225 protein-coding genes, 3 tRNA genes, 7 pseudogenes and 1 riboswitch (2 of these 236 only partly in view) are annotated in these 226,095 nt (G+C 63.5%); of the genes and pseudogenes, 129 read left to right on the top strand and 106 right to left on the bottom strand.

The features are described from left to right. Positions 1–732, top strand: partial view of a molybdopterin oxidoreductase family protein gene (locus X750_RS147030; protein WP_023695559.1) — the final stretch only. 1,377 nt of this gene lie to the left of the window's left edge; the window shows 732 of its 2,109 coding nt (coding positions 1,378–2,109); the start codon falls outside the window, past its left edge; the stop codon is at positions 730–732. A gap of 58 nt (positions 733–790) precedes the next feature. Here X750_RS147030 and X750_RS147035 read toward each other — a convergent pair whose 3' ends face one another. Further along, a complete protein-coding gene (locus X750_RS147035) occupies positions 791–1,267 on the bottom strand; it encodes an Lrp/AsnC family transcriptional regulator (RefSeq protein ID WP_023705324.1) in 477 nt (158 codons plus the stop codon). Positions 1,268–1,370: 103 nt separating this feature from the next. On the opposite strand from X750_RS147035, the gene X750_RS147040 reads away from it, so the two are divergent. The 6 genes from X750_RS147040 (at position 1,371) to X750_RS147065 (ending at position 7,201) form a co-directional block, all read left to right on the top strand. After that, positions 1,371–2,573, top strand: coding sequence for a diaminopropionate ammonia-lyase (locus tag X750_RS147040; RefSeq protein ID WP_023747889.1), 1,203 nt, complete (start codon positions 1,371–1,373; stop codon positions 2,571–2,573). A 2-nt stretch (positions 2,574–2,575) separates the two neighbouring features. Then, positions 2,576–3,802 carry a Zn-dependent hydrolase gene (locus X750_RS147045; RefSeq protein WP_031243040.1) on the top strand — a complete coding sequence of 409 codons (1,227 nt, stop codon included), beginning with the start codon at positions 2,576–2,578 and terminating at the stop codon, positions 3,800–3,802. A gap of 15 nt (positions 3,803–3,817) precedes the next feature. Beyond that, the gene (locus X750_RS147050; protein ID WP_023747887.1) at positions 3,818–4,981 is read left to right on the top strand and encodes an amidohydrolase; all 1,164 of its coding nucleotides are present in this window, start codon (positions 3,818–3,820) and stop codon (positions 4,979–4,981) included. Between the two features lie 108 nt (positions 4,982–5,089). After that, positions 5,090–5,893, top strand: a complete 804-nt coding sequence (gene speB, locus X750_RS147055) for an agmatinase (protein WP_023747886.1) — start codon at positions 5,090–5,092, stop codon at positions 5,891–5,893. A 63-nt stretch (positions 5,894–5,956) separates the two neighbouring features. Next, on the top strand, positions 5,957–6,730 hold the full coding sequence (gene dapB, locus X750_RS147060; protein ID WP_023747885.1) for a 4-hydroxy-tetrahydrodipicolinate reductase: 774 nt from the start codon (positions 5,957–5,959) through the stop codon (positions 6,728–6,730). Positions 6,731–6,967: 237 nt separating this feature from the next. Next, positions 6,968–7,201, top strand: coding sequence for a DUF680 domain-containing protein (locus X750_RS147065; protein WP_023689062.1), 234 nt, complete (start codon positions 6,968–6,970; stop codon positions 7,199–7,201). Between the two features lie 193 nt (positions 7,202–7,394). Here X750_RS147065 and X750_RS147070 read toward each other — a convergent pair whose 3' ends face one another. From X750_RS147070 to purM, 3 genes are read right to left on the bottom strand one after another with little or no spacing between them, the layout of a single operon-like run. After that, on the bottom strand, positions 7,395–7,919 hold the full coding sequence (locus tag X750_RS147070; RefSeq protein ID WP_023705321.1) for a histidine phosphatase family protein: 525 nt from the start codon (positions 7,917–7,919) through the stop codon (positions 7,395–7,397). Positions 7,920–7,925: 6 nt separating this feature from the next. After that, positions 7,926–8,633: a phosphoribosylglycinamide formyltransferase gene (purN, locus tag X750_RS147075; RefSeq protein WP_023747884.1), complete on the bottom strand. Its 708-nt coding sequence runs from the start codon at positions 8,631–8,633 to the stop codon at positions 7,926–7,928. Then, complete coding sequence (gene purM / locus X750_RS147080) at positions 8,630–9,709, bottom strand: phosphoribosylformylglycinamidine cyclo-ligase (RefSeq protein WP_023689059.1); 1,080 nt, start codon at positions 9,707–9,709, stop codon at positions 8,630–8,632. The genes purN and purM overlap by 4 nt, the downstream gene beginning before the upstream one ends. Positions 9,710–9,897: 188 nt before the next feature. Here purM and X750_RS147085 point away from each other — a divergent pair, with 188 nt between their 5' ends. The 5 genes from X750_RS147085 to X750_RS147105 all read left to right on the top strand — a co-directional run bounded on the left by X750_RS147085 (position 9,898) and on the right by X750_RS147105 (position 13,285). Next, positions 9,898–10,455 (top strand): CDP-alcohol phosphatidyltransferase family protein, encoded by a 558-nt coding sequence (locus tag X750_RS147085; RefSeq protein ID WP_023705319.1) that lies wholly within the window; start codon positions 9,898–9,900, stop codon positions 10,453–10,455. Next, on the top strand, positions 10,427–11,620 hold the full coding sequence (locus X750_RS147090) for an AI-2E family transporter (RefSeq protein WP_023705318.1): 1,194 nt from the start codon (positions 10,427–10,429) through the stop codon (positions 11,618–11,620). The genes X750_RS147085 and X750_RS147090 overlap by 29 nt, the downstream gene beginning before the upstream one ends. A gap of 2 nt (positions 11,621–11,622) precedes the next feature. Continuing rightward, entirely contained in the window at positions 11,623–12,327 is a 705-nt protein-coding gene (hdaA, locus tag X750_RS147095; RefSeq protein WP_023747883.1) for a DnaA regulatory inactivator HdaA, read from the top strand. A gap of 320 nt (positions 12,328–12,647) precedes the next feature. Beyond that, positions 12,648–12,905: a type II toxin-antitoxin system prevent-host-death family antitoxin gene (locus X750_RS147100; protein ID WP_023705316.1), complete on the top strand. Its 258-nt coding sequence runs from the start codon at positions 12,648–12,650 to the stop codon at positions 12,903–12,905. After that, positions 12,902–13,285 (top strand): type II toxin-antitoxin system VapC family toxin, encoded by a 384-nt coding sequence (locus X750_RS147105; protein ID WP_023705315.1) that lies wholly within the window; start codon positions 12,902–12,904, stop codon positions 13,283–13,285. The genes X750_RS147100 and X750_RS147105 overlap by 4 nt, the downstream gene beginning before the upstream one ends. An 8-nt stretch (positions 13,286–13,293) precedes the next feature. On the opposite strand, the gene X750_RS147110 is transcribed toward X750_RS147105, so the two are convergent. The 4 genes from X750_RS147110 to X750_RS147125 all read right to left on the bottom strand — a co-directional run bounded on the left by X750_RS147110 (position 13,294) and on the right by X750_RS147125 (position 15,739). After that, positions 13,294–13,554: a hypothetical protein gene (locus X750_RS147110; RefSeq protein WP_023705314.1), complete on the bottom strand. Its 261-nt coding sequence runs from the start codon at positions 13,552–13,554 to the stop codon at positions 13,294–13,296. Positions 13,555–13,937: 383 nt separating this feature from the next. Then, on the bottom strand, positions 13,938–14,249 hold the full coding sequence (locus X750_RS147115; RefSeq protein ID WP_023705313.1) for a hypothetical protein: 312 nt from the start codon (positions 14,247–14,249) through the stop codon (positions 13,938–13,940). 177 nt (positions 14,250–14,426) lie between these two features. Further along, a tRNA-Pro gene (locus tag X750_RS147120) sits at positions 14,427–14,503 on the bottom strand. A 51-nt stretch (positions 14,504–14,554) separates the two neighbouring features. Then, on the bottom strand, positions 14,555–15,739 hold the full coding sequence (locus X750_RS147125; protein ID WP_023705312.1) for an NAD(P)/FAD-dependent oxidoreductase: 1,185 nt from the start codon (positions 15,737–15,739) through the stop codon (positions 14,555–14,557). A gap of 173 nt (positions 15,740–15,912) precedes the next feature. Between X750_RS147125 and X750_RS147130 the strand changes: the two genes are divergently transcribed. Further along, positions 15,913–16,218 carry an ETC complex I subunit gene (locus X750_RS147130; protein WP_023670294.1) on the top strand — a complete coding sequence of 102 codons (306 nt, stop codon included), beginning with the start codon at positions 15,913–15,915 and terminating at the stop codon, positions 16,216–16,218. Positions 16,219–16,278: 60 nt separating this feature from the next. After that, a tRNA-Arg gene (locus X750_RS147135) sits at positions 16,279–16,355 on the top strand. Positions 16,356–16,375: 20 nt separating this feature from the next. Here X750_RS147135 and X750_RS147140 read toward each other — a convergent pair. After that, positions 16,376–16,449: transfer RNA gene (locus X750_RS147140), tRNA-Cys, on the bottom strand. Between the two features lie 130 nt (positions 16,450–16,579). Between X750_RS147140 and X750_RS147145 the strand changes: the two genes are divergently transcribed. After that, on the top strand, positions 16,580–16,915 hold the full coding sequence (locus tag X750_RS147145; protein WP_023670297.1) for a hypothetical protein: 336 nt from the start codon (positions 16,580–16,582) through the stop codon (positions 16,913–16,915). Positions 16,916–16,947: 32 nt separating this feature from the next. Continuing rightward, positions 16,948–17,805, top strand: a complete 858-nt coding sequence (locus tag X750_RS147150) for an alpha/beta hydrolase (protein WP_245271864.1) — start codon at positions 16,948–16,950, stop codon at positions 17,803–17,805. Between the two features lie 45 nt (positions 17,806–17,850). Here X750_RS147150 and X750_RS147155 read toward each other — a convergent pair whose 3' ends face one another. The 6 genes from X750_RS147155 to X750_RS147180 all read right to left on the bottom strand — a co-directional run bounded on the left by X750_RS147155 (position 17,851) and on the right by X750_RS147180 (position 23,523). After that, the gene (locus X750_RS147155) at positions 17,851–18,483 is read right to left on the bottom strand and encodes a LysE family translocator (protein ID WP_023715104.1); all 633 of its coding nucleotides are present in this window, start codon (positions 18,481–18,483) and stop codon (positions 17,851–17,853) included. A gap of 88 nt (positions 18,484–18,571) precedes the next feature. Beyond that, positions 18,572–19,378, bottom strand: coding sequence for an ABC transporter permease (locus tag X750_RS147160; protein WP_023747881.1), 807 nt, complete (start codon positions 19,376–19,378; stop codon positions 18,572–18,574). Continuing rightward, on the bottom strand, positions 19,378–20,211 hold the full coding sequence (locus tag X750_RS147165; RefSeq protein WP_023670301.1) for an ABC transporter permease: 834 nt from the start codon (positions 20,209–20,211) through the stop codon (positions 19,378–19,380). The genes X750_RS147160 and X750_RS147165 overlap by 1 nt, the downstream gene beginning before the upstream one ends. Before the next feature lie 21 nt (positions 20,212–20,232). Next, positions 20,233–21,348 (bottom strand): ABC transporter substrate-binding protein, encoded by a 1,116-nt coding sequence (locus tag X750_RS147170; protein WP_023727815.1) that lies wholly within the window; start codon positions 21,346–21,348, stop codon positions 20,233–20,235. Positions 21,349–21,431: 83 nt separating this feature from the next. After that, positions 21,432–22,523: an ABC transporter ATP-binding protein gene (locus X750_RS147175; RefSeq protein ID WP_023727814.1), complete on the bottom strand. Its 1,092-nt coding sequence runs from the start codon at positions 22,521–22,523 to the stop codon at positions 21,432–21,434. Between the two features lie 103 nt (positions 22,524–22,626). Continuing rightward, positions 22,627–23,523, bottom strand: coding sequence for a LysR substrate-binding domain-containing protein (locus X750_RS147180; protein ID WP_023705214.1), 897 nt, complete (start codon positions 23,521–23,523; stop codon positions 22,627–22,629). Between the two features lie 83 nt (positions 23,524–23,606). Between X750_RS147180 and X750_RS147185 the strand changes: the two genes are divergently transcribed. Continuing rightward, positions 23,607–25,208 (top strand): peptidase M20, encoded by a 1,602-nt coding sequence (locus tag X750_RS147185; protein ID WP_031243036.1) that lies wholly within the window; start codon positions 23,607–23,609, stop codon positions 25,206–25,208. A 14-nt stretch (positions 25,209–25,222) separates the two neighbouring features. Then, positions 25,223–26,155, top strand: a complete 933-nt coding sequence (locus tag X750_RS147190) for a dimethylarginine dimethylaminohydrolase family protein (protein ID WP_023693913.1) — start codon at positions 25,223–25,225, stop codon at positions 26,153–26,155. A gap of 324 nt (positions 26,156–26,479) precedes the next feature. Here X750_RS147190 and X750_RS0133110 read toward each other — a convergent pair whose 3' ends face one another. From X750_RS0133110 to X750_RS13040, 3 genes are all read right to left on the bottom strand, one after another. Continuing rightward, complete coding sequence (locus X750_RS0133110; protein ID WP_031243035.1) at positions 26,480–26,665, bottom strand: FCD domain-containing protein; 186 nt, start codon at positions 26,663–26,665, stop codon at positions 26,480–26,482. A gap of 212 nt (positions 26,666–26,877) precedes the next feature. Then, complete coding sequence (locus X750_RS147195; RefSeq protein WP_023670308.1) at positions 26,878–27,300, bottom strand: hypothetical protein; 423 nt, start codon at positions 27,298–27,300, stop codon at positions 26,878–26,880. A 129-nt stretch (positions 27,301–27,429) separates the two neighbouring features. After that, complete coding sequence (locus X750_RS13040; protein WP_245271863.1) at positions 27,430–27,981, bottom strand: cytochrome c; 552 nt, start codon at positions 27,979–27,981, stop codon at positions 27,430–27,432. 530 nt (positions 27,982–28,511) lie between these two features. On the opposite strand from X750_RS13040, the gene X750_RS147200 reads away from it, so the two are divergent. From X750_RS147200 to X750_RS147240, 9 genes are all read left to right on the top strand, one after another. Further along, positions 28,512–30,026 (top strand): DUF2778 domain-containing protein, encoded by a 1,515-nt coding sequence (locus X750_RS147200; RefSeq protein WP_023747877.1) that lies wholly within the window; start codon positions 28,512–28,514, stop codon positions 30,024–30,026. A 181-nt stretch (positions 30,027–30,207) separates the two neighbouring features. Beyond that, positions 30,208–30,993: a ThuA domain-containing protein gene (locus X750_RS147205; protein WP_023701869.1), complete on the top strand. Its 786-nt coding sequence runs from the start codon at positions 30,208–30,210 to the stop codon at positions 30,991–30,993. A 103-nt stretch (positions 30,994–31,096) separates the two neighbouring features. Then, a complete protein-coding gene (locus tag X750_RS147210; RefSeq protein ID WP_023747876.1) occupies positions 31,097–32,155 on the top strand; it encodes a Gfo/Idh/MocA family oxidoreductase in 1,059 nt (352 codons plus the stop codon). 21 nt (positions 32,156–32,176) lie between these two features. Continuing rightward, positions 32,177–32,578, top strand: a complete 402-nt coding sequence (locus X750_RS147215; RefSeq protein WP_023747875.1) for a GFA family protein — start codon at positions 32,177–32,179, stop codon at positions 32,576–32,578. 196 nt (positions 32,579–32,774) lie between these two features. After that, positions 32,775–33,440: a hypothetical protein gene (locus X750_RS147220; RefSeq protein ID WP_023670314.1), complete on the top strand. Its 666-nt coding sequence runs from the start codon at positions 32,775–32,777 to the stop codon at positions 33,438–33,440. 7 nt (positions 33,441–33,447) lie between these two features. Then, the gene (locus X750_RS147225) at positions 33,448–36,126 is read left to right on the top strand and encodes an OmpA family protein (protein ID WP_023747874.1); all 2,679 of its coding nucleotides are present in this window, start codon (positions 33,448–33,450) and stop codon (positions 36,124–36,126) included. Between the two features lie 11 nt (positions 36,127–36,137). Beyond that, the gene (locus X750_RS147230) at positions 36,138–36,632 is read left to right on the top strand and encodes a Rab family GTPase (protein ID WP_023670316.1); all 495 of its coding nucleotides are present in this window, start codon (positions 36,138–36,140) and stop codon (positions 36,630–36,632) included. A 3-nt stretch (positions 36,633–36,635) separates the two neighbouring features. Continuing rightward, the gene (locus X750_RS147235) at positions 36,636–37,706 is read left to right on the top strand and encodes an adenylate/guanylate cyclase domain-containing protein (protein ID WP_023747873.1); all 1,071 of its coding nucleotides are present in this window, start codon (positions 36,636–36,638) and stop codon (positions 37,704–37,706) included. 144 nt (positions 37,707–37,850) lie between these two features. After that, positions 37,851–38,918 (top strand): cyclic nucleotide-gated potassium channel, encoded by a 1,068-nt coding sequence (locus tag X750_RS147240; protein WP_023684786.1) that lies wholly within the window; start codon positions 37,851–37,853, stop codon positions 38,916–38,918. A gap of 208 nt (positions 38,919–39,126) precedes the next feature. On the opposite strand, the gene X750_RS147245 is transcribed toward X750_RS147240, so the two are convergent. The 7 genes from X750_RS147245 to X750_RS147275 all read right to left on the bottom strand — a co-directional run bounded on the left by X750_RS147245 (position 39,127) and on the right by X750_RS147275 (position 44,805). Next, positions 39,127–39,855, bottom strand: coding sequence for an amino acid ABC transporter ATP-binding protein (locus X750_RS147245; protein WP_023670319.1), 729 nt, complete (start codon positions 39,853–39,855; stop codon positions 39,127–39,129). Between the two features lie 71 nt (positions 39,856–39,926). Further along, on the bottom strand, positions 39,927–40,601 hold the full coding sequence (locus X750_RS147250) for an amino acid ABC transporter permease (protein ID WP_023684787.1): 675 nt from the start codon (positions 40,599–40,601) through the stop codon (positions 39,927–39,929). Next, the gene (locus X750_RS147255) at positions 40,598–41,275 is read right to left on the bottom strand and encodes an amino acid ABC transporter permease (protein ID WP_023695534.1); all 678 of its coding nucleotides are present in this window, start codon (positions 41,273–41,275) and stop codon (positions 40,598–40,600) included. The genes X750_RS147250 and X750_RS147255 overlap by 4 nt, the downstream gene beginning before the upstream one ends. A gap of 129 nt (positions 41,276–41,404) precedes the next feature. After that, positions 41,405–42,193, bottom strand: coding sequence for an ABC transporter substrate-binding protein (locus X750_RS147260; RefSeq protein WP_023705203.1), 789 nt, complete (start codon positions 42,191–42,193; stop codon positions 41,405–41,407). 108 nt (positions 42,194–42,301) lie between these two features. Beyond that, the gene (locus X750_RS147265; RefSeq protein ID WP_023705202.1) at positions 42,302–43,465 is read right to left on the bottom strand and encodes a saccharopine dehydrogenase family protein; all 1,164 of its coding nucleotides are present in this window, start codon (positions 43,463–43,465) and stop codon (positions 42,302–42,304) included. Beyond that, entirely contained in the window at positions 43,462–43,971 is a 510-nt protein-coding gene (locus X750_RS147270) for an Lrp/AsnC family transcriptional regulator (RefSeq protein ID WP_023670324.1), read from the bottom strand. Before X750_RS147270 ends, X750_RS147265 begins: the two co-directional genes overlap by 4 nt. Before the next feature lie 102 nt (positions 43,972–44,073). Then, complete coding sequence (locus tag X750_RS147275; protein ID WP_023705201.1) at positions 44,074–44,805, bottom strand: 3-keto-5-aminohexanoate cleavage protein; 732 nt, start codon at positions 44,803–44,805, stop codon at positions 44,074–44,076. A gap of 200 nt (positions 44,806–45,005) precedes the next feature. Here X750_RS147275 and X750_RS147280 point away from each other — a divergent pair, with 200 nt between their 5' ends. From X750_RS147280 to X750_RS147290, 3 genes are all read left to right on the top strand, one after another. Next, positions 45,006–45,428 (top strand): OsmC family protein, encoded by a 423-nt coding sequence (locus X750_RS147280; RefSeq protein ID WP_023705200.1) that lies wholly within the window; start codon positions 45,006–45,008, stop codon positions 45,426–45,428. 44 nt (positions 45,429–45,472) lie between these two features. Next, positions 45,473–45,997, top strand: a complete 525-nt coding sequence (locus X750_RS147285) for a hypothetical protein (RefSeq protein WP_023708602.1) — start codon at positions 45,473–45,475, stop codon at positions 45,995–45,997. Positions 45,998–46,115: 118 nt separating this feature from the next. Then, positions 46,116–46,859, top strand: a complete 744-nt coding sequence (locus X750_RS147290; RefSeq protein WP_023705198.1) for a 2OG-Fe(II) oxygenase — start codon at positions 46,116–46,118, stop codon at positions 46,857–46,859. A gap of 52 nt (positions 46,860–46,911) precedes the next feature. Here the strand turns inward: X750_RS147290 and X750_RS147295 are convergent, their stop codons facing one another. Next, positions 46,912–47,226, bottom strand: a complete 315-nt coding sequence (locus tag X750_RS147295) for an EthD family reductase (RefSeq protein ID WP_023705197.1) — start codon at positions 47,224–47,226, stop codon at positions 46,912–46,914. 226 nt (positions 47,227–47,452) lie between these two features. On the opposite strand from X750_RS147295, the gene X750_RS147300 reads away from it, so the two are divergent. After that, a complete protein-coding gene (locus X750_RS147300) occupies positions 47,453–49,075 on the top strand; it encodes an ABC-F family ATP-binding cassette domain-containing protein (RefSeq protein WP_023705196.1) in 1,623 nt (540 codons plus the stop codon). A gap of 45 nt (positions 49,076–49,120) precedes the next feature. On the opposite strand, the gene X750_RS147305 is transcribed toward X750_RS147300, so the two are convergent. The 3 genes from X750_RS147305 to X750_RS147315 all read right to left on the bottom strand — a co-directional run bounded on the left by X750_RS147305 (position 49,121) and on the right by X750_RS147315 (position 54,780). After that, positions 49,121–51,742, bottom strand: coding sequence for an EAL domain-containing protein (locus X750_RS147305; RefSeq protein ID WP_031196553.1), 2,622 nt, complete (start codon positions 51,740–51,742; stop codon positions 49,121–49,123). Positions 51,743–52,004: 262 nt separating this feature from the next. Beyond that, positions 52,005–52,898 carry a hypothetical protein gene (locus tag X750_RS147310; RefSeq protein WP_023705194.1) on the bottom strand — a complete coding sequence of 298 codons (894 nt, stop codon included), beginning with the start codon at positions 52,896–52,898 and terminating at the stop codon, positions 52,005–52,007. A gap of 235 nt (positions 52,899–53,133) precedes the next feature. Then, entirely contained in the window at positions 53,134–54,780 is a 1,647-nt protein-coding gene (locus X750_RS147315) for an acyl-CoA synthetase (RefSeq protein WP_023705193.1), read from the bottom strand. A gap of 201 nt (positions 54,781–54,981) precedes the next feature. On the opposite strand from X750_RS147315, the gene X750_RS147320 reads away from it, so the two are divergent. From X750_RS147320 to X750_RS147345, 6 genes are all read left to right on the top strand, one after another. Then, positions 54,982–56,103, top strand: coding sequence for a KamA family radical SAM protein (locus X750_RS147320; RefSeq protein WP_031243028.1), 1,122 nt, complete (start codon positions 54,982–54,984; stop codon positions 56,101–56,103). Positions 56,104–56,253: 150 nt separating this feature from the next. Continuing rightward, positions 56,254–60,063, top strand: a complete 3,810-nt coding sequence (metH, locus tag X750_RS147325; protein ID WP_023747871.1) for a methionine synthase — start codon at positions 56,254–56,256, stop codon at positions 60,061–60,063. 188 nt (positions 60,064–60,251) lie between these two features. After that, a complete protein-coding gene (locus X750_RS147330) occupies positions 60,252–60,842 on the top strand; it encodes a BA14K family protein (RefSeq protein ID WP_023747870.1) in 591 nt (196 codons plus the stop codon). A gap of 87 nt (positions 60,843–60,929) precedes the next feature. Further along, complete coding sequence (locus X750_RS147335) at positions 60,930–61,247, top strand: DUF2934 domain-containing protein (protein WP_023747869.1); 318 nt, start codon at positions 60,930–60,932, stop codon at positions 61,245–61,247. 264 nt (positions 61,248–61,511) lie between these two features. Beyond that, a complete protein-coding gene (locus X750_RS147340; protein WP_023695521.1) occupies positions 61,512–62,519 on the top strand; it encodes a hypothetical protein in 1,008 nt (335 codons plus the stop codon). Next, positions 62,468–63,409: a class I SAM-dependent methyltransferase gene (locus tag X750_RS147345; RefSeq protein WP_198020991.1), complete on the top strand. Its 942-nt coding sequence runs from the start codon at positions 62,468–62,470 to the stop codon at positions 63,407–63,409. The genes X750_RS147340 and X750_RS147345 overlap by 52 nt, the downstream gene beginning before the upstream one ends. Positions 63,410–63,417: 8 nt before the next feature. Here the strand turns inward: X750_RS147345 and X750_RS0133105 are convergent, their stop codons facing one another. Then, positions 63,418–65,376: a tripartite tricarboxylate transporter permease gene (locus tag X750_RS0133105; protein ID WP_023747867.1), complete on the bottom strand. Its 1,959-nt coding sequence runs from the start codon at positions 65,374–65,376 to the stop codon at positions 63,418–63,420. Further along, positions 65,376–66,428, bottom strand: a complete 1,053-nt coding sequence (locus X750_RS147350; RefSeq protein ID WP_023747866.1) for a hypothetical protein — start codon at positions 66,426–66,428, stop codon at positions 65,376–65,378. The genes X750_RS0133105 and X750_RS147350 overlap by 1 nt, the downstream gene beginning before the upstream one ends. Positions 66,429–66,638: 210 nt before the next feature. Between X750_RS147350 and minC the strand changes: the two genes are divergently transcribed. The 8 genes from minC (at position 66,639) to X750_RS147390 (ending at position 73,511) form a co-directional block, all read left to right on the top strand. Next, a complete protein-coding gene (gene minC, locus X750_RS147355) occupies positions 66,639–67,469 on the top strand; it encodes a septum site-determining protein MinC (protein WP_023747865.1) in 831 nt (276 codons plus the stop codon). A gap of 49 nt (positions 67,470–67,518) precedes the next feature. Beyond that, a complete protein-coding gene (gene minD, locus X750_RS147360; RefSeq protein WP_023670342.1) occupies positions 67,519–68,334 on the top strand; it encodes a septum site-determining protein MinD in 816 nt (271 codons plus the stop codon). Continuing rightward, a complete protein-coding gene (minE, locus tag X750_RS147365; RefSeq protein WP_023684809.1) occupies positions 68,331–68,603 on the top strand; it encodes a cell division topological specificity factor MinE in 273 nt (90 codons plus the stop codon). Before minD ends, minE begins: the two co-directional genes overlap by 4 nt. A 395-nt stretch (positions 68,604–68,998) precedes the next feature. Continuing rightward, positions 68,999–69,445 carry a metalloregulator ArsR/SmtB family transcription factor gene (locus tag X750_RS147370; RefSeq protein ID WP_023747864.1) on the top strand — a complete coding sequence of 149 codons (447 nt, stop codon included), beginning with the start codon at positions 68,999–69,001 and terminating at the stop codon, positions 69,443–69,445. After that, a complete protein-coding gene (locus X750_RS147375; protein WP_023747863.1) occupies positions 69,442–69,978 on the top strand; it encodes an SRPBCC family protein in 537 nt (178 codons plus the stop codon). The genes X750_RS147370 and X750_RS147375 overlap by 4 nt, the downstream gene beginning before the upstream one ends. Before the next feature lie 165 nt (positions 69,979–70,143). Next, on the top strand, positions 70,144–70,725 hold the full coding sequence (locus X750_RS147380; protein ID WP_031243023.1) for a dihydrofolate reductase family protein: 582 nt from the start codon (positions 70,144–70,146) through the stop codon (positions 70,723–70,725). A 598-nt stretch (positions 70,726–71,323) separates the two neighbouring features. Further along, entirely contained in the window at positions 71,324–72,205 is an 882-nt protein-coding gene (locus tag X750_RS147385; RefSeq protein ID WP_023735468.1) for a DMT family transporter, read from the top strand. A 109-nt stretch (positions 72,206–72,314) separates the two neighbouring features. Further along, entirely contained in the window at positions 72,315–73,511 is a 1,197-nt protein-coding gene (locus X750_RS147390; protein ID WP_031243020.1) for a hypothetical protein, read from the top strand. A gap of 191 nt (positions 73,512–73,702) precedes the next feature. On the opposite strand, the gene X750_RS1000000164730 is transcribed toward X750_RS147390, so the two are convergent. The 3 genes from X750_RS1000000164730 to dinB form a co-directional block, all read right to left on the bottom strand. Further along, positions 73,703–73,801: a hypothetical protein gene (locus tag X750_RS1000000164730; protein ID WP_023684816.1), complete on the bottom strand. Its 99-nt coding sequence runs from the start codon at positions 73,799–73,801 to the stop codon at positions 73,703–73,705. Positions 73,802–73,860: 59 nt separating this feature from the next. Further along, positions 73,861–73,959: a hypothetical protein gene (locus X750_RS1000000164725; RefSeq protein ID WP_023695511.1), complete on the bottom strand. Its 99-nt coding sequence runs from the start codon at positions 73,957–73,959 to the stop codon at positions 73,861–73,863. A 285-nt stretch (positions 73,960–74,244) separates the two neighbouring features. Further along, positions 74,245–75,486 carry a DNA polymerase IV gene (gene dinB, locus X750_RS147395; RefSeq protein ID WP_023747861.1) on the bottom strand — a complete coding sequence of 414 codons (1,242 nt, stop codon included), beginning with the start codon at positions 75,484–75,486 and terminating at the stop codon, positions 74,245–74,247. A gap of 233 nt (positions 75,487–75,719) precedes the next feature. On the opposite strand from dinB, the gene X750_RS147400 reads away from it, so the two are divergent. The 3 genes from X750_RS147400 (at position 75,720) to X750_RS147410 (ending at position 77,006) form a co-directional block, all read left to right on the top strand. Continuing rightward, on the top strand, positions 75,720–75,956 hold the full coding sequence (locus X750_RS147400) for a hypothetical protein (RefSeq protein WP_023670353.1): 237 nt from the start codon (positions 75,720–75,722) through the stop codon (positions 75,954–75,956). Between the two features lie 154 nt (positions 75,957–76,110). Then, positions 76,111–76,518 carry a hypothetical protein gene (locus tag X750_RS147405; protein WP_023693868.1) on the top strand — a complete coding sequence of 136 codons (408 nt, stop codon included), beginning with the start codon at positions 76,111–76,113 and terminating at the stop codon, positions 76,516–76,518. 266 nt (positions 76,519–76,784) lie between these two features. After that, positions 76,785–77,006 carry a hypothetical protein gene (locus X750_RS147410; RefSeq protein ID WP_023747860.1) on the top strand — a complete coding sequence of 74 codons (222 nt, stop codon included), beginning with the start codon at positions 76,785–76,787 and terminating at the stop codon, positions 77,004–77,006. A 389-nt stretch (positions 77,007–77,395) separates the two neighbouring features. Here the strand turns inward: X750_RS147410 and X750_RS1000000164715 are convergent, their stop codons facing one another. Further along, positions 77,396–77,725: a hypothetical protein gene (locus tag X750_RS1000000164715; protein WP_023805607.1), complete on the bottom strand. Its 330-nt coding sequence runs from the start codon at positions 77,723–77,725 to the stop codon at positions 77,396–77,398. A 161-nt stretch (positions 77,726–77,886) separates the two neighbouring features. Between X750_RS1000000164715 and X750_RS147415 the strand changes: the two genes are divergently transcribed. From X750_RS147415 to X750_RS147430, 4 genes are all read left to right on the top strand, one after another. Beyond that, on the top strand, positions 77,887–78,189 hold the full coding sequence (locus X750_RS147415) for a hypothetical protein (RefSeq protein ID WP_023747858.1): 303 nt from the start codon (positions 77,887–77,889) through the stop codon (positions 78,187–78,189). A 342-nt stretch (positions 78,190–78,531) separates the two neighbouring features. Then, positions 78,532–78,861 carry a DUF1236 domain-containing protein gene (locus X750_RS147420; protein WP_023670359.1) on the top strand — a complete coding sequence of 110 codons (330 nt, stop codon included), beginning with the start codon at positions 78,532–78,534 and terminating at the stop codon, positions 78,859–78,861. 98 nt (positions 78,862–78,959) lie between these two features. Next, positions 78,960–79,175: a hypothetical protein gene (locus X750_RS147425; RefSeq protein ID WP_023670360.1), complete on the top strand. Its 216-nt coding sequence runs from the start codon at positions 78,960–78,962 to the stop codon at positions 79,173–79,175. A gap of 92 nt (positions 79,176–79,267) precedes the next feature. Next, positions 79,268–79,507, top strand: a complete 240-nt coding sequence (locus tag X750_RS147430; RefSeq protein WP_023747857.1) for a DUF2934 domain-containing protein — start codon at positions 79,268–79,270, stop codon at positions 79,505–79,507. Positions 79,508–79,650: 143 nt separating this feature from the next. Here the strand turns inward: X750_RS147430 and X750_RS147435 are convergent, their stop codons facing one another. Continuing rightward, complete coding sequence (locus X750_RS147435) at positions 79,651–79,902, bottom strand: hypothetical protein (RefSeq protein ID WP_023684826.1); 252 nt, start codon at positions 79,900–79,902, stop codon at positions 79,651–79,653. Between the two features lie 250 nt (positions 79,903–80,152). Further along, positions 80,153–80,557 (bottom strand): annotated as a pseudogene (locus tag X750_RS147440) (GSU2403 family nucleotidyltransferase fold protein); the annotation flags it as partial. Between the two features lie 195 nt (positions 80,558–80,752). Further along, positions 80,753–80,865: riboswitch (TPP riboswitch) on the top strand. Here X750_RS147440 and X750_RS147445 point away from each other — a divergent pair. From X750_RS147445 to X750_RS147460, 4 genes are all read left to right on the top strand, one after another. Further along, on the top strand, positions 80,856–81,464 hold the full coding sequence (locus X750_RS147445; RefSeq protein ID WP_023670364.1) for a YkoF family thiamine/hydroxymethylpyrimidine-binding protein: 609 nt from the start codon (positions 80,856–80,858) through the stop codon (positions 81,462–81,464). Its footprint overlaps the riboswitch before it by 10 nt. Before the next feature lie 255 nt (positions 81,465–81,719). After that, complete coding sequence (locus X750_RS147450) at positions 81,720–82,562, top strand: ABC transporter permease (RefSeq protein ID WP_023689011.1); 843 nt, start codon at positions 81,720–81,722, stop codon at positions 82,560–82,562. Beyond that, positions 82,559–83,341: an ABC transporter ATP-binding protein gene (locus X750_RS147455; RefSeq protein WP_023705167.1), complete on the top strand. Its 783-nt coding sequence runs from the start codon at positions 82,559–82,561 to the stop codon at positions 83,339–83,341. Before X750_RS147450 ends, X750_RS147455 begins: the two co-directional genes overlap by 4 nt. Continuing rightward, positions 83,338–84,345: an ABC transporter substrate-binding protein gene (locus X750_RS147460; RefSeq protein WP_023705166.1), complete on the top strand. Its 1,008-nt coding sequence runs from the start codon at positions 83,338–83,340 to the stop codon at positions 84,343–84,345. The genes X750_RS147455 and X750_RS147460 overlap by 4 nt, the downstream gene beginning before the upstream one ends. A gap of 167 nt (positions 84,346–84,512) precedes the next feature. Here X750_RS147460 and X750_RS147465 read toward each other — a convergent pair whose 3' ends face one another. Then, positions 84,513–85,175, bottom strand: coding sequence for a S24 family peptidase (locus X750_RS147465; protein ID WP_023689008.1), 663 nt, complete (start codon positions 85,173–85,175; stop codon positions 84,513–84,515). Positions 85,176–85,255: 80 nt separating this feature from the next. Here X750_RS147465 and X750_RS147470 point away from each other — a divergent pair, with 80 nt between their 5' ends. From X750_RS147470 to X750_RS147480, 3 genes are all read left to right on the top strand, one after another. Beyond that, the gene (locus X750_RS147470) at positions 85,256–85,630 is read left to right on the top strand and encodes a hypothetical protein (RefSeq protein ID WP_023689007.1); all 375 of its coding nucleotides are present in this window, start codon (positions 85,256–85,258) and stop codon (positions 85,628–85,630) included. Positions 85,631–85,716: 86 nt separating this feature from the next. Further along, positions 85,717–86,409 (top strand): GcrA cell cycle regulator, encoded by a 693-nt coding sequence (locus X750_RS147475; RefSeq protein ID WP_023705165.1) that lies wholly within the window; start codon positions 85,717–85,719, stop codon positions 86,407–86,409. A 267-nt stretch (positions 86,410–86,676) separates the two neighbouring features. Continuing rightward, positions 86,677–87,276, top strand: coding sequence for a DUF6456 domain-containing protein (locus tag X750_RS147480; RefSeq protein WP_023705164.1), 600 nt, complete (start codon positions 86,677–86,679; stop codon positions 87,274–87,276). 67 nt (positions 87,277–87,343) lie between these two features. Here X750_RS147480 and X750_RS147485 read toward each other — a convergent pair whose 3' ends face one another. Further along, positions 87,344–87,652 (bottom strand): hypothetical protein, encoded by a 309-nt coding sequence (locus tag X750_RS147485; RefSeq protein ID WP_023708679.1) that lies wholly within the window; start codon positions 87,650–87,652, stop codon positions 87,344–87,346. A gap of 143 nt (positions 87,653–87,795) precedes the next feature. Between X750_RS147485 and X750_RS147490 the strand changes: the two genes are divergently transcribed. Continuing rightward, positions 87,796–88,680 carry an NmrA family NAD(P)-binding protein gene (locus X750_RS147490; RefSeq protein ID WP_023747854.1) on the top strand — a complete coding sequence of 295 codons (885 nt, stop codon included), beginning with the start codon at positions 87,796–87,798 and terminating at the stop codon, positions 88,678–88,680. Positions 88,681–88,737: 57 nt separating this feature from the next. On the opposite strand, the gene X750_RS1000000163760 is transcribed toward X750_RS147490, so the two are convergent. Beyond that, positions 88,738–89,535 (bottom strand): hypothetical protein, encoded by a 798-nt coding sequence (locus tag X750_RS1000000163760; RefSeq protein WP_156932414.1) that lies wholly within the window; start codon positions 89,533–89,535, stop codon positions 88,738–88,740. A 116-nt stretch (positions 89,536–89,651) separates the two neighbouring features. Next, positions 89,652–90,926 (bottom strand): DUF763 domain-containing protein, encoded by a 1,275-nt coding sequence (locus tag X750_RS147495; protein WP_023747852.1) that lies wholly within the window; start codon positions 90,924–90,926, stop codon positions 89,652–89,654. A gap of 507 nt (positions 90,927–91,433) precedes the next feature. On the opposite strand from X750_RS147495, the gene X750_RS1000000166470 reads away from it, so the two are divergent. From X750_RS1000000166470 to X750_RS147505, 6 genes are all read left to right on the top strand, one after another. Next, entirely contained in the window at positions 91,434–92,087 is a 654-nt protein-coding gene (locus tag X750_RS1000000166470) for an ATP-binding protein (protein ID WP_198020990.1), read from the top strand. Positions 92,088–92,146: 59 nt separating this feature from the next. After that, positions 92,147–92,797, top strand: coding sequence for a hypothetical protein (locus tag X750_RS1000000166465; RefSeq protein ID WP_198020989.1), 651 nt, complete (start codon positions 92,147–92,149; stop codon positions 92,795–92,797). After that, positions 92,797–93,741 (top strand): O-methyltransferase, encoded by a 945-nt coding sequence (locus X750_RS147500; protein ID WP_198020988.1) that lies wholly within the window; start codon positions 92,797–92,799, stop codon positions 93,739–93,741. The genes X750_RS1000000166465 and X750_RS147500 overlap by 1 nt, the downstream gene beginning before the upstream one ends. A 60-nt stretch (positions 93,742–93,801) precedes the next feature. Next, positions 93,802–94,878, top strand: a complete 1,077-nt coding sequence (locus tag X750_RS1000000164710) for a DNA cytosine methyltransferase (RefSeq protein ID WP_032904564.1) — start codon at positions 93,802–93,804, stop codon at positions 94,876–94,878. Between the two features lie 15 nt (positions 94,879–94,893). Then, the gene (locus tag X750_RS1000000164705) at positions 94,894–95,307 is read left to right on the top strand and encodes a very short patch repair endonuclease (RefSeq protein WP_023747848.1); all 414 of its coding nucleotides are present in this window, start codon (positions 94,894–94,896) and stop codon (positions 95,305–95,307) included. A 209-nt stretch (positions 95,308–95,516) separates the two neighbouring features. Next, complete coding sequence (locus tag X750_RS147505) at positions 95,517–96,428, top strand: HNH endonuclease (protein WP_023747847.1); 912 nt, start codon at positions 95,517–95,519, stop codon at positions 96,426–96,428. 12 nt (positions 96,429–96,440) lie between these two features. On the opposite strand, the gene X750_RS147510 is transcribed toward X750_RS147505, so the two are convergent. Next, the gene (locus tag X750_RS147510) at positions 96,441–96,902 is read right to left on the bottom strand and encodes an SGNH hydrolase domain-containing protein (protein ID WP_198020987.1); all 462 of its coding nucleotides are present in this window, start codon (positions 96,900–96,902) and stop codon (positions 96,441–96,443) included. A 195-nt stretch (positions 96,903–97,097) separates the two neighbouring features. On the opposite strand from X750_RS147510, the gene X750_RS147515 reads away from it, so the two are divergent. Then, entirely contained in the window at positions 97,098–97,451 is a 354-nt protein-coding gene (locus X750_RS147515) for a cupin domain-containing protein (protein ID WP_023688994.1), read from the top strand. A gap of 759 nt (positions 97,452–98,210) precedes the next feature. Here the strand turns inward: X750_RS147515 and X750_RS147520 are convergent. From X750_RS147520 to X750_RS147535, 4 genes are all read right to left on the bottom strand, one after another. Beyond that, positions 98,211–99,038 (bottom strand): metal ABC transporter permease, encoded by an 828-nt coding sequence (locus X750_RS147520; protein WP_023740094.1) that lies wholly within the window; start codon positions 99,036–99,038, stop codon positions 98,211–98,213. Continuing rightward, on the bottom strand, positions 99,022–99,816 hold the full coding sequence (locus X750_RS147525; protein WP_023735454.1) for an ABC transporter ATP-binding protein: 795 nt from the start codon (positions 99,814–99,816) through the stop codon (positions 99,022–99,024). The genes X750_RS147520 and X750_RS147525 overlap by 17 nt, the downstream gene beginning before the upstream one ends. Positions 99,817–99,842: 26 nt before the next feature. Next, positions 99,843–100,724, bottom strand: a complete 882-nt coding sequence (locus X750_RS147530) for a zinc ABC transporter substrate-binding protein (protein WP_023740093.1) — start codon at positions 100,722–100,724, stop codon at positions 99,843–99,845. A gap of 302 nt (positions 100,725–101,026) precedes the next feature. After that, the gene (locus tag X750_RS147535; protein ID WP_023747844.1) at positions 101,027–102,088 is read right to left on the bottom strand and encodes a maleylacetate reductase; all 1,062 of its coding nucleotides are present in this window, start codon (positions 102,086–102,088) and stop codon (positions 101,027–101,029) included. 309 nt (positions 102,089–102,397) lie between these two features. On the opposite strand from X750_RS147535, the gene X750_RS147540 reads away from it, so the two are divergent. The 6 genes from X750_RS147540 to X750_RS147565 all read left to right on the top strand — a co-directional run bounded on the left by X750_RS147540 (position 102,398) and on the right by X750_RS147565 (position 109,320). After that, complete coding sequence (locus X750_RS147540) at positions 102,398–103,282, top strand: AraC family transcriptional regulator (RefSeq protein WP_023672497.1); 885 nt, start codon at positions 102,398–102,400, stop codon at positions 103,280–103,282. Positions 103,283–103,510: 228 nt separating this feature from the next. Continuing rightward, entirely contained in the window at positions 103,511–104,575 is a 1,065-nt protein-coding gene (locus X750_RS147545; RefSeq protein ID WP_023672498.1) for a sugar ABC transporter substrate-binding protein, read from the top strand. Positions 104,576–104,727: 152 nt separating this feature from the next. Then, complete coding sequence (locus X750_RS147550; protein ID WP_023715131.1) at positions 104,728–105,552, top strand: ATP-binding cassette domain-containing protein; 825 nt, start codon at positions 104,728–104,730, stop codon at positions 105,550–105,552. Next, positions 105,549–106,808 (top strand): ABC transporter permease, encoded by a 1,260-nt coding sequence (locus X750_RS147555; protein ID WP_023672500.1) that lies wholly within the window; start codon positions 105,549–105,551, stop codon positions 106,806–106,808. The genes X750_RS147550 and X750_RS147555 overlap by 4 nt, the downstream gene beginning before the upstream one ends. 28 nt (positions 106,809–106,836) lie before the next feature. After that, complete coding sequence (locus tag X750_RS147560; RefSeq protein ID WP_023735452.1) at positions 106,837–107,565, top strand: SDR family oxidoreductase; 729 nt, start codon at positions 106,837–106,839, stop codon at positions 107,563–107,565. A gap of 147 nt (positions 107,566–107,712) precedes the next feature. Continuing rightward, positions 107,713–109,320, top strand: coding sequence for an FGGY-family carbohydrate kinase (locus X750_RS147565; protein WP_023740091.1), 1,608 nt, complete (start codon positions 107,713–107,715; stop codon positions 109,318–109,320). A gap of 10 nt (positions 109,321–109,330) precedes the next feature. Here the strand turns inward: X750_RS147565 and X750_RS147570 are convergent, their stop codons facing one another. The 6 genes from X750_RS147570 to X750_RS147595 are packed head-to-tail and all read right to left on the bottom strand — an operon-like array spanning position 109,331 to position 115,189. Beyond that, a complete protein-coding gene (locus X750_RS147570) occupies positions 109,331–110,260 on the bottom strand; it encodes a phosphatidate cytidylyltransferase (RefSeq protein ID WP_023735450.1) in 930 nt (309 codons plus the stop codon). A gap of 20 nt (positions 110,261–110,280) precedes the next feature. Further along, positions 110,281–110,949, bottom strand: a complete 669-nt coding sequence (locus X750_RS147575; protein WP_023740090.1) for a lysophospholipid acyltransferase family protein — start codon at positions 110,947–110,949, stop codon at positions 110,281–110,283. A gap of 3 nt (positions 110,950–110,952) precedes the next feature. Then, positions 110,953–111,387: a hypothetical protein gene (locus X750_RS147580; RefSeq protein ID WP_023747842.1), complete on the bottom strand. Its 435-nt coding sequence runs from the start codon at positions 111,385–111,387 to the stop codon at positions 110,953–110,955. 10 nt (positions 111,388–111,397) lie between these two features. Next, positions 111,398–112,759, bottom strand: a complete 1,362-nt coding sequence (locus X750_RS147585; RefSeq protein WP_023747841.1) for a phosphatase PAP2/dual specificity phosphatase family protein — start codon at positions 112,757–112,759, stop codon at positions 111,398–111,400. Between the two features lie 4 nt (positions 112,760–112,763). Beyond that, positions 112,764–114,548, bottom strand: coding sequence for a bifunctional alpha/beta hydrolase/class I SAM-dependent methyltransferase (locus X750_RS147590; protein ID WP_023747840.1), 1,785 nt, complete (start codon positions 114,546–114,548; stop codon positions 112,764–112,766). 38 nt (positions 114,549–114,586) lie between these two features. Next, complete coding sequence (locus tag X750_RS147595) at positions 114,587–115,189, bottom strand: CDP-alcohol phosphatidyltransferase family protein (protein WP_023703071.1); 603 nt, start codon at positions 115,187–115,189, stop codon at positions 114,587–114,589. Between the two features lie 238 nt (positions 115,190–115,427). Here X750_RS147595 and X750_RS147600 point away from each other — a divergent pair, with 238 nt between their 5' ends. Genes X750_RS147600 through X750_RS147610 form a run of 3 tightly spaced genes read left to right on the top strand, consistent with a single transcriptional unit; the run spans position 115,428 to position 118,187 of the window. After that, positions 115,428–116,411, top strand: a complete 984-nt coding sequence (locus tag X750_RS147600; protein ID WP_023747839.1) for a sugar phosphate isomerase/epimerase family protein — start codon at positions 115,428–115,430, stop codon at positions 116,409–116,411. A 13-nt stretch (positions 116,412–116,424) separates the two neighbouring features. Beyond that, on the top strand, positions 116,425–117,300 hold the full coding sequence (locus X750_RS147605; RefSeq protein WP_023672510.1) for a MurR/RpiR family transcriptional regulator: 876 nt from the start codon (positions 116,425–116,427) through the stop codon (positions 117,298–117,300). Beyond that, on the top strand, positions 117,297–118,187 hold the full coding sequence (locus X750_RS147610) for a ribokinase (RefSeq protein ID WP_023747838.1): 891 nt from the start codon (positions 117,297–117,299) through the stop codon (positions 118,185–118,187). The genes X750_RS147605 and X750_RS147610 overlap by 4 nt, the downstream gene beginning before the upstream one ends. A 139-nt stretch (positions 118,188–118,326) precedes the next feature. Here X750_RS147610 and X750_RS147615 read toward each other — a convergent pair whose 3' ends face one another. Then, positions 118,327–118,827: a hypothetical protein gene (locus X750_RS147615; protein WP_245259886.1), complete on the bottom strand. Its 501-nt coding sequence runs from the start codon at positions 118,825–118,827 to the stop codon at positions 118,327–118,329. A gap of 68 nt (positions 118,828–118,895) precedes the next feature. Then, positions 118,896–119,867, bottom strand: coding sequence for a LysR family transcriptional regulator (locus X750_RS147620; protein ID WP_023730364.1), 972 nt, complete (start codon positions 119,865–119,867; stop codon positions 118,896–118,898). A 106-nt stretch (positions 119,868–119,973) separates the two neighbouring features. On the opposite strand from X750_RS147620, the gene X750_RS147625 reads away from it, so the two are divergent. Next, positions 119,974–120,984 (top strand): NAD(P)-dependent alcohol dehydrogenase, encoded by a 1,011-nt coding sequence (locus X750_RS147625; protein WP_023712504.1) that lies wholly within the window; start codon positions 119,974–119,976, stop codon positions 120,982–120,984. Positions 120,985–121,168: 184 nt separating this feature from the next. Here the strand turns inward: X750_RS147625 and X750_RS147635 are convergent, their stop codons facing one another. The 3 genes from X750_RS147635 to X750_RS147645 are packed head-to-tail and all read right to left on the bottom strand — an operon-like array spanning position 121,169 to position 124,937. After that, complete coding sequence (locus X750_RS147635; protein WP_023747837.1) at positions 121,169–123,466, bottom strand: xanthine dehydrogenase family protein molybdopterin-binding subunit; 2,298 nt, start codon at positions 123,464–123,466, stop codon at positions 121,169–121,171. After that, positions 123,463–124,446: a xanthine dehydrogenase family protein subunit M gene (locus X750_RS147640; RefSeq protein ID WP_023747836.1), complete on the bottom strand. Its 984-nt coding sequence runs from the start codon at positions 124,444–124,446 to the stop codon at positions 123,463–123,465. The genes X750_RS147635 and X750_RS147640 overlap by 4 nt, the downstream gene beginning before the upstream one ends. Further along, entirely contained in the window at positions 124,443–124,937 is a 495-nt protein-coding gene (locus X750_RS147645) for a (2Fe-2S)-binding protein (RefSeq protein WP_023747835.1), read from the bottom strand. The genes X750_RS147640 and X750_RS147645 overlap by 4 nt, the downstream gene beginning before the upstream one ends. Positions 124,938–125,398: 461 nt before the next feature. Here X750_RS147645 and X750_RS147650 point away from each other — a divergent pair, with 461 nt between their 5' ends. Then, positions 125,399–126,016, top strand: a complete 618-nt coding sequence (locus X750_RS147650; RefSeq protein WP_032904619.1) for a TetR/AcrR family transcriptional regulator — start codon at positions 125,399–125,401, stop codon at positions 126,014–126,016. Positions 126,017–126,025: 9 nt separating this feature from the next. Here X750_RS147650 and X750_RS1000000164700 read toward each other — a convergent pair whose 3' ends face one another. Continuing rightward, a complete protein-coding gene (locus tag X750_RS1000000164700) occupies positions 126,026–128,122 on the bottom strand; it encodes an alpha/beta fold hydrolase (RefSeq protein WP_031201953.1) in 2,097 nt (698 codons plus the stop codon). 134 nt (positions 128,123–128,256) lie between these two features. On the opposite strand from X750_RS1000000164700, the gene X750_RS147655 reads away from it, so the two are divergent. Next, a complete protein-coding gene (locus tag X750_RS147655) occupies positions 128,257–128,619 on the top strand; it encodes a hypothetical protein (RefSeq protein WP_023747832.1) in 363 nt (120 codons plus the stop codon). Between the two features lie 24 nt (positions 128,620–128,643). On the opposite strand, the gene X750_RS147660 is transcribed toward X750_RS147655, so the two are convergent. From X750_RS147660 to X750_RS147670, 3 genes are all read right to left on the bottom strand, one after another. Beyond that, a complete protein-coding gene (locus X750_RS147660) occupies positions 128,644–128,946 on the bottom strand; it encodes a hypothetical protein (RefSeq protein ID WP_023747831.1) in 303 nt (100 codons plus the stop codon). Positions 128,947–128,960: 14 nt separating this feature from the next. Further along, positions 128,961–131,510, bottom strand: coding sequence for a caspase family protein (locus tag X750_RS147665; protein ID WP_023747830.1), 2,550 nt, complete (start codon positions 131,508–131,510; stop codon positions 128,961–128,963). A 243-nt stretch (positions 131,511–131,753) separates the two neighbouring features. After that, on the bottom strand, positions 131,754–132,989 hold the full coding sequence (locus X750_RS147670) for an ROK family protein (RefSeq protein WP_023747829.1): 1,236 nt from the start codon (positions 132,987–132,989) through the stop codon (positions 131,754–131,756). Between the two features lie 166 nt (positions 132,990–133,155). Here X750_RS147670 and X750_RS1000000167035 point away from each other — a divergent pair, with 166 nt between their 5' ends. The 4 genes and pseudogenes from X750_RS1000000167035 to X750_RS1000000163745 all read left to right on the top strand — a co-directional run bounded on the left by X750_RS1000000167035 (position 133,156) and on the right by X750_RS1000000163745 (position 137,051). Then, on the top strand, positions 133,156–133,314 hold the full coding sequence (locus tag X750_RS1000000167035; RefSeq protein ID WP_245271862.1) for a hypothetical protein: 159 nt from the start codon (positions 133,156–133,158) through the stop codon (positions 133,312–133,314). An 18-nt stretch (positions 133,315–133,332) separates the two neighbouring features. Then, positions 133,333–133,812 (top strand): annotated as a pseudogene (locus X750_RS01000000163120) (hydrolase); the annotation flags it as partial. 158 nt (positions 133,813–133,970) lie between these two features. Then, complete coding sequence (locus X750_RS147675; protein ID WP_032892399.1) at positions 133,971–135,116, top strand: sugar ABC transporter substrate-binding protein; 1,146 nt, start codon at positions 133,971–133,973, stop codon at positions 135,114–135,116. Positions 135,117–135,188: 72 nt separating this feature from the next. Next, positions 135,189–137,051 carry an ATP-binding cassette domain-containing protein gene (locus X750_RS1000000163745; protein WP_084558238.1) on the top strand — a complete coding sequence of 621 codons (1,863 nt, stop codon included), beginning with the start codon at positions 135,189–135,191 and terminating at the stop codon, positions 137,049–137,051. Positions 137,052–137,069: 18 nt separating this feature from the next. Here the strand turns inward: X750_RS1000000163745 and X750_RS147680 are convergent, their stop codons facing one another. The 3 genes from X750_RS147680 to X750_RS147690 all read right to left on the bottom strand — a co-directional run bounded on the left by X750_RS147680 (position 137,070) and on the right by X750_RS147690 (position 139,232). Further along, a complete protein-coding gene (locus X750_RS147680) occupies positions 137,070–138,074 on the bottom strand; it encodes an NAD(P)-dependent alcohol dehydrogenase (protein WP_023747828.1) in 1,005 nt (334 codons plus the stop codon). A 48-nt stretch (positions 138,075–138,122) separates the two neighbouring features. Continuing rightward, entirely contained in the window at positions 138,123–138,395 is a 273-nt protein-coding gene (locus X750_RS147685; RefSeq protein ID WP_023747827.1) for a hypothetical protein, read from the bottom strand. A gap of 84 nt (positions 138,396–138,479) precedes the next feature. Continuing rightward, positions 138,480–139,232 (bottom strand): thioredoxin family protein, encoded by a 753-nt coding sequence (locus X750_RS147690; protein ID WP_023695474.1) that lies wholly within the window; start codon positions 139,230–139,232, stop codon positions 138,480–138,482. A 389-nt stretch (positions 139,233–139,621) separates the two neighbouring features. Here X750_RS147690 and X750_RS147695 point away from each other — a divergent pair, with 389 nt between their 5' ends. Next, positions 139,622–140,842, top strand: coding sequence for a hypothetical protein (locus tag X750_RS147695; RefSeq protein ID WP_023747826.1), 1,221 nt, complete (start codon positions 139,622–139,624; stop codon positions 140,840–140,842). Positions 140,843–140,871: 29 nt separating this feature from the next. Further along, the gene (locus X750_RS147700; protein ID WP_023747825.1) at positions 140,872–141,504 is read left to right on the top strand and encodes a PQQ-binding-like beta-propeller repeat protein; all 633 of its coding nucleotides are present in this window, start codon (positions 140,872–140,874) and stop codon (positions 141,502–141,504) included. 52 nt (positions 141,505–141,556) lie between these two features. On the opposite strand, the gene X750_RS147705 is transcribed toward X750_RS147700, so the two are convergent. Continuing rightward, entirely contained in the window at positions 141,557–141,862 is a 306-nt protein-coding gene (locus X750_RS147705; RefSeq protein ID WP_023689804.1) for a hypothetical protein, read from the bottom strand. Positions 141,863–142,147: 285 nt separating this feature from the next. On the opposite strand from X750_RS147705, the gene X750_RS147710 reads away from it, so the two are divergent. Continuing rightward, on the top strand, positions 142,148–142,492 hold the full coding sequence (locus X750_RS147710) for a PQ-loop domain-containing transporter (protein ID WP_023673886.1): 345 nt from the start codon (positions 142,148–142,150) through the stop codon (positions 142,490–142,492). A 37-nt stretch (positions 142,493–142,529) separates the two neighbouring features. Here X750_RS147710 and X750_RS147715 read toward each other — a convergent pair whose 3' ends face one another. Then, positions 142,530–143,261 carry a DUF2270 domain-containing protein gene (locus tag X750_RS147715; protein WP_023747823.1) on the bottom strand — a complete coding sequence of 244 codons (732 nt, stop codon included), beginning with the start codon at positions 143,259–143,261 and terminating at the stop codon, positions 142,530–142,532. A gap of 238 nt (positions 143,262–143,499) precedes the next feature. Between X750_RS147715 and X750_RS147720 the strand changes: the two genes are divergently transcribed. Beyond that, entirely contained in the window at positions 143,500–145,794 is a 2,295-nt protein-coding gene (locus X750_RS147720) for a cation:proton antiporter (RefSeq protein WP_023747822.1), read from the top strand. 30 nt (positions 145,795–145,824) lie between these two features. Here X750_RS147720 and X750_RS147725 read toward each other — a convergent pair whose 3' ends face one another. Continuing rightward, the gene (locus tag X750_RS147725; RefSeq protein ID WP_023693802.1) at positions 145,825–147,033 is read right to left on the bottom strand and encodes an MFS transporter; all 1,209 of its coding nucleotides are present in this window, start codon (positions 147,031–147,033) and stop codon (positions 145,825–145,827) included. 255 nt (positions 147,034–147,288) lie between these two features. On the opposite strand from X750_RS147725, the gene X750_RS147730 reads away from it, so the two are divergent. Next, positions 147,289–147,708, top strand: coding sequence for a VOC family protein (locus X750_RS147730; RefSeq protein ID WP_023747821.1), 420 nt, complete (start codon positions 147,289–147,291; stop codon positions 147,706–147,708). Between the two features lie 95 nt (positions 147,709–147,803). Here the strand turns inward: X750_RS147730 and X750_RS147735 are convergent, their stop codons facing one another. Then, positions 147,804–148,391, bottom strand: a complete 588-nt coding sequence (locus X750_RS147735) for a dihydrofolate reductase family protein (RefSeq protein WP_023703096.1) — start codon at positions 148,389–148,391, stop codon at positions 147,804–147,806. A 132-nt stretch (positions 148,392–148,523) separates the two neighbouring features. On the opposite strand from X750_RS147735, the gene X750_RS147740 reads away from it, so the two are divergent. Continuing rightward, positions 148,524–148,940, top strand: coding sequence for a helix-turn-helix domain-containing protein (locus X750_RS147740; RefSeq protein WP_023703095.1), 417 nt, complete (start codon positions 148,524–148,526; stop codon positions 148,938–148,940). Positions 148,941–149,390: 450 nt separating this feature from the next. Continuing rightward, positions 149,391–150,494, top strand: a complete 1,104-nt coding sequence (locus tag X750_RS147745) for an NAD(P)/FAD-dependent oxidoreductase (RefSeq protein WP_023747820.1) — start codon at positions 149,391–149,393, stop codon at positions 150,492–150,494. Positions 150,495–150,552: 58 nt separating this feature from the next. Here X750_RS147745 and gcvA read toward each other — a convergent pair whose 3' ends face one another. Continuing rightward, a complete protein-coding gene (gene gcvA, locus X750_RS147750; RefSeq protein WP_023747819.1) occupies positions 150,553–151,452 on the bottom strand; it encodes a transcriptional regulator GcvA in 900 nt (299 codons plus the stop codon). 131 nt (positions 151,453–151,583) lie between these two features. On the opposite strand from gcvA, the gene X750_RS147755 reads away from it, so the two are divergent. Then, positions 151,584–152,288 (top strand): SDR family oxidoreductase, encoded by a 705-nt coding sequence (locus X750_RS147755; protein WP_023705118.1) that lies wholly within the window; start codon positions 151,584–151,586, stop codon positions 152,286–152,288. Between the two features lie 31 nt (positions 152,289–152,319). Here X750_RS147755 and X750_RS147760 read toward each other — a convergent pair whose 3' ends face one another. The 7 genes from X750_RS147760 to X750_RS147790 form a co-directional block, all read right to left on the bottom strand. Next, positions 152,320–153,222: a carbohydrate ABC transporter permease gene (locus tag X750_RS147760; protein WP_023673469.1), complete on the bottom strand. Its 903-nt coding sequence runs from the start codon at positions 153,220–153,222 to the stop codon at positions 152,320–152,322. 1 nt (position 153,223) lies between these two features. Further along, positions 153,224–154,162, bottom strand: coding sequence for a sugar ABC transporter permease (locus tag X750_RS147765; RefSeq protein ID WP_023673470.1), 939 nt, complete (start codon positions 154,160–154,162; stop codon positions 153,224–153,226). A 101-nt stretch (positions 154,163–154,263) separates the two neighbouring features. Then, positions 154,264–155,589, bottom strand: coding sequence for an ABC transporter substrate-binding protein (locus tag X750_RS147770; RefSeq protein ID WP_023747818.1), 1,326 nt, complete (start codon positions 155,587–155,589; stop codon positions 154,264–154,266). Between the two features lie 39 nt (positions 155,590–155,628). Next, on the bottom strand, positions 155,629–156,714 hold the full coding sequence (gene ugpC, locus X750_RS147775; RefSeq protein ID WP_023705116.1) for a sn-glycerol-3-phosphate ABC transporter ATP-binding protein UgpC: 1,086 nt from the start codon (positions 156,712–156,714) through the stop codon (positions 155,629–155,631). A gap of 195 nt (positions 156,715–156,909) precedes the next feature. Then, entirely contained in the window at positions 156,910–157,488 is a 579-nt protein-coding gene (locus tag X750_RS147780; RefSeq protein ID WP_023709492.1) for a DUF922 domain-containing protein, read from the bottom strand. Between the two features lie 64 nt (positions 157,489–157,552). Continuing rightward, positions 157,553–158,830: a D-tagatose-bisphosphate aldolase, class II, non-catalytic subunit gene (locus X750_RS147785; RefSeq protein WP_023705114.1), complete on the bottom strand. Its 1,278-nt coding sequence runs from the start codon at positions 158,828–158,830 to the stop codon at positions 157,553–157,555. Then, the gene (locus X750_RS147790; protein WP_023708714.1) at positions 158,827–159,813 is read right to left on the bottom strand and encodes a sugar kinase; all 987 of its coding nucleotides are present in this window, start codon (positions 159,811–159,813) and stop codon (positions 158,827–158,829) included. Before X750_RS147790 ends, X750_RS147785 begins: the two co-directional genes overlap by 4 nt. 209 nt (positions 159,814–160,022) lie before the next feature. On the opposite strand from X750_RS147790, the gene X750_RS147795 reads away from it, so the two are divergent. Together X750_RS147795 and X750_RS147800 are read left to right on the top strand one after the other, a co-directional pair. Further along, entirely contained in the window at positions 160,023–160,652 is a 630-nt protein-coding gene (locus X750_RS147795; RefSeq protein ID WP_023709493.1) for a glutathione S-transferase family protein, read from the top strand. A gap of 149 nt (positions 160,653–160,801) precedes the next feature. Continuing rightward, on the top strand, positions 160,802–161,035 hold the full coding sequence (locus X750_RS147800; RefSeq protein WP_081731260.1) for a hypothetical protein: 234 nt from the start codon (positions 160,802–160,804) through the stop codon (positions 161,033–161,035). Between the two features lie 66 nt (positions 161,036–161,101). Here X750_RS147800 and X750_RS147805 read toward each other — a convergent pair whose 3' ends face one another. The 6 genes and pseudogenes from X750_RS147805 to X750_RS1000000165880 all read right to left on the bottom strand — a co-directional run bounded on the left by X750_RS147805 (position 161,102) and on the right by X750_RS1000000165880 (position 167,144). Continuing rightward, positions 161,102–161,599, bottom strand: a complete 498-nt coding sequence (locus tag X750_RS147805) for an N-acetyltransferase (RefSeq protein ID WP_023705110.1) — start codon at positions 161,597–161,599, stop codon at positions 161,102–161,104. Positions 161,600–161,609: 10 nt separating this feature from the next. Further along, positions 161,610–162,702, bottom strand: a pseudogene (locus X750_RS01000000163115) (ABC transporter permease). After that, positions 162,699–164,270: a sugar ABC transporter ATP-binding protein gene (locus X750_RS147810; RefSeq protein WP_023708718.1), complete on the bottom strand. Its 1,572-nt coding sequence runs from the start codon at positions 164,268–164,270 to the stop codon at positions 162,699–162,701. Before X750_RS147810 ends, X750_RS01000000163115 begins: the two are co-directional and overlap by 4 nt. Positions 164,271–164,501: 231 nt before the next feature. Further along, positions 164,502–165,449 carry a substrate-binding domain-containing protein gene (locus tag X750_RS147815; RefSeq protein ID WP_023673481.1) on the bottom strand — a complete coding sequence of 316 codons (948 nt, stop codon included), beginning with the start codon at positions 165,447–165,449 and terminating at the stop codon, positions 164,502–164,504. Between the two features lie 334 nt (positions 165,450–165,783). After that, a pseudogene (locus X750_RS01000000163110) lies at positions 165,784–166,790 on the bottom strand (aldo/keto reductase). A gap of 27 nt (positions 166,791–166,817) precedes the next feature. Continuing rightward, positions 166,818–167,144 (bottom strand): hypothetical protein, encoded by a 327-nt coding sequence (locus X750_RS1000000165880; protein ID WP_155923792.1) that lies wholly within the window; start codon positions 167,142–167,144, stop codon positions 166,818–166,820. A gap of 45 nt (positions 167,145–167,189) precedes the next feature. Here X750_RS1000000165880 and X750_RS147820 point away from each other — a divergent pair, with 45 nt between their 5' ends. The 15 genes and pseudogenes from X750_RS147820 to X750_RS147885 all read left to right on the top strand — a co-directional run bounded on the left by X750_RS147820 (position 167,190) and on the right by X750_RS147885 (position 185,946). Beyond that, positions 167,190–167,414, top strand: coding sequence for a hypothetical protein (locus X750_RS147820; protein ID WP_023699154.1), 225 nt, complete (start codon positions 167,190–167,192; stop codon positions 167,412–167,414). Positions 167,415–167,530: 116 nt separating this feature from the next. Next, positions 167,531–170,017, top strand: coding sequence for a DNA ligase D (ligD, locus tag X750_RS147825; protein ID WP_023747817.1), 2,487 nt, complete (start codon positions 167,531–167,533; stop codon positions 170,015–170,017). Between the two features lie 271 nt (positions 170,018–170,288). Then, on the top strand, positions 170,289–171,194 hold the full coding sequence (locus X750_RS147830; RefSeq protein ID WP_023685883.1) for a Ku protein: 906 nt from the start codon (positions 170,289–170,291) through the stop codon (positions 171,192–171,194). Beyond that, entirely contained in the window at positions 171,191–172,312 is a 1,122-nt protein-coding gene (locus X750_RS147835) for a tetratricopeptide repeat protein (protein ID WP_023747816.1), read from the top strand. Before X750_RS147830 ends, X750_RS147835 begins: the two co-directional genes overlap by 4 nt. Before the next feature lie 207 nt (positions 172,313–172,519). Then, positions 172,520–173,164, top strand: coding sequence for an alpha/beta family hydrolase (locus tag X750_RS147840; protein WP_023747814.1), 645 nt, complete (start codon positions 172,520–172,522; stop codon positions 173,162–173,164). A gap of 7 nt (positions 173,165–173,171) precedes the next feature. Then, positions 173,172–173,942: an exodeoxyribonuclease III gene (locus X750_RS147845; RefSeq protein WP_023747813.1), complete on the top strand. Its 771-nt coding sequence runs from the start codon at positions 173,172–173,174 to the stop codon at positions 173,940–173,942. A 106-nt stretch (positions 173,943–174,048) separates the two neighbouring features. Then, complete coding sequence (locus tag X750_RS147850) at positions 174,049–175,659, top strand: WD40 repeat domain-containing protein (RefSeq protein ID WP_023747812.1); 1,611 nt, start codon at positions 174,049–174,051, stop codon at positions 175,657–175,659. Positions 175,660–175,739: 80 nt separating this feature from the next. Beyond that, positions 175,740–177,770 carry an SEL1-like repeat protein gene (locus X750_RS147855; RefSeq protein WP_156932413.1) on the top strand — a complete coding sequence of 677 codons (2,031 nt, stop codon included), beginning with the start codon at positions 175,740–175,742 and terminating at the stop codon, positions 177,768–177,770. Positions 177,771–177,869: 99 nt separating this feature from the next. Further along, positions 177,870–179,879: an amidase gene (locus X750_RS147860; RefSeq protein WP_023747810.1), complete on the top strand. Its 2,010-nt coding sequence runs from the start codon at positions 177,870–177,872 to the stop codon at positions 179,877–179,879. A 79-nt stretch (positions 179,880–179,958) separates the two neighbouring features. Next, complete coding sequence (locus tag X750_RS147865) at positions 179,959–180,495, top strand: cysteine hydrolase family protein (RefSeq protein WP_023747809.1); 537 nt, start codon at positions 179,959–179,961, stop codon at positions 180,493–180,495. 31 nt (positions 180,496–180,526) lie between these two features. Further along, positions 180,527–180,990: pseudogene (locus tag X750_RS1000000164690) on the top strand (GFA family protein). A 265-nt stretch (positions 180,991–181,255) separates the two neighbouring features. After that, entirely contained in the window at positions 181,256–182,269 is a 1,014-nt protein-coding gene (locus X750_RS147870; RefSeq protein ID WP_023747808.1) for a LacI family DNA-binding transcriptional regulator, read from the top strand. Beyond that, positions 182,266–183,783 (top strand): sugar ABC transporter ATP-binding protein, encoded by a 1,518-nt coding sequence (locus tag X750_RS147875; protein ID WP_023747807.1) that lies wholly within the window; start codon positions 182,266–182,268, stop codon positions 183,781–183,783. The genes X750_RS147870 and X750_RS147875 overlap by 4 nt, the downstream gene beginning before the upstream one ends. A 38-nt stretch (positions 183,784–183,821) precedes the next feature. Then, positions 183,822–184,835, top strand: coding sequence for an ABC transporter permease (locus tag X750_RS147880; protein ID WP_023689830.1), 1,014 nt, complete (start codon positions 183,822–183,824; stop codon positions 184,833–184,835). 127 nt (positions 184,836–184,962) lie between these two features. Further along, the gene (locus X750_RS147885; RefSeq protein WP_023689831.1) at positions 184,963–185,946 is read left to right on the top strand and encodes a substrate-binding domain-containing protein; all 984 of its coding nucleotides are present in this window, start codon (positions 184,963–184,965) and stop codon (positions 185,944–185,946) included. 95 nt (positions 185,947–186,041) lie between these two features. Here the strand turns inward: X750_RS147885 and X750_RS1000000165875 are convergent, their stop codons facing one another. The 4 genes from X750_RS1000000165875 to X750_RS0133035 form a co-directional block, all read right to left on the bottom strand. Further along, complete coding sequence (locus X750_RS1000000165875) at positions 186,042–186,179, bottom strand: hypothetical protein (protein ID WP_155921578.1); 138 nt, start codon at positions 186,177–186,179, stop codon at positions 186,042–186,044. After that, positions 186,176–189,259 carry an adenylate/guanylate cyclase domain-containing protein gene (locus X750_RS147890; protein WP_156932412.1) on the bottom strand — a complete coding sequence of 1,028 codons (3,084 nt, stop codon included), beginning with the start codon at positions 189,257–189,259 and terminating at the stop codon, positions 186,176–186,178. The genes X750_RS1000000165875 and X750_RS147890 overlap by 4 nt, the downstream gene beginning before the upstream one ends. 97 nt (positions 189,260–189,356) lie before the next feature. Then, positions 189,357–191,315, bottom strand: coding sequence for a hypothetical protein (locus tag X750_RS147895; RefSeq protein ID WP_023747805.1), 1,959 nt, complete (start codon positions 191,313–191,315; stop codon positions 189,357–189,359). Positions 191,316–191,363: 48 nt separating this feature from the next. Then, a complete protein-coding gene (locus X750_RS0133035) occupies positions 191,364–191,990 on the bottom strand; it encodes a nuclear transport factor 2 family protein (protein WP_023747804.1) in 627 nt (208 codons plus the stop codon). Between the two features lie 269 nt (positions 191,991–192,259). Here X750_RS0133035 and X750_RS147900 point away from each other — a divergent pair, with 269 nt between their 5' ends. Further along, complete coding sequence (locus X750_RS147900; RefSeq protein ID WP_084567155.1) at positions 192,260–193,327, top strand: M35 family metallo-endopeptidase; 1,068 nt, start codon at positions 192,260–192,262, stop codon at positions 193,325–193,327. Between the two features lie 317 nt (positions 193,328–193,644). On the opposite strand, the gene X750_RS147905 is transcribed toward X750_RS147900, so the two are convergent. Beyond that, positions 193,645–194,481 (bottom strand): hypothetical protein, encoded by an 837-nt coding sequence (locus X750_RS147905; RefSeq protein WP_023747802.1) that lies wholly within the window; start codon positions 194,479–194,481, stop codon positions 193,645–193,647. A 620-nt stretch (positions 194,482–195,101) separates the two neighbouring features. Between X750_RS147905 and X750_RS1000000166460 the strand changes: the two genes are divergently transcribed. The 4 genes from X750_RS1000000166460 to X750_RS13755 all read left to right on the top strand — a co-directional run bounded on the left by X750_RS1000000166460 (position 195,102) and on the right by X750_RS13755 (position 196,922). Then, a complete protein-coding gene (locus X750_RS1000000166460; protein WP_023671409.1) occupies positions 195,102–195,257 on the top strand; it encodes a hypothetical protein in 156 nt (51 codons plus the stop codon). 140 nt (positions 195,258–195,397) lie between these two features. Beyond that, positions 195,398–195,571: a hypothetical protein gene (locus X750_RS1000000166455; protein WP_023689840.1), complete on the top strand. Its 174-nt coding sequence runs from the start codon at positions 195,398–195,400 to the stop codon at positions 195,569–195,571. 172 nt (positions 195,572–195,743) lie between these two features. Beyond that, the gene (locus X750_RS147910) at positions 195,744–196,448 is read left to right on the top strand and encodes a Crp/Fnr family transcriptional regulator (RefSeq protein WP_023685922.1); all 705 of its coding nucleotides are present in this window, start codon (positions 195,744–195,746) and stop codon (positions 196,446–196,448) included. Positions 196,449–196,733: 285 nt separating this feature from the next. Beyond that, positions 196,734–196,922: a hypothetical protein gene (locus X750_RS13755; RefSeq protein WP_023747801.1), complete on the top strand. Its 189-nt coding sequence runs from the start codon at positions 196,734–196,736 to the stop codon at positions 196,920–196,922. Positions 196,923–196,944: 22 nt separating this feature from the next. Here X750_RS13755 and X750_RS147915 read toward each other — a convergent pair whose 3' ends face one another. After that, positions 196,945–197,685, bottom strand: a complete 741-nt coding sequence (locus X750_RS147915; RefSeq protein WP_023734005.1) for a sulfotransferase family protein — start codon at positions 197,683–197,685, stop codon at positions 196,945–196,947. A 268-nt stretch (positions 197,686–197,953) separates the two neighbouring features. On the opposite strand from X750_RS147915, the gene X750_RS147920 reads away from it, so the two are divergent. After that, positions 197,954–199,171, top strand: coding sequence for a PLP-dependent aminotransferase family protein (locus X750_RS147920; RefSeq protein WP_031242992.1), 1,218 nt, complete (start codon positions 197,954–197,956; stop codon positions 199,169–199,171). Between the two features lie 89 nt (positions 199,172–199,260). Here the strand turns inward: X750_RS147920 and yghU are convergent, their stop codons facing one another. Then, positions 199,261–200,130, bottom strand: a complete 870-nt coding sequence (yghU, locus tag X750_RS147925; protein ID WP_023730411.1) for a glutathione-dependent disulfide-bond oxidoreductase — start codon at positions 200,128–200,130, stop codon at positions 199,261–199,263. Between the two features lie 429 nt (positions 200,131–200,559). Between yghU and X750_RS147930 the strand changes: the two genes are divergently transcribed. Continuing rightward, positions 200,560–201,471, top strand: a complete 912-nt coding sequence (locus X750_RS147930; protein WP_023671416.1) for a S1C family serine protease — start codon at positions 200,560–200,562, stop codon at positions 201,469–201,471. Positions 201,472–201,661: 190 nt separating this feature from the next. Here the strand turns inward: X750_RS147930 and X750_RS147935 are convergent, their stop codons facing one another. Continuing rightward, on the bottom strand, positions 201,662–202,276 hold the full coding sequence (locus tag X750_RS147935; protein ID WP_023715162.1) for a hypothetical protein: 615 nt from the start codon (positions 202,274–202,276) through the stop codon (positions 201,662–201,664). 171 nt (positions 202,277–202,447) lie between these two features. On the opposite strand from X750_RS147935, the gene X750_RS147940 reads away from it, so the two are divergent. From X750_RS147940 to X750_RS147965, 7 genes and pseudogenes are all read left to right on the top strand, one after another. Further along, positions 202,448–203,044, top strand: a complete 597-nt coding sequence (locus X750_RS147940; protein ID WP_023743926.1) for a YdeI/OmpD-associated family protein — start codon at positions 202,448–202,450, stop codon at positions 203,042–203,044. A 212-nt stretch (positions 203,045–203,256) separates the two neighbouring features. Then, positions 203,257–204,315 carry a nucleotidyltransferase domain-containing protein gene (locus X750_RS147945; protein WP_023747799.1) on the top strand — a complete coding sequence of 353 codons (1,059 nt, stop codon included), beginning with the start codon at positions 203,257–203,259 and terminating at the stop codon, positions 204,313–204,315. A gap of 202 nt (positions 204,316–204,517) precedes the next feature. Then, positions 204,518–205,726: an ABC transporter substrate-binding protein gene (locus X750_RS147950; protein WP_023747798.1), complete on the top strand. Its 1,209-nt coding sequence runs from the start codon at positions 204,518–204,520 to the stop codon at positions 205,724–205,726. Continuing rightward, positions 205,723–206,513, top strand: a pseudogene (locus X750_RS01000000163105) (ABC transporter ATP-binding protein). Before X750_RS147950 ends, X750_RS01000000163105 begins: the two are co-directional and overlap by 4 nt. After that, positions 206,510–207,214: an ABC transporter ATP-binding protein gene (locus X750_RS147955; RefSeq protein WP_023747797.1), complete on the top strand. Its 705-nt coding sequence runs from the start codon at positions 206,510–206,512 to the stop codon at positions 207,212–207,214. Before X750_RS01000000163105 ends, X750_RS147955 begins: the two are co-directional and overlap by 4 nt. Positions 207,215–207,385: 171 nt before the next feature. Further along, positions 207,386–208,273, top strand: coding sequence for a branched-chain amino acid ABC transporter permease (locus tag X750_RS147960; RefSeq protein WP_023671423.1), 888 nt, complete (start codon positions 207,386–207,388; stop codon positions 208,271–208,273). Position 208,274: 1 nt separating this feature from the next. Continuing rightward, a complete protein-coding gene (locus X750_RS147965; RefSeq protein ID WP_023747796.1) occupies positions 208,275–209,261 on the top strand; it encodes a branched-chain amino acid ABC transporter permease in 987 nt (328 codons plus the stop codon). Here the strand turns inward: X750_RS147965 and X750_RS147970 are convergent. From X750_RS147970 to X750_RS147985, 4 genes are read right to left on the bottom strand one after another with little or no spacing between them, the layout of a single operon-like run. Further along, the gene (locus tag X750_RS147970; protein WP_023693755.1) at positions 209,255–210,211 is read right to left on the bottom strand and encodes a spore coat protein U domain-containing protein; all 957 of its coding nucleotides are present in this window, start codon (positions 210,209–210,211) and stop codon (positions 209,255–209,257) included. The genes X750_RS147965 and X750_RS147970 overlap by 7 nt on opposite strands. Positions 210,212–210,225: 14 nt before the next feature. Beyond that, positions 210,226–212,643: a fimbria/pilus outer membrane usher protein gene (locus tag X750_RS147975; protein WP_023747795.1), complete on the bottom strand. Its 2,418-nt coding sequence runs from the start codon at positions 212,641–212,643 to the stop codon at positions 210,226–210,228. Further along, positions 212,615–213,337, bottom strand: coding sequence for a molecular chaperone (locus X750_RS147980; RefSeq protein WP_023715167.1), 723 nt, complete (start codon positions 213,335–213,337; stop codon positions 212,615–212,617). The genes X750_RS147975 and X750_RS147980 overlap by 29 nt, the downstream gene beginning before the upstream one ends. 26 nt (positions 213,338–213,363) lie before the next feature. Next, positions 213,364–213,855: a spore coat U domain-containing protein gene (locus X750_RS147985; RefSeq protein WP_023685937.1), complete on the bottom strand. Its 492-nt coding sequence runs from the start codon at positions 213,853–213,855 to the stop codon at positions 213,364–213,366. Between the two features lie 818 nt (positions 213,856–214,673). Between X750_RS147985 and X750_RS147990 the strand changes: the two genes are divergently transcribed. From X750_RS147990 to X750_RS148000, 3 genes are all read left to right on the top strand, one after another. Then, positions 214,674–215,063 carry a DUF427 domain-containing protein gene (locus X750_RS147990; RefSeq protein ID WP_023693752.1) on the top strand — a complete coding sequence of 130 codons (390 nt, stop codon included), beginning with the start codon at positions 214,674–214,676 and terminating at the stop codon, positions 215,061–215,063. 151 nt (positions 215,064–215,214) lie between these two features. Further along, positions 215,215–215,772, top strand: coding sequence for an RNA polymerase sigma factor (locus X750_RS147995; RefSeq protein ID WP_023693751.1), 558 nt, complete (start codon positions 215,215–215,217; stop codon positions 215,770–215,772). Positions 215,773–215,917: 145 nt separating this feature from the next. Beyond that, positions 215,918–218,032 (top strand): EAL domain-containing protein, encoded by a 2,115-nt coding sequence (locus X750_RS148000; RefSeq protein ID WP_023693750.1) that lies wholly within the window; start codon positions 215,918–215,920, stop codon positions 218,030–218,032. 131 nt (positions 218,033–218,163) lie between these two features. Here the strand turns inward: X750_RS148000 and X750_RS148005 are convergent. After that, a pseudogene (locus tag X750_RS148005) lies at positions 218,164–218,568 on the bottom strand (hypothetical protein); the annotation flags it as partial. Positions 218,569–218,674: 106 nt separating this feature from the next. Further along, a complete protein-coding gene (locus tag X750_RS148010; protein WP_023753170.1) occupies positions 218,675–218,992 on the bottom strand; it encodes a hypothetical protein in 318 nt (105 codons plus the stop codon). Between the two features lie 195 nt (positions 218,993–219,187). Between X750_RS148010 and X750_RS148015 the strand changes: the two genes are divergently transcribed. Further along, positions 219,188–219,907, top strand: a complete 720-nt coding sequence (locus X750_RS148015) for a Crp/Fnr family transcriptional regulator (RefSeq protein ID WP_023671436.1) — start codon at positions 219,188–219,190, stop codon at positions 219,905–219,907. 49 nt (positions 219,908–219,956) lie between these two features. On the opposite strand, the gene X750_RS148020 is transcribed toward X750_RS148015, so the two are convergent. Together X750_RS148020 and X750_RS1000000165870 are read right to left on the bottom strand one after the other, a co-directional pair. After that, positions 219,957–220,250 (bottom strand): DUF982 domain-containing protein, encoded by a 294-nt coding sequence (locus X750_RS148020; RefSeq protein ID WP_023685943.1) that lies wholly within the window; start codon positions 220,248–220,250, stop codon positions 219,957–219,959. A gap of 113 nt (positions 220,251–220,363) precedes the next feature. After that, complete coding sequence (locus X750_RS1000000165870; RefSeq protein ID WP_023747794.1) at positions 220,364–220,540, bottom strand: hypothetical protein; 177 nt, start codon at positions 220,538–220,540, stop codon at positions 220,364–220,366. A 242-nt stretch (positions 220,541–220,782) separates the two neighbouring features. Here X750_RS1000000165870 and X750_RS1000000165865 point away from each other — a divergent pair, with 242 nt between their 5' ends. Further along, the gene (locus X750_RS1000000165865) at positions 220,783–220,947 is read left to right on the top strand and encodes a hypothetical protein (protein WP_023671439.1); all 165 of its coding nucleotides are present in this window, start codon (positions 220,783–220,785) and stop codon (positions 220,945–220,947) included. Here the strand turns inward: X750_RS1000000165865 and X750_RS148025 are convergent. Continuing rightward, positions 220,944–221,309 (bottom strand): VOC family protein, encoded by a 366-nt coding sequence (locus X750_RS148025; RefSeq protein ID WP_023747793.1) that lies wholly within the window; start codon positions 221,307–221,309, stop codon positions 220,944–220,946. The genes X750_RS1000000165865 and X750_RS148025 overlap by 4 nt on opposite strands. A gap of 83 nt (positions 221,310–221,392) precedes the next feature. Beyond that, positions 221,393–221,950 (bottom strand): alpha/beta hydrolase, encoded by a 558-nt coding sequence (locus tag X750_RS148030; RefSeq protein WP_023747792.1) that lies wholly within the window; start codon positions 221,948–221,950, stop codon positions 221,393–221,395. A gap of 114 nt (positions 221,951–222,064) precedes the next feature. On the opposite strand from X750_RS148030, the gene X750_RS148035 reads away from it, so the two are divergent. After that, the gene (locus tag X750_RS148035; protein ID WP_023747791.1) at positions 222,065–222,538 is read left to right on the top strand and encodes an Lrp/AsnC family transcriptional regulator; all 474 of its coding nucleotides are present in this window, start codon (positions 222,065–222,067) and stop codon (positions 222,536–222,538) included. A 144-nt stretch (positions 222,539–222,682) separates the two neighbouring features. Next, positions 222,683–223,096, top strand: coding sequence for a DoxX family protein (locus X750_RS148040; protein WP_023727103.1), 414 nt, complete (start codon positions 222,683–222,685; stop codon positions 223,094–223,096). Between the two features lie 22 nt (positions 223,097–223,118). Here the strand turns inward: X750_RS148040 and X750_RS148045 are convergent, their stop codons facing one another. From X750_RS148045 to X750_RS148070, 6 genes are all read right to left on the bottom strand, one after another. Next, positions 223,119–223,424 (bottom strand): hypothetical protein, encoded by a 306-nt coding sequence (locus X750_RS148045; RefSeq protein WP_023671444.1) that lies wholly within the window; start codon positions 223,422–223,424, stop codon positions 223,119–223,121. A gap of 94 nt (positions 223,425–223,518) precedes the next feature. Further along, positions 223,519–223,788: a hypothetical protein gene (locus X750_RS148050; protein WP_023697755.1), complete on the bottom strand. Its 270-nt coding sequence runs from the start codon at positions 223,786–223,788 to the stop codon at positions 223,519–223,521. Between the two features lie 114 nt (positions 223,789–223,902). Continuing rightward, the gene (locus X750_RS148055; RefSeq protein WP_023689866.1) at positions 223,903–224,097 is read right to left on the bottom strand and encodes a hypothetical protein; all 195 of its coding nucleotides are present in this window, start codon (positions 224,095–224,097) and stop codon (positions 223,903–223,905) included. Between the two features lie 140 nt (positions 224,098–224,237). Beyond that, complete coding sequence (locus tag X750_RS148060; protein ID WP_023671447.1) at positions 224,238–224,681, bottom strand: MucR family transcriptional regulator; 444 nt, start codon at positions 224,679–224,681, stop codon at positions 224,238–224,240. 247 nt (positions 224,682–224,928) lie between these two features. Next, positions 224,929–225,744 carry a class I SAM-dependent methyltransferase gene (locus X750_RS148065; RefSeq protein ID WP_023747790.1) on the bottom strand — a complete coding sequence of 272 codons (816 nt, stop codon included), beginning with the start codon at positions 225,742–225,744 and terminating at the stop codon, positions 224,929–224,931. 279 nt (positions 225,745–226,023) lie between these two features. Beyond that, positions 226,024–226,095, bottom strand: the 3' portion of a protein-coding gene (locus tag X750_RS148070; protein ID WP_023747789.1) for a hypothetical protein. 483 nt of this gene lie beyond the right edge of the window; 72 of the gene's 555 nt are visible here — the last part of the coding sequence; the start codon falls outside the window, past its right edge — the gene reads right to left on this strand; its stop codon occupies positions 226,024–226,026.

Below are 226,095 nucleotides of genomic sequence, written 5' to 3'. Positions count from 1 at the left end.
GAACCGCCGGAAGGGCCGCGCACCAACCATTTCGTCATCGAGCAATTGGCGCAGCGTCTCGGCGTCGCCGACCGGCCGGGCTTTGGCCTGACCGAGCAGCAGCATATCGACATCATCCTCGGCAAGCGCGGGCTGGGCTCCTTCGCCAGCCTCAAGGAAGACAAATGGGTCGACCTGCAGCCGGATTTCGAGGCGGCGCATTTTATCGATGGTTTCGGCCATGCCGACAAGAAATTTCACTTCCGCGCCAACTGGAGCGGGCAGGCGGCGCCCAACCGGCCGCCGAAAAGCATGGGCCTGTTCGGGCCGGTGGCGGAACTCCCCGAATTCCCCGACCATGTCGACCTGATCGAGGTCGCGGATGCGGAGCATCCGTTCCGGCTGACGACATCACCGGCGCGCAACTTCCTCAATTCGACCTTCTCGGAAACGCCGGTGTCGAAGGCCAAGGAAGGCCGGCCGGAATTGTTGTTGCATCCGGACGACGCTGCCGCGCTTGGCTTGGGCGACGGCGACCGTATCGAGGTCGGCAACCGGCGCGGCGAGGTGGTGCTGCACGCAAAGCTGTTCGAAGGCCTCAAGCGCGGCGTGGTGATCGCCGAGGGCATCTGGCCAAACAGCGCCCATGAGCGTGGCGAAGGCATCAATGTGCTCACCGGCGCCGACGCACCAGCGCCCTATGGCGGTGCGGCCTTCCACGACAACAAGGTCTGGCTGCGGCCGGCTGGCTGAAGCAATTCCAGGAAAAGTGTGAGCGGTTTTCCGTCCGGAATTGCGTAAAAGTGACTGGCTATCCCGGCAGAGGCACCGTCAGCCCCACCCTGACACGGTCCATGGCAACGAAGGTGCGGAATTTTCGGACATTCTTGCTGTCGAAGAACAGTCTGCGCGTCAGGGCCTCATAGGCCCCCATGTCGGCCGCGGTGATGACTAGGATGAAGTCGGCCTCGCCGGTGACGTAGTAGCATTGCTGCACTTCGGGCTCTGCCGAGAATTGCCGCTTGGCCGCGTCGATCAGGTCCGAGCGTTCGCTCTCCAGTTCCACTTCGACGAAGATGGTGATGGGATGGCCGACCGCCGCCGGGTCGACCACGGCGACATTGCCCGCAATGACGCCGGACTGTTCCATGCGCTTGATGCGCCGCTGCACCGCCGGCGCCGACAGGTTGACGGCTTCGCCGATCAGCCGCTGCGGCGTCGTGTTGTCCCGCTGCAGGATGGCAAGGATGGCGAGGTCGAAACTGTCGAGCGAAGGCGATCGAGGCAAAGCGCTATCCTGGCGAAACAAACTTGCATTTCGAAGCGCCAATAACAGCGCTATTTGCGCCTCGGCTGCAATATGATTTCGTCACACCCAAAGGAGGCCACCCGTGTTCCTGCTCAACAGCAATGCCTTGCACCGTCGGCCGCTCGATCCGGTCGAGGCCGAAACGCTGGGGAATGCCGGCGCCGATACGGTCGAGCGCTTTCTGGCCCATCGCGACAATCACCTGGCAACTCCGTTGCATGCATTGCCGACGCTGGCCGGCGAACTCGGCCTCGGCGCCGTCCACATCAAGGATGAAGGCTTTCGCCTCGGTCTCGGCAGTTTCAAGGCGCTCGGCGGCGCCTATGCCGTTTTTCGACTGGTGCTGGAGGAGGCGAGCCGATCGCTTCATCGGCCCGTTGACGTGGCCGATCTCAACCGGTTCGACGTCCGGGCGGTCGCTGCCGGCATGACGGTTGCCTGCGCCACCGACGGCAATCATGGCCGCTCGGTCGCGCAAGGTGCACAGTTGGTTGGCGCGAAAGCGGCAATCTTCGTTCACGCCGGCGTCAGCGAGGCGCGCATTGCAGCAATAGCCCGCTATGGCGCCGAGATGATCCGCGTCGACGGCAATTATGACGACTCGGTCAGGCAGGCCGCCGAGGTTTCAGCGGAGCAAGGCTGGACCGTGGTGTCCGACACCTCCTGGCCGGGCTACGAGCGCATCCCCGGTCTGGTCATGCAGGGCTATACGGCGATCGTGCGCGAAGCGTTGGGCCAGTTGCCGCAGCCGCCGACCCATGTCTTCGTGCAGGCCGGTGTCGGCGGTATTGCCGCCGCCCTGGCCGGCCATCTCGCCATCGTGCTCGGTGACGCCAGGCCGACCTTCATCGTCGTCGAGCCGGCCCGCGCCGCCTGCGTTGTCGCAGCCGCCCGGGCGGGCCACGTGGTCAAGGTCGCACACGATCAGCCGACGGTGATGGCGATGCTCGAATGCTACGAGGCCTCGCAAGTTGCCTGGCGCGTTCTGGCGCGGGTTGCCGATGCCTTCATGACAGTGGATGAGGAGGAGGCGGTCGCGGTGATGCGGCGGCTGGCACGGCCGGCTGGCAATGATCCAGTGATCGTCGCCGGCGAAAGCGGCGGTGTCGGTCTCGCCGGGCTGATCCGCGCCGTGACCGACCACAAGGCCGCGCTCGGGCTCGACGACAAATCCCGCGTGCTGCTGATCAACACCGAAGGCGCCACAGACCCGCATCGCTATACCGAGCTGGTCGGGCAGAGCCCCGCCGATGTGCTGGCCGGCAAGCTGAAGGCCGAGGCATAGCCATGATCGGGATCGATGCACAGCGTCTGCTTGGCCGCATCCGGGAACTCGGCGCCGTTGGCCGCGACAGTGAGGATAGGCTGATCCGGCTCGCCGCCTCCGACACAGACAAACAGGGCCGTGACCTCTTTGTCGGCTGGCTCAGGCAGGCCAAGCTGGAAGTCGCCATCGACCGGGTCGGTAATATCTTCGGCATCTGGCAAAGCCCCGACAATGCCGGGCAGGCGCCACTGCTCATCGGTTCGCATATCGACACCGTCATCGATGCCGGCATCTATGATGGCTGCTACGGCGTGCTGGCCGGGGTGGAGATGATCGAGACGCTGCAGGCTTCGGGCTTCTCGCCGTCGCGCCCGGTCGCGGTCGCCGCCTTCACCAATGAGGAAGGCGTGCGCTATACCCCTGACATGATGGGCTCGCTATGCCATGCCGGTGGCGTCAGCGCCGAGGCCGTGCTGGCCGCCATCGGCACGGATGGCAGCGTGCTCGGCCAGGAACTTGCCCGCATCGGCTATGCCGGCGACCGCGAACCCGGCTTCCTCAAGCCGCACGCCTATCTCGAACTTCATATCGAGCAGGGGCCGGTGTTGGAGCGTGAAGGCGTGCCGATCGGCGCGGTCGAGAATCAGCAAGGCATTTCCTGGCAGCGCATCGCCATCGACGGCGCCGCCAACCATGCCGGCACCACGCCGATGTCGATGCGCAGCGATGCCGGCCATGCCGCCGCCCGCATCATCACTTTCCTGCACGACCGGGCGAAAGCTTCAAATGAACTAACCGTGGTCACCGTAGGCACGATGCGCTTCGAACCCAATGCCATCAACGTCATTCCCTCGCGCGCCGTCTTCACCGTCGACCTGCGCGATCCCGACGAACAGCGCCTGCAGGCGCATGAGGCGGCCCTTGCTGCCTATCTCGAAGACCTTGCCGCAGCCGAGAGCCTGTCGATTTCGGCAGAGCAACTGGCCCGTTTCGAACCGGTGCTGTTCGACATCGGCATCGTCGAACGGATCGAGGCGGCCGCGAAAAACCGCGGTCTTGGCGTCAGGCGCATGACATCGGGCGCCGGCCATGATGCACAGATGATGGCCCGCATCGCACCGGCGGCGATGATCTTCGTGCCGAGCGCCGGCGGCATCAGCCACAATCCGCGCGAACACACTGAAGATGCCGAGCTTGTCGCCGGCGCCAACATCCTGCTTGATGTCGCCAGTGAGCTTGCAAGATAGGTCGGGGGAGAAGAAATGGCTGAGCTCGATCGTGATGTGCTGAAGCAGGAAATGACCGGCTGGCGGCGCGATTTGCACGCGCACCCCGAGTTCGGCTTCGAGGAAAAGCGCACCGCTGCCTTCGTCGCCGCGAAGCTGCGCGAATTCGGCCTGGACGATGTCACCGAGGGCGTCGGCGGCACTGGCGTCGTCGGCACATTGAAGCGCGGCAGCGGCAACCGGGCGATTGCGCTCAGGGCCGATATGGATGCGCTGCGCATCACCGAGCAGTCGGCGGCGGCCCATCGCTCGCAGAACACCGGCTTCATGCATGCCTGCGGCCATGACGGCCACACCACCATGCTGCTTGGCGCGGCAAAGCTGCTGGCCGCCGAGGGCGGGTTTGATGGCACAGTGCGCTTCGTCTTCCAGCCGGCCGAGGAGTGGGGCAAGGGTGCGCTGGCGATGCTCGACGATCGCCTGATGCAGCGCTTTCCGTTTGACGAGATCTTTGGCCTGCACAACATGCCTGGCCTGCCCATCGGGCATTTCGAGACCCGTGCCGGCCCGATCATGTCGGCTGAGGACAATTTCGAGATCGTGCTCAAGGGGATAGGCGGCCATGCGGCGCGGCCGCATTCTGGCAATGAGACGCTGGTCGCCGCCTGCGCGCTGGTTACTAACCTGCAGACCATCGTCTCGCGCCGCCTGAGCCCAGCCGACATATCGGTGGTTTCGGTGACCGAGCTGATCACCGACGGCACCCGCAACGCCTTGCCCGGTCTTGCCCGCATCCTCGGTGACGCCCGTAGTTTCCGTCCCGAAGTCAGCGCCGAGATCGAGCGGCAGATGCGGGTCATCGCTCAGGGTACTGCCGCCGCCTACAATGTCTCCGCCGAGGTCACCTACAGCAGGGAATTCGTGCCGCTGCAGAACGATGCCGAACTGGTCGACGAGGCCTTTGCCGCCACACAGGGCGTGCTTGCCGTCGGCGTCGCGGCTGAGCCGATGACCGGCTCGGAGGATTTCGCCCGCTTCCTCGATCACGTGCCGGGCTGCTTTGTCTTCCTCGGCAATGGCGAGGCGTCAGTGCCGCTGCACAATTCCAGCTACGACTTCAACGATGACGGGCTGTTGCACGGGACGAATTTCCATGTCGCGATCGTCAGGCAGAGACTGGGCGGCGCGGCTGGGAAATAACGGCTGCCTGATCGCGAGGCCGCGTTCGCTGCTGGCCCAAACGGCTGCGCTATCGCCCGCCAGCTCCCGGGTTTAGTGAGATTGCCTGTTGCCGGAGATCGCACGCCGATGGCCAGGGTTTCGCTTCTGGGAATACCGCACGACGAGAACTCTTCCTATCTCAAGGGTGCTGCAGCAGCGCCGGCTCTGATCCGGCGCGAGCTCAAAAGCGATGCCCATAGTTCGTGGAGTGAGACAGGCTTCGATGTGGCGGACAGCTTCGTCGACCATGGCGACATCGATTTTTCAGGCGCCGGCGACCCGTGGGAACGGATCGAGGCCGAGGTCGGCCGTGCGCTGGATGCCGGCCATCCGCTGATCAGCCTCGGCGGCGACCATGCCATCGCCTGGCCGGTGCTGCGCGCCGTGCGCCGCCGCCACCCCAGCCTGACGATCGTCCAGATCGACGCCCATCCCGACATCTACGATGCCTATCAGGGCAACAAGCGCTCGCACACCTCGTCCTTCGCACGCATCCAGGAGGAAGGGCTGGCCGACCGGCTGGTCCAGATCGGCTTGCGCACGCTCAACGACGAGCTTCGTGACCAGCTCACACGCTTCGGCGTCGAGGTAATCGAGGCGCGCCATTTCAGCGAGGATTTGCAGCTTGACCTCAAGACGCCGGTCTATCTCTCGGTCGATCTCGACGGGCTCGATCCGGCTTGTGCACCCGGCGTATCGCACCGCGAACCCGGTGGCCTTACAACCCGGCAAGTGATCGGCCTGATCCAGGGGATCGATCAGCCGATCGTCGGCGCCGATGTCGTCGAGTACAATGTGACCCAGGACGTCTCCAATCTGACGGCGCTGGTCGCCGCCAAGCTGGTCAAGGAGATCGCCGGCATGATGCTGAAGTCGCATGGCGCCGGCTGAATCAATCTGGCAAGGCGGCATGGTAGACGATTGTTCGGGCTCGCATTTCCAACGAAAGCCGCCATGCCGCATCCATTGAAAATAGCCATAGCCGGTGCGCTCGGGCGCATGGGCCACGAGATGGCGCTGGCCGTCGAGGCCGATCCCAGACTGGCGCTTGTCGCCCGCTTTCACAGGCCGGGCAGCATCGGTGAGGGGCTGGTCGAGCGCGACGAAGCACTGGCGCTTGCGGATGTCGTCATCGATTTCACCACGCCTGCGGCCTCCGTCGATCTTGCACAAGCTTGCGCGGCCCGCGGCGGCCCGGCGCTGGTCATCGGCTCGACCGGCTTCGAGCCGGCCGATCTCGCCGCCATCGCTACTGCTTCGAACTCCGTCGCCATCGTTCGCTCCGGCAGCTACTCGCTCGGGCTCAGCATGCTGACCGGGCTGGTCGAGCAGGCGGCGCGAGCACTTGGTCCCGACACCGACATCGAAATCCTGGAAGCGCATCACCGCATGAAGGTCGACGCACCGTCGGGCACGGCGCTGATACTGGGCGAGGCGGCCGCTCGCGGACATGGCGTCAGGCTGGACGATGTGGCGAAACGCATCCGCGACGGCGTTACAGGTCCACGCCCTGCCGGCGAGATCGGCTTTGCCGTGCTGCGCGGCGGCAGCATCGTCGGCGAGCACAGCGTGAGCTTGCTGGCCGAGGGCGAGACGCTCACGCTTTCCCATTCGGCCGCCGACCGCTCGATGTTCGCGCGCGGCGCCATTGCGGCAGCACGCTGGGTCGCCGTCCGGCCGCCCCGCGAATACGACATGCGCGACGTACTGGGCTTCACGACCTTTTGAGATGCAAGCGTAACGCAACGAGGGGCGTTGCGAGGTCGGAGCCGTATAGAGAATAGAATATAGCAACAACTACGCCATTTCGCGCCTTCCTAGACCGAACCGAACGGTTCGGTTCGCACATTTTTGTGATTGGCAATGGCAGCAACGCACACCCATTTCGGGGTGGTCCGAGCGACGCGAATTCCTCCCAAGGCACGCCACTTGACGGACAGAACTGAAAAATCTGGATTACCTGAAATGACCAAGATCGCACTTACCGCTGCTGCCATCCTCCTTGCCACCGGCACCGCTTTCGCAGGCAGCGACCACTACGGCTCCGACAGCGTCAACCAGCCTGCTGTAACAGCGCCCGCCGGCAACATCGATCACAATTATACCGCCTCGATCCGCAAGCCGGCCAGCCTCGGCGATTTCACGATCAAGGGCGACTCGAACCAGCCGGAATCTGGCCAGGGCATCTGGGGTCGTTGATTTTCTGAGAAATCTACGACCACAAAGAGCGGTGGGCCCGGCCCACCGCTCTTGTTTTTATGCAATCGACTCGGGGCCGCAAAGATCTTGAATCAATCCGCCAGCAATTGGTCCTATCTCCTTGTTTGACCGTGGTCTTTTCAAAACACGGTTTGCGGCTGTCACCTGCGGCTAGCCCGTTAGGCAGCTTGGTCTAGCTTAGATCCTTCGGCTTGATGCAATGCGTCAACCGGGCCGCGCCGAAGCCGAGATCCGCCCAGTCGCCGTCGATGACAAAGCGGGCAAGGGCGCCGGTCGGGAATTTCTCTTCAAGTTTCCTGAGAGCAGCCACACCCGATCGCGGACCGGCGAGCCGGCGGGCAAAGTCCTCCAGGCCGGGATTATGGCCGAGCACCAGGAGACAGCTAGCCGATGCGACTGCCTGCTGCAGCTCGGCCAGAATGTCGCCAGCCGTGGCTTCGAAAAGCGCCTCGGCGAACTCCACCGTTACGCTCGCCGACAGTTCCGCCGAGACCAGCCGCCATGTCTCGCGCGTACGCAGCGCCGGCGACACCAGCGCCAGGTCAGGCAGCCAACTGCGCCGGGCCAGTTCGCGCCCCATCAGCGGCGCCGTCTTCAGCCCGCGCGGCCCGAGCGGCCGGTCGAAATCAGCAAGCGCCGGGTCGTCCCAGCTCGACTTGGCGTGGCGCAGCAGGAGCAATTGTCTCGGTGTCGCCATGTCGGCCTACGGCGTGATCCGCGCCAGATGTTCGAGATCGCGTTCTTCGCGCAGCGGGTCGGGCGCCATCACCACGGAAGTTCCGTTTTCGGCATCGTCGGCGAAATGCGCCAGCACGGTGCGGCCGCCTTCCATGTGCGCCTTGCCGTCGGCGACCAGCCCGAGTGCCAGCGCATAAAGCCGGTGCTCGGCCTTCAGCACTCTGGCGGCCAGCGTGTCTTCGTTGTCGCCGACCATCACCGGCACCGCTGCCTGCGCGATGATCGGGCCGTCATCCATCTCTGATGTGACGAAATGCACCGTGCAGCCATGAATGCGAATGCCGGCGCGCAGGGCGCGCGCATGCGTATCGAGCCCTTTGAAGGCCGGCAGCAGGGCAGGGTGGATGTTGAGCATGCGCCCTTGCCACTTCTCGACCAGGCCGCGGGAGAGAATGCGCAGATAGCCGGCCAGCGCCACGATCTCGGCATTGAACGCAATCAGCGCGGCGTCGATCGCCGCATCATGGGCTTCCTTGCTGGCATGGTCGGCGCGCACGATGACCTTGGTCGGGATACCGCGCGCGGCCGCGATGCCGAGGCCGGCGGCGTTGGCCCGGTCGGAAATGACGCCAACGATCTCGGCGGGATAGGCCGGGTCGCTCGCCGCCGCCATTAGCGCCGTCATGTTCGAGCCGCGTCCCGAGATCAAAACAACCGTGCGTTTCCTGCTCATAGGCCGATCGAGCCCCGATAGATAACGCCGGCGTCGCGGCGCGGCACGATGCGGCCGATCGGCGTCACCGTCTCGCCGGCCTCCTGCAGCACGGCTGCGACCTGTGCGGCCTGGCCGGAGGCGACGACGAGGATCATGCCGATACCGCAGTTGAAGGTGCGCATCATCTCCTCCGGCGCCACGCCGCCAGTCTTCGCCAGCCAGGAAAACACCTGCGGCACATCGATGGCATTGAGATCGAGCTCTGCGGAAAAGTCCTTTGGCAGGACGCGCGGGATGTTTTCGGGGAAACCGCCGCCGGTGATGTGGGCCAGCGCCTTGATGCCGTGCGTGCCACGGATCGCTTTGAGGACCGACTTCACATAGATGCGGGTCGGCTCGAGCAGCGCCTCTGCCAGCGTCGCCTCATCGTTGAACGGCGCCGGATCGCCCCAGGCAAGACCGCTGACGCCAACGATGCGGCGCACCAGCGAAAAGCCATTCGAATGCAGGCCCGAGGAAGCCAGGCCAAGCAGCACGTCGCCTTCGACGATATCGTCGGTCGGCAGCAACTGGCCGCGTTCGGCAGCACCGACGGCGAAACCGGCCAGGTCGTAATCCTTGTCGTGATACATGCCGGGCATTTCGGCCGTCTCGCCGCCGATCAGCGCGCAGCCGGCCTGTCGGCAGCCGATTGCTATGCCGCCGACGATTGCCGCCCCCTGGTCGGGGTCGAGCTTGCCGGTGGCGAAATAGTCGAGGAAGAACAGTGGCTCGGCGCCCTGCACGACGATGTCGTTGACGCACATGGCGACGAGGTCGATGCCGATCGTGTCGTGCTTGCCGGCATCGATGGCGATCTTCAGCTTGGTGCCGACGCCGTCATTGGCGGCAACCAGCACCGGATCCGTGAAACCCGCCGCCTTGAGGTCGAACAGGCCGCCAAAACCGCCGATCTCGCCATCGGCGCCCGGCCGGCGCGTCGCGCGCACCAGCGGCTTGATCTTCTCGACCATGAGGTTGCCGGCATCGATGTCGACGCCCGCCTCGGCATAGGTGAGCCCGTTCTTGCGCTTGGCCCGGTCGCCCTTGCTCATCGTCGGCGCATCCCTGTTTCCCTCGGCGGCTCTTCGCATGAATGGTTTCGGGGGGCAAGGATGACGACAGGATACCGGGCTTTTGCCCAAGATAAATACGTGGACAGTCGCCCCTTCACCGCTGGGTCCTTGCAGCCACAATCCATCTCCACCATCGATCTGCAGAACAAGCATGGCGGGACATGCCTTTGACCATTCCCAACCTCATCACCATCCTGCGCTTCGTGCTGGTTCCGGCCGTCGTACTGGCGATGCTGAATATGCGCTGGGACTGGGCCTTTGCCGGCTTTCTCGTCGCCGGCATTTCCGACGGCGTTGACGGCTTCATCGCCCGCCGTTTCAACCAGCATTCGAAACTCGGCGCCTATCTCGATCCAATGGCCGACAAGGTGCTTCTGGTCTCGGTGTTCGTGGTCATGGGCTTCATCGGGCAATTGCCGCTGTGGCTGGTGGTGACCATGGTGTCACGCGATGCGCTGATCATCTGCGCCGTGCTTTTGTCCACGGTCATGGCGCATCCGGTCGAGATGAAGCCGCTCTATGTGTCGAAAGGCCAACACCGCCGCCCAGATCGTGCTGGCGCCGTGGTGCTGGGCGAACTTGCCCTTGGCCTCCACCTCGACCCGCTCAGGCCTACGCTCATATTGCTGTCCGGGGTCTTGACCGTGGCTTCGGCCGCGGCCTATCTCGTGGCTTGGCTGAGGCATATGAGCGGCTATGGCGAAGGCTCCACCCCGGGTAGTTGACAAGAATGCCGCGACTGCAGCGCTGGCAGAGGCGGCTGCGTCCCTGGCGTTTCGCCGCCAGATTTTCTTCTGGCTGGGCACGGCAATCTTCCTGGCGCTGTTCCTCTACATTTTTTCCAGCATCCTGTTGCCGTTCGTTGCCGGCATGGTGCTGGCCTATTTCCTCGACCCGGTCGCCGACCGGCTGCAACGCCTCGGCCTCTCCCGGCTGATGGCGACGGTGGTCATCCTGATCGCCTTCATCGTCCTTTTGGTGCTGGCCTTCGTCATCCTGGTTCCGGTTCTGGCCACGCAGATGGCCGATTTCGCCAGCAAGCTTCCGGAATATCTGACCCGGCTGCAGTCGCTGATCACCAGCTTCGATCCGAAATGGCTGGAGCAGAAATTCGGCGTCAATGCCAATGGCCTGCGCGACGGGCTGAATTCGCTGCTCACGTCCGGTTTCGGCCTGCTGAGCACCGTCTTCACCTCGATCTGGAGTTCCGGCGTTGCTCTGGTGTCGGTGGTCAGCCTGTTCGTGGTCACACCGGTCGTCGCTTTCTACATGCTGCTCGACTGGGATCGCATGGTGGCGGTCGTCGACAGCTGGGTGCCGCGCGATTATGTCGGGACGGTCAGGGCGATCTCCAGGGACATCAACACCGCGACGGCCGGCTTCGTGCGCGGCCAGGGCACGCTGTGCCTGGTGCTCGGCGGCATGTATGCCACTGGCCTGACGCTGACCGGGCTGAATTTCGCCATCCTGATCGGGCTCTTCGCCGGGCTGATCTCCTTCATTCCCTATGTCGGCTCGCTGACCGGGCTGGTGCTGGCCGTCGGCGTCGCCTTCGTCCAGTTCTGGCCGGACTGGACCATGATCGTTGCTGTCGCGGTGGTCTTCTTCATCGGTCAGTTCATCGAAGGCAACATCCTGCAGCCCCGGCTGGTCGGAAAAAGCGTCGGCCTGCACCCGGTCTGGCTGATGTTTGCGCTGTTCGCTTTCGGCGCCTTGTTCGGCTTCGTCGGCCTGCTGATTGCCGTTCCTGCTTCGGCGGCGGTTGCCGTGCTGGTGCGCTTTGCCATTGCCCGCTATCTCGAATCGCCGCTCTACAAGGGACACTCCACCGAGCCCGTCCCGCCGCTGCCCGCCGCTCGCGGCGGCGGCCACCGGTCGCCGCGCGGCTGAACGTGACGGATCATAAGACCGAACCGCCGCGCCAACTGCCGCTCGACCTTGGCCACGGCACCGGCTACTCGCGCGACGAACTGGTGGTGTCGGCCACCAACCGCGAGGCGGCAGCCCTTGTCGATCGCTGGCCGGACTGGCCGTCGCCGGTGATCGTGCTCGCTGGCCCGGCCGGTTCCGGCAAGACACATCTGGGCTCGATCTGGCAGGCGCGGGCCAACGCTGCGGCGGTCGATGCCCAGCGCATCGGCAATGCCATCACCGGGCTTGGCGGCAGGCCCGCGCTGATCGACGATGTCGACAAGACAGCCATCGACGAGGCGGGCCTGTTCCATCTCATCAATGAAGTGCGCGGCGCCGGGGCCACCTTGCTGTTGACGGCGCGGCGCTTCCCCGCCGCCTGGAGGGTGAGGTTGCCCGATCTTGCCTCGCGGCTGAAGGCGGCGGCAACCGTCGAGATCCATGAGCCGGACGATTTGCTTCTGGCCGGTGTCATCACCAAACTCTTCGCCGACCGCCAGGTCGAGGTCGAGCCGCATGTCGTGCAATATCTGGTGCGCCGCATCGAGCGCTCGCTGGCCACCGCCATGCGCGTGGTCGAGCGCCTCGACCGCACCGCGCTCGAGCGCAAGACGCCGATCACCAGGGCGCTCGCCGCCGAAACCGTCAGCGCAATGGACGAAGGGCAGGGCGAGTTCGACGTGTAGGCAGTGGAAGGAGAAGACTCCGCTCCTGTCCCATTTCGAGAAGAAACCTCTGGCATCCATCTTGCAACACTGCGTTTGCCGGCTGACCCCGGTCCTGATCGCGTTCCTGATCGGGTTGTAGGCTCGCCGGGAGTGATGATTGGGGTTCTCGCCCGGCGAGCTTACCTTCAGATAGAATCGCCGCAAGGCCTACGATTGCGCGCCAGCTGTCATTCAGACTTCACCAAGCCGCAAGATCTCATCGTCCTGCATTGAAATGGACCATTAGATGGTCTACTTTTTGAATATGGACCAGAGCATGGTCCATAAAGGAGTGGTCAATGCAGGTATCCGTTACAGACGCCAAGGGGCAGCTCACCGAACTGGTGCGTCGTGCCGAGGCTGGGGATGAAATTATCCTGACCCGCCATGGTCATGCAGCCGTGCGCCTTGTTCCCGTGAAGGCTGCCCCTGACAGGAAAGGCCGCCGGGCATTGCTGGAGGCAATGCGAGCATCCGGCGCTGCCAAGGCGAAGGCCGGGCCGGATGCAGCGCGCAGTCAGGATTTCCTCTATGGCGCTGATGGCCTGCCCGAATGATCGTGGTCGATACCTCGGCCCTGATGGCGATCGTTCTTGCCGAACCTCAATCCAGTGCCTGCATTGCGGCGCTGGAAGCCGAAGACGATATTCTGATCTCGGCTGGCACAGTGGCCGAGGCGCTGATCGTGGCGGATAGGCGCAATGTCGGTGAGGAAATGGCCGGCCTGATCGACGGGCTCGGCTTCGAGGTCCCGGCGGTGACACCAGCCTCTGGCCGGCGCATAGCCGAGGCGTATGGGCGATGGGGCAAGGGTATTCATCCGGCCGGGCTCAATTTCGGCGATTGCTTTGCCTATGAAGTGGCAAAGGATCGAGCCTGCCGCTTGCTCTATGTTGGCGACGATTTTTCGAAGACCGATATCGAGAGCGCTCTATAGAGCTACGTTTATGCCCACAACGCCGCAAAATACCGGACCAGCAGATAGACCACCGTATGCGCTGCCACGTAGCACGCGGCGACGACGAGAAAGAACAGCACGCTGGCGGGCCACGAGCGGGGAGGGCCTTGCCTCTTGCTCGGCCGGTTGTTCCAGATCCACAGGGCTGCACAGATAATGGCCCAGACGACGACGAACGGAACCGTGATGCCGATGTAAGCGAAGTAGGCAGGGCCAATCAGCGAAAGCCATGCCTCGAGACCAAGCATCCAGAATCTCCCCTTTGCCCGGAGTTTAATGCATGTCGCTCAAAAGTGGTCCCGGTTTGAGAGAACGACATGCATCAAAACAAAAATCAAAGCGCGTCGCCTGAATCCGTTTCAGCGCGACGCGCTTTTAGACCGGCGATAGAGGTGGAAGCGGGAGGATTATCCCTGCGTCGGATTTTCAGCCAAACCCGCAGAAGGGATGCTGTCGATGATACCGGCGCCTAATGCATGTCGCAAAAAAAGTGGCCCCGGTTTTTGAGAGAACGAAATGCATCAAACAAGCACCTTAAGCGCGTCGCGTGAGTCCGTTCAAAGCGACGCGCTTTAGGTCAGATTGGTGCTCCGGCCGCCAACCCGGCCGGAGCAGGTCCAAAGCGATCGGATCAGCCGCAGACCCTGACCTCTTCGACGACCCTGTGGTGATGGCGCCAGTGCCTGACCAGTTCGATATGGCAGCGGTGATGGCGATGGTGGCGCCGCCATTGGCCATCCTGGTTGTCGCTGTAGTCGTCGCCATAGTCGTCGCTATAGTCTTTGTGGCGCTGGTGATGGCGAAGAATCTGTATATCGCCACCGTCGGACGAATATTGATCGTCGTCATCGGACTGGATAGTCAGACTGGCGGCTTGCGCCGGTGCGATCAAAGCCGCCGTTCCGGCGAACGCGATCATCGAGGCGATGAGAAGGGTTTTCATTGTTGGCTCCTTGGTTGAACATACACAACTCTCGGAGCGAACCGGTGTTCCAATGTAGGGTCCGATCGGCGAGCGGCTGCTGCTTGGGCAATGCGTGCCGCCATGCGCTACCGGCGAGGCAGCCATTGGCGATCTTGGGGGGTGACCTTGGGCAAGGACGGGCTTTGTGGGAAAAAATGGTCGGAGTGGAGAGATTCGAACTCCCGACCCTCTGGTCCCAAACCAGATGCGCTACCAGGCTGCGCTACACTCCGAGGCCCTGCGGCGTATAAGGTTCCGAACCCTGTCGCGCAACCCCTAAAACATCAAACGGGGCTTGGCGGTCTGCGCTCCCGCGCAATCCTGGCTGCGATCGCCTTGGCCTGGATGCGGGCATTGGCGAAGCAGCCACGGACGCTTGGCCGCATGCCGGTGAACCACAGGCCCGGCAGTTTCGGGTCGCTGTCGGCGCCGTTGAACAGCGGCACGCCCTTTTCGTCGAGCACGCCGAGCTTGCCCAGCATGGCCTCGAGCCCGGTGCGGTAGCCGGTCGCGGCGATGACGATATCGGGCTGGATCGTCGCACCATCCTCGAAAACGACCGTGTCGCCGGTAAATTCCCGCACGGTTGGCAGCACGATGATCCTGCCGTCCTTGATGGCATCGACGGCGCCGTCATCGGTGGCGATGGCGGTATAATCCGACGCCAGCCGGCTTGCGCCGCCCGAAGGCGTCGGCGGCAGGCCGTAGGCCGTGAGGTCGCCGAAGGCCCATCGCTGCGTCGCCGCCATCACCGCATCGGCGAGCTTGAACGGCAGCCGCGCCAGGATCGGCGAAAACCGGTGGACGGCGATCTGGCCGAGGCGCTTGGGCAGCAGTGCCGGACCGTTGCGCGCCGACAGCCAGATCTGTCCCGTGCCGGCTGCCGCCAGGTGATTGAGCACGTCGAAGCCGGAATTGCCGGCGCCGACGACCAGCACTTTCTTGCCCGCATAGGCCTTGGCGTCGCCGAATGCGGCCGAATGGATGATGCGTCCGGCAAAGGCCTTCATGCCTTTCCAGGCCGGAATGAAGGACTGCCGGTCGCGCCCGGTGGCGATGACGACATGGCGCGCCTGCCGCGGCCCGGCACTGGTCCGCACAAGCCAGTGGTCGCCCTCGAAGCCAATCTCCTCGACCGCGATGCCGAACTCGACCGGCAGCCGGTGCATGGCGTGGAATTCGTTCAAATGGCCGATGATGGTGTTTCGGTGCGGAAAGGCAGGGGTGCCGGCAGGAAAGGAAACGCCCGGCAGCGCCGAAAGGTCGCGATGCGTGTTGAGATGCAGTCGCTCGTGCCGCCCGTGCCATGGCTCGGCCAGCCGGGCTTCCTTTTCCAACACCATCACAGGCACGCCGGTCTTGAGCAGCGCATGGGCTGCGGTCAAGCCGGCTGCCCCGGCGCCGATCACGATCGCGCCGTCGAAAATCGCTTGGCTGTCGGCCTCGGCGTGCAAAATCCCTGCGTCCATGCCTCTTTGTGTCGCCATCATGACCATGACTTTTGATGCTACGCCAGTGTATCCAGTCGATGCCGCTGCCGAAGCGGCCTGGTTGCAGGCCGCTTCGGCCTTGCCGTCGGCAGTGTTGCACAGTATTGACTGAAATAAGGCGGCGCTACCGCCAACGCAGCTACGAGGTGCCCATGTCCGCGCGTATTTTCAGCCCAGCCAAAACCGCGATGCAGTCCGGCAAGGCCAAAACCGGCCATTGGGTGCTGGAATTCGATCCCGCCCAGCGCAAGAAGATCGACCCGCTGATGGGCTACACCACATCGGGCGACATGCTGAGCCAGATCAGGCTGACCTTCGACACCAGGGAAGAAGCGGTGGCCTATGCCGAAAAGCAGGGGCTGGCCTTCCGTGTCGAGGAGCCGAAAGAGACCAAGCGCCGGCAGATTTCCTATGCGGAAAATTTCCGCTATGACCGCAGGATACCCTGGACGCATTGACCGGCGGTCAGCGCCTGGCACATAGACATCAGCCGGCCAAGATATCAAATGCCGGCCAGCGGTCCCGTAGCTCAGCTGGATAGAGCACCGGCCTTCTAAGCCGATGGTCACAGGTTCGAATCCTGTCGGGATCGCCAACAACTTCAAAGAGATAGTGTGGAGGCCTGAGTGGGAATTGAACCCACTACGTCGGTTTTGCAGACCGATGCGTCACCGTCCCGCCCTCAGACCATGGCTCCTTGTGCATTGACCGCGACAGCTAGTCAACTTGGCCGGCCTCTGCTCGCAGGTTCGGACCGCGATCCGGCTGCCACCAGTCGAGATGTTCGGAACGCGGCTCGCGTTCAGGCGTTTGTCGCAGATGGCACCGAAAACCCCGACCATTGCGCGCATCTGGCGCGGCAGGACCTCGCCCGACAGGGCCGACGCCTATGAGCGCTACAATTACGAGGCTGGTATCAAGCCGCTGATCGAGAAAGCGCTTGGCGTGCAGACTTTTCGCGAGGACACGCCGACGCATTCGGAATTCATCACCATCTCCTATTGGGAGAGCGTCGAAGCAATGGCCGCCTTTACCGGCGGCGATCCGCAAAGCATCCACCATCTCGACCGCGACAAGGAGTTCCTGATCGAATTGCCGAAGGGTGTCCAGGTGTTGCGCATCCTTTCCAGCCACGGAATGGTAGGCGGCAGCTGATGTTTGCGGGCTTTGACGCCAGGACCGTTCAAATGAAGAAGACATCGATCTTCGTCAGGGCCGGTGGCTCAGGGCCGCCGCTGCTGCTCCTGCATGGCTTTCCCGAAACGCATGTTATGTGGCGGGACATCGCCGTGGCATTGGCGCCGCACTTCAGCGTGGTTGCCGCCGATCTGAGAGGCTACGGACAAAGCGGCTGTCCGGCTTCCGGAGCCAATCATGCCGCCTATTCCAAACGAGCGATGGCGCGCGACATGGTGCAGGTTATGGACGTTCTCGGTTTCGACCGTTTCATGGTTGCCGGCCACGACCGTGGCGGTCGCGTCGCCTACCGGCTGGCGCTCGACCATCCCGAAACCGTGTCGAAGGTCGCCGTTCTCGACATCGTCCCCACGGCCTCCGCCTGGGATCGGGCCGATGCCAGGTTGGCGCTGGCCTTCTGGCCGTGGAGCCTGCTCGCCCAGCCGGAACCGCTGCCTGAGCGCCTGTTGTCCGCAGCACCCGACGCAGTTGTCGACAATGCGATCGCCGGCTGGGGCTCGGCTCCAGATGCTTTTCCCGCTGAGGTCAGGGCCGCCTATATCGAGGCGCTGCGTGATCCCGCCCATGTCCACGCCATCTGCGAGGAATATCGCGCCGCCGCAGGCATCGACCGCGAGCACGACGCGCAGGACCAGGCTGATGGCTGTCGCATCCGATGCCCGCTGCTTGCGCTCTGGAGCGGCGAGGGCGGGTTGGAGAACTGGTATGCGGAGGAGGGCGGCCCGTTGGCGATCTGGCGGCAATGGGCTGATAACGTCGGAGGCGGCTCGGTCAAGGGTGGGCATTTCTTCCCGGAAGAGCACCCCGAAGACACGGCTGCAAGGCTGTCGAGATTCTTCGCAAGCTGACGGCGGACCGATTGCTAAATCCGGCCCTGTGTAGTCCTGTGTCGACTATCTCAGATGCCCGAGGGACTGCAGGATCAAAGTGCTCGAAAGACCAAGCAGGGCGATACCGTAAAACCGGTCGATCCACACGGCGTTTGGCCCAGCCAGAAGCCTTGCAGCCCGCGCGCCAAGGGCTGCGTAAAACGTCAGCACAAACACATCGGCAAGCGCGGCGATAATGGCCAAGATGCCATACTGGATCGCGATCGGCTCATCCACGCGGACAAAATGCGGCAGGATCGCGGGGAAAAGCAGCCAGGCCGCCGGATTTGTGACCGCCACCAAGAAGCAGCGCCCAATGAGTGCCTTGGCTGAATGGCGTGTTTCGGGAAGGTTAGCGTTGAACGAAGGTCGGGATGCGGTGCGCAGGGTACCAATGGCGACGAAAAGCAGATAGCCCGCGCCGAACATCCTGAGAGCCGAGAGATAGAATTCCGAAGCCAGCAAAAGAGCGCCGAAGCCCAGCGCGACGATGCTGATAAGAACGAAATCAGACAGTACGACGCCGGCCATGCCGAGAAACGCGCGTCGAAAACCGTAGCGGGAGCCGTTGGTGATGGCGAGCACGACGTCCGGTCCCGGAACCGCCATTCCGAGCACCGACACGAAGGCAAATGTCACCAGCGGCAGGTTTCCCATGACGCCGCGTATGTACCCGGCGCTCACCGTCCGTAACGCCCTTCACACAGCGGCTTGGCTATCGCCGATTGTTGTTGGCCACCTTGGCTCAGTGCCCGCCGCGCATCTTCACCACCGCAGTCCTCACCGCCAGCACCAGCACAGTGATGATGATCAGGATCACCGAGAGCGCGGCGATCGCCGGGTCGATGTTGTCGCGCAGGCCCATCCACATCAGCCGCGGCAGCGTGATGGCGTTGACCGAGGTGATGAACAGGGTGACGCCGATCTCTTCCCAGGACAGCACGAAGGACAGCAGCGCGGCGGTGACGATGCCGAACTTGATGTTGGGCATGATGATGCGCGTGGCGCGTTCCCACACGCCGGCGCCAAGGCCGCGCGCGGCAAGGTCGATGCGGCGGTCGAGCTGGCTGAGCGAGACCAGGATCAGCACCGTGGCGAAAGGCACCGTCATCACCGAATGCGCCATGGCGACGCCGAGCCAGGTGTCGTAGCCGAAGAACGAGCTCATGCCCGAGATCGACGTCAGCAGGAAGTAGAGCGTGATCGCCGAGACCACCGGCGGCACCACCATCGGCAACAGCACGAAGCCGACAAGGGTGGCCGTGAAGCGCGGCTGGAACATCCAGACGCCAAGGCTGAAGCACAGCGCCAGCACGGTCGAGATGACGCTGCTGACGATGCCGATGCGGACCGACAGCAGGATGGCGTCGAGCCAGCGCGGATCCTCGATCAGCGCGCGGTAGTGGCGCAGCGACAGTTCGCCCGTCGGCATAGCCAGCATGCGGCTTGGCGTCAGCGACACCGGGATGACCGCCAGCAGCGGCAGCAGCAGGAACAGCGCCACCAGCACGGCGAGGATCAGCGAGACGGGACCGGGGCGATAGGTCGGCATCAGATCAGCTGCTTCGGTCTGACATAGCGGAACAGCAGCGCCATGAGCGCGCCGACGAACAGCACCAGCACGACGCTGATCGCCGCACCCAGTCCCCAGTCGGGGCTTTGGAATATCCTGAGGTAGATCAGCTCGGCGATCATCACGCTGCGGCCGCCGCCGAGGATCGCCGGCGTGACGAAGAAGCCGAGCGAGAAGACGAACACGATCATCGCCGAACCGATGATGCCGGAGCGCGTCATCGGCACGAACACGGTCCAGAAGGTGCGCATGCGGCTGGAGCCGAGCCCGCGCGCCGCGAGCAGCACGCGCTCGTCGAGGCTGCGCATGGCGGAGGCCAGCGGGAACACCGCGAATGGGATCAAAAAATGCGTCATACCGACGATGACGCCGAACTCGTTGCGCACCAGCGCCAGCGGCTCGGAGATGAAGCCGATCGATTGCAGCCAGGTGTTGATCAGGCCGCGGTTGGACAAAAGCGCCACCCAGCCGAAGGCGCGGGTCAGCACCGAGATCCAGAAGGGGACGAGAATGCAGAATTCAGCGATTATGCGCTGTGCCGGGCTGCCGCGCACCCACACCATGGTGATGGCGTATGCCGCCGCCACGGAAACCACGGTGACGATCAGCGCGATGCGCAGCGTGCGGATGAACACAGACTGCACCAGGGCATCGGTGGCGAGCGCGCCATACTGGCCGAGCCCCGGTGTCGGCAAGGTGACGCTCCACTTGACGACGCCGAGGAACGGCCAGGCGTAGGCCAGCACAAGGAACAGCAGCAGCGGCGCCATCAGCACCGCCGCGCCCATCCTGTCGGAGAGGGTGCCTCTCATCGAAGCTCGTGCCCGGCCTGGTCAGGCCGAGATGATCTTGGTGTATTCGTCGAGTGCTGCCCCGTAATTCTTGGCGTACCAGTCCATGTCGAGCGCGATCTGCTTCTTCATGTTTTCGGGATCGACCGGGTTGATGCGCTTCTTGTCGGCGGGGATCAGCGCATCGGCGGCCGGATTGGCCGGACCCTGTCCGAGCTTGTCGAACATCACCAGTTGCTTCTCCGGATCCTGGGCGCTGGCGATGAACTTCATCGCTGCGTCCTTGCCGCCGGGGTTGCCCTTGAGCACGGCCAGCGCGCCGGGCGAAATCAGGCCCTGATCCCAGATGAACTTGATCTTGCCGCCCGAGTCCTGCTCGATCAGCGAGGCGCGGGTCGACCACACGATCGCCATCGAGGCTTCGCCGTTGAGCAGCACGCTCTGGCTCTCGGCGCCGCCGCCCCAGTAAGCCACGACGTTTTCCTTGAAGGCGGCGATCTTGTCATGCGCGCGCTTCAGGTCGAGCGGGTAGAGCGAGGTCGGCGCGATGCCGTCTGCGAGAAGTGCGGCTTCCCAACTCGACACGCCCCATTTGTAGAGCGAGCGCTTGCCCGGAAACTTCTTCACGTCGAAGAAGTCGGCCATGCCGGTCGGCGCGTCCTTGCCGTATTTCTCGGAATCATAGGCGATGACATAGGAGAAGAAATAGGTCGACGCCGCGTATTCCCAGCCGAACCCCTCGCGCATCTTCTTCTTGTCGACGACGGCGTAGTCGATCGGCTCGAGCGCACCCTGCGCGCCGAGCGTGATGGCCGAGAACGGGTCGACGTCGACAAGGTCCCAGGTCGGCGCGCCGCTCTTGAACTGTGCGGCAATCGCGCCTTCGGTCGGGCCCGAACCGTCCATCTTGACGGCGATGCCGGTCTCCTTGGTGAAGGCCTGGCCATAGGCGGCGTCATAAGCGGTGAGGGCATCGCCACCCCAGTTGACCAGCACCAGTTCCTTGGCCTGCGCAAACGCGCCGGTCGAGCGCAGCAGCATCGGCGTGCCGGCCAGCACGAAGGCTGCAAGCTGGGTGAATTGCCGGCGCGAAATCTCGCCGCGCACAGCCCGGGCGGATAGCGCGTCCATGGCTTGTTTTTTGCTTTGGTCTGTCATTTTAGTTCCCCTTTTTCGTTGTTGGTTCCGGTGGTTATGGCGCGCTCCAGATTCTTTGCTGGAAGACTTCGCCGTTCTCGTCGTCATCCTCCGTCCGGAAGGAGGAAACCCTTTTCCGCCGGCCAGGTCAGCCAGACGGAATTGCCTTTGCTGAGTGCAGCCGCGGCGACCTCGTTCGGCACCGAGACGGTCACCTTGGCGCCCTGGCGCGTCGTCAGATCGAGTTTGGTCGCCGCACCCAGATAGGTCGAGCCGATGGCGGTGGCGGCGATGCCATTCTCGCCGGCGGCGGCTTCGCGCGCGATCGACATATGCTCGGGCCGGATCGCCAGGATCGCATCGCCACGGACTTTCTCGGCCTTGCAGAGCATGTTGACCGCGCGGTCCTCGCAGAGGCCCGTCGAGCCATTGTCGGCGGGCTTGACCCCCTTCAACGGCAGCATGTTGATCTCGCCAAGGAACTCGGCGACGAAGCGGTTGTCCGGCCGGTCGTAGACCTCGTCCGGCGCTCCGACCTGCAGCAATTTTCCGTGGTTGAAGATGGCGACGCGCGACGACAGCGCCAGCGCCTCGCTCTGGTCGTGGGTGACGAAGACGAAGGTGGTGCCGGTCTCCTGATGCAGCCGCTTCATCTCGGCCTGCATCTGGCCGCGCAGGCTCTTGTCGAGCGCCGAGAACGGCTCGTCGAGGAGCAGCACGCCGGGTTCGAACACCAAAGCGCGGGCCAACGCCACGCGCTGCTGCTGGCCGCCGGAAAGCTGCGCCGGCAGTTTCGTCTCATGGCCCTTGAGGCCGACGCGCTCGATCATCTCGGCAACGCGGCGCTTGATCTCGGAAGCCGATTTCTTGCGTACCTTGAGCGGGAAGGCGATGTTGGCCTCGACCGACATATGCGGAAACAGCGCATAACCCTGGAACACCATGCCGGCGGCGCGCTGCTCTGCCGGCCGATCGGTGATGTCGAAACCGTCGCTGAAAAGCTTGCCGGCGGTCGGTTGCACGAAGCCTGCCAGGATCATCAGAAAGGTGGTCTTGCCCGAGCCGGAGGGGCCGAGCAGCGTCAAAAACTCGCCGCGGCCGATATTGAGCGTCAGGTCGTCCAGCGCCCGGAACGAGCCGAAGCTCTTGCCGATCCCGATTGCCTTGATCTCTGCGGCCCGGCCGGGTTGCTGCATCCTGCCTCTTCCTTGATCGTGGCTTGAGCGTAGGGCAGTGCGCCGGCTCACCGCAACCGAATAGTTTTCGCCTGATCGGCAAATTTGATTCACGGATGGGAGGCTAGTACGGGCTGATCCGGTTCTCCGACAGCTTCGACCTCAACCAGCCATTGAATGCTTCCAGCACCGGGTGGCTGGCCTTGGCATGTTCCGACACCAGGAAATACGAGCGCGGCGAGGGGATCGCGATGTCGAAGGGGCGCACCAGACGGCCTTCGCTGAGCGCGCGGCGGCTGGTCAGTTCGTCGCCCATTGCGATGCCTTGTCCGGCGATCGCCGCGGAGAAGACGAGGTTCATGTCCGAGAAGAAGATACCGCTTTCGGTGTCGGGGTTTTCCACCTTGGACAGCGCCAGCCAGCGCGCCCAGTCCTCGGTGTCGCCGAGATGCAGGAGATTGGCGCGCAGCACGTCGGCCGGTTTTGAAAAGCCGCCGACCTTGTTGAGCAGTGTCGGGCTGCAAAGTGGCGTGAACGAGATTTCGCACAGCAACTCCACCGAGCGGTTCGGCCAGTTGCCGACGCCGAAGGCAATGAAGGCATCGGCGTCCGGATTGCTGACATCGTCCAGCCGCCGCGGCGTCAGGATCGACAGCGCCACGTCTGGATACATCTGCCGGAACTCGCCGATGTGCGTGCACAGGAACAGAGAGGCGAAGCCCGGCGTGCAGGAAACGGCGAACGAACCGCCGACGCCCGTGCCGGCCTGGCGCGTCACCGCATCGCCGAGCACCGTCAGCGCCTTTCTCACATCGGCGGCATAGCGCTGGCCGCGCGGTGTCAGCGCCACGCCCTTGCCGATGCGCTCCAGCAGGTCGAAGCCGAGGTCGCGTTCGAGGAGCCGCAACTGATGGCTGACGGCGCTGCGGGTCAAATGCAGTTCATCGGCTGCGCGCCAGACGCTGCCGTGACGGGCAAAACTGTCGAGGGCGCGCAACGCCTGTGTGGAAGGTATTCGCAAGAGGCCTCAGGTGAACCGAATTTGCATGAACCGGAAAAACATATCACTTTTTGCAATGCCGCTTCACTGCTTTCTTGGGCCGCATGGAGAAACCGGTGACGACCTCGGCGCAAGCCACCGCGCTTGCCTGTCTCGATGGCATCCAGCCGTCGCTGTCGGCGTGGACGCGCACCATTTTCGATTTCGGCGAAACAGCCTGGCGCGAATACCAGTCGGCGGCCTGGTATGTCGCGCGGCTGAAGCATGAGGGCTTTTCGGTCGAGGAAGGGTCGGCCGGCATGCCGACCGCCTTTTGCGCCCACTGGACGAATGGCCCGGGGCCGACCATTGGCATGTACGGCGAATACGACGCCGTGCCCGGCAACTGCCAGGACGCGGCAACGGTGAAGCGATCGCGGCCGGGCCTCGGCAGCGAGGCCGGCGGCCACACCGATCCGCATTCCGGGCTCGGCATTGCCGGCCTCGGCGGACTTCTCGCCACCAAGGCGGCAATGCAACGCCACGGCATCGAGGGGACGTTGCGCTTCACCGGCGAGCCGGCCGAGAAGGTCAGGGGCTCGAAGCCGATCCATGCGGCCAAGGGCTACTATGACGGCCTTGCCGGCATGATCTCCTTCCACCCCTTCTATATGCTGCCGCTCTGCAACACGGCGCGCTGGGACACGCATTGCGGCGCCGCCTATGCGATGATCTACCGTTTTGTCTGCGACGAACCCGAAAACTGGGTTCGCGCAAGCGATGGCGCGCCGATCCCGCAGGCGCATTCGGCGGTGCGGGCGCCCGGCGCTAACGACGCACTGATGACGATGTACATGACCTCCAAGGCGCTGCGCGATTCCATGCTGCCCCACCAGGGCGGCTGGTCGATCAGCGAGGCGATCCTCACCGCCGGGCAGGCGACCGCCGACAATCTGCCGGCGGGGCTGGCCGAGATCCAGTACATGATCCGCGTGCCGACCATTGCCATGGCAGAGCAGGTCACCGCGGTGCTCGACCGTAATGCGGCCGCGGCCGCGGCGATCAGCGGTTGTCGCCATGAGCGCCATTGGGTGTCGAAGTCGAGGCCGGGCCTCGCCAATCACGCCATGGCGGGGATTGCCTATGAGGCGCTGTCCACCGTTGGCGCTCCGAGCTGGGACGAGGCGGCGAAAGCGATCGGTCGCAAGGTCCAGGTCAATGCCGGCGGCACCGCGACCGACAACCCTTTCATCGACGAGATGGAGCGGCTGGTTGCGCCGCAAGAGGCCGAGGCAATCCTGCGCCGCGATTTGCCTCCGTCGCAGATCAACTCGACCTCCGACGACTACACCGACATGTCGTGGCACACGCCGACCGCACGCTTCTATGTCGCCCGCCCGGCGCTGCGCTCGGCGAATGGCCATGCCTATCCATCCTGGGCGATGAACGCGCTGGGCGGTATCTCGGCCGCCATCGACCCGATGGTCATTTGCGCCGCCAAGACGGTTGCGCTTGCAGCCCTCCGCCTGCTCGAGGACAAGGCCGCGCGCGATGCGGCCATGGACGAATTCGTCACCCGCACCGGCGGCGGCATTGGTGGCTCCAACTGGATCGCGCCGCTTTGCGACTATGACCCGCCGATCAATTTCCGCTGGCCGGAATATGTCACCACCGCGCGGGGGCGCGATTGGTGGATTCCGAGCAGCCAACCCAATCAAGCTGCATAATCGAGGAGAACCTTATGACCGTCCATGACCGCATCGTCGCCGAGCCGTTCTCGCTGCAACGCCGCAATCCCGCCGGCGGCACCAAGCCGCTGACGTCATGGGGCTTTGCCAACGAGACCGACGTGCTGACAGACGTGTTGCTCGGCTCGCCAAACTTCCTGCGCCACCTCTCGACCAGCTCGCTGTCGCGCAAGCATTTGCGCGAAGCGCCCTGCAACGTTCAGATCGCCCAGGCGCAGCACAAGGACCTCGTCGCCGCCTATGAGCATTTCGGCGTCAACATCCACTGGCACGAGCCGACGCCGGAACTGCCGATGCAGGTCTATTCCAGAGACTCCAGCGTCATGACGCCCTACGGCGCCTTCATCACCGCCATGGCCAATTGGTGGCGGCGCGGCGAGAACTATGCCGCCATCCGCACCTATGAAAAGCTCGGCATCCCCATCTACGACATGGTCACGGCTGGCACCTTCGAAGGCGGCGACTTCAACGTCATCGAGGAGGGCGTGGTGCTGATCGGCTGCGGCGGCGCCCGCACTCAGGAAGAGGGCGCCCGCCAGGTGCAGGACTGGTTCGAAAAGGAAGGCTGGGAAACGCGCCTCGCCTTCATCGACGAATATTACGTCCATATCGACCTGATGGTGGTGCCGATCGCCGAGAAGCTCACCGCGGTGTGCCTCGCCTGCACCGAGCCCGGCATCGTCGACTGGCTGAAGGGCAAGGGCCACGAGATCATCGACGTGCCCTTCCAGGACACGATGGCGCTCGGCTGCAACTTCATGTCGCTGGGCAAGGACAGGGTCATCGCGCCGACGTCGAGCCAGTCGCTGATCGGCCAGCTCAAGGCACGCGGCTTCGAGGTTGCTGCCGTCGACATGAGCGAGATTTCCAAGACCGGCGGCGGCATTCACTGCATGGCGCAGGCGCTCAAGCGCGAGCCGGCGTAACGGCACGAATTGCCGCCGGGACCTGTGACGGACTGCTGCCAGATTTGACAAAACAGGCCTGGCAGAGGAAATTGATGCCATTAGAGGAGGGATTCTGTGAAGAAAACTTACGAAAAGCCGAGTCTGGCCAAAGCCGGCAAACTCGGATCGCTGGTCGCTTCAAACCCGTCGAAGCCCGCCCCCTGAGCGCAACCAGCCGCTGAAGGCCGAAATTCGGTCGTCCTGGTTATCGGCGACCGGATCGCGCTGTATGATTGAAGGGAGCCCGCCGGCTTTGAACGGCGGGCTTTTTGCTTTGCGCCAGAGCGCTGCCGCGTCTGCCGGCTAGTCCAATCTGCCCGAACCTGAATTGAACTTGCTCCGGGCGTTTTCCAGATGCGCCCGCAACGCTTGGCCGGCCGCTTCCGGGTCGCGGCGCTCGATCGCCTCGAACACCGCCTGGTGGCCGGCAAAACTCGTGCGGTTTCGATCTCCGTATTGGCCACGTGGATGCGCTGATTGATCAGCCATTCGACCTAGCCGTTGATTTTGAAACCAAGCCAGCTTCCCCAAAAGATCATGCCCAAACAAAGCCATAGCGCGAAGACCACATGCGCGCCGTTCCCGCCCGCCCGGCGATCAGGGAGTGGCTGGCGTGAGATGGCCGCGCTGACGACGGAACGAGATCGCCTCGTCTGGCCGGCCGGACTCGCGACGGCGTGGTCCGGCCGGAATTCCATCTGCTATGCGGGTATCAATACGGCGATGCGATGCACGCCGACCTCCTTGCTTGTATTCGTCGCTTCATCGGTCTTGCCCTTGGAGCAGGTGTACATATCACCCGTCTTGAGCTTGAATTCCTTGTCCGCTTTCTTGATCGTGAATGCACCTGAGGTAATGGTGCACACCATGTCGTTGTCCATCACGGTTTGAGGAGCATGTGCTCCGGGCTGAAACACAACGTCGATAATTGCGATGCTCTTGTAGGCGGGAATGTCTGCATTGCCGGTGCCGACCTCCACCACCCTGACACCGGGCGCAATCTCCTTGCCCTCTTTCGGGCCGTATTTCTTGATTTTTGCCGATGCCGCCAAGGGGAACAAAGGCGCTACCGCGGCGGTCGTCAGACCGAGGGCAATTGCAGACCTGCGATTCATGGTTTTCATTGCATCCTCCCGATGCTCGTCATGCATGGATATGCACGACCGGCGATATATTAGCACAAACGAATTTACTTGTATGCAAAGTGACTGTGGCGAAGGCCAGCAAGAAATGCTCCGCCGGATAATGTCGCTTCACTGTACCTTTTGCCGGAATTTCGAATGACAGGTCGAGCAATCCTGCAGGATGAGATGCAGGATATGCTCCGCCGGCAGTTTGGTCGGATCGGCTTCCTCTGGAATCGAGCGCTTGCCGAGCAGGCTGCCGCCGCCCATCGCCAGGCCGGTGCCCATGCGCATGTCATCGGTGATGACGGCCGGCGCGCTTTCGGCCTTGGCGGCCAGAGCGTCGGCCAGCGTTCCGATATGATTTGCCAGGGCCTCGAATTCCGCCCGTGACTGATCGATCTCCAGCCTGGCCTGCGAAGGCGGTCCAAGCGAGCCGCTCGGAAATTCGGCAATCAGGGCAGGGCCGGTGCGCGCGCGCAGCGTGTCCGCTGCCGCCTTGAAGGCTGCCGCGTCATAGGCTTGCCTGCGGTCGAACATGCCGGCAATGGTTTTCGCAGCCGCCGCCATCTCCTTCATCGACGCCTGGCGGGCCGCGACGATCGGTCCGCTGCCGACGGAGGCGCCCATCGTAAGGGCACAGACCAGCCACAGCGGCGCCGCTTTCACAGTCCATCTCACGGCGCCATGTCCTTGCCCCATCCATCCGTGCTCAGCCAGCCGCAGCAGGGGTTCGACCTGCAGTCGGATTCTTCAGTCGTGATGCCGGTTCTCATCGGTAAATTTCCGTCGCCGGAGGTCTCCGTCTCTGAGCAGATAGACCTTCCAGCCACCGGAAGGTCAACTGATTGAGAAGGCCGATCAGCGGGCAATCAGCACAGGCTTGCAGCAAGCTGACGCAGCGTTTCCTTGACTTGGATCGCAAAAACGGGCAGCAAGGCGGGGGTGAGGGAGAGCATTCTACCGTGGCGCAGACCATGGAGTGCTCTTTTTTTCGTATCAGGCGCCGCATAATCGGTGGCTGATGGAGGGATTGGTTAACCAACTTTGTCCATCTTTTGATTCAATCGGCAACAGACGCGAAAGGTGCAGGGGGCACCAGCGAACTGTGGATGTCACGGATGCGAGGGTCGCAAGCCTGCATGCCGATTGAGAGTGGTTGTATGGCGTTTTTGCGTTTGAAAGACCGGGGCGATACTCCTGAACGGGGTTTGACTTCGAAGAGATCCGGCCAGCGCTGGGTGGTGGTGCCGGTTGTCGGCGCGGCCTTGGCGCTGTGGTCGGTGGCAACCATGGCCGGCCTCTATTCGCTCGGTACCTCGCTCACCGCAGCCTCCAACAGCCTTCCGCACAGTCTGCTTCTGCCGAACGCAGCACTTGCCGATTCGCGCCGCAGCCTCGCCAATTCGTGGGCGCCTCGGCTTTCGGCGCAAAAATCACAGGCCTCGCTGCTCAGCCAATGCGACGCCGGCTGCGCGCATGCCGCCGCGAACTTCGCGCATGACGGCAAGATGGCGCGGCTGAAGCCGGCCACGCACGCTGTGGCCCCGAGCAGTGTCGCCTCAAACATTGCGCCAAACACCAGCGTCGCTCTCGCCACTTCGCGCGGCATGCGCTTCGACGGCGTGGTGGCCAAGGCAGAGCTGTCGCCGCAAAAGCTGGCTGCCGCCTTCGCCAAGGCCTCGAATGCGCCCTTCATGCTTGCCAGCCTTCCGGTCGCTGCCCGTTTCGCCGAAGTCCGGCTGCCCGATCAGCATGGCCCGGCCTCGGAACGCTTTGGGCCGGAAGTGGCTGAGATCGAACGCTCATCGCGCCTGGCGCTGGCGCTGGCCAACAGCTTGCCGGAAGACGCTGACATGCTGGCCCCGCCGCCGGCCGTTGAAGCAATCGCCGGAGGGCAGGATCCTGAGCAGGCCGAGGTTCAGGTCGCTTCGCTGCCGCCGCAGGACGATCTGCCCGACAACATTGCGTTGCCCGGTTGGCGTCCACGCGCCGAAACCGCTCAGCCTGCCGAGGCTCGGCAAGCCAGCAAGCCCAGGGCAGCCAAGCCACAGACCGACAGGACGCCCGAGAGCCCCGCACCCCAGTCGCCGGGCAATTCGTCGCCGCGCTCGCCACGCAGTACTTCGGAGTTCGCCGCACTGCCTGGCGTGCCAGACAGCCAGAGCATCCAATCAAGCCGGATCAAGCCTGGCAAACGGTCGAAGACACAGGCCGGCGAGATGCTGGCCTATGCCAAGCCGGACGTCCCGGCGGGCGGTGTCGGTCGCGCCTTCAAGGATCTGTTCGCCACGCCCGGAATGGGCGGCGGCGTCGCCGTGTACGATATCTCGGCCAAGACCGTCTATATGCCGGACGGCTCGCGGCTGGAGGCCCATTCGGGGCTGGGTTCGATGGTCGACCAGCCGCGCTTCGTGCACAAGAAGAATGTCGGCCCGACGCCGCCCAACACCTATGATCTGCGACTGCGCGAATCCCGCTTCCATGGCGTCGAGGCGCTCCGTCTCACTCCCGTCAGCGGCGGCAATAAATACGGCCGCGACGGCCTGCTCGCCCACACCTACATGCTGCGCGGCGGCCGTGCGGAATCCAATGGCTGCGTCGTCTTCAAGGACTACGCCCGCTTCCTTGCCGCCTACAAGAAGGGCAAGATCAAGCGCCTCGTCGTCGTGCCGCGCCTGACCAAGCCGCTGACGCGGGTCGCTCAGGAAGGCCGGGGAGCGTAAGGCAGTAGGCAGTAGGCAGTAGGCAGTAGGCAGTAGGCAGTAGGCAGTAGGGCCCAGGAGCGTCCATCGCCTGTTGATTGTTTTTCTGCCCCTATTGCCTATTCCCCACTGCCTATTCCCTTTTCACCCCCAGGCAGACTATGAGTGACCCCTGCGGGTCGGCTTCACCACGAGGACATCCATGACAATACGCGCTGTCGTTTGGGGCGAGAACATCCATGAGCGGACCAATGAGGTGGTCGCAGCCCTCTATCCCGAGGGCATGCACACGACCATCGCCAAGGCGCTGAATGCCGACAAGGCGATCTCCGCCTCGACCGCCACGCTCGAGCAGCCGGAGCACGGCCTGCCGGCCGACCGTCTGGCCGAGACCGACGTGCTGGTCTGGTGGGGCCACAAGGATCATGGCGCGGTGGCCGACGAGATCGTCGAGCGCGTCGCCCGCCGCGTTTGGGAGGGGATGGGGCTGATCGTTCTCCATTCCGGCCATTTCTCGAAAATCTTCAAGCGGCTGATGGGCACGCCCTGCACGCTGAAATGGCGCGAGGCGGGCGAGCGCGAGCGGCTTTGGGTGACCAGTCCCAGCCATCCGATCGCCGAGGGCGTCGGCGAATATTTCGAGCTCGAGAATGAAGAAATGTATGGCGAGCAGTTCGCCGTGCCCGAACCTCTGGAGACCGTCTTCATCTCCTGGTTCCAGGGCGGCGAGGTGTTCCGTTCTGGGCTGACCTATCGCCGCGGCGCCGGCAATGTCTTCTACTTCCGCCCGGGCCACGAGACCTATCCGACCTATCACGACGCCAATGTGCACAAGGTGCTGCGCAATGCGGTGAAGTGGGCGCACAATCCGCAGGGCACCAAGTCGGCGATCCTCGAGGCGCCGAACGTGCCGGTCGAGAAGGCGCTGGAGCCGATCGTCGAGCGCGGCGGCAAGCTGCACGCTTCGGGCGAGGCCGGCTTCCGCTAAAGCAAAATCCAGGAATAAAGGCGTAGCGGTTTTCCGCATGGGTTTCCTAGACCGTATCTGCGCCATATGATTGAATCGAACCAATTCGCTCGGAGTGCAGAGAATGCGGCTTTTGATACTGGGTACCGGCTGGATGGCGCAGGAGCATGCCCGCCGTTTCGGCGGCATCGACGGCGTCGAGATCGTCGGTGCTGTCGACGTCGATGAAAAGCGCGTGGGCGAATTCGCCGACGGGTTCAAGATACCGAAGCGATTCACATCGCTGGAAGACGCGCTGGCGTGGGGCGAGTTCGATGCGGTCGCCAACGTCACGCCGGACCGCATTCACCACCCGACCACCATGGCGTTGATCGCGGCCGGCAAGCCGGTGCTGTGCGAAAAGCCGCTGGCCGAAGACTTCGGCAAGGCAAGCGAGATGGCCAACGCGGCTGAGGCAGCCGGCATCGTCAACATGGTCAACCTCACCTATCGCAATGTCGCTGCCTTGCAGAAGGCGCGACAGATGGTGCTGGCCGGCGAGATCGGCACCGTCCGCCACGTCGAGTCCTCCTATCTGCAGAGCTGGCTGGTGTCGAAATTCTGGGGCGACTGGCGCACCGACCCGAAATGGCTGTGGCGGCTGTCGCGTGACCACGGCTCCAACGGCGTGCTCGGCGATGTCGGCATCCACATCCTCGATTTCGCCAGCTATGGCGCCGCACTCGACGTCGACCACGTGTTTTGCCGGCTGCGCACCTTCGACAAGGCGCCAGGCAACCGTATCGGCGAATACGACCTCGACGCCAATGACAGCTTCGCCATGACGCTGGATTTCTCCAACGGCGCCTTTGGCGTCGTTCACGCCAGCCGCTGGGCGACCGGCCACATCAACGAATTGCGCCTGCGCATCTATGGCGACAAGGGCGGCATCGAAGTCGTGCACAATCTCGAGGGTTCGGAACTGAAGGCGTGTGTCGGCGAGGATATCGAGAACGCCAAATGGCAGGTGCTCGACGCCGGCACGGTGCCGACCAATTACCAGCGCTTCGTCGATGCGGTTCGCAGCGGCGTGCAGGCCGAGCCTTCATTCCACCATGCCGCCGAACTGCAGAAGGTGCTGGATCTAGCCATGGTTTCGGAACAGAAGCGGACGGAACTGAGGGCCAGCGCCGGTACGCAGTGATGTGAAGGGGAGGAAGAAACAATGGTCACGCGCCGCGCGCAATGTCTCTGCGGCCAGCTTTCAGCCGTCTGTTCGGGCGAGCCGGTGCGCATCTCGGTCTGCCATTGCCTCGACTGCAAGCGCCGCACCGGCAGCGCCTTCAGCTACAATGTCCGGTTTGCGCGAGCTGATGTAGCGATCGAGGGACGGGCGAAGCAGTTCACGCGCACCGGCGACGAGGGCGGCCGCGTCATCTACAATTTCTGCCCGGAGTGCGGCGCCGCCGTCCACTATCGCATCGACACGCAGCCCGGTGTGATCGCCATTCCCGTCGGCGCCTTCGCCGACCCGTCGTTCCCGCCGCCATTTCAGTCTTTTTACCACGAAAGCCGGCGCTGTGAGTGGGTCGAGATCAATGCCGAGCCGCTGGCGACGTTCGACTGAAGGCCGCTTTTTGGATACCCGGAACCGTCCGCACGCTCCGCGCCTTCAAGAGGGCATCGCCCCTGATTGCCATTGCCGGGCCGTTAGCCATCGCGCTCGGCTGCCCCATGAATAGGCATAAGTCAAGACGAATCCGGCTTGCGGCCCGATTGCTGACATGCTTACCTGACGGCATGTGTTCAATGGGGGTATATGGATGGCTAAGGAATCTTCGAATTCCGCTTCTTCAGAAAAGAAGGCGGACGTAAATCTGATAGGTAACACAGAAGGAAACGGGCTGAACTTCATGGGAGTTCAGGCCCGCGAAAACGGAACCGCCGGCGACGCCGTCGGTGTCGACAAGATCCGTGACCTGCTGTTCGGCAACCAGATGCAGGACTATGACCGCCGCTTTTCCAAGCTTGAAGAACGGGTGTTGCAGCGCTTCAAGGATGTTGAATCCGAGGCCAAGCGCAATCTCGAAATGTACGAGTCGAATGCAAAGAAGCAGATCGATTCGCTTGCAGGGCAATTGCGGAGCGAAAAAGATTCACGAGCCGATGCCGACAAGGAGATCGACCGGAATCTTCGCGAGCAAAACCAGGCTCTTGAAAAGCAGGTGCGCACGTTGTCGGATCAGTTAAGCGCGCTCGAGCGCGATGTTTCGGACCGGATAAATCGAAACGATCATTTGCTGCGTGAGGAAATCAAGCAGAAGAATGAAGGCGTTCAGATGCTGATCGAGAAGATGTTTGCCGACCTCAGCAACGTCAAGACCGACCGAAATCTTTTGGCTGGCCTGTTTGTCGAGGTTGCAAAGTGTCTCAATCAGGATCCCGTCGGGAGCAAGAGCAACTCGGACCGTAGCTGGAAAGTGAGTTGATGGGACCTTGACGTCCACCGTCGACCCATTCAACCTTCCGCAAAGAACAGCCTCGAACGATACAGAGATTGATCGCGAGGCTCTGGCTCGTCTTTTGATCGAAATTGCCCGGAACGTTGATCCGGACTACCGTGCGCAGTTCGAGGCGGTTCCAACCGCCGATCCGCGCATGGAAACGCTGCGGCAGTTGCTGGTCAGCCGCGAAATCTCCGAGCTTTCACGCGTCACGCATCTGCTCGACGAACCCGAGCAGCTTGCGGCGGCCGTGGGCGACGTTCTTCCCAGTGCTGCCGGACGAGCGCCTTACGCGCAACTCGGCGAGGCGCTTGCGCCAGCTGTCGAACGGGCTGTGCAACGGTCGATCCAGAAGAGCCCGCGCACGCTGACGGACATATTGTACCCGGTGTTTCTGCCGGCAATTCGCAAGTCGATCGGCGAAAAGATCGACCAGACCTTTCAGTCGCTGAATGAAACTCTAAGGCACATATTCACCTGGCACGGGCTCAAGTGGAGACTTGAAGCCTGGAGAACAGGGGCAAGCTTCTCGGCAGTTGTTCTGAAGCATTCCCTTGTCTACCGTGTGGAACATGCGTTTCTCATTCATCGGAATTCCGGCCTTTTGATAACGCATGTAACGGCCGACAATGCAACGAGCGAAGATCCTCAGCTCATTTCTTCGATGCTCAGTGCGATTCAGGATTTTGTAAAAGACTCATTTAACGAGAAAGAGCAGAGCGGCCTGGACACAATCCGTTTCGGCGAGCTTCGTCTCTGGTCGGAAGTTGGACCGTTTGCGACCCTGGTTTCGGTGATCCGGGGAAATCCGCCGGAGGAGTTGCATGAAATCGTTCGCGATGTGTTGCTTCGCATCCATGAGCAATCCTCAGAGGCTTTAGAGCAGTTCGACGGCGACGGTTCGCAGCTGGCCTCCGTAGAGGCGCAGTTGCAGACCTGCGTCGAGCTCAAGCAAGAGGAATCAAACGACGGATTTCCGTGGCTGGTGGCGGCCGTTGCCCTGTTGCTCTTGAGTCTGGCAGGCGTTTGGTACTTTCTTTCCTGGCAATCAGCGCAGCGCTGGCAGGCTTACGTGTCGCGCTGGCAGGCTTACGTGTCGCGAGTGGAGGCCCAGCCGGGCATCATCGTTGCCGAACAGCAGGTACGCGATGGCCAGTTCTATATTGCCGGCCTGAGGGACCCGCTTGCCGTCGACCCGCAGTCGCTGTTGTCAGGCACGGGAGTCGATCCGGCCGGGGTTCATTCGCAATGGCAATTCTATCAGAGCCTCGAGCCGGAGTTCGTGCTGAAGCGGCTGACGGCGTCGCTGGCTCCGCCGGATTCAGTGCGATTTTCGATCGTCGATGGTCGCGTCGTCGCCGAGGGTGAGGCTCCCGACACCTGGATCAGCCGGGCGCGCGCGGCGGCCCAGCAGCTTTCGGCAGGCGGGCCGGTCTTCGACATCTCGGGGGTTCGTGACGTAAGCCCCGAAGTGCGCGCGGCGCAGCGCTGGCAGGCTTATGTGTCGCGACTGGAGACCCAGCCGGGCATCATCGTTGCAGACCAAAAGATAAGCGACGGCCAATTCTATATTGCCGGCCTGCGAGACCCGCTTGGCGCCGATCCGCAGTCGCTGTTGTCGGGAACAGAGGTCGATCCCGCCCGGGTTCATGCGCAGTGGCAGTTCTATCAGAGCCTTGAGCCGGAGTTCGTGCTGAAGCGGCTGACGGCGTCACTGTATCCGCCGGAAACAGTACGACTTTCGATCGTCGATGATCGCATCGTTGCCGAGGGTGAGGCTCCCGACACCTGGATCGATCGCGCGCGCGCGGCGGCCCGGCAGCTTTCGGCAGGCGGACCCGAATTCGACATCTCCAAGGTTCGTGACGTGAGCCCCGAAGCACGCGCGGCGGAGCACTGGCAGTATTATGTGTCGCGACTTGAGGCCCAATCGGGAATCATCGTCGCCCAACAAAGCGCGAGGGGCGGACATTTCTACATTTCCGGCTTGAGAGACCCGCTTGCCGCCGACCCGCAAGCCCTGCTGTCCGGAACGGACGTTGATCCTGCCCGCGTTCATGCACAGTGGCAATTCTATCAGAGCCTTGATCCGAAGTTTGTGGTGAAGCGGCTGACGGCGGCGCTGTCCCCGCCGAAAACCGTTCAGCTCTCGATCATCCAGGGTCGCATCGTGGCCGTGGGTGAGGCTCCTGCCGGTTGGATCAACCGGGCGCGGGCCGCCGCTGAACAACTTTCGGCGGACGGAGTGGTTCTGGATGTCTCGCAACTGCGTGAGCTGAACCTTGCAGAACTTAATCATTTGAGGCAGGCCATCCAGACGACCGATATTTTCTTCTCTTCCGGCAAGGTTGTGCCGGGACCGGAGCAGACGCCGGTTCTCGACAGGTTGGCGGATCAAATAAAGGAATTCGCCCAGAGTGCCCGCAATTCCGGCGTAACGGCGCGGTTCATGTTGACCGGGCATTCGGACACCACGGGCCGTGAGACGGCCAACGCGTCGATCAGCGCCGCCCGCGCCGAGACAGTTCGTGCGCTTCTCAACAAGCGGGGCGTCGCTCCCGAATTGCTGCTGGTTCGGGGCGCGGGCACTTTCGAGCCGGCTGTACCTGAAAACAGTCTAACCGGTAGCTCCACCAATCGCCGGGTTTCGATTACCGTAAACCTGGACTAGCGGAGCCCAACATGTTGCAAAAAAAGATCTGCATGCTGGGCGGTTTCGCTGTCGGAAAGACGAGTCTGGTCCGCAGGTTTGTGCAGAGCATCTTCTCAGAAACCTACTTGACCACCGTTGGAGTGAAAATCGACAAGAAGAGCGTCGCGCTCCCGGACAAAACCGTAGATCTGATTTTGTGGGATTTGGCCGGCGAAGACGATATCGGCTCATTCCGCGTCAGCTATGTTCGAGGTGCAACCGGGCTCGTGCTAGTCGTCGATGGAACCCGCGCTGCTACTCTTGCCGTGGCACTCACGCTGCGCGAACGGGTCGAGGCCGAATTCGGCGCCATGCCGTTCGTATTGCTGTTCAACAAGTCCGATCTGGCCGATCGGTGGGCGATATCGGATGGTGAGATCAACGAGTTGAGGCAACGTGGATGGCAAATCTATCTAACAAGTGCGCTTTCGGGCGAGCAGGTCGATGACGCCTTTCGTCAACTTGCCTTGATGGTCACCAAATAGACCATGCATGAATTGCCAAAAGAAGTCAGAAATTGGTTTTTCAATTTCTTCTTCGACGGGCACGCTGTCGCTTATCTGAAAATCGACGCTGAGCTTTGCATAGCTGCCAAGGGCGGTAATGTTGAACATTACGGGCTGTCATCGCTTCGCATCGGCAAGCCTGTTGCGGGGCAGCTTGAATTCATGGAAGGTTTGCTGCCTTGCCCGGAGCTTCCGTTTCGCATGGACATGATCGAACTGCCCGGCGGGCGTGTCGCCGACCTTCATTTTTTTGCTGACAATGCGTGCGTGTGGCTGCTTTTTCTGGACGCCACTGCCGAACGAGACAACAGGCAGCGGCTTCAACAGAAGGCCTATGAAATGACGCTCCTGCAAGAGAGGGAGCGTCAACTCAACGAAAAATTGCAATCGACGAACGAGGCACTGAGAAAGAGCCAGGAGGGATTGGCGCGTGAATACCAGCGCGCCGAAACCCTGCTCCTCAACATTCTTCCGGCATCCATCGCGGAGCGGTTGAAAGCGCAAAAGAAAATTGCCGACAACCACGCGGAGGTGAGTGTGCTTTTTGCCGACATCGTCGGCTTTACCGAAAGAGCGCGAAGCGTCGGAGCCGTGACGACGCTCGCTATTTTAAATTACTTCTTCAGGGCGGCGGACCGGCTCTCGGAACGATACGGCTGCGAAAAAATCAAGACAATCGGCGATTGTGTGATGGTGGTCTCTGGCTTGCCCACCGCGCGATCCGATCATGCAAAAGCCCTCACGCGCTATGCGATTGAGCTGCGCAAGGCGGTAAGGCGGGAACGCTTCGCAGGAGAACCGATAAGGCTGAGAATTGGAATTCACTCAGGACCGATCGTCGCCGGTGTCATAGGCAAGAGGCGGTTCGCCTATGACCTGTGGGGTGAGACCGTTAATCTCGCCTCACGTATTCAAACGTCCGCGGAGCCCGATGAAATCCGTATTTCCGATGCAACTTACCAACTGCTTGGACCGAAATTTGCTTGCGACCCACTCGATGAAACGGAATTGCGCGGTGCGGGTCGCGTGCGAATGTGGCGGCTCCCGAGCTGATCCGTCGCCTGCGGTGCGACCGTGGAGCGCCGATAGCGGCGCCCGAAAGCCATTGGCGTGACCTGATCTTGCGATCGCAAAGCACCCTTTGCGCTTGCCCGGAAGGCCTCTATTCTGGAGCACAGTGGCCGCTGGTGGGATAGAATGTCGGTACTGCCTTTTCTGAGAATCTACGCACCGCTAAATGCGGTGCTCGCTGCGCCTGGGCTTCTGGCGGTGGCTGCGCTCACGATGCCGAACATGTCCGGACGAAGCAGACTGGCTCTGGCTGCCGTGCTCGCTGTCATTTGGGCCGCCTATCTTCTGCAGATGGCCGAGACCCTGCTCAAGCGCTGGGCGGGAGACCTCAGGGACAGGACGCCGGCAATCGCGATCGATGTGCTCGCGGTTTTGGTTCCAGTCGCCGCATTTCTGCTCGACGGCACGCCCGACCGGAGCCTCTACTGTGCTGTCTGGCTGCTGAAGCCGCTGCGCGACTCGACCTTCTTCCCGCTGCTTGGCAGGGTTCTGGCCAACGAAGCGCGCAACCTGGTCGGCGTCACCACGGTCTTCGGCCTGGTTCTGTTCGGTGTCGCACTCGCGGCCTATGTCATCGAGCGCGACGTCCAACCGGAAAAGTTCGGCAGCATCCCCGAGACAATGTGGTGGGCGGTGGTCACGCTGTCCACTACCGGCTACGGCGACGACATTCCGCAAAGCTTCGCCGGCCGCGTCCTTGCCGGGGCTGTCATGATGTGTGGCATCGGCATCTTCGGGCTCTGGGCCGGCATTCTTGCCTCCGGCTTTTATCAAGAAGTCCGTCGCGAGGATTTCGTCCGCAATTGGCAATTGATTGCCGGCGTTCCGTTGTTTCAGAAGCTTGGCCCGGCCACGCTGGTCGAGATCGTGCGCGCGTTAAGACCCCGCACGGTGCCGGCGGGCGCCGTGATCTGCCGCAGCGGCGAGACCGGCGATCGGATGTTCTTCGTCGTGGAGGGCCGCGTCAGCGTCGCGACGCCGAACCCGGTGGAGCTTGGCCCTGGCGCCTTCTTCGGCGAGATGGCGCTGATCAGCGGCGAACCGCGTATGGCGACCGTCACTGCCGCAACTTCGGTCTCACTCCTGTCGCTGCACGCGGCGGATTTCCAGATGCTGTGCAGCAGCAGCCCGGAGATCGCGGAAATCATCCGCAGGACCGCGCTCGAGCGGCGCGGCGCGGCGCCGGTGGCTTGACCGTACAGCCGATGGTGGCCCGGCTGGAACTGGATGGTACGGCTCTATCGACCACGCGCGAAGGTTCTGGACGGCACGTGGAAGGACCAGAGGCGTAGCCGGAGACCTAAACGTAGCCGATCCACTCTACCGGCGGCTCGTTTTTTTGGCGCTGTGCGTCGACAGTTCCTGCCCCGCGGCCTTTCGGACGACCGGCTTTGGCTAAACTCTAATGCCTTAGAATCTTGCTTAGAAAAGCCCGGCTGCGGTCGGTCTTCGGGTCGGAGAAAAACGCCTCCGGCGTGCCGCTTTCGACGATGGCGCCGGCGTCCATGAACACCACGCGCTGCGCCACCTTGCGGGCAAAGCCCATTTCGTGCGTTACCACCATCATGGTCATGCCTTCCTCGGCCACCGCGACCATGACGTCGAGCACTTCGGAAATCATCTCGGGATCGAGCGCCGAGGTCGGTTCGTCAAACAGCATGATCTTGGGGCGCATGCCGAGGCAGCGTGCGATGGCCACACGCTGCTGCTGGCCGCCGGACAACTGTGACGGGTATGCATTGACCTTGTCAGCGAGGCCGACCTTGGCCAGCAAGTCGCGCCCGGCCTGCTCGGCCTCGGCGCGGGGGATCTTGCGCACATGGATCGGTGCCAGCGTGACGTTTTCCAGCGCCGTCTTGTGCGGGTAGAGGTTGAACGACTGGAAGACGAAGCCGATCTCGGTGCGCAACTGCGTCATGTTGGTGGCGGGGTCGCCGAGGCGCTGGCCGTCGACGACGAGGTCGCCATCCTTGATCGCTTCCAGGCCGTTGATGCAGCGGATCAGCGTCGACTTGCCCGAACCACTTGGGCCGCAGACGACGACCACTTCGCGCGGCTCGACGCTGAGCGTGATGTCCTTCAGCACATTGAGCGAGCCGAACCATTTGTTGACGCCGCGAAAGTCGATCATGCCCGTTTCGGTCAGGTTTGGTTTGGTCGGGCTCGGATTGGTCATGGCGGTCAGCCCTTTGGGGTTCGATGTCACAGCTGCACCTCGCCATGCGCCGCGCCCATGCGTCGCTCCAACCGGCGGGCGAGCATGATCAGCGGATAGCAGACGACGAAATAGCCGACGCCGACCAGGAAGAAGACCAGCAGGCCGTTGGGCACACGCTGCACCACAAGCCAGCCGACGCGGGTGAGGTCGGTCAGCCCGATCGCCGAGACGACGGAGGAATCCTTGATCAAGAGTACATATTGCCCGACCAGCGGCGGCAGCACGATGCGCATCGCCTGCGGCAGCACCACCTGGCGCATGCGTTGCCAGCGCGACAGGCCAGACGCCAGAGCTGCCTCAACCTGGCCGGTCGGCACCGAGCGGATGCCGGCGGCGACGATCTCGCAGATGAAGCACGCGGCGAGGTTGGTGAGCGCGATGATGCCGGCGGTGAAGGCATCGAGCTCGATGCCGAATTCCGGCAGGATGAAGAAGATCAGGAAGATCTGCACCAGGAACGGCGTGCCGCGGATCAGGTCGACCCAGGCCCCGATCACGCTCGAGATCAGCCGGTTGCCGCCGGTGCGCAATATGCCGAGGCCGAAGCCAAGCAGCGTGCCCAGCACCAGGCTGATCGCCGACAGCATCACGGTCATGCCAAGGCCGCGCAAGGCGAGGGGGTAGCTGCCGGCCAGGCTTTGCAGCTGTTGCCAGATCATGTGCTGCTCCTTGCCGGCTGCAGACCGAGCCACCGACTGGACAGCCCCGCCAGTCCTTTGAGGCAGTAATAGAGCAGCAGATAGAAAGCGGCGATGGTGAGAAAGCCTTCCGCCGGCATGAAGCGGTCGGACGCCAGCAACTGGCCGGCGCGCGTCAGTTCGGAAACCGAGATCAGCGACAAAAGCGCGGAATCCTTGACCAGCACGATCGCCTGGCCGAGCAGCGGCGGGATCGTCACCTTGAAGGCTTGCGGCAGGATGACCAGGCGCATGCGCTGGACATAGGTCATTCCCGAGGCAACCCCGGCCTCGACCTGGCCGCGCGGGATCGACAGGATGCCGGCGCGGATGATTTCCGCGACATAGGCGCCGCTGTTCAGCGACAAAGCGATGATGCCGACGACGAGCTCGGGCAGGACGAAGCCGAGACGCGGCAGGCCGAAATAGAGGAAGTAGAGCTGCGCCAGCAACGGCGTGGCGCGCACGGCATCGATATAGCCCTTGGCCAGCACGCGAAACAGCTGGCCGCGCTGCAGGTTCATGGCGGCGAGCACGATGCCGACGGCCAGCGCGCCCGCAAAAGACAGCGCCGACAGCCACACGGTCGTGATCAGACCCTGCCCGAACAGCGGCAGATATTCGACGATGGTGCGGAAGCTGAAATTTTCGAGCATGGCGGTGAATTGTGAATGGTGAATGGGCAGTAGTGAGTAGTGAGTGGTGAGCAGTGAAGGGCGTCCGGAATGGCCATTCACCATTCACCATTCACTACTTCCTACTCACTACTCCCTGCTTACCTCTGCTTAGTGATCCTTCTTCCAGGCGTCGGAATTGACCCAGTAGTCGAGGTTCTTCTGCAGGCGGCCGTCGATGCTGACCTGGTTGAGGAACAGGTTCATCCAGATCAACAGGTCCGGCTCGTCGTAGCGGGTGGCGAAGGCAAGCGGCTCCTTCGACAACAGGTCCGGCATGATGGTGAAGGTGCCGGCGGGATAGGCTGTCGACTGACCCTTGACCGCCGAGACGTCGTTGACGCCGCAATCGGCCTGGCCGTTGTTGACTGCGTCGAGCAGCAGCGGGCCGCCGCCCTTGTAGCTCTTGATGTCGGCATCCGGGAAGGCGTTCTTGGCTTCCTTTTCGCCGGTGGCGCCTAACAGCACGGCGATCTTGGTGCCCTTGGCCTTGCAGTCCTCGGTTGTCTTGAACTTGCTGTCGGCCTTGGTGAAGACGGTGCTGCCCGTATACATGTAAGGTGTGGTGAAGGCGACCTTCATGCCGCGCGCCAGCGTCGGCGTCATGTCGGCGACGAGCAGGTCGGCCTTGCCCGAAAGCAGCGCCGGGATCAGCCCGTCCCAATCATAGTCGAGGAAGGTGATCTTGACGCCCATTTCCTTGGCCATCAGTTCGGCGAGTTCGACCGAACTGCCGGTGCGCTCGCCGGCCGCGCCGACCAGCGAGAAGGGAGGTCCTTGCGTCTGTACCGCGACGCGCAGTTCGCCGCGCTTGGTGATCTCGTCGAGCGTTCCGGCACTGGCAGCAGCGGTCAGGCCCGCAAGCGCAAGTCCGGCGATGAAAAGTCTGGCAATCTTCATTTGGCATTCCTCCTGTTATCGTTGTTGTTCCACTTTGTTATTCCACCCTTTTGGGTGTTTTTTGAGCGGCGGCACCGTTTTCCGGCGGCAGCCACCGTTCGAAAATCCTCAGTCCCAGGCCACCGTCTCGGCAACCTTGATGCCACGCCTGGCCAGCTCGTCGAAGAACGGCCCGTCCGGCACATGCAGCAGCGGGTTCAAAAGCCCTGGTGTGGCGATCTCGCGCCGCGCCAGCATCTGCGCCACGATGCTGGCGGGATAGCCGACGCCAAGGCTCATGCCGAACAGGCCTGATGCCAGGTCGCGTTCGATGATCAGGTCCGACGTCACCGTTTTGGCGCGGCCGCCTTCGAGACCGGAAAAGACATTGCGCATCACGCAAAGGTCCTTCTCGTCGGCGCCATATTGCAGTTGCGGGCCGAGCAGACGGCCGAGAAATTCGCGTGGGCTGGCGCCGGTGCCGGGCACCTTGTCTTCGGAGAGGAAGCCGAGTTCCTTCAGCGGCGCCCAGAACGCCGACCATCCCGGCCAGCGCAGCGTATAGCGGCCCGAGCGTTGCAATCCCTTGGCGGCTGCCAGCATCTCGACATAGTGCAGAGCGTCGCCATTGGGGAAAGCTTCCAGCCGGCCGAGGCCCGCGACCTCGATCTCGTGGATGAAGGCATTGTCGTGCTGTCGGCCGGCCGGCACTTCGACGCGCTTGCCATACTCGATCATCACGCTGTCGCGGTTCTGGCTGACCAGAACCATGTCGAAATTCCAGCTTACCTTGTAGCAGAGCGGCTTGGCCATCGCCTTCGGTTCGGGGATGCCGCCGCAATAGGAATCGATCGAAGAAATCGTAGAGAACTGCTTTGCGGCGCGCGCATAGAGCACGAGGTCGATGCCGGGGTCGAGCCCGCATTCGGTCATGATCGAAACGCCGGCCTGTGCAGCCTCCGGCGCCAGATCGGCAATCGCCTTGCCGTAGTTGGTGGTGACCAGCGGCGTGCGCGTTGCGATCGCGGCCTGCACCGCCTCGCGCATCAATGGCTGCGGCAGCAGATCGATGGCGGCGTCGACATCCGCCAGCACGGTGGCAAGCGCCGGACCGATCGCGCCCTCGGGCATGACGAAACGCACGCGGGAAAGGTCGGTCAGCCCGGCAAGCCGGGCAGGGCCGTCAGCCGACGTATCGACGCAGACGACTTCCTCGACACCGGCGCTGGCGACGAGATCGGCGATGGCCGCCCGTCCCTGCAGGCCGAGGCCGCCGAGAACAGCTATTCTCATGCCGGCTCCTTGCGTGACGGTGTTTCTTCCGACCAGCAGCCTTCGGGAAGGCTGACCCATTTGTTGCATGAAGCCATGACGACGAAGGTTTCGCTGCGCACGACTTCCCCGGGAATGCCGGCGCCCGGAATCAGCTCGCTGGTGATGCGGTAGAGGTCGGCGACATCGCCGGCGACGGTCACGTCGACGATGATGTCGAAGCGCCCGGTAACCACCGAGGCCGAGTTGACGAAAGGCAGTTCGGCAATGCGCTGCGCCAGTTCCCGGGCGCGGCCACGTCCCTGAGCGTTGATGCCGACAATGGCCGAGATCAACTCGGGGCGTTCGGTCAGATTGAGCAGCCCGACGATCTTCAAGAGGTTGCGGTCGAGCAGATTGCGCAACCTTGAGCGCACCGTCGGCACCGAGATCGCCATCGTCTCGGCGAGCCGGTTGATGCCGGGCTGGGCATCCTGCGACAACAGCTTTACCAGCCGTCGATCGGTTTGATCGAGATGCTCACGCAAAAGGCAAGGCTTTCATAAAGGAGAAAAATGTGGTGGAATTTCTTCCTGATATGAAAATAGCCTACGAGATATTTATAATAACAGCAAGAGGTCAGTTTGTTGCTACGCTGATCGAATGGACTGGAACATCGCCACGGCTGCCGCCGTCAGCGCGGCATTGCCGGCCGCAACCGTGCCATCCGGCAGATGCTTCCCATCCTCCAGCCCGACGCGCGTCGACCAGTCGCGATCCGCGGCACGGCGCACGAACGGCCACACCGTCGCGTTCTCGCCATGCAGCAGGATGGCACGGCGAATGCCGGCGCGCTCCAGGACCTGTTCGATGCCGCCGGCGACCGCAAAAGCCTCGTCTAGCGTCTGCTCGGAAATCTCGATCAGCACGCGCAGCACGCGCCCGCCATGGTCGAGGCCGACCAGCCGCTCGGCGTCGGCGACCGACGCCAGACCCGCCTCGATGCCGATGCCGCGCTGCCGCAGGCTCTCCATGACGATAGGCGCGGCCGCCTCGCTGAGATTGACCGAGGCATAGTCCGGCAATTCGCGCCAGCCGGCGATGGCGACCAGCGTGCTTGTATCGTCATTCTCGATCCAGGCGCCGGTGGAGACGCCGATCAGCGTACCGGGGCAGGCACGGCGCAGCCCTGCGATGGTCGGATCCATCGCTGCCGGCGCAAGGCTCTCGCGGCGGTCCGCGCTGCGGGCATGGACATGCAGCTCAGCTGCGCCCGCGGCAATCGAAGCCGCCCCGTCGCGCGCCATAGCGTCGGAGTCGAGCGGCAGTGTGGGGTGAAAATCGGCGGCGCGCGCGCCATTGATGCAGGCCTGGACGATCATGGCTCTCGCGATCCTGTTGCGGATCGCGCGAGCCTACCGCAGGGCAGGGCGGAGAGGGAACGGGCGTGGTGAAGATTGCTGACAGGGTGCCGCTTCTGCGGAGGTTGCGGTATCGGCCCAGGACATACCATATAGCGGGACAGGACACGCCACGGGCGATCCTTACCCCTTTGCCGGACTGCCGGCCAGAAGGATTTGCGATGGCTGAGTTGAAGGTCAGGACCCGCGTCACCGGCGCGACGGCGACGCTGCAGCCCGGCGGCTTGCCTTCCATCACCACTCCGACCGGCGGTGCAGTCGATGTCGTCACCGGCGTCAGCGCGCCGGGCTTCAATCCGCTCGACCTGCTCTACGCCTCGCTCGCCGCCTGCATGGTGCTGAGCGCGCGCATCGCCGCCTCCCGCCTCGGGGTTGCCGCCGCGCTTGGCGAGGTGCGCGCCGAGGTCAGCGGCGAGAAGGCCAAGGACGAGCCGTCGCGCGTCGAAAGGCTCAATATCAGGCTCGACATCTCAGGCGATCTCGACGCTGCGACCAAGCAGCGGATCGTCGAGGACGCCGAAGCGACCTGCACGGTGTCCAACACGCTGCGCGCCGTGCCGCAATTGCATACGACGCTTGGGTGAGGGTGTCGCAGAATGCCTCGCTGCCACCAACCAAGGACCGTTCCATGGCCATGATCCCGCCGATCGACTACGCCTCGACATCGCAAGACATCCGCGCCGAGCACGACAGGGAACTTGGCCTGCGCGGGCGCATGACCAACATGAAGCGCATCCTGCTGCATTCACCGGCAGCCCACCGCATCTATGCCGAATGGTTCACCCTGCGCGATCTCTTGAAGCCCACGCTCGACGACCGCGCCATCTGGCTGTTGTCGCTGGCGGTCTCCGAGAGATGCCGCGCCGAGATTCCGCTTACCTTCTTCCGCCGCGCGCTGATCGACAGCGGTCTTGATCCCGAGGCGATCGAGCCCAGCGCCGACGAGACACTGCTGATCGAATTCGGCAAGGCAGTCGCTGCCGATACCAACGCCGTTCCCGACGATGTCTGGGCGGCAATCAAGGCTCGCTACGACGACACACTGCTGGTCAACCTCGTCGCCTTCGCCGGCGTCATGGTGGCGACCTGCTTGTTCACGAATGCGGTGCGCGTTGATCTCGACCCGGAGCTGGAGGTGTATCGCAAGCGGTGAAGCGCGTTTTCCCTTCTACCACAGGGGGCGAAGGGGAAGATCGCGCTTCACCTCCGCAGGAATCGGGTGGTTCACGCCCGCCGTTCGCCCCACTTTGATCACATCAAAGGAGGCATCGATGACCATCCATTCGATAAGCACCAAACGCGCAGCCCATTCGGCCGAAGCGCGCGTCGCAGCGCAGGACTGGAGTGCTCTGATCGGCGAACTGAACAGCCACGGCAGCGCCGTCATGCCGGCGCTGCTTGCACCCGAGGAGTGCGCCGAGATCGCCGGTCTCTATCCGCATGAGGACCATTTCCGCAGCCATGTGGTGATGGCCCGCCATGGCTTCGGCAAGGGCGAGTACCGCTATTTCCGCTATCCGCTGCCGGATCTGGTCGGTGGCCTGCGCACCGCGCTCTATCCCAGGCTGGCCGGCGTCGCGAACGACTGGAACGATCGCATGGGCGCGGCACGGCGCTATCCCGATGACCACGCCGCCTTCCTCCAGCTTTGCCACGAAGGCGGCCAAACGCGGCCGACGCCGCTTCTCCTCCAATATGGCCCCGGCGACTTCAACTGCCTCCACCAGGATCTCTATGGCGACCTCGCTTTTCCCCTGCAGGTCGCGATCCTGTTGTCGCAGCCGGGCGAGGATTTCACCGGCGGCGAATTCGTGCTGACCGAGCAGCGCCCGCGCATGCAAAGCCGTGCCGAAGTGGTGCCGCTGACCCGGGGCGATGCAGTGATCTTTGCTGTCCACAATCGCCCGGTGCAAGGTACGAAAGGGCACTACCGCGTCAATCTCCGGCACGGCGTCAGCCGCCTGCGCTCGGGACGGCGGCATACGGTGGGAATCATCTTCCACGACGCGAAGTAACGTCGTCCGCTTCGGCGCGGCTCCTTCGTTCCACTCCGAGATCGGCTAAGATTCACACTTGGTCGACGTCGAACAGGAGCATCGTCAAGTCATCGTCTCCTGGGGCGAGTATACGCCGGTCAGCGGCGCAGGCAATGCCGATTTCGGTGGCAAATGCGCTCTGCATATCGGCGAGGCTGTCGAAATAGAGTGTCCCGACCAGATACGGAATCTCGCCCGCCGAGCGCTTGATGATGGGCCGCCTGCTGATGTCGTAGCGCCGCAGTCCGGGAAGCTTCTTGGCCAGCGGCACATGAACCTCGAAATAGTGCCGGTCGAACGCCTCCGGATCAGCCGGGGTTTTGTAGATCACGAGCATCTTGGCCATCGTCATATTCCTGCCTGTTGGTGTCGCTGTTTGGGGGCCATGCAGGCCGCCGTGCCAATGTCGTTCCGCGAGGGCGGTTTTCGACAATCGCTGGATTTTTGTTTCGGGCGCGATGACGGGTCCTCGCCACCATCTGTGGCGCTTCTGCCTCTTTCCTCCTTGCGCTCATTCGCGTATGGCCCCGGGCAAATCCCTCAACTTTGCACCAACTCCCCCGGACCGCCTCATGATCCGTCTTGAAAGCATCAGCAAGCAGAACGGCCGCCAGCTTGTCTTCATCGAGGCCTCGGCCTCGCTACAGAAGGGCGAGAAGGTCGGCCTTGTCGGGCCGAACGGCGCCGGCAAGACGACGCTGTTTCGCATGATCACCGGCCAGGAGCAGCCCGACGAGGGCCAGGTGCAGGTCGATCGCGGCGTCACCATCGGCTATTTCAGCCAGGATGTCGGCGACATGGCGGGCCATAGTGCTGTGGCCGAAGTGATGAACGGCGCCGGGCCGGTCAGCGACGTGGCGGCCGAAATGGCCGAACTCGAGGCGGCCATGGCCGACCCCGAACAGGCCGACCGGATGGAGGAGGTCATCGAGAAGTACGGTGAGGCGCAGCATCGTTTCGAAGAGCTCGACGGCTATGCGCTCGATGGCCGCGCCCGCGAAGTGCTGGACGGCCTGGGCTTCAGCCAGGAAATGATGGATGGCGATGTCGGCAAGCTGTCCGGCGGCTGGAAGATGCGCGTGGCGCTGGCCCGCATCCTGTTGATGCGGCCCGACGTCATGCTGCTCGACGAACCGTCCAACCATCTCGATCTCGAAAGCCTGATCTGGCTGGAGCAGTTCCTGAAAGGTTATGAGGGCGCGCTGCTGATGACCTCGCACGACCGCGAGTTCATGAACCGCATCGTCAACAAGGTGGTCGAGATCGACGCCGGTTCGCTCACCGCCTATTCCGGCAATTACGAATTCTACCAGCAGCAGCGGGCGATCGCCGACAAGCAGCAGCAGGCGCAGTTCGAGCGCCAGCAGGCCATGCTGGCCAAGGAGATCGCTTTCATCGAGCGCTTCAAGGCGCGGGCGTCACACGCCGCCCAGGTGCAGAGCCGGGTGAAGAAGCTCGACAAGATCGATCGTGTCGAGCCGCCCAAGCGCCGTCAGATCGTGAATTTCGATTTTCAGCCGGCGCCGCGCTGCGGCGAGGATGTCGTGACGCTGAAGAACGTCCACAAGGGCTATGGCAGCCGCTCGATCTATGAGGGGCTGGACTTCCAGGTCCGCCGCCGCGAGCGCTGGTGCATCATGGGCGTCAACGGCGCCGGCAAGTCGACACTGCTGAAGCTGGTGGCCGGCGCGTCTGACCCGGATGCCGGCACAGTTGCTCGGGGGCCGAGTGTGAAAATGGGCTATTTCGCCCAGCACGCCATGGAGGTGTTGGAGGGCGAACGCACCGTGTTCCAGACGCTGGAGGACGCGTTTCCGCAAGCCGGCCAGGCGCCGCTCAGGGCACTCGCCGGCTGCTTCGGCTTTTCCGGCGACGAGATCGAGAAGAAATGCCGGGTTCTGTCAGGCGGCGAAAAGGCGCGCCTGGTGATGGCGCTGATGCTGTTCGATCCGCCCAATCTTCTGGTGCTCGACGAGCCGACCAACCACCTCGACATCGCGACCAAGGAGATGCTGATCACGGCGCTGTCGCAATACGAAGGCACCATGCTGTTCGTCTCGCACGACCGCCATTTCCTGGCCGCACTCTCCAACCGCGTGCTGGAACTGACGCCAGAAGGCATCCACACCTATGGCGGCGGCTATACCGAATATGTGGAGAGGACCGGGCACGAGGCGCCGGGGCTGCGGACCTGACGCAGGTCCTGCGTCCGCATTTGCGTCCAGCAAAGCCAGGATTTGTCAGCTCGCCGCCAGCCATTTGCGCGACTGCGCGAAGGCCTTGAAGGCTTTGGCATCCATCGGGTAGCCGAACAGGAAGCCTTGCAGGATGTCGCAGCCAAGCTCTTTCAGGATGCGCGCGTGCTCCATCGTCTCGACGCCCTCGGCGATCACTTCGATCCCGAGCGACTTGCCGATGTCGATGATGGACGACACAAGCTGCCGCTGTGCGGTTGAGCTGGTGATGGGGGTGACCAGCTGGCGGTCGATCTTGAGGCGACGGGGCCGCAACTTCAACAGCGAGACGATCGAGGCATGCCCGGTGCCGAAATCGTCGATCTCGACGTCGATGCCGAGCCCCTTGATGTGTTCGATGTTCCAGCTGACCAGCTCGTCGTTTTCGTCGAGGAAAATCGACTCCACCAGTTCGAACGACACGGTCCCTTCCTTGATCGGAAGCTTGCGCAAACCCTTGATCAGGTCCCTGTCTTCCAGGCGCCGTGCGGAAACGTTGACCGAGACGCGCGGGATGTTGAGGTGGCTGCGCGACCAACGCTCAAAATTATCGAGCGCCTGCTCCAGGACGGTGCGGTCGATAAGCGCCACGACATTAAGTTCTTCAGCCACCTTGATGTAGGCGTCGGGGGTCAGCATGCCGCGTTGCGGATGATCCCAACGCGACAGCGCCTCGACGCCGACGATCTCCAGCGTCTTGGCGTCGAACTGCGGCTGATAGTAGACGATGAATTCGTTCCGCTCGAGCCCGCCCAGAATCTCGTCGGCGGTCTGCTTGGTCCGCACGATCTCGCTCTGCAGCTCTTCGTTGAAAAACTCGTAGCGGTTGCGGCCGCGGCCTTTCGCCCGGTACAGCGCCAGATCGGCATTGACAAGCAACTGCCTTGCATCGACGCCGCTATTGGCCGCAATGCCGATGCTGACGCCGAACCGGCACTGGTGACCCAGATAGTCGACCGGCTGGCGCATCGCATCGATAATGTGGTCGGCCAGCGCGGCGAGTTCCTTGTCGTCGCGTCCATGGCTCAGCACGACAAACTCGTCGCCGCCGATGCGCGCAACGAAATCGGCACTGCCGACGCTGGCCTTGATGACTTTCGAAGCATGCACCAGCAATGCATCGCCCGCTGCATGGCCGAGCGTGTCGTTGATCTGCTTGAACCGGTCAAGGTCGAGATGCAGCAACGCCGCACGGCCGTCGGCTTCGCGGTTTTCGGCAAGCATCTCGTCCAGATACCGACGGTTGGGCAGACCGGTCAGCGAATCATGCATCGCGACATGCTCGATGCGGGCTTTGGCCAGGTTCAGTTCGGCATTTTTCGATTCTGAAAGGCGACGTTCACGCACGAGATTCTCGTTGAGCAGCACGTCGCCTGTCACATCCCATTCGGCGCCGATCATTTTTGGCGTGCCGTCGATGTCCCGGAAGAAACTGGCGCGGGTGCGCACATGGCGAATGGTGCCGTCCGGCCGCAGGAGCCGATACTGCGAAGAGTAGGGGCCTTGTGTTGCAACAGCCGAATCGAAATCTGCTTTAGCCCGTTCGAAGTCTTGGGGATGGATCGCCAGCGCCCAGTCGTCATAGCTACGGGTCTTGCCGCCGCCGGGTTTGCCATAGATTTCGTTGATGCGGTCGTCCCATACGAGTTCGTTGCTGACGGTATCGTGCTCCCACACGCCTATAGCAGAGGCTTCCAACGCCAGCTCCAGCCGCCGGGACAGGCGCCTCAACTCGGCGTCACTTTTCTGCCGCTCACCGAAAAGACGTCCTGCCACGAGGATCGGCAGCACCACCAGCGCGCCGGCAAGCGCCATGAGCAGACGCAACAGCCACTCATTTTTCGGAGCGGTCGGCCAGCCGCCCTTCGGTATGGCTGAAATTTGCCAGGAGCCTGAAGGCAATTGCACCTCTGCCATCACCGGATTGCCGGACACGACATTATCGCCGCCGAAGAACAGTTCCCCGCCGCCGCCGAGCGCATCCTTGCCGATAAGCGCCACATCGATATCCAGATCAGGGTCGGTCAGTCCGCTGGCAGCGTAGAGCCGATCGACATCGATCACGGCCGAGACGATACCCCAGAAACGGTCGCTGCCACCCGCCGTCGGCACGAAGACCGGGATACGGCCGATGAAGCCACGTCCGCCTTGCGCCAGTTTGACCGGCCCGGCGAGCACCAGCGCGCGCTGGTCACGGGCGCGAAGCGCGGCCATGCGTTGCGTATCGCTCTTGCGGTAGTCCAGCCCGATGGCTTTTTCATTGCCTTCCAGCGGATACATCAGCGCGATGACGAGGTCGGGGGCGCCGGCAATATCGCGCAACTGCGATTTTTGCTCGAACAGATTACGGGCGAGTGCCGCAAATCTTTGCTGGCCCATATAGGGCTCGGTAACGATTGTCGAAACGAGACCCTGAACCAGCTGGAGATTGCCGCCTATGTTGCCTTCGAGCTTGGCGCGTATGATGTTGACCTTGGCCAGGACGTCGGCGCGCGCCAGCTGATCGGAGACCTCTCTGTTCCTCTGGTCGGCAACCAGGGCGCAGACGAGAAGCACGACAAAGGCAATCGCCGCCGGCAAGTTGGCGGAAGAAAAAACGGCCCGTTTCAACCGGCCGGAATTGAGCATTGCACCTGCCAACTCGATCCGAAGACCTTTCCAGGACAGTAGTCCTTCGGTCGACCATAGTAGCTAAAGCTTAAGTTTGAGCTTCGAGACGAATCCGAGAACAAACGGTAAGCTTTTGGCTGCCAGGGTCCAGCCGAAATCTGAATGAGTGTCCGAAAGTAGGACGCCAGGTTGCAGCGTTCTGCAACCCAGCGGCGAAGTCATATTCGCCTCAGATTGCAACAAGCCGCCTGATCTTGCCGCGCGGGCCCTTGCGGGAGGCTTACTTCCCAGCCATTTGATCGGCCAGCGCCTGCGCCTGGGCGAGCAGCGCCGGGAAAGCCGGGTCAGCCGGCAGGCGCTGCGCCATGCAGGCCCGGTAGTCGCTGTCGCCCTTGTCCCAGGCGGCGTTGGAGGACTCGAACGCTTTTTCGTCCTTCAGGTCCGATGCCTGGTAGGCCTCCTGGAATTTCTGCGCGGCGGCGTCCGCAGCAGCCCACACGGCGTCGCAGGCGGCGATCTTCGGAACGGCAGGGGCTGCCGGCGCTGCGATAATTCTCACGCTGTTGCCTTTGACGAGCGTAACGATGACTTCCTGCTCATAGATCGGCCCGACGTCCTGCGTCCAGCCGCCGAGCCGTGCGAAGGCGATGTCGGCGCCTTCGGGTTTCTTCAATGGAAAGTCGAGCGTTCCCTCGAAGGCGGCGTCGCTGTTGATCGCCTGGGTATAGAAGGCATCCAGCTTAAGCGCCTCATCGATGCCGGCGGGCAGTTTGAAACTTTCGTCGGTCTCGGCGGTTCTGGACTGGAGCCAGCGCTCCAGCAGCCCTCGCGTCGTTGCCACCAGGCTGGGGCCGTCGTCGCCCTTGGTGTATCGCAGCCCATCGAGCATGCCATAGCCGATATCGGAGTCGCTGAGGCTTTCGATATTGATTGTGCCGGTTGGCGGAAAGTCCTTGACCGCCAGCGGCCCGATAATGCCGGCAAGACGCTGCTGGAGGTCGCCCAGCGCCTTCTCGTTCTCAGCGTCGATGGTCTCGATTGCCGCGTTCGCACTGTTCAGCGCCGCGATATCAGCAATCGCCTTGTCACGCGCGGCCACATAGTCGTCCTCCGGCGAGGCCGTGAAAGCCACGCTGCTCACCAGCGCAAACAGAAACGTCCAGACCCACCGCATGATATAAACCCTGCTCTACGTTCGATTCCAAGGATACATGACAACATTGGGCTGAAAAAAGACGGCGTTGGAGCTGCCCCCTTGAGAAGGAGATGGCCGGCAGGCCAGAGGCGTCGTTGCGCTTGAAGCGCTGACTCCTTTTGCAGCGCGAGACGACGTTAGCGCTTCACGCGCAACGACCCCCTCTGTCGCCTTCGGCGACATCTCCCCCTCGAGGGGGGAGATTGGCGCCTAATCACGCCTTGCGCTTCTCCACCTCCGCCTTCCTCAGCAGGAAGCGCTGGATCTTGCCGCTCGGGGTCTTCGGCAGTTCCGTGATGAACTCGACCTCGCGCGGGTAGGCGTGCGCCGACAGCCGTTTCTTGACGTGCTGGGCCAGCTCTTCGGCGAGCTCCGAATTGCCCTTGTAAGCCGGCGCCAGGACGACGAAGGCCTTGACGATCTCGGTGCGCTGCGGATCGGGCACGCCGACGACAGCCGCCTCGTTGACCGCCGGATGCTCGATCAGCGCGCTTTCGACGTCGAACGGGCCGATGCGATAGCCGGCCGAAGTGATGACATCGTCGGCGCGGCCGATGAAGGAGACCGAACCGTCCGGCTCGTACTCCACCGTGTCGCCGGTGCGGTAGTAGCCGCCCGTGATCGCCGGCGTTTGCGCCTGGTGATAGCCGTCAAACCAGCGCAGCGGCGACTTCGCGATATCTACGGCGAGGATGCCGGGCTGGTTGGGGCCGAGCTCGTTGCCGGCCTCGTCCAGTACCACCATGCGATATCCGGGCATGGCGAAGCCGGCCGAGCCCGCGCGAACGACATGCGAGAGCCCATGATGGTTGTTGACCATCATGCCGTTCTCGGTCTGGCCGTAATGGTCGTGAATGGGCGCGGCGAGATTTGCGTCGAACCAGCGGATGACTTCCGGGTTGAGCGGCTCGCCGGCGCTGCTCACCACGCGCAGTCTGCCTTTGACGCGGGCCGCAGCTTCCGCGCCTTCCGCCATCAGCAGGCGATAGGCGGTCGGCGAGCCGGCAAGGCTGGTGACGCCGAGCCGCTCGATGATGTCGTAAGTGCTCTTGGCGTTGAAGGCGCCTTCATGGAAGGTCGTGGCGATGCCGAGCTGCAACGGGCCGGTGATGGCGTAATAGAGGCCGTAGGCCCAGCCGGGATCGGCGATATTCCAGAAGATGTCGTCGGGCAGCAAGCCGATCGCGTCGCGCATATAGGCGCCGAAGGCGAGCAGGGCGCGGAGCGGCACCGGGACGCCCTTGGGCAGGCCGGTCGTTCCCGACGTCGACATCATCATGAACAAGTCGTCGCCCTTGCGCATCACCGGCTGGCACTCGGGCGAGGCGGCGGCAAGCGCGGCGCGGAAATCGATGTCGCCTGCAGGCAGCACACCGCCATTGCCAAGAATGGTGGCGATTTGCGCTGATGTCTCGACCTCGTCGAGCTTGCCGCGATTGGCCGGGTTGGTCACCACGATCCTGGCGCCGCTATAGCCGAGGCGGTGCTCGATGGCTTTCGGACCGAAGGCGGTGAACAGCGGCTGGTAGACCGCGCCGATCCGCCACGTCCCGAGGATCAGCGCCACCAGTTCGGGGACGCGCGGCAGCATGCCGGCGACGACATCGCCGGCACCGACGCCGGCGGCCTTGAGCACATTGGCGGCGCGCCCCGACATGTCGGCGAGATCGTCGAAGCTGAATTCGCGAAGCTCGCCGCCGGCCGAGATCGCGCGCAGCGCCAGCCGGTCTTCTCCGGTGTAGCGGCCGCAGCATTCGACATAGGCATTGATGCCGGTTCCAGGGTTGCCATACAACCGCGCGATCTCATCTTCGATGCGAAAGCGCTGAACGGCATCCTCATAGCGCGGCATTTTGCTCATGGCAGTCCTCCTTAGGCGGCGCCCATCTCCCCTTGGAGCGCCTTATCGGTCAGATTGCCTGAAATTGCTGCGCTGGTCGATTACGGCGATAGTCGGGGTATGCGAAGGATCGCAGCGCAGCGACAATCCGCGCCGAGCCACTGCTGTTGACCGAACCGTCCATCCGGCCGATAGCACCGCCAGAATTGCCCCGAGGCCCCAATGACCCCAGACTCAACTTTCGATGACGCGGCCATCGCCGACGAAGGACGCGATGCTGACATCGCCTGGCAAAACGACATCCGCGCGGGCGTGCGCCACGTCCGCGATCTCGCCTCGCTGCCGCTGTCACCCGCCGAGCACGCGGCGGCGCAGGAGGCGGCCGTACGCCACAAGGTGCGTGCCCCCAAAACCTATCTCGACCTGATCGACTGGAACGATCCCGCCGACCCGATCCGCGCCCAGGTCATTCCATCGCCGGATGAGCTGACGGAAACGGAAGGCGAGCTCGACGATCCGATCGCCGACCATGCCTTCAGTCCGGTGCCGCGACTGACGCACCGCCACGCCGACCGGGTGCTGTTGTTTGCGACCTACCAATGTGCGGTCTATTGCCGTTTCTGCTTCCGCAAGGAATCCCTGACCTCGATCGGCCGCGGCTATACGCGAGAAGCGCTCGAAGAGGCTTTTGCCTATATCGAAGTCCATACCGAAATCCGCGAAGTGATCCTGACCGGCGGCGATCCGCTTTCGCTGCCCGACAAGGCGCTGGCTGAAATCCGCGCCCGCATCGAGGCGATCGCGCATGTCAGGCTGCTGCGTATCCACACGCGCGTGCCTGTCGTACTGCCCGCGCGCATCACGCCGGGGCTGGTTGGCGCGTTGCAGGGCCGGCTGATGGTCACAATCGTCACCCATTTCAACCATGCGCGGGAGATCACGCCGGCCACCGAATTGGCCTGCCGCGTCATGCGCCAGGCAGGCTTCGTGCTGCTCAACCAGAGTGTCCTGCTCAAGGGCGTCAACGACACGGTCGAGGTGCTGGAGGAACTCTGCCGCGAACTGATGTACCGGCTCGGCGTCAAACCCTATTACCTGCACCATGGCGACCTCGCGCGCGGCATGGCGCACAGGCGCACCACGATTGCGCAGGGACAGGCGCTGGCCGGCGCGCTGCGCGCCCGCCTGTCGGGCATCTGCAATCCGGTCTATGTGCTGGACCTGCCGGAAGGCGGTGGCAAGGTGCCGCTCGGGCCATGCCATGTCGAGGGCCGGGACGGGCAGGACTGGCGCATCCGCGGCCAGGACGGCGAGGTGAGGCTGTATCAGGACGTCGTGGTGTAGGCAGGGCGCAGCGGCGACGATGACCGCCGCCGTCACATTGTCGATCGGGATGACCATCGCACCAAACTCTCGCCACTACGCGTTCGCCTGCATTCCGTATGTTGACATAAAGATATCCTTATGTGATGGTTGTCGCCTCAAGGATAAAAAATGTCGCAGAATTCTGCATCGCTGGACGCAATGTTCGGCCCCGTCGCGGCCAAGCCCGACGGTTCGGAAGTGCTTGCGGCGCTCACCGCGGCGGCACGCGAACGCATCCTCATCCTCGACGGCGCCATGGGCACACAGATCCAGGGTCTCGGTTTCGACGAGGAGCATTTCCGCGGCGAGGCTTTTGCCGGCTGCGCCTGCCACCAGCAGGGCAACAACGACCTCTTGATCCTGACGCAGCCGAAGGCGATCGAGGAGATCCATTATCAATACGCCATCTCTGGCGCCGATATCCTCGAGACCAACACTTTCTCCTCGACCTCGATCGCCCAGGCCGATTACGGCATGGAGGATGCCGTCTACGCGCTGAACCGGGACGGCGCGCGACTGGTGCGTCGGGCAGCGGCGAGGGCACAGCAGGAGGACGGCAAGCGGCGCTTCGTCGCCGGCGCGCTCGGGCCGACCAACCGCACCGCCTCGATGTCGCCCGACGTCAACAATCCAGGCTACCGCGCCGTCACCTTCGACGAATTGCGCCTGGCCTATGGCGAGCAGCTGCGCGGCCTGATCGACGGCGGCGCCGACATCATTCTCATTGAAACCATCTTCGACACGCTGAACGCCAAGGCGGCGATCTTCGCCTGCAACGAGATATTCATCGAAAAGGGCGTGCGCCTGCCGGTGATGATTTCCGGCACCATCACCGATCTCTCCGGCCGCACGCTGTCGGGCCAGACGCCGACCGCCTTCTGGCATTCGGTGCGCCATGCGAGCCCCTTCACCATCGGCCTCAACTGCGCGCTCGGCGCCAACGCCATGCGCGCGCATCTGGCTGAAATATCGGGCGTCGCCGACACCTTCGTCTGCGCCTATCCGAATGCCGGCCTGCCCAATGAATTCGGACGCTATGACGAGAGCCCGGACTTCATGGCCGCGCAGATCGAGGATTTCGCGCGGGAAGGGCTGGTCAATGTCGTCGGCGGCTGCTGCGGCTCGACGCCGGAGCACATCCGCGCCATCGCCGAAGCGGTGAAAAAATACCCGCCGCGCGCCATTACCGAGATCGAGCGCAAGATGCGGCTGTCCGGGCTGGAGCCGTTCACGCTGACCGACGAGATTCCCTTCGTTAATGTCGGCGAGCGCACCAATGTCACCGGCTCGGCCAGGTTCCGAAAACTGATCACGGCGGGCGATTATGTCCCCGCGCTCGACGTGGCGCGCGACCAGGTCGCCAATGGCGCCCAGATCATCGACATCAACATGGACGAAGGCCTGATCGATTCGAAAAAGGCGATGGTCGAGTATCTCAACCTCATCGCCGCCGAACCCGACATCGCCCGTGTTCCGGTGATGGTCGACTCCTCGAAATGGGAGATCATCGAGGCCGGGCTGAAATGCGTGCAGGGCAAGCCACTGGTCAACTCCATCTCGATGAAGGAAGGCGAGGAAGCCTTTCTGCATCATGCGAAGCTGGTGCGCGCCTATGGCGCGGCGGTGGTCGTCATGGCCTTCGACGAGGCCGGCCAGGCCGACACCAAGGCGCGCAAAGTCGAGATATGCACCCGCGCCTACAAGCTGCTCACCGAACAGGCCGGTTTCCCGCCCGAAGACATCGTCTTCGACCCCAACGTCTTCGCGGTCGCCACCGGCATCGAGGAGCACGACAATTACGGCGTCGACTTCATCGAGGCCACCGGCGAGATCACCGCCACGCTGCCGCATGTGCATATCTCGGGCGGCGTCTCGAACCTGTCCTTCTCCTTCCGCGGCAACGAGCCGGTGCGCGAGGCGATGCACGCGGTGTTCCTCTACCATGCCATCCAGCGCGGCATGGATATGGGCATCGTCAATGCCGGCCAGCTTGCCGTCTACGACACGATCGAACCGGGACTGCGCGAGGCTTGCGAGGACGTCGTGCTCAACCGCGCGCCCAGGGCCGGCGGCACCGCCACCGAACGCATGCTGGAGATCGCCGAGCGCTTCAAGGGCACCGCCGGCAAGGAAGCCAGGGAGCGCGATCTCGCCTGGCGCGACTGGACGGTCGAGCAGCGCATTTCCCATGCGCTGGTCAACGGCATCACCGAATTCATCGACGCCGACACCGAGGAGGCGCGGCTGGGGGCCGAGCGGCCTCTGCATGTCATCGAAGGCCCGCTGATGGCCGGCATGAATGTCGTCGGCGATCTGTTCGGCGCGGGAAAGATGTTCCTGCCGCAAGTGGTGAAGTCGGCGCGCGTGATGAAGCAGGCGGTGGCCGGACTGCTGCCGCACATGGAGGCGGAAAAACTGGCGAATGCCGCCAATGGGATCGACAATGGCGAGCGCCAGACAGCGGGAAAAATCCTGATGGCGACTGTAAAGGGCGATGTCCACGACATCGGCAAGAACATCGTCGGCGTCGTGCTTGCCTGCAACAATTACGAGATCATCGATCTCGGCGTCATGGTGCCGGCGGCAAAGATCCTGCAGACGGCGCGCGAGCAAAATGTCGACATCATCGGCCTGTCCGGCCTGATCACCCCGTCGCTGGACGAGATGGTGCACATGGCCGCCGAGATGGAGCGCGAAGGCTTCGACATTCCGCTGCTGATCGGCGGCGCGACGACCAGCCGCGTGCACACGGCGGTGAAGATCCATCCGCGGTACTCCAGGGGACAGACGGTCTATGTCAATGACGCCAGCCGGGCGGTCGGCGTGGTCTCGGCGCTGCTGTCGAACGAGACCAAGGGCGGCTACGTCGACACAGTGCGGGCCGAGTACAAAAAGGTCGCCGACGCGCATGCCCGCTCCGAGGCCGACAAGCAACGGCTGCCGCTGGCCAAGGCCAGGGCCAATGCGCACAAGGTCGACTGGTCGACCTATGAGCCGCCGAAGCCGTCCTTCACCGGCGTCAAGGTTTTCGGCAACTGGGACCTGACGGAGCTCGCGCGCTACATCGACTGGACGCCGTTCTTCCAGACCTGGGAGCTGAAGGGGCGTTACCCCAAGATCCTCGACGACGAGAAGCAGGGACCGGCGGCACGCCAGATTTTCGAGGATGCGCAGGCGATGCTGAAAAAGATCATCGCGGAAAAATGGTTCGCGCCGCGCGGCGTCATCGGCTTCTGGCCGTCCAATGCCGTCGGCGACGACATCAGGCTGTTCACGGATGAGGCGCGCTCGCAGGAGCTTGCCACTTTCTTCACGCTGCGCCAGCAGCTGACCAGGCGCGACGGCAAGGCCAATGTCGCGCTGTCGGATTTCGTCGCACCGGCCGACAGCGGCAAGCCGGACTATATCGGCGGCTTCATCGTCACCGCCGGGATCGAGGAGGTGGCGATATCAGAGCGCTTCGAGCGCGCCAATGACGATTATTCCTCGATCATGGTCAAGGCGCTGGCCGACCGTTTCGCCGAAGCTTTTGCCGAGCGCATGCACGAGAAGGTGCGCAAGGAATTCTGGGGTTACGCCGCCGACGAGACGCTGGCGCCGGATGAACTGATCGGCGAGCCCTATCGCGGCATCCGCCCCGCGCCCGGCTATCCCGCGCAGCCCGATCATACCGAGAAGGCGACCTTGTTCCAACTGCTGGATGGTGAGCGCAGTGCCGGCGTGAGCCTCACCGAAAGCTATGCGATGTGGCCGGGTTCATCGGTCTCCGGCATCTATCTCGCCCATCCCGAAAGCTATTATTTCGGTGTCGCCAAGGTCGAACGCGACCAGGTCGAGGACTACGCCCGCCGCAAAGCCATGCCGCTGGCCGATGTCGAGCGCTGGCTCGGCCCGATCCTGAACTATGTGCCCGTGGATTATGCCGAGGCGGCGGAATAGCTGGGACGTAATCTGGCCCAATGGCTCGACCGCTCCCTTGTTTTTCACCGTCGAAAAAAATCGCGCCGCACCCGGTTCTCGGCGAGCTGCCGGTTGTGGGTCGGTCAGACTTAGGTCCCTCGCGCCTGCTTTTCTGGAACAAGCCGTGATGTCCCGCATTTTATTGGCAGGGACACAAGGAGTGTCGAGTGAAAGCGATTTTGGGACTGGTCGGCGGCTTCGTGCTGACCCTTGCGGTGTTCGGCAGCGGGCTGGTTTTCGCAGCCTGGCTGCTTGCCGCCAAGCCTGTGCGGGAGGCAAGGCCCACCGTCAGCGTGGCGGAACTGTGGACCCGGGAAGCGCGGCCGGTGGACAAGACGGCGCAGGACTTCGAACGTCTGCCGCCCGAGCAGTCCGCGCATGCCGACATCGCCGCCAGGGAGCCAGCCCAGGACCCGGCCAGGCAGCAGCCCGATCCCACAGTCACCGGCGCCATCGCGCGGACCGAACTGCCGCCGCCGCATCTCGCCTGGTGCGCCAGCCGCTACCGCTCCTACGATCCCGACGACAACAGCTACATGTCCTATAGCGGACAGCAGCGCACCTGCGTATCGCCCTATCTCGCCGCCGACCGCGTCGCGCCGCGAGAGGCAAGCTACGTCGAGGGCGCGGGCGCCTACGCGGCTGCCGGCGGCGAACCGGACCATGTCGCCTCCTGCTTCAGCCGCTATCGCTCCTACCGTCCGGAAGACAACAGCTACCAGCCATATTCCGGCGGGCCGAGACGGCAATGCGAATAGCCAGCGCGAAGGGCGCCGCGAACGATTGCGACCGCGCGATTTCTGGGGTCGTTCGGATCGTCCTCAAAGCCCAGGGGAGGAACCACCATGGAAGACGACCGCCATCATAAGATACAGCAGCGCGCCTACCAGATCTGGGAGCGCGAAGGCACTGGCGACCCCGAGCACCACTGGCACCGGGCCGAGGCCGAAATCGACCGCGAAGCCGCTCTGCCGCTGACCGCCGACGACGCCCTGCCGCGCGAGATCGCCAGCACCGACGTGCTGACCGTCGAGGAACTCGCCGTGCGCACCGGCATATCGGGCGACGAGGCACAGGAGCTGATCGACAGGCTGGGCGCGGACAGGGCGGCGGTTGAGCAGGCGGCGCGGGGGATTGAGGGAAAGAGGCGGGCGACGTCCTGATCAGAGGCCTAGGACGATCTTTCAGAGTGTCTTGTTGACACTTATCACTTTGGCAGTCGCGACAGAGGCCGTCATTCTCTGACAGCTTTGCGCCTAAATTGATCCGTGCTGGCCATAGCAACATCCGTAAGCGGACGGTGCCGATGCCGGCGAAGCAGCCCAGATGCCGCGATACGAAGTGCCAACCACTTCGCGGCACCAGCGTGCCTGTAGACACTCTCGCCACTTTCTCTATACGACGTCGAGACGGGGTGGCGAGCAACGATGATCACAGTGTTGGTGCACGAGTTGAATCAGACGCCGATGCGGCGGCTGATTTCGTCGGCAGGGCACTTGTTGCCGCTTTTGCGCATGGAAACCTATCAGTCAGTCTTCCGCCGACTAAACTTTCCCGCGGGTACCTTGGTTTTTACTGATTTTGAGTATCTGAATGGCATGGAAATGATGGCGGCGGCGGATATTGCCGAAGCCGCAAAGCGCGCCGACCCTGATGCTCGAATTCTAAACCATCCCGCGACTGTCCTGGAGCGGTTCGCCCTGCTCCGCCGGCTTCGTATTAGAGGAATCAACCCGGTCGAAGTATCGCGTCTGGAGCAGGATGAGCGACCAACCCGTTACCCTGTTTTTATCCGGATGGAAGATGGCTTTTGGGGGCCGGAAACCAAGCTTCTGGAAAACCCACGCCAACTTGAAGAGGCGATCGCCGTGCTCCAGGGCAACGCCAAGCCGATGAAGCGGCGCATCGCCGTCTCCTTTGAAGCCGATCGCGATTCGAACGGCTACTATCGAAAGTATGGCGCATTCCGCATTGGGGACGCGATTGTGTCCCAGCACATACTTAGGTCCGTCGACTGGAACGTTAAGTCATCGGCAAGCAGCACCGACCCGGATTTCGTGCGCGAGGAACTCGCCTTCGTAAAGGACAATCCGCACGCTGAGGACCTGCTTCGCGCCTGCAATACGGGCCATATCCAGTTCGGCCGCGTGGACTACACGTTGCGAGACGGCGCATTGGTGATATTCGAGGTCAACCCCAATCCGACTTTTCCGAAGTTCAAAGGTGGCGCAGCCGCCCGTGAGGAACGACGTGGCCACATTATCGCGGCGTTGAAAGTTGCATTCGAGGCAATCGACAGTTCCGGCACCGGGAGAATCGACTTCCTGCCTTCAGCCGGATCTTACCAATTCATTCAGTCGGGCCGCTGGATATGGCCGGTGAGATGGCTTTGGAGAACAAGAATGGCCCGGCGAAGGAAGATGCAATCGCAATGAACGGCCCGCGAGAAAGCCCACCGGCAGGACAACGGCTCTCGATTTACACCGACGAACCACTCACGCAACTTGCCCGTTTTTCGTTTGATTGGGCTGAGGTGCTGTGTGACCCGAGCCATGGGTGTATGCCCTACCATCGCACGTGGAGCATGATCCGCCTGCTGGAATCGAAAGGTGCCAAGCCGGCCGGCGGGGGGTTCTTTGGACGTGAATTGGCTGCCGTGGCCCAGGAGGGACGCTGTCGGATTCTCCTGTCGGGCGCGGCCGACACCGGCCTGGCGGCAATGGTTCTGGGCCAAACGAGGCCGGTCGGCATCGAGCCCGAATTTGTGCTGATCGATCGCTGTGAAACGACGGTCGAACAGAACAGGCTGTTTGCCCGCTCCGCCGGTTTTGCGCTCGAGACCCACCGCGCCGACATTCGCGGTTGCGACTGTGCGCCGGTGCAGGCAGTTGTCGCCCATAGCGTTCTTAATTTCTTCGACCGCAGCGCACGCCAGCAGGTGGTCAACAGTTGGGCGCGTAGTCTCAAGCCTGGCGGACGCCTGCTTCTCTCCCAGAGGTTGCTATCGGAAAAAGACCAGCCGAGGGGGCCTCGCGGCAGCGCTGAAATCGGCCGCAGGCTTTCGACCATCGAGAAGGCCGCCGTCGCGGCGCATTTTCCTGCCGCTGCCGTGGCGGAGCTGAAGACGGCCGTCGAAGCGCTCTGGGGTGAACCGCTGCATGAAGATCGCACTACATATTCAGACCTTGCGGATATGCTGAAGCAATCCAACCTGACGATTGTCGGCTCGGAGCAGCATCATACCGGGAAAAGCGTTTCCCCGCTTGCCGCTGCCGACAGCGTCCAGACAATTCCAAGATACGAAATCGTCGCCGTCAGGATGTAGCCCGACCACTAGAATAAGTGCGACATCGCAGAAGCGGGAAGGTCGATAGCGGCTATCCGATCGAGATAAAACCAGGTCGCCACTGCGACCGCAACCGAGGTGCAAGATGCCAGTGTCGCCGACTTCAAGGTCAGCTTCTGACCGGCTGCAATCCATACCAGGGTAAACAGGGACAGCGCCGCCGGGACGCCCGCCAGCCAGACAGCGACCGGCAACAGGAGCATCATCATCAACGGCACACGATGGCTTTCCGGGATCGTATAGGTCCGTTCGCCTCCCTGTTTCTCGTGGCCAACAAGCGAGATCGTTTGCACAAGGGCGACCGCGAGCATCGCAAACAGACAACACCAGGCCACGGCCTGCGCGAAGATCGAATAGCCTGGCTGCCCTTGGAGCGATATCGCTGCCAGCACAGCGCATCCACCGGTCAACAGCCATGCGACTGCGGCATCGGCACGCTTTGGCTTGACACGTCGCGGCGGCAAAACACCACCGCGCACGATCCATGCGAGGGAAAGCGCGATTATGACCATGATCGTCAACGACGCCGGCCGTTGTAGAGGGTTCAGCCTGCCGACACGGGCCAACTCCACACTGAGCGCCAGGTTTCGCTCGATGAAGCCGCCCAGGACGAATGATATGACAAAAGGAATTTGCGGCCAGTCGAGGCGCTTCAGCATGTAGCCGGCCAGCCCGAAAGCGACGGCTACGTACAGATCGATCAGCAGCCCGTTTAGCTGCACGATCGTCACGAAGCTGACGACAATGATCGGGAGCGCGATGCGGTCGATCCTGAGAGCAGTCAGGCGCGCAAAATATGGTGTCAACGCCAATCCCACTGCGGACGTCAGCAGGTTCGACACCAGCAGCGCGGTAATCAACGTGAACGTCAGGGGCAAGCCGGTCGTCAGCATCGGTATGCCCGGAACGATGCCGTGTACCGTCAGGACTGTCAGCAGGATCAAGCCGCCCTCGCTGCCGGGAAGGCCGAAGGCAACGGTCGGCAGAAGCGAGCCTCCGTCCTTCGAATCGACGGCCGCTTCCGGCGCAATGATGCCCCTGATGTCACCAGATCCGAACCTTGAGCGCTGGTCCTTGGGGGTTGTCTGGATCGCCTGCCCGTAGGCAACGAAGCTGGCGACCGTTCCTCCAACACCTGGAATGATGCCGACCAACACGCCGATGGCCGACGATCGCATTGTTAGTCCCCAATGACGAAAGACAGCAAGCATACCGGTCCAGATCGAGTCGTTCGCGTTTTCCAGGCCAGCCGCTTTTTCAAGCTGCAATCTTTTTCGCCACGAGATGATTTCAGAAACGGTGAAAAAGCCAAGCAGCAGCGCGACCATGTCGACGCCGTCGAAGAGAGCGATGCTCCCAAACGTCCAGCGTGGTTGGCCATAGGTCGGATCAGTTCCGACAAGACCGACCAAAAGCCCCAGCAGCGCCATCGCCAGCGCTTTCAGACGGGACGCGCTTGGAACCGCAATGATCGTCGACAGGCCCCACACGCCGAGCAGCACGTATTCAAACGGTCCGAATTGCAGGATGAACGGCCGAATGATCGGCATGAGCGCTATGAGGACGAGGACGCCAAAAACCGATCCGACGGCCGAGGCCGTTGCCGCGGCGGCTATCGCGGTGCGAGGCAGGCCGGCCCTGGACATCGGATGGCCGTCGAGCAGGGTTGCCGCGCTTGGCGCGTTGCCAGGTATGTTGAAGAGGATAGCCGTTATAGATCCCATGAAGGTCGCGCCGCCGGTCAGGGCGCCAAACAGCAACAACACCGATACCGGATCCCAATGCACGGTTGCGACCAGCAGAAGGGTTGCAAGGCTGGCGCCGCCAATCCCTGGAAGAAAGGACGTAGCCATGGCAACCAAGGTGCCAAGCACCGGGATCAGTATGTTCGGCCAGGAGAATACATTGCCCAGTCCAGTGCCGAGGGCAGCCCAATATCCGGTCATCAGCGCGTTGCTCGCGCATCCCGCTCGAGTTCCGGGTGTTTTTTCAGATACGCTTCCGCCTCATGGAAGGCACTGAGCATATCGTTGATCACGATGACGGTCTCGTCGGCGTCGCGCGGCTCGATTGGACGTTTCTGAGCTTCAAGCGCCACCTTGAACCCATCGCTCTTGACCGCGGCGGAGACGGCGTCACGAAGACAACCTAGCGATTTCTGCTCCATGTCGGCAGGGGCAAAAAATCCCCGCGCTGTCGCCGAAGCTTTCGCGACGGCGATGGCCAACCGCAATCGTTCTTCCTGCTTCTCCTTGGAAAGGCCTTGGCTGCGCTGCCACACCAACCCTCCTTCGCCCGCCAGGAAAGCCACGCCTGGCGCGTTCGGGTCAGGTCCCTCCGTGAGAACCAGACCGACTTTGGCTTCGCCTGCGGCGGTCGAGCGCAAGCCTGTCGTCAATGAATTGGATGTCATATCGCCTTCGCCACGCAGGAGCGCGGACATGAGTGCGCCGCTGCCTTCATAGCCCGAGACCACGTCGACCTTGATATCGAGGAGGTGCGCGGTGAGCACTATCGGCAGGATGCCGGCTTCAAGCGATGAAACCGACGCGACCAGATGTTTGGCGCTTTGCAAATCGACATCTTTCCGAACGATCCACGCTTCGGGATCGATGTGAATCAGTCCTATCGGATTTAGCCGATTCATCCAGTTGTCGACGCCAGCCGGAATGTCACCTTGCGAAATTATGTCGGAGACGCTTTCAATCATAAGGACCAGTTCGTCGGATGGCGCATTGGTTACACGCTTTAGCGCCGCAAATCCGCCTGCCGCGGGCATATTCACGACCCTGACATCGAGCTCGGTCGTGCTGGCAAGGGCCGGCGCAAATGCACGGGCATAGGTATCATAGCCGCCGCCGGCAGCGTTGGGGACAACGAGGGTGATTCGCCGGCCGGCGTAGGTGGTTGCGCAAGCGATCTCGCCGCCGCTTGCCGCGGACGGCAGGTAGATTGCCGCGGCGGTGATTGCCGCCAACGCCACACGAAAGAACTTCATCTCGCCAAGCCCCAGATTTCACCCAGTGGTGATACTTTAGATAGCCCTTGCAACGCCAGCGTTGTTCCTTAGCAATCGCGCTTAGTTTCGTGAATGTCGCGGTCTGTGTCGCCAATTGGCGTCCGATCTGCCATGCGGTTATTCAGTTCATTAACCTTTCATTAACCATACCACGGCTAGCGTTTACCTCTCAGTAAGGAATCGCCCGCTGTGACCTTTGCCGCTCCCCTCGAGGCCAAATCCATTCGCTTTCGCGCCCGCTCCTTCGTCGCATTCACGCTGACGCCGGAGGCGCCTTTGGACGTTTGGCTGGACAGCCTCGATCGCTGGGTCGGCAATTCGCCGGGCTATTTTGCCGGGCGCCCGGTGGTGCTCGACCTGAACGTGCTGAAGCCCGATGTCGTGGCCATCGAAGCGCTGGTCGATCTGCTCGGCCAGCGCGGAATCCGCATCTATGCCATGGAACTCGATGGTGGCGCCGAGCTTGGCACGCATCTGCCGCCGGTGCTGGTCGGCGCCAAGGAGGCGACCACCGACGGGCTGCTGCAGCCGAGCCGCAAGGCGGGCAGGGCGGAGGAGGACACTGCGGTAAGCGACATGAAGGCGGCCGGTGACATCAAGGCAGAGGCCGGCGATTTGAAGGCGGGCGATTTGAAACCGGCGAGCGATGCCAAGGCACAGCCAAAAGACGCCAAAATTGCCGCACCCGACGCTGGCACGCTGATGATCCGCTCGCCGATCCGTTCAGGGCAGCTGATCTTCCATCCGCATGGCGATGTCATCGTGCTGGGCTCCGTCGCGTCCGGCTCCGAGATCGTCGCCACCGGTTCCATCCACGTCTATGGCACGCTGCGCGGCCGCGCTTCGGCAGGCGCTCAAGGGAACACGGCGGCGCGTGTCTTCTGCCGCAGGAACGAAGCCGAACTTCTCTCGGTCGATGGCTGGTATTGCACCGCCGAGGAGATGGACCCGTCAGTCCGGGGCAAGCCTGTGCAGGCATTTCTCGAAAACGGCATGCTGCGCATCGCCCCTTTCAGCTAATGCGTCTCGCCCGACAACGACATAACGAACAACAACGGAGGCTTTATTGATGGGCAAGGTAGTGGTGGTCACCTCGGGCAAGGGGGGCGTCGGCAAGACGACCTCTACCGCGGCTCTGGGGGCGGCGGTCGCCAAGACCGGCAAGAAGGTGGCGCTGGTGGATTTCGATGTCGGCCTGCGCAACCTCGATTTGATCATGGGCGCCGAACGCCGCGTGGTGTTCGACCTCGTCAACGTCATCCAGGGCTCGGCAAAGCTGTCGCAGGCGCTGATCCGCGACAAGCGGGTCGAGACGCTGTTCCTGCTGCCGGCCTCGCAGACGCGCGACAAGGATGCGCTGACCGAGGAGGGCGTCGCCGAGGTCATCGGCAAGCTGCGCTCGGTGTTCGACTACGTCTTCTGCGACAGCCCGGCCGGCATCGAGCGCGGCGCGCAGCTCGCCATGCGCTTTGCCGACGAGGCGGTCATCGTCACCAATCCGGAAGTGTCGTCGGTGCGCGATTCCGACCGCATCATCGGCCTGCTCGATTCCCGCACCTTGCGGGCCGAGGAGGGCGAGCAGATCGCCAAGCATGTGCTGGTCACGCGCTATGATGCGGGACGCGCCGCGCGGGGCGAAATGCTGTCGATCGACGATGTGCTGGAGATCCTGTCGGTGCCGCTGCTCGGCATTATCCCCGAGAGCCAGGATGTGCTGCGCGCCTCCAACCTCGGTTCGCCGGTGACGCTGTCGGAGCCGCTCAATGCCGCCGCCAAGGCTTACATCGACGCCGCCAAGCGCCTCGAGGGCGAACAGCTGCCGGTCATCGTGCCCTTCGAACGCAAGGGCTTCCTCGATCGTCTTTTGGGAAGGAGGGCGGCATGAACCTGCTCGACATCTTCAAGCGGCGCACCAGCGCGCCGGTGGCGCGCGAACGGCTGCAAGTGCTTCTCGCCTATGAGCGCCGCAACCGCAGCCAGCCCGATCTCGTCTCCATCCTGCGCGAAGAGATCATGGCGGTGATCGCCAAGCATGTGCAGATCGACCAGGATTATCTGCAAGTTTCGATGGACCGCGGCGAGACCATGTCGACGCTGGAGATCGACATCCAGATCCCCAACAAGAGCGCGGTGCCGCTGGCGATGGCGGGGTGAGATTGAAGCTGCTGATCTCCCCCCTTGTGGGGGAGATGGCCGGCAGGCCAGAGGGGGGCGCTGTCCCGCTGGCCTGTCAATTACATGTAGCAACGGCTTTGCCGAAGATTTGGATTCGCTGAGACGTAGCGATCCTTCGCGCCCCCCTCTGTCCTGCCGGACATCTCCCCCTCCAGGGGGGAGATCNCGATCCTTCGCGCCCCCCTCTGTCCTGCCGGACATCTCCCCCACGAGGGGGGAGATTGCGCTCCTCGCGCTCGCCTGCGCCAAGCACCCCCACCCGGACCTGCGGTCCGACCTCCCCACAAGGGGGAGGTAGGGGGCCAGCGCCTCTCCCCAAAAAACATTCAACCAACTAGTTGACTATCTAAAATCTCGCCTCTATATTCAACTACATGGTTGAATTAGAGACGCCCCAGATGGACCAGGTTTTTCACGCCCTTGGCGACGCCACGCGCCGGAACATGCTTAACCACCTCGCTGGCGGCGAGCGTACGGTGAGCGAGTTGGCGCAGCCCTTTGCCATGTCGCTGGCCGCAGCCTCCAAGCACATCAAGGCGCTGGAGCATGCCGGGCTTATCCGGCGTGAAGTGCGCGGCCGCACCCATGTCTGCCGCCTCGAGGCCCGCCCGCTGGCCACCGCCTATCAGTGGCTCGGCCAATACGCGCGTTTCTGGAACAGCCGCCTCGATGTCCTCGAACAGCTTTTGCGCGAGGAGGCGGGGCGCAAAACGTCGACAACGCCGTCAACGCCGGCACCGGCAAATCCAGAACCATCCAAGCCGGAATCACCCAAGCCAGACACATCCAGGCCAACATCATCCGAGGGAGACGACCGATGAACCAGATGAACAGCTTCGACGGCTACGCCCAGCTGATCCAGCCGGCCACGTTGAGGGTCGAACGGCTTTTACCCGGAACCAGGGAGCGCGTCTGGGAATATCTGACGCAGAGCGATCTGCGCCGCCAATGGCTGGCGGCCGGCGACATGGAGATGGAGGAAGGCTCTTCCTTCGAGCTGGTCTGGCGCAACGACGAACTGACCGACCCGCCCGGCGACAGGCCGGCCAGCTTCAGTGGCGGCGAGCAGCGGATGCACAACCAGATCGTCGAGTGCGATCCGCCGCGCAAGCTCACCATCACCTGGAACGGCAGCGGCAATGTCACCTTCGAGTTGGCGCAGCGCGGCGACGACGTCTTGCTCACCCTGGTCCACCGCCGCCTGCCGGACCGCTCGAGCCTGATGATGCATGCCGCAGGCTGGCACGTGCATCTCGACCTCCTGGTTGCCCGCGTGGCGGCCGAGAAGCCCGAACCGTTCTGGGACAGCTTTAGCCGTATCGTGGCGGAATACGATCGGCGCCTGCCGGCCTGACCTGACCTAACGCATCGCCCGGTCCAACCGGGCACCATCGATCCCTTGCGCCGGATGCCGGCGCAAGGGTCGGCGAAACACGCGCCTTCGCCAGACACCGCGGCGCGTCATCAGAAGTGAAACCAGGCAACGTGCTTGCATCCCGCAAGCCCGAAGGAGGAAGTCATGCGTAAATTGATCACCGGAATGAAGATCTCCATCGACGGCAAGATGGAAGGTCCCGAAGGCTTCGCCGACTGGGTCGACAACTGGTCGGAGGAATACGGCCTGATGCCCGGGATCGACGCCTGCCTGCTCGGCGGCGTCATGTATGCCGGTTATGAGCGCTACTGGAGCGCGATCCAACAGAACGAGCCGGACCAGCCATTGCCGATGACCGGCAGACTGGTCGACCCGGCCGAACTCGAATGGGCGCGCTTTGCCGCGAAAACCCCGCACTATGTGCTGTCGAACACCATGACTTCGGCCGCCTGGGCCTCGACGCGCTTCCTGCGCAGCCTCGACGACATCGCGGCGCTGAAGCGCGAGCCCGGCAAGAACATCTATCTCATGGGCGGCGCCCGCATCACCGCCAGCCTGATCCAGGCGGGGCTAGTGGATGAAATGCGGCTCATCGTCTACCCGCTGCTCGCCGGCGACGGCAAGGCGCTGTTCGGCATGGTGCACGCCCGGCACAGACTGGAACTGCGCAAGGCCGAGGCGCTTTCGGATGGACGTGTGAGCCTGGTGTATGGGCTGGCGAGCTAGCTTCTTTTCCTCTCCCCCGAGGAAGGGCGCAAGCTTATGCGAGCTGGCATTTTCCTCTCCCTCCGGAGGGGGGAGGGGTGGCGCCGCGAAGCCGCGACGGAGTGGGGGAAGGCGCTCATGAAACCCACGGTCGCCGCAAGACAGGAGCGACGGAAGCGAGGCGAAACGCCTGCAGGCAGGCAATCAGGCGGATGAACGGTCGACCCCCACTTCGTCGAGCTTCGCTCGACACCTCTCCCCCGATCGACGGGGGAGAGGAAGGGCGCGAGCTTATGCGAGCTGGCATTTTCCTCTCCCTCCGGAGGGGGGAGAGGTGGCGCCGCGAAGCGGCGACGGAGTGGGGGAAGGCGCTCATGAAACCCACGGTCGCCGCCTCCGGCAAGCAGGCAATCGGGCGGATGTGATGGACGGTCGACCCCACTCCGTCGAGCTTTGCTCGACACCTCTCCCCCGATCGACGGGGGAGAGGAAGGGCGTCGGCGTTCGCCTCCCACCCTTGCCCTATCAACAGCCCGCTCGTGCCACACGACAGCCAGGCCCTTTATCCCTATCTCCAGCCTGCGCTACGGCCTGCTGGTCGCGCGGGGAGGGACTGGAATTGACGTCGACGCCGATTGCCTCAGCTGAAGCGAAGGCCTTGCCGATCGGCGCGTTGCTTGGCGCCATGGTGTCGATCCAGATCGGTGCCACCTTCGCCAAGGGCCTGTTTCCGCTGATCGGCGCCAATGGCACCACGGCGCTGCGGCTGGTCGTGGGCGCGCTGATGCTGGCGGCGGTGCTGAGGCCGTGGCGGGTGCGGCCGTCGCGCGCCGTGCTGCCCTGGCTCATCGCCTACGGCGTCAACCTCGCGGCGCTGAACCTTTTGTTTTACGCAGCGCTCGCCAGAATCCCGCTCGGCGTCGCGGTGGCGCTCGAATTCTCCGGCCCGCTGCTTGTGGCGACGCTGTCGTCGCGGCGCGCCACCGACTTCGTCTGGGTGGTCCTGGCCGTTTCCGGCATATTGCTGTTGTCGCCCTTCATCCACTCCGGCAGTGCACTCGACCCGCTCGGCGTGATGCTGGCGCTGGCAGCCGGCTGCTGCTGGGCGCTCTACATCGTCTTTGCGCAAAAGGCGGGCGCCGAGCTCGGCAGCCAGACCACGGCTTACGGGCTGGTCATAGCCGCTGCCGTCGCCCTGCCGTTCGGCCTCGCCGAGGCGGGTACCGGCCTGATCGCACCCGCGATCCTGGTCAGCGCGCTGCTGGTCGGGCTGTTCTCCAGCGCCTTGCCGTTCTGGCTGGAGATGGTGGCGCTGACCCGGATGCCGGCCAGGCTCTACGGCACGCTGACTTGTCTGGAGCCGGCGCTGGGCGCGCTGGCCGGCTTCCTGTTCCTGCACGAGATCCTGAGCCCGTTGCAATGCGCGGGCATCGCCGCCGTGGTCGTCGCCGCCTTCGGAGCCGCGCTGACCACCAGGCCGCCGGTGCCATCGCCGGAATAGGTGCCTGAAATGGGTATGTGACGCCGATGCCGTGTCCGCCAGTCCCGTGTCCGGTTGCTCAAGCGCCTGCAGCATCGATATATGATCGATGCATGCGCAGGAGATCCAGATGCCGACAGCATTGCTTGAGCCGTCCGTGATCAAGGCAATACTCCTTGTCGGGCTCGCCGCTGTCGTTGCGGCTTTGGCCTGGCGGCTGGCGCGGTCTCGTCGCAGAGCCCGGCTTCGTGAAGATCCGGCCAACGACTACGCCGTGCGCCGCGACTGGTCGGGCAACCACGGCAAGCTCAATCATTCGTCCTTTGTCTATTTCGATGCCGATCGCGACGGCCGCTACGGGCTCGGCGACCGCCCGATGGCCGGCATCATGGTCAGACTGCATGATGGCCACGGCCGCTTCGTCGCCGCGGCGCGGAGCAATCGCGGCGGCTTTGCCAATTTCCTGGCGTCGACGAAACGTCGCGCCGCGCCCATCCATGTGCCGGGCAGCTACCGCTTCAGCGTGTCTGTGCCGCCCGGCTGGCGCTCGAGCAGCGCCAACGAGGTCCAGTCGCAGCACCTCCGGCCGCTGCCGGGCTCGCCCACCGGGCTGGTCTCGGAATCAATGCTGCAGCCGGTCGGCCTGTTTGCGATACGCCGGCTCAGCGGCCGCGTAGCGGACGGTGTCTCGGCGAGCATCTCGGTGATGGCGAAAGGGCAAGAGGTGGCGGTGCATCCGCTCAGCGATGGCTTCCGCCTCGATCTGCCCGATGACGCCGACGCGATCGAAATCACCGGCGGTGGCATGGAACGACGACTGGCCTTGTCGGCCTACCCGACCGAACTCGGCCTGCTGTCGCCCGAGAACGCGGCTGTCGACAGCGCCGCGTCCTTGCAGGCCATCGGTTTCGACGATGTCACGACGCGCGGCCTGCGCAAGGTGCCGTCAGGTTATGCCGGGTTGACCTGGTTCAACCTGAACGCACTGGCGCGCGATCATACCGAAGGCAGCGAAGGCTACGTCAACGGCAATATCTCGGGAGACCATGTCTGCTATACGAGCAGCGGACACCCGGCCGAATTCTCGAGCGACAAACCGTTCGGGTTCCATTCCGTGATGCTGACAGCGGCATGGTTGAAGTCCGAAGGCGAAACCGCACTGGTCGAGAGCTGGCTTGGCGACCGGCTGATCGCCAGCGACACGATCGTCCTGTCGGCACTGGCGCCCGTCCACTATGCGCCGATGCTGGCGGCGGTGACGCGCGTGCGCCTCTCCACGAGTCACTATTGGCAGCTCGTGCTCGACGATCTGGTGGTTGTGCGCTGAAGCGTGTCGCGATTAATCGGGGTGAAAGGGTTTATCGCGGATTGGAAGCACCGTTCGCGGTGACCTGCGAGAGCTTGCCTTTTTTGACCAGCACCGGTTTCAGATAGGTTTTCTTCATTTTCCACTCTCCACGTCGGGCACCCAAAGCCCCGTTCCCGGCCAGACGGCACGAGGCGTCGGATAATCGGCTGCTAGACTGCGACCGGCCCGGAGCCGTTACCATTGTCGGCTGTAACCTGCGAGAGCTTGCCCTTCTTGACCAGCACCGGCTTCGAATAGGTCTTCTTCATGCCGCATCTCCAGTGTCAGGCGAGGCCGCCAGATCAGGCGACAGTCCGACTCAACGACCTCACTCGATCGGGCCGGAACCCGCTCCATTGGCGAGCGCCGTAACCTGCGAAAGCTTGCCTTTTTTGACCAGAACAGGCTTCGAATAGGTTTTCCTCATAGTGAATCCTCCAAGCTTACGCGATAATGCCAGACGGATCGGCACTGTCAACCTTCGCGGCCTCGCTGTCCCATCCCGGTTTTTCTTGGCGCCGATGCGCTAACTGCAAGTCCACCTTCATCGACAAAGCGTTGTTCTTGGGCGTGCATGGCGTGGCCGGGTTGCGGTGCGAAAAATGTCCGAAACTGCGGCGGGTCTGGCCTGGTTGGTCGGCTTGCTCAAACAGAGCGGCAATGCAGCGCGGACTGGCCCAGCCTAAACATTGGCCTTGCCGTCGCGCCGCACTCACAGTTCCTTTTCCGCCAGTTCGCGGAAGGCATCGGGAACCGAGCGCCGGGCTTCCAGCGCCACGGCGCCATAGCCGACAGCCTCTCTGCCAAAGCGCTGGCGGATCTTGTCGATGGCGCGGTCGGCGCCAAAGCGCGCCAGGCCTTGCCTGCTGCCGGGTCGCTGCTTTTCATCGGCAAGCCCGAGCGGCAGCTCCAACTGCAGCTCGGCACTTTCTTCCAGCTGCGACACCGAGATCGCCAGCAGCGAGATGGTCTTCTCCCGAGGGTTGGCGGCCAGCACGCCGCGCACCAGCTCCCCGGCGATTTCGGCCAGCATCGCGGTTGCCGAAATCGGTTGCTCGAGCGTCAGCGAGCGTGTGACCGCGTGCAGATCGGCGAAACGCACGCGCACCGTCACCGTGCGCCCGGGCCGTGATTTCGCCCTGAGCCGGCTGGCGACCCGGTCTGCCAGATGCAGCAGGACGGGTCCGAAGATACGCGCCTCGGCCGGCCGTCTGCCAAGCGCCGACTGCGCGCCGGCGGAATGCGACCGCCTGTGGGTTTCGAGCTTTCGCGGGTCGCGGTTCCATGCCAGCGACGACAGCTTTTCGCCGGCGGCGGGCCCGAGCAATCTTCGCAGCGCCCCACCATGCGTCTTTGCCAACTGGCCGATGGTCTCGATGCCGATCTCGGCCAGCCGCGCTCTGGTCGCCGGGCCGACGCCCCACATCAGCCCGACCGGCAGATCATGCAGGAAGGCAAGTTCGGTGTCCGGATCGACCACCACCAGGCCGTCGGGCTTGGCCACCTGCGAGGCGATCTTGGCCAGATGCTTGGTGCGCGCCACGCCGATCGAGATCGGCAGGCCGAGCTCTGCCCGGACCCGCCGACGCACCGTGGCGGCGATCTCGGCCGGCGGCCCGAACAGATGCGTGCAGCCGGCGACGTCGGCAAAGGCTTCATCGATGGAAATCCGCTCGACCAGCGGCGTGAAATCGTCGAGCACCTTGATGGCGGCGTCGCCCAGCCGCTGATAGTCGGCGAAATGGCCGCCGACGAAAATCAGTCCGGGGCAAAGCTCGCGCGCGCGTCGTCCGGGCATGCCGCCGCGCACGCCGAAAACCCTGGCTTCGTAGGAGGCGGCAAGCACGACGCCGCCGCCGACGGCGATCGGCTTGCCCCTGAGCGCCGGGTCGAGCAGCTGCTCGACCGAGGCGTAGAAGGCGTCGAGATCCGCATGCAGGATGGTGGGCTCCATCCCGACCGTTCCCTTTGCGGCGTTGCAGCATTAGCCGCGTCTGTTGTGAGAGGCGTTTTTGCCGAACAAATAGAGAACAAACAGGGCCTATTGTCAAGCGAAGCGGTTGTCGCCGGCCGGCCCGTTCCAGGTCGGGCTGTCGAGTGCTCCGCCTGGGCATCGGACCTGCGGAACATTGTCTCTCGCCTCGGCGTTCATATCCGCGACGGGACGCTGTTTTTGTGGAGGCCGGTATGGGCCAGTTCGAGATGATCGACCTCGTCAGCGTCATTGACGCCTGCACGAGCGATCGCGTTGCCGGGCACTGCGTGTCAATGGCCAGGGCGGTGGAGGAGTTGCGAGTGCTGACCGGTGATTTCGTATCGCCGGACGAGACGGTGGCCAACGCGCTGTCGGCAGTGGCGCTGGGGCGCGGCTGCGCGGTGGTGTTCGACGAGCGAGCGGGCGCCGACATCTTGCTGACGCCGTAGCGGGGCGGCGCCGGGTTATGGCAGCCAGAAAAGTCGAACAGCGTGCAAAAAGCTGTGCAGGCATGGCCCCATAAGCGGGGCGTGGAAAATTTCTGCGCGTGGGTGTATTCTCCAGGACGCAAGCGGTCGCAGACCGCATAGGGGGAGAAATGACATGCCGAGGGTTTCGGAACTCTTTTTCAAAACTGCCATCTTGTTCCTGATGTTGGGGATTGCGGCCGGCCTGCAGATGGCGATCTCGGGCGACCACGCCGCTTTTCCGGCGCACGCGCATATCAATCTGCTCGGTTGGGTGACGAGCGCCATCTTCGGCGGCTACTACGCGCTCAATCCGCAAAAGGCGGCGCGTCGCGTCGCCATGATCCACTACGGGCTCTACACTCTCGGCTTGGTGATCATGCTGCCGGCGCTGTATGTGATGCTGCAGGGAAACCCGGCGCTTGAACCGATCGTCGCCGGTGGCTCGCTCATTATCGCCGCTGCCGTTCTGGTTTTTGCTTTCGTGGTGTTTTCGCCCGAAACGGCGCGCTCGGTGTCCGGCGTGGTTCCGGCCTCTCGCTGACTGTTCGCGCGCGGCGATCAAAGTCCGACCCGCATTCGCGACCCGCGACACGGGTTGGCCAGGCCGATGGCCGCAGCCGCTGGCTGCGGTGTCTATCGCCGCGTCGGCGCTCAACATACCCGAGTCCCACCACGTATTATTTCGTGACTATTTGGCGCCGGAACCTTCCCAGATATCGCGCGTTGCGGCGACTGTATTCGCGCTGCCTTATATATAGGCAGACTTGAGTACGTCCACAGCATGGGTTGGGGGAGGAGCAGGCCACCATGTCGAACAGAGAAATCGGAACGTCGGCCTCACTGGGCCGACGCATCGCCGATCTGAAAGCCAGGATGCGAGACGCCAGCGTTACTGAACACGAGATGCAGACCTTCCAGAAGGTCGCGGCCATCATGGGGGGTGTCGAAGGCTCCCTATGCCTCGACGCCGACGACCTGATCGCGGCGTCCTTCGTCACCGAGGCGCTCGGCGATCCCGGGTCGAACTGAAGGTCAGAGCCCGTCGGCACTCAAGTGCCGGCGGGCGATGGCCCGGTTCGCAGCGTTGCGATGCTGGAGCGTGTCTGCACCGCCCGCGGCGGGGATTTCTTGCGCACTTTGAAGATTTCAGGCGAGCGGCCTCGACGGCGCTTGAATATTGGGCTTCGCCTTGTGCTTCTCGGCTGCTTCTCGGCTGTCGAAGGTGCCGAGATTGTTGCCGTCCAGCCCTTGACCACAAGGGCTAAGCCAAACCGCCAAGGCGCCTTAAACGAAGGATCCGGCCAGCCGGATCCTTCGAAATATCGCGATGCTCCGGCATCGCCTTCAGCTCATCCTTGGTCCAACTGGTGACGGCGTGGACGTCCCGGGAAACCTCTCGAAAGTCCGCGGTCGCTGCCTTACACCTCGTCGAACGGGCCGCCGCGCCTCGCCAGGTCGTGACCAATGGCGGCTTCCTCGGCGTCGTCGGGCAAGGCATCGTCACTGTCCTGGTAGGGGTTGTCGTCATCCTCCTCGGGCAATTCGCCTTCCTTCTCGACACCGGTGGTGTCCGGCAGGCTTTCCTCATCTGCTCCGTCGGGCAGGACCGTTGCGCCACGCAGCGCATCCCAATCCTGCCGGCGCGGCGTCGGCGCTTCCACCTCGTCATTGGCGATCCTGTCGCGGGCATCGTTTTTGCTCGGTGGCGCCTCGACCTCGTCATTGGGTTTTCTGTTTCGTTCTTCCATGATTGCCTCCTCCGGGCGGCTTTGCGTCGAGAAGGTGGAACTCACTTCCCGGCTGTCAGGTTCCGGCAACCACTCCATCTCCGTGGAACCAATTGCCGCCAGTCTGCTTTGCCAAGGACTAGTCTGCTTTGCCAAGGAGATGAATCCAGAGGAGCTGGACCATGAAGACTTTCCCCCTCATCCCATGCGTGCTGCTCCTGGCGCTGGCCGACCCGGCGGCTGCGCAGGACAATGGCGACCAGCACGGCCCTGCCGCGCCTTGCCAGGCGCAGCCTCAGGACGATGGTCAGAAGCCGCCGGTCGGCAATGGCGGCGGCGAATCGACCAGCACGCTCGGTCCCTGCGGCGGCGTGCTGCAGCCGCCGCCCAGTGGTGACCAGGGTATGACGCAGCCGCCGCCGGACCAGGGCAAGACGCCGGTGATCAAGCCTGGCGAGGTGCCTGGGCAGCCGCCGAAGCAATGACCTTTGCTTGAAACTTCACGGCGTGGCACGAAGGCGGTCGGTTCCGGTCTTGGCCGGGCGACGCGGTCACCGGATCAATGCCGGCGCCGGCCGCGATCGCCACCGGAATTTGGAGCCGTGCATCATCCACGTCGAAGGTCTCCTGAGGGATTGTGCTTCAATGCGAATCTTGCGGGTGCGGGTTCTGCTGGCATGACCGGGAAGCCGATCAATTTAGTCTCCGCTTGCGGAACAAGACCGTACCGGCTGCGTTTGCCTCCAGGAGCCCGCCACCTCGATCTGCGCTGTTTTCGCCTCATGCGGGAACACGGCGGAGCTCGCCAACAACGACAGGAGACGAAGATGAAAACCATCCTTATTCCCGCCGTCGCCGGGCTCGCCATGATCGCTGGTATCGGCATTGCCGCCGCCGACGAGGTCATCGTCACGCAGCCGGCACAGCAGCAGGTGATCATCACCCCGGAACAGCGCACGGTCGTGCACCAGTACGTAAAGAAACATCCGCTTGCCTCGGTCAATCTGCTCGGCGTCGAATTGAATGTCGGCACTGCCTTGCCTGACACTGTCGAGCTGCAGGAGGTTCCCGACGTTCAGTACAGATACGCCGTCGTCGACAACCATACCGTGTTGGTCGACCCCAGCACGCGCAGGATTGTCGAGGTGGTCGAGTAACGCTCGACAACCTAACCATTCATCGGTGATACGGCCCTGTCGTTCTTCCTAAAAGGGCGGCAGGGCCGAATGACGAAGATGATGAAAGGAGAATTGCCATGTTGCCGCATGTCGAGACCCCGAACTCCGCCAATGTTGCGGCGTGTTGCGACAAGTTGCTGGCCGAGCGCAACACGGCGCTGTTATCGATGAAGGAAGCGATCGCGCTCCTGCGGGAGCGCACCGGCACCGATCGTTCGGATGCCGACCTCGCGGGGCTGATCGTCAAGAAAGCGGCGCTGCTCGGCGTTGCGGTGATTTCCGACCCGCGCTGAGATGTCTCGTCACTCAAGACGCCGGCCGAATTTTCGGCTAATGTTTTCGTGGAATCTGGACCAACCGACCGGACCCAACCACGGAGGCTTAAGTGACGGACGACAAACAGGACCGCATTCGCCAGCGCGCGCACGAGATTTGGGAAAAGGCCGGCCGGCCTGAAGGCGCGCATCAGGAACACTGGGAGCAGGCCACGGCTGAAGTCGATGGCGCGGTCGCCAAGCCAAAAAAGGCGGCGAAGAAAGCTGACGCCAAGCCCGCCAAGGCAGCCGCCAAGCCAAAGGCAGCGAAGCCTGCCGCCGCAAATTCCGGCAGAGCCAAATCGAAATAAGGCCAGTCGAAATAAAGCAAGGCCGGAATTCGCTGGCCGGGCCATCCTTGGCGCCCGCCGTTCAGGCGCGCCCGAGCCTCTCAACCTGACGAATTGCGCCTGCGATGGGCAGCGCAATTCCTTGTGTTTGGCGACAGGCGCCCTCATGCCTCCCAGGCATAACTCGACAGCGCAAAGCGAATACCGGCAGCTGTCATGGCCAGTTCGCATTCGGTGATCTGGCGCAGGTGGCGCAGATAGCGCGTCACGGTCTGTGGCAGCCAGCCGGCGCAGGCCTCGACATAGGCGCGGCTGTGAACAAGGGTGCCGGTCGACAGCCTCTCGTCCTTCTCGGCAACGACTTTCAGATATTGGCGGATGAAGCGGATGTCGTCGGCGATGTCCTGGCTGGCCATTCGCCAGGCCCCGGCGAGGCGTTCGCACTGATCGAATGACAAGGGCAACATAGGGGGCGGCAATAAAGGCGGCGGCAACGACGGGGGTGACAGCAAAGGACGAGAGAGATCGGCGAAGGCAACATGGTTCGCTGTGCTCAAGGACATTCCTCTCTGCGAAAAGAGATATCGTACTTTATGTACGAATGAGCGTCAAGCCAATTTCGTACGATTGGGACGATGGAAATGAATATAGCAGCGGTCGCTTCAGCTAATCCCGCATCGTGAATCCTTCAGCAGTCGCACCAATTTCGCGGAGGGATTTCCCCAGGATGGTGTTGACTGTTTCCCTCGTGGCGGCGTCGAACAGGTTCAAGCCGCCCCGGATCGTCTCGCGCCAGTTTTCGCCCCTCTCCCACGCTTCCATGAAGGCGAAGGCAAGGTCGTCCTGGCGACGCGTGGCTTCGAGCGCTTGGGTCAGCAGGCGCGCTTGATGGAGATCCTTCTCCCGCTTGGCGCCAGCGCTCGGCCCGCGTCGCGAGGCGACGATCAGCTTGTGGATGGCGTAGCGCTGGGGCGAGGGGACCAGCACAGGCAAGCCCGAGCGATGCAGCAGCACAGTTCGGATGGGGTCGCGGATAAGGAAATCCAGAAACCGTAAGGGCTGCGCGGAGGCTCTGCCGTTTTCTTATAATTACGTTTATCAGCTTGAATTTCAACGCAGTTATAAGAAATTCGTGGAAATCTTATAACGCAACGAACTGACGAGTCGCTCTGAACGCCCGGGCGCCCGGCCCGTCTGGCCCAAAACACTTTGCCGCAGTGCCTTCAACAAACGGCTTCCCCACTGTCGCGAACAATGCTTTAACCCGCTCATCCACAGGGGTGCTCCGTATGGTCGGGGCTGAGATGAGGGCGGCAAGCCTTCGGACCCTAAAGCTGATCTGGATAATACCAGCGGAGCGAGGCGGGCGATGTTTTCAGGCGCACAGATTTCCCTTTATCCCATGACCGACGATTTCGTCGGCGTCATCCTCGGCGCGCTCGGCGCGCTCGATCCCTGGCGCGACCGGCTGCGGATCGAAACCGATGACATCTCGACCCTTATGGTCGGGCCGCCCGAGGTGCTGTTTCCCGCCATGCGCGACCTGTTCGTCGCGGCGGCCAAAAGCGGCAAGCACTGCGTGCTTTCGGCGGCGGTCTCGCGCGGCTGTCCGGGCGAGCCCGACGATCCGATCTGCCGCTCCGACGAGACCGGCGGCCCCGCCATTCCGCTGGACGAGCGCAAGATCGCCGCGATCCGCGCTGTCCAGGCCACGCCGTCGACCGGCCAGCCGGTGGCGGCGCAGTTCTCGCTCTACGTTATGGGCACGGGCGACCATATGGACGAGATCTACGGCTGCATCGATTTCCTGAAACAGTCCGGCGTCTTTGAGCGCTCAAAGAACTTCTGCACCAAATTGCGTGGCGATGCCGGTGCGGTGTTTGCCACGCTCAACGAGGCCTTCTGCCGCTTCGGCCCCGGCGCCGGCCACGTCACCCTCGACATCACGATCTCGGCGAACAGCCCGAGCGCCGTCTGAGCCGCGGCTCAAGCGTCGTTCCTCGAGGATATTGCCGTGGCTGGTTTATCTGACCCATTGCGTGGAGGAGATGCCTCTGACACCTCAGCACAAAGAGGAGGGGAGCCATTGGCGATTGGCGAAGACCGCGATGCCCACGAATCTCCCCCCTCGAGCAGGAGATGGCCGGCAGGCCAGAGGGGGTCCCAGCGCGTGGAGCGCCGACGTCCTTTTCGCATCGGCAAGGCGTGGGCGCTCTATGCGAGACGACCCCCTCTGTCGCCTTCGGCGACATCTCCCCCTCGAGGGGGGAGATTAGCCGCAGCCATCGCCAAGACCATCCCCGCCGCCTGCGCCTCCGCCCTGCTCCTCGCGGCGTGGGAGCTCTACGCCCGCTATGGTGGCGCTGCGCCCACCATGCTGCCGGCGCCGTCGCGCGTGCTGCAGCAGGCCTGGGAGCATCGCGCCGCCCTTGCCGACAACACGCTGCCCACCATCCGCGCCACATCAGCCGGCTTCGCCTGCTCGTTGGTCGCTGCCTTCGTGCTTTCGGCGCTGGTCGATTTCTTGGCCCCGCTGCGCCGCGCGCTGTTTCCGCTGCTGATCGTCAGCCAGACCTTGCCGCTGGTCGCGATCGCGCCGCTCATCGTGCTGTGGTTCGGCTTCGGGCTGATGCCAAAAATCCTGCTTGTGGCGCTCGTTACCTTCTTCCCGATGATGGTGGCGCTGGTCGAGGGTTTTGCCGCGACCAGCAAGGCGATTTCGCAGATGCTCGCCACCATGGGGGCAGGGCGCTGGCGCATCTTCTGGCTGGCGCGCCTGCCTTCGGCGCTGCCCTATTTCTTCGCCGGGCTGCGCATCTCCATCACCTACGCCGTCGTCGGCGCGATCTTCGCCGAATATGCGGGGGCGGCGAAGGGGCTGGGCATCTACATGCTCAATGCCAAGAACAACTTTCGGCCCGATCTGGTGCTCGCCGCGGTCGCCGTCAGCGCCGCGCTCACGCTTGTCTTGTTCGCCATTGCGGTGCTCGTCCAGCGCTTCGCCATGCCTTGGGAGAATGCAGGGAGCGAAAGCCGCGACGGCAAGGTTGAAGCTGCAGAAGAGAACCGTCAATGACGCGGCTCGAACTCCGGGACATCAGGAAGAACTTCGGCGCGCTTGAGGTGCTCGCCGGCATTTCGCTTCATGTCGCGGCCGGCGAGTTCGTCTCCATCCTCGGCCCTTCCGGCGCCGGCAAGTCGACGCTGTTCCAGTTGCTGACCGGCGCGCTGAAAGGCGAGGGCGACATGCGCTTCGACGGCGCGCCATTGCAGGGCAGCCCCTTCGCCTTCATGCCGCAGCGCGACGCGCTGATGCCGTGGCGACGCGTCATCGACAATGTGACGCTGGGGCTGGAGGTGCAGGGCATGAAGCGCCGCGAGGCGCGCGCGTCCGTTGCGCCATTGTTCGCTGAGTTCGGCCTTGCCGGTTTCGAGCGCGCCTGGCCGGCCGAGCTTTCCGGCGGCATGCGCCAGCGCGCCGCCCTTTTGCGCACCGTGGTGCAGCAGCGCGACATGCTGCTGCTCGACGAGCCCTTTGGCGCGCTGGATGCACTGACCCGCGCGGGTATGCAGCGCTGGCTGGAAGGCATGTGGCAGCGCCACCGCTGGACCGCGCTGCTGATCACCCATGACGTGCGCGAAGCCGTCTACCTCTCCGATCGAATCTATCTGATGTCGGCGCGGCCGGCCCGCATCATCGGCGAGATTGCCGTGCCGCTGCCGCGCCCGCGCACCACCGGCAGCGATGCCGCGCGCCAGGCCGCCGCGCTCGAAGCCGACATCCTCGACACGCTGCTCAATCCCGGGACTGACCGGGGCTTGTTTCCGCAGACCGCTCAAAGGAGTTTTTCATGACCGAATTCACACGCCGGCAGGCTTTGCTGCTGACGCTGGCCGCCGGATTGCCGCTGGCCTCGCGCGCTCATGCGGCTGCGCAAAAAATCACCGTCGCGCTCGACTGGACGGTCAACACCAACCATGTCGGCCTGTTCGTTGCCCGCGACAAAGGGTTCTACCACGAGGCCGGGCTCGATGTTGAGATCCTGCCCTATGGCGATACTGGCGCCGGCACGCTGGTCGCCAACCGCATCGCCGATTTCGGCATTGCCGGCGTCGGCCTGTTCACCCAGCGGGCTGCCGGCGCCGATCTCAAGGCGGTCTACGCCGTGGTCCAGCAGGAGACCGGCCGGTTGGTCTTCAACGCGGATCGCGGCGAGATCAAGAGTCCCAGGAATCTCGACGGTCTGACCTATGGCGGCTTCGGCAGCGCCTGGGAAAACACGCTGATCTCGACCATCATCCGCCACGATGGCGGCAAGGGCGTTTTCGAGACGGTGACATTAGGCACCTCGGCCTATGAGGCGCTGGCCAACGGCTCGGTCGACTTCACGCTGGAGGTCTCGACCTGGGAAGGCGTCGCTGCCGAGTTGAAAGGCGTCAGGCAGCGCGGCTTCCGCTACGCCGACTACGGCGTGCCCGACGAGCACACCACCTTGATCGCCTCCAGTGATGCCTATCTCCAGGCAAATCCAAAGGCGGCGTCATCCTTTCTCGAGGCGACGCGCCGTGGCTATCAGTTTGCGGTCGATCATGCGCAAGAGGCTGGCGACCTGCTGATCGCGTCCAACAAGGACGCGCTGACCGACCCGGCGCTGATCCACGCTTCGCTGAAGATGCTCGTCGACGGGCACTTCCTCAGAAGCCAGGCCGGCGTCATCGGCACCATCGACAAGGCCAAGATCGAGGCGATCGGAACCTACCTCTTCAGGGCCGGCATTCTGCTTGACGCCGATGGCAAGGGGCTGAAAGAGCGGCCGGATTTCGGGGGGTATTTTACGAACGAGTTTTTGGGCGCGTAATCTCCCCCCTCGGGAGATGTCGCCGAAGGCGACAGAGGGGGTCGGTACGTCCTGACGCGACTTCCTATCGCGGACAGAGGACGTCAGCGCCTTACGCGTGCGACCCCCTCTGGCCTGCCGGCCATCTCCCCCTCGAGGGGGGAGATTGCGCCTCACCGCCTTCTCCCTCACATATCGATCATCGAGCGCTTCACCCGGCCGATGATGGTGATGGCGCCTTCGAGCGCCGGCGGCGGGATGTCCATGTAGGAGGCCGGCTGGAAGGGCGGGTTCTCGTTGGGGCGGTAACGCTTGTAGGTGGCCTGGCCGGATTCGTCCGAAATGACGTAGCAGCCATTGGTCACCAGCCGCTTGTCCCTGAGGTTGACGAAGATGATCGAATCCGGTGGCGAGATCTTGTTCATCGACGGGCCGTCGACGCGTAGCGCAATCCATTGGCCCTGCTCCAGATCGGTGGTGGGGATGGTCGGATAGTCGCTGAGATTGACCACCATGTCCTGGCTGCCGAGTTCGCCGGCGCTGATCCATGAGACGATGGGCACGTCGACGGTGGCCAGCGACGGCATCGGGATCTGCCGGCCCGACTCGTCAAAGCCGAAATGGCCACCCGAAAGGCTGCCGCCGTCGCCGTTGAACAAGAGCCAGCCGGGATCGACGCCGAACAGGCGGCCGTATTTCTCCGCCGCCTTGCGCGACAGCGGCCGGTTACCGTTCTCGTGACTGATCAGCGTGTTCTTGTTGATGTCGCGCAATGCCCGCGCAGCGTCGCTCGGCGAGGCATAGCCCGCCTCCGCCCGCGCCTGCTGCAATCTGTGCCTCGGTTCCTGCATCGTACAAATTGCCTGAAATTTATCGTCCAATATGTACGATTTCGCTTGCGTACGTTTCGTACATATCGTACGCTTAGCGCATGATCGAACAAATCGCAAGCGTTTCCGCAGACATCCTCAGCTTTCTCCCATCGTCCGGGCTGTCCTCCTCCCCGGTCCGGACGCAAACCGGGGCTTCTGCCCCGGATCCGGTCGAACCGTCGTCCCCCCGATCGACCGGAACGGCCGGAGCCGCTCCTCTCCCGGCTCCGGCCACCTCTTCAGCCCATGGCGCCGCCGGTGCGCCAAGGGCTGTCTCCGGCGGGCAGGGTATTTCCTGCATCCGCACGGAAGATGGCACCGTCATCCTGTTCGACCGGCTGACGGGCAGGGCGGTTTCCGCCCTCACCAAAGCGGCCGCCGAAGCCGCCTTGCGGCATCTCGCCGGCTCGCTGCCGGCCGCCAGTATCGGCTGACCGCACCGACCATCCGCTCTGATTTTTTCCCGTGGGCCCTCGGGGCCGGCGCTCGGCCTTTGCGCGCGCAATCAATGGATACCGACATGACTGCCTATACCGACACCGAATTGCAGGAGATCGCCGTCTGGCTGAGGGATGGCCTGTCGGCCACAGGGATCGCCGTCCGCTTCACGGCGCTGCGCGGCAGTCCGGTCTCGCGCAATTCCATCATCGGCATCGTCCACCGCAACAGCGCGTTGAAGACCATCGGCTTCGCCAACCCCAGAGGCGGCAGGTCCGGCGGCCGACCGAGGAAGAATGCGACGGGGAAGACTGCGGCAAACGAGAATACCGCCAAGAGGAATCCGCCGGCGCAGCCAAGCAAGCCCGTAAGGGAAGTAGGAGTTTCGAAGCAGGCCGCGCCGGTCAAACCGGCCGCCAAACCGACCCGTCAGCCATCGGCCAGGCCTCTGTTGCCAGCCCGTCCGGCGCCCTCGATCCCGGGTGAAGGACGGCTGGTGGTGGACGGCGAAATCTACCGCTTCAATGTGCCGGCGCCGCGCCCTGCCTCGCTCGGGCGTCAGCCGCATGTCGCCGCCATGCGCTTCATCGACTGCCTGTTCGACCGCTGCCGCGCGCCGCTCGACCTGACGCTGGAGGAAGACCCCGACAACGATGCTCCCGGCAGCCGGCCGGGGCTCGAGATGCTGTGCTGCGGCCTGCGCACAAGGGCGCTGAAAAGCTACTGCGAATACCACCAGGCGCGCTTCCACCGGCCTGTGGCGGAGGTGGTGTGAGCGGCTGGGCTCCGTTCCTCGCCTCCGGACGACCCCACCAATGATCGAAAGCCGGCGGGACAGCGCCCCCCTCTGTCCTGCCGGCCATCTCCCCCTCAAGGGGGGAGATGTCACCACCGCATTTGCCAATCGCCGGCGTTGCAAGTCAGCGACGTGACCGAAGCTGCCAATCTCCCCCCTTGAGGGGGAGATGCCCGGCAGGGCAGAGGGGGGCGCGAAGGATCTCAACCTTCCGGCTCAACAACCCAATCCCACAAGGATCCCCCGATGAGCAAAAAAACCGCGCAGAAAGCCAAACCGCCGAAATTGCCTGCGGGCGAAGCCGAGCAGGTGCGCATCCGCCGCGAGATCGGCCATGATTTCGCGCTGAAGGACGATCGCTTCGGCCGCAAGCGGCTGAGCGTCGGCACCGAAGAGGCGCGGCGCGTCTACGAGGTCTCCAATGACGGCTACACCGCGACCGGCGGCATCGTGCGGGTGCGCAATGTCGATCCGCTGGTCGGCATCACCTCGCTGACCCGCCAGCAGCGTGAGGCCGGCCAGCGGTTTCGCGACGATTTCGAGCGCGCCTCGCGTGACGGGCTGCGGCCGATGCCGTGGGAAGAGCGCATTGACGGCGGCCGCATCAATGGCGGCATCCCCGACCGCGTGCTCAACGCCGGCCGCGCCCACACCCATGCCATCGCCGCCATGGCCCACTGGGAAGTGGCGGAGGTGGTTCGCAAAATCTGCCTCGAAGGCCAGTCGGTGAAGGCGCTCGCCGAACGCACCGGCGAGGGACGAGATGTGGTGGTGAAGCTGTTGAAGGTCGGGCTCGACCTTTTGGCCGTGGATTACGGGATGATGCTGATGCGGAAGCCGCGATAAGGCCGGCAGCCGCGTAGTGAAGCGGCCGGCCGGCAGATGCCGGCCGAACCGGTTTCACCCTATCGGATCACCGTTCGCAAACGCGAATTTCCTCGACGATCCTGTGATGATGGCGCCAATGCTTGACCAACTCTATACGGCAATGGCGATGGTGCCTGTGATACCTGTGGTACCTGAAGCCGTTGTCGTAGGCATCATACTGGTAGTAGGGGCGAGGAGCGTAGCGATCGTAATAGTCGCCATAGCTGTCATTGTACTCATCGTCATAGTAGCCGTTGCCGATGCCGATCACGACGCGCCCGCCGGCATTCGCCGGGGCGATCATCGCCGCCGCCGCAGTGATAGCGATAGCCGAAGCAAGCAGGAGCTTTCTCATAGCTGCCTCCTATTCAAGGTTGCGCTAATATAACTCGCTGGGCACGACCTCGTCACCTCCTGTCAGCATCGTCCCCCGATTTTTGAACCCTTCGCCGCCCCAGCCATTAATCCGGCATGAATCAGCAAGGGAAGGACGAGACCATGCATGTCATTCTTGGAGGTACCGGCCATGTCGGCTCGGCGGCGGCAATGGCGCTGTTGCGGCAGGGCGAGGATGTCACGGTGGTGACGCGCGACGAGGCGAAGGCCGCATGGTTGGTTGAACAGGGCGCGGAGGCCGCGGTTGCCGATGTGCTCGATGTCGAGGCGCTGCGTGAAATCTTGCGGCGCGGCAAGCGGGCGTTTCTGCTCAACCCGCCGGCCGATCCATCGACCGACACCGACGCCGAGGAGCGCAAGACGGTTGCCGCGATTGCGACGGCACTGGAGGGGTCCGGCCTCGAAAAAGTGGTAGCGGAATCGACCTATGGCGCGCAAGCCGGCGAGGGTGTCGGCGATCTCACCGTCCTTTACGGCCTCGAGCTGAAGCTGAAAGCGAAGGCCATTCCGGCAAGCATCAACCGCGCCGCCTATTACATGAGCAACTGGGATCAGGCCCTGGAGACGGCGCGGCGCGACGGCGTCATCACCTCCTTCTTCCCGGCGGATTTCGAGCTGCCGATGGTGGCGCCGCAGGATCTCGGCGAGGCCGCGGCGAGACGTCTGCTGGAGCCGACGGACAAGACCGGCACGCACTATATCGAGGGCCCTCGGCGCTACTCAGCCGCCGATGTCGCCGCAGCCTTCAGTGCGGCGTTGCGCAAAAACGTGCGCGTGGTCACGGTGCCGCGCGAGCGCTGGACAGAAACCTACGAAAAACTCGGCTTCTCCAAAGCGGCGGCCGAGTCCTACACCCGCATGACCGGGGCCACGCTGGACAAGCCGGCGGAGCCGGAAAACCCGGAGCGCGGCACGACCAGCCTGGAAAGCTATATTGCCGCGCTCGTCGAGGGGCGGCCGGAAGACCTGTTGAAGGGTGCCGCGTAAAGTGAAGGGTTGCTGTTGAGAAACAGGCGCTTCGACGACCTACGTGGCCCGCTATTCCTATTGCCTGACCGTTCGGCAGTTGCCCGCCGGCGGCGTGGTCTTGCAGATATCGATGGAGGTGCGCGTGTCGCCGTGACCGGTTTCGGTTATCAGATTCAGGTCCAAAAATTCGTATGTCACGAGGTATCGTATGCTGTCGTCGGGTATTTTTTGCATCGCCGATACGATCCACGAACCTGCTTTTATCTCGGTGAAATAGCTGTCGACCTTGCGTTCATACCATTTGGGTATCGGAACGAGGACGATGGATTTCTTGCCGTGGATTTTCCTGGCGGTCGGCAGCATGATCCGGTGAATGCCGACAAAGGCGCGGCTGTCTGCCAGGCGCCGTACGCCGTCCGCAAGAACCATCGTACAAGCTGACGAACAGACTGCGCCGACGGGGTTGGCGACGCCGAAGCGGAGGTCGCCCGGCCCGCAGGCTTTTGTGTCTGGCGCGCATTCGGAGAACTCCGTCTTGCCAACCATCGTGTCGAGCCCGCTGGCGCGGATCATATGGCCAAGCGCCATCGCCGCATCGGTCTCGCCGCCCGGGGAATTCAACGCCAAAGGCAATTTGCGGGGGCCGAGTTTTTTCAGCAAGGCCTTCAGCAAAGCTGGCGTGCCGGCCACGATGTGACCTTCCGCCGAAATCCATTCCGGGCATGTCGGCTCGCATCCTGGCGTGCTGTTGCGTACAACGACGAAGTGCATCGGCGGTGTATATGCCAGTATGGCAGGCTCAGGCGTCGTTTGGGCGATCGCGCCGCCAATCGCCAGCAGCACGAAAACCAACGTCCATGCGAATGTCTTCATGCCGAGCCTCGCCTGGCAGAGCATCACTTGAGAAATGGGTCTTTGCAAGCATATCAAAACAAGCCGAGTACGTGTTTCTATCGGCCGCGCACTATCTCTGCATGATGGACAGGCCGCTACTGGCGGCCCCTGTCTGAACCGTCGTCGCTTTCCGCCGCCGTCTCCCACCCAAACACACTGCGCCCGCCAAGCAGGTGCGACTGGTCGAACTCGCCGGCGACGATCTCCTTAAGGCTCGGCCCGGTGACGTAGCGCTCCAGCCGCCGCGCTTCGCCATCCAGCCGCTTCAGCGCGCCAAGCTCTTCCTCGCGGCCGAGCTTTGCCTTGCCGACGGCCGATTTCAGCACCGCGATCGTCTCGTCATAGACTTTCAGCGGCACCGGGAAGGGGTGGCGGTCCTTGCCGCCATGGGCGAGCGAGAAGCGCGCCGGGTCGGAGAAGCGGCAGGGCGCGCCGTGCACCACTTCCGCCACCATGGCCAGCGCCCGCACGGTGCGCGCGCCGACGCCGGGCACCAGCAGCAGTTCGGGAAAATCGGCCGGCCCGCTTTCGATGGCGGCCGAAATGTTGCCGTGCAGCCGGTGCATGACGATGTCGCTCTCGCGCACGTCATGATGCGCCGGCATCACCAGATTGGGCAGCATCGGCTGCGCCGGCAGTTTCGCAGGCGGTACTTTCGGCGGCGGCTCCAGCACGGCAAGCTCGTCAAGGATCCGCTCCGGGCTCATGGTCTTCAACAAATCGAGCTGTCCGGTCCGCGACGGCTCGGCGCGATGGTCGGTGAGGTTGACGATCTCGCCCTGCCGCTCGCCTTCGATCGCCGCATGCGGCTGGTCGACGAAGCTGGTCAGCCCTTCCGACAGCCAGTGATAGCGCCGCGCCTGGCGGCTGTCGCCATTCATGCCTTGCTGCACCACCACCCACCGGCTGTCATCGGTGACGATGAAGCCGTGCAGATAGAGGTCGAAGCCGTCCTGCACCGCCGCGCTGTCCACCTTGGCGACGAGGCGGCTGGCGGTGGCGAGGGCCGCGCCATCGATGCCGACGCGTTCGCCGATCGCGGTCAGCTCCTGCGGCGTCTTGCGCGAATGCGCGCCGCGCCCGCCGCAGACATGAATGCCGAACTCGCGAGACATCGGATTCAGCCCGCGCTTCAGCGCCCCGACGACCGAGGTGGTGATGCCCGAGGAGTGCCAGTCCATGCCCATGACGGCGCCGAAAGACTGGAACCAGAACGGATGCGCCAGCCGGCGCAACAGCTCGTCGCGGCCATAGTGATGGATGATCGCCTCGCACAGCACCGCGCCCAGCCGCGTCATGCGATCGCCCAGCCATTTCGGAACCCGCCCGCCATGCAGCGGCAAGTCCGCACTGCCGCTTCGCTGCGTCAAGTGAAAGCTCCGTGGCTAAGGCGCACCGGCGGTGCGCCTGTGATCTAGATGGCATTTGGGGGGAGATTTGCAAGCGTGGTGGCTAGCGGGTTCGTCGGCGTGCCGATGGACGATGAGATGCGCCCTCTTTGTCCCCAACTCGACTTCAATTACGGAAAAAACGATTTCGTCATCGACCGGGGCAAGCCGTGCTGCTCGGCGCCGACCCGACGGTCGGCCGCCCGGAAAGCGTGCGCTCCATGCTGGTGGTGGCGGTAGCGAATTTGGCTGATGGGTTCGAGGGGATGATGGGGATTGGAAGGAAGGCTATTGTTCGGAACTCTGTGCTATAGCGGGTCTTCGAGCTGTTCCGGAGGCGGCGGTTGGGTTGCTGCCGGGACAACCTCGAGGGAAAATTTATATGAAACGGTTGCGGCGCAAATGCCCGGGACATGGGGAAAACTATGTTTCCAATTGTCAAGGTAGATACTGGGCCGTAGTCTTATGACAGTGTTGGGGGGCAGATCGATGGCGGAAACAGAAATTCGGAAAACTAAGGCAATAGCGAATCCGACCAAGACGTTCTTCGTTCGGATGATCACACGAGACATTACCCTGGAGGACTGTATTCTCGACTTGATCGATAATAGCATTGACGGCGCTTGGAGTAGCGAGGGAAGCCGGCCGATGGGTTTGGCTGAAGAAGTAGATCTTTCAAAATATAGAATTGACATAGAAGCGTTGGAAGACAGTTTTTGTATAGTAGACAATTGTGGTGGCATGACTCTCAACGCCGCGATCAACCATGCATTCAGTTTTGGTCGGCAAGCGCTCGAAGAGCATGAGGATTATAGCATCGGTGTTTACGGCATCGGTATGAAGAGAGCTATATTCAAGATCGGTGGCGAAATCAATATTCGGAGCACTTACTTAGAGAGAAATGGTACCCGTCAGTCGTTTGTCGTTCCGATCAATGTGACCGAATGGCTGAAGAACGATGTCCCGCCGTGGGACTTTGATTTGGAGGAAAGCGATCCTCTTCCTTCGAATGGGGTTGAGATCACAATTAGCGAGTTGACAGATGGAGCAAAGGCGGCCTTCGCTAGCCCTGCGTTCCTGCAAAACCTCCGTCGCACCATCTCACGCGACTACTCACTGCACCTCAATAGAGGGCTTAGCTAAATAATATAGCTATTGCTGGGTGGACTATAGAACTTCGCCAGAGCAAAGAATTCGCTCCCGTGCGTATTGCGTATGAAGATTTTACTGGGCCCGATCGGGTGCAGGTAGAAGTCATTGGGGGAATGGCGGCTCCTCCACCAGAGAGTTCGGAGCCCGACGAAGAAGACGAAGGCGATAAGAGATTCGGTTGGTACGTGGTGTGCAACGGGCGGATCGTGCTTGCTGCTGACAAGGCCACTGTGTCTGGATGGGGAACCGAGAACTGGCCGCAGTGGCATCGCCAGTATTCGGGGTTTATAGGTATTATTCTGTTTACGTCGGCCAATGCTGGCGCTCTGCCTATGACCACCACCAAACGTAGCGTCGATCAATCGTCTGAAATTTACCGACGCGCCAGGCCCAAGATGCGGGAAGTTTCCCGCGCTTGGATCGACTACACGAATATGAGAAAACAAGCGATCGACGAGGCAAAAGTTGTCGAAGCAGCAGCAATCGCGGTGCCGATTTACCAAGTCGTCCCGCGGGCTGCTGTCTCGCTTCCAACATTTGTCGCTCAGCCGAAAGAGCGGGTTGCCAACGTCCACTACTCCGTTCCGGTCGCGCGATTAAAGCGGCTTGCCCAAGAATTCGGAAGCATAAATCTGCCGTACCGGGAAGTCGGTCTGAAGTCGTTCGACTACGCCTTTGACGACTTAGTCGGAGACGAATGATGGCCTCGTTCGATACGATCAACTACAGTTTGCGACCGAGTAAAACCATACAGCGCCATCTCGTATTCAATGGCGTTCATCACCTGCAGGGTCATCTCGATTTTGACCACCTCGTTTACATCGGCCTTGGGTCCATTTGGTTCACCGACTTCGCGATGGCTCACAAGGTATTGGGGATCGACGACATGATTTCCATAGAGGCTCAGGAGATAGGATACCGGCGCGCCACCTTCAACGCGCCCTATGCTACGGTTAGGGTAATCGAAGGGCTGTCGGGTGTCGTACTTCCGAAGCTTTTTGTGGATCCAGCCATCTCTAGGCGTCCTTGGATGGTTTGGCTGGACTACGATGGCGAGTTCGACGAATCGGTGTCCGACGATGTCCGCTCACTGGTGGAAAATGCTCCGGAAAACAGCATTCTCTTGATTACTTTTAACGGACACGAGATGTCCTACGGCAGAGCCCCTGAGCGGGTCGAACGATTACGAGACTTGTTTGGCGATGTGGTCCCCGACGATTTGCCGAAGAATGCATGCAAAGACGAGAGAATGCAGCAAACCCTTGCGGATCTGGCGCTAGATTTCACGCAATCGGTGGCGGCCGATCTGTCTCGTCCGGGAGGGTTCGTCCCGGCTTTTCGTATTGTGTACAAAGATTCTGCGCCTATGGTCACGGTTGGCGGTTTGCTCCCATCGAAAGGCGCAGCCAAAGTGGCGCGCGATCTGGTCGCCGATCAAAGATGGCGTTGCAAGCCGACAAAGCCTATCATTGCGCCACATTTGACGATTCGTGAGGCTGCCTCTCTTCAGGCAATGTTACCCAGAGCGGGAAAGCTGACGCGTGTGATCGTGCAAGGGCTCGGGTTCGATCTGGAAGACGATCAAATCGAGGCTTTTCAAAACTACTATCGGCAGTACCCGGCCTTTGCCCAAATCCTCGCATAGATCATGCGATGGAGTTTGGTCTATATTGGCAGTGTATATTACCAAGGATTAATGATATAGATGAGACCGGTCAAGCTAGTTGATCTATTTTGCGGCGCAGGCGGGTTTTCTCTAGGAGCACATCTGGCTGGATTCAATGTTGCTGTGGCCGTCGACAACGACCCCATTCTTTCCTCCTCCTACTCTGCAAATTTTGCCGATACGCGGCTATTGACACGGGACGTTTCGAGCCTTTCCGGCGTAGAGCTTCTAAAGGCCGCCGGAGGCTCGATCGACGGCATATTCGGCGGGCCTCCATGTCAAGGTTTCAGCGACATTGGCCGTCGTGACAAGGATGATCCCAGGCGACAACTGCTTGGACACTTCTTCCGCATCGTTAAAGAACTTGAGCCGTCGTTCTTCGTCATGGAGAACGTTCGAGGGTTGGCGAATTCGGATGCGCGCAACGTTCTCGACGAAGCGTTGGCCCAAGTGAGTGGGAGGTACGAGCTTCTCGGTCCGCACATTTGGGATGCCGCTGCGTTTGGGGCAGCCACGAAACGACAAAGGCTGTTTGTCGTTGGCTATCGCAAAGATCTTCAAGCCATGGTTACACTGGAAGATGTCGAGCGGCAGCGTTGCCCGCCAGTGACCGTGCGAGCCGCAATCGACGACTTGGGTTGTGCGTCCGAACTTGGCGAAGTAGATGGGTTCGACACTTGGAAATTGCCGCCAACACGCAGCGTTTCCAAATACGCTCGGGGTTTGCGGGCAGCTAACGGCTGCTTCACAGGGCATCGTCCTACGCTTCATACACCGAAGGTGGTTCAGCGATTCCAATCGGTCCCTCATGGTGGCATGGACAAGATTGGGCGCCATCCGCGACTTTCGTGGGAAGGTCAATGTCCGACCCTCCGCGCCGGAACAGGATCGGATAAGGGGTCCTATCAGTCTGTCCGTCCAATCCACCCAGACGAGCCCAGAGTAATCACTGCGCGGGAAGCCGCTCGGCTACAGGGCTTTCCAGATTGGCACTTGTTCCATCCGACTGTATGGCATTCGTTCCGTATGATCGGCAATAGCGTGTCGCCGATCATGGCGCGGGCAATTTTCACTGCAATCCGGACTGCCTTGTATGACGAAACCCGACCGCGATAGCAGCAGAGTGAGTGGATGGATCGTCTAACATCCGAGCGCCGTTCTTGGTTGATGAGACGGGTCAAAGGGAAAGATACCCTGCCCGAGATGCGGGTTCGGCGTGTCGCGCACGCGTTAGGCTATCGGTTTCGGTTACATCCGTGTGATCTTCCTGGCAAACCTGACTTGGTGTTCCGGAAGCATCATGTCGTCGTATTCGTGCATGGCTGCTTCTGGCATCGGCATCCAGGTTGCAAGAAAGCTGGCATGCCGAAATCGAAAACGGAATTCTGGGAGGCAAAGTTCAACCGCAACGTTTGTAGAGATCGGGAGAATGTTGCCGAACTTGAGCGAATGGGGTGGAAGGTGAGGGTGTTGTGGGAATGCGAAACGAAAGATCCCAACCATCTTCCCGAGCTGATTGCCGCCGCTCTGGAAGCTAGTAAATAGAGGCAAGCCTAGCTCTGCCAAGCCGATGTGAGGTTGCGGACGTTGTGGACCGTCCGCCGGTGGGAAACCTATCGCAGAAGGCCGTCCTCGCTCTCCTATCGGGTGCTATCATGACGCAGAACTGGGCTGCGATACGAGCCCCGGAGGCTCGCGAGACAACCCAATAAGCTGCTACGCTCAAACTCTTTGAAATTCTTAAGGATTGGATCGTGAAAGCCGTTTTCGATCTGAAGCGGAACTCTGGCTACAAGGATAGCGAGGGCCGCTATCATTTCCCTGCCCGCTACCTAGAGGGGGCTCGCAAAGCGGTAGGTGATTGGGTCCTTTATCGCGAGCCGCGACGCAATGGCGGTCGGCGCGCCTATGTCGCTGCAGCTCGCGTGATTAGTGTCGAGCCGGATCCCGAGCGAGCCGGCCACTACTATGCCCATGTGGCGGACTATCTAGATTTTCCGACGCCCGTGCCGTTCGTCAATGATGGCCGCTATGCGGAGACGCTGCTGCGCACCATCGTGGATCCCAGTCGCGTCGGCCAAGCGGTGCAAGGAAAGTCGATACGTCCGATTCTGATCGAGGATTTCGACGATATCGTGTTGGCCGGCCTCAGCGAGACACTTGATCCCGCCAACGCTAGGAAACTCGGCCTCGACATTCTGCCCGTAGACGTTTCGTTTCCAACACATATGGGAATGGCCGAGGCAGTCGATCGACGCGTCGAACAGATATTGTTAAACCGCAAAGTCCGCGACGCGACTTTTCGGCTAGAAGTCTGTCGAGCCTACGGGGATACATGCGCAGTCACCGGCCTGCGGATTATCAACGGCGGCGGCCGGGCTGAAGTTCAGGCCGCGCACATCAAGCCGGTTGCGGCCGGTGGTCCCGATGTTGTCCAAAATGGCATCGCTCTATCAGCGACCGTGCACTGGCTTTTTGACCGGCATCTCATCTCGATTGACGAGAACCACCGGCTTCTGGTCGCCCATAACCGGGTGCCTAGCGAATTGAGAAACCTCTTCCGTCCGGACCATCAAGGGTTGCACTTGCCGTCGGATCCAAGGCTGTGGCCCAATCCGGCATTTCTTGCTCATCACCGAAACGAATTCGCTGGGGCGATACACTGATCAAACGCTGCCCTACCTCACCCTCTCGACCACCGCCTTCTCCACCGCCGGCTCCAGCGTTTCCGCGAACGCTGTCGCCAAATGATGCTGGTCGCGGTAGGCGATCTTGCCGTTGATGAAGACGTGGCAGGTCCTGGCGTCGCAGAACTGGCTGGTCAGGTCGATGTAGCTGGCGCCGGGCACGGCGCGTACGACGTTGCGCTCCACGGCGGCGTTGGCGTCGTTGGCGGCTTCGGCGCGCTTCTGGTCGCACAGCGACGGCTTTTCGCCGCGCCACAGCGCGCGCGCCACGCAGGTGTCGACATGATCGTCGCTGAACGGCACGTCGCGGATGACGGCAACTTTCAGCCCGGCCTGGCTGAACGCGGTGAGCGTCGCGTGCAGACCGGCGCGCCCGTCGGCATCCTGGCTGACGGGCGCCTGCGTGCCGGCTGACATCTTGTCCAGGCTGTCCAGCGCGATCTCCGAGATCACCACCAGGTTCGGCCGCGCGGCGATGATCTGCCGGCAACATTGGGGGAGATTCTTCCTTCTCCCGGTGAACGGGGAGAAGGCCGCTCTCCCGCCTCCTTCGCCAAATCTCCGACATCCGGGGTCGGCCCTTGCGTTGCCCCCGTCACACGCATCGGCTATCCAACCGGCAGCCATGCAATTCAAACGGAGCCTCCCATGACCAACACCACCATTTTCAAATTCGGCGCTGTCGAGCATGCCGAGGGCGGCGACTTACCGGGCTGGATCGTTGTCGCGGGCCGGCCGACCATGCAGACCGCCGTGCAGCACACCACCGCCGACGGCAAGGTGCTGTCGGGCACCTGGCGGGCCTCGCCCGGCACTTATCACGCCACCTACACCGACTATGAGTTCGTGCACATGATCGCCGGCCGCATCATCATCACGCCCGATGGCGGCACGCCTGTCGAGGTCGGTCCGGGCGATGCGTTCGTGGTCGAAGCCGATTTCAAGGGCACCTGGCAGATCCTCGAGCCGGTAACCAAGCACTTCGTCGTCAAGCTTGCTTGATCGACGTCGTCAGGCTTGCCTGATCGACGTCGTCAGGGTCGCCTGATCGGCTCGTCGTCAAGCTTGCTTGATCGCGTCGTCGGCAGTTCCTGATCGGTGCCGATACACCTCGGCCGGCGCGGTTCATCGCCAGCGTCCCCCTCGCCCAGCAGGGGGAGGGGGACGTAGCGAAGCGAATATCGGTTAAGAGGGCGTCACCTCGTTCGCTTCGAACCGATGCGGATCGAAAAGCTGAGACGATGGCGTTCTGCGGAGCCTGGTCGAGATAACGCAGGCCAGGACTGCTGCCGGGTCGCCGGCGCGTCAGCCAAGAGCGAGCGGCGCACTTCGAGAGTGCATGCCGCCCGTCCGGCGCCGGGCCGTCAATGCTGTTGTTACGAAACCCCCCAGCCCCGTCTCAACCGCCACGGCCATGGCGTGACCCATGGCTTGCTATACGCATGCAGCACCGCGGTCTGTCAACGCCGCCCGCAATGGCCGCGCGAGGTCCCTTTTGCGCCTCCCGGCCAGCTTTCCAGCCGGCCTCGCGCAAGCCATTCGCCGCTGCAAAATGCGTTTGAAATGGCGGTTTTCCGGGCATTCCGGCCGCTCCGGAGCGGACCTTTGGCGCGACAGAGGTCGCGATCTAGGCGATTGGATGAATTTGTCTTTCGCGGCTGAAACGTTTCAGGAGCCGGATTGTAGACCGGACTTTTTTTGGGTGTATTTCCCTGACGTCAGTTTTGCAGCCCGCCCGATCGACCTGCCGGAGGGCAAGCCTCAGGGGCCGGCGTCGGCGCTCTGAGTCTCTCGGACCGACGGGCGCCGGACGATGCCGCTGACGACATAGGCCGCCGCGCCCAGCGCCGTGATCCAGAAGCTCGTCGGCCAGTCGGTCAGGAAGGCGAGCGTCAGGCTGATCCAGGCGATGATCACGGCAAGCGCGATGGACGTCAGCACGCCGGCTCCGACGCCGCTGGTAAGCCTGAGCGCGGTGGCTGCAGGCGCCACCATCAGCGCGAAGACGAGCAGCACGCCGACGATCTGCACCGCCTCGGACGTGGCGACGGCGACCAGCACCATGAACAGGGTCGAGACAAGAGTGAGCGGCACGCCGCGCGCTTCGGCGAGTTCCGGCTGCAGGCTGGCGAACAGCAGCGGGCGCGCGATCAGCACAAGAGCTGCGAGGATCGCCACTGCCAGGACCGCAAGCACGATGACGGTGCGCAGGCTGATGCCCAGCACATTACCGAACAGCACGTTGGTCGCCTGGGAGGCGAAGGCGGTGTAGAAATGCAGAAACAGCAAGCCCAGGCCGAGCGACAGCGTCAAAACGATGCCAATGGCGACGTCGCGATGCGCGCGCTCCCCCAGCAGGCCGATGCCGATGCCGGCGGCGACGGTAAACACCGTGAGGCCGAGAAACGGCGACAGCCCGATCAGACCGGCCCCGGTGGCACCGGGAAAGCCGACATGGGAGAGCGCATGGCCGGCGAAGGTCTGGCCCCGGAGCACGAGGAAATAGCCGACCGCGCCCGAAACGATGCCGACAATGGTGCAGGCATAGAAGGCGTTGCGCATGAATTCATAGTCAAAGATCGTGGACATGCGCCCCGCTCTCCAGTTCGACATCGTCGGCCATGACGAAGATGCGGCCGGCAACCCGCACCACATTGATATGCGTGCCATAGAGTTTCGACAGCACCGGACCGCTGATGACCTCGTCGACGGAACCGATCGCCGCCTTGCGGTTGCCGAGATAGAGCACGCGGTCGACGGCGCGCAGCAGCGGGTTGATCTCGTGCGAGCAGAACAGCACGGCAATGCCGAGCCGCTCGCCGATGTCGTGCACCAGGTCGATGATCGCGCGCTGATGGCCCGCATCGAGGCTGATCAGCGGCTCGTCGAGCAAAAGCAGTTGCGGATTGCCGATCAACGATTGCGCAATCAGGATGCGCTGGCGCTCGCCACCGGAAAGCTCGCCCAAGGGACGGCGCGCGAGGCTGCCGGCGCCCACCTCTTCAAGTGCCTTCCACGCCGCCTCCTTCTCGGCAGCCGATGCGACGGGCCAGCCCCAGCGATGCCCGCCGGCGGCACTCAGCACGAAGTCGAGGCCGCTGACGCCGACATCGCCAAGCGCGCGCCGCGCCTGCGGCATATAGCCGATGTCGGCGTTGCCGCGCGTCGGCGATTTGCCAAGCACCGAAATGGCGCCGCCGGCCGGTTTGATCAGGCCGAGAATGGCGCGCAGCATCGTCGTCTTGCCGGCGCCATTGGCGCCGAGCAGGCCGACAAAGGCGCCTTGCGGTAGAGAAAAGGAGACGTCGGATAAAACCCGGCGTCCCCCATAGGTCAGCGTGACCTTGTCGAATTCGATTGCGTTCATTTAGTCACATTCATTCGCAGTCACATTCATTGTGTGCGGGCGGCGAGCGCCTTCTGGACCGCGTCGATCTGGCCGCGGAACCAGGTCTGGATCGTCTGGCCCGCCGGTTCCGTCTCGGTGACGCCGATGACAGTGACCTTATTCTGCCTGGCGATGTCGAGCAGCCTTGTCGTTGCCTCGTCGGTCACCTGCGAATTGTAGAACAGGATCTTGGCCGAGCCGTCCTTCAGGCTGTTTTCGAACGCCGCCACCTGCGTGGCGCTCGGCTCCGCATCGTTCATCAAAGCCACCTGGAAATCGTAGTTCAGCATTTTCAGGCCGAGCGCTTCCGCCATGTAGCCGAAGACCGGCTCGGTAGCCGTCACCTCGGTGCCGGCATAGGTGTTCTTGACGTCGGCGATTTCCTTGTCAATGGCCTCGAGCGAGGTCTGGAATGCCTTGAGATTGGCCTCGTAATGCGCTGCATTGGCCGGATCGCGTTTGGCAAGATCGGCGCTCAGCGCCTTGGCGATGGCCGGCAGCGTCGCCGGGTCGTACCACAGATGCGGGTTGTCGCCCGACTTCTTGCCGATCAGGTCGGCGGCGACGATGGTCGTGCGATCCTTGGCTGTCGAGGCCGACAGCAGCTTGTCCATCCACGGATCGTAGTCGGCGCCGTTATAGATGACGATCTTGGCGTCGGCGATGGTGCGCGCCGTCGACGGGCTGGTCTCGAACAGATGCGGATCGTCATCGGGATTGGCCAGGATGCTGGTGACGGCGACGTTGCTGCCGCCGATCTGGCGGGCAAGGTCGCCATAGAAATTCTCGGCCGCCACGATGGTCAGCTTGTCTTCGGCGCGGGCAGCCGTGCCGGTCAAAAGCGGCACCGCGACGAGCAGCGCGGCGAGAAAGGGAATGCGACGCATCCGTGGTCTCCTTGCAGTCTGAAATGTATGTCGCCGGAGAGGCGGGCTGTGTAACTGTATAACAGTAACAATATAACGTTTGCGTCGAAAACACGGCTGATGTCAATGGGCTTTTCGAGCCGCGCAGTTTTTCACGCGCACAAAAGCGTGAGCGGCCTGCGCCGACCAGGCGGAGCCACTCATGCCTGTCGGCTATATGCGAAAGGGCAGGCGATCGCCGGCACCGCGAGGCCGCCGCGAGCACACCGGTCGTGGCGGTATCCTGATGAATTCGCGGCGGGTAAGTTCCTTGCTTGCTGCCGTCAGTTTTGCGGACGCCTTCCCTCCCACGCGTCCTGCAACAGGGCGCGGATTGCGGCGCGGTCGAAAGGCCGCGGATTCCAGTATGGGTTCCTGGTCGCAATCTCAGCGGCGCGGTCGAGATCGGCCTGCATGAGGCCAAGTTCTTTCAATGTAAGGGGCGCGCCGACCGCCTTGGCGAAATCGTGGAGACCGCCGCCCGCACTGCCGCCAAACAAGTCGGCGACCGGCTTCAACAAATCGGGCACCGCGACGGCGTTGAAGCCGATCGTGTGCGGCAACATCACCGCATGGGTCTCGGCATGCGGCATGTCGAAAGAGCCGCCCAGCGTGTGACAGATCTTGTGATGCAGCGCCATGCCGACGGCGCCGAGCACCGTACCGCACAGCCAGGCGCCGTAAAGCGCATCGCTGCGTGCATCGATATTTCCAGGCTCCTTGGTCAACACCGGCAGCGCCGCCGTCATGGCGCGCAATCCTTCTTTCGCCATCAGGGTGGAAATCGGATGGCGATCCTGCGCGTAAAGCGCTTCGGCCGCGTGCGCCACGGCGTTGAGTCCTGACGCGACGCTCATCGCTATCGGCAGGCCGACGGTCAGCTCTGGATCGTAGATCACCACTTCCGGCAGGATCCTTGCGTCACGCATTGTGGTTTTTTCGCCGTTCTCGGTCTGACCGAGGATCGGCGTCACCTCCGAGCCGGCATAGGTGGTGGGGATGACGATCTGCGGCAGGTCGGTGCGCCAGGCGATCGCCTTGCCGAGACCGGTGGTAGAGCCGCCGCCAAGCGCAACAACGCAGTCAGCCTTGACCTCGGTCGCCTTGGCCATTGCCGTTTGGGTTACCTCGACCGGCGTGTGCATGGCGGCGCCCGAAAAGGTGCCGGCCGCCAGCGCGCCGAGGGACTTGGCAAGCGCCTCGCCGTCGGCAGCCCGATGCGGCGTCGACAGCACCAGCGCGCGGTTGCAGCCGAGCTTTTCGATCCAGGTGCCCACCTCGGACGACGCGCCATTGCCGAAGACAATATGCCCAGGGCTGCCGGAATAGGTGAACGTCCTTGTCATGCCGCTCCGCTCCCTTTGCATACTATCATTGTGACGGAGCCGAAATCGAGCGACCAGCTCTCGCTGCCGACGACATCGTTTGCGTCGTCACCGTCTCGCAAGCGGGGCCTGATCTCTCCCGCGTACTCGCAAACGTATCGCCTTGACCACAAAAACGTCAAAAAAGTATCAGTGAGGTGGACACACCGTGGTGGCGGCTGCATGAATTGCCGCCTAAGCTTCGATCACTGCAGAGAGCGGCAAACGCGGCCTGCGGGAGAGGGCACTGCAACTGGTCGCACGACCGGACCGGCGCCGGGAGGAACTGACATGAATCCGGACTTGGAAGTCGTCCAGATCAGACGCGGCGAGTCGTTCAAGGCCTGGGCCCACGGCTACCCCTTCCATACCGTGCGCTGGCACTTCCATCCCGAATACGAAATCCATCACGTCGTCGCCACCACGGGCCATTATTTCGTCGGTGACTTCATCGGCGAGTTCGAGCCCGGCAATCTCGTGCTCACCGGACCCAATCTGCCGCACAACTGGGTCAGCGACGTGCCGGCAGGCGCCAGCGTGCCGCTGCGCGGCCGCGTCGTGCAGTTCTCGCAAGAGTTCATTGCCGACGCCACCGCCGCGTTGCCGGAACTTGCCGGTTGTGAAAACATTCTCGAGCTCAGCCGCCGCGGCGCGCTGTTCTCCACCGCTACCGCCAAGCTCGCCGCACCTGTGCTGGCCGAACTGGTCGAAGCGCAAGGCGTTCGCCGCATCGCTTTGTTCATGGAACTGATCGATATTCTGAGCCGCGCCGCCGATGTGCGGACGCTCACCAGCGCCAGCTATCTGCCGGATCCCTCAGGCTTCATGTCGGCCGGCGTCAACAAGGCGCTTGCCTATATCAACGCCAACCTGACCGAGCCGTTCAGCGAAAGCGATCTGGCGGCGATCGCCGGCCGCAGCCCGAGCGCGTTTTCGCGCAGCTTCCGCCGCCATACCGGCATGGCGCTGGTGCAGTATGTCAACCGGTTGCGCATCAACCTCGCCTGCCAACTGCTGATGAGCGAGGCCGACATGCCGATCACCGAGATCTGCTATGCCGCCGGCTACAACAACATCTCGAATTTCAACCGCCAGTTCCTGACCCAGAAAGGCATGTCGCCTTCGCGCTTCAGGGCCCTGCTGGCGGAAAACATCAGCGCGGAGATTGCCGCCTAACAGGGAGGACCGGGAGGAGCCTAGACGTTTACTGAGGTAAGAACGCGGGGTGCGTTGGAGGCGCCCCGTGCTGGAGATCGCTTGTCCCGAAATCCAGGGATATCAAGGGGATGCGCAGCACGGATCAAGTGCTCCGTTGTTCCTCGCAACAGCCGACTGCAGTCAAGGCCCGGCGCCATGTGGTGTCCAGGGCTTCATGAAACCATTCCTTGAAACGGAGCTATCAAAATGACCAGATTTGCCTGGAAATCGACGGGAGCCATTGCGCTCACTCTGTCTCTTCTTGGCGGCACCGCTGCCTTTGCCGCCCCGGTTACCGACGCCACGGTCGCCTTCTTGATGCCCGACCAGGCCTCGACGCGCTACGAGCAGCACGACTATCCCGGCTTCGTCGCCGAGATGAAAAAACTCTGCCCCGGCTGCAAGGTGATCTACCAGAACGCCGATGCCGACGCCTCGCGCCAGCAGCAGCAGTTCAACTCGGTAATCTCGCAGGGCGCCAAGGCGATCGTGCTCGACCCTGTCGACTCGACCGCCGCCGCCTCGCTGGTCAAGCTGGCGCAGAGCCAGGGCGTCAAGGTCATCGCCTATGATCGCCCGATCCCGACCGCACCTGCCGACTTCTACGTCTCGTTCAACAATGAAGGCATCGGCAAGGCCATTGCCGACTCGCTCGTCGAACACCTCAAGGCGCTGAAGGTCGACCCGGCCAGCGGCGGCCTGCTGCAGATCAACGGATCGCCGACCGACGCGGCCGCAGGGCTGATCAAGAAGGGCATCCATTCCAGCCTCGACAACAGCGGCTACAAGATCCTTGCCGAATACGACACGCCGGAATGGGCGCCGCCGAAGGCGCAGCAATGGGCAAGCGGCCAGATCACCCGCTTCTCCACGCAGATCGTCGGCGTCGTTGCGGCCAATGACGGCACCGGTGGTGGCGCCATCGCCGCTTTCAAGGCCGCCGGTGTCGATCCGGTGCCGCCGGTGACCGGCAACGACGCGACGATCGCCGCCCTGCAGCTGATCATCGCCGGCGATCAGTACAACACCATCTCCAAGCCGAGCGAGATCGTTGCGGCGGCTGCCGCCAACGTCGCCGTCCAGCTTCTGTCGGGCGAGACGCCGAAGGCCGAAATGACCCTCTACGACACTCCTTCGCAGCTGTTCACGCCGGCGGTGGTGACGCAGGAAAACCTAAAGGCCGAGATCATCGACAAGAAGATCAACACCGCCGAAGAGCTTTGCGTCGACCGCTACGCCGAAGGTTGCAAGAAGCTCGGCATTACAAAGTGACAATGCAGGTCGCCCAAAAGTGCGCAGCGGTTTTGGGATAACGACATGCATAAAAGGATGACCTAGAATCCTGATCCTGCTTTCCGGCCGCCCTTGCGGTGGCCGGAAGTTCGCAGTCACTCTTGACCGCCCATCCGGAAAGGTTTGCCACCATGTCTGACATCTCTGACGGACCGGTTTCGGCAGGCGAGCTGGTGCTCAGCCTGCGCGGCATCTCGAAGAATTTCGGCGCCGTTTCGGCGCTCACCGATATCGATCTCGATGTCCATGCCGGCGAGGTGGTGGCGCTGGTCGGCGACAATGGCGCCGGCAAGTCGACGCTGGTCAAGATTCTGGCCGGCGTCCACCAGCCGAGCTCGGGCACCATCAATTTCCGCGGCAGGCAAGTGACGATGCCCGACCCGAGCGCCGCGCTGACGCTCGGCATCGCCACCGTCTTCCAGGATCTCGCACTGTGCGAAAACCTCGACGTCGTCGCCAACATCTTTCTCGGCAAGGAGATCAACCCGCTGCGGCTGGACGAGGTGGCGATGGAAATTCGCGCCTGGACGCTGCTCAACGAATTGTCGGCGCGTATTCCAAGCGTCCGCGAGGCGGTCGCCTCGCTGTCCGGCGGCCAGCGCCAGACCGTGGCGATCGCCCGCTCGCTGCTGCTCGACCCCAAGGTCATCCTGCTCGACGAGCCGACCGCCGCTCTTGGCGTCGCCCAGACGGCGGAAGTGCTGAACCTCATCGACCGGGTGCGCGAGCGTGGGCTCGGCGTGCTGATGATCAGTCACAATATGGAGGACGTGCGCGCCGTCGCCGACCGCATAGTCGTGCTCAGGCTCGGCCGCAACAACGGCGTCTTCGAACCCGACGCCTCGAACCAGGAACTGGTCAGCGCCATCACCGGCGCCGCCAACAATGCAGTGTCGCGCCGCGCCGAACGGCGCAAGGCCGCCGAACAAGCGAACAATCAGGAGCAGCGGCCATGAGCGCGGAGCCCAAGCAGGACACCTCCTCGTCGACGGCCCTCGACCGCAGCGACGTGCGCGTCAAGCACCAGGCCGGCGTTGGTGGCGCCATCAGCGCCTTCTTCGACCGCGTCCGCTCCGGCGACCTCGGCTCGTTGCCGGTCATCGTCGGCCTGGTCATCATCTGGAGCGTGTTCACCGCCCTCAATCCGGTCTTCGTCTCGTCGAGCAATCTGGTCAATCTCCTGTTCGACTGCTCGACCGTCGGCGTCATCGCGCTCGGCATCGTCTGCGTGCTGATGGTCGGTGAGATCGACCTGTCGGTCGGCTCGATCAGCGGCTTTGCCTCGGCCATGGTAGGCACGCTGTGGGTCAACCAGGGCTGGCCGGTGGCGCTCGCCATCCTCGCCGCAATTGCCGTCGGCGGTTTCATCGGCGCGCTCTATGCCTTGCTGTTCAACCGGCTCGGCATGCCAAGCTTCGTCTCGACGCTCGCCGGCCTGCTCGCCGTGCTCGGCCTGCAGCTGTATATTCTGGGCTCCACCGGCTCGATCAATCTGCCCTATGGCTCGAACCTGGTGAATTTCGGCCAGTTGCTGGTCATGCCGGACTGGCTGTCCTATGCACTGGCGGCATTGCCCGGCATCGTCATGCTGATCAGCGGCCTGCGCACCGTCAGCCGCCGCCGGGCCGTCAATTTGTCGGCGCCATCTGTCGGCGGCCTCATCGTGCGCGTCGCCGCCCTGACCATCCTGCTCGAACTGATCGTCGGCTATCTCAACCAGGCGCGCGGCATACCGTGGATGTTCGGCCTGTTCGTCGGCCTGGTGGTGGCGATGAACTATGCGCTGACCCGCACCCAATGGGGCCGCTCGATGACCGCCGTCGGCGGCAACCGCGAAGCGGCGCGCCGCGCCGGCATCAAGGTGCGCTCGATCTACCTCAGCGCCTTCGTCATGTGCTCGATGTTCGCCGCCCTCGGCGGCGTGCTGTCGGCGGCGCGGCTGGCCTCTGCCAGCCAGCAGGCCGGCACCGGCGACGTCAACCTCAACGCCATTGCGGCGGCGGTCATAGGCGGCACCAGCCTGTTTGGCGGCCGTGGCAGCGCCTATTCCGCGCTGCTCGGGATCATCGTCATCCAGTCGATCGCCAGCGGGCTGACCTTGCTCGATCTGTCATCGTCGCTTCGCTACATGATCACCGGCGCCGTTCTGGCAATTGCGGTCATCGTCGACTCCCTGGCACGCCGCTCGCGGGTTTCCCACGGCCGCGCCTGAACGCAACCGCAATCGATACGAGGATAGAATGGCTCAGGATTTGAGTGGAAAGGTCGCGGCGATCACCGGCGCCGCGTCGGGCATAGGCCTGGAATGCGCGAGAGCGCTGATTGCCGCCGGCGTTCGCGTTGTGCTCGTCGACCGCGCCGCCGACGCGCTGAAAAGCGTCTGCACCGAACTCGGTCCCAACGCGATCCCGCTGGTGATCGATCTGATGGAGCCGGCCAGCGTCGCGACGATGATGCCGCAAATCCTGGACAAGGCCGGCCAGCTCGATATCTTCCACGCCAATGCCGGCGCCTATGTCGGAGGCCCGGTGCTCGAAGGCGACCCCGATGTGTGGGACCGCATGCTGAACCTCAACATCAACGCGGTGTTCCGTTCCATACACGCCGTGCTTCCGCATATGGTCGAACGAAAGACCGGCGACATCATCGTGACGTCCTCGATCGCCGGACTGGTGCCGGTGGTCTGGGAGCCGATCTACACCGCCTCCAAGCATGCCGTGCAGGCCTTCGTCCACACGGTGCGCCGGCAGGTCGCCCCGCACGGCCTGCGCCTCGGCGCGGTGCAGCCGGGGCCGGTGGTGACAGCGCTGATCAGCGACTGGCCGAAGGACAAGCTTGAGGATGAACTGGCCAAGGGCGGCCTGATTCAACCGGTCGAGGTCGCCGAAGCCGTGCTGTTCATGCTGACTAGGCCGAGAAATGTCACTATCCGGGATCTGGTGATCCTGCCGCAGAGCAATGATTTGTGAGGCAGTAGGCATTAGGCAGTAGGGAATGGGGAGAGGCTCTTGCAACTGGCCGTTCACTGCCGACCATCTCGCCTACTCCCTACTCCCTACTCCCTACTCCCTACTGCCTACTCCCTACTGCCTACTGCCTAACTTCTGAGGTTTCCCATGTCCCACTTCCTCGGCATCGACGTCGGCACTGGCAGTGCCAGGGCGGGGGTGTTCGACAGCAAGGGCACCATGCTTGCCTCGGCGAAGCGCGACATCGCTCTGTTCATCGAGCCCGGCGAAATCGCCGAACAGTCGAGCGAGGACATCTGGCGTGCGGTTTGCGCCAGCGTGCGCGAGGCGGTGACCAAGTCGGGGCTCGCTGGGCGCGACATTGCCGGCATCGGCTTCGACGCCACCTGTTCGCTGGTCGTGGTCGGCAAGGACGGCGCGCCGTTGCAGGTCGGCAGTTCCGGCGACAGTCAGCGCAACATCATCGTCTGGATGGATCACCGCGCGCTCGACCAGGCGCAGCGCATCAATGCCGGCAAGCACGCCGTGCTCGACTATGTCGGCGGCACCATCTCGCCGGAAATGGAAACGCCGAAGCTGCTGTGGCTGCGCGAGAACCTGCCCGCCACCTTCGATGCGGCCGAGCATTTCTTCGACCTGACGGACTATCTGACCTGGCGCTCAACCGGCAGCCTGGCGCGCTCGATCTGCACGCTGACCTGCAAATGGACCTATCTCGGTCATGAGCGGCGCTGGGACGATGCCTATTTCCGTGCCATCGGCCTCGGCGCGCTCGCCGATGAAGGCTTTGCCCGCATCGGCACCGAAATCGTCGAAGGCGGCACGGCACTTGCCCAAGGCCTGACTGAGGCCGCCGCGGCCGATCTCGGCCTGCTGCCGGGAACGCCGGTTGCGGCCGGCCTGATCGATGCCCATGCCGGCGGCGTCGGCACGGTTGGCGGGCAGGGCTCGGTCGGCACCTTGCAGTCGCGCATGGCCTATGTGTTCGGCACTTCGGCCTGCACCATGGCCAGCACCAGCGAGCCGGCCTTCGTGCCCGGCGTCTGGGGCCCGTATTTTTCCTCGATGGTGCCGGGGCTTTGGCTCAATGAAGGCGGGCAATCGGCGGCGGGTGCTGCAATCGACCACCTCGTCGCTTTCCATCCGGCCACGGCTGAGGCATCCGCAAAAGCCAAGGCGGAAGGTCTCGGCCTGACCGCTTGGCTTGGTCAGCAGGCGGCGAAGCAGTCCGCCGACCTGTCCGCCGTAGCGCACCTGGCCGATGGACTGCATGTCGTGCCGGAATTCCTCGGCAACCGCTCGCCCTTCGCCGATCCTGAGTCCAAGGCCTTGATCGCCGGGCTTGGCACGGACACGTCCCTCGACAGTCTGGTCGCGCTCTATGTCGCCGGCCTGCTGGGCATCGGCTACGGCGTGCGCCAGATCCTTGCGGCGATGGCCAACAAAGGCATTGCCATCGACACCATCGTCGTCAGCGGCGGTGCCGCGCAAAGCGCGCTGGTACGTCAGCTTTTGGCCGACACCACAGGCCTGACCGTCGCCGGTTCGACCTCGCCCGAACCGGTGCTGCTCGGCTCGTCCATATTGGCGGCGGTGGCGGCGCAAAAATATCCCGATGTGATCGCGGCGATGACCGGCATGTCGCGCATCGGCGACATCTATCGCCCGGCCGGCGGCGATCTGGTGCCTTGGCACGACAAGCGCTTCGCCGCCTTCGAACTGTTGCAGCAGGCGGGCCGCGCGATCCGCGATTGAGCGGCTTCGCTCACGTCCAGAAATAGCGGACGATGTGGAAGAACACCGGCGCGGCGAAGACCAAGCTGTCGGCGCGGTCCATCATGCCGCCATGGCCTTCGATGAGGTGGCCCCAGTCCTTGACCCCCTGGTCGCGCTTGATCGCCGACGCCACCAGCCCGCCGAGGAACCCCATCAGGCAGGCAATGAAGGCGACGCCTGCCGCCGCCAGCGGCGAGAACGGCGTCAGGAACGACAAGAGCGCACCGAGCAGGCTCGATGCCACCAGCCCGCCGACCAGCCCCTCCCAGGTCTTTGACGGCGAGACGGAAGGCGACAGAAGGTGCCGGCCGAACAGCTTGCCGAAGATGTATTGCAGCACATCGCTGCCTTGCACGGTGATGATCAGGAAGGCGATCAGCAGGAGGTTGCGGCCCTCGAAACCGGGCACGTTGAGGGTCAGCAGCGCCGGCACATGGCTGACGCAGTAGACCGAGATCATGACCGCCCATTGCTGCGCGGACACGCGCTCGAGGAAGCGCTCGGTGTCGCCGTTGAGCGCGGTGACCGCCGGCATCAAGAGGAAGCAGTAGACGGGGATGAAAATGGTGAAGAGCCCGTACCAGGCGGTCCACACCAGCCAGTACTGGAAGGGAATGATGATGCCGAACATGCCGAGCAGCACCCAGTGGTCGCTGCGCCGGCTGTGCGTCAGCGTCACGAACTCGCGCAGCGCGGCAAACGAGATCAGCGCAAACAGGATGGTCATGCCGGTGCGGCCGAAGAAGAAGGCGACGGTGATCGCCAGCACCATCACCCACCAGGCGTTGATGCGCTGGTTCAAGTTGACGAGCGTCGAGGGCAACGGCTTCGGCGCCCGCCACGACAGGATGCCGGCAATGACGCTCGCCGTGGTCAGCACGCAGACAAGGCCGACCAGCAGGATGACGGTTTCATGCATCGGTGGAAGCGTGAGTGGCATCAGTCGTCTCGATCCGGACGCGGGTTGAGCGACAGCAGCGTCTGGCGCGCGCGCTCGAGGAAGGTGCGGCGTTCTTCGCCGGGCGCGATCGCCACCGGCGGACCAAAGACGACGCGGCACAGAAGCGGCACCGGCAGGAACTGGCCCTTGGGCAGCACGCGCGACATGTTCTCGATCCAGCACGGGATGAGTTCGACATCGGGCCGCGCGATCGACAGATTGTAGAGGCCGGAGCGGAACGGCAGCAGATCCGCCTCCGTCGTGTTGCGAGTGCCTTCGGGAAACAGGATCAGCGAGTGGCCGTCGTCGAGCACCGACAGCATGATCGAGATCGGGTGTTGCGTTTCGTCGGTCCACTGCCGGTGGATGAGCACGGACGACAGCATGTCCTGCGCGATGAAGCGGCGCAGCCGCGACTTGCCCCAATATTCGGCCGCCGCGATCGCATGGGTGCGGGCGCGCACCTTCTCGCTCAGACAAGCCGACAGCAGGATGAAATCACCATGGCTGGCATGGTTGGCGAAGTAGATGCGCTGCCGCTCCGACGGCTGGCTGCCGTTCCAGATTGGTCTGACGCCGGTTACCACCCAGGCCGCCGCCGACAGGCCGACCGACGTCACCGTCTGCAGCAAGGTGAAGGTGTTGGCGCGCAGGTGAAGTTTTGTCATGGCTCAAACAAATGCTGCGAAAAGGGATGCCGCAGCAAACATGGCGAGCGCCATGCGCTGCCTTGTCAGCAGGCGGCGCGTGCCTGCCATGCGATGGTCGAGCGAGCGGCCGCCGGCAGTGGTGGATTTCAGGCGCATGCGCGCCAGCACATCGTCGACCACGGCACCCCCGGCGGCCTCGCTGGCGTGGCTTGCCATCAGCCGGAACAGCAGCGCATCGAACAAAAGCAAGGCCGAAAGAGTCAGCGTGGCCACGGCGCTCGCCGCCGCGACCAGCCAGGCCGCCGCGGACAGCGCTGTCGTCTGCGGTCCGGCCACCAGGCCGATGACCGGCGCTGCCATCACAGCCGCGACCACCAGCAGGATCGGCCACACCGCCTGCACCATCAGTCCGGCGGCGAATATTTCGGCGTTCTCGGGAAAATTCTCGCCACTCATGCCGGCCAACTCATGTCGGTTCTTCCAGCCCCGGTTCTTCCAGCCCGATCTGAAGATGCACGGGCCGGCCCAATGCGGCGAGTTTCCTGCGCGCCTGCGCGGCAGTGTGCGAGCGTCCGGTCACAACCAGCCAGTCGGCGACGACGGCTGCACTGCGCTGGAAGCCGAGCGCGCAGCAGACCAGGACGGTGCCGCGCCGGCGCGCCAGCTCGATCGCCGCCACCGCTCGCTCCAGCCGGTCATGCGGCGGCTCCACGAGGTCAAGCATGGCATAGCTGATCCAGCGGCAGGTCGTGCCGCGCGGCCGTTTCAGCTCGCCGGCAAGATCGATCACGGTGCCGAAGCGGTTGGCCTCGTCTGCGCTCGGAAACCGGCCGAAGAAAACGCCATCGGTGATCTCCGCTTGCGGCGCCAATCGGCGGGTCCATACCCACACATTGATCCGGGCGCCGAGCCGGTAGGGCAGGAGCAGGATGCGGCTGGCCAGTGAGACGCTGCCGTCGGCCGCCTTCTGGAACACTTTGGCGCCGGCTCCGGCATAGGCGAAGGCGACGATGGCCAGCGCCAATGCCGGCCACAAAAGGATGAGCGAGACGGCGGAGACGAAAGCCCCCGCGGCAGCGGCGGCGAGGGCAATGGTGGCACCGAGCGCATAGTATCCCGCCAGCCGCCGCGCCTTCGGGTCGGCGGTCAGTCGAAAGCCCCAGAAAGGCAATTCGCCCTTGGCCGGAAACAGCCACAGCGCAAACAGGCCGAGCAGCGCGCCGGTCGGGATGTCGATGAAATGGTGCTGCCAGGTCGTCAGCACCGAGGCACCGATCAGAAAGCACCAGACATGCCAAACGGGTCCGAGAATGGCGCCGAGACGGTGGCGCACCAGAACGTGACGCCAGTGATCCCAGATGATCAGCAGCAGCGCGATGTGCAGGGATGGCGCCTGGTTGAACGGTTTGTCGAAGCCGCCAAGCACCGCAAACAGGAAACCCGGCAGGCCGGTGGTTTCCGGCCGCACGAAGGTCGCCGTTAGCGGGAACGCGATGAAGCAGGCGACGGCAATGATCTGCGCCGAGAGATAGCGGCCGGCGAGCCGGTCGACGCCGCGCCTGGTCGTGTTGAGCAGCAGCGACAGGCCGTAGAACAGATTGATCGACCAGTAGGGCACGATCGTCCAGGCGAGGAATGGAATGGCGTGTTCCCAGGCAAACACGATGCTGCCGACATGGTCGCGCCGCGACGCCAGCCAGTTGGCCAAGCCATAGGTCGAGTAGAAGAACGGCGCCAGCAGGGCCAGCCAAAGGGCGGCACTCAGCACGATACCGGAATACGGTTCCCGCGCCGGGACGGGGCCAGGATCAGTGACAGGCAGGACCATGGTCTCAGACGCGCCGTGCGACCGAAACGGTGAAGATGCCCCATTGGTCGATGCGCTGGTCGATCTTCTCGAAACCGGCAGCCGTCACCAGCTGGTCCATCTCGCCCTGCGTGCGCCGCCGCATCACCCAGGCCTGTCCGCCGCGATGCGAGGTCAGGCTGCGCGCGATCATCTCCAGCTGCGGATGCCATGGCTGATTGGTGTAGACGAGCAGGCTGCCGGACTGCATGGCGCTCGCCAGCCCGCCGAGCGAGCGGGAAATCATCGTATTGTCGGCGAACAATTCGTAAAGTCCGGAGACGATGGCGAGGTCCGGCGCCGGCTTTTGCCCGGCCAGCATGTCGGCATCGAAGGCGTCGGCCTGATGAAAGGTGACGCTGGTCGGCAGCTGCCGCTCGGCTATCAGCTTCGAACCCAGTCCGACATTGAGCTCGGAATAATCCTGCAGCCGCACGCTTGCTGGTGGTTCAGTGCATTTGGCGACGGCATCGAGTACATAGCGGCCGTGGCCGGCGGCGATGTCGAGCATGTGGACGGGACGGCCAGCTGCCTTCAGGCTGGCGGCGGCGTTGCCGATCAGCTCTTCCAGATGCAGCTTGCGCTGGCGGATGCCGCGCCAGCCGATGGCGTCGAGGAAGGTGCGGTCGATCATGCGGCCGATGAAGCCGGTGCCGCGCGCATCGTTCTCGTAGACATAGTCGAGCGTCGAGCCGGAATCGAAGCCGGTGGCCATGCCGATCTTCATGCCCGAAGACAGCCAGGCGCCCATGCGGATCGAGGCGCGACTCATCGCCCAGAAAATACCGTTGGGCGACAGCAGCGTCAGCGGCGAGGCGAGCCTCTCTGCCTCGTCGCGGGTGTAGCCGGCGCGGTCGGCCTGAAGCAAGTCGATGGTTTTCTCCGGCGTTGCAAATTGCTTTTCGAGGAATGGCCGGATCAGGTCCAGCGCCTGCTTGCGATCGCGCTCGCCCAGCGTGTCGTGGAAGAAGCCGGGCAGCACATGCCGCTCCTTGGCGCTGCTGCCGAGATTGACGAAGAACTCGTGCTGAGGTCCATGCCGCACCACCCAATCGCTGCCGGAGATCAAGAGCTGCGTCGGCACGGTGATGGCGCGCGCGTCCGAGACGATGCGGGCAGCGTGGTCGTAAAGCTCGACCAGGATGTTGGAGGCGATCGGTCGCGTGATCAGCGGATCGGCGTCGAAGGAAGCGATGCGCTCGGCATCATGCGTCAGGAACTTCGCCTTGACGTAGGAATTGACGAAGAAGCGGCCCTTGAGCTTCTGCCACAGCGCAATGCCCTCCTTGGCGAAGGGCACGTAGAGCTTGACCGAAAAGGCCGGTGAAGCCACCACCAGCGCGCGGATGTCGGGCGCATAGTCATGCACCCAGGCAGCAGCCAGCACGGCGCCGAAGGACTGCGCGATCAGCGCGATGTCGCGCTGGCCAAAACCATCCCGGCCGATCTCGCGCACCAGGCAGTCGATATCACGCACCAGGGCGGCAAAGGACGGCGCATAGCCGCGCTCGCCGGCCGATCGGCCATTGCCGCGGGCGTCCCAGGCGTAGAAGGCATGGTCGGGCATGGCGAGCTCGTCGACCAGATGCGCCATGCGGCCGCCATGCTCGTGGCCGCGATGGAACAGCAGGATCGCACCCTTTGGCGCCGACCCGGCGGCCGGCCAGTAGCGGTAGAAGATCTCGGTGCCGTCATGGCTCTTGAACGTGCGCTCCTGCGCGATGCGCTCGAGGCTTGCCGGTGCTAGGGCGGCGATGGTCTGGTGGATCATGGTTTCCCTCTGGCGGTCGGGTGCCTGACGCTTTGGCATCAGGTGCCGCCCGCTCTAAGGCCGCTGCGTATCCGGTTGATGGCGGTTATCCCCGACAGTGTAGCCATGATCGGAAACACAAATGGCGCGATCCCCGCCACCCACAGGCCGCAAGCGAGGAGAAAGCCGATGACGCCGAGCACCAGGGCTCGGTCGCTCTTGCCGAACGGCCCGGCATAGTTGCGCCCGCTGCCTGCGGCAACGCCAAGCACGCCGGCGAACTCGACAAGCATGGCGGTAATAGCGAAGGCGACGACACCCCAGGCCGGGAACAAGGTGGCAAAGGCCAGGATCAGCGCCAGGTCCGAGACGACGTCGCAGAGTTCGTTGAGAAACATGCCGAGTTTTGATGCTTGCCCATGTTCCCTGGCCAGCATCCCGTCAATGGCGTTGAGCGCCATGCGCACGAACAGCACCACCGGCATCAACAGGAAAACCAGGGGATGGTAGGCAAAGGCCGCGACCACCAGGCCGGTGGCGATGGAGAGCGCCGCGGCGAGAAGCGTGATCTGGTTGGCGGTGACGCCGGCATCGGCCAGCCGGTCGGCCAGCGGCCGCAGCCTGGCCTGAAAGGCCGGTTTCAGTTGATAAAGCGTTGGCATGTGCGATCCCCCAACCGCGGCTCATGACAGTGTCGGCGAGATTGGTCAATCGGCAGGCAGGGCGCAAGGGCTTGCACCAGCATCCGCACCGTTGCGGGATTCGAAACTCCCGGCATGGATGCAGAGGCGCAGCCGAAGATCTCGGCCAAGCAGGATGTTGCGCGCTACAAACCGCCTCGCAAATGAGAACTTTACAAATATTCGTATTTATATGAAGTAAATCACTGAAAGGTCCATCATGACAAACAGTCGCTTCGCCACCCGCCTGAATTCCTTCGCCTCGCGGCCGCAAGCCGAATGGCCTGATCTTACCGGCAAGCCGTCCATGCTGCAGATGGCAGCCCGCGCGGCCAAGGTCGACGGGCTGACCGACCTTGATCTTAATTTCCCCGACCATGTCAGTGAAAAGCCGGCTGAAATCGCCCGAAAGTTCGGTGATTTCGGGCTTTCCATCAATGGCTTTGCCATGCGTTACTACTCCAATCCGGCCTTCAAGCTCGGCGCCTTCACCAATCCGGACCCGGCGGTGCGCCGCGAAGCCATCGACTTGACCAAGGCCGGTATCGATGCGGTGCGCGCGGCCGGCGCCAGTCTGATGACGCTGTGGCTGGGCCAGGATGGCTTCGACTATGCATTTCAAACTGACTATGCGACGCTCTGGCAGCACGAAATCGAGGGGATTCGTGAAGTTGCCGCGCATGATCCCGGCTGCCAGATCAGCCTGGAGTACAAGCCTAACGAACCGCGCTCCTACTCGCTGATGCCGGATGCGGCGACCACCTTGCTGGCGATCCGCGAGGTCGGCCTACCCACTCTCGGCGTCACGCTCGATTTCGCCCATGTGCTCTATGCCGACGAACAGCCGGCCTTCGCCGCGGCGCTGATCGCTCGCCACAGCAAGCTGCTCGGCGTCCATCTCAACGATGGCTATGCCAAGCGCGACGACGGCCTGATGGTCGGCGCGGTGCACACGCTGCAGACCATCGAACTGCTGCGCCAGATCCGCCGCGACGGCTACGCCGGCGCCATCTACTTCGACACCTTCCCCGACATGACCGGGCTCGATCCGGTGCGCGAATGCGAAGTCAACATCGCCACCGTCAAGCGCCTGCTGCGCGTTGTCGACCGGCTGGAGAAGGATAACCGCCTGTCCGCCGCCATGGACAGCCAGGACGCCGTGACGTCGCAGGCTATCGTCCAGGAAGCCATGCTCGGGTCGTGACGAGGGGACGTGGATGACGTTGAGCAATCTCGATCTGAAAGCCGTGGGGCCGCGCATCCGCATGATGATGCCGCATCTCACCCCGCTTGAGGCCAAGGTGGTGGAAACCGTCTTCGGCCGGCGCGGTTTCGACGAGACCATTCCGCTCAAGCAGATCGCCGAGGAGGCCGGCGTGTCGGAGGCGATGGTGGTCAAGATCGCCAAGAAACTCGGCTTCTCCGGCTACCGCGACTTCCGCACCGCCGTCTATGAATACAGCCGCCTCCCGACCGCCGAGATGCACCAGGAACTGTCGGTCGACGACAGCTCGGCCGAGATCGTGCAGAAAGTGTTCCGCACCTCGATCCAGGCGCTGGAGGAGACGCTCGCGATCCTCGACATGGACGATTTCGACCGTGCCGCCGATCTGCTCTACCGCGCCAGGAACCGCGATTTCTATGGCGTCGGCGGCTCCGCCCAGATCGCCCGCGACGTCTCGCACAAATTCCTGCGCATCGGCATCCGCGCGTCTGTCTATGACGACTCGCACATGATGCTGATGTCGGCCTCGCTCCTCGGCGCCGACGACATCGCCGTCGGCTTCTCGCATTCCGGCAACACGTCGGCCGTCATCGACGCCATCCATCTAGCCCGCAAGAGCGGCGCCCGCACGCTGGCCATCACCAACTACGACAACTCGCCGCTGGCCCAGATTGCCGACATCGTGCTGTGCTCGACCGCGCAAGGCTCGCCGCTGATGGGCGAAAACGCGGCGGCGCGCATCGCGCAGCTCAACATCCTCGACGCTTTGTTCGTGGCGGTGGCGCAGCGCGACTATCAGGCGGCGGAGCGCAATCTCGGCCGCACCATGTCGGCCGTCACCTCGAAACGAAAAGACCGGGGCACATGACGGTTCCGCTGGTCACCGTCTTCGGCAGCCTGCACTACGACATCATGGTCGACGCGCCCGACCGTCCGCGCAAGGGCGAGACGGTGACCGGCCATGCCTGGCAGCCGAAATGCGGCGGCAAGGGCGGCAACCAGGCGGTCTCGGCGGCACGCGCCGGCGTGCGTGCGGCGATGATCGGCGCCGTCGGCGACGACGATTTCGGCACGGCGCTGCTGGCCAATCTAGATCGCGCCGGCGTCGATCGCCGCTTCGTGCGCGTGGCGGCAGGCGCAGGCTCCGGCATGAGCGTGGCGATCTTCGACAGCGATGGCGACTATGGTGCGGTGATCGTCTCCGGCAGCAATCTCACGCTGGACGATGATGACGTCGTGGCAGCAAGGGAGGTGGTGGTACAGACGGCAGTGCTGTTGCTGCAAAACGAAGTGCCCGACGCCGCAAACATCGCTGCCGCGCGCGCGGTGAAGGCATCCGGCGGCCGCGTCGTGCTCAACGCCGCACCGGCGCGAACACTGTCGGCCGAATTGACCGCGCTGATAGACATCGTCATCGTCAACGCCATCGAAGCGGAATTTTTGGCCGGCGTTCCGGTCGTCGATACGCTCGCCGGCGCAACCGAAGCCGCGCGGCGGCTGATCGATACCTACCCCTCGGCGATCGTCACCGCCGGCGGCGAAGGCGTCGCCTATTGCGACCGGATCGGCGCGGCCTTCGCGCTGGCGGCCATTCCGGTAAAAGTCGTCAGCACCCATGGCGCCGGCGACGAATTCGTCGGCGCCTTCGCGGCAGGCCTCGCGCGTGGCCATCCGGTGGAAGCGGCGATTGCCACCGCCAATGCCGCCGCCGCCTCGCTGGTGGCGACTCCGGAGGGAGAGCGCAGCTCGCGTTGAAAACTCAGGCCGCATGTTGCGCCTCCAAAACCCGTGCCCCCGTCGATGAGCGAAACGGCAAACCGGGCGCGGCGAGAACCTGCTTGGCTTTGCCCTGACGGAGGCGGGGACCAAGCTGCGTGGTCGAAAGTAGGGAGCTTCAGTCCGCGTCGCCGGCCGAACCTTTGCCGCACTGCGTCAGCACCTTGCCGATGGCCGCGCTCGAGCCGGTCAGCGGAAAGCTGTTCTCGCCATATTTGTCGGCCGTAACCGTGACGTCGCCCTTGCCGCGCAACAGGCCGAGCAGTGGATCGTCTTTGCTCAGCTCAGCCGTGAAGTAATTATACATGGCCTCGAGGTCGAGCTTTTTGGTCACGCTCTTGTCACCGCCCTTGAAGGTGAAGGAAGCGCTGATGCCGGGCTCCAGCTGCTGGCCGGCCGCACCCAGATCGTAGCTCAGCACCGGCTTGTCGAAACAGACGAGCATCAGATGCGCATCGGCCTTCGGTCCGCCGCACACCGAAGCCGTCAGCACGCTGCCGCCTTCGTCTTCTTCCATCTTGGCGCTCCAGTTGCAGGACGCGGCAAAAGCCGGCTGCGCGGCTTGCAGCGCGGCCAGAACGGAACTTGCCATGATGAACTTCGCCAATGCACTTTGCATGATCCCCTCCCAAGCTACATCAACGAGATCATACAGGACAAAGGGCCTGGTGACAGCGGCATGCCGTCTTAGCCCCCGGCGCGCCCCATTGAGCAAGCCTTTGAGACCGGCCTCGACGTCCAGGGCGGCTCCGGCGCGAAGCGCTTACCGATCCAGTCGGCGAAGGCGCGTGTCTTGGCGGCTTGTCCCCTGGCCGAGGGCATGACGACATAGACAGCGCCTTCGTCGGCCAGCGTCCAGTCCTCCAGCAACGGCACCAGCCGTCCGTCGGCGAGTTCGCGCCCGACCAGCCAATCGGTGCTCATCATCAGGCCGAGGCCTTGCACCGCGGCTTCGACCAGCACTTCGGCATCGTCGCAAACCATCGGCCCCGAGACTTCGACGTTAACGCGGCGGCCCGAACTGTCGGTCATCTCCCAGGTGGGAAAGGTCTGGAAGCCGGAGAAGCCGAGGCAGGCGTGTTCGGTCAGCGCTTCCGGCGCTTCCGGCGCGCCCCTGCGGGCGAGGTAGGAGGGAGCAGCGCACAGCAACCGCCGCCGTGTCGCGATCTTGCGCGCCACCAGGCGCGAGTCCTCCAGCGCGCCGAGACGGACGGCGACATCGAAGTTCTCTGCAACGAGATCGACGAACCGGTTGGAGAACTCGGCCTCGATGCGGACATCCGGGAACGTCGCTAGAAAGTGCGGCAACAGCGGCCCGATCCACATACGCCCAAAGGTTCCCGGCAGCGCCAGCCGCAGCAAGCCGCGCGGCGTCCCGCTGGCATGCGCGGAAGCAGCAGCCTCAGCTTCGTCCACCGAGGCCAGGATGGCGCGGACACGCACCAGGAACTCCGCTCCGGCCTCCGTCAACGACACGCTTCGGGTGGTCCGGTGCAGCAGCCGCACGCCGAGCCGCTCCTCCAGCGATTGCAGGCGGCGTGACAGAACCGTCGAGTCGCGCCCGACGCGCAACGCTGCCTTGGTGAAGGATCCCGCTTCGGTGATTGCCGCAAAGGCGGCCATTTCGGCAAGGCTGGCGAGGTCGTGTGATTGCTGCATAAAGCACAGGATTCAAATGTAGAAATTCAGGATTATCTGCTTGTAGCGCAGCAGATAGCTTCACTCAATCCCGACGATCGACCCTTTCAACAGGAATGCGTGAGCCATGAAAGCTATCGAACTGACCGCCGCCAAGTTGGACGCCTTTCGCGCCACCACCATTGCCACGCCTGAACCGCAGCGCGGCGAAGTGCTGATCCGCCAGCGCGCCGCGAGCCTGAATTTCGTCGATGTGGCGGTGGCCAGCGGCAATTATCGCGTGCCCGGCTTTCCGCTCATTCCCGTCGCCGACGGCGCCGGCGAGATCGTCGCGCTGGGGGAGGGCGTTACGGATTTCGCCGTCGGCGATCGCGTCGTTGCCCATGCCAAGCCGCGCTGGATCGGCGGTCCGCCGCGGCCTAACGAGATGACGCAGATGCGCGGAATTTCGCTGCCGGGGTCGCTCGCCGAATATGTCGCGCTGCCGGCGAACTCGCTCGTGCCGGTACCGGCTCGTCTCTCTTTCGAGGCGGCGTCGACCCTGCCGATCGCCGCGACCACCGCCTGGAACGCCGTCCGCGCCGCCGATGTCGGGCCGGGCTCGGTCGTCGTGCTGCTCGGCACCGGCGGCGTCTCCATCTTCACCCTTCAGCTGGCGAAAGCCGCCGGCGCAACCGTCATCATCACTTCTTCGTCGGACGAGAAGCTGGAGCGGGCGAAGGCACTCGGCGCCGATCATCTCATCAACTACCGCGCGACGCCCGACTGGGACGGCAAGGTGCTGGAACTGACCGGCGGCCTCGGCGCCGACCTCGTCGTCGAGACCGCCGGCACCGCCACCTTCGCCCGCGCCGTCAACGCCACCGCGCCTGGCGGCACGCTGTTCACCATCGGTTTCGTCACCGGCGCTGAGGCCACGGTCGACCTGCTGCCGATCATCATCAAGGCGCTGAAGGTGGTCGGCAACAACACCGGGTCGGTATCTGACCTTCGCGCCGCCGTCCGCGCCATCGCCGCCGCCCGCATCGACCCGGTCGTCGACAAGGTGTTTAGCCAAGAGCAGGCGGCCGAAGCCTACGCGCACATGTCGGCGGGCGGGCAGCATTTCGGCAAACTTGCGTTCAAGCTCGACTGGTAGCCGAGGTGGGCGTGCTGCCAATCTCCCCCCTTGAGGGGGAGATGCCCGGCAGGGCAGAGGGGGTCGGTCCGACCGGGCTCGACCTACTGCGGCGGAAGGAGGTTGGCGCTCTACGAGAGGCGACCCCCTCTGTCGCCTTCGGCGACATCTCCCCCTCGAGGGGGGAGATTACGCACGCCGCTTCCTAGATCAACTTCTCCAGCGTGATCGGCAAGTCCCGCACTCTTTTTCCCGTCGCATGGAACACCGCATTGGCGATCGCCGGCGCTACGCCGACGATGGCCAGTTCGCCGACACCCTTGCCGCCGAGCACCGAAGAGTGCAGGTCGGGAATGCCGACCGAGATGACCTCGATATCGGGGATGTCGGCATTGGTCGGCACCAGATAGTCGCCGAGATTGTTGTTGACGATGCGGCCATGCCTGCGGTCGACAATGCCTTCTTCGAGCAGCGCCTGGCCGATGCCCATGATGATGCCGCCCTTCCACTGGCTCTCCGCGAGTTTCGGGTTGTAGAGCCGGCCGGAATCCAGCGCCGACACCACGCGCGACACGCGCACCGTGCCGAAATCCTCGTCGACGCGCACCTCGATGAAATGCGCGCACCAGGAGTGGCGCGAATAGTCGCCCTCGGTGTGCGGCAGCGCCGCCGCGATGGTGGTGTAGTTCTTGTAGCGATCCTCGGCGGTCGAGTTCGCCGGCATGGTGTCGCCGGTGGCCTCGATGCGGTCGCGGCCGACGCTGGCCAGCAGGTCGGCGATCGAGACATCGGGACCATCGCCGCGCGGCGACCTGATGCGGCCATTGGCGACGACCAAAGTGTTCGCCTGCAGCGCGTGGAAGGGCGAGCGCGGATCGCTGATCGCCAGCCCGACAAGCTGGTCGAGCGCCGATGTCGCCGCCTTGTAGACCGCGCCCGTCATCACGCCGGCCAGCCGCGACCCGCCGGCCACGCCGGCGCGGGGATACCGGGAATCGCCGAGCTTCACGACGACATGGTCGGCCGCCACGCCTACCGTTTCGGCCGCCGTCTGCGCCAGGATCGTGTACGTGCCTTGGCCCATGTCGATCGAGGAGCTTTCGACCTCGACCGAGCCGTTGGCAAGGATACGCACGATGGCCTCGCCGTAAGCGCGCCGTACCGGATAGGTGCCGGCGGCGACGCCCCAGCCGATCAACTGGTTGCCGTCGCGCATCGAACGCGGTTTGGGCGTGCGCTGGGCCCAGCCGAAGCGTTCGGCGCCAGCCGCGAAAGCCTCGCGCAACTGCCGCGTCGACCAAGCCTTTTTTGCGTGCGGATCCTGCTCGGCGTAATTCCTCAGCCGGATCTCCAGCGGATCGATGCCGACCTCGTAGGCGAGCTCGTCAATGGCGCTTTCGATGCCGAAGGCGCTAGGGTTTTCGCCCGGCGCGCGCATGGCGCCGGGCACCACCGAATTCACCCGCACGACATTCTGCTTCGAGGAGAAGTTGGGCGTCGCATACATGATCGAGGTGACGACGCCCAACGGCTCGACCCACATTCCGTCTATGGATGTTTCGTTGACGCCGCGATGCACGATCGACTGGATCTTTCCGTCACGGTCGGCGCCGATCGTCACCGTCTGGCGGGTCGCGGCGCGGCCACCATAGCCGGTAAAAGTCTGCGGCCGCGTCATCACCACCCTCGCGGGCCGTCCCAGCATTTTTGCTGCGGCAGCCGCCACCGCGCCATGGCCGAGCGCCAATGCCTTGGAGCCGAAGCCGCCACCGATATAAGGCGAGACCAGCCGTACATTTTCGAACGGCACGCCGAACCATTCGGCATAGGTGCGGGCCATGCCGTCGAGCCACTGGCTCGGTTCCCACACGGTCAGCCGGTCGCCCTCCCAGCGCGCGATGAGGCCATGCGGCTCCATCGGCGCCTGGTATTCGCGCGGCGTGTTATAGGCGCCGCAGACGCGCACCGGGGCAGCGAAAGCGGCCTGCGCATCGCCCCATTCCTTGGTCATGGCGGCGATCGGAATGCCGTCGCCGGCCTTGGCGTCGCTGAGGTCGACGATGGCCGGCGTCTCGTCATAGCTGACCTTGACCATCGCCGCTGCCGCGACGGCCTGCTCGAAAGTCTCCGCGATGACCGCGGCGACATGCTGGCCCGAAAAGGTGATGTCGCGCGCCAGCGGGCAGTAGGGTTTGTCCGGCGGCGGCGTGCCGAACCAGTCGGATGCAGTCTTCAGCGGCATGATGGTGTCCGGCGTCAGCACCTTGAGCACACCAGGTGCCGCCTCCGCGGCTGACGTGTCGATCGAACGTACCTTGCCGGCGGCGACAGTGCTTTCCACCAGCACGCCATAGGCAAGCCCGTCGAGCTGCTGTTCGACGGCGTATTTTGCCGCGCCGGTGATCTTGGCCGGGCCGTCGACGCGCGACAGCCGCCCGCCGACCTGATCGGCAGTGCCGTCCGAAGCGTCGCCGTGCCGTGTTCTTGGGTCGTGAATGGTCATGCCATGGCTCCCGTCTTGAGGATGGCGCGGGCGACGACGCGCGGCGCCAGTTCGATCTTGTAGTGGTTGGCGCCATGGTCGACGGCGCCTTCCACGGCGAGCAAGCTGGCGGCCCGCACCCTGTCTTCGCTGAGCACCTTGCCCTTCAGCGCCGCTTCCACGGCATGCGCCCGCCACGGCTTCGTCGCGACGCCGCCCAGCGCGACGCGCAGGTCGCGAATGGTGCGGCCATCGGCTTCGAAGTCGATGCCGACCGCGGCGCTTGCAGCGGCGAACTCATAGGACTGCCGGTCGCGAACCTTGAGATAGGTCGACCGCCGGGCGGCGGCTGAAGCCGGGATGCTGATGGCCGTGATCATCTCGCCCGCTTCGATGGCGTGTTCCCTCTCAGGCGTGGCGCCGGGCAGGAGAAAGAAGTCGTCGACGGCAACCTGGCGTTCGCCAAGATGAACCACGGCGTCGAAGGCGACCAGCGCGGTGGCGAGATCGCCGGGATACATGGCGATGCAGGCGTCGCTGGTGCCGAGCACGGCATGGCCGCGGGTGACGCCACCGATTGCCGAGCAGCCGCTGCCGGGCGAGCGCTTGTTGCAGGCGGAAAAATTCGCGGGATCGCGGAAATAGGGGCAGCGCGTGCGCTGCATCAGATTGCCGCCGATGGTCGCCATGTTGCGCAGTTGCGCGGAAGCCGCCTGCCACAGCGCTTCGGAGACCGCGGGAAAGCGGCTCTTGATCTCGGCATGGTCGGCGACGTGGCTCATCTTGGCCAGCGCGCCGATCATGGCACTGTCGGGTTCGACCTTGATGGCGTCGAGCCCTTTGAGATGGGTGATGTCGACAAGGCTGTCGGGTTCGGCAACGCCGCATTTGGCGAGATCGACCAGCGTCGTGCCGCCGGCAAGCAGCATGGCCCCGGGCAGGGCGGCAGCTTGGCGTGCGGCATCGATGCTATCGGCGCGAACGTAGGAAAAATCCCTCATGACGCCACCTCCAGTGCCGCCTGGCGCACGGCAGCAACGATGTGCGGATAGGCGCCGCAGCGGCAGAGGTTGCCGGCCATGTATTCGCGGATTTCGTCATCCGAGCCGGCATGGCCTTCGCGGATGCAGGCCACCGCCGACATGATCTGTCCGGGCGTGCAGTAACCGCACTGGAAAGCATCCTGGTCGAGGAAAGCAGCCTGAACCGCGTTAAGCGTGCCGTCGTCGCCGGCCAATCCTTCAATGGTGGTGATCTCGCGGCCTTCGGCTTGTGCTGCAAGCGTCAGGCAGGCCAGCACGCGCTGTCCCTCGACATGCACCGTGCAGGCGCCGCACTGGCCCTGGTCGCAACCCTTCTTGGTGCCGGTCAGGTTAAGACGGTCGCGTAAGGCGTCGAGCAACGTGACGCGCGGCTCGACCTGCAGTTCGTGACTGTGTCCGTTGATGGTGAGACGGATTGGGATAGTGGTGGATTTGGTTTGGTCGATCATGAGGCGTCTGGCTCCATTTGCTTGACGCTAGGGGAATGAGATGGGGCTCGAGTGGGAGAGGACACGGGAAGAGGCGACGGTGCGCCTAATCTCCCCCCTTGTGGGGGAGATGCCCGGCAGGGCAGAGGGGGGCGCGAAGGAATGCGACGTTCCCGATTTACATGCGTCGACACGAATCTTGTCCGAGGAGGCGCTAGTCAGGCCTTGATAGGCTGGCGGGACAGCGCCCCCCTCTGTCCTGCCGGACATCTCCCCCACGAGGGGGAAGATTGGCAGCTCTGCCGCCCCGACTCTCCAGCCGGCAGGGGATGCTTCAGTCTTCACAATCTCAACACGTGACATATCGGCTCCCCTGATTATATGATAAGACTGCTCCACTAAAACGGAGGCGCCTCCGTTTATCTAGTTGGGGGCTTACCCCTTTGGGTTCAAGCCCCCATATATCGACAGTGGAGAAAAAATTGACCGAGCAGTCGCAAGCAATTGCCGACGAGAAGCGCGAAGCCGCAGCGCCAAGGCCGCTGCGCGCCGATGCGCAGCGCAACCGCGATCGGCTGGTCGAGGTCGCGGCAGCGGCCTTTGCCGAGCACGGCGTCGATGCCTCGCTGGAGGAGATCGCGCGCCAGGCGGGCGTCGGTATCGGCACGCTCTACCGGCATTTTCCAACCCGCGAGCATCTGGTCGAAGTGGTCTATCGGCGTGAAGTCGAGGCGCTCTGCGCGGCTGCCGATGACCTCGCCAGCCACCATTCGGCCGATGTGGCGCTGGAGCAATGGACGCAGCGCTTCGTCGACTACATCGCCACCAAGCGCGGCCTGGCGGCCAGCCTGCGCATCCTGTTCAACACGAATTCCGCCGTGTTCTCCGACATGTCGGGCCGGGTGTCGCTGGCCTTGCGGCAACTGGTCGAGGCGGCAGTGGCGGAAGGCTCGATCCGCAGCGACGTCGACGCCTCCGATGTGCTGCACGCACTCGGCGGCATCTACTCGGCCCCCGACACCAAGGACTGGCGCGACCGCTCGCGCCGGCTGGTCAAGCTGCTGATGGACGGGCTGCGGTTCGGGGCAGGGAAGAGGTGACCTAGCGGCTCAAGCCGAACCATCGACCGCATAGAACGGAAACGCGCCGGGCAGCCCGCTTGCCGCCATTTCGCCACGCTCCTCGAACCGCAGGCCGGAGCCGACCACGAGATCGCGCACCGTCCTTGATGCGATGATTTCGCCCGGCCGCGCATGGTCAAGCAGACGCGATGACAGTTCGATCGCCGCGCCTGAAAATTGATGGCCCCGCTGCTCGCACTCGCCGATATGCACCGCCGAGCGGACCTCGACACCGGATTGCCGCAAGCGATCGCGGATGGCGATCGCGCACTGGATCGACCGCGTTGGCCGCTGGAACACCGCGAGCACCTTGCCGTCCGATCGGCTGATCTCTCTGCCTTCGGCCGCGAGGAGTTCGCCACGGAGCGCTTCGGCGTGCCGCTCGGCCGGGTCGATGCCGAAAGGCGAGCCCGTCATATCGAGGGACAGCACCGACACAAGCAGCCGTTCGCCTGGGGCCGCCGGCAAGGCGCCGGTGACGAAAGCCTGGATCTCGTCGACGATCCGATCGGAATTCTCGCCCCAGATGACGTGGTCGCGGCCTGCGAACTCAATGTATCGGGCGCCCTCGATGTGCGTCGCCAGGTAACGTCCTTCTTCCCGCTTCACCCAGCCGTCGCCAGTCGTCTGCATGATCAGTGTCGGAACATGGACAGCAGGCAGAATGTCGCGAACATCGATTTCGGCTCCCCAGCGCCACAGGGCGATCGCGTCGGCGGGCGAGGCAGAATTCCTGAGATAGGCGGCGAACCATTCTGTCTCGAACGTGTCGCTCATCAGACTGGGCGCCGCGTTGCTCATATCCGCCGCCGCTCCCCATTCTTTCTCGACGATCGCCAGATCCTCTTCCACCTGCTCGCTTGTCTTCGCCCACGGATAGTCTTGTGACCACCTGCCGCGGGCGTAGGCCCCATTGAGCACGAGTGCCGCTGTGCGCTCGGGATAGGTCGCCGCGAACAGCATGCACATCGGGCCGCCCTCGGAGCTGCCGAAAAGCACCGTGCGCTTCGAGCCAACCGCATCCAGCACTGCCCGCACATCTTCCATCCGCTCTTCCAGGGTCGGCAGACCGACATTGCGGTCCGAGAGCCCGGTGCCGCGCTTGTCCATGCGGATTAGGCGCGAGAAAGTGCCGAGCCGCCGGTGCACATGCGAAAGCCGCGGCGAGCCCCAGGCGTGGTCGAGGTTGGAGACCCATCCCGGCACATGGATCAGGTCGACCGGACCGTCGCCGGTCACCTGATACGCGATGTTGATCCCGGCCGATTTGACATAGTGGGTCGGGGGGGCTGCGAGTTCGTGGCTGAAGCCGGTAGCGTCATCCGCATCAGTCGTGGGTGGCCGTGCCGGCGCCATTGTGCGGCGTGTGCGCAGCGTCTCGAACAATTGCCGCGTCTCCGGCTCCGGCTGCAGGTTGAGATCGCGTAGAAGCGCGGTGCGGCAGTGCTCATATTGCTTCAGCGCGAGATTGGTCCTGCCTTGCGCCGCATAGGCGCGCATCAGGGCACGGTGGACATCCTCCCTCAACGGGTCCATGGCCAGCAGGCGCGCCGCCGCGCGCACGCATGCGGCAGGATCGTTCGTCGCTGCATAATGCGCGACGAGCCTGTCGAGCGCCGCGACGGCCAGTGCCCGCAGCCGCTCGCGTTCGATCCTCAGCCAGTCCTCGAATGGCTCCTCCTTCAGGCCGAAGCCGTCGAGCAGGTCGCCGCGGTAGACATTGAGCGCCAGTTCGAGGTCTTCGGGTGCCGGGCTGGCGACCAGCGCCTCGAACCGCGCGACGTCGAAATCAAGGCCGTCGAGATGCAGAGCGACGCTGTTGCCATCGGTGAGGAAGCGGCCGCCGCCGCACGTCTGCATGGCCTTCCTGACAGACGATACCGCTTGCCGCAGGCTCATTCGCGCCTGCGCCTCGCTGTTGATGCCCCAGAGCAGGGTCGCCAGCTTCTCGCGCGACTGCGAATGCCCCGACTGCAGCGCGAGATAGGCGACCATCGCACGCGCCTTGCGGCTGATGGCTGGAACCGTGGCCCCGACGCCGGCAAAGTCGAAACCACCCAGCAGGTGAAGATAAGGTCCGGTCATCGGATCCGCCACGGTCACAGCGCGACGACGATCCGCTCAAGCTCACTCCATTTCAACACTTATTCCGCCGCCGAGGCGCTTTTCACGATTCCATCACGCAGGTTCCCACGCGTTGCTCACGGCGCTTGAGGAGATTGTTCGCACTGGATCTCTTTTCGCAGGAGGATACCGTGGATCACCCTGGCCCGACCGAGTGGCCCATCTGGCATGACGACCCCGGGCGCGACCGGCAGGAGCTTGGCGCACCATCGCGTCACGATATTGCGCTGGCCCGCTATCTCGAAACACAACAGGCCCATCGGGCATTGGCGGCTCGCAGACTCGATCCGGCGGCGGTCGTGGCCTCTGCACTGGCAGCGTTCGTCCGCTGCCTTTTCCGTGCAGCGCTGCGCCGAATTGTCCGCTGGCCAACCGATGCCGCGACAGGGATGGACGATTTCGGCTTGACGTTGTCCAAGGCTCATGCGGATCTTAGCAAGACCCTTTGGGGCCGCTGAGTGCAGCGCCCTTGGTCGACGATCTCATCCCCAGCCGCCGCCGCCAGCCCCACCGCCGCCTCCGCTGCCGCCGAGAGAAGGAATCACGGGCGGTTTTTGCGGGATCTCCTCGGCCGGCTTGACCACTTTGCCGGTGGTCGCCTTCTTGTATCTGACCACCTTTGGCTGAGGTGCTACGCGAACCACCTTGCGATGTTTCACCGGCGGTGCCGGCTCAAACATCGGCGACACCGAGGTGCAGCCCATGAGCCCGGCCAGAACGCCGGATAGAATTATCCCGATGAATGCCTGCCCGATGAATGTCTGCTTGAATGCCTTGCCCACCATGGCCTCCTTATTGTTCAGAACAAATCCCGACGCGGATTGGCTTCTTCCCAGACCCCCCGGGCCGCATTGACCAGTTGCGTGTCCAGCGAACCGGACGGGGGGATCTTCGACTTGAGCTCTCGACGCAGGGCGTCCAAAGCTGCCGTTTTCGGCTTGGTGCCGAACTGCGCCAGGCCCTTTTTGGCGTCCGGCAGCTCCTTGCGCAGATCGAGCGCGACGGCGAATGCCAGGAAGCGCACCGCGACAGCCTGATCGGCCTTGTCGCCTTTCGCCATTTCGAGCGCCGCGCGATCATAGGCGCTCGACGGATCGCCGCGCGTGGTCGCCAGTTCGAACAGCCTTTGCGCTTCCGCCGGGTCCTGGCGCACGCCGACGCCGTCCCTGTACATGCGGGCGAGGCTGCCCGGAGCGTAGGGCTGGCCAAGATCGGTGGCCTGCTGGAACAGCGCCTGCGCCGTCTTCGGATTCTTGTCGATGCCTTGGCCGGCGAGGTAATTGCGGCCGAGCAGGTTCATCGAATACATGTCCTGGCGCTGCACCCCCGCTTGCAGGAAGGCGACGGCGCGGGCCGGATCGGCAGGCACGCCATTGCGGCCCTCGGTGAAGATGGCGGCAAGATCGTTCATGGCATAGGTGTGCCCCATGGCCGCCGCCTTGAGCAGCAGGTCGAGGCCCTTGGCCGTATCGCGGTTGACGCCATAGCCATTGAACAGCGCGCGTCCCCACGAGGTCATGCCGTAAGGATCGCCCTTGTCGGCGGCAGCCTTGTAGAGAGCGTTGGCCTGGGTGCGGTCGATGGCCGTCCCGGTTCCGGTTGCGTTGAGATAGCCGAGTTCGAAGACGGCGCGCACATGGCCTTTCTTGGCGGCGTCCTCGATGGCTGTCCTGGCCTCTCTAACCTGGCCTGCCGCAAGCAGGGCGCGGCCGAGCTCGTAGCGGAAGCGGGCGACATCGGGATAGGTTTTCACCGCGGCCTCGCAGGCCGCCACCGCACCGGCGCCGATCTCGTTCGGCAGCAGGCCGGGCACCACACCTTGCAGGTCGAGAGGCTCGCCGGCGGCGGTATCGCAGGCATCGACCGTCGGCGACAGCTTCATAGTCGCGGGCTTGGCCGAGCTGCTGTCGGCGCGGATTTCGAAGCCGACCTCGACCGGCGCGCCGGCGCCGATCTGCGGCTCGTAACGGAGATGGTCGACTTCACCGGCCAGAAGGCTGGATTGCGGCGACAAGGTTCGATCAGGCAATGACAGCGTTCCCGTTGCCGGATACCCCGAGACCTTCAGGCTGACCGCCGGATCGTCGGTCGGGAAATCCAGATTGAGCGCGACCGGGCCGACGCCGACGGGAATATCAAGCTTGCGGTTCTCGATCGCTTCGGCGGCGCCGGTGATGTGAATGCCGCGCTCCAGCACCTGCTGCTTCTGCTCGGCCTCGAGCGAAGCCATGATCTGCTGACCCGCCGCACCTTCGCCGCTCTTGACGCGGAACACCAATATGCCCTGGCTTCCGCCGCCCCAATTGTCATGCGTGGCGTAGGCCAGCATATCCACCTCGTCCTGCGTGGCGGCTCCTTTGGGGATATCCATCTGCAGGCGCGGCAGGTCCTTGCCGGCGATCGGTTCGCCCACCGCGACGTCTTTGCCGTCCAGCACCAGACGGCCCATTGCTGGCGGACGTTCGATGCTGACGCTGATAGCGCCGCCATCGACATCGACCGGCTCCGGCAGGCCGAGAGCGACAGGACCGATCCCCGAGAGCACTACCTTCTCCAGCACTGGCGGCAGCGAAGGCCGGTTGTTGCGGCGCACCAGCACCACGTCATCGATCAGCGAGGAATTTTCCCAGGGCACCTGCATGCCGTTGGTGGCCTGCACGACATCGCGGCGCACCGCCGACATGACCGTGCGGATCTCCTGGTTCGGCGCCAGCGCGCGCCGCGAAAACGCCGACGAAAACGGGCTGAGGTCGCCGCTGCCGTCATAGGCGACCGCACCTGGTTCGGTGGCGAAGGCAATCAGCGTGTTGAGCGAGCTTCGCACCTGCGCCAGCCCGGTATTGCCGGCGGTGACAAGCTGGTCGCGCAGCCAGTAATTGTTGCGCGGGAAGGGGTTGTTGCGGCAGGCATCGAGGATGATCACCTGGATCTTCGACTTCGAGCGCAACTGCTCCAGCACGTCGTTGAGCTTGATGGCCTGGACCTCGATATCGGCCGCCTTCTTCAACGAGGCGTCGACGGGTATCAGGAAATTCTCGCCGCCGATCTGAAAGCCGTGCCCGGAATAGTAGACGACGGCGAGATCGGCGCCGTCGGCGGCGGCCAGATAGTCCCGGAACTGGCCTTCGAACTGCTGCTTGATGAGATTCTCGGCGACGAAAACCTCGAACCCCGCCAGCCGGAATGTGGCCGATACATCCTGGGCATCCTTGGCCGGGTTCTTCAGCGCCGGAATGTTGCGGTATTCGGAATTGCCGATAACAAGCGCGACCCTTCGATCGGCGCAGGCTTCGAACGTCGTGAGGCCGGCGAGGATGAAGACCGCGATGAATCCACAAAGTCGGAGCATGGCAAAACTCCTGGCAACTGCCGCCTGACGCCGACGAAGGCATTCTGCGGCATGAGGTCCGTTAAGAGTATGCAACCTGCCACAGGATAAAGTGAAAGCCCCGTCACCGCCAGACCATGGCAGCCGATTTCTTTCAGCGCTGGTTGACCGTAGGGTGGCAGTAGCACGCGCTTCGAGATCGGGTATGTGACAAGTCTCACAGATCGCTGTTTTGGTGATCCGCCCGGGCGGCCAGCCGCAACCCTACTCCTTGAAGAGCAGGTCCTTGTCGTTCGAATATTTGACCAGCAGCGGAATGCTGGCGCCGCCGATGACGGGACCGAGATGGCCAAACGTCCCTTCGATGACCGAGAACGGCTCGGGACGATCGGCAAGGATCCGTGCCAGCTTTCTGCGCATGGCCTTGGCGATCTCCTTGCGCACGCCATTCGGTATGGCGCCATCGATCACCACATTGTCGATGTCGAGCAAGGCAACGGCACTGCGGGCGGCATAGGCAAGCCCGTCCGAAACCTCATCGATCCACGCGGTGACCGGCTCTCCAAGGTCGCCCCAATCGTCGGGCGACGACCAGATGCGGCCGGCGCCCTCGTCCCCATTGTCCTGGTCGTTGAGCTTGCCGGCCAGCGAATGCAGCGAAGCGACGCGCAGCAACGGGGTCATCCGGTCGCCCTTGCGCCCCGGCGCGGGCACCGGCATGTCGCCCAGCGCCCCGGCCAGCTTGTTGCGGCCGGGGAACAAGTGATGATCGAGCACCAGGCCGCCGCCGATGAAGTGCCCGACATAGGCATAGAGAAAGTCGGCGCGCGATCCGCCGGCGCCAAACATCAGTTCGGCCGCGGCCGACACCGTGGCGTCGTTGTAGAGGAACACCGGCCAGTCGAACGCCCGGTCCAGTTCGGCGCGAATGTCGATTTCCCTCCAGGCATCCAGCCTGCTCGCCGGCACCGCGCCCTCTTCGCTCAGGTTCCACTGATGGAATGGCGAGGCGATGCCAAGACCCGCGATGCGGTCTTGCTCTATCGATCTGTGCTTGCGGCACATGCGCGCGATGGCGCCCTTGGCGAATTTCATCACTTCGACGGGCGTCGGATAGTCGAACAGCGTGCGTTCGAACGCCATCACGTCGCCGACGAAATTGACCAGGGCGACATCGGCGCTGCGATGGTCGACCTTGAGGCCGAAGGCGTACGCGGCTTTCGGGTTCAACGCATAGGGAACCGAGGGTTGCCCCAGCCGTCCGCGCAAAGGCTCCAGGCGCAGCAGCAGCTTGTTGTCGGCGGCGCGGTTGACGATGGTGGTGATGGTTTGCGCGGCCAGCCCGGTCAGCCGCGTCAAATCGGTCTTGGCCAGCTGGCCGTGCCGGCGGATCAGCGAGACGATCAGGCGTTCGTTGTAGACGCGGCTCTCGGCCTGCGTGGTTCCGCCGCTGCGGCCCTCGGCGATCTTTTCGAGACTGAAGAAGCTGGTGCCGGTCACGCTTTCCCCTGCGCAAGGAGGTTGGCCGCAAGGCGAGCCGATCAAAGCGCTGACGTAGCAATGCGGGAACGGCAAGGCAACACTTAAATCCACCCGATGGAAAAATGTAGTTGACGCCGGCCGGCCTGCTGTCGTTCAAAGTATGCAAGCCTGGAGGAGCAATGCCGTGACGCAGACCCGGACAATCATGTGCTTTGGCGATTCCAATACCTATGGCGCCATTCCCACCCTGGCCCGCGTCGGACGGCGCCGCTTCACGCCCGACCGGCGCTGGCCGGGCATCATGCGCCGCCAGCTCGGCAGCGGATGGGATGTGATCGAATAAGGGCAGGGCGGGCGCACCACCGTGCACGACGATCCGATCGAAGGTCTCCACAAGAACGGGCTCAAATCGCTCCCGGTGTGCCTGGAAACGCATATGCCGCTCGACCTCGTCATCCTGATGCTCGGCACCAACGATCTCAAGCATAGGTTCTCGGTAACGCCCAACGACGTCGCTGATTCCATTGAGATTTTGGCCAGAATTGTCCTGCGCAGCGAAGCTGGCGCCGCGGGCGTGGCGCCCGCGGTCCTGATAGTAGCGCCGCCGCCGATGCTGGAGGTCGACTGGTTCGGCCAGATGTTCCTGGGCGGCGCCGCAAAGTCGATGCACTTTGCCGGCCTGTTCCGCGATGCGGCCCGGCGCGCCGGCGCCGCCTTCTTCAACGCCGGCGACGTCGTCGAATCGAGCGCGGTAGACGGCATTCACCTCGACAGCGACGCGCATCGCGTGCTCGGCACGGAATTGGCCAAAGCCGTCCAGTCGCTGATCGCCAAGGCGTGATCGCGTGGGCGAGCCACCCGACTATCTCTGATTAATTAATTCCACTGGAAAAACTTTTGACTTGCAAGCGGGAAGGTGGGTATCTGGGGAGACTGGGAAGAGTAGCGACCGCGAGGCTTGCGATGCGCGGCAACAATCAACGACAGGGAGGAAGTGAAATGCGATCTGACAGGAACATGATGCTGGCGACGCTGCTCGGCGTTGCCGGTGTGCTCGCGGGAGGTACCATTCTGGCAGGCGCGCAGGACGGCCCGGCCGGGCTCACCAAGCCGGCGGTATTTGCGCCGTTCGATCCGAAGGCGCCGGCCTGCAGCCCACCGCCCGGCCTGAACAAGGTGCTGGCCTTCGCGCAGGATAACGAGCGTGAATTCATGCAGGGCGTCGACCGCGGCCTGGCCGCCGCCGCCAAGGATCGCGGGCTGGAATATCGCCGCGCGCTTGCCAACAATGACGCCGCCAAGGGGGTCGAGCAGGTGCAATTGTTTCTCGCCTCCAAGATCGGCGGTCTGGTGGCGGCGCCTGTGGACCCGGCCTCCATGAGCCGCAGCCTGCAGGAGCTTATCTGGTCGGGCGCCTATGTCGGCACCATCGTGCCGCCGCCAGCCACGTCGCTGCTCAATGCGCCGCAATACGAGACCGGCAAGGTGCTGGCCGAAGCGGCCGCGGCCTACATAAAGGACAAGCTCGGCGGCAAGGCCAATGTCGTCATCCTGTCCCATGACAGCATGGAATTCCTGGCGCCGCGCTTTGCCGCCATGCGCGACATCTTCAAGGCCATGCCTGATGTCACCATCGTCGCCGACATCTCACCCAATCCCGTCAACAAGGAAGGCGGCTTTGCCACGATGAGCACCATTCTCCAGGCCCATCCCGACGTCGATGTCGTGCTCGGCGCCGACACGGTCGTGCTCGGCGCGCTGGCTGCCCTGGAAGCGGCGGGCAAGGCGCGGCCGGACCAGTTCCTTGGCGGCATCGACGGCGAACCGGAGGCAGTCGCCGCGATCAAGAAAGGCGGCGGTCCCTACAAGGCAAGCATCAGCCTGGCGTCGCCGGTCTTCGCTTATGCCATGGGCCAGCACGCGGCCGACTGGCTGGAGGGCAAGAGCATCCCGCAGGCGATGGATATCCTGCCCGTGGCGCTGACCAGCGACTACATGGCCCAGTACGAGGCCGATGTCGCCGACCCGGCCGCGGTCTACAAGGACCCGAAGCGCCGCGATATCTATCTCAGGATGTACGGCAACATCTGCTACGATACGCGCGACCAGTATGTGAATTTCCCCTGGTCATCCGAGGCAAAGTAGCGCCTGTTTTTCCCACGCGATACGGGCGGGTTCAGCCTGACCTGAAACCGCCCGCTTCAGTGAGAGGCAAGCATGAGCACAGACAGCTTTCGAACGGGGACGACACCGCTGCAAACGGGCCGGTTTTCATCCTTGCTGCCGGGCGTCAAGGCACCGGGCGAAGCCTCTGGCCGCATCGGGCTGGCGCTGGTCGCGCTGGGCTTGATCATCGCCTTCTCGCTGTTGAACAAATCGTTCTTCGGCCTCGACAATTTCGTCGTCATTGGCGTCAACTCGACCTCGATCCTGATCGCCGTGCTCGGCACCTCCGCGCTGCTGATCGCCGGCTATGTCGACCTCTCCATCGGCAGCATGGTCGCCTTGATCGGCATCATCACCGCCAAGGTTGCGGTGGCGACGCAGAGTGCGCTGCTGGCGATCTGCGTCGGCCTGGGTCTCGGCCTCTTGCTCGGTCTGCTCAACGGTCTGCTGGTGCGCAGGCTGAGCATCTCGCCGTTGATCGTCACGCTGGCGATGCTGGCGCTCTATGGCGGCCTTGCCTTCGTCGTCTCCAGCACCGCGGTCTATGGTTTTCCCGAGGCTCTGCTCGAATTGGGGCGGGGCAAGATCTTCGGCATCCAGTACACCGTGATCATCGCCGCATCTGTCTTTGTCGTCGGAGCCTTTGTCTTGACCAGCACGGTCACCGGCTTGAGGCTCTACGCCATAGGCGGCGACCCGCGCGCAGCCGAACTCTGCGGCATTCCGGTGGGGCGCACGGTGGTTGGCCTCTACGCCGCCAATGGCTTGCTGATCGGCCTGGTCTCGGTTCTGATCGCCGGTCGTCTCGGCAGCATCACGCCGACCATCGGCGTTCGCTTCGAGCTCGACGTGCTCACCGCCGCCATCCTAGGCGGCGTCGCTTTTTCCGGCGGCTCCGGCCGGCCGCTCGGCATCGCCATCGGCGTTGCCACCATCGGCATCCTCAATGCAGGACTGATCTTCGTCGGCCTGCAATCATGGTGGCAATCCATTTCGGTGGGAAGCATGCTGTTGCTGGCGTTGGTGGCCGACCAGGCTGCGATCGGTTTTCGCGGCCGGCGCGCTCGGGCGGCCGCGACCAACTTCACGGTGGCGGACAATGGTGCCGTCGCCTCGGCCGGCCCTGCCGCGACGGCGGGCAATGCAGAAGCCCCGCAAGGTCCGGCATTCTCGATTGCCGGCGCCCGCAAATCCTACGGCGCGCTGACGGCCGTGGAAGAGGCGAGCTTCACGGTCGGCAAAGGCGAGATCGTCTGTCTGCTCGGCGACAATGGCGCCGGCAAGTCGACGCTGGTGAAGATTATTTCGGGCGCCATCCAGCCCGATGCCGGCGCGATGACCCTCGAGGGCCAGCCGATTTCCTTCAGGAGCCCGCAGGATGCACGCGGCGCCGGCCTGGAGACGGTCTACCAGGATTTGGCGCTCTGCCCAAACCTCAGCGTCGCCCACAACATGATCCTCGGGCGTGAGGAAACGCGGCGTTGGCTCGGTGTCTTCCCGGTTCGCGACGACCGAAAGGCCGCCGAGCAGTGTCGTGCCCGGCTTGCCGCGCTGGGCGTCACGCTTCGCGACGAAAACGTTCTGGTGCGCTCGCTGTCGGGCGGCCAGCGGCAGTCCATCGCCATTGCCCGCGCGCTTGCCGATCACGTCAAGCTGATCTGCCTCGACGAGCCCACCGCCGCGCTCGGCGTCAAGCAGACCGCGCAGGTCGTCAAGCTGATCCGTTCGATCGCCGCCAGCGGCACCGGCGTCATCCTGGTCACGCACGACCTGTCGACGGTCAGGGCGCTGGCCGACAGGATCGTCGTGCTCAGCCTCGGCAGGGTGGCTTACGACGGCTCGGCCAGACAGCTGACCGCCGATCAGCTCTGGGGCCTGATGGCAAGCGGGACGCTGGCGCCGGCCGCTGGGTAGGAATGCCGATCGCAGGATCTAAAGCTCGAGGCAGACCTTGCCGAAATGCCTTTGCGCTTCGTAGTGCCTGAAGGCGGCGGCGATATCCTGCAGTGGAAAGCTGCTGTCGATGACGGGCTTCAGGCGGTTGACCTCTATCGCACGGATCATGTCCTGCTGGTCGGCTTTGCTGCCGATGGAAATTCCGCTGATGCGGATCTGGTTTGAAAACAGCGCCGGGATTGAAACTTCTGCTGCAAAGCCGGTCAGGACGCCGATGAGTGCGATATGCCCGCCTGTCCGGCAGGCCGTTATCGACTGCGCCAGCGTCGCCGGTCCGCCGACCTCGATCACATGATCGACGCCGCGTCCGTCCGTCAGTTCCTTGGCCCTGCCGCCCCACTCCGGCACCGCCTTGTAGTTGATGACGCTGTCGGCCCCGAGTCGTCTGAGCTTCTCCAGCTTCTCTTCATCGGACGACGTGGCGATGACCCTTGCGCCGGCGGCCTTGGCAAATTGAAGCGCAAACAATGACACGCTGCCGGTGCCAAGGATCAGCACCGTGTCGCCGGGCTTTACCTTGCCGCATGTCACCAGGCCGCGCCAGGCGGTGACGCCCGTGCAGGTCAGCGTTGCCGCCTCGAGATGCGTATAGCCCGCCGGCGCCTTGGCGAAGGCCTGCGCCGGCATGCACACATACTCGCTGGCGAAGCCGTCGAAACTGTCTCCGGGAATGTCGCGGCTTGTATCGGATCTCATGTCGCCGGCCAGCCACCAGGGGTAGAAAACACTGACGACGCTGTCGCCCGGCTTGAACGTGTCGACGCCGTCACCGATCGCGATCACCTCGCCGGCGCCATCCGACAGCGGCACGCGGCCGTCGGCGAGCGGCACCTTGCCTTGTACGGCGAAATCGTCGCGCATGTTCAGCGCGCAGGCGCGAATCCTGACCAGCATTTCTCCCGGCCCAGGCCGGGGCTGATCCTCCTCGACCAGGTCGAGCTTGTCCAACCCGCCCGGCGCTCTCAGCCTGACCAGCTTCATAGTCTCTCTCCGACGTAAAGAGCGTTAGCATGGCGGCGGCGGTCCAGCCTATCGCCGGATCGGCCGGCCGGAAATCACGCGCAGCCAAGGCGCCAGATGGACGGCGCTCATCAAGAGATACATCAGCGGCATGCCGGTGAGCGGGGAGGCATCGGCCCCCAGGCACGACATGACGCCGTCGCCAGCGTGAATGCAGGTAAGCAGCGCCATCACGGCGAAAACAGGGGCCGCGGCGAGGCACAGCCAGTCGGCGGTGCGGAGAGAAACTGCATCGGAGCGTTGAGGGACCTCACTGCCGGTGCCTGTGCCGATATCGCTCATGGTCATAATCCCTTGATGATCAATGCCCGGCTTTCCTGTCCCGTGAGGGACAGGAAACCAAGCTGGATGGGCCGCTCCAGGTCCTTACTTGCCGTCCTTGTTGCGGAACGCGGCTTCGCCGGCCGCCGACACTTCCTCCCACGTCTTGTCGGGTGCGGCGTCGTAATTGTCGTGCCAGTTCCACCAGCTGTAGAGCTCGGTCTGCGGATAGCCTTCGGGCGAATCCTCCCAGATTTCCTGGCGGCCGAGCGGCGTTGCGTCGAGGTAGCTCCAGACCGTGCCCATCTGCTCGTCGCCGCGGTTGTTGATGAAGTAGGTGCGATAGACTTTCTTGCCGTCCTGGATGAACACGTTGTGGCCGTGCCATTCGTCGACGCCGAAATCCTTGTCGAAACTGTCGGTGATTGTGTACCAGGGCATCTCCCAACCCATCCGCTGCTTCAAGCTGGCAATGTCGGCCTGCGGCGCGCGGGAGGCATAGGCAAGCGTGGTGTTGCGGGCGTTCAGATGGGCGAGATGGCCGACCTGGTCGGCGCCGAGCGAACAGCCGCGGCAGGCATGTTCGGGCCAGCCGTGGACGCCGGGTTCGTAGAAGGCGCGGTAGACGATCAACTGCCGCCGGCCCTCGAACAAATCGAGCAGGCTCGCTTTGCCGTTGGGACCCTCAAACACATAAGCCTTGTCTACTTCCATCCATGGCATGCGCCGGCGCTCGGCCGACAGCGCGTCCCTGGCGCGCATCGTTGCCTTTTCCTTCACCAGCATCTTTTCGCGCTCGGCTTCCCATTCCTGCCTTGAAACGACCGGTGGGGTCTTCATTGCCACGTGCTTGGTCATTGCTTGTTTCCTTTGCCAATTGTTGAGCCGTTGTGGCTTGTCGTTGCCTGTTGATCGTGAGGCAGGCTAGGGCCGCGAGGCGGCGAGGGCGGAGTTACAAATGTGACGGCATTTGCAGGCGGGCCACCGCAGCAGGGGTGGCGAGGCCGCACGGTGGGCTCGAGGTCCTCGGAAGCAGGCATGGTCGGTTTTTCCTTATTGAGAAGCTTAACGCGACTGTCTGAGATGCTCAGGCTAGCGAATGCGAATATTGCCGTCAACGCAGGCCTGGGCGTCTTCAACCAGTCCAGATGGCTAGGTCGCCGTCCGCAGCTTGCTGCTTGGCGGTGGTGACTTAAGTTAGGGCCGGTAAGGGGAGCGGTGGGAGTTACAAATGTGACGGGATTTGCATGGACTCGCTGATCACCGCGGCAGGGCTGGCGCTGGCGGCGGGCAACCCGCTGGCGGCACTCGACCGCGTCGCCTTGCGCGAGGATGCCCCGGCGCTGGCGTTGCGCGGCATTGCCATGGCGCAGCTCGGCGATCTCGACCGCGCCAAAGTACTGTTGCGTAGGGCCGGCCGTGCCTTCGGTCCAAAGGAGGCGGTGGCGCGCGCCAGATGCGTTGTCGCCGAAGCCGAGATCGCGCTTGTTTCGCGTGATCTCGGCTGGCCATCCAAGGCGCTCGACGCGGCGCGGTCGACATTGGAAAAGCATGGCGACCGGCTGAACGCGGCGCATGCCGGGCATCTCAAGGTGCGCCGCCTGCTTCTGATCGGCCGCCTCGACGAGGCTGAAGACGTGCTGGTTGGGCTCGATCCGTCGCCGCTTCCGCCGGCCTCACGCGCTGCGCATGAACTCGCGGTTGCCGGCATCGCCATGCGGCGCCTGAAGACGAAGGCCGCGCGCGCAGCCCTTGAGTGGGCGCGCTATGCCGCCCGCCGGGCCGGCATTCCGGGTCTTATGGCGGAGGTCGACAGCGCCTTCCTGGCACTGGAGACGCCGGCGGCGCGGCTGATCGCAGGCGGCGAGGAGCGCCCGCTGCTGCTCAAGGAGGTCGAGGCACTGCAGGCGTCGCCGGCCTTGGTCGTCGATACGTTCCGCTATATCGTGCACAAGCAGGAAACAACGATATCCCTGGCAACGCGCCCGGTGCTGTTTGCGCTGGCGCGCGCGCTTGCCGAAGCCTGGCCGGCGGATGTGCCGAGGGCGACGCTGATTGCCCGCGCCTTTGGCGGCCGGCATGCCGATGAATCGCATCGCGCCAGGCTGCGGGTCGAGATCGGCCGCCTGCGCGCCGAATTGCGCCCGCTGGCCGGCATCGGCGCGACCAGCCAGGGCTTTGCGCTGGCGCCGCGCGAAGCAGGCTCCGTGGCGGTGCTGGCGCGGCCGATCGAGGAGCGGCACGCCGCGCTGCTGGCCTTCCTGGCCGATGGTGAATCCTGGGCCAGCTCGGCGTTGGCGCTGGCGCTGGGCGCTGGACAGCGCAGCGTACAGCGGGCGCTCGAGCAGTTGGCCGAGACCGGCAAAGTGCAGTCCTTCGGCCAGGGCCGGGCGCGGCGCTGGATGACGCCACCGGTCGCTGGTTTCACGACCACCTTGTTACTCCCGTCGCCGCTGCCGAACGGCTAGGAAAGGTGACCATGATCGAGGACCAGGACATGAAACATTCAGCAGCGGAAATCCTGCGCGAATACGGGCCCTTTCCTGATGTCGACACCGTGCACGGCGTGAGCTTCGACGGACAGAATGTCTGGTTTGCGACGGGCGAGCGGCTGACCGCCTTCGATCCGGCAAGCGGTGAGACGCTGCGCTCGATCGATGTCGCCGCCCATGCCGGCACCGCCTATAACGGCCGGCATCTGTTTCAGCTCGCCGGGGACCGCATCCAGAAGATCGACCCGGATACCGGCAAGGTGCTCTCCACCATCCCGGCGCCCGGCGGCGGCCGCGATTCCGGCATGACCTGGGCCGAGGGCACGCTCTGGGTGGGGCAGAACCGGGAGCGCAAGATCCACCAGATCGATCCCGAGACCGGGAAAATCCTGCGGACCATCGACTCAAACCGCTTCGTCACCGGAGTGACCTGGGTCGATGGCGAGCTCTGGCACGGCACCTGGGAAGGCGACCAGAGCGATGTCCGGCGCGTCGATCCGCAAAGCGGAAAGGTGCTGGAACGGCTCGACATGCCGGCAGGGGTGGGCGTTTCCGGGCTCGAATCCGACGGCGGCGACCGCTTCTTTTGCGGCAGCGGCCCCGGCGGCATGGTGCGATCGGTGCGCCGGCCGAAGTAAGGCCGTCAAGTATTAGGCCGGCAGCGTATTTCCTACGGTCATCCCGCCGAGATCATATCCCGGAGCCGTCGAGCAGCGGGACGTCTTCGCCTTGCCACGGACTTGGCATTGAAGCCCGGCTCAGATTGGCCGTCGGCAGCGGCATCCAGCATTTCAACTCCGGTTCGGGGTATTCGATCACCCGTCCTGGCGACGAATCGGAAGAGCGCCAGCCCTCCGTGCCGAACTGGTCGGCGCGCGACCAGTAAGCGAGGTCGACCTCGGCCGGCCCCTGTTCCGATGGCCTGACCGTGACCAGGATGCGGCTGCCGTCCTTGGGCGCGCTCGCCATGTGCCGCCAGCGATCGGGTTCGTCCATTCTCATGTCCTCCTGCACGTTGCAGGGATAGTCGCCGCGCTCTTGGCAGCGGTCAACCCGAACTTTGCCCAAGCACGAGATCTGTTTAGTACTCCCGCGCCGTCGGCCGAAACAGGATCTGGTTAATGTCGACCTCGTCGGGCTGGCTCACGGCGAACGGCCCACATGGCGAAAGAATCCGAGTGCCGGGCCGCAACAGGAAAATCGAAGCCGGCATGTGAACGGGCTCACATGCCGCCACTGCAAGGAACGCTATGGGACGTCCGGCCATGACAGGGGTTTCGGATGACACTTGCTGATCTGTCTTTTTATCTTTTCACTATTTTCAATGGCTTGCGCGTGGTGTCCTACCTGCCGCAGATCGTGCGGGTGGCCCGGGACAGGCACGGGGCGTCGGCGATTTCCTACGCGACCTGGCTGTTGTGGACAGGCGCCAACGCCACGACGGGACTCTACGCCCACATCAATCTGAACGATCCCGCTCTGGCGGCGATCAACTGGCTGAACGCCGTATGCTGCGTGCTGGTCATCGCGCTCACCGCCTACAAGCGCCATCGCGCACGGCTTCCAGTTGAGGAAGCCGCAAGCCGGTCGGAAGCGACCGCTCTGATGGTCGACAATGTCTGCTGAAGATCACCGCGGCAGATTGCGCTTTTCGAGGCCGCTCTCAGACATGCACGGTGCCATGCGAAAGCTCGCCATCGTCGCTTGAGATGAGGAAAGCGGCTGCGAGCAGGCCGACATAGAACAGCCCGACCATGCACGCGACATAGATGCCTGGAACCGGGCCGAGCTGCGCCACGCGCGCGGCGTCGAGAAATGACGCGCCCAAGCCTATCGGCGACCCTTCGCGCTGCAGACTGGGCGTCGTGATCTTCAGCACCCACGCCAGCATCAGGATCGTGTACATGAAAATGTAGTTGCGGCGCAGCCGGCGCACCAACGCCGCGCGTTGCGAGATCAGGAAGCGCGGCGAACGCAGGCCTTCGCCGACGATGGCCAGCCAGTTGGAGGCGTAGTCGGGCTGCGGCGAGAAGATCTGCGCGAAATAATAGCGCTCGAACTGGCGCACCCTGGCCCGGTAGACGTCGAAGAAACGATAGCGCCGCGCCTCGATCCATAGCAGCAGCGTGGTCAGCAGCATGGCAAAGAGCAGCACCCCGTGATGGGCGCTGGGCGTCGAGAGTGAGACTGAGAGCATGGCGGCGACGACAGTAATCGCCCAGTTGCTGGTACGGTCCAGCCGGTCGCGCCAGCCGGCCATGCGGGCGATTTCGGCGCGGTGGAAATGCGACATGGTGGCCACGAATTCCGATGAGGTGAGCTTCAGCGCGAACGCATCAGACGCCCGCGGCGCTGCAGCCGCTTCGTCGGTTTTCACGGTCTTGACCTGGGACATCCCTTGCCATGCGCCTCCCAACGCCATGGCCGGCCGAAACGACGCCGGTCATCCCCATCTGCGCAACGCGCAATCGGTTGAAAATGTTCCGTCGCCGGCCCGGGTCTCGGCGGTTTATCCGCAGTCAGATAGGCCTGTTATGCGATTCAGGTAATGAGTAACCTGCGGCGCGCCAAGGGAGCGTGGCGTGCAACCGATCTCGCCCGCAAACGTTATACCGGGCACGATGAGGGGGTGCATGTCCTTCGTGGTCAACCGGCGCCGGCCGGTCGCGCTTGCCGCGGCAGCTTTCGCATTCATCCCGGCCGCATCGTTGGCAGCCGAAAAGACCGGCATGTCCAGCGAGGGCATTTTCGTTCTCGAAATCCTCCTTCTGCTTCTCGTCGGCCGCGGCATCGGCGAATTGCTGGAGCGTCTCGGCCAGCCGGCGGTGATGGGTCAGCTCATCGGCGGCATCCTGCTCGGGCCATCGCTGCTCGGCTGGCTATTGCCGGAAGCAGAACGCGTGATCTTTTCAGGCGACGCCACCCAAAAGAGCATGATCAGCGCCATCGCCCAGCTCGGCGTGTTGATGCTTCTGTTGCTCACCGGGATGGAGACGGATCTGCGGCTGGTGCGCAGGGTCGGCCGTGCGTGCTTTTCCATCTCCGCCGCGGGCGTCGCCGTGCCTTTCGCGCTCGGCTTCACCGCCGCACAGTTCATGCCGGCCTCGCTGCTGGCCGACGGAACCGAGCGCATTGTCGCCGGTCTCTTCCTCGGCACGGCGCTGTCGATCTCCTCGGTCAAGATCGTCGCCATGGTGGTGCGCGAGATGAACTTCATGCGCCGCGATCTCGGTCAGATCATCGTCTCGTCGGCCATCATCGAGGACACGATCGGCTGGGTGATCATCGCCATCACCATCGGCATCGCCACCAAGGGGCGCATCGAGCTCGGCAGCCTTGCCTTCACCATTGTCGGCGTCGCCGCCTTCATGGGGTTTTCCTTCACGATTGGCCGCCGCATCGTCTTCGACGCCATCCGCTGGACCAACGATACGTTCCGCAGCGAATACGCCGTCGTCACCGTCATTCTCGCCATCATGGGCGCAATGGCGCTGATCACCGATCTGATCGGCGTCCACACCGTGCTCGGCGCCTTCGTCGCCGGCATACTGGTTGGGGAATCGCCGATCCTGTCGCGTCATATCGAAGGGCAATTGCGCGGCGTCATCATGGCGCTGTTCATGCCGGTTTTCTTCGGCGTCGCCGGCCTTTCGGCGGATCTCACCGTGCTTGTTGACCACGAGCTTGCGCTACTCACGGCCGCTTTGGTGCTGATCGCCAGCTTCGGCAAATTCGCCGGCGCCTTCATCGGCGCCGAGCTTGCCGGCTTGAGCCGCAAGGAAGGCATCGCCGTCGGTTGCGGCATGAACGCGCGCGGCTCGACCGAAGTCATCGTCGCCTCTATTGGCCTGTCGATCGGCGTTCTGTCGCACAATCTTTTCACCATGATCGTGACCATGGCCGTCATCACCACGCTCGCCATGCCGCCGACCTTGCGTTGGGCACTCGGCCGCTTGCCGATGGGCGAGACCGAGAAGAAGCGTCTGGAGCGCGAGGAGATCGACCAACGCGGCTTCATCGCCAATCTGGAACGACTGCTGGTGGTGACCGATGAGGGCGTTGTCGGCCGCTTTGCTGCTTACCTCGCAGGAGTCGTGGGCGCCGGCAGGCCGACGACGGTGCTGCATGCCCGAGGCGAGGGGGAGGAGGCCGAGCCCGGCACGGATGCGAAGCTCGAGCCGATCGAAAAGGGTGCCGAGGACAGCCGCGAGGCCGCCAGGAGTTCGGACGAGGAGCTGGCCCGCGCGGCGCCTGTCACGCGGCGCCACGAGGCCGAGCTTTCGGCCGAAACGGTTGCCAAGGAGGCGCGCAAAGGCTATGGGCTGCTGCTGATCGGGCCCGGCCGCGCGGTCACGTCGAAAGGTGGGTTTGCCCGCCGCATCAACGAGATCGCCGGCGCCTTCGAGGGCCCGCTATGCCTGGTGCTGAAGGCGACCGGCGCCGGCCGCCAGATGCCAAGGCTAGGACCTGAAGGCGGGAAGATTCTGGTTCCGGTCAACGGCACCGCGATCGCCCGCCGGGGTGCAGAAATGGCGCTGGCGATTGCAGCGGTCACGGGTGCGCGGGTCAAGATACTTTATGTCGCGCGCGTCGGCCGCGACGAACCGCGCGACACTGTCTCGCATCGCCGCAGGGAGGCGGTGCTGAAGGATACCGTCGCACTAGCCGACCGCTATGGCGTCGAGATCGAGACGGCCATCCGCAGCCGGGCCGCCGCCGCCGATGCCATTGCCCGCCAGGCCGGCAGGGGGGCGGCGCTGATCGTCATCGGCGTGGCGCGGCGCCCTGGCGAGGAACTCTTCTTCGGCGAGACGACCACCGGCGTGCTGCAGCGCTGCCAATGCCCGGTGGTGCTGATCTCGGACGCCAGGCTCAGCCGCGACGACGAGGGCAGAGAAGAGCTGCGCTCGGGAACGGGGACAGGGTGATGAGTATTTCCCCTCGAGGGGAAATTTCGCTCATGCCGCCTGCAGCCTCTCTCGGCCGGGCTGCGGCGGGAAGGCGATGGCGATGCCGGCAGCACCGAGGCCGATCAGCGCCGAGCCGATGAACAGCCAGGAATAGCTGGCATAGGCGTCGAAGATCATGCCGCCGGCGAGCGGGCCGAACGACATGCCGAGGCTGGACAACAGGGTCGCGGCGCCAAGTATCGTGCCGATGATGCGTGGCCCGAAATAGTCGCGCGCCAGAACCGCATAGAGCGGCATGACGCCGCCATATGTGGCGCCGAAGATGATCGCCAGGAGATAGAACTGCTCGAGATTGCCGACGGCGAGATAGGCGGCGATCACCACCGCCTGGATGGCGAGGCCCACGATCAGCACCGGCTTGGCGCCCAACCTGTCGCCGAGCACGCCGTAGAGCACGCGCCCGCCAAGGCCGGCAAGGCCCTCGACGCTGTAGATCGACACGGCTGCCATCGGCGCCACGCCGCACGACATGGCATAGCTCACCATGTGGAAGATCGGCCCCGAATGCGCCGCGCAACAGGCGAAGAAGGTCATGCCCAGCACCAGGAATTGCGGCGAGCGCAGCGCCTGGCCGACTGACATGCCGGGGGCCGCGGCAGGCGCGGGCGCGCTGCCATCCGCTGCCGCGACCGCCGCCGACGGCTGGCGCACCAGGAAGACGGCCGGCAGCAACAGCACCCAGGCCATGATCCCGATGTCGAACATGGCGGTACGCCAGTCATAGGCCGTGATCAGCCAGCGCGCGAAGGGCGAAATGGTCATCGGCGCCACGCCCATGCCGGCCGAGACCAGCGACACGGCCAGGCTGCGATGGGTCTCGAACCAGGCGGTGGTCAGCGCGATCATCGGCGCGAAGAAGGCGCTGGCCGCCAGCCCGACGATGACGCCATAGCTCAGCTGGAAGACCAGCAGCGATTGGGCTCGGCTCGCCACCACCAGCGACAGGCCGAGCAGCACCGCGCCGGCAAAAACCACCGGGCGGGCGCCGACACGGTCATAGATGGCGCCCCAGGCGAAACCGCCTGCACCCATCACCAAGAAATTCAGCGTCATGGCGCTGGAAATGCCGGTTCGCGACCAGTTGGTGTCGAGCGCCATCGGCTCGAGAAAGATCGCCAGCGAAAACATCGCGCCGAGCGCCACACAGGTCATCAGCGCGCCGCACGCGACGATCACCCAACGGTAGGAATTGTTCATGCTCTTCTCCCGAGATCGGTTTCGATGCGGCGCCACTCGCTCCAGCTCCGTTGCGCCGCTTGCGTCCGAAGGACGTTGGCGGGATTTCGAATCCGACAATCCGGTTGCATTTTTTATCCGGTCTGCGTGGAAGTCCATCCGGATATGACAAAAGCAGGGTGTAAGGCTGCCAAGCGCGCCGACAAGATAGACTGCCGAATTGACGAGCCGCTCCGCGGCACTAGCTTTGTGGTCTCGCGACGGGAGAGATCGCTCATGGAACTGCATCGCGGCCGCCTCATCGACCACGTCCAGCTGGTGGTCAGGGACCTCGAGGCGAGCCGGCGCTTCTATGAAGCCGTCTTCAAGGTGCTCGGCATTCCGATCGGCGGCGAGGCCGAGGACTATTTCTGGGCCGACGAACTGTTCATCTCAAGCCTCGACAGCCGGGCGGCGAGAGGACAACTGACCGGGCGCCATCATCTGGCCTTCCAGGCCAGCGACAACGCCATGGTCGATGCCTTCTACAGGGCCGGCCTCAATGCCGGCGGGGCCGACAATGGCGCGCCGGGTGAGCGGCCCTACCACCCCGGCTACTACGCCGCCTTCCTGCTCGACCCCGACGGCAACAACATCGAGGCGGTGTTTCACGGGCCGGCAAAGCGAAGTGCCGCTTCGGTCGAGATCAATTTCTAGCGCAGGTTCACGAGGAGCGGGTTGCGGTGATCCGTCCGGAGTTCTCGCAAAAACAAAGAGTTGAAGCGGTCCACGGATTCAATCGCTGAACTGCTTCACATTGCCGGCGCGTAGCGGTTCACCACCATTCCGCAGGCATAGGCTTTAGAGCCGAGCAGGCGCAATTTCCGGAAGCCACCACGGTCGAAAATCCGCTCGCCGTCGCCCAGCGCGGCCGGATTGATGAACAGCTGGAACTCATCGACCAGTCCCGCTGCAATCAGCGCCGAGGCAAAGCCGGCGCCGCCGAATACCGCCATGTCGCCTTCACCTTCAGCTTTCAGCGCCTTGACCTCGCGCGGCAGGTTGCCGCTGGCAACCGTCGTGCGCTCCCACCGCGATGCCGCGAGCTTGTCGCTCAGCACCACCTTGCGCGCCTCGACGATGCGCTGCGCAAAGGCGTAGAAGGGATCGCGCGGATAGTTTTTTGCCGCATTGCCCCAATGGGTTAGATAGCCTTCTTCGGCCATCTTGCGGCTGAGCAGAATGGTGTCGATGCCGGCGAACACCGCGTTGAAATCCTGCTTCAAGTCGTCGTCCCACGGGCAGTTGGCGCCCCATTCCCAGAGCTGCCAGTGCTCATCGCCGGCCGCGCCGACAAAACCGTCGACCGATATCTGTATCTGCAGGATCAGTTTTCTCATCGTCGTTCTCCTGAGCTCTGGTGTCACCAGCGCCAGGTCAGGCGGCGTTGGTTATTGCTTTACTTTCGGAACCATTGACATGAGTGAAAAATGATGTCAATAGTAAAGTGATTTAAAAATGGAAGCATTTAAATGTCGACCAGGGAAAGATCCGGCTGTCCCATCAGCCTATCGCTCGAATTGCTCGGTGACCGCTGGACGCTGCTGATCATCCGCGACATGATTTTCGCCGGAAAAAGGCACTTCCGGGAGTTTCTGCTATCAGGCGAAGGCATCTCGTCGCGCACCCTGGCCGAGCGGCTGCAGACCTTGCAGGATGAGGGCATCGTCACCAGAAGCGACGACCCCACGCACAAGCTCAAGGCGATCTACAAGCTGACGGAGGCGGGCATCGACCTGTTGCCGGTGCTGGCGACGCTCGGCGCCTGGGGCAGCAAATACCGCAACGCCGATGACAAGCTGGCAAGGATCGCCGATGAACTGGCGAGGGGCGGCGAGGCAGCGCTCGAGCAGATAAAGAAGAAGCTGCGCGCCGAGCATGTCGGCTAGGGAGGAACGCCTCCCTTCGCGCTGGTGGCGGGCTAGATCGACACGACGTCGCGCAGCCTCACCCTTCCCATCCCGCAAATCGCTGTGGCCGGAGCCATGTCTGCTTCGGATTGCCATCGCCCGAACCACGGCCTCTTCCAGCCAGCGCGCGGTGGCGGGGGCGGCATGCATGCCGATTGGGCCATGCGCCATGCACGTAGAGCTCTTCGGTCGCGGTGCGGCCGGCGACAGGCAGCCCGTCCGACAGCATGGGGCGATTGCCGGGATAGACATTCGTCACCGGGGGTGAGCCGAGACCGGACAGGATGCGCAGCGTGCGCGCCGCGATGCGAAGGCGTCTCGGCGCTAGCGCGCCGATCCACCTTCTCCAACAAGGGGAGAAGGTGAGGCGCGCCTTGTCCCGCCTGCGCTTCTACGCGTAGCCTAAGGAGCTAGCGGGAGGAGAATCGCTTGGACACCACTGTCGTTATTGTCGGCGCCGGGCCCGCCGGCCTTGCGGTCGGTGCCTGCCTGAAGCGGGCAGGAGTGGATTTCATCCTGCTCGAAAAATCGCAGGAGATCGCGCCCGCCTGGCGGCGGCACTATCGGCGGCTGCATCTGCATACGGTCAAGTCGTTCTCGTCGCTGCCGTTCCTGCCCTTTCCCAAAAACTATCCGCGCTACGTGCCGCGCGAACTGGTGGTCCGCTATCTCGACGACTACGCGGAAAAATTCGATCTGCGCCCGCGCTTCGGCGTGACGGTGAAAGCCATTCGCCTCGGGCACGGCGGTTTTCTGGTCGAGACAGGATCGGACAACCTCAAGGCGCGCCATGTCGTTATCGCCAGCGGTAACAATGCCGAGCCGATCATCCCCCGGCTCCCTGCCATCGAGGCTTTCAAGGGCGAGGTGCTGCACAGCACCGACTATACGCAAGCGACGCCCTTTGCCGGCCGCTCGGTGCTGATCGTCGGCATGGGCAACACCGGCGCCGAGATCGCGCTCGACTTGGTGGAAAGTGGCGCGCGTCCGACCATTTCGGTGCGCAAGGGCGTCCACATCGTGCCGCGCCAGCTGTTTGGCGTGCCGATCCAGATGGTCGGCATCGCCAGCCGGCCAATGCCGCAGGCGCTGAACGACTGGATGTTTCCGATCATCCTCGATTTCGCGCTGGGCAAGCTCGAGAAATACGGCATCGTCAGGCCGAAACAGGGCATCCTGCAACAGATCGACGAAGTCGGCCGCATCCCGGTCATCGACGTCGGCACGGTCGACGCCATCACCAAAGGCGCCATCAAGATCGCGCCCGACATAGCGGGCTTCACCGAGCGCGGCGCTGCGTTCACCGACGGCAGGCAGGAAAATTTCGACGCCGTCATCCTCGCCACCGGCTATCGCCCGGGCTACGAAAAGTTTCTGCCCGTGGAATTGCAGCCGGAGCGCAGTGGCGTCAACGCCCGCGCCTCGCAACTCGGCCTCTACCTCGTCGGCTTCTACAATCCGGTCACCGGTCTGCTCAGGGAAATTGGACGCGAGGCGAAGGCAGTGGCGGCCGACATTGCTCGGCGAGGCTGAAAGGGGCGGCGTCGGCCAAGCTGCGGATCTCCCGCCTTGCGGGGAGATCGGCTATCCATCACAGCCCCGCCGCGTCGCCCTCATCGAGCAGCCATTGCCGCACGGCTTGCGTCGGTTCTGGGTGCCGTTGCTTGCGCGGCATCACGACATAGAAATCGTGCGTCCCACGCATCTCTGCGTTGATCGGCTGCACCAGCCGGCCGGCGGCAATGTCGGCAGCGACGAGAAACCGGCTGGCCAGCGCGATGCCCTGGCCGGCAATGGCGGCGTCGATCGCGAGGCCTGTCTGGTTGAAGCGCATGCGTTTGGCCTCGGTGGCCATCTTCAGCCCGAGCGCTCTCTCCATGAATTCCGGCCACAGATTGTGCGCGTCGTGCAACAGGACATGATGCTGGATATCGGCCGTCGCGATCTCGTTCGACTCGGTAGGCAGCAGGGCAGGGCTGCAGATGGCGACGATCTGCTGTGGGAACAACAGGTCGACCATCAGGCCGGCGCCGAAGGGCGGGCGGCCTTGCCTGACCGCAATGTCGACGCCGTCGGCCTGAAAACTCGACAGGCTTTGGCTGGCCAGGATGCGCAAATCGACGAGCGGGTTGTGGGCGACGAACTCCGGCAGTTTGGGGATCAGCCATTTGGTGGCAAAGCTCGGCGTGACGCTGATCGTCAGCCGCGCCGGCTCGGGCCGCAACAGCAGCGTTGCCTTGGAGATCAGCTCGAAGGCGCGGCGAATGTTCGGCGCATAGGCACGTCCCTCATCGGTCAGCGCCAGGCCGCGCGGCAGCCGGTCGAACAGCTTTGCGCCGAGATCGGCCTCCAACCCGCGTATATGCTGCGCCACCGCCCCTTGCGTCACGTTCAGCTCCTGCGCGGCGATGCGGAAGTTGAGATGACGCGCGGCGGCTTCGAAGGCACGCAGCGCATTCAACGGCGGCAGGCTCAGGAAGGCTTCGGGCATGCAGGAGTTTTTCTACAGCTTGATTTCAGGCTTTCTGGTTCGAACCAGATGGCAAAACCGTTTATAGCATTGCTCGAAGGTCGGAAACATGGGCTTCAGAGTCCCGCCAACCCGTGCGAAGGAAAATCGAGATGAATGTAGAAAAAGTGGCAGTGGTCGTCGCCGGTGGCAGCGGCATGGGTGCGGCGGCGGCCAAGCGGCTGGCGGCGGACGGGTTCAAGGTCGCGATCCTGTCGTCCTCAGGTAAGGGCGAGGCCTTGGCGAAAGAGCTTGGTGGCCTCGGCGTCACCGGCTCCAACCAGTCGAATGACGATCTGCAGCGGCTCGCCGACCTGACGCTCGAGCGCTACGGCCGCATCGACGTGCTGGTCAACAGCGGCGGCCACGGGCCACGCGCGCCGATCCTCGAAATCACCGACGAGCAGTGGCACACCGGTCTCGACGTCTATCTGATGAACGTCATCCGGCCGGTGCGCATCGTGGCGCCGCAGATGGTCAAGCAGAGGGCCGGCGCCATCATCAACATCTCGACCGCCTGGGTGGTGGAGCCGAGCCCGATGTTCCCGACATCCGCCGTGTTCCGCGCCGGTCTTGCCGCCTACACCAAGATCTTCGCCAACACCTACGCCGCCGACAATGTGCGCATGAACAATGTGCTGCCCGGCTGGATCGACAGCCTGCCGGCCACCGAGGAGCGCCGCGACAGCGTGCCGATGCAGCGCTACGGCACGTCGGAGGAGATCGCCGCGACCATCGCCTTCCTCGCTTCCGAAGGTGCGGGCTACATCACCGGCCAGAACATCCGCGTCGACGGCGGCATCATCGGCGCGATCTGACCGCGCCGGTCGCCTTGCGTGAGCCGGCGCGTCACTCCTTCACCGCGCCGGTCATCGACGAGACATAGTGCTCGACGAAGAACGAATAGAGCACCACCACCGGCAGCGAGCCGATCAGCGCTCCCGCCATCAGCGCCCCCCATTCGTAGACGTCGGAGCGCACCAACTCGGTCAGCACACCCACCGGCACGGTCTTGTTTTCCGAGGACTGGATGAATGTCAGCGCGTAGATGAACTCGTTCCATGACAGGGTGAAGGCGAATATGCCGGCGGAGATCAGGCCCGGCACCGAGAGCGGCAGCACGATTTTGGTGAGGATCTGCCACCGGCTCGCTCCGTCTATCAGCGCGCATTCTTCCAGTTCGAACGGGATGGAGCGGAAGTAACCCATCAACAGCCACGTGCAGAACGGCACCAGGAAGGTTGGATAGGTAAGGATGAGCGCGAAGGGCGTGTCGTAGAGCCCGAGGTTGAACACCATTACCGACAGCGGAATGAACAGGATCGAGGGCGGCACCAGATAGGCGAGGAAGATGCCGAGGCCGACCTGCCGCGCCCCGGAAAACCGCAGCCGCTCGATCGCATAGGCGGCGAACACAGACGCCAGCAGCGACAGGAAAGTAGCGGCGGTCGAGATGATGATCGTGTTGAGCAGCCAGCCCGGATAGGAGGTCTCGAACAGGAGATAGCGGATATGCTCCAATGTCGGATGCACCACCCAGAACGGATTGAACTGCGCATAGTCGGTCATCTCGAGATTGGGCTTAACCGCCGTGATCGTCATCCAGTAAAACGGAAACAACAGCACGAAGACGAACACCAGCAGCGGCAGATAGACCGTCACCACGCGGCGCGGCAGGCTCTGCAGGTAGCCCATGCCGCCTTCGTCGATATCCCCACGTTTCGCCTTCCTTGTCGCGGCCGTCTTGACCATGTCAGTCTCCGCCGCCTTGTTGCCATTTGCGGCGTTGCAGGCCGAAATAGCTGAACAGGATCGCCGCCAGCAGGAACGGGATCATGGCCACCGCGATGGCCGCGCCCTCGCCAAGCTGGCCGCCGGAAATGCCGCGCTGGAAAGACAATGTCGCCATCAGATGCGTGGCATTCACCGGTCCGCCCCGGGTCAGCACGTAGATCAGCTGGAAATCGGTGAAAGTGAACAGCACCGAGAAGGTCATGGTGATGGCGATGATCGGCGTCAGCAGCGGCAGAGTCACATAACGAAACAACTGCCAGCGACTGGCGCCGTCGAGCGTGGCCGCCTCGTAGAGCGACTGCGGAATGGTCTGCAGGCCGGCGAGCAGCGTGATGGCGACGAAAGGAATGCCGCGCCAGACGTTGGCGGCGATAACCGAAGCGCGCGCATTCTCCGGATCGCCGAGGAAATTGATGCGGTGGTCGATCAGGCCCATTTGCTGCAGCGCCCAGGACAGGATGGAGAACTGCGAATCGTAGATCCACCAGAAGGCGATGGCTGACAGTACAGTGGGCACCACCCAGGGCAGCAGGACTATCGCGCGGAAGAACGATTTGAACGGCAGGTTTTCATTGAGGATGAGCGCCAGCCACAGGCCGAGCACGAACTTCAGGATCGAGGCGCTGACCGTGTAGAGCAGCGTGTTGAAGACGGAGAGCCAGAAGACGTTGTCATTCCAAAGGTACTGATAATTCTCGACGCCGATGAAGATGCCGGGGCGGCCGATCCGGGCATCGGTGAAACCGAGCCAGACGCCCAGCCCGAGCGGATAGGTCAGGAAGACCAGCAGCAGCGCCGCCGCCGGCAGCATGAAGCCGAAGCCCAGCGCGTTGCGGCTTTCGGAGATCCGCGAAAGCATCGACGGACGCGGCTGGGCGGCAACGGACGGCACGGCCATGGAGGGCTCCTCATCGGGGAATCAGGTCACGGCGTCAACGGCCGCCATGGGATTGTGCGACGGGCCGGGCAGCGCACTAGACGCGCCCGGCGGTGCCGTGATCAAACGCGGTAGTAGCGGTTGGCGCGCTTCTCCGCCTCCTCCATCGCCTCCTGCGGCGTCGCCTGGCCGGTCACCGCCTTGGCAAACATGTCGACCAGGACATAGTCGGCCATGGTCGCCGCCGAGGCATAGCCGAGCGGCCCGGCATAGCCGTTGGGGCGCAGCGTCGCCGAGGCCTTGGCATAGGCGGCATTGTTCGGGTCGGCCGTCCACACCGGATTGTTGTCGAAGGCCTTCAGCGTCTGGCAGCAATAGCCCGCCGAGGAGGTGATCCAGTCGGTCATCTGCGGATCCTCGAACATGAACTGCAGATAGGCCTTGGCCGCATTGGGGTGGGGCGTGTAGTTGAAGATGACGGCGGTGGTCACCTGGAACAGTTCGACCGATTTCCCGACGGGACCGATCGGCAGGTTGGTGGTGCGGATGTCCTTGGCGATCTCAGCCAGCTTCGGATCGTTGTCCTTGTTGATCTTGGCCGTATTGTAGGCGGAAATGCCGTTGGCGATGACGCCGAGTTCGCCGGCCAGGAAGGCGCGGTTGTTATTGACGTCGAGCCAGCTTTCGGTCCCGGGAATGAAGGTCTTGTAGAGTTCCTGCGCGTATCCGATCGCCTTTAGCGTCTCGGGGCTGTTGATCGCCACCTTGCCGCTCTCGTCGACCATCTGGCCGCCATGGCTCCACAGCAGCCAGTGCGCGTAATTGTTGCCGTCGCCGACGCCGTGGCCGTGCGTGAAGCCGGCCGGATGTCCCTTCGCCTGCAACGCCTTGCAAAGCTCGAGGAAGCCTGCCGTATCCTTCGGAAATTCGGAGAAGCCGGCCTCCTTCACCCAGCTTTCGCGATAGACGATGGCATTGCCGATCGTGGCCAGCGGCAGGCCGACGAACTTGCCGTCCCGCGTCGCATATTGCTTTGGTCCGTCGTGCCAGCCGCCATATTTCGAGCCCAGATACTCGCCGAGCTCGGTCACGTCGTGCAGCTTGTCGGGATATTGATGCGGGTCGTCGAACCAGACGAACATCAGGTCCGGGCCGGAACCGACATTGGCGGCGACCGCTGCCTTGGGGCGAATGTCCTCCCAGCTTTCCTTGTCGACACGAACCTCGACACCTGTCGCCTCGGTGAAGCGCTTGGTGTTGGCCAGCCATTGATCCTCATCGCCCTTGACGAAGGGCGACCAGCGCAGCAGCCGCAGCTTTGCGCCTTCCTCGGGCTTGTATTTCAAGCCCTCCTGGGCAAAAGCCGGCGAGCCGACGACCCGGCTTCCCAGAGCTCCCGCCGCGGCACCTGCGGTCGTGCGGATTACATCGCGTCTCGTGAATTTCATGGTCGTCTCCTCCGGTTTATCTTCCTTGCTATGCGGTCCTTACCATCCGTTACGCGTTTCAAATCGTGTTCCGGTCTTGCCGTCAAAGAGATGAATCAGGCCAGGCGCGGCAGTGAGCCGTATGGTTTCGCCCGGTGTGAAGGCATGGCGTTCGCGGAAATTGGCGACGATCTCGTCGCCGCCGGCGGTGCGGCCGATGATCTGCACTTCCGACCCGGTCGGCTCGACCACCGCGACGGTGACTGGAATGCCTTGGTCTGACGATAGCCGCAAATGCTCGGGCCGTATTCCCAGCACCACCGGATGACCGTTGCCAACGGCCGGCGCGCCGGCCAGCGGCACGGAAATTCCCCCGGCGCCGCGAAAGGACGGAGACCCGTCGGTGACGATCTCGCCCTTGATCAGGTTCATGGCGGGCGAGCCGATGAAACTGGCGACGAAGAGATTGTTTGGCCTGTCGTAGAGCTCCAGCGGCGGTCCGATCTGTTCGACGATGCCGTCATGCATGACGACGATCTTGTCCGCCATGGTCATGGCCTCGATCTGGTCGTGGGTGACATAGACTGTGGTCGTCTTGAGCCGCTGGTGCAGTTCCTTGATCTCGGCGCGCATCTGCACCCTGAGCTTGGCGTCGAGATTGGAGAGCGGTTCGTCGAACAGGAAAACCTGTGGATCGCGCACGATCGCCCGGCCCATGGCGACGCGCTGGCGCTGGCCGCCGGAAAGCTGGCGCGGATATCGCGTCAGCAATGGCACCAGCCCGAGGATTTCGGCGGCGCGCTGAATGCTGGTAGCGCAATCGGCCTTCGAAACACCTTTGAGCATGAGCGAGAACGCCATGTTCTCCGCGACCGTCATGTGCGGGTAGAGCGCGTAGTTCTGGAACACCATGGCAACGTCGCGCTCTTTCGGCGCAACGTTGTTAACGACCCGATCCCCGATCGCGATCTCGCCCCGAGAAATCTTTTCCAGGCCGGCGATCATCCTGAGAAGGGTCGATTTTCCGCAACCCGACGGGCCGACCAGCGTGACGAATTCGCCGTCGTCGATATCCACACTGACGCCGTGCAGGACCTCGACGGTCCCGAACGATTTGTAAACGTCGCCGATCGCGACAGACGCCATCGATCTCCTCCCGAATGCTTCTTGCGACGCCCCGAAGGAAACCGCTCCTCTCCCGCCTCGCGACCGTCTCCCATTCCCCCAACAGGTCGCGCGACGATCAGACGGTAGCGCTACCAAGCCTGCCTGTAAAGCGGCCATGCGGACGGTTTTCTTGTCGTTCGAAACACCCGGCGCAATGACCGGTTCGCCGGCAAACTACCCCCCATTCACAAAAGCCAGCACCAGCTTCTGCAGGTTTCCGCCGGGGCCGAATTCGACCCGGTCGAAGTCGCGGCTCGCCTGCCGCTGAGCCAGCGAGATCTGGGCGAGTTGCCTCGTCAGCTCGGTTCTGATCTTGCTGCAGGCGGGGTCATCAGTAACGGTCAGGCCGACGCTCACCGCCTCGATCTTGCGCACCATCTCGGCGATGGCTGCGCCATGCACTCTCTCGTGGGCGGCGAGCCCGGCGATGAACACCGTCCAGTTCTTCTGGACGGAAGCCGGCAACGGTTCGGCCGGCTTCGGCAAGGTGTAGGTGATGATCAGTTTCGGGCGCGCCGATTTGAGCACGCAGGCGTCGCCTTTCGGCCTGTAGTCCCTGGTCCAGGTCAGCTTGAAATTGGTGTGCGCAATGACCCGACCCTTGCCGAGCAAGGGGCCGGCTTCGCCGATCGCGGCATAGAGTTCCGGGCCGGTCCGCCCTGCGATGGCGTAGGTCTCGACCTTTTCGACCGGCTTCCAGTCGGCGCGTGCCGGCGACGCCAGCAGGGAGGCCGCGAACAGGAGAAAGAACATGGCTGGTTTCATGGAAACGTCAGAGACACTGGGCTGAGGCAAAGATCAACCCGGCGCAATGCACTCAGGTCCCACGGCAGGCCGCGTCATAGTCGGCCAGCACCTGATCGACAGCTTCGAGAAGGATAGCCTCGGGATTGCCCGCCGGCCCGAGTTCGGCCGGCAGCGCCGGCAGGAATTGCCGCATCAGCGTTTCGGGAATGGCAACGTCGTCCAGCGCCTTGCGCAGGCGCTCGACGGCCGCGACAGCGGTGGGGTTGCTCCAATAATAGCGGATGCGGTCGCTGTAGCTGTAATGCCGCTGCACATAGAGCTCTGCTTCATTGCCATGATAGTGGCTGTGCCAATGGCCGGGGGCTGCCAGCATCGCGCTTTCCATGGTCCGGGCGAGCGACCGGTCGCCATAGTCCCTGGCCATTTCGGAGGCGATCAGGTCGAGCCCGTAAAGCGCCTCGCGCAAGGCGAAGGTCAGGCCGGGGCCGACCTTGAGGATAGGAAAGCCGTTTGCGACCAGCGCGGTCAAAGCCGCACGGCTCTGGTAGTCGGTCGAATGCGCCTCGTAGACGAGCGACGGCTGCTCATCGAGCAAGCCGGTCAGGCCCTTGGATTTCTCGGGCGCGTAGGCGACGACGTTCTGGCTGCCGAATTCCACGCCCGGCTGCACGACCACGGCGATGACGCGGCCGAAGGCCTCGGACAGGCCTTCGCGGGCAAAGATCTCCCGGTGAACCTCGATCGTGCGCCGCGCCGCCGCCGCCTCAGTCGGCTTCAACTCGCTGATCGCATGGTCGACTCCGCCGGGGGCGGGGACTTCGGTGCCGATGATGTAGACCGGCAAGGTGCTGCCTGCGGCGTGCGCGCCCGTTTCGGCCGCCTTTGCCAGCCGCGCCGCCCGGGTGGCGATGGTCTCGTCGTCAAGCGCCGCCGGCTCGCCGGCGCAGCCCATCGATGCGTCGAGATGGATCTTGGTGAAGCCGGCCGCGATATAGGCGCCGACCATGGCCTCGGCCTTGTCCATCGCCTGCGCCGCCGGCTCTGCGCGCCACGGGTTCGGTCCCAGATGGTCGCCGCCGAAGATGATGCGCGAGGCTTCCAGCCCCTCGCGGCAGGCGATCTCCAGCACGAAGGCGACGAACAGCGCCGGGGTCATTCCGGTATAGCCGCCGAACTGGTTGACCTGATTGCAGGTTGCCTCAATCAGCAGGTTTTTCTCCCTGTCGGCAACGGCGCGCCTGATCGCCGTCTGGATCACCAGCGGATGCGCGGAGCAGATCGAGGTGATGCCGTAGGGCGAGGCGTTTTTGCGCGCGCTGGCGAGGCCTGCAAGCGGGTTGGCGCTCATGTCCGTCTCGCTGTTCCCTTGATGAATTGGTCAAGCGCATCGAAGCCGGCGGTGCCTTCCATCGGGCCGCGCCGGGTGATGTTGCGGGCGCCGGCGGCATTGGCATAAAGCAGCGCCTTGCCGGGCTCCATCCCCTGGCGGCGGCAAGTCAGGTAGGTGGCGCCAAAGCAGTCGCCGGCGCCCGTCGGGTCGACTTCCTCGACTTGAAAACCGGCGCAGTCGATCCTGGCGCCGTCGGCGCCGAACCAGGAAGAGCCGTCAGCACCGCGCTTCAGCACGATCTCGCCGACGCCCCTGGCAAACAGCGCCGCCACCGCCTGATGCTCGTCATCGACGCCCGCCGTAGCGAGCAATTCGTCGCCGGACGGCAGCAGCAGGTCGGCATCGTCGATGAGGGCGGAAAACAGTGCGCCGTCGGAGCCGTCGATCAGCTCCTTGCGCACATTCGGGTCGAATGAGGTCGAGCCGCCGCGGGCACGAACCGCCTGCACTGCGTAGCTGACGATCTCCTTCAGCCCTGCCACCGACAGCGTCGATCCCATGATATGCAGATGGCCGGCCCTGTCCGCCAGCAGGCGCGCAGCAGTGGTCAGGTGGATCTGCCCGGCGGCGGATTCGGCGATGTTGTAGACGAAGTCCCTGATACCATCGGGCCGGTAGCGCACGAAGGCGCATCCCGTCGGGAAGCGGTCGCTGATATCGACGGCGGAGACGTCGACGCCGTCGCGCTCCAGCCGGTTCAGGTTGAGCGTGCCGAAATCGTCGCGACCGACGCAGCCGATGATGCCGGCGCCGCCTCCCAGCCGGGCGACCTGGTCGATGAAGATCGCCGGCGCACCGCTGGGGAATGGCCCGACAAGCGATTGCGGCTCGAGGAAGCCGAAACCCAGTTCCGTCGCCATGATCTCGACCAGGATTTCGCCGGCGACAATCGTTGGCCCCACGGCCTCGGCGGCGATCTCGCTTCGGCGCGAAAGGCTCATGCTTGCGATTCCTCTCACACGCAAACTGATTGCTTGCCCGCGCAGTTATCCGACGCAAGTGTTTATCGGGTAAATCGCACATACAGCGAAGTCAATAAAGCTCTCATGCGTATAGTTTATCTGTTTCCGCGCGTACACATTGCAGGATTCGGGTGGCTGGTATCGTGGCACCGTGCAAATCAGGCGTCGACCGCAGCGAAAGGACAGCCATGCTCACGCTTCATGATTATTTGCCGTCGCAAAACGGTTGGAAGGCGAGGGTCGTGCTCGGCCTGCTCAACATTCCCTATGAAAGCCGCCTGGTGTCGATTTTCGAGGGCGCGAGCCACACCGACGCTTTCCTGAAGCTCAACCCGGCCGGCGCCGTTCCTGTGCTCGAACTCGAGGATGGCCGTGCGATCGCCGAATCGAATGCGATCCTCATTTATCTCGCCGAAGGCACGCCCTTGCTGCCGGCGGATCGCTATGTCAGCGCCAAAATTATGCAATGGCTGTTCTTCGAACAGTACCATGTCGAGCCGGTCATCGGCTCCCTGCGCTTCTGGACGCTGGCCGGAAGGCTGGAGCGCCACCAGGCGATTGTTCCGGCCAAGCGCGAAGCCGGCGCCCGCACGCTGGCAGCGCTGGAGCGCAGCCTGAACGACACGCCCTTCCTTGTCGGCGACACGCTCACCATCGCCGACATTGCTGTCTATGCCTACGGCCACCGTGCCGAAGACTGTGGCTTTGCGCTGTCGGGTTATCCGGCGCTCCTCGCCTGGACGGACCGGGTGCGCGACGCCATCGGTCCCGGCTATCCCGTGCATCTCTACAGCATCGATCCGCACTCGGCTGCTTGACGGCAAAAGGCGCGCGCGTTCACCTTGCTTAGTCGAAAAGAAGACCCAGATTCTGCTTTGTCGGCGGTTTTTTCTCGCAATCCGTTGGCTGGATGGCCGGGTCTCGGCGTCATCTCGACGACCGGCCGGCACTTAGCATGGAGGTGACCATGACACGCAACGACATCATTTCGGTGTTGGGGCCGGTAGACGAGGCGGTCATAGCCGACATCGCGCTGACCGGCGCCACCCTTGAAGAACTGCGCGAGGCGTTCGCTTGGCTCGGTGCCGACGAGGCGCTGGTCAACGAGGGTCGCCCCTTGCCGGGAACGAAGGTGGCGCGGCTGATCGAAATTCTCGATATGCCGGACGACGAGGACGGCCGGCAAGCGGCGTCGCAGTAGGCCGTAGGCGTAGGGTATCGGTCTGCGCCACCTTATTCCCTATTCCCTACGGCCTATTCCCTTCCCTTACGCCCTCGACAGCAGCCGGCGCATGATCAGCGAGGCGTGGCCGCCAACGCCGTGCGCGGCCGTGTGGCGCTCGACCACTTCGAAACCGTGCTTGCGATAGAAGGCGATCGCCCGGTCGTTGCCCTCGATCACTTCCAGCGCAATGCTGGGGATGCCGGCATGCGCGACAAGCACCGCGTGCAGCAGGTCGGTGGCGAGCCCGCTGCCGAACTCTGTCTTGTCGATGTGCAGCCGGTCGAGCAGGACATCGCCACGGTCGTCCATCGCCGCCATCGCGTAGCCGGCGATCGAACCGTCCGGCCGTTCGGCCACGAACGACATCTTGTTGTCGTCCCCAAGTTCCTCGGCCAGCCGCTCGGGCGCATGCTTGTCGTCCGAGAGGCGTGCAGTGGTCTCGGGTCCGAGGATCGCCGAATAGGTGCGCCGCCAAGACTCTCCCAGCAGCCGCGATACCGACGCTACATCGTTCTCTGTCATCGCCCTGATCTGAACCATGGCCGATCCCTTACCGCCTTACCCGCGACTTCAGCCAACGATCGAAGGCCACGGCCAGGATCAGGATCAGGCCGATGACGATGCTTTGTGTGTAGGACGAGACATTGTTGAACTGCAGCCCGTTTTGCAGCACGCCGATCAGCGCTGCGCCCACCACCGTGCCGCCGACCGAGCCGATGCCGCCGAATAGCGAGGTACCGCCGATGACCACGGCGGAAATCACCGTAAGTTCGTAGCCGATGCCGGCTACGGCTTCGGAGGAGTTGAGCCGTGCTGACAAAACGAAGGCCGCCAGCCCGGCGAAGAAGCCGACGATGACATAGACCGAGATCAGAATGCGGTCGACGCGCAGGCCCGACAGGCGTGCGGCCTCGGCATTGCCGCCGACGGCATAGACGGCACGGCCATAGCGCGTATAGCGCAGCACGATGTGGCACAGGATGGCNCTCGGCATTGCCGCCGACGGCATAGACGGCACGGCCATAGCGCGTATAGCGCAGCACGATGTGGCACAGGATGGCGGCCGCCGCGAAGATGATCGCGGGCACCGGCACCGGTCCGATGAGCCCGGTGCCGAACCAGCGCATCGAGGCGTCGAAACCGGAGATCGGTCCGCCATTGGAGATGGTCAGCGTCAGGCCGCGAAACACTGTGAGACCACCCAGCGTGACGACGAAGGGCGGCACTTTCAGCCTGGTGATGGCAAAGCCCTGGACGCCGCCGGCCAGCGCCCCGACGATGACGGCGGCAAGCAAGGCGGCGAACCAGCCATATCCTTGCGTGCCCGTGGTCGACAGCGACAGCGTGTTGGCGGTGCCGCCCTTGGCCACCACCGCCGCCACCATGCCGCAGAAGGCGAGCAGCGAGCCGACCGACAGGTCGATGCCGGCAGTGAGGATGACGAAGGTCATGCCAAGCGCGATCAGCCCGGTGATCGAGATCTGCCTCAAAATGTTGAACAGGTTGATTGGATCGATGAAGCTCGGCTTCAGCACGGTGAAGATGACGATCAACACCGCCAGGAACATCAGCGGCCCAAAACTCATCAGAAGCCGCGCGATGTTGATGCCGCTGCGCTGGGTCTGTTCGGTGGTGCTGGTCATTGGATTGCGTCCTGCTTGCGGTCGAGCGCCATCAGTTCCATCAGTTTTTCCTCGGTCGCTTCGATGCCCGGCATTTCGCCGGTGATACGGCCGCGCCGCATGGTGACGATGCGATCCGACACCGCCAGCACTTCCGGCAGTTCCGACGAGATCATCATGATGGCGATGCCGCGCGCAGCCAACTGGACCAGGATCTGGTGCACTTCGGCCTTGGCGCCGACATCGACGCCGCGCGTCGGCTCGTCGACGATCAGTACTTTCGGGTCGCGCGCCAGCCAGCGGGCCAGGATCACCTTTTGCTGATTGCCGCCGGACAGGCCCTCGATCGCCTGGTCGGGCGAGGCCATGCGGATCGACAGTGCTTTGCGATAGCCGGCCAGCGCCTCGCGCTCGCGCCGTTCGGCCATGAAGCCGGCGCCATTGCTGTAGCGGCCGAGCGAGGCGATCGAGAAATTGTTGAGAATGCCCAGTGCTGCAAAGATCGCCTGGTGCTTGCGGTCTTCCGGCACCAGCCCGATGCCGAGTTTGATGGCGTCTGCGGGGGAGGCCGGGGCGATCGGCTTGCCGTCCAGCGTGATGTTACCCGCCGCGATGCGGTCGGCGCCGAAAATGGCGCGGGCAAGCTCGGTGCGGCCGGAACCGACGAGACCGGCAACGCCGAGGATTTCGCCGGCCTTCAGATCGAGGTCGACGCCTTCGAGCACGATGGCGTGCGGCGCCAGCGGATCGCGCACCGTTCGCAAGCCTCGCACCGAGAGCCGGACCTCGCCGGCGACGTCGCGCTGCGTCGGCCGCGCGTAGAGTTCGGAGGCGGCGCGGCCGACCATCTTCTCGATGATCTTCGGGATCTGGATCGGCTGGCCGTCACGGTCGAGATGACCGGCCAGCCTGCCGTCGCGCAACACCGTCATCCGGTCGCAGATCGCCGACGCTTCTTCCAGCCGATGGGTGACGAACATGATGGCGACACCGTCCTTGCGCAGCCTGTCCATGATCGACATCAGTTTCTGCACCTCGGTCTCGGTTAGCGCCGAGGTCGGCTCGTCCATGATGATCAGGCGGCTTTCCAGCGACAGAGCGCGGGCGATTTCGACCAGCTGCTGTTCGGCTACCGACAGCGAGGACACCGGCGTCGCCGGATCGATGTCGAGACCGACGCGGGCGATGATCGCGCGCGAGGCGTCCTCCATCCTGCGCCAGCTGACCAGCCCGAGCGGCCCGAGCGGCGCGCGGCCGATGAAAATGTTTTCCGCAACCGTCAGCGTCGGGATCAGGCTCAGTTCCTGATAGATGGTGACGATCCCATGCCGCTTCGCATCCTGCGGACTGGACGGCGCGTAGTCGGCGCGGTCGAAGACGATGCGGCCGCTTGACGGCGGCATCACGCCGGACAGGATTTTCAACAGCGTCGACTTGCCGGCGCCGTTCTCGCCGAGCAGGCCAAGGATCTCACTGGGCCGCACCTCGAGCGAAACGTCGCTGAGCGCGGTGACGCCGGAAAAATGCTTGGTCACGCCTTCGACGGAAAGGAGCGGGGGCGATGATGCGGTGGGCTCAACGGCGGACAAGCATTGCTCCCGGATTGCGATAGGCAGGGGGACAGCGCCCCCCTCTGTTCTGCCGGACATCTCCCCCACACGGGGGGAGATCAGCAGTTTTGCCGGCAGCACTTTTTTTACAACGTTGGCGATTGGCGAAAACAGACGTGACGGCCAATCTCCCCCCAAGTGGGGGAGATGTCCGGCAGGACAGAGGGGGGCGCGACAGAGCGCGACCTCCACCCGTCATGGGCCTTACTCTCACTTCGTCTCGTTCAACCTCTCCGCCTTGTCGAGATTATCCTTGCCGATGACGATCGGCGTCAACAGCACCAGCTTCTCCTTCGGCTCGGTCTTGTCCCTGGCAAAGGCGACCGCGATCTGCACCGCCTTGCGCGACTGTTCGCCGGGGAACTGCTCGACCGTGCCGGCGAGCTTGCCGTCGCGCACGGCGACCAGCGCTTCCGGCAGCGCGTCGAAGCCGTAGATCTTGACGTCGGTGAAGTTGCGCGCGGCACAGGCTTCGAGCGCGCCGAGCGCCATGTCGTCATTGGCGCAGATGATGGCGTCCGGCTTGCCGTTGGCGGCAAGCCCGGCCTCGGTCACCGACAGCGCTTCGGCGCGGGCGAAATTAGCGGTCTGCTCGAAGATGATCTGGTACTTGTCCTTGAGCGGATCGAGCACATTGTGGACGCCTTTGTTGCGGTCGATCGCGGGCCCGGCACCCGGCTGGCCCTGCAAATGGAACAGCTTGGCGCCGTTGGGGAACGCCGCCACCATGGCCTGCGCCTCGGCCTCGCCGCCCTTGACATTGTCGGCGCCGACATGGGCCAGAATGCCCTCGACGCCGTCAACGCGGCGGTCGATAGTGACCACGGGAACCCCGGCCTTGACCGCTTCCTCGATCGCCGGCGCCAGCGCGTTGACGTCAAGCGGCGAAATCACGATGGCGTTGACCTTCTGCACAAGTGCGGCCTCGATGTCGGCGGTCTGCTTCGGCGCCGAGTTCTGGCCGTCGCTCTCGGTCAGATTGACGCCTTGCGCCTGCGCCTCCGCCTTGATCTCGTTCAGCATGTGCACAAAGAACGGAAAGCCGAGATTGGGCACCGAGCCCAATATGGTCAATTTGTCGGCGGCAAAGGCCATGGGCGCGGCCAGCGCCATGGCGCCGGTCGCCACGGTCGACAACAGGAATTCGCGTCTGTTCATCAGATATCCTCCACATGAACGCAGGAGCCCGAAACCGGGAGCGGCTCGGGACGGTCCTTGCGTCAATTCAAAAATGGAGTGTCCTGTGAACGCCCCGAGGGGACGCGAGGCGCTCCAGCCGGTCCGCCGCAACGTTCTCCTCCGCACGGCGCCGACCCGAGGATGCTAGCCAAGGAAAATCGATTACGCAAGGTGAGGCGAGGGGCTGAAACTGCTAATCTCCCCCCTTGTGGGGGAGATGTCCGGCAGGACAGAGGGGGGCGCTGTCCCGCCNCCCCCTCTGCCTTGCCAGGCATCTCCCCCACGAGGGGGGAGATTGGCAGCTTAGACGCCTCTACCGATCGATCGTCGTCATCACCCGCTCATTGTAGCGCGGCCCTGAGACCTTGCCCGGCGCAAGGGCTGCATCGAGCGCAGCTATCTCGGCCGCTCGAGCGTGATCGCGGCCGCAGCAACATTTTCTTCGAGATACTTGCGCCGCTTTGTCCCCGGGATCGGCACGATGTCAATGCCGAAACCGTCGCCCTTGCCGAGCACCCAGGCCAGCGCGATCTGTGCGGGCTTTGCCCCTTTGGCCGCGGCCACCTCCTGCACCGCAGCCGCAGCCGCGACATTAGCGTCGTAGTTGGCGCCCTGGTAGCGGGGGTCGCCGCGGCGGAAATCGCCTTCCGGATAATCCTCGGCGCGCTTGACGTCGCCGGCGAGGAAACCGCGGCCGAGCGGCGCGAACGGCACCAGGCCGATGCCGAGCTTTTTGAGCAGCGGGATGATCTCCGGCTCCAGATTGCGCTCCCAAAGCGAATACTCGCTCTGCAGCGCCGAGACAGGGTGCACGGCATGCGCACGGCCGATATTCGCCGCGCCCGCTTCCGACAGGCCGAAGAAGCGCACCTTGCCCTCGGCAACCAGCCGGCCGACCATGCCGGCGACGTCTTCCATCGGCACCGCCGGATCGACGCGATGCTGGTAGTAAAGGTCGATATGGTCGGTGCCGAGCCGCTTCAGCGAGCCCTCCAGCGCCTCGCGGATATGGTCGGGCCGGCTGTCACGCTCCGTGCCGACCTGTCTGCCGTTTTCGATGCGGAAGCCGAATTTGGTGGCAAGGGTCACCTCATCGCGCCGGCCCTTCAGCGCCCGCCCGAGCAGTTCTTCATTGGCATAGGCGCCGTAGACTTCCGCCGTGTCGAGGAAGGTACAGCCGAGTTCGATGGCTCGGTGCAGGGTGGCGATCGATTCCGCCTCGTCGGCAGGGCCGTAGGACTGGCTCATGCCCATGCAGCCGAGGCCGATCACCGAGACCTGCAGCCCCTGGCTGCCAAGTTTGCGGGTGCTGAGGGTCATTGCCGTTCTCCTTGGGGCTGAGGAAAACTATAGCGGCCGCTCCTCCAGTTTCCATAGCTGTTCGGCGGAAGAACAGCGCTTCCCTTGACAAAACCCAGCCGCAAGCGCCTTTGCCGGCGGCCATTGGGGGCCATGGGGATACCAATGAAGAAGATCTACGAGAAGCCGACGCTGAACCGGCGTCAGCAGCTCTCGCGCGTCACCGCGCTCATAATTCCTTCGGACCACTAACCGAATATTGTCGTCGCCATTGCAAAGCCCACTGCCGAGGCTCAGCGGTTTTTTGCTGCCGTCGGATCGTAGCGCTGCCAGAAGCAGGCGGTCAAAATTGACAGAGCAGCCGATCTCCAGCATCCTTATGCCGCCGCCATGTCTTGCGGTCTTGTGTATGAGTGAGCCATGGCCAGTTCCGTCACCAGCCAGAATTCCAAGCGCGCCGCGGTGCGCAAGGCGCTCGACCGCCACAAGGTCTACGTCACCGCGCAAAGCTTTTCCGGCGGCGTCTACTCGGCCCGCGTGCTGGTCGACGGCGAGGCCTACTGGGTCGACGAGTTCCGGCTGAGCCAGCTCCAGCAAGGGCTGTCCCCGGCCGAGCTAGACCTGACGCCGGCCACCGACGATTGAGTGTGAACGCCGTTCCTTCGCACCGCGCTGGGAAATTTGAAGTGTTGGCGGGACAGCACTGTGCAGGAACGCGGCGCAGGGAAGGTTCGTCCGCCGCCGCCGCTCCCGCCTGACCCATGCCAACCCCGCCAAAACTCAAGGCCTATCGCGCCAAGCGCGAATTTACGAAGACGCCGGAACCGGATGGCGGGCTCATTTCAGGCGACGGCAACCGCTTCGTCGTCCACAAGCATCACGCCACCGCCGACCATTACGATTTGCGCCTGCAGGTCGGCGGCGTGCTGAAAAGCTGGGCGGTGCCGCGCGGGCCCTCGCTCAACCCGGCCGATAAGCGGCTTGCAGTCGAGACCGAGGACCATCCGCTCGAATATATCGACTTCGAGGGCGTCATTCCCGAAGGCGAATATGGCGGCGGGCCGATGATCGTCTGGGACACCGGCACCTGGGCACCGATGGACGATGTCGACAAGAGCCTGCGCACTGGCGCCTTCAAGTTCCGGCTGGCCGGCGACAAGTTGAATGGCGGCTGGATGCTGACCCGTCTGAAGCCCAAGCCCGGCGAAGACAGCGAGAAGAAAAACTGGCTGCTGTTCAAGGAGCGCGATCTCGCCGCCGATACCGGCCTCGACATCCTGGAAGCGCGGCCGGAAAGCGTGAAGTCCGGCAAGCGGATCGAGGAGCTGGTGGCGCCGCCGAAAAAGCCGGCGCGGCTGCCGCCAAAACCCGGCGCGCTGAAACCCGGTGCACTGCCCGGCGCGATCAGGGGCGATCCGCCGTCGCGCATCGAGCCGCAGCTCGCCACGCAGGTGCCGAAGCCACCGGGTGGGCCAGTGGAAGACACAGGTGAACTCTGGTTGCACGAAATAAAATTCGACGGCTACCGTACCATGGCGCATATCGCCGATGGCGAGGTCAGGCTGATCACCCGCGGCGGCATCGACTGGACGAGGCGTTACGGCGACCTGCCGCAGGCATTCGCCCGGCTGCCCCTCAGCCAGGCGATCATCGACGGCGAGATCATGGTGCTGGACGAGAAGGGCATCTCGCGTTTCGCGCTGCTGCAGGATGCGCTGTCGGCGGGTGCGGGCAGCAAGCTCCATTTCTATGCCTTCGACCTGCTGCATCTCGACGGCTGGGACCTCCGCAAGGCGCCGCTCGCAAACCGCAAGGCCCTGCTCGCCGAACTGCTAGCCGGGCAGGGCGCTAACTCCGCCATCCAGCTGAGCGACCATGTCGAAGGCGACGGGCAGGGGCTTTACGATCAGGCCTCGATCCTTGGGCTGGAAGGCGTCGTCTCCAAGCGCGCCAACGCCATCTACCAGAGCGGCCGCACCAAGACCTGGACCAAGGTCAAGGCGCTGGAGACCGGCGATTTCATCATCGCCGGCTACACCGTTTCCGGCGCGGCCGAAGGACTGGCGGCACTCGGCATGGCTGAATTCGCGGATGGCGAACTGCACTATCGCGGCAAGGTTGGCACCGGCTTCGATGCCGCTACGGCGGGCGACTTGCTGACCCGGCTGCAGCCGCTGCGCGACGGCGCGACAGCCCCCGAGGGTGTGCCGCGCGAGATCATGCGCGAGATGAAATGGGTGCGGCCGATGCTGTCGGCCCGCATCCACTACGCCAACCGCACGGCCGACAATTCGCTGCGCCACGGTGTGTTTCGCGGCCTCAGGGATGTCGGCCTGTCGACGCCGGTGTCGCCGAAGCGCAAGCGGCTGATCGCCGAAGCCGATCTCGCCACCATATGGGTGACCAATCCGGAGCGGCGGCTGTTCGGCAAGACCGGGCCGACCAAACTCGACATCGCCGTCTACTACGCGCTGGTCGGCGATTTCATGCTGCCGCACATTATGGGCCGCCCGGTGTCGCTGGTGCGCTGCCCGACGGGCCTGCCGAAGGACTGTTTCTTCCAGCGCCACGCCTTCACCGGCATGCCGCCCTCTGTGGTCACTTTTGATGCCACCAACTCCGAAGGTGAAACCAAATCCTATCTGTCGGTCGAGGGAGCAAAAGGCTATCTGGCGCTGGCGCAGTTCGGGGTCGTCGAGTTCCACACCTGGGGCACCCACCGCACCAGCCTCGACAAGCCCGACCAGATCGTCTTCGACCTCGACCCGGGCGAGGGCGTCGCCTGGCGCGAAGTGGTCGAAGCCGCCGTCCACATCAAGGGCGAGCTGGAACGGCTCGGCCTGGTGCCGTTCGCCAAGACATCAGGCGGCAGCGGCATCCACATCACGGTGCCGGTGACGCAAAAGCAGAACTGGAAAAAGCTGCACCAGGCGACCAGCGCCATCTCCACGCTTCTGGCGGCCACCGCGCCCGACACTTTCACCACCACAATGGGCAAGGAAAACCGCAAGCGCCGCATCTTCATCGACTATCACCGCAACGCCCGCGGCCACACCTCCGCGGCGCCTTATTCGCTGCGCGCCCGCACCAACCTGCCGGCGTCGACGCCGGTGAGCTGGAGCGACCTTGAGACGATCGATGCGCCGCAGGATCTGAACTATTCCTCGCTGCCGGGGTTGTTGGCGACCTCGGGCGACCCCTGGGCGGACATGGAGGATTTCGCGAGGGATTTGCCGGCCTTCAAATAAGGTTTTTCTCCCCATTTCATGGGGGCGAGGAACCCAAGTCCATCGACGCTTCGGACAATTTGAATTATTCTCGGCCTTGGACCTTCAGGGCGACTGGAAGATTTCGCTAGGGATTTGCCTGTATCGTGCCCGGTCGGTGTAGGATTTCCGCAGCACCATTCGTCCTTTGGACGAAGCGCTGCAGTAAGCATGATCCCGAAAAGTGGCAACCGGTTTTCGGTAAGATCATGCTCAGTCTAAATGTCAGTGCGTGGCCGCGTAGGAGAGTATCATGGCGCCCAGGGCAAGTTGGAAAGGTTACCTCAAGCTCAGCCTCGTCAGCTGTCCGGTCCGGCTCTATCCGGCAACGACGACCAGCGAGCGCATATCGTTCAACCAATTGCACAAGAAGACCCACAACCGCATCAACATGAAGCCGGTCGACCCTGAACTCGGCCTCGTCGAGCGCGCGGACCTGGTCAAGGGTTACGAATACGAGGACAAGCAGTACATCATCATCGATGAGGCCGACCTCGAAGCAGTGCGTATCGAATCCAACCACACGATGAACATCGAGGCCTTCGTCGACGAAGACGAGGTCGACGTCATCTATCAGGATGCGCCGTATTACATGGCCCCGGATGGCGCCATGGCGGAGGAAACTTTTGCCGTGCTGCGCGAAGCCATGCGCAAATCCGGCAAGCTGGCCATTGCCCGCCTTGTCCTGTCCAGCCGCGAGCGCGTGGTGACGATCGGCGCGCGCGAGAACGGCATGTTCGTCTGCACCTTGAGGAACCCGAACGAAGTGCGCGGCACGGCTGAATATTTCGGCAACATCCCGGCCGGCAAGCCGGATCCCGAAATGCTGCAATTGGCCGAAGCGCTGATCAAGCAGAAGGAAACCACCTTCGATCCGAAGAATTATGAGGACCGCTACGAGATCGCGCTGATGACGATGATCCGCGAGAAACTGAAGGGCCATAAGCCGATCATTGCGGCGGCGCCCGAGCGTGGCAATGTCATCAACCTCATGGACGCGTTGAAGGCGAGCCTGTCGCAATCAGCCAAGCCGCCGGCCAAGTCGAAGAGCAAGGCCGACGACGCTGAAAAACCTGCCGCCAAGGGTAAGGCGGGTGCGGCCAAGGAAAACCCGTTGAAGGCCAATCTGCTCAAGGCCGTCGGCAAGAGCAAGGGGTGACGGCGCCGACCGGTATAATCCCGGGCGCCGTCTTCGGCGCCATCGGCGCGCTGGCGGCATTTCCGCTGCGGCTTGCCGCGCGCGAGGTCGAGCGCCGGCACGGCCAATTGCGGCGCGGCGTTACCCGACGCACGACGCATGTCGTGTTCGGGCGCACGCTGCTTGCCAAGGCCGGCTTGGCGAAAGCCGGTGATGCCGAGATCGAACGCCGCGTCGCGGCCGAGCGCGCCGCGGGCCGCACGCTCCTTAGCGAAAATGGCTTCCTGCGCCTGCTCGGTCTGATGAAGGCGCCGGAGGCGTCTTCGCTATCCAGGCAGTCGCTCGTCGACCAGTCAAAACTGTCGGGCGCCGATCTCGACCTGCTCAGCCTCTTCGACGCCTTCGAGCATGATGGCGAACCCTACTCGTTCCGCGATCTGATCCTTGCTCGCAAATATGCCGGGCTGGTCGCCGGCGGCGCATCCTGGGGCGCGATCGCGCGCTCCGTGCATCGCTCCGGTCCGGTCGCCTCGCTCACCGCCAAATCGCTCAATGTCGGCTCGCAGCATGGGAGGCCCGATGCGATCTATCTCGAAGGCGGCCAGAGCGAACTCGACGGCCAGCTGCTGTTCGATCTCGGCAGTGCAGCCGGCGACGACACGCTGGAGGACTTGTTCGCCGAGGCTGAAAGCGCGGAGGAACAGGGCGACCACGAAGAGGCGGCCGCTCTTTACCAGCGCTGCCTAACCATTGATCCGAGCGACGCCATCGCCGCCTTCAACCGCGCCAACTGCCTGCGCGGCGCCGGCCGTGTCAGTGAGGCCGCGCACGACTATGCCCGCGCGATCAAGCTCGATCCCGCCTTCGTCGAGGCCTGGTTCAATCTCGCCGGCCTGATGAGTGAGCAGGGCAGGGTGCCTTCGGCGCGCCGCCATCTGCAAAAAGCGATCACGCTCGACAGGACTTATGCCGATCCGGTGTTCAACCTCGCCCGACTGGAATTCGACGCCGGGAATCTACTTGAGGCCCGGCGGAACTGGATGCGCTATCTCGAACTTGATGCTGAGTCCGAGTGGGCGCGGATGGCGCAAAAGGGGATACAGTTCGTGGATCTGCAGACGGCGCGGACGGCGGGGTGAGATGTTGGCGCGCGAGCACCCCCCTCTGGCCTGCCGGCCATCTCCCCCTCAAGGGGAGAGATTGGGTGTCGCCATCGCTTTCGCCAATCACTATCGTCGCGAGGTCCGTGAGGCGCTGAAACTGCCAATCTCCACCCTTGAGGGGGAGATGTCCAGCAGGACAGAGGGGGGCGCGAAGGAACTCGGCCTTTACCGGCAGCGCACCCCATGACCACCTTCATCTTCGACGGCTATGACACAGCCCCCCTCACCATCCTGCTGGCGCATGGCGCCGGCGCGTCGATGGATTCTCCCTCGATGACCGCCACCGCCAAGGCGCTCGCCACCGCCGGCTTCCAGGTCGCGCGCTTCGAATTTCACTATATGGCGGCCCGCCGCTATGGCCAGCGCAAGCCGCCACCGCGCGCCGAGACGGTCAACCCGGAATACATCAAGGCCATCGCCGATCTGAGGGCGAGGGGCGTCGCTGGTCCGCTCATCATCGGCGGCAAGTCGATGGGCGGGCGCGTCGCCTCGATGGTCGCCGACGAGATGTTCGCCAAGGGCGAGATTTCGGGCCTCATCTGCCTCGGCTATCCCTTTCATCCGCCGGCCAAGCCCGAGCAACTCAGGACAAAACATCTCGCCGACCTCAAGACGCCGACGCTGATCTTCCAGGGCACCCGCGACGAGTTCGGCACGAAAGAAGAGGTCGCGACCTACGGCCTTTCCAAAGCCATTGAGGTGATCTGGCTGGAGGATGGCGACCACGACCTGAAGCCGCGCAAGAGCGTGTCGGGGTTTTCGACCGCCGATCATTTGAAGACGCTGGCCGGGACGGTGAAGGCGTGGACAGGGCGGATCGTTTCCTGATCGCCAAATGAAAATCGCCACCTTCAATATCAACAACATCAACAGCCGGCTGCAAAACCTGCTGGCGTGGCTGGCGGCAGCCAAGCCCGATGTCGTCTGCCTGCAGGAGCTGAAGGCCCGCGATACGCAGTTTCCGCGCACGGCGCTTGCGGCGGCCGGCTATGGCGCGGTGTGGAAGGGCGAACCGACCTGGAATGGCGTCGCCATACTCGCGCGCGGGTCCAAGCCGGTGCTGACCCGTGACGTCCTGCCCGGCGATACCGCCGACAAGCAGAGCCGCTACATCGAGGCGGCCGTGAACGGCATCGTCATCGCTTGTCTCTACGCGCCCAATGGCAACCCGCAGCCGGGCCCGAAATTCCAGTACAAGCTGGCCTGGCATGAAAGGCTGGAGGCGCATGCCGCAGAACTCTTCGACACCGGCCTGCCGGTGGCGCTGGTCGGCGACTACAACATCGTGCCCGAGCCGCGCGACATCTACGCCACCCGCTCCTATGACGACAACGCGCTGGTGCAGCCGGAAAGCCGGGCGTCGTTCCAGCGTCTGCTCGAGCAGGGCTGGACCGATGCGCTCCGCAAGAAGCATCCGAAGGAAACGCTCTACACATTCTGGGATTATCGCCGCAACCGCTGGCCGCGCGATGCCGGGCTGCGGCTCGACCACATCTTGCTGTCGAAGAAACTGGCGCGCCGCCTCACCGCTGCCGGCATCGACCGCGATGTCAGAGGTGAGGACGGCGCCAGCGACCACGCGCCGGTATGGGCCGAATTGAAGTAAATTTGGCTGCGTGATCGCGCCCACTTTCGTGGGCGCAGTTTTGCACTATTTGTTTCGCTGCGGCGGCCGCATGATGAGCAAGGTGCGGCACCGGAGGGGGAGTCCGATGGACAGGTTGGCCGAAAGGCTGTTTGCGCTTCCGCTGCTGGCGGCCGCTTTGGCTTGTCTGGTGCGGGCGTATCTGCTGCTCGGCGACAGAGATTTCAGCTGGAGCGGGATCGACCACATGCTGCACGGCCCAGCCACGCTGCGACCGGTGGTGTTCCTGACCGTCGGCGGGCTTTGCCTGCTTGGCGCCCTGTTGTTCTGGGCCGGACTGCTGCCGGGTCGGCGAAGCCAGCCTGCTGGAACGCCGCTTTTTGGCCGCGACGCCGAGATGGAATCCAAGGGTCGCCCGGGCTGGCGGCGCGCCTTCCTCATGTTGCCGGTGCTCGCCGTGTTGGCGCTGCTGGCCGACCACTTCCCTTGGGCGCGTGACGCCGGCCCGGGCGCTGAGGTGGCCGCCCCGAACGAACCCAAAGCCGAGCCGAAGGACCAGGGCATCGACGGTGTCCCGCCGGACCTGGCGACGCCACCGGCCCCGCCGAGTTCGCCGCAGGTCACCATGCCGCCCGAGCCAACTCCGCCGGTGCAGGCAGCCAAGCCGCCCGAGCCGGCGCAGCCTACGCCTCCGGCTGCTCCCCCTCGGCCGCCACAAGTCCCACTCGCTCCGGCGACACCGCCACCGGAGACTGCTCCACCGCCGGCTCCGGCGACACCGCCACCGCAAACCGTCGCGCCGTTGCCGCCGCCTCCGCCGGCGCTGCCGACCGAGCCCGACGGCCATCGCGACGCCGTCGTCTGGCTCGCCGTCTCGGCCGATGGCCGCGACATCATGAGCGCCAGCACCGACCATATGATCAAGCTCTGGGACATCGCCGGCAAGCGGCTGATCCGCAACCTTGGTGAACACAAGGACATGGCGCGCACGGCGCTGTTCATGCCCGACGGCGCAACCGCGCTGACCGCCGGCGACGATGGCGAGATCGTGCTGCGAAAGCTTGCCGACGGCGCGGTGCTGCATGTCTTCTCGTCGGGCGCGAATGGCGGCGTGCGTAAGCTGGCGATCAGCCCGGACGGCAAGCGCGCCGTCAGTGGCCACGACACCGGCAACGTCATCGTCTGGGATCTCGTCAACAAATCGGTGCTGCATGTGATGACCGGACATGACTGGCCGATCAGCACGGTCGCAATCTCGCCCGACGGCACGCGCGCGCTGAGCGGCTCCATCGACGGCACGCTGAAATTCTGGGACGTCGAAAGCGGCAAGCAATTGCGAAGCTGGCACGGCCACGAGCAGGGCACCTACGGCGCCGTCTTCACCGCCGACGGCCATCATGTCGTCACCGGCAGCGGCGACTACACGATCAAGCTCTGGGACCTCGACACGTTTAGGGAATTGCGCCGCTTCGAGGGCCACGAAGGCACCGTCTATACGCTGGCGCTGTCGGCCGACGGCAAGCGCCTGGCCTCCGGCTCGCTCGACGGCACGGCGCGGCTGTGGGATCTCGGCACCGGCGGCCAGACCGCCATGTTCGACAGCCGCACCGGCCCGATCTACGCCGTTGCCTTCGCCACCGACGGCACACTGGTCACCGGCGGCGACGATCGCACCATCAGGGATTGGCCGGCGGCTGGCGGCGATGGCGAAATCCTGTTCGCCGGCGCACCGCAGTAGCGACATCAAATGCTTTGGATATTCCAGAACAGCCTGGCTTGCGCTATGGATTACTGGTGGCTGCAAATGGATTGGGGACGGTGAGCAACAACGACTGGGCGCCCAAAGTGGATACACCGGTCTACAGCCCGCCCAAGTCGCGTCGCCGAGGGGTCCTTACCGTCGTTCTGGTGTTGCTGGCGGCTTTTGTGCTGCTCGGTCCTGGCCGAAATTACTATGTGCAGTGGTCGGCGGCACAAAAGGGTGCAGCGGCTCTCCAGGCAAAGGATTATGCCGAGGTATTCCGTCAAATGAAGATCATGGCGGACGCTGGCAATGTTGACGCAAAAGGGCAGCTTGGTGCGCTGTACTGGCGCGGGGAGGGCGTGGCTCAGAACGACAGCCAGGCGGTGTATTGGTGGAAGAAATCCGCCGATGGCGGCAATGCGGAAGCCATAGCAGCACTGGGTCAGGCCTACCTTATGGGCAGGGGCGTTGAAAAGGACAGTCGGCTTGCCGAGAGTTTCTCACGAAAGGCCGCCGATAAAGACAACATGAATGGGCAGTACCAGCTCGGCGTGTTGTACTGGCAGGGCCAAGGGGTCGCGCAAAATTATGAGCAGGCGCTCTATTGGTGGCGCAAGGCGGCCGATCAGGGGAGCGGCGAGGCTGAATATTCTCTCGGCCAAGTCTATTTAAATGGCCAAGGGGTCGAAAGAAACGATCAACTGGCGTTGAAGTTTTCCAGGCAGTCAGCCGACAAGGGCAATACGAACGCTCAGTACGCCCTCGGCGTCCTGTATGCGCAGGGTCGGGGTGTTGCGCAAAGCTTCGAGCAGGCTGCCTCATGGTGGCGCAAGGCGGCTGACCAAGGAAGCCTGGAGGCCGCTTTCTGTCTCGGACGCGCCTACTATCTTACCCAAGGCGTCAAGAAGGATGATCAAGCCGCCATAGTGTGGGTGAAAAAGGCAGCCGATCTGGGTGAGCCGAATGCCCAGGCTTTGCTGGGCACTTTGTACTCGCGGGGCCACGGCGTTGAGCAGGATGACCGCCTTGCGTTCGGGTGGTGGATGAAGGCCGCAACCACCGGTCTGACAGAAGCGCAATACGCGGTGGCGGCCGCTTATGGCCAGGGAAAAGGTACCCCTAGGGACGACGGCCAGGCGTTTGCGTGGATGAGCAAAGCCGCCAATCAGGCCTTTGTGTTCGCCCAGTCGAATCTGGGCGGATATTATTCGATGGGCCAAGGCGTCGAGAAGAGCGCCGAGCAGGCGGTCTATTGGTGGCGCAAGGCCGCGGAAGCGGGGAATGCCGAAGCCGGTGCCAATCTGGCCCGGGCGTATTCGCTCGGCGAAGGCGTGGGACGGGACGATGCGTTGGCCGCGACTTGGGCGCAAAAGGCGTCCGACGGGCGAAACGCCGACGCTCAATATCTGCTTGGTATCCTCTACAGCCAGGGCCGCGGCGTTGCGCAAGACAATGATCTGGCCTTCCGATGGTGGATGAAGGCTGCTGTCCAAGGCCACGTGGTAGCGCAGTATAATGTCGGGGTCGTGTATCGGGACGGGCAGGGCGTCGGGAAGGATGAAAGGCAGGCGTTCGAGTGGCTGAGCAAGGCTGCCGACAAGGACAATGACCTTGCGCAGTTCGCTCTCGGTGGACTGTATTGGGATGGTCTAGGAGTAACGAAGGACCCCGTTCAGGCGGCAAGGCTCTGGCGCAAAGCCGCCGACCAGAGCAATGCATTCGCGCAGAAAGCGCTCGGCACAGCCTATTCCGAGGGTGTTGGCGTTGCGCAAAGCAGTGCGGATGCGGCGGGCTGGTGGCTCAAGGCGGCGCGGCAGGGAAATGTCGATGCCCAGCTCGCCTTAGCGTATGCCTCGGCCAACGGCATGGGCATTGCCAGAGACGACAAGGCTGCCCAGTCCTGGTGGCTGGAAGCCGCAAAGGCCGGCAGCGTCGATGCCGAGTTCAGTCTGGGCTCGCTCTACTACCGCGGCGTCGATGGGAAACCAAACTACAAGGAAGCCGCCAAATGGTTCTTCAAGGCGGCAGGCCACGGCAGTTCCGGCGCCAAGACCTATCTCGACCTGATGAAGGAAAACGGCCAGCTCGACAGCAAGATGCTGTGAGCCGAGTGCATAAGCGTCGCCGTCACGCCTTCCGTTTGAGGCGTGACACTCGCATCGCACGATGCGAAGACTCATTTGCCGCTGCATCTCGAGAATCCCATGCCCAACCTCCACATCGTCGAAGCCTCGATTGCCGATCTGCGGCATGCCCTCGAAGACGGCACCGTCACCAGCGTCGAGCTGGTGGGCGCTTATCTCAGGCGCATCGCGCACTACGACCGCCATGGCATCGCGCTCAATGCCGTGCCGGTGCTTAACCCGGCAATGTTCGAGGAGGCGGCGGCGTCCGACCTGCGGCGGCGCAATGGCGCCACCCTCGGGCCCCTCGACGGCATCCCCTACACCGCCAAGGACAGCTATAAGGTGAAGGGCCTGACGGTGGCTGCTGGCTCGCCCGCCTTCGAGCATCTCGTCGCCAATGAGGACGCTTTCACCATTGCCAGGCTGAGGGCCGGTGGTGCTGTGCTGATCGGGCTGACCAACATGCCGCCAATGGCGAATGGCGGCATGCAGCGCGGCGTCTATGGCCGCGCCGAGAGCCCCTACAATGCCGACTATTTGACCGCCGCCTTCGCTTCCGGCTCGTCCAACGGCTCGGGCACGGCCACCGCCGCCAGCTTCGCCGCCTTCGGGCTGGGCGAGGAAACATGGTCTTCCGGCCGCGCGCCGGCGTCCAACAATGCACTTGTCGCCTACACGCCGTCGCGCGGCGTCATTTCAGTCAGGGGCAACTGGCCGCTGGTGCCGACCATGGATGTGGTGGTGCCGCACACCCGCGGCATTGCCGACATGCTGGAGTTGCTGGATGTGATCGTCGCCGACGATGCGGAGACGCGCGGCGATTTCTGGCGTGTGCAGCCTTGGGTGTCGATCGCGAAAAGCGCTGATCTCAGGCCGCCAAGCTACACTACACTCGCGTTGGAGGGCTCATTACAAGGCAAACGCCTCGGCGTGCCGAAAATGTATATCGGCAGGGATAGCGGCGCTGAACGCCCGATCGAGACCCGCGCCTCGGTGCTCGACCTCTGGCGGCAGGCAGCGCGTGACCTGGAAAAGCTCGGCGCGGAGGTGGTCGAGGTCGATTTCCCCGTCGTCTCGAACTATGAGCGCGACCGTCCGGGCACAAAAACCATGGTCGAACGCGGGCTGGTGCCGGAAGCCTTCGCCGAGCGCGAAATCTGGGATCTCTGCATCTGGGGCTGGGACGATTTCCTGCGCGCCAATGCCGATCCGGCGATCCCCGATCTGGCTGCGGTCGACGGCCCAAAGATTTTCCCGCAGCCGCCGGGCGCGCTGCCGGACCGCTATGGCGACGACGGTTTCGATCTGGCCGACTACGTCACGAGCGCCAAGCAGGGCGTGATGCCATTGCTGGACATTCCAGCGCTGGCGGAAGGTCTGAAGGGATTGGAGGCGACGCGGCGCATCGACTTCGAGGACTGGCTGGACGAGCACAGGCTCGACGCCGTCGTGCTGCCGGCGGTCGCCGATGTCGGGCCGGCCAGCGCCGACGTCAACCAGACCTCTGCAGAAATCGCCTGGCGCAACGGCACCTGGGTCGCCAATGGCAATCTGGTGTGGCGTCATCTCGGCATTCCGACCGTCACCGTGCCTATGGGAACGATGGCCGATATCGGCATGCCGGTCGGGCTGACCTTTGCGGGCAAGGCCTATGATGATGCGGAGTTGCTGCGGCTCGCCGGCGATTACGAGCGCGCCACCCAACGCCGCACCAGCCCGCCGCGCACGCCGGAATTGCCGGACGATGCGTTTGCGGGGCGGCCTGGTGGATTGCGGGCCAGCGATGCGCCGGCGCCGAGACTTACGCTTGTTGCCGAGACGACGCGGCGAGGAGACCAGGCCGAGATCGCCGTGACGGTTGAACTCGATGCGGAGACCGCTGGCGTCAAGGTTCACGTCAATGGCGAACCGGTCGCTCTGCGGCGCAGCGGCACAAGCTTTCACGGTCGCATCCTGGTGCCCGCCGGCGAGCACGAAAGAATGCACAGTGTGTGGCGAGGCGCTTACGGCTCGATCGTTACGGCCGTCATCCGGCTGGAGGATGGACGCACGGCTGGTGCTTACGTGGTCGCGGGTGGAATCGGGTGAGGTACATGTAATCTCCCCAAGGGGGAGATCAGCAGCTTCGCCGTCTTGACCCTCCCATCGCCCGCGTTATCTTCGCGCCATGCCAAACCTCGCTCCCCTCATCGTCATCGACCTCCAGACCAACATGTTCGACGGCCGCGTCGAGCCGCCGATCCACGATGCGCCTGGCATAGCCGAGCGTACCTGCTCGCTGATCGACTGGGCGCGGCGCGAGGGGCGCAAGGTTGCTTTCGTCAGGCATGACGGGCCGGCCGGCGATCCGCTGGCGCCCGGCGAGCCGGGTTGGCCGGTATGGCCGGAACTCGGCCAGGCCAAGGACGAGCCGACATTCTCCAAGACCGTCCGCAACGCCTTCTCGAATGCCGAGCTTGGCGCCTGGGTGGCCGGGCAAGGGGTCGGCGAAGTCGTGCTTGCCGGAGCGCAAACCGATTTCTGCATCGCCGGCACCGTTGAGGGCGCCCTGGCCGAAGGCTTCGGCGTCACTGTCGTTTCCGATGCGCACTCGACGCTGGACACTGAAGGCGAAACCGCGACCGAGATCATCGCCCGGTACAATGCGGACTTCACCGATGCCGGCGTCACGCTGGTGACGACGAAGGCGCTGACCGGCGACTGAAGCACCGCGCTTCGAAGAGTGGGAGACTGCCGTGCCAACCCTGAAATTGCCGGCCGAAGGCGGATGCCGCTGCGGACGTGTGCGGCTAAAGATTTCCGCAAAACCGCTTTTGACCATGGCTTGCCATTGCATCGGCTGCCAGCGCATGTCGGCCAGCGCCTATTCACTGAGCGCCGCCATTCCCTCGGACGGCTTCGAAATCATGCAAGGCGAGCCGGTGATCGGCGGGCTGCACGGCGCCTCGCGTCATTACTTCTGCCCTTATTGCATGAGCTGGATGTTCACGCGCCCCGAAGGGCTCGACTGGTTCGTCAATCTGCGCCCCACCATGCTTGACGAGCCGGCTGGTTCACGCCGTTCATCGAGACATGGACCAGCGAGAAACTGCCCTGGGCGACGACGCCGGCGGTGCATAGTTACGAGGCGCTGCCGGCCTTCGAGGCGTATGAGGGGCTGGTGGCGGAGTTCGGTGAAACCGCGAATCTCCCCCCTTGAGGGGGAGATGGCCGGCAGGCCAGAGGGGGTCGGTGCGACTGGGCTCGACGTCCTTGCTGCAGATGGAAGGTTGGCGCTTCACGCGCGGCGACCCCCTCTGTCGCCTTCGGCGACATCTCCCCCTCGAGGGGGGAGATAAGCCCCGCTAAAAATATGCATCGAATCGATTGCGCAAACGTTTCGATCACCCTAAGCTCCCTTGAAATCCGCCATCAGAGCGGACGGAAAACGCATAGGGAGGAGCGCTTGCAGGCGCTGATATGTCTTGCCGACAATGGCTGAAGTGGCGCGGCGCGCCGGCGTGTCGGTGTCGACCGTCTCGCATGTCGTCAACAACACGCGCTTCGTTTCGCTGGAAAAGGCGAGGCTGATCAACGACGCCATCGCCACGATGGGCTATCAGCCCAACGAGCTGGCGCGTTCGCTGAAGGCATCGACCACCAACAGCGTCGGCCTGGCCATCTCGGCGATCTCCAACCCTTATTTCACCGACATCATCTGCGCGGTCGAGGCCGAATGCGCGCGGCTCGGGCTGATGGTCTTCCTGTCGGACACCCAGGAAGATCCCGACCGCGAACTGCAGGTGGTGCGCGCTTTTCATCAGCGCCGCGTCGACGGCGTCATCCTGGCGCCCTCGGGCTCGCCGCAGCGGGCCATCGATTACCTCGCCGACAAGAAGATGCCATGCGTTCTGATCGACCGTTTCGCCGACCAGCGCTTCGATCAGATCGGCGTCGAGAACGAAACGTCGATGCGCGCGCTGATCGACCATGTCGCCTCCTTCGGCCACAAGCGCATCGGCTATATCGCCGGACAGCCCGGCCTGACGACGACGCGCGAGCGCATCGAGGCGTTCCAGGCTTCGCTCGCCGCCAATGGACTTGAGTGCGTGCCGCGCTATCTCTCGGCCGAGAATGTCGACACGGCGGCGGCGACCGCATCCACCCACGCCATCCTGTCGCTGCCGTCGCCACCAACCGCATTGGTCACCGGCAACAACATGACGACGATCGGAGCCGTCCGCGCCATCCGCGAAAAGGGCCTCAGCATTCCGGGCGATCTGTCGCTGGCCGGCTTCGACGATTTCGAATGGGCCGATTGTTTCGAACCGCGCCTGACGCTGGTTGCCCAGCCCTGCACCGAGATAGGCAGGCAGGCGGCAGCCCTGCTCAGCGCCCGCATCGCGGCGACCGGTTCAGAGCCACGTTCGGTGCGGCTGCAGGCGACGCTGCGGGCGCGCGCCTCCTGCGGGAGGCCGACCCACACGAGGCTAACATGAGCGCGCCGCTGCTGGTAATGACCGGCGCCGTCAAACGCTTCGGCGGCGTGCAGGCGCTGCGCGGTGTCGACTTCGATCTCAAGGCCGGCGAAATCCATGCGCTGCTCGGCGAAAACGGCGCCGGCAAGTCGACGCTGATGAACCTTTTGTCGGGCGTCTACACGCCGGACGAAGGCACCATCGAGATCGACGGCAAACCCGTGCGTTTCAACAACCCGCGTGAGGCGCAAGCGGCCGGCATCGCCACCATCTTCCAGGAGCTCGACCTGGTGCCGTCGCTGGATGTCGCGGCCAACCTGTTCCTCGGCCGCGAATTGATGCGTCCGGGCGGCTTCCTCGACGTGCCGGCAATGCGCCGCGAGGCCAAGAAGCGGCTGGAAGCCATCGAGATCGCCATCGATCCGTCCGCCATGGTGGCGGACCTGTCGATCGGCCAGCGCCAGGTGGTGGCGATCGTCAAGGCGCTGTCCTATGCCTCCCGCGTGCTGATCATGGACGAGCCGACGGCAGCACTTACCGTCGGCGAAGTCGAGCGGCTGTTCGACATCATGCGCAAGCTCGCCGCCACCGGCGTCGGCATCGTCTACATCTCGCACCGGCTGGAGGAAGTGCCCGGCATTGCCGACCGGGTGACGGTGATGCGCGACGGCCGCGTTGCTGGCATCACCGAGCCGCACGCGCCGCAGGCGGAGCTGGTGCGGCTGCTGGTCGGGCGTCCGCTCGACGAGCTCTATCCCCAACGCGCCAAAGCGGCGGGCAAGCCGCTGCTCAGCCTGAGGAACGCCAGCTTCAAACTCGCCCGCGACAGCGCCGGCTGGCAGGCGCCGCAAGGCGTTTCGCTCGATGTCCACGAAGGCGAGATCGTCGGCCTGGCCGGCATTATGGGGGCCGGGCGCACCGAACTGTTGTCCGCGCTCTACGGCACCGGCCTGTCCGGCCGCTGGGAGGGCGAGGTCGCCATTTCGGGCAAGCCGGTGAAACTGGATTCGATCAGTGCCGCCCGCCACGCCGGCATCGCCTTCGTCACCGACGATCGCAGGGGCTCGGGCCTGATGCTGCGCATGGCGGTCGGCCTCAATCTGGTGATGTCGGTCATATCCAGAATCTCGCCGAACTGGCTGGTCTCGCCGCGCCGCCAGGCCGAGGCGGTGAAGGAATCGTTCGGTCAGTTCGACATCCGGCCGAAGAACCCTGATATCGCCGTCGGCGCGCTGTCCGGCGGCAACCAGCAGAAGGTGGTGCTGGCGAAAGAGATCCTCGGCAATCCGCGCCTGTTGCTTCTCGACGAGCCGACACGCGGCGTCGATGTCGGCGCCAAGGGCGAGATCTACCAGCGGCTCAGGGCACTCGCCGCGCAGGGGCTGGGCATTCTGGTGGCGTCCAGCGAGATGCCGGAGCTGATCGGTCTGTGCGACCGCATCGTGGTGCTGCGCCAGGGGCGCAATGTGGCGGAATTCTTGGGCGGCGTCAACGAGCACACGGTGCTGGCCGCGGCTAACGGCAGGGAGGCCTGATGTCTCAGGACAACAATCCAGTGGCAGCGAGCCCGGTGATGGCGGCGCCTCAAAAGCATCGCGACCCGCTGGCGCTCATCGTGCGCTTCCAGAGCCTGATCGGCCTGGTGCTGGTGGCGATCGGCGGCATCATCTTCTCGCCGCGCCGCCACGGCGAAATCCTGTTCCTCAACCCCGACAACATCGCCAACATCGTGCGCGCCGTGTCGGAGACGGGCATCATCGCCATCGGCATGACCTTCGTCATCATCACCGCCGGCATCGACCTGTCGGTCGGCGCGGTGCTTGGCCTGTCCAGCGTCGTCACCGCATCGATGATGATCTCCGGCGGCTTCGGCCTGATCCCCACCATCCTCGCCGTGCTCGCTTTGGGCATCGTTTTCGGCGCCATCCAGGGCACCATCTCGACGCGTTTCAGGCTGGAGCCGTTCATCGTCACGCTGGCCGGCCTGCAGGCCGCGCGCGGCCTGGCGCTGGTCGTCTCCGGCAACCAGTACATCAACATTTCCTATGGCGAAGGGCCGGGCCTGGCGCCGCCGGTGTTCGCCGTGCTGGGCGAGCGGCTGTTCAACAACACCGTGCCGGTGGCGACGCTTGTGTTCGTCGTCTTTGCCGCGATCGCCACCATCGTGCTCAACACCACGCGCTTCGGCCGCTATGTTTTTGCCGTCGGCGGCAATGAGCGCGCCGCGCGCATATCCGGCGTGCCGGTGTCGATGGTGAAAATCTCGGTCTACGCCATCACCGGCTTTGCCGCCGCCCTTGCCGGCATCGTGCATGCCGGTCAGTTCAATTTCGGCAGCGCCAATGACGGCATGGGCTATGAGCTGACGGCCATCGCCGCCGTGGTCATCGGCGGCACCAGCCTGTTCGGCGGCGCCGGCTCGATGGTCGGCACCGTTGCCGGCACCATCATGCTGGGCGCACTCGCCAACATCCTGCAGCTCAACAACATCACGCCCGCCATGCAACTGCTCGCGACCGCCGCGATCATCGTTTTGGCGGCAGTGCTTCAATCCCTCGTTCGCCGCCGCGAGGGGTTGGGTCGTTAGTGCATGTCGCGCAAAAGTGACATCGGTTTGCGATGACGACATGCACAAACAAACAAGGAGGAGACGGCAACACGTGAACGTCAAACCAAGGTCTGGCCCCCCGGCCGGACGAGGAGGAGAGTGAGTTATGAAAACGACACTAAGAGGATCGACCCTCAAGGCTGTGCTGCTGGCAGGCGCTGGCCTGTGCATTGCAGGCTCCGCTTACGCCGCCGAGCCGCTGGTGAAAGCCTGCGCCAAGGACGGCCAGTTCGTCATCGGCTTTTCGCAGGCCAACAATGCCGAGCCCTACCGCCAGCACGTCAATGACGAGCTGGAGGCGGCGGCCAAGGAAGTGCCCGGCTTCACGCTGCAGATCGCCGACGGCGCCGGCAACGTCAACACGCAGACCTCGCAGGTCGACAATTTCATCACCCAGAAGGTCGACATCCTGCTGATCTCGCCCTTCGAGGCCGCGCCGCTGACGCCGGCGGTGAAGCGCGCCATGGATGCCGGCATCCCGGTCATCGAGCTTGACCGCAAGACGGTCGGCGACCCCGGCAAGGACTACACCGCCTTCATCGGCGGCGACAATTTCAAGATCGCCGAGGAAGCCGGCAAATACACCGCCAAGACGCTGCTGCCCGATGGCGGCGAGGCGGCGGTGCTGCAAGGCCTGCCGAGCTCGACGCCGGCCGTCGAGCGCCTCAACGGCTTCAAGGAAGGCGTGAAAGGCAACCCGAAGGTCCAGATCGTCGCCGAGCAGGCCGCCGACTGGGTGCCGGACAAAGCGCAGGTCGCCTTCGCCGCCATGCTGCAGGCGCACCCCGACATCAAGGTGCTCTACGCCTCCAACGACATGATGGCCGCCGGCGCGCTGCTCGCCGCCAAGGGGGCGGGCAAGGACGTCAAGATCATCGGCACAGACGGCCTGCCGGGCCCGGCTGGCGGCATCGAGGCGGTGGCCAAGGGCGACTGGGTCGCAACCTTCACCTACCCGACGGGCGCCAAGGAAGCGATCGAGATGTCGAAAAAGATCCTGCTCGATTGCGCGACCGAGGTGGACAAGACGGTGACGGTGGAGACCACCGCGATCACGGCCGAGAATGCCAAGCAGCTGATGGGGAAGTGAGGGGGGCGACGCTCAGCACTGAGGTTGAAAGCAAGGCCCCGGGAGGGGCCTTGTTGCGTTGCGGCGAGCTACGGGTGAATGGCCGCTGCCGGCCTTCAGATCAATGCCATCGCTACCCGTAAGCGGACGTTGGTCTGCTTTAAACCGTAAGTTGCGGCTGCGCCGGGGATCGTGATGTTGCCGAATCCGCGCTCGTCGAGATTGCCGGCAGAACGTGATGCGTCGTTAATCACTCAATGTCTGCTGCGATGAACCAATCGTTGATCTCCCGCAATTCCGCACGCGCCTCTTCGAATCTACCCTGTGACCGCAATAGCTTTGCCAGACTATTGGTCGCCTGCAACTCCCAACTCCTAGCGCGCTGCTGCCGCGCAAAGGCAATAGCCTCGCGGAAAGAAGCCTCTGCCGCTCTGTCTCCGACTCCATTTGCAAGTTCGATCTCGCCGCGAATGCGAAGCAAGGCAGCTGTAAAGTAATGCTCGCCAATCTTTTCGGCCTCGCGCAGACCTTTCTCCACGGTCTCTGCCGCTATATCGAATTGTCCAGAGTTAATGAAAGCTTTGGCCAGTAAGCCTAAATAACACGATTTGTCGACTTCCTGATCTTCAAGGTCACTCTCGGTCAATGCCATCATATGGCTTCCCACCAGACTGTCATCGAGGCTTGATGCAGCCAAGCCACCAAAAAAGCGCGCCACCCGTGTCCAGAGATTGAAACCGTTTTCCTGCGCTAATGGCAGAAGTTCATCCGCCAGCCGAGCGATATCCCTGCTCTCTTCGCGGAAGGCGAACAACACACACCCGTTTCCCAAGCAGGCGGCCAAGCGATAGGCGGATTGCTGCCGAACGGTCGCCTCCGCCTCGAGGTAGAGTTTCAGCGCTTGACGGCGATACCCCAGAATATGCAAGGTCCACGAAAGGTAGATCATGGCCATACTCGGAAAGTCGCTGCCGACCTCGTCTGCACTGCCCTTGTGGCTGAGAGCGCGCTCAAGATATTGCCGAGCCTCCGCCAACTCACCCTGACAGAACAGACTCATGCCCTTAAACTGCAGACCTATAACGAGCGCGTTTAGGTAGCCGCCCTCCTCGCCGACTCGAATTAATTCATCACTGGCCGCGAGGGCCTTACCAAACTGGCCCGAGTTGAAATGGGTACCGAAAAGCCCGTCGAGTGCCCTAATCGTCGCCTCCAGTTCGCCAAGCTTCCCGCTCAGCGCTATGGCCCGCTGATACGCGGCACTGCCTTCGCCCGTCACGTAGCCGAGCGCAGCGTACAGAACGTCGCCCAGTTCCAGTTCGAAGCGAAGCAACCTGCGGCTACGATCGTCGGAGTCAGGCAAGAGTTTCGCGGCTTCAAGCCCTTTCCTGAAGATACGCACTGCGTCAACTTTCGCCCAAGTCTTGGCGGCCTTCAGCCCTGCCTGCAGCCAGTAGTCAGCGGCGCGATCGAACAGACCGGCGTCGGCGAAATGCTCAGCGAGCACTTCGGGATAGGCAAAGCCCGCGTTGGGGTCGCGCAGCTCGATGCATTCGGCAATCGATTTGTGAATCTGTTGCGCACGTTCGTGCAGCATCGTGCCTCTAGCGGCCTGCTGGAGCAGCACGTGGGTGAACGAAAAGCCTGCTCCGGCCGTCCCTCGCTCGGCTACGATCAGCCCTGTGCGCATCAGCTCACCAACCGCAGCGCGCAACTCCGCTTCAGGCCAATCACAAATTTCGCGCAGCATGTCGAAATCGAATTCGCGGCCGATCGCCGCCGCGACCTGCGCGACTTCCTTGGCGGTCCCCAGCCTGTCGAGACGGGCAAGCAACGAGAACTGCAGAGAGTTTGGAATGTTGTTCGTGAGTGACAGACGCTTGGGCTGCGATACGTCTAGGCGCAACCCTGTTTCGACCACGCTTCGAGTAAGCTCTTCGATATAGAGCGGGACGCCTTCACCGCGATCGAGCACCGCTGCTACGTCAGCAGCGAGCGCATTCGGACTAATGTCATGGACGATCGCTTCAGCGTCCGCTCGGCTGAGCGCTTCAAGCCTGATATGGTGCCCGTCAGGACCGTCGACCCATGGAACGCTTGCGTTGTTCCTGCTCGACACAAGCAAGAGGGCAGGTGTCGAAGCCAGGCTGGCGACGACTTTGTCGAGAAGGTCGCGCGAGGTCGCATCGGCCCATTGCTCATCCTCGAACAAGATCAGGATCGGGGTAGTTCGCGCCAAATAACTGACCAGATCGATGAATGCTTGCTCGGCAATGTTGCGCTGTCGTTCGGCACTTATCCCTTCAAGCCTGTCCGGCATTGTCGTCGGCATCCCGAGCAGGCCTGAGAAGATCGCCAGCGCGATGTCGCTGGACACCGAGCCTATCGACAATCCGTTGCGGAGCTTTCGAAGCTTTTCTTCCGTTGAGTCACCGTCCTCGATCGTTGCAATCCTCTGCAACTCTGCGAGGAATGGATAAAGGGTGCTGTTCTCAAAGGTCGGAGAACATTGCATGGTCAGTTGCGGAAAGCTGCGCAGACGCTGCTGGATTTCGTTGAGCAACCGGGACTTGCCGATTCCCGACTCCCCCGAGACCAACACGGCATTGCCACGCCTGTCGCGCACGACAGTCTCCCAGTGCTCCATCAGCAGTCGCAATTCGGCGTTGCGGCCGCACAGCTTGGTCATACGCGCCCGCTTTGCAAAGCGGGTCGGCACCATGCGCGCCCTTTGCACCTGCCAAACCTGGACTGGCGCAGCGAATCCCTTCAGCTCATGTTTGCCGAACCCGGTGAAATCAACCGCGCCGCTTGCGGCCTCGAAGGTCGCCGCGTCGACAAGGATCGTATTCGGCTTGGCCAGTACCTGCAGCCGTGCCGCTAGATGCGCGACGTGACCGAAGGCGACGGTGGATACACCGCTCGGTGCGCCGACGAACTCACCCACCACGACTTGGCCGCTCGCGATACCCATCCTCACTTGCAACGGATATCCCTGATTTGCGGAGATGGTGGCCACCGCATCAACGATCTCGAGTGCGGCCAGCACCGCGAACTCGCTGTCGTCCTCACCAGCTGTTGGATAGCCGAAATAGGCCTGAATAGCATCGCCGATGTAACTAGCCGTCACACCCTTGCGGCGCCGGACGACGCTGCTGCAGGTCTCTAGAAAGCTCTCAATCAGGTGTTGGAAATCCTCGGGATCCAGGCGGTCGGCATATTCGGTTGACCCCACCATGTCGCAGAACAGGATGGTGAGATAACGCCGTTCCGCAACAGGTTTCGCCGGACTGCCGGGCAAAATGGGGCTAGCCAATGGAACCGGCGTGGTCACGCTCCGGGACCCTCCTTAGTGCGGCGACCATGTAGCACCCAGTCATGTTATCGCAAATCCCGGTGCTCACCAGTCGCTTTCGATCGCGTCAGGTGGTTCATTGAAGCTCGCCACACTGAACATCGGCGTAGATCAAATGGTCTGCCTCGCTAAATGCCGCTTGGCTCTGGTCGAAGCAGAACCGTTTGGGCACCAAACGAACTAAGGTGCGTCGGTTGCATTCACCGGGCAGATCGATCTGGAAGGTGCGCGGCGACATCGACGGCGCCGGATCGCTCCATTTCTTGTGACCAGCAAACGAAACGTTCTCGATCAACAAGCTGGAGCCGGCTGAACCGACTGGACCGGAGATAGCCTCGAAGCTGATGCCCTTTGCCTGCTCGATGCTTGGATATTCGCCACTTTGCGGCGGATCCCCGTTTGCCGGAATCGTGCCCTCGCTGACTGCCACATTGATCCTGATATCGTCGCGCTCGGGAACACCACCGTAGCTGTTGCGAAAGGTCCAGCTTAAGCGAAGGACACGCGTCCTGACGTCCTCTCCGGGCGGTGGAGGCAAAACCCGAATCTCGGCATCGGCAAGCGAAGAGCCTTCATCCTGCGCTTCTGGCGCCGGGCAGCGCGTGTAGAGTGGGCGGTAGCCACACTCAGGACCGCCGGCTCCCCACAGACAGTCGCTCAGCTTGCGCCAGTCTTCCAAGCTCAATCGAGGCGTTCCTGAGGACAGGTCATTGCCGGACCCCGGCACCATCCAGGGATGGATGCCGCTGCTGCCGATCGCCCAGTCCGTGCGATGTGCTTCTATTCCGGCGTAGACGGTCTGTTCCTCGTGCAGCTCGAGCAATTGGACCCAGGTTGGCGATGTGACCGCCGGTTCGTACCCGACTGCGTCCGCGGCAAAACGGCGGCCGGTGATTTGTGTGGTAAGCGTGTGGCAGCTTGTGCAGTTTCCGGTCGGATCTTCGACCGTCCTGGCTTGGCTAAGTTCATTGGGATAGGTGCCGGTGTAACCGGAGCCGACCACGCGGAACGGCGCGCCCGGCAACCGCGGTCGGCGCGGTAGAAAATCTCCCAGGCTGAAGGCGGTCGATTTGGAATCGCGGGCTGAACGGAAACCGACCCTGCTCTGTTCAATGTGCGGATCTATCACATAGGGGCTTTTGTTGTCATGGCATGCATGGCACGAGATCTGGAACGTCGGGTCATAGATTTTCTCCGCCGCAACCCTTCCGATGTCATCGGAATAGTTGCGCCCGCCTGGCGGAACGAAGGGCTTTGACCAATCGAACTCGCTCCGGTCCTTGCGGCCGTCGAAGAAGATGATTTCTCCGGATTTCCGATTGAACCCGATGGTGCCGAAGACGGAAAATCTCGGATCCGACCGTGTCCAGTAGGAATCGGTGCTGACCTCGTGGCTGATATTGGACTTTCTGCAGAGGAACAGCCATTCCACGTTGCCGCGCACGACCCTTACTGCACGTGAGTTCAGCCCACAGTAGGTTGAGCTGCCAGTTAGCGAAGGCTTGTCGCATCTGGGCAATGTCGCCGTCCATTTCACCACCTCTCCGTTCTCATTGCTGTGCTCGAACTCCAGCGGAGAGCCCGGTTTTGTCGGATTGGGCTTGAGGTCGACGACATTGCCATCAACTTCCAGTGGGATGACCTTCATCTGTGGGCTGCCGCAATCGCCCTCTGGAATAGGACCGAACACCGCCCGCGCTTCATCGCCAGACCTCGTTATGACGTCGGTGCTCTTTGAGGCTGGCGCCCAAAAGATGTCAGGGTTCCATCGCGTAACGGCTTCGGCGAACGCCTTCCCATCGAGTTCAGCGGGAGCGAAAGCGACGCTGCGAGGGCGCAGCGGCTCGAAAGCGGAACTGCGTGGCAATGGTGACGCCGCGCAGTTGCCCGCCTTGCTGCAAATCATGTCGGCCTGATTGGAGCCTTGCTTCTCGCCGGCTCGCGGCGTCGACACGAAAGCTTCATGTCCGATCGTCCCGGACAACAGGAGAAACGCAACGCCGAGGACAGCAGCGATCAGCGCAACAGCACGCATCTCAGCCCACTGGAGCGTGCCAGTGAACCCATGGCCGATCTCTGGGCGTCATCGCTTCTTCGCTGCGACAGAGCCAGCGTCATAGTCAGCGTGGACAGTAAGCGATTGAAATCGCCACATGCCGTCATCGCCCTTTACAACAGACGCGCGGGCATCCGCCGAATAGTCAAGACTCGGTGCCGAAGAGTGGGAGTCCTGCATTGTCACAAGGACTATCGATTTGGTGTTCACCGTCTTGTCGTTAACCACGTCGAACAAGGTGTTGGTCACGAGATGCCGGGTCTGGAGTTTATCGGTTTCCAGTTTCTTAACTATTATTTTCATTTGCACGAGAAGATCATGTGCCGACTCTGGGCCAAGGTCGAGTGTCAGCTCGAGGACACTGCTGCCTGCATCGCAAATCTCATAGTAAGACGATTTAGGTTCCGCAAAGAGGGTGGCGAACGCGGCTGCATTTTTTTCGTCGATCGTCCAGGCGTAGCGGGACAAAAGATCTTGGATTGCCTGACGGTCTTCGGCCGGAGGATTATTATGGACGTTCCAGCCATGAGTAGCCTCTGTTCCACATGAATCAGCCAAAGCAGTGCCGCTGAAAGCAAAACAGAACCCATACGCCAAGGCAAAATACCTCAAAATCGCGCAGACTGTTATTAAGCCTTTCCAACGCTCGCTCATAATGGCCCCCTCGGATGGAGCTTGATGGGAAAGTAGCGGTTCATCTTATACCACGCCAAAAAAGGCGCCAGTGAAAATCGATGTCATTGGAGGCCGGGGATGTCGTATTCCTGAATTTGTGAATTTGTGGTAAGTTGTACTCCCCTGTCTGCAGCAATTTTATTCCTGATTGCCAGATCAGCTGTGGGTGATCCTGGTATGCGTTAGCAAAATAAAAGCTCACGTAGGCGAAACAATAGATTCTAATCGTGGTTACACAGGAGCAAAAAATGCCAAACATTGTTCGAAATATGGTGTTTCTAATTTCAGCCTTTTTTAGTATAGTTCCTTTGGCGTTTGCGCAGCAGAATCAGGAAATTGAGATAGTTCTGCAATCGCGCCTGACTTCTTTTGGAAACGATACCCCACTAATTATTGACTTTACTCTCACGAACCGGTCACGCAGCCCGATCAGACTGCTCAGGTGGGCCACGCCGATCGACGGCGTCTCGGGCGAAATTTTTTCAGTAGCGAGAGGGTCGCAGCCAATTCAGTATATTGGCCCTTTGGTGAAGCGAGCAGAACCGACCGAGGCTGACTTTATCAATATCGAACCCGGACAATCGATTTCGGTGCCCGTCGATCTGTCATTGTACTACGCCATCTATGAAGCAGGGATCTATGCGGTTACCTATGATACAGAGAGAGTGGGTCTGCTGGTTGGCCCTCAAGGTGCCCTGAGACGCGCCCAGGTTCTGAGCAACGCCGTCACGTTCAGGCTTCTATCCGGTCGAATTCCTCCGGAACGGGTACCGCTCTCGGCACCCAAATTCGACCAGTGTGACAGCTCTCAACAGGACGATATTGGCGCTGCGCTGGCGGAAGCAAACAACATAGCCTCGGCTGCCCTGCAGGTTTTGCAGGGCACGCCTTCTGCCCAGCAACCGAATTCCCAACGATATCTGACATGGTTTGGGGCGCATACCGTAGGACTGTACGCGAAGGCCACTGGAAATTTCTCGAAGATTGCGGATGCTCTTGCAAACAAAGCAATATCGTTTGGATGTCACGGCAGCGTCTGCGGACCGGGAGTTTATGCGTATGTGTTCCGTGGTCAACCTTATAATATCTTTGTTTGTCAAAAGTTCTGGTCAGCCGCTCTGAAAGGAACGGATTCAAGATCTGGAACGATTGTACACGAAATTAGTCACTTTGAGGTCGTCGTCTTCACAGACGACTATTCCTCTGGTGGTCAAAATACCGCCAAGCTACTCGCGGTTGAAAACCCCCCGCAAGCCACAGAAAATGCCGATAGTCATGAATACTTTGCGGAGAACAACCCGGATCTTCCGATGTGAGGGACACCCAGGCAACTGATCCAGCGTGGATACGGGTGCCGTATTGCCATCAGAAACGAGAAAAGATCACCGAGGGCCGGACACATTGCGATCGCATGGTGAATGTCCGCTATCGCTCCCGCACACCGAAAGCGGTCCGGTCGCTCTCGGCCAAAATGCGACATTCAACTTTCGTCTCGTCCTGTCAGGATTTGGCAAGCCGCCCGCCGGCTGGCTCCGAAATGTAGGATCGAAGTCCTGGCGCGCATGCTAATGCGGACAACACGAACTGGACCGGTTTGGCAGTGATCCACTGCGCGCGCCAAACCCCGGCCGATTCACGGCGCAGCCGTAAACCCGCACTGCTTCTGTTCCATCTCGATCTGCTTCGTGATGCGGATGGCGTTCTGGGCGTAGGCTTCCGTTACCGAGCCGCTGTTGACGGTCTTGTCCTTCAGCGGGCTGACCGCTGCGCAGAGGTGGAAGACATGCTCGGTGTCGGACTTGGTGGCGCCGTTTTCCGGCGCGATCCAGTAGACGATATCCTGGCCATTGGGGTGCGCCGCGTCCTTCGTCGCCGCGGCCACCGTGGTGGAGTCGGTGGCGATCGCCTGCGCCTGGGCGGCGACCTCGGGCGAACAGGCCGTGGTCGGCTGCCCCGCCTTGATCTGTTCCGCGCAGGTGTTCATGTCCTGCGTGTACTGCTCGACCGATGGCGGCTGGTAGCTGACCCCGATCAGCGTCGCCAGCACGGCCAGCACGGCGCCGATGCCGCCGGCCACCTTCTTGCTCTTCGGGTCCATGTTCTTGTCGTTGAGGATCAAGACAACCAGCGGCAGGAAGGCAATCAGGGTGATGATCGCGCCGAGCTGGTTCTGGACGAAGAACCGGAATGTGTCGGATTCGCGGGCCGGGTCCTTCCGGTTGGCCGCCTTCCAGAGCAGGCTGCCGGCGATGGCGAAGATCGCGATGCCGACCAGAATGCCGATCAGCAGCGGCAGGTTGCCCTGGTCGAACTTGTGCTTGTAGAGCAGTACGATCCCGGCGATCTCGCCGCCAATGGCGATGACCCACGACAGCACGGCGAACAGGCGCAGCCGCGTGGCCCCGGACTTCTGGCCCTGCGTTGCCTGCCAGTCCTTGGTAACGTCTACGGTCGGCTTGTTGTCGGTCATGACCAGATCCCCCGGTATCGACACTTTTGCTGGGCGGCGTCAAAGGCGCCCGGCGCAGCGTCATTGATCGAACGTCGCCTGCCTCGGCGCGAAAGCGCCACGGCAGACCCCATCCTTATTGCGCATGATGGGATTCGTCCATAGCCGAGGGGGCGGACGACGATGCCGGCGATGGCGCGGAGGAGGGCAGGGCAATCGCATAAGGCGGCGCCAGCGAATACCCCCACCCTTGATCCCTCCCCACAAGGGGAAGGGAGACTTGGTAGGCGCCGATCGCCGCAAATCGCCTGGGTTCCACGCCAGAAAGGGTGGCTTGCGGCAGCGTTCCCTCCCCCTTGTGGGGAGGGTTAGGGTGGGGGTCCTCTTCGTAAGAACTCATATGTGATCGCCTTGCGCCGACGAAGGGAAGGTGGGTCGCCGAACCCGAGGGAGCGCCATATGCGATCGCCCTGCCATAGGTCGGATCACGCCACCGCGGGAACGCAACTAATTTGTTTACAAATGTTTCTGGGCGGCATCGGTTTGTGAAGCGCTTCACCGTTGCCGCGCAATCGATCGGTTACAGAGGCGGCGCAAGAGCGGGCCTGAGGCAGCGCTCTGCTGCTGCATGGAGGTAACCGATGTTTGAAAGTCTCAGCAGAATTCGTGCTGCCCTGGCGCGCGCCAGCAAGCACAGGAAGACCGTGCGCGCACTGAACGCGCTGCCGACGGAGATCCAGAAGGACATTGGCTGGACGGAGTCGAGGTCGATCGATGAGATAAGGCTGCCGTTCTAGCGCCGCATCCAGCGTCGCTAATATATCGCTCGCCATCGATTGTTCGGAAGCGTACAGTATAGCATCGTCGGCCACATCAATGGGCGCTGACGCTTGGGAGCGACCATCGCACTCCTGCCCCGACAGGAGGCATTGGAGCCATGGCGGAGCAACCGAGACAGTCCGGTCTGAGCGCCGAGGCGCTCGCGGCCTTGGCGCGGGAAACCGGGGCCTCCGAGCAGCAGATACAAGAGATCGCATCGCTGATCGGCAACGATCGCTCGTCCATCGTGCGCGAAGCGCGCATGGTTGCGGCTGACCGCCCGAAGCGCTGATCCAGGAAAAGCTGCTGGATTGATCCATGGGGCGTCGCCCCTGATTTGTCGGTTTTGTACGAAGTACAATGGCTGAATCCGAGTCAGCTATCGTCCAATGACCGTTTGCATTTGGGCAGGGCGCCGACGGCTGGGAGATGACATGTGCTCTTGCCCTTGACGGGAGAGAGCGATGGACCAGTCGGTCAGCAAGGAGAAAAGCGGCCTCTTGCGCCGCATGAACCCGGCCGACTTCGCACTGCTTGCGCCGCATTTGCACCATCGTGTGCTCGATCTCAAAGCCCCGCTCGAAATGGCGGGCGAGCCGGTCGCCTCGGTCTGCTTCCTGGAAAGCGGCCTGGCCTCGGTGGTGGCGAGGAACCGGCCGGGGCTCGACACCGAGGTCGGCATCATCGGCCACGAAGGCATGTCGGGCTCCGCTTTGGTGATGGGCGCCGACTGGGCGCCCCATGATTGCTACATGCAGATGCCGGGCGAGGCGGTGTGCATCGATTCCGAGCCGTTCAAGGCAGCGTTGCAGAAAAGCCCGACGCTTCGCGCCTTCCTGCTGCGCTATGCCCACTACCTGCACGGCCAGACCAAATCCACGGCGCTGAGCAATGCCCGCGCCAAGCTCGAGGATCGGCTGGCCCGATGGCTCCTGATGTGTGACGACAGGGTGGTCGGCCACCAGATCCAGATCACGCATGAGTTCCTGTCCGTCATGCTCGGCGTCAGGCGTCCCGGCGTCACCATCGGCCTGCAGATCCTGGAAGGGCGCGGCCTGATCCGGTCGCGGCGCGGCGAGATCGTCATTCGCGACCGGGATGGCCTGATCGCCGTCGCCGACGGTTTCTACGGCCAGGCCGAGGCCGAATACGAACGCCTGCTGGGCTGAGCCTGGCACGGGCTGGAAATGGCCGACGCGAATGCCGGTGAAAGCATGTTGCCAGAGCCGCGCCGGCCATTTGCGGCCATCTGGGGAGAGGCCGCCCGGCAAATCTAGCATCGGCGCAAAAGCGGGCAACGAACCGCAATCGCTTGGTAAAAACCGTACAATCGAATTGTGTTGAACCTTGGTTCGGCAAGAGTATGAATCTGCTGTCGTCGACCATGTATATGGGGCGCTGGCGCCTGAGGCTTCGACAGGCTCGCGCACCCGATGTGAACGGGGAAAACCGAAATGGCAGAACTGCTTTTCGATGTAACCGCCTTCGATTGCGCCATCCTGCGCGCCGCCTTCATCAAATCGGTGATGGAAGACAATGTCCCGGAAAAGCGGTGGCGCGCGCTCGCCGCTTCCCTGGTTCGCGACCTGACCGACCACGAAGACGTCGAGCCGGATCTGCTCGGCTGGATCACGCGCAAGTAGCAATATTCTGACGGTCCGGCGGCTACCCCAGCCACCACCACAGCGCCGCGATCGCCGCAAGCACCGCCGCCACCGACAGCCCCAGCATGATGTAGCTGCCCTTGATGATGTCTCGGATGATCTTCTTCACGCTTTCGCGGTCGTTGAGGTTGGGGAAGGGCTCGTTGGGCAGCGCCACGCCGAGGAAGCCGCAGAGCGGCGCCCAGCCATCGCTGACCTTGAACACCAGAAGCTTCTCCGGCGGCACGGCCGCTATCACCTCCTCGGTGTAGGCGTTGTAGCGCGCCACCGCCTTGGCGCGGTCGTCCATCACGCCGGCAAGCGTGCGGCCCCAGATCAGCCTGTGCGACATGTCGCCGAATTTGCGGCCGAACGGCGTCAGCCATTCCAGCACCTTGAACTGCCACAATGTCTCGGTGAAGTGGATGGTGTCGATGGTGCTGTCGTACCAGGCCTCGGCGCCGCGCGGATGCAGCGTCAAAAGCACCTTGGCGTCGGGATAGGCGGCCATCAATTCGCGCCACACGCAGCATCCCGGATTGTCGACCGTCGCCTTGTAGTTGGCAAAGACTTTGGTCCAGTCGTGCTGGGTGCCGGGCGGGCTGTTGGCCACCTTGCGCCAGAAGTCGAGATGGCCCTTGTTGGCCTTGTTGAGGATGACTTCCTGCATGTGATAGCTGGGAAGGCCCAGCCTGTTCAGCGCGGCAAAGGTCGACCATGTGCCGGTGCGGCCGAATCCGGCACCGATGAGCTCAAGCGTCATTTTAACCCCCCTTGTTGAGACCGCTTTTCTTTTTATGCCGGTCCGCTCGGAATGAGGTTGCATCCGCGCCCCTCGGCGCGCAACAATTTTCCCTGTGCAGGGCAGAAATGTGTTTGCTTTTTCGTCTGGGCCACGCGGAATGAGGGTCTGGCTATTCCAGCGGGTGGGGGAGCCTGATAATAGGTCAGCCAGATTGACCTAATTCGCATGGCCGGAACGGTCATGCTGGACCAGATGCCGTATCCCGGGAGGTGGGCTCGTGAGTTTGATGGACCTGTTGGCGTCGCGCGCCTCGCGCATGAAGGCGTCGGAAATCCGCGAGCTGCTCAAACTGCTCGACCAGCCCGACATCATCTCCTTCGCCGGCGGCATCCCCGATCCGGCTTTGTTTCCGGCGCAGGCGATCGCCGATGCTTACGCCTCGGTGCTGGGCGGCGCGGAGGCGAGCGCAGCACTTCAGTATCAGGTCTCCGAAGGCTATCTGCCGCTCAGAAAATGGCTGGCCGGCCAGATGGGCAAGCTTGGCATTGCCTGCGACGAGCACAACATCTTCATCACCTCCGGCTCGCAGCAGGCGCTGGATTATCTGGGCAAGCTGTTCCTGTCGCCCGGCGACACAGCGCTCGTGACGTGGCCGACCTATCTCGGCGCGCTCCAGGCCTTCAACGCCTATGAGCCGCGCTACGACCGCCTGACGCCGGATGGCGGCAACATGACGCCGGCCGCCTACCAGGCGGCGGCTGCTGCCCCCTCTACTTTTGCAAAAGAGGGCGGCAAGGTGAAATTCGCCTATCTGGTGCCCGATTTCGCCAACCCGACCGGCGAGACGCTGAACCGCCAGCAGCGCGAGGCGGTGCTCGACCTCGCCGGCGAGCTCGACATTGCCGTCATCGAGGACGCCGCCTATCGCGCGCTGCGCTATGACGGCGAGGGCCAGCCGCCGATCCTGGCGCTCGACTGCGAACGCTCCGGCGGCATCGAAAACGCCCGCACGCTCTATTGCGGCTCGTTCTCAAAGATTCTGTCACCGGGCATGCGCGTCGGCTGGGTCTGCGCGCCGCGCCGCGTCGTCGAGCGACTGGTGCTGATGAAGCAGGCGTCGGACCTGCACAGCCCGTCGATCAACCAGCTGGTGATGCACCGGGTCTCCGAGGCCGTGTATGACGGCCAGGTGGAAAAGCTGATCGGCGCCTATCGCCAGCGCCGCGACGGCTTGCTTGCGGCACTCGAAGCGGAAATGCCGGATGGCGTCAGCTGGAGCCGACCGGAAGGCGGCATGTTCGTTTGGCTGACGCTGCCCGAAGGTGCGGACGCCACGGCACTGCTCGCCCGCTCGGTCAAGGAAGCCCGCGTCGCCTTCGTGCCGGGCAACGCATTCTACGCCGACGGTTCGGGCCGCAACACGATGCGGATGAGCTTTACGCTGGCTGATGAACGCGCGGTGGGTGAAGGCGTGCCGAGGCTGGCGAAATTGATGAAGGGCTAGGCGCCCTACCTCCCCCTTGTGGGGAGGTCNACCCCCACCCCGATCCGCTTTGCGGATCGACCCTCCCCACAAGGGGGAGGGTAAAAAAGTCACTCCGCCACCACCAATTTATCCTGCGTCTTCGTCTCGAAATCGCTGGCGTCGTGGCGCTCGTGCAGTTGCATGGCGGGGTCGCCGAAGGCGCGGTTGACCATGCGGCCGCGTTGCACGGTCGGGCGGGCGTCGATCGCCTTGGCCCAGCGTTGTACGTGCTCGTAGTCCTGCACCGACAGGAACTCGGCGGAATCATTGTACATGCGGCCGAGCGCCAGGCCGCCATACCAGGGCCATACCGCCATGTCGGCGATCGAATAGAAGGCGCCGCCGAGATATTCGGTCTCTGCCAGCCGCCGGTCGAGCACGTCGAGCTGGCGCTTGGTCTCCATGGCGAAGCGGTCGATGGCGTATTCGAACTTTTCCGGCGCATAGGCGTAGAAATGGCCGAAGCCGCCGCCGAGATAGGGCGCCGAACCCATCTGCCAGAACAGCCACGACAAGGTTTCCGCGCGCGCCGGCTGTTCGGTCGGCAGGAACTCGCCGAACTTTTCCGCGAGATAAAGCAGGATCGAACCGGACTCGAAGACGCGGACAGGCGTCTTGCCGCTGCGGTCGAGCAGCGCCGGGATCTTGGAGTTGGGGTTGACCTCGACAAACCCCGAGCCGAACTGGTCGCCATCGTTGATGCGGATCAGCCAGGCGTCGTATTCGGCGCCCTTGTGGCCGAGCGCCAGAAGCTCCTCCAGCATGACAGTCACTTTGACCCCATTCGGCGTCGCCAGCGAATAGAGCTGCAGCGGATGCTTGCCGACCGGCAGCACCTTGTCATGCGTCGGACCGGCAATAGGCCGGTTGATGCTGGCGAACGTGCCGCCATTGGCTTTCTTCCAGCTCCAGACTTTCGGCGGGGTGTATTCGGTCATGCGGGAAATTCCTTGGGTTTGGCGGGGCGAAAACGACTTGCGCGAGGGCGCGAGACTGATGGCGGAAAAGTCGGCGGAACCTAGATACGGGAACACATAGGTGCAATTCAGAAAGGTTCAACTTGTGTTGAACTATTATCGATGTCGGCGCCGCCCCTCATCGCCCTGCCGGGCACTTCTCCCCGTATAGTGACGGGGAGAAGGACGCTGTCGCCTACTGATTTCCCCAATTGCCAGCGTTGCCAAGAGCGCCGATGTTGCGGCCATCTCCCTTCTCCCCGTCACTATACGGGGAGAAGGTGCCGGCAGGCGGATGAGGGGCAGCGCCAGCCTCTGAAATGATTGCCTTGTTGCCTAAGCCCTTGCGCCCTGTGCAGCGCGGCATACCTATAGAGGATACTGCCCACGCATATCTGCCAGGATGACCGCATGCCGATCGATCCCGTTTCCCCGCTCTTGCGCTCCGTCGTTGGCGTGCGCGCCATGGTTCCCGACGATGCCTTCACGGCCAATGCCCTGGGCACGCGCCGGGAAGGCAGCGGCGTCGTCATCCGCGGCGACGGGCTGGTGCTCACCATCGGCTATCTCATCACCGAGGCCGAGGAGGTCTGGCTGACCGACCAGGACGGCCGCGTCGTGCCGGCGCATGCGCTGGCCTATGACCAGGAGACAGGCTTCGGCCTAGTGCAGGCGCTGGCGCCGCTCGGCCTGCCGGCGGTGGCGCTGGGTGACGCCTCGAAGGCGAAGATCGGCGACCCCGTGGTGTTTGCCGACGGCACCGGCCGCTCGGTCAAGGCACACATCGTCACCAAGCAGGAATTCGCCGGCTATTGGGAATATCTGCTCGACGAGGCGATCTTCATTGCCCCGGCGCATCCGTCCTGGGGCGGCGCGGCGCTCATCGGCCAGGATGGCAGCCTGCTCGGCATCGGTTCGCTGCTTTTGCAGATGAGCCGCAACGGCGAGGTCGCCGACATCAACATGGTCGTGCCGATCAACCTTCTGACCCCGATCCTCGACGATCTCCTGACGCGCGGCCAGGTGGCGAAGCCGCCGCGCCCATGGCTCGGCGCCTTCTCGGCCGAGTCGAACGGTGCGGTCGTGGTGATGAGCGTCGCCGAAGGCGGCCCCGCCGCCAAGGCCGGCCTGCGCCAGGGCGACATCATCTCCGACGTGCGCGATGGCGAGGTCGACGGTCTCGCCGATTTCTACCGCAAGCTATGGCAGAATCCGGCGGGTTCGGAGATTCCTCTCAGGGTCGTGCGTGACGGTCGTGAGACTTGGCTGCGAGTGAAATCCGCCGACCGAAACAGCTTTTTGAAGAAACCGCATCTGCAGTGAAGCCAATCTCCCCCCAAGTGGGGGAGATGCCCGGCAGGGCAGAGGGGGGCGCGAAGGATCGCGACCTCTCAATCTATATTTTCTGACAAGAATCGCGGGATAAACGTGGCTGACACTGGCCGGTGCGTTGGCGGGACAGCGGCCCCCCTGCCGGCCATCTCCCCCACGAGGGGGGAGATTGGCTGCCCCCTCAATCCCCGCATACCCTAAAAGGCGTCCCCGTGTCCCACTCCGCGAAGGGCACGACCTGGCCTTCGACAGACACGATACTGTTCACCTTGCTGTCATCATCCTGCGTCTGCATACTTTTGCCCTTGCCGGTCAGCACGTCGTAGTCGCAGCTGCTGTAGACGACAACGGACTGGTATTTGTAATGGTCATAGGCAACGCCGGCGACGACGAAGGCCTCGTTGCGCCAGGCGATGGTCAGCGTCATGTCGGTCCGCTCGCCGGGGCCGATCAGCCCCGGCAGATAGATCTTGATCGAGCCGTTGGGCAGCAAGGTCAACTCCGGTTCGATGCCGGAGCCCTCATAATGCGGCTGGTCGTAGTCGTTCCATTCGCCGTAGACCTGCTCATGCACGACGCCGGCGGGTTTCAGAAAATTGTACTTTTTGTCCCTCAGGAAGAAATGCATGTCCATGGTATCGTCTTCGGGCTCGGTCTCGACGATCATCGCCAGATCGGCGGCGCCGTCCCCATTGAAGTCGCCGGTCAGCGCGGTGATGATCTTCTGGGTTTCGATGGGTTCGGCGAGCGCCGAGGCCGGCAGCAGAAGGATGAGGCCGAGTAACATCGATCGCATGGCATTTCCCCCGAATTGCAGTCTGCCTTGCCCGGCTCGACCAGCCGGGAAACTGCCATGAGCGCCGGCTTGGGCGCAAGCCGGCTCGCAATAGGCTAGGGGGTATCGACGCCGCTGACGGAAACTGGCATCGACAGCCGATACAGCCGGCCCGGCAACAACGAGGTGATGATGGCGCCGTTCAAGGTCGATCCCGACAAGGTTCATGAATTCCCCGATCCCGACAGTTTTTACGCCTGGCTGCGCGAAAATCATGCCGGCGAGAGCGAGGTCTGGATCAAGGTCCACAAGGTCGGCTCGGGCCTCGCCTCGATCACGCCGAAGCAGGCCATCGACGTGGCGCTGTGCTTCGGCTGGATCGACGCCATACGCAAGCCGCTCGACGACAAGAGCTTTCTGCAGCGCTACACGCCGCGCGGCAAGAAGAGCATCTGGAGCAAGATCAACATCGACAATGTCGCCCGCCTGGTCGAGGAGGGCCGCATGACCGAACACGGGCTGAAACAGGTCGAGGCGGCCAAGGCCGACGGCCGCTGGGACCGCGCCTATGCCTCAGGCAAGGACATGAAGATCCCTGACGATCTGCAGGCCGCCATCGACGCCGAGCCGAAGGCGAAGGAGATGCTGGCAAAGCTTTCCGCCCAGAACCGGTTCGCGCTGGCGTTTCGAACGCACAACATGAAGACGGAGGCGGGGCGCAGGAAGAAGATCGAGGCTTTTGTCGAGATGCTGAAGCGCGGCGAGCCGATCTATCCGCAGAAGCGGTGAGGCGACGGCAAGCGGCTGCCATGGGCGCGCGCAGCTAAAAACCCGCGTGTGAGGTTCTGGCCTCCCTTTCTTGGACATAACCTATTGTTTTTAGGGTATTTTCCACTCGGCGTGTGGGTGATAGCTGCGATAGTGGAAAAAACATAGCAACATATTGTTAATTAAGAGTTTTCCACTATGTTAACTTGATCTTGGCTTAAGAGTGGAAAACGATGCTGAGAGAGTTGACCGGCGAGCAGCGGCGCCAACTCATAGATACGCAACAGGTCTACGAGGCCTGGCAGCGTGCTGATGACCAGCGCCAAAGGCGCTTTGCAGGCAGCATGCGCTGGGTTGAGCGCAGCGGTGCTGAATACCTGCTGCGGAAGGTCCGGCAGGTCGAGAATTCACTCGGGCCGAAAAGCAGCCAGACGGAGAAGGCGTTCGCTGCGTTTTCCGAGGGCAGGGTGCAGAACAAGGATCTGCTGGCAGGTCTGGCCGATCGCCTGAACGGCCTGGCGAAAGTCAATGTGGCAATGGGGTTGGGCAGGGTACCGGCCATCGCCGCACGGATATTGCGGCGGTGCGCCGAAACAGACCTGCTGGGCAAGCAGTTGCTGGTCGTCGGCACGAATGCGCTGTTCGCTTACGAGGCTCTGGCGGGCGTCCAGATCACCAGCGGTCTCACGGCAACCGGCGACATCGACCTGCTCTTCGATTCCCGACGCCGCATCAGCTTCGTGACCGGCGAGAGGGTAAGCCAGTCCGGCCTGATAGGCGTGTTGCGTAAAGTGGACAGGTCCTTCAAGCCGCTCCAGCCCCGGGCCTTCAGGGCAGCGAACCGTGATGGCTATCTGGTCGACGTGATCCGTCCGCAGGCAAGACATGTCCTCAAGAACAACGCCATTACCTCGATTACACAGCTTGCCGACGACCTCGACAGCGCACCCATGGAGGGGCTGCAATGGCTCATCAACGCCCCGAAGGTGGAGGCTGTGGCGATCGATGAGCGTGGCTATCCCGTAAGCATGCCGACGGTCGACCCTCGAATGTTCGCTCTGCACAAGGCTTGGCTGGCCACGCTGCCTGATCGGTCTGCGGTCAAGGCAATGAGAGATCGTGAACAGGCGGAAGCGGCTGCACGCATTGCCACCGCCTATCTTGCCCTTCCGCTGGACAGCGAACATCTCAAAAGGCCTCCGGCGGCATTGCGAGACGCCGCGGCCGCAACGCTGTCCCTTCCTGGCCCGAGCGGCTTTTCCGAAGACCTTCCAATTGAGCCGGACTGGTAGCGCCCACACGCCATGCTACGAAAATAGCATTCTCCCCTTGCGAAATGTGATGCTACGGTTCCCGGCGCACCCAGGGCGGAGGGGTTGCCAAGAGGAGAAGTGGCGGGCGCTGGCCCGGATTTCAGCGAGAACCGGACGGAGCTGTTGAACCATTGCAAGGCCGCCGCGTTTTCCAGCGTCGGCCACAAGGGAGGAACCACCTGTGAAAGCATCCTATCTCGTCTCAGCCGCGCTGCTTGCGGCGACTGCGATGCCGGCGGCGGCCGGCGAAATTTCCGACGGCAAGGTCAAGATCGGCATCCTCAACGACCAGTCGGGCGTCTATGCCGATTTCGGCGGCAAATGGTCGGTCGAGGCCGCCAGGATGGCGGTCGAGGATTTTGGCGGCAAGGTGCAGGGCGCGCCAATCGAGATCGTCAACGCCGATCACCAGAACAAGCCCGACATTGCCTCCAACATTGCGCGCCAGTGGTACGACACCGAGCAGGTCGACGCGATCATGGAACTGACGACATCCTCGGTGGCGCTCGCCGTCCAGGGGTTGTCCAAGGAAAAGAAGAAGATCGACATCGTTACCGGAGCGGCATCGGCCGACCTGACCGGCAAGCAATGCTCGCCCTACGGTTTCCACTGGGCTTACGATACCCACTCGCAGGCGGTCGGCACCGGCGGCGCGCTTGTGCAGCAGGGCGGCGACAGCTGGTATTTCATCACCGTCGACTATGCCTTCGGCTATTCGCTGAAGGAGCAGACCTCAAAGGTTGTTGAGGCAAGCGGCGGCAAAGTGCTGGGCGAGGTGCGTTACCCCTTGGGATCGACGGATTATTCCTCCTTCCTGCTGCAGGCGCAGTCCTCCGGCGCCAAGGTTGTCGGCCTTGCCAATGCCGGCCTCGACACCTCCAATACCATCAAGCAGGCGGCCGAGTTCGGCATCGTCGCCGGCGGCCAGCGGCTGGCAGCACTTCTGTTCACGCTTGCCGAGGTGCACGGCCTCGGCCTGCAGGCGGCGCAGGGCGTGGTGCTCACCGAAGGGTTTTACTGGGACCGCGACGACAAGAGCCGCGACTTCGCCGGGCGCTTCTTCAAGCGCACCAACCGCATGCCCAACATGATCCAGGCCGGCACCTATTCGGCGGTGCTGCAATATCTCAAGGCCATCGACAAGGCGGGCACCGACGAGACCGAGGCGGTCGCCAAGCAACTCCATGAAATGCCCGTCGACGACATCATCAACGCCAACGGCAAGGTACAGGCCGACGGCTCGATGGTGCACGACATGTATCTCTACCAGGTCAAGAAGCCCGAGGAGAGCAAGAAGGACTGGGATTACTACACCTACCTTGCGACCATTCCGGGCGACAAGGCCTTCATCAAGGCTGAAGACAGCGGCTGCCCGCTCGTCACCAAGTGACGCTGGCGCAAGCCGTGGCCGTCCAGCCGGACGGTGCCGAAATCAAGCCGCGGGTGGTGCTCTCCGCCCGCGGCCTGCGGCGCGACTTTGCCGGTTTCGTCGCCGTCAACAATGTCGACCTCGACGTCCATCACGGCCAGATCCATGCACTGATCGGCCCGAACGGCGCCGGCAAGACGACGATCTTCAACCTCTTGACCAAGTTCCTGCAGCCGAGCAGCGGCAGGATCGAACTGTTGGGCAACGACATCACCCGCACCGCGCCGGCCAGGGTGGCGCGCATGGGTCTCGTCCGCTCGTTCCAGATATCGGCGATCTTTCCGCATCNCGCGTCGCCTTGCAGCGGCCGAGCGGGCTCGGCTTCCAGTTCTGGCGCTCGCTGGCCGCGCTTGACCAACTGACTCCACGGGCGCGCGAACTGCTTGCCGTCGTCGGTCTCGACGATGTCGCGCATCGTCCGGCCGGCGATCTCTCCTATGGCAGGAAGCGCGTGCTCGAGATCGCCACCACGCTGGCGCTCGACCCGAAAGTGCTGCTGCTTGACGAGCCGATGGCCGGCATGGGGCACGAGGATGTCGGCGTCATTTCCGGCATCATCCGCTCGCTGGCAACGGACCGCGCCGTGCTGATGGTCGAGCACAATCTCACCGTCGTCGCCGACCTTTGCGACTGGATCACCGTCATGCAGCGCGGCCAGGTGCTCGCCGCCGGCGATTACGCAACGGTGAGCAAGGACGAGCGCGTCAGGATCGCTTACATGGGGACCGAGCAGGGGGACCGAGCATGAGTGAGCCGATGCTTGCCGTGCGCGATCTCCACGTCTGGTATGGCGAGGGCCATGCGCTGCATGGCGTCAACCTCGACGTCTTTCGCGGTGAGACGGTAACGCTGCTCGGCCGCAACGGTGTCGGCAAGACCACAACGCTGCGCGCAATCATGGGGCTGGTCCGAAAGCGCAGCGGCAGCATCACCTTCGACGGCAGCGACCTGATGCGCTTGCCGCTGCACCGCGTCGCTCATAAGGGCCTGGGCTTCGTGCCGGAGGAACGCGGCATCTTCGCCACGCTGACGGTCGACGAGAACCTGATCCTGCCGCCGGTGGTGGCCAAGGGCGGCATGAGCGTCGAGGAGATTTTCGACCTCTTCCCCAACCTCAAGGAGCGCCGCAACAGCCCCGGCACCAAACTCTCCGGCGGCGAACAGCAGATGCTGGCCATCGCCCGCATCCTGCGGACGGGCGTGCAGCTGCTGCTGCTCGACGAGCCGACCGAAGGCCTGGCGCCGGTCATCGTCCAGCGCATCGGCGAACTGCTGGCGACCTTGAAAAAGCGCGGCATGACCATCCTGCTCGTCGAGCAGAATTTCCGCTTCGCCGCCCGCATCGCCGACCGCTTCTACCTGATGGAGCACGGCAAGGTGGTGGAGGGTTTTGCCGTAAGCGAGCTTGCCGCTCACACGCAACAGCTGCACGAGGTGTTGGGGGTATGATGACGACAGCCCACGGCAGTACCCCCACCCCGCTGCTGCGCAGCGACCCTCCCCACAAGGGGGAGGGCCACCGCCCTACCTCCCCCTTGTGGGGAGGTCGGACCGAAGGTCCGGGTGGGGGTACGTGCCGCACAGATGCATCCCGCTTGCAACACCCTCGGTGACGGCGCCATGACCATGATCTTCGGCATCCCCGTCCAGGCCTTGCTCGGCCAGATGCTGGTCGGGCTGATCAACGGCTCCTTCTACGCCATGCTGAGCCTCGGCCTGGCCGTCATCTTCGGCCTGCTGCGGATCATCAATTTCGCCCATGGCGCACTCTATATGCTCGGCGCCTTCATCGGTTACCTGCTGCTCGTCCATCTCGGCATCGGCTACTGGCCGGCGCTGCTCCTGGTTCCGCTCATCGTCGGCGTCTTCGGCATGGCGGTCGAGCGCGTGGCGCTGTCGCGGCTCTACCGCCTGGATCCGCTCTACGGGCTGCTGTTCACCTTCGGACTGGCGCTGGTCATCGAAGGCGTGTTCCGTTTCTACTACGGCGTGTCGGGCAACCCTTATGCCGTTCCGGCGCAGCTTGCCGGCGGCACCAATCTCGGCTTCATGTTCCTGCCCAACTATCGCGGCTGGGTGGTGGTGGCCTCGCTCATTATCTGCATCGGCACCTGGCTCCTGATCGAAAAGACCAGGCTCGGCTCCTATCTGCGCGCCGCGACCGAAAATCCCGAGCTGGTGCAGGCCTTCGGCGTCAACGTGCCGCTGCTGCTGACGCTCACCTATGGGCTCGGCGCGGCGCTCGCCGGCCTTGCCGGTATTCTCGCCGCGCCCGTCTACCAGGTCAGTCCGCTGATGGGCTCCGATATCATCATCGTCGTCTTTGCCGTCGTCGTGGTCGGCGGCATGGGTTCGATCCTCGGGGCCATCGTCACCGGCTATATGCTTGGCCTCGCCGAGGGCCTGACCAAGGTGTTCTATCCCGAGGCGTCGAACCTCGTCGTCTTCGTCATCATGGCGGTCGTGCTGCTCCTGCGCCCCGCCGGCCTGTTCGGAAGGGACGCCTGAGATGAGCGAGGCAACCCTTCACCAACAGCGCACCGCCGCCTCCGTGCGGCTGGAGCGGGTATTGCTGGCATTGGCCATACTGGCGCTGATAGCCGCGCCCTTCTTCGTCTATCCGATCTTCCTGATGAAGATGCTGTGCTTCGCGCTGTTTGCCTGCGCCTTCAACCTGCTGCTCGGCTACACCGGGCTGTTGTCGTTCGGCCACGCCACCTTCTACGGCGCCGCCGCCTATTTCTGCGCCTACGCCGTCAAGGCATGGGGCTGGCCGCCCGAGGCCGGCATCCTGCTCGGCACCGCCGGAGCGGCCGTGCTCGGCCTGGTCATGGGCTTCCTCGCCATCCGCCGGCAAGGCATCTATTTCTCGATGATCACGCTGGCGCTGGCGCAGATGTTTTATTTCTTCTGTGTCCAGGCGCCGTTCACCGAAGGCGAGGACGGCATACAGGGCGTGCCGCGCGGGCATCTGTTCGGCATCGTCGATCTCAACGTCACGCTCAACATGTATTTCGTCGTGCTTGCCGTCTTCCTCATCGGCGTCTTCGCCGTCTGGCGCATCGTCAACTCGCCCTTCGGCATGATCCTGCGTTCGATCCGCGAGAACGAGAACCGCGCCATCTCGCTGGGCTATTCGGTCGGCCGCTACAAGCTCGCCGCCTTCGTCATGTCGGCAGCCCTTGCCGGGCTTGCCGGCGCGACCAAGGCGATCGTCTTCCAGTTCGCGACGCTGACCGACGTCACCTGGCAGATGTCGGGCGAGGTGATCCTGATGACGCTGCTCGGCGGCATCGGCACCATGGTCGGTCCTGTCGTCGGCGCCGGCCTCGTCGTCGGGCTGGAAAACACGCTCGCCACCTCCGGCTTCCCGGTGACCATCGCCACCGGCCTGATCTTCATGATCTGCGTGCTGGTCTTTCGCCGCGGCATCGTCGGCGAGATTTACGCGCGCTGGCTGGCGCCGGCCAACGGCGAGGCGGGCCGCGATCAATAGGTGATGGTCACCACCACCGTGTCGGTGTAGACGCCGGCCGAGGGCGTCGTCTGCGGCGGCACGCGGCCGTAGACGATGAGCGGTTGCGCCAAGCCGGTTCCGGTGCCGGCCACCGTGCTTCCCGGCGTTCCGGCGTCACCCCAGGGCTGCGAGCGCGCGGCGTCCTTGTAGAGGCCGTAGGTGACCCGCTCGCCGCCCTTCGACATCTTGCGATTGGTCGGCGTGCCGCCTGTCGTGCCGCCATTCAGGGAAACCGTATAGGCGGTCGACGGCGTGCAGGTGACCGAGACCTGGCCGGTGGCATCGGCATTGGCGTCGAGCACGCCCTTGGAGCCGAAATCGATGTTCTGGGTGGCGACCAGGCAGTTTGCCGCGACCGTGGCGTTGATGGTGAAGGTCGGACTGGCGCCCAAGTTGCCCGCGCCGGTGTTGCAGCTGCTGCTCAACAGGGTTGTCCGGGAGCGGAACTCGAGTTGCCCGCCCGAAAATGTCGACAGATAAGTGCCCGGCGGAACGGTCGCCTGGCCGCCGGGAACCCGGCCATAGAGCGTCAGGGTGTCGATTGAGTTGCCGAAGAGATTGGGGCTCAGCAGCAGCGGTGGCGGGCGCGAGGCATAGGCCCAGTTATAGGTGCCCCAGACAACGCTCATTGCGGGGTCCGAATAGAGTTGATAGTTGAGGCTGTTGACGCCGCTCGCCATCTGCCGGGCCGCCGCCGAGGTTGCACCGCCGGTGCCGGCGGCAATATGCGGACAGACCAGGACGGGCAGCAGCAATGGCAAACTGCCGCTGCAAGTCGCGGTGAAGGTGGCTGTCGATGTCGCCGCGGTGCCCGACAGCGTGTCGATGAGGCCGAAATTCAAACTGGTGACGGTGTAACTGCAGCTCTGCGCCCGGGCGAGCGACGGGAGCAGCACCAGCAGCAGGGCGATGATTACGGCGCGCAGCATTTTTCCTCCAGCTCTCATTGGCACACCACGTTCCCGATCACCACTTGCCGGCCGCGCGCCGCCTCGAAGGGAAACTCTGCCCGGCATGAACCGCCGTCCGCGCGCTCGACCTGCACTGAATTCTGCTTGCCGAGGCCCTTGATGTAGGCCTGCCCGTCATAGCCGACGACAAAGTCTTCAGTGCCGCCATCGACGCGTCCCGAGAGTCCGGCTTCGAGTGGCGTTCCGCTCGAGTCGACCAGCGTCACCAGCGCGGCCTGCGCCGCCTCAGACACGCCGAACTTCAGCACGACGCCGTTGCGGTCGGCTGGGACGACGGTCTCCTTGGTAGCCGGGACATCCGCGTCGACTGGTAGATTCTTCGGGTCGATGGAGACCGTGTTCAGCTCATAAGAGTTGAGCCCGGTGACCAGGATGCGGCCTTTGCTGTCGGTCCTGCCTACCGGCCGGTTCTGATGCAAGACCTCGACATCAGGCGTGCCGACATCGACGACGGCAAAGGCATCGTCGATGCGGTTGGTGGCGAACACCCCGCCGCCTGCGACCGCAATGGCGCCGTCCATCTGGCCGGTCACGCGAAAGTCCTTGTCGAATTGCTGGGCGCCGGCCTCGAAACGCGCAAACGGCGCGCGGTAGCTGACCGCTGCCGAACGATTGGGTACCTCGCCCTCCGAGGTGCGCAGCCGCCAGCCGATGCTGCCGTCCTCGGCCCGCTCCGATTTGGCGAGGTCGGCAGTGACATTGAGGCCGTCAGGGCCTTGCTCGACGCCTGTCGACGCCGAGATCTCGTCGTTGAACGGGATCGAAATCCCGGCGAACACGCCATAGCTGCTGTCGTCGTCGAGATCGGCGAAGGCGGTGGCATAGAGCGTGCTGCGCTTGAAGATCGCCTGGCTGTAGGACAGGCCGACGATCTGGCTGCTTTCGCCCTCGGCGCTCTTCAAATGCGTATAGGACAGGTTGAGGCTGGAGAAATCGATCGGCATCGGCACGCTGAGTGTCACCTGGTCGACCGCGCGCGGCACGCCGGCGCTGAAACGGGTGAAGTCGTCGGGGTCGAGAACCGGCTCCGCCGTCACCGAGGCGATGTCTTCATAGCCGCCAAAGGCCCGCTGCATGTGGGCGTTGATCGCCCAGCCGTCATAGCCGAATTCGACACTGGCATCGACCAGCGAGCCGGTGCGCCGGTCATGATGGCTGCCGGCGACCGCCAGCGAAGCTGCGCCATATGCCCCGAGCGGGAAGGCAGCACCTATGCCGCCATTGATCAGATCGGCGCCGCCCTCGGCATGGGCTTCCAATGTCAGCCGGTCGGTCACGCCGTAACGCGCGCTGGCGACCCCCATGACGCGGCCGTCATAATCGTCGGAGGAGATGCCGAAATTGCGCCGCGCCATCCCTGCCTCGACGGAAAAGTCGAGCAGTCCCTGGCGCAGCAGCATGCTGGAGGCATAGAACGGCAAGGTGGCCGTGGTCTCGCGGCCGAGGCTGTCGCGCAGCACCACCTGCGCCTGTCCGGCGCCCGTGAACACCGGCAGATTGGTGACCTGGAACGGCCCGGGCTGGATGTCGCCGGAATAGGTGCGCACGTTCTGCGTATAGACCTCGAGCGTCGACGGCACCGCCGCCGTGCCGCCGAAGGAGGGCAGAGGTAGCGTCACCAGGTCCGATCGCAGGTGGAAGTTGCGTTGCGCCTGGATGCCGCCGAGATAGATCGGACGCGTCCACGACAATCCACCGGAGATGAAGTCGCCGGCGCGGTAGGTCATCAGCCGGTCGGGGTCGGAATAGTTCCATGTCGTGTTGAGCCGCGTGAAGCCGCCCAGCCTGCCGTCGGAATAGCCGGCGATGAAGGATTGGCTGAGCGTTCCATAGGGGCTGAACACGCGCGCATCGAAGCCGCCGGAAACGCCTTGGAACAGCTCGACGTCCTTGTCGAACAATGTGTTGGAGCTGGCAAACAGCGAATAGTTGAGAACCGCGCCCAAGCCCGATTGCGGCGCCGGCCGGTCCTGCAAGCGCAAGCCGAGATCCACCATGCGCGCCTCGCGGCTGTCATTGGCGGCGGTGACGTAGAGGCGCTGGGCTACCTCATCGATCCGAAACGAAACGTCGGCCAACTGGTCGAGCCTGACCAGGCCGCCGGCGTCGGCTATGTCCTCCGGCGGTTTCAGGCCGACCTCCTTCAGCTCTTGGGGCGCCGCCGCCAGCCCACCATCCGGCATCTCGATAAAATTGCCGACCAGCTTGGTCGAAACGTCGTTGATGAACACCTCGAGATAGAGGCTGCGGCCCGCTGGCAAAACGGAAGCCGGCTGTTCGAGGTTCGTCACGGCCGGAAATTCCTGCGAACGCACCGCCAAGCAAGGTGTGAAAGTCGCAACCGCGACGATGACAGCGACGCTACTTGCCCTTGACGGCAACGTTGGCATCGAAGGGTCCAAGATCGCTCTGTGCCTTCAAAAGCACGGAGCCCGCTGACAGTGATTTGCCGCTGCCGATCGGCCACTGCATGGTCGCGCCGCCCAGGACATAACCGACGAGCCCGTTTCGGTTGCCGAGCTTTTTGCCGTTCTGGGTCAGGGATAGGTTGGACAAGCGGAGACGACTTTCACCGGTATTGCTGGCTGTCAGCACAAGACTGCCGCCCTTGCGCGAAACACTCCAGGCGACTGCCGGCGCGGCCGCATCGGCGTCGCGGAAAAACACCGGCACGGAGTAGCGCAGCGCGAGCGCGACCGTACCGGCCTTCTTGCGCGACGGGTCGGGTAACTCGTCGACGATGACGCGGTAGCTTTCCTCGGCCCGCACCGGCGCCTTGCTGACGCGCACGACGCGAACCACGTATTGGGCATTGGGTCCGAGTTTGGTCGATGGCGGGCTGGCGACGACGTCGGTAGTCGGCGTCAGCGTCTCGATCCCGCCAGCCTGGCTCCAGGCGAAGACGCGTATCTGCACATTGATCGGCCGCTTGGGGTCATCGTTGCTGAGGTTGAGAACCGCCGAGGCGTCGGGCGAGATCAGCTCGAGACCTGTCGGCGCCACCCTGAGCGAAGCGGCTTGTGAGAGACCGGCGCACAGCAACAGAACAGCCGTGGCTCCGATGCGTGAAAGCATGGATCGCATGATCGTCCTCGTGTTGGTATCGATTGTCAGTACGTTATGGTGATCGCAACGGTGTCGGTGTAGAGGCCCGCCGCCGGTGTCGTCTGCGGTGGAACACGCCCGTAGACCGTCAGCGGCTGAATGGCGCCGTTGCCGGTTCCGCCGACCGTGTCGGTGGGGATCGTGGTGCCCCAAAGCTGCGTCCGGGTGCTTTCCCTGTAGATGGTGTAGTCGATCGTCGCCGACGCCGGCCCGGTCATCTTGCGAACAGCAACCGTTGCGCCCGCGCCCGCTCCGGCGCTCAGACCAACATTGTAGGACTTGCCGGTCGTGCATTGCACGTTGATGGTGCTGGTCTGGTCGACATTCGCATCAATGACACCGTGCGAGCCGAAATCGAGATCGCTCGCCGTCTGCACCTTGCATTCGTCGGTAATCGTGATGCGGACATTCATGCTGCCCGTCGCGGTCGCGGCGATCGCGGGCAGGATGGGAAGCAGCGACGCTCCCGCCAGCAGCGCATATTTCAGCAATCTCATGCGTGTTTCCTCCGTCGGGCAGACCGTTCCTCGCAACACAGTCTTGACCCGGATTTCACTCCTACAGCTCCTCCGTTGCATGCTTCGCAAGACATCAACGATACAGTAATGTCATAAGCGAACTGTGCAATGATTATTACAACTTAGATTCGGATTGCGACAGCGAATAACTTCGGTATGTATCGGATAATTTTGGTTAATATTCGGTTAACAGAGATGAAATGGACATTTTTCCGAAGTAAAAGTTTGTCTGTCGAAAATTTATTTTGCTTCTCGTGCCGAAAAGGCGAAATATCTGGCAAATCATCTTGATTTTGTAGAGTCTCACCTGTCGTCCTTTATTATCGATATTTCGCGGCGTGCACCGGCGCCAAGCAGCCATCGCCATAGCCGCGCCGGTAGCTGTTCGCGCCTGTCCAAGCCTTGCGGTCGTGCTGACAGGGCCGCATTCGCCAAAACCGTGTTCCGCCCGGCCCAAGCATGGCCGTCCCGGCTGAGATAAATCCACCGCCGTCGGATCGCAGCGAAACACATGCGAATCGTTCTTGCCACGCTGGCCCGGATTTCCTTCGGCGGCGCATCGGCCGGACGGGAGATGCGCCTGTTGTCCCTTGGAGCCATGATCCACGACCGGCAGCCGCGCGGACCGGCTGCCAGACGTCAGAAAAGGAAGAACGATGAAGAAGACCTATGAAAAGCCACAGCTCGAAAAGCGCCAGAAGCTGTCGCGTGTGACCGCTGTCGCCGGCCCATCAGTGACCAGTGAGAGCTGACGCCGTCGACCGGCATCGAACCACCAGCGGACAAGGAGAGCAGTCATGGATCAGCATGCGAACCCGTCACCCGGCTTCAGGCGCAATCCGGGCAAGGTGATCACCGTCGAGCCCTTCACCGGGCGTGTCGTCGTGTTTGCAAACGGCACCATCATCGCTTCCTCGGCAAAAGCCAAAATGGTGACCGAGCCGCCCCATCCCTTCTCCTTCTACATCCCGTTCGAGGACATCGACTTCCGCAAGCTCAAGAAGACGGAGCGGTCGACGCTGTGCCCCTACAAGGGTGACGCCAGCTACTGGAACGTGCTGCCGGCGGGTGAAACCGGCAACGACGCGATGTGGGCCTATGAGCAGCCTTTCGACGAGATGACTGAAATTCGCGACCACGGCGCCTTCTACCCACACCGGGTCACCATCGACGCCGCGCCGCGCTGAGCGCGTCATGCCTGTTGCCCAAAAGTGCCCAGCGTTTTTGGAGCCGACGACAGGCATGAACAGAGGAATTTTTCAGATCAGCCAAAGCTGTCCTCACCCGGGGGCGCAGCGGTTTTGCGGCAACGGCATGCCGAAACGAAGACAAAAGGTCATGGACGAAAAGCAGAGAGCAATTCTCGACGAAATCCCGCGCCTGCGCCGCTATGCGCGCTCGCTGCTGCGCGACCGCGATTCCGCCGACGATCTCGTCCAGGACTGCCTGGAGCGGGCGCTGCTGCGGCTGGACAACTGGCAGACGGGAGAGAGCCCGCGAAAATGGCTGTTCACGATCATGCATCATCTGTTCATCGACCAGATGCGCAAGGTGAACCGGCGAGGCGAGGCCTCGATGCTGCCGCTGGAGGCCGGCGAGGTGCAGGCCTCTCCCGCCGACCAGCTGGAGAATGTCGCGGCCCGCGAGATCATCGACGCGCTGCAGGCGATCAGCCCCGACCGCCGTGCCGCGCTGACCATGGTCGCCATCGAGGGCTTCTCCTATGCCGAGGCCGCCGAGATGCTCGGCGTGCCGGCCGGCACGCTGATGTCGCGCATCGCGCGCGGCCGTGAGGAACTGCGCGGCCTGCTCGAGGACAATGCGCGCCGCCGCGCGATAAGGATCGTCGAGCCAGGCCCGGGCAGGGCGGTTCCAATCAGGGCGCCAATGGCATGACGAGCCCCAATCGCATGATGACGCCTTACGGCATGGTCCGGCACGATTGCAGGCCTTGTCCGCACTGTGGGCGCGGCGCACCCGGTAACGCTTTCTTCTCTGCTTGCGTGCATAGTGGCGGCGACGGAGTGAGCGAAACCAGGGCATGGCTGAAGAGAAAATACGCAACGGCGAATTCTGGGCGCTTGCGCTCGAACGCGCTCATCTCGGCGTATGGGACTGGGATATTTTGAGCGGCGACTGTTTCTATTCGCCAACCTGGTCGCACATGCTGGGTTATGAGGATGGCGAGCTTGCCAACAGCGACGACCTCTGGCTGAAGCTGACGCATCCCGACGACCGCCAGCGGGCGCTGGCCAGCGGAGAGCGGCACATTTCCGGCCTGACCGCCTCGATCGAGACCGAGCTACGCCTCAAGCACAAGGACGGCCACTGGATCTGGGTGCTGGACCGCGGCGGCATTGTCGAGCGTGACGAGACGGGCAGGCCGGTCAGGCTGATGGGCGTACAGACCGACATCAGCCGGCAGAAAGAGGCGGAAGCCGAACTGGAGCGGGTCAATGTGCGCTTTCGCCTGGCGCTGGCGGCCAGCGGCACCGGCATCTGGCATCACGATATCGACGCCAACAAGAGCTATTGGGACGCCCGCACCAGGGAGATATTCGGCCTGGTCGCCGACACCGACGAGGTGGCCGCCGACCTCTGGCATTCCTATCTGCACCCCGACGACAAGGATGCCGCAGAGCGCGCCCATCTGGCGCCGCTTTCGACCGACGGCGTCGTCGCCGCGCAATACCGCATCGTCAGGCGCGACGGCGAAATCCGCCATGTCGAATCGCTGGTGCGCTTCATCGCGGCGCCTGAGACAGCGGGCCAGATTCTCGGCACCGTGCGCGATATCACCGAGGACAAGAAACGCGAGCGGGAACTCGCCTACGCCGCTCACCACGATGCGCTGACGGGCCTCTTGAACCGTGCCGCCTTCGACCGGCTGCTGGCCGTGCACATCGCCACCGAGCGGGCTTTGCCGCTGGCGGTGTTTTACGTCGATCTCGACTACTTCAAGGCGCTCAACGACTTCGCCGGCCACGCCGCCGGCGACCTGGCGCTGAAGGGTGTGGCCGCCGGTATTCTGGGCTGCCTGCCGGCATCGGCGCGTGCCGCGCGCCTCGGCGGCGACGAGTTCGCGCTGCTGGTGCCCAATTGCCAATCGGCCAAGGCCGAGGCGCTGGCCGGCGCGATTCTTGCGGCGGTCCGTGACGCCGACCTCGGACTGCCGGCGACCTCGCGAAAACTCGCGGCCAGCATCGGCATCGCCTTCGTCGAGGACACCACCACCACGGTTGCCGATGCGTTGGCCTGCGCCGACGACGCCTGCTATGCCGCCAAGGCGGCCGGGCGCAATCGCTTCGCGGTGTTTTCGGCCGATGCGGCGTCGGGCTCCGGCGGCCTCAACGCGGCGCGTGTCGCCGCCGACACGGTCGACGCCATGGATGACGGGCGGCTGAAACTGTTCGGCCAGGAGATCCATCTTCTGGGCCAGCCTTGGAAGGAGAGCCGCCATGTCGAGGTGCTAGCGCGGCTTGCCGGGCGCAATGGCAAGCTGATCCCGCCCAGCGAATTCATTCCGGTCGCCGAGCGCTTCGGCATTGCCTCGCGGTTGGACCGCTGGATCATCAGGACAGCGCTTTCGCAGCATGGCGAGGCGATGCGGTCAGGCGCCATCATGCTCGGCTTCAACCTGTCGGCGCAGACGCTGAGCGACCCGCTGCTATGGGATTTCGTCGACGCCGTCATCGCCGAGACCGGGGCGCCGCATTCCGGCATCGGTTTCGAGATCACCGAGACCGCGGCCGTCACCAATTTCGACGCCGCCGAGCAGTTCGTGCGCAAGGCGCGCGAGCGGCAATGCCGCGTCAGCCTCGACGATTTCGGCGCCGGCATGAGCTCGTTCGAATATTTGCGGCGCTTTCCGGTCGATCAGATCAAGATCGACGGCTCGTTCATCGAGAATATCGCGGAAAGCCGTTTCGACCGCGAGATCGTCTCGGCCATAGCGGGCATCGCCAAAAGTCTCGGCTGCGCGGTGGTGGCCGAAAAGATCGAGCAGCAGGAAGCGCTCGACATTCTGCGCGGCATGGGCGTGGCCTATGGCCAGGGTTTTCTGCTGCACCGGCCGGAGCCGCTTGAGGCGATCGTCGCGCGGGCCGGCGAACAGTCACCATCCAGCGGACAGTCACCGGAAAAGCGCTTCGGCTGACGGCTTGTCATCGCCCGAGCTGGCGACTTGTCCGGCTAACCGGCGTCGGCCTTTTCCTGCTTTCGCTGCGCCGCCTCCTTCTTGCGGCGCAACACCTCGTCGGTGCCGACAAGGTCCTTCGAGCCGCCGGAAATGGCGGTCGAGACGACGGCGGGCGGATCGCTGGCCGGAAAACTGTCTTCGAGGCCTGATTGCAACTGCTCCTCGAGCGTCTGCGGGTTCTCGGAGCGGCCTTCGGCGCGGCGCTCGCCAACGGCTTCGACATCGCTCTTGGTGTCGGGGTGAGCGCGGGCTTCCGATATCGTCGACACCACCAGCTCGATGGCGAACTCTTTCATCGCCTCGGCTTGCGGCCCATCGACATCAGAGTCTTCGATCAGGCGGATGAGCGACTTTTCCAGGGCGCCCAGTTCCTTGACGCCCTGACACCGCGCCAGACGCTTGGTGAGCGAACCGATCAGCGCCGGGGCAAAGGTCGAATAGGCAAGCCTGCGTGTGTCGTCGACCTGCTCGGGATGAAGCTTTTGCAAGGACATAGATGCCTCCAGTCAATCAGCCGTGCAGCTTCTGCCGCTGGCCCCTCCTTAGGAAACAGAGGGGAGGGCAAGAGGTTCCATACAGTCCTCGACAGGGTCGACGAGTTCAACTCCACAGCGACGCCATGGTCAGCGACGCTTCGAATATCTGCTCCCTGTTCTCGTTCAGCATCTTGACGGTGATCCGCCGGTGGTCGCCCTCCGGTATCTCGTCGCGCGCCACATCGTGCAATATGCGCAGCGCTTCGGCTCCCGCACGCTCCCGGCTGGGAAAAAGCTGCCCCTCTTCATCAATCTGGGTCTCGGCGTTGTACAAGTCGAAGTAGAACCGTTCCATGTGTGCAAGTCCCTGCTGGAGAACGCTAAAGCGCGTCGCGGTTGAAAGGGCGCAGGCGACGCGCTTCAGGTCTGTGTTTTTATGCATGTCGTTGTCTCAAAATCGGGGCCATTTTTGAGCGACATGGATTAAATCCCAACCCGCACCCATGGTTCCATGCGACTGTGTCCTGAGCAGATTTCCTGCCAGGAGCCGTCGCCGTGCCGGCCGATTGCAACCGCACCCGATCTCCGGCGTTTGGCTAGGCCACGAATGTCCACGAAATCTCGAACTGGATCCTCGATGCTAGAACCGCTTTATCTCAACCTTGGCCAGCATGACGCTTTGTCCGAGCAGGAAAAGGGGCTGCTGGCAGCCGCCATGACCATCGAGATGGATTTTGCCACCGGTCAGGACATCGTTTCCGAGGGATCGAGGCCAGGCTACAGCACGCTCATCATCGAGGGTCTGGCGGCGCGCTACAAGGTGCTGGAGGATGGCGGCCGCCAGTTCACCTCGTTGCAGGTGCCCGGCGATTTTGTCGATTTGCACGCCTTCCTGCTCAAGACAATGGACCATGGCATTATAGCTTTGTCGCCATGCCGGGTGATCGCCGCCGACCACAGTCGGCTAAGGACGATCACCGAACAGGCGCCTCATCTCAGCCGCTTGCTGTGGCTGGACACGCTCGTCGATGGCGCCATTCACCGGGAATGGATCGTGGCCATGGGCCGGCGGTCCAAGACCTCGCACCTGGCGCATCTTGTGTGCGAGCTGTTCGTCCGGCTCCAAGTGGTCAAGCAGACCAACGGCATGAGTTTCCGGCTTCCCCTGTCGCAGGCGGAACTGGCCGATGTGCTTGGGCTTTCGGTGGTCCACATGAACCGGGTCATCGGCGCGCTGCGCAAGATCGGTGTGATCGGCTGGGCGAATTACATGGTGACCATTCTGGACTGGCAGCAGCTGGTGGAAATCGCCGAGTTCGACCCGACTTATCTCAGCATGAACCGCGAGCCGAGATAGGCTATCCGGCGTTCGCCATGACATCGCAGGCAATCCGTCAGCCGGTCTTTCAACGATGCCCATCCAGCGACGCCAATTCGTCGAGCATGGCAAGGGCGGCACTTGGCTTGGCCGGCTTCAGCAAGCCCTGTTGGGCGGCGGCATTCTGGAAAGCGGCAAAGGCGATGTCCGGGCGGCAAATGCCGTTCAACGCGTCGTCCACCAGCCTGTCGGCCGCCTTGTAGGCCGCCGTCTGCTTGTTCTTCCATGTTCCGCCTAGCGCCCTCCTGGCGTCGGCGATCGACGACACCGTCATCGCGCTTCCGTCCACGAATCTGATCGTCAGGGGCAGAAAACGGCTCATGCGCTCACCATCCAAACCATTCGCGTCTCGCCCGGATCGATCTCATCACCTGCCTCCTTGAAAACGGGATCGCCATAAACGAGGAAATCACAAACTGGTTGCAGCTCGGCGAGCTACATGTTGCTTGCCGGCCAGATCGGCCGATGCGGACGATAAGGCGGCCGCGGCGCCGGCTTCAACGGGATGCCGGCGAGCGAGTTGCGGATCGGCCTGAACAGTATCGGCGAAGACGCGGCGCGGCGGTGCAATACCGCGGCTGACAATTTGGCAATCAGATTTCGAACGTCCATGGGACACCTCGAGCGCGTTGAGAGTCCCCCCCATCGCGATCACCTACCACCTCACGCCCAGCATCCGCATTTAACTTTGATATAGGCCGGACGAATACGCGCCGCGCGCAATGTCTGCCGCCGAGATTCTGCCGATCCTCGGCGGCGGCTATTGAGGGCGGCGCCAGGCTGGCGGTCACGCATCCCAGCAGCGACGTCGCAGACGCTGCTGCAACCGGATGAATTTTCGTGCATTCTTGTGCATGGCCACAATGCTTCGAACCGACACGCCGGCAAAATGCTGCTCCTATTGCGGTTCGCGAGAGCATGACTACGAGGATTGTCCGAAGCGCAAAGCAGAGGCGGAGCGGCAGTGGGAAGGCCAGGCAAAGCCCGGCGCCGAATCCGAGGCGACGGCCGAAGCCTAGCCGGGCTCGAACAGCTCGATCACGTTGCCGGACGGGTCTTCACAAAGAATCTGTCGCCCGCCCGGACCTTCGACCATCTGGTTGCGGAACCGCACGCCGGCCTCGCCCATCTCAGTCACGATTGACGGCAATTGCTCGACTTCGAGCACAAAGCGGTTCCATCCGCCCGGCTCGGGTGTCCGGCCGTCCGGCATCGGCCTGGCTGCCGACGCCAGGGGGCCGGCGAGCCAGAGCGAAAGGCCGCCGCGCGTCAGGATGGCCATCGCCGGACCGAATTGCTGCTTCAGCGCGAAGCCCAGATGGCTCGTATAAAACGCGATGGACAGATCGACATCGCGGACCAGATATCGGACGGACACCATTCGCAGGCTCCCTCACAAACGCCCTCCCGAGAGATAGCTGGCGGGACAAGCTGGGGCAAGCCCGCGGCGCACGGTTCGGGCGTCTATGGTGCGATTGCGTGGTCGGCCTGTCTCTCTCTCACGAAGGCCGTCAGCAACTCCATTCCCGCCGGCCAGTCGCCCAGCCCGCTATTGCTGTTGATGTGACCAAGCGGCCCGGCGATGTGCAGTTCGCTGCCCCATTGTGCGGCTTTCTCACGGGCATAACCGTTCGGATCATAGGGATCGTCGGTGCTGGCAACGATCAGCGAGGGGAAGCGAAGCGGCCCGCGCGGCGTGTCGGCGAAGGGAATTCCGTAAGAGGGGTAGACCGGCGAGGCCGGGTCGGGAACCGCAACCAGAAACGCCCCGCCGATCCGACGGCTCGACACCGCCTGCCAATGCGCGACCAGCAGGCAGCTGAGACTGTGGGCGACGAGCACCGGCGGGGTCTGTGCCTGTGACACCGCGACGTCCAGCGCCGCCACCCAGTCGTCCAAATCCGGCAGCTCCCAGCTTGCCGGGCTGAAGCGGCGCATCGCCGGGTCGGCCTGTTGCCAGCGTGTCTGCCAGTGGGCCTCGCCCGATCCGCCGCTGCCCGGCAGAATGATGAAGTCGGTCATGGAAAATCCTGTTTCTTCGCCGCAGATGATGTCCCAATCCTAGGGCTTCTCCTTGTTCGCGGAATGAGAGATCATCGGAAAGCGACGAAGAATTCCGATGGATTGAAGGTGTTCATGACAAACGGCGATTACCGGCCACGGCTCGACCCCACCGACATGGCAATCATCGAGATCATGCAGGAGGATGGCCGCATCGGAATTTCCGAACTCGGCCGCCGCGTCGGCCTGTCCCAGCCCGCGACGTCGGAGCGGGTGAAGCGGCTGGAGGAGCGCGGCATCATCGCCGGCTACCGGGCCGCGATCGATCCCACCGCCCTCGGTCTCGGCACCATGGCCATGATCCGCCTGCGCACCACGCATGAGCACATCCAGACCTGCCTGAAGAAATTCGCCGCCATGCCGCAGGTGCTCGAGGTACTGCGGGTGACCGGTGAGGATTGTTTCCTCGTCAAGGTCGTCGTGCCGTCGCCGCCCGACCTCGAAAGCATCGTCGACGCCATCGGCCGCTACGGCGCGGTGACGACCAATGTCGTGCTGCGCGCCGAGCCGCCGAAGCGGCTGGGACGCGAGCTGATGGCGAAGCTCTGAGCGGCCACGCGCGGCAAGAGGATGGCAAGCGCCTCCTTTTGCGAGGTCCGGCTTTGCCGGGAAAGAATTTCGCGGGCTGGTGTAGGATCGGAGGCGTGGCGCCCGTCCTTGGGACGAACCCGCTGCAAACCTTTGGAGAACATCATGGAAGCCGTTCAATCGCCGTGGCAGACCGCGGCCATTCTCATCGCCCGCCTGACCCTGGCCGCCATGTTCGCGATGGGGGCAGCGTTCAAGTTCATGGATATGAACATGACCGCCGGCTACATCGCCGCCGCCGGCTTCCCGTTCCCGCTGTTTCTGGCCTGGTGCGCCGCGATCCTCGAAACGCTGCTGGTGATCGCCCTCCTGACCGGAGCGTTCTTCACGCCGGCCGCCCTGGTCGCCGCCGTCTACGTGGTCTTCCTAGGCTTTGCCTTCCACGGCCCGTCGCACTGGGCCGGCAACCAGGCCGAGTTCGGCGCCTTCATGTCCCATTTCCCGTTCGCCGCCGGCCTGCTGTTTGCCGCCGTGCATGGACCGGGCAGCGTGCTTGCCTCGAAACTTGGCCGAGGGTGAGGCCCCGCGTCGGCAGACCGCCTCACATCTGGTCGTTGTAGGGTTCCTTCATCTGGCCGACCATGCGGGCCAGTTTCGAGAAGGACGGCATGTCCGCCTCCGGCTGGCATTGATTGGCCAGTTCCAGCAGTCTGATCGGAAAGTTGACGGCGTCGCGGTTGGACTCCGACATGCCGTCGGACCGCTCCTCGCCGGTTTCGATGGCCTCGGCCTTGCGCAGCGCGATGTCGATATCCTCCACCGTGAGCAGGCCCTTGCGCACCAGCACCTGATTGATCGAGGCGACGGCCATCAGCAGGCCTTCGAGTTGCAGATTGGCGACGTTCATGGCTGTTGCTCCCATTTGGCTCACGCTCAACGCATGAGCCGCTGTTACGATCCGGACGGGGATGCAAGCGATAGGCGTCGGCTGATGGCCTGCGCTACTCTTCCATCCAGCGGCGGCCATATTCGGCCCACAGCGCCTTGACCTCCCGGCTGCCGAGGCGAGGGGCCGAGCCGTCGCCATAGGCGATCGAAACGCCGCTGATGTCGTAATGGGGATGGGCGTCGATGACGAAGCGGATCGCCTCGCCGAGCGGCCTTCTGCCGATGACCGGATCGGCCTGGCCCTGGCCGACGCTGCGAACGCCCGAAACAGTGGCTGGCGCTTGCCGCATCCTGAACACGGATGCCATGGCTGGTTTGTCCATCCCGCTCTTCCCCGAGTTGGATTGGAATGATTCCATAAGAGCCAGCTAATGACCAGTCGCTAGACGGCCTGTCGAAGGCTGCGTCTTGTATCCTGCAGCCGGTTGAAGGACTGTTCAGGCCAGCGGATCCGCCGCCGGCGGCCTGGCGGGAAGGCCGAGCCTTGTCCGCTCGCCGTCGGCAAACTCCTCGGCCGCTTCCTGGGCCATGAACAGATGCTGGGTCACCGTGCCATTCTCGGCAACCAGCACCGCCCATTGGCGGCGGTCGACACGTTCCACGCGAACGTCATTGGGCTCTCCGGCCACCATGATCGTCCTCCAGCAGGCGTACGGCACGGAGGGGGCGTGCCTTTACGCCTTGGTCTTGCTCTTGGCCGGCGCCTTGGCGGCCGGGGCCTCGGGTGTTCTGATGCCGAGCCCGATCTATCACACCAACCCGGAAGAGNCCTTTACGCCTTGGTCTTGCTCTTGGCCGGCGCCTTGGCGGCCGGGGCCTCGGGTGTTCTGATGCCGAGCCCGAACTCCTTTGCCAGCTCCGATCGTTTGGCGGCGTAGCTGGGCGCCGTCATCGGATAGTCGCCGGGCAGGTCCCATTTGGCGCGATAGGCTTCCGGCGTCATGCCATGGGCGGAGCCGAGATGACGCCGCAGCGACCTGAACTTCTTGCCATCCTCGAGGCAGTAAATGAAATTCGGCGTTACCGAGCGCTTGCGGTTGACCGCGGGCTCAGGCGCAGGTTGCGGCGGAGCAACGGGATTGTCCACGGCCGCGAGCGCTGCATTGACGCTCTCGATCAACGCCGGCAGGCTATCCGGAGGCACTGAATTGTTGCGCACGAATGCCGCGACGATGTCGGCGGTCAGATTTATATTTCGGATTTTGTCCTCAGACATGGCTTCTTTTGCCCCCTTGATGCCAAAGGGCAAATTATCAGACAACATCAGCCGACGGCATGGCACTTTAGAACATATGCATATGACTTGACGCCGGATGTGGTAGCGCTAGCATCGCCGAGTCTCCGATCGATGTCGATGTAGGAATTCTTTCCTGACATATCTTGACCGGTGAGGGCAGCTATGCTATGATTTGTTCATGGTGCTGATTTGCGCCAGCAACCCGCCGCCCAGGCGGGTTTTTGTTTCATGCCGGCTTGGAAACAATAACGGCCAGTGACGCGAGTTTTCCCTCGCTCAGGCTGCTTATGTAGTTTTTTCGCCGACGCACGAACTCGGCGCCGAGCACGATCTCATTGGCCTGCTGCTGGGCGGGCGAGGGCACGATGCCGGAATTTGCCCGTTTCAACGCCAGCTCGACGTGATCGCCGGTTTCGTCGATGACGTCGTCGACCCGGAATCCGGCTGAAGCAAACAAGACCTTCAGGGTTTCGCGGTCGACGAGATGGCTGACCGCAGCCGACACCGCCCAAGGCAAGGGATAGTGAGGCTCGCCGTCCGCCAGCACCGCCTCGGTCCAGACAAGCCTGGCCTTCGGCTTCAGCACGCGCCACGCTTGCCCAATGACCGCCGCCTTGTCAGCGATATTCATGCCGACATAGAAGCAGATTGCCGCGTCGAATGTGTCGTCCGCAAAAGGCAGCCTTGTCGCATCGGCCTCATGGAAACGCACTTTGTCGCCGAGGCCGCAGAACTCGGTCAGTCGGCGGGACGCCACGACGAACGCCTGCGTCAGGTCGACGCCGTCGACGCTGCACCCATAGGTCTCGGCAAGGAACCGGGCCGGGCCGCCAATGCCGCTGCCGATGTCCAGAACCCGATCGCCGGCGGAGGGCGCAAGACGCGCGGCATGGTCCTGCGTGGCGATCAGCTCGCGGCCATGAAGCTGATCGAACGGATAGAGTTGTTTGGCTGCGAGGCTGCCGGCCTTTGCGTCCGGCACAGCCGACAAGATGCGCTCGACGATGCCGCCGCTGCCATAGTGACTGGTCACATCGCTCATTGTGCGCTCTCCGACGAGGCCCAGCATCCCATCGAAGCGGCCCTCGCGCAATGCTGGCGGCGGCAAGGACGAGGCTTTGACCAGAGTAGGAATTATTTCCCAATTATATAATTGACGTACCGGGAATAAATTCCTAATGATTCGCACCGACAGGCCGGCACCAGAAATTGAAATCACGCCCGAGATAATAACGCGAGCGGCAGACGCGATCTTGGCTTGTGGTTTATCGACGGCTTGGAGTTCAGGTTATCCAATGATGACGCTGAACGAGCAGCGAACCTAATCCTGAGCGCCGCGCTCGGATTGGATGTTGGCGATCAGGGCCGTGCACAGTGATCGCAGTGCCTCAAA

Origin of the sequence: Mesorhizobium sp. LNJC391B00 (genome assembly GCF_000502535.1) — a bacterium.
GTDB lineage: Bacteria > Pseudomonadota > Alphaproteobacteria > Rhizobiales > Rhizobiaceae > Mesorhizobium.
Note: the sequence above shows the minus strand (reverse complement) of the source record. Positions and strands in the feature narration are given on the sequence as shown.

Coding starts and splice junctions, on each gene's coding strand:
- X750_RS147045 (WP_031243040.1), top strand. CDS start 2,576: ATGATCGGGATCGATGCACAGCGTCTGCTTGGCCGCATCCGGGAACTC.
- X750_RS147050 (WP_023747887.1), top strand. CDS start 3,818: ATGGCTGAGCTCGATCGTGATGTGCTGAAGCAGGAAATGACCGGCTGG.
- speB (WP_023747886.1), top strand. CDS start 5,090: ATGGCCAGGGTTTCGCTTCTGGGAATACCGCACGACGAGAACTCTTCC.
- dapB (WP_023747885.1), top strand. CDS start 5,957: ATGCCGCATCCATTGAAAATAGCCATAGCCGGTGCGCTCGGGCGCATG.
- X750_RS147065 (WP_023689062.1), top strand. CDS start 6,968: ATGACCAAGATCGCACTTACCGCTGCTGCCATCCTCCTTGCCACCGGC.
- X750_RS147070 (WP_023705321.1), bottom strand. CDS start 7,919: ATGGCGACACCGAGACAATTGCTCCTGCTGCGCCACGCCAAGTCGAGC.
- purN (WP_023747884.1), bottom strand. CDS start 8,633: ATGAGCAGGAAACGCACGGTTGTTTTGATCTCGGGACGCGGCTCGAAC.
- purM (WP_023689059.1), bottom strand. CDS start 9,709: ATGAGCAAGGGCGACCGGGCCAAGCGCAAGAACGGGCTCACCTATGCC.
- X750_RS147090 (WP_023705318.1), top strand. CDS start 10,427: ATGGCGAAGGCTCCACCCCGGGTAGTTGACAAGAATGCCGCGACTGCA.
- X750_RS147100 (WP_023705316.1), top strand. CDS start 12,648: ATGCAGGTATCCGTTACAGACGCCAAGGGGCAGCTCACCGAACTGGTG.
- X750_RS147105 (WP_023705315.1), top strand. CDS start 12,902: ATGATCGTGGTCGATACCTCGGCCCTGATGGCGATCGTTCTTGCCGAA.
- X750_RS147110 (WP_023705314.1), bottom strand. CDS start 13,554: ATGCTTGGTCTCGAGGCATGGCTTTCGCTGATTGGCCCTGCCTACTTC.
- X750_RS147115 (WP_023705313.1), bottom strand. CDS start 14,249: ATGAAAACCCTTCTCATCGCCTCGATGATCGCGTTCGCCGGAACGGCG.
- X750_RS147125 (WP_023705312.1), bottom strand. CDS start 15,739: ATGGACGCAGGGATTTTGCACGCCGAGGCCGACAGCCAAGCGATTTTC.
- X750_RS147130 (WP_023670294.1), top strand. CDS start 15,913: ATGTCCGCGCGTATTTTCAGCCCAGCCAAAACCGCGATGCAGTCCGGC.
- X750_RS147145 (WP_023670297.1), top strand. CDS start 16,580: ATGGCACCGAAAACCCCGACCATTGCGCGCATCTGGCGCGGCAGGACC.
- X750_RS147150 (WP_245271864.1), top strand. CDS start 16,948: ATGAAGAAGACATCGATCTTCGTCAGGGCCGGTGGCTCAGGGCCGCCG.
- X750_RS147155 (WP_023715104.1), bottom strand. CDS start 18,483: ATGGGAAACCTGCCGCTGGTGACATTTGCCTTCGTGTCGGTGCTCGGA.
- X750_RS147160 (WP_023747881.1), bottom strand. CDS start 19,378: ATGCCGACCTATCGCCCCGGTCCCGTCTCGCTGATCCTCGCCGTGCTG.
- X750_RS147165 (WP_023670301.1), bottom strand. CDS start 20,211: ATGAGAGGCACCCTCTCCGACAGGATGGGCGCGGCGGTGCTGATGGCG.
- X750_RS147170 (WP_023727815.1), bottom strand. CDS start 21,348: ATGACAGACCAAAGCAAAAAACAAGCCATGGACGCGCTATCCGCCCGG.
- X750_RS147175 (WP_023727814.1), bottom strand. CDS start 22,523: ATGCAGCAACCCGGCCGGGCCGCAGAGATCAAGGCAATCGGGATCGGC.
- X750_RS147185 (WP_031243036.1), top strand. CDS start 23,607: ATGGAGAAACCGGTGACGACCTCGGCGCAAGCCACCGCGCTTGCCTGT.
- X750_RS147190 (WP_023693913.1), top strand. CDS start 25,223: ATGACCGTCCATGACCGCATCGTCGCCGAGCCGTTCTCGCTGCAACGC.
- X750_RS0133110 (WP_031243035.1), bottom strand. CDS start 26,665: ATGGCTGATCAATCAGCGCATCCACGTGGCCAATACGGAGATCGAAAC.
- X750_RS147195 (WP_023670308.1), bottom strand. CDS start 27,300: ATGAAAACCATGAATCGCAGGTCTGCAATTGCCCTCGGTCTGACGACC.
- X750_RS147205 (WP_023701869.1), top strand. CDS start 30,208: ATGACAATACGCGCTGTCGTTTGGGGCGAGAACATCCATGAGCGGACC.
- X750_RS147210 (WP_023747876.1), top strand. CDS start 31,097: ATGCGGCTTTTGATACTGGGTACCGGCTGGATGGCGCAGGAGCATGCC.
- X750_RS147215 (WP_023747875.1), top strand. CDS start 32,177: ATGGTCACGCGCCGCGCGCAATGTCTCTGCGGCCAGCTTTCAGCCGTC.
- X750_RS147220 (WP_023670314.1), top strand. CDS start 32,775: ATGGCTAAGGAATCTTCGAATTCCGCTTCTTCAGAAAAGAAGGCGGAC.
- X750_RS147230 (WP_023670316.1), top strand. CDS start 36,138: ATGTTGCAAAAAAAGATCTGCATGCTGGGCGGTTTCGCTGTCGGAAAG.
- X750_RS147235 (WP_023747873.1), top strand. CDS start 36,636: ATGCATGAATTGCCAAAAGAAGTCAGAAATTGGTTTTTCAATTTCTTC.
- X750_RS147240 (WP_023684786.1), top strand. CDS start 37,851: ATGTCGGTACTGCCTTTTCTGAGAATCTACGCACCGCTAAATGCGGTG.
- X750_RS147245 (WP_023670319.1), bottom strand. CDS start 39,855: ATGATCGACTTTCGCGGCGTCAACAAATGGTTCGGCTCGCTCAATGTG.
- X750_RS147250 (WP_023684787.1), bottom strand. CDS start 40,601: ATGATCTGGCAACAGCTGCAAAGCCTGGCCGGCAGCTACCCCCTCGCC.
- X750_RS147255 (WP_023695534.1), bottom strand. CDS start 41,275: ATGCTCGAAAATTTCAGCTTCCGCACCATCGTCGAATATCTGCCGCTG.
- X750_RS147260 (WP_023705203.1), bottom strand. CDS start 42,193: ATGAAGATTGCCAGACTTTTCATCGCCGGACTTGCGCTTGCGGGCCTG.
- X750_RS147265 (WP_023705202.1), bottom strand. CDS start 43,465: ATGAGAATAGCTGTTCTCGGCGGCCTCGGCCTGCAGGGACGGGCGGCC.
- X750_RS147275 (WP_023705201.1), bottom strand. CDS start 44,805: ATGATCGTCCAGGCCTGCATCAATGGCGCGCGCGCCGCCGATTTTCAC.
- X750_RS147280 (WP_023705200.1), top strand. CDS start 45,006: ATGGCTGAGTTGAAGGTCAGGACCCGCGTCACCGGCGCGACGGCGACG.
- X750_RS147285 (WP_023708602.1), top strand. CDS start 45,473: ATGGCCATGATCCCGCCGATCGACTACGCCTCGACATCGCAAGACATC.
- X750_RS147290 (WP_023705198.1), top strand. CDS start 46,116: ATGACCATCCATTCGATAAGCACCAAACGCGCAGCCCATTCGGCCGAA.
- X750_RS147295 (WP_023705197.1), bottom strand. CDS start 47,226: ATGGCCAAGATGCTCGTGATCTACAAAACCCCGGCTGATCCGGAGGCG.
- X750_RS147300 (WP_023705196.1), top strand. CDS start 47,453: ATGATCCGTCTTGAAAGCATCAGCAAGCAGAACGGCCGCCAGCTTGTC.
- X750_RS147305 (WP_031196553.1), bottom strand. CDS start 51,742: ATGCTCAATTCCGGCCGGTTGAAACGGGCCGTTTTTTCTTCCGCCAAC.
- X750_RS147310 (WP_023705194.1), bottom strand. CDS start 52,898: ATGCGGTGGGTCTGGACGTTTCTGTTTGCGCTGGTGAGCAGCGTGGCT.
- X750_RS147315 (WP_023705193.1), bottom strand. CDS start 54,780: ATGAGCAAAATGCCGCGCTATGAGGATGCCGTTCAGCGCTTTCGCATC.
- X750_RS147320 (WP_031243028.1), top strand. CDS start 54,982: ATGACCCCAGACTCAACTTTCGATGACGCGGCCATCGCCGACGAAGGA.
- metH (WP_023747871.1), top strand. CDS start 56,254: ATGTCGCAGAATTCTGCATCGCTGGACGCAATGTTCGGCCCCGTCGCG.
- X750_RS147335 (WP_023747869.1), top strand. CDS start 60,930: ATGGAAGACGACCGCCATCATAAGATACAGCAGCGCGCCTACCAGATC.
- X750_RS147340 (WP_023695521.1), top strand. CDS start 61,512: ATGATCACAGTGTTGGTGCACGAGTTGAATCAGACGCCGATGCGGCGG.
- X750_RS147345 (WP_198020991.1), top strand. CDS start 62,468: ATGGCTTTGGAGAACAAGAATGGCCCGGCGAAGGAAGATGCAATCGCA.
- X750_RS0133105 (WP_023747867.1), bottom strand. CDS start 65,376: ATGACCGGATATTGGGCTGCCCTCGGCACTGGACTGGGCAATGTATTC.
- X750_RS147350 (WP_023747866.1), bottom strand. CDS start 66,428: ATGAAGTTCTTTCGTGTGGCGTTGGCGGCAATCACCGCCGCGGCAATC.
- minD (WP_023670342.1), top strand. CDS start 67,519: ATGGGCAAGGTAGTGGTGGTCACCTCGGGCAAGGGGGGCGTCGGCAAG.
- minE (WP_023684809.1), top strand. CDS start 68,331: ATGAACCTGCTCGACATCTTCAAGCGGCGCACCAGCGCGCCGGTGGCG.
- X750_RS147370 (WP_023747864.1), top strand. CDS start 68,999: ATGGTTGAATTAGAGACGCCCCAGATGGACCAGGTTTTTCACGCCCTT.
- X750_RS147375 (WP_023747863.1), top strand. CDS start 69,442: ATGAACCAGATGAACAGCTTCGACGGCTACGCCCAGCTGATCCAGCCG.
- X750_RS147380 (WP_031243023.1), top strand. CDS start 70,144: ATGCGTAAATTGATCACCGGAATGAAGATCTCCATCGACGGCAAGATG.
- X750_RS147390 (WP_031243020.1), top strand. CDS start 72,315: ATGCCGACAGCATTGCTTGAGCCGTCCGTGATCAAGGCAATACTCCTT.
- X750_RS1000000164730 (WP_023684816.1), bottom strand. CDS start 73,801: ATGAAGAAGACCTATTCGAAGCCGGTGCTGGTCAAGAAGGGCAAGCTC.
- X750_RS1000000164725 (WP_023695511.1), bottom strand. CDS start 73,959: ATGAGGAAAACCTATTCGAAGCCTGTTCTGGTCAAAAAAGGCAAGCTT.
- dinB (WP_023747861.1), bottom strand. CDS start 75,486: ATGGAGCCCACCATCCTGCATGCGGATCTCGACGCCTTCTACGCCTCG.
- X750_RS147400 (WP_023670353.1), top strand. CDS start 75,720: ATGGGCCAGTTCGAGATGATCGACCTCGTCAGCGTCATTGACGCCTGC.
- X750_RS147405 (WP_023693868.1), top strand. CDS start 76,111: ATGCCGAGGGTTTCGGAACTCTTTTTCAAAACTGCCATCTTGTTCCTG.
- X750_RS147410 (WP_023747860.1), top strand. CDS start 76,785: ATGTCGAACAGAGAAATCGGAACGTCGGCCTCACTGGGCCGACGCATC.
- X750_RS1000000164715 (WP_023805607.1), bottom strand. CDS start 77,725: ATGGAAGAACGAAACAGAAAACCCAATGACGAGGTCGAGGCGCCACCG.
- X750_RS147415 (WP_023747858.1), top strand. CDS start 77,887: ATGAAGACTTTCCCCCTCATCCCATGCGTGCTGCTCCTGGCGCTGGCC.
- X750_RS147420 (WP_023670359.1), top strand. CDS start 78,532: ATGAAAACCATCCTTATTCCCGCCGTCGCCGGGCTCGCCATGATCGCT.
- X750_RS147425 (WP_023670360.1), top strand. CDS start 78,960: ATGTTGCCGCATGTCGAGACCCCGAACTCCGCCAATGTTGCGGCGTGT.
- X750_RS147435 (WP_023684826.1), bottom strand. CDS start 79,902: ATGGCCAGCCAGGACATCGCCGACGACATCCGCTTCATCCGCCAATAT.
- X750_RS147445 (WP_023670364.1), top strand. CDS start 80,856: ATGTTTTCAGGCGCACAGATTTCCCTTTATCCCATGACCGACGATTTC.
- X750_RS147455 (WP_023705167.1), top strand. CDS start 82,559: ATGACGCGGCTCGAACTCCGGGACATCAGGAAGAACTTCGGCGCGCTT.
- X750_RS147460 (WP_023705166.1), top strand. CDS start 83,338: ATGACCGAATTCACACGCCGGCAGGCTTTGCTGCTGACGCTGGCCGCC.
- X750_RS147465 (WP_023689008.1), bottom strand. CDS start 85,175: ATGCAGGAACCGAGGCACAGATTGCAGCAGGCGCGGGCGGAGGCGGGC.
- X750_RS147470 (WP_023689007.1), top strand. CDS start 85,256: ATGATCGAACAAATCGCAAGCGTTTCCGCAGACATCCTCAGCTTTCTC.
- X750_RS147475 (WP_023705165.1), top strand. CDS start 85,717: ATGACTGCCTATACCGACACCGAATTGCAGGAGATCGCCGTCTGGCTG.
- X750_RS147480 (WP_023705164.1), top strand. CDS start 86,677: ATGAGCAAAAAAACCGCGCAGAAAGCCAAACCGCCGAAATTGCCTGCG.
- X750_RS147485 (WP_023708679.1), bottom strand. CDS start 87,652: ATGAGAAAGCTCCTGCTTGCTTCGGCTATCGCTATCACTGCGGCGGCG.
- X750_RS147490 (WP_023747854.1), top strand. CDS start 87,796: ATGCATGTCATTCTTGGAGGTACCGGCCATGTCGGCTCGGCGGCGGCA.
- X750_RS1000000163760 (WP_156932414.1), bottom strand. CDS start 89,535: ATGAAGACATTCGCATGGACGTTGGTTTTCGTGCTGCTGGCGATTGGC.
- X750_RS1000000166470 (WP_198020990.1), top strand. CDS start 91,434: ATGGCGGAAACAGAAATTCGGAAAACTAAGGCAATAGCGAATCCGACC.
- X750_RS147500 (WP_198020988.1), top strand. CDS start 92,797: ATGGCCTCGTTCGATACGATCAACTACAGTTTGCGACCGAGTAAAACC.
- X750_RS1000000164710 (WP_032904564.1), top strand. CDS start 93,802: ATGAGACCGGTCAAGCTAGTTGATCTATTTTGCGGCGCAGGCGGGTTT.
- X750_RS1000000164705 (WP_023747848.1), top strand. CDS start 94,894: ATGGATCGTCTAACATCCGAGCGCCGTTCTTGGTTGATGAGACGGGTC.
- X750_RS147515 (WP_023688994.1), top strand. CDS start 97,098: ATGACCAACACCACCATTTTCAAATTCGGCGCTGTCGAGCATGCCGAG.
- X750_RS147520 (WP_023740094.1), bottom strand. CDS start 99,038: ATGTCCACGATCTTTGACTATGAATTCATGCGCAACGCCTTCTATGCC.
- X750_RS147525 (WP_023735454.1), bottom strand. CDS start 99,816: ATGAACGCAATCGAATTCGACAAGGTCACGCTGACCTATGGGGGACGC.
- X750_RS147530 (WP_023740093.1), bottom strand. CDS start 100,724: ATGCGTCGCATTCCCTTTCTCGCCGCGCTGCTCGTCGCGGTGCCGCTT.
- X750_RS147535 (WP_023747844.1), bottom strand. CDS start 102,088: ATGACAAGGACGTTCACCTATTCCGGCAGCCCTGGGCATATTGTCTTC.
- X750_RS147540 (WP_023672497.1), top strand. CDS start 102,398: ATGAATCCGGACTTGGAAGTCGTCCAGATCAGACGCGGCGAGTCGTTC.
- X750_RS147545 (WP_023672498.1), top strand. CDS start 103,511: ATGACCAGATTTGCCTGGAAATCGACGGGAGCCATTGCGCTCACTCTG.
- X750_RS147550 (WP_023715131.1), top strand. CDS start 104,728: ATGTCTGACATCTCTGACGGACCGGTTTCGGCAGGCGAGCTGGTGCTC.
- X750_RS147555 (WP_023672500.1), top strand. CDS start 105,549: ATGAGCGCGGAGCCCAAGCAGGACACCTCCTCGTCGACGGCCCTCGAC.
- X750_RS147560 (WP_023735452.1), top strand. CDS start 106,837: ATGGCTCAGGATTTGAGTGGAAAGGTCGCGGCGATCACCGGCGCCGCG.
- X750_RS147565 (WP_023740091.1), top strand. CDS start 107,713: ATGTCCCACTTCCTCGGCATCGACGTCGGCACTGGCAGTGCCAGGGCG.
- X750_RS147570 (WP_023735450.1), bottom strand. CDS start 110,260: ATGCATGAAACCGTCATCCTGCTGGTCGGCCTTGTCTGCGTGCTGACC.
- X750_RS147575 (WP_023740090.1), bottom strand. CDS start 110,949: ATGACAAAACTTCACCTGCGCGCCAACACCTTCACCTTGCTGCAGACG.
- X750_RS147580 (WP_023747842.1), bottom strand. CDS start 111,387: ATGAGTGGCGAGAATTTTCCCGAGAACGCCGAAATATTCGCCGCCGGA.
- X750_RS147585 (WP_023747841.1), bottom strand. CDS start 112,759: ATGGTCCTGCCTGTCACTGATCCTGGCCCCGTCCCGGCGCGGGAACCG.
- X750_RS147590 (WP_023747840.1), bottom strand. CDS start 114,548: ATGATCCACCAGACCATCGCCGCCCTAGCACCGGCAAGCCTCGAGCGC.
- X750_RS147595 (WP_023703071.1), bottom strand. CDS start 115,189: ATGCCAACGCTTTATCAACTGAAACCGGCCTTTCAGGCCAGGCTGCGG.
- X750_RS147600 (WP_023747839.1), top strand. CDS start 115,428: ATGACAAACAGTCGCTTCGCCACCCGCCTGAATTCCTTCGCCTCGCGG.
- X750_RS147605 (WP_023672510.1), top strand. CDS start 116,425: ATGACGTTGAGCAATCTCGATCTGAAAGCCGTGGGGCCGCGCATCCGC.
- X750_RS147610 (WP_023747838.1), top strand. CDS start 117,297: ATGACGGTTCCGCTGGTCACCGTCTTCGGCAGCCTGCACTACGACATC.
- X750_RS147615 (WP_245259886.1), bottom strand. CDS start 118,827: ATGCAAAGTGCATTGGCGAAGTTCATCATGGCAAGTTCCGTTCTGGCC.
- X750_RS147620 (WP_023730364.1), bottom strand. CDS start 119,867: ATGCAGCAATCACACGACCTCGCCAGCCTTGCCGAAATGGCCGCCTTT.
- X750_RS147625 (WP_023712504.1), top strand. CDS start 119,974: ATGAAAGCTATCGAACTGACCGCCGCCAAGTTGGACGCCTTTCGCGCC.
- X750_RS147635 (WP_023747837.1), bottom strand. CDS start 123,466: ATGACCATTCACGACCCAAGAACACGGCACGGCGACGCTTCGGACGGC.
- X750_RS147640 (WP_023747836.1), bottom strand. CDS start 124,446: ATGAGGGATTTTTCCTACGTTCGCGCCGATAGCATCGATGCCGCACGC.
- X750_RS147645 (WP_023747835.1), bottom strand. CDS start 124,937: ATGATCGACCAAACCAAATCCACCACTATCCCAATCCGTCTCACCATC.
- X750_RS1000000164700 (WP_031201953.1), bottom strand. CDS start 128,122: ATGACCGGACCTTATCTTCACCTGCTGGGTGGTTTCGACTTTGCCGGC.
- X750_RS147660 (WP_023747831.1), bottom strand. CDS start 128,946: ATGGTGGGCAAGGCATTCAAGCAGACATTCATCGGGCAGGCATTCATC.
- X750_RS147665 (WP_023747830.1), bottom strand. CDS start 131,510: ATGCTCCGACTTTGTGGATTCATCGCGGTCTTCATCCTCGCCGGCCTC.
- X750_RS147675 (WP_032892399.1), top strand. CDS start 133,971: ATGCGATCTGACAGGAACATGATGCTGGCGACGCTGCTCGGCGTTGCC.
- X750_RS1000000163745 (WP_084558238.1), top strand. CDS start 135,189: ATGAGCACAGACAGCTTTCGAACGGGGACGACACCGCTGCAAACGGGC.
- X750_RS147680 (WP_023747828.1), bottom strand. CDS start 138,074: ATGAAGCTGGTCAGGCTGAGAGCGCCGGGCGGGTTGGACAAGCTCGAC.
- X750_RS147685 (WP_023747827.1), bottom strand. CDS start 138,395: ATGAGCGATATCGGCACAGGCACCGGCAGTGAGGTCCCTCAACGCTCC.
- X750_RS147690 (WP_023695474.1), bottom strand. CDS start 139,232: ATGACCAAGCACGTGGCAATGAAGACCCCACCGGTCGTTTCAAGGCAG.
- X750_RS147695 (WP_023747826.1), top strand. CDS start 139,622: ATGGACTCGCTGATCACCGCGGCAGGGCTGGCGCTGGCGGCGGGCAAC.
- X750_RS147700 (WP_023747825.1), top strand. CDS start 140,872: ATGAAACATTCAGCAGCGGAAATCCTGCGCGAATACGGGCCCTTTCCT.
- X750_RS147705 (WP_023689804.1), bottom strand. CDS start 141,862: ATGGACGAACCCGATCGCTGGCGGCACATGGCGAGCGCGCCCAAGGAC.
- X750_RS147710 (WP_023673886.1), top strand. CDS start 142,148: ATGACACTTGCTGATCTGTCTTTTTATCTTTTCACTATTTTCAATGGC.
- X750_RS147715 (WP_023747823.1), bottom strand. CDS start 143,261: ATGTCCCAGGTCAAGACCGTGAAAACCGACGAAGCGGCTGCAGCGCCG.
- X750_RS147720 (WP_023747822.1), top strand. CDS start 143,500: ATGTCCTTCGTGGTCAACCGGCGCCGGCCGGTCGCGCTTGCCGCGGCA.
- X750_RS147725 (WP_023693802.1), bottom strand. CDS start 147,033: ATGAACAATTCCTACCGTTGGGTGATCGTCGCGTGCGGCGCGCTGATG.
- X750_RS147730 (WP_023747821.1), top strand. CDS start 147,289: ATGGAACTGCATCGCGGCCGCCTCATCGACCACGTCCAGCTGGTGGTC.
- X750_RS147735 (WP_023703096.1), bottom strand. CDS start 148,391: ATGAGAAAACTGATCCTGCAGATACAGATATCGGTCGACGGTTTTGTC.
- X750_RS147740 (WP_023703095.1), top strand. CDS start 148,524: ATGTCGACCAGGGAAAGATCCGGCTGTCCCATCAGCCTATCGCTCGAA.
- gcvA (WP_023747819.1), bottom strand. CDS start 151,452: ATGCCCGAAGCCTTCCTGAGCCTGCCGCCGTTGAATGCGCTGCGTGCC.
- X750_RS147755 (WP_023705118.1), top strand. CDS start 151,584: ATGAATGTAGAAAAAGTGGCAGTGGTCGTCGCCGGTGGCAGCGGCATG.
- X750_RS147760 (WP_023673469.1), bottom strand. CDS start 153,222: ATGGTCAAGACGGCCGCGACAAGGAAGGCGAAACGTGGGGATATCGAC.
- X750_RS147765 (WP_023673470.1), bottom strand. CDS start 154,162: ATGGCCGTGCCGTCCGTTGCCGCCCAGCCGCGTCCGTCGATGCTTTCG.
- X750_RS147770 (WP_023747818.1), bottom strand. CDS start 155,589: ATGAAATTCACGAGACGCGATGTAATCCGCACGACCGCAGGTGCCGCG.
- ugpC (WP_023705116.1), bottom strand. CDS start 156,714: ATGGCGTCTGTCGCGATCGGCGACGTTTACAAATCGTTCGGGACCGTC.
- X750_RS147780 (WP_023709492.1), bottom strand. CDS start 157,488: ATGTTCTTTCTCCTGTTCGCGGCCTCCCTGCTGGCGTCGCCGGCACGC.
- X750_RS147785 (WP_023705114.1), bottom strand. CDS start 158,830: ATGAGCGCCAACCCGCTTGCAGGCCTCGCCAGCGCGCGCAAAAACGCC.
- X750_RS147790 (WP_023708714.1), bottom strand. CDS start 159,813: ATGAGCCTTTCGCGCCGAAGCGAGATCGCCGCCGAGGCCGTGGGGCCA.
- X750_RS147795 (WP_023709493.1), top strand. CDS start 160,023: ATGCTCACGCTTCATGATTATTTGCCGTCGCAAAACGGTTGGAAGGCG.
- X750_RS147800 (WP_081731260.1), top strand. CDS start 160,802: ATGACACGCAACGACATCATTTCGGTGTTGGGGCCGGTAGACGAGGCG.
- X750_RS147805 (WP_023705110.1), bottom strand. CDS start 161,599: ATGGTTCAGATCAGGGCGATGACAGAGAACGATGTAGCGTCGGTATCG.
- X750_RS147815 (WP_023673481.1), bottom strand. CDS start 165,449: ATGAACAGACGCGAATTCCTGTTGTCGACCGTGGCGACCGGCGCCATG.
- X750_RS1000000165880 (WP_155923792.1), bottom strand. CDS start 167,144: ATGCTGGAGATCGGCTGCTCTGTCAATTTTGACCGCCTGCTTCTGGCA.
- X750_RS147820 (WP_023699154.1), top strand. CDS start 167,190: ATGGCCAGTTCCGTCACCAGCCAGAATTCCAAGCGCGCCGCGGTGCGC.
- ligD (WP_023747817.1), top strand. CDS start 167,531: ATGCCAACCCCGCCAAAACTCAAGGCCTATCGCGCCAAGCGCGAATTT.
- X750_RS147830 (WP_023685883.1), top strand. CDS start 170,289: ATGGCGCCCAGGGCAAGTTGGAAAGGTTACCTCAAGCTCAGCCTCGTC.
- X750_RS147840 (WP_023747814.1), top strand. CDS start 172,520: ATGACCACCTTCATCTTCGACGGCTATGACACAGCCCCCCTCACCATC.
- X750_RS147845 (WP_023747813.1), top strand. CDS start 173,172: ATGAAAATCGCCACCTTCAATATCAACAACATCAACAGCCGGCTGCAA.
- X750_RS147850 (WP_023747812.1), top strand. CDS start 174,049: ATGGACAGGTTGGCCGAAAGGCTGTTTGCGCTTCCGCTGCTGGCGGCC.
- X750_RS147860 (WP_023747810.1), top strand. CDS start 177,870: ATGCCCAACCTCCACATCGTCGAAGCCTCGATTGCCGATCTGCGGCAT.
- X750_RS147865 (WP_023747809.1), top strand. CDS start 179,959: ATGCCAAACCTCGCTCCCCTCATCGTCATCGACCTCCAGACCAACATG.
- X750_RS147875 (WP_023747807.1), top strand. CDS start 182,266: ATGAGCGCGCCGCTGCTGGTAATGACCGGCGCCGTCAAACGCTTCGGC.
- X750_RS147880 (WP_023689830.1), top strand. CDS start 183,822: ATGGCGGCGCCTCAAAAGCATCGCGACCCGCTGGCGCTCATCGTGCGC.
- X750_RS147885 (WP_023689831.1), top strand. CDS start 184,963: ATGAAAACGACACTAAGAGGATCGACCCTCAAGGCTGTGCTGCTGGCA.
- X750_RS147895 (WP_023747805.1), bottom strand. CDS start 191,315: ATGCGTGCTGTTGCGCTGATCGCTGCTGTCCTCGGCGTTGCGTTTCTC.
- X750_RS0133035 (WP_023747804.1), bottom strand. CDS start 191,990: ATGAGCGAGCGTTGGAAAGGCTTAATAACAGTCTGCGCGATTTTGAGG.
- X750_RS147900 (WP_084567155.1), top strand. CDS start 192,260: ATGCCAAACATTGTTCGAAATATGGTGTTTCTAATTTCAGCCTTTTTT.
- X750_RS147905 (WP_023747802.1), bottom strand. CDS start 194,481: ATGACCGACAACAAGCCGACCGTAGACGTTACCAAGGACTGGCAGGCA.
- X750_RS1000000166460 (WP_023671409.1), top strand. CDS start 195,102: ATGTTTGAAAGTCTCAGCAGAATTCGTGCTGCCCTGGCGCGCGCCAGC.
- X750_RS1000000166455 (WP_023689840.1), top strand. CDS start 195,398: ATGGCGGAGCAACCGAGACAGTCCGGTCTGAGCGCCGAGGCGCTCGCG.
- X750_RS147910 (WP_023685922.1), top strand. CDS start 195,744: ATGGACCAGTCGGTCAGCAAGGAGAAAAGCGGCCTCTTGCGCCGCATG.
- X750_RS13755 (WP_023747801.1), top strand. CDS start 196,734: ATGGCAGAACTGCTTTTCGATGTAACCGCCTTCGATTGCGCCATCCTG.
- X750_RS147915 (WP_023734005.1), bottom strand. CDS start 197,685: ATGACGCTTGAGCTCATCGGTGCCGGATTCGGCCGCACCGGCACATGG.
- X750_RS147920 (WP_031242992.1), top strand. CDS start 197,954: ATGGACCTGTTGGCGTCGCGCGCCTCGCGCATGAAGGCGTCGGAAATC.
- yghU (WP_023730411.1), bottom strand. CDS start 200,130: ATGACCGAATACACCCCGCCGAAAGTCTGGAGCTGGAAGAAAGCCAAT.
- X750_RS147930 (WP_023671416.1), top strand. CDS start 200,560: ATGCCGATCGATCCCGTTTCCCCGCTCTTGCGCTCCGTCGTTGGCGTG.
- X750_RS147935 (WP_023715162.1), bottom strand. CDS start 202,276: ATGCGATCGATGTTACTCGGCCTCATCCTTCTGCTGCCGGCCTCGGCG.
- X750_RS147940 (WP_023743926.1), top strand. CDS start 202,448: ATGGCGCCGTTCAAGGTCGATCCCGACAAGGTTCATGAATTCCCCGAT.
- X750_RS147945 (WP_023747799.1), top strand. CDS start 203,257: ATGCTGAGAGAGTTGACCGGCGAGCAGCGGCGCCAACTCATAGATACG.
- X750_RS147955 (WP_023747797.1), top strand. CDS start 206,510: ATGAGTGAGCCGATGCTTGCCGTGCGCGATCTCCACGTCTGGTATGGC.
- X750_RS147960 (WP_023671423.1), top strand. CDS start 207,386: ATGACCATGATCTTCGGCATCCCCGTCCAGGCCTTGCTCGGCCAGATG.
- X750_RS147965 (WP_023747796.1), top strand. CDS start 208,275: ATGAGCGAGGCAACCCTTCACCAACAGCGCACCGCCGCCTCCGTGCGG.
- X750_RS147970 (WP_023693755.1), bottom strand. CDS start 210,211: ATGCTGCGCGCCGTAATCATCGCCCTGCTGCTGGTGCTGCTCCCGTCG.
- X750_RS147975 (WP_023747795.1), bottom strand. CDS start 212,643: ATGCCAACGTTGCCGTCAAGGGCAAGTAGCGTCGCTGTCATCGTCGCG.
- X750_RS147980 (WP_023715167.1), bottom strand. CDS start 213,337: ATGCGATCCATGCTTTCACGCATCGGAGCCACGGCTGTTCTGTTGCTG.
- X750_RS147985 (WP_023685937.1), bottom strand. CDS start 213,855: ATGAGATTGCTGAAATATGCGCTGCTGGCGGGAGCGTCGCTGCTTCCC.
- X750_RS147990 (WP_023693752.1), top strand. CDS start 214,674: ATGGATCAGCATGCGAACCCGTCACCCGGCTTCAGGCGCAATCCGGGC.
- X750_RS147995 (WP_023693751.1), top strand. CDS start 215,215: ATGGACGAAAAGCAGAGAGCAATTCTCGACGAAATCCCGCGCCTGCGC.
- X750_RS148000 (WP_023693750.1), top strand. CDS start 215,918: ATGGCTGAAGAGAAAATACGCAACGGCGAATTCTGGGCGCTTGCGCTC.
- X750_RS148010 (WP_023753170.1), bottom strand. CDS start 218,992: ATGCATAAAAACACAGACCTGAAGCGCGTCGCCTGCGCCCTTTCAACC.
- X750_RS148015 (WP_023671436.1), top strand. CDS start 219,188: ATGCTAGAACCGCTTTATCTCAACCTTGGCCAGCATGACGCTTTGTCC.
- X750_RS148020 (WP_023685943.1), bottom strand. CDS start 220,250: ATGAGCCGTTTTCTGCCCCTGACGATCAGATTCGTGGACGGAAGCGCG.
- X750_RS1000000165870 (WP_023747794.1), bottom strand. CDS start 220,540: ATGGACGTTCGAAATCTGATTGCCAAATTGTCAGCCGCGGTATTGCAC.
- X750_RS1000000165865 (WP_023671439.1), top strand. CDS start 220,783: ATGGCCACAATGCTTCGAACCGACACGCCGGCAAAATGCTGCTCCTAT.
- X750_RS148025 (WP_023747793.1), bottom strand. CDS start 221,309: ATGGTGTCCGTCCGATATCTGGTCCGCGATGTCGATCTGTCCATCGCG.
- X750_RS148030 (WP_023747792.1), bottom strand. CDS start 221,950: ATGACCGACTTCATCATTCTGCCGGGCAGCGGCGGATCGGGCGAGGCC.
- X750_RS148035 (WP_023747791.1), top strand. CDS start 222,065: ATGACAAACGGCGATTACCGGCCACGGCTCGACCCCACCGACATGGCA.
- X750_RS148040 (WP_023727103.1), top strand. CDS start 222,683: ATGGAAGCCGTTCAATCGCCGTGGCAGACCGCGGCCATTCTCATCGCC.
- X750_RS148045 (WP_023671444.1), bottom strand. CDS start 223,424: ATGAACGTCGCCAATCTGCAACTCGAAGGCCTGCTGATGGCCGTCGCC.
- X750_RS148050 (WP_023697755.1), bottom strand. CDS start 223,788: ATGGACAAACCAGCCATGGCATCCGTGTTCAGGATGCGGCAAGCGCCA.
- X750_RS148055 (WP_023689866.1), bottom strand. CDS start 224,097: ATGGTGGCCGGAGAGCCCAATGACGTTCGCGTGGAACGTGTCGACCGC.
- X750_RS148060 (WP_023671447.1), bottom strand. CDS start 224,681: ATGTCTGAGGACAAAATCCGAAATATAAATCTGACCGCCGACATCGTC.
- X750_RS148065 (WP_023747790.1), bottom strand. CDS start 225,744: ATGAGCGATGTGACCAGTCACTATGGCAGCGGCGGCATCGTCGAGCGC.